The 178586-nt window shown below is 36.3% G+C and carries 176 protein-coding genes, 5 tRNA genes and 3 riboswitches (1 of these 184 only partly in view); of the genes, 154 read left to right on the forward strand and 27 right to left on the reverse strand.

Going from position 1 to position 178586, the window contains the following annotated elements; translation table 11 throughout:
• The 13 genes from VCHSUH03_RS05275 to VCHSUH03_RS05335 form a co-directional block, all read left to right on the forward strand.
• A protein-coding gene (locus VCHSUH03_RS05275; RefSeq protein ID WP_105094290.1) for a hypothetical protein crosses the window boundary here: on the forward strand, positions 1-524 show its 3' portion. It extends 172 nt beyond the left edge of the window; only the last 524 of its 696 coding nucleotides appear in the window; its start codon lies off the left edge, out of view; the stop codon is at positions 522-524.
• Positions 525-787: 263 nt separating this feature from the next.
• Positions 788-1246, forward strand: a complete 459-nt coding sequence (locus VCHSUH03_RS05280) for a ribosome maturation factor RimP (RefSeq protein ID WP_105094291.1) — start codon at positions 788-790, stop codon at positions 1244-1246.
• Positions 1247-1263: 17 nt separating this feature from the next.
• A complete protein-coding gene (gene nusA / locus VCHSUH03_RS05285) occupies positions 1264-2340 on the forward strand; it encodes a transcription termination factor NusA (protein ID WP_105085509.1) in 1077 nt (358 codons plus the stop codon).
• Between the two features lie 2 nt (positions 2341-2342).
• A complete protein-coding gene (rnpM, locus tag VCHSUH03_RS05290) occupies positions 2343-2612 on the forward strand; it encodes an RNase P modulator RnpM (protein WP_105094292.1) in 270 nt (89 codons plus the stop codon).
• A 12-nt stretch (positions 2613-2624) separates the two neighbouring features.
• Positions 2625-2930, forward strand: a complete 306-nt coding sequence (locus tag VCHSUH03_RS05295) for a L7Ae/L30e/S12e/Gadd45 family ribosomal protein (protein WP_105094293.1) — start codon at positions 2625-2627, stop codon at positions 2928-2930.
• 15 nt (positions 2931-2945) lie between these two features.
• Positions 2946-5396: a translation initiation factor IF-2 gene (gene infB / locus VCHSUH03_RS05300; protein ID WP_105094294.1), complete on the forward strand. Its 2451-nt coding sequence runs from the start codon at positions 2946-2948 to the stop codon at positions 5394-5396.
• Between the two features lie 9 nt (positions 5397-5405).
• Positions 5406-5762, forward strand: coding sequence for a 30S ribosome-binding factor RbfA (gene rbfA / locus VCHSUH03_RS05305; RefSeq protein ID WP_105094295.1), 357 nt, complete (start codon positions 5406-5408; stop codon positions 5760-5762).
• 17 nt (positions 5763-5779) lie between these two features.
• Complete coding sequence (locus tag VCHSUH03_RS05310; RefSeq protein WP_005386856.1) at positions 5780-6724, forward strand: DHH family phosphoesterase; 945 nt, start codon at positions 5780-5782, stop codon at positions 6722-6724.
• Entirely contained in the window at positions 6724-7665 is a 942-nt protein-coding gene (locus tag VCHSUH03_RS05315; protein WP_105094296.1) for a tRNA pseudouridine synthase B, read from the forward strand. Before VCHSUH03_RS05310 ends, VCHSUH03_RS05315 begins: the two co-directional genes overlap by 1 nt.
• A 2-nt stretch (positions 7666-7667) precedes the next feature.
• Positions 7668-8600, forward strand: a complete 933-nt coding sequence (gene ribF / locus VCHSUH03_RS05320; RefSeq protein WP_105094297.1) for a riboflavin biosynthesis protein RibF — start codon at positions 7668-7670, stop codon at positions 8598-8600.
• A gap of 13 nt (positions 8601-8613) precedes the next feature.
• Positions 8614-9378 (forward strand): shikimate kinase, encoded by a 765-nt coding sequence (locus tag VCHSUH03_RS05325; protein WP_105085516.1) that lies wholly within the window; start codon positions 8614-8616, stop codon positions 9376-9378.
• A complete protein-coding gene (gene recD2, locus VCHSUH03_RS05330) occupies positions 9378-11531 on the forward strand; it encodes an SF1B family DNA helicase RecD2 (protein WP_105094298.1) in 2154 nt (717 codons plus the stop codon). Before VCHSUH03_RS05325 ends, recD2 begins: the two co-directional genes overlap by 1 nt.
• Entirely contained in the window at positions 11531-12226 is a 696-nt protein-coding gene (locus VCHSUH03_RS05335; protein ID WP_105094299.1) for a ComF family protein, read from the forward strand. The genes recD2 and VCHSUH03_RS05335 overlap by 1 nt, the downstream gene beginning before the upstream one ends.
• 46 nt (positions 12227-12272) lie before the next feature.
• On the opposite strand, the gene VCHSUH03_RS05340 is transcribed toward VCHSUH03_RS05335, so the two are convergent.
• Complete coding sequence (locus VCHSUH03_RS05340; protein WP_004693025.1) at positions 12273-12875, reverse strand: HD-GYP domain-containing protein; 603 nt, start codon at positions 12873-12875, stop codon at positions 12273-12275.
• An 896-nt stretch (positions 12876-13771) separates the two neighbouring features.
• On the opposite strand from VCHSUH03_RS05340, the gene VCHSUH03_RS05345 reads away from it, so the two are divergent.
• The 34 genes from VCHSUH03_RS05345 (at position 13772) to VCHSUH03_RS05510 (ending at position 43220) form a co-directional block, all read left to right on the forward strand.
• Complete coding sequence (locus tag VCHSUH03_RS05345; protein ID WP_105094300.1) at positions 13772-14578, forward strand: basic amino acid ABC transporter substrate-binding protein; 807 nt, start codon at positions 13772-13774, stop codon at positions 14576-14578.
• An 11-nt stretch (positions 14579-14589) separates the two neighbouring features.
• Positions 14590-15246: an amino acid ABC transporter permease gene (locus VCHSUH03_RS05350; protein ID WP_024066676.1), complete on the forward strand. Its 657-nt coding sequence runs from the start codon at positions 14590-14592 to the stop codon at positions 15244-15246.
• Positions 15243-15962: an amino acid ABC transporter ATP-binding protein gene (locus tag VCHSUH03_RS05355; protein ID WP_024066677.1), complete on the forward strand. Its 720-nt coding sequence runs from the start codon at positions 15243-15245 to the stop codon at positions 15960-15962. The genes VCHSUH03_RS05350 and VCHSUH03_RS05355 overlap by 4 nt, the downstream gene beginning before the upstream one ends.
• A 525-nt stretch (positions 15963-16487) precedes the next feature.
• Positions 16488-16685 carry a cold shock domain-containing protein gene (locus tag VCHSUH03_RS05360; protein ID WP_005386847.1) on the forward strand — a complete coding sequence of 66 codons (198 nt, stop codon included), beginning with the start codon at positions 16488-16490 and terminating at the stop codon, positions 16683-16685.
• Positions 16686-16924: 239 nt separating this feature from the next.
• The gene (gene hpf, locus VCHSUH03_RS05365) at positions 16925-17452 is read left to right on the forward strand and encodes a ribosome hibernation-promoting factor, HPF/YfiA family (RefSeq protein ID WP_024066679.1); all 528 of its coding nucleotides are present in this window, start codon (positions 16925-16927) and stop codon (positions 17450-17452) included.
• A gap of 216 nt (positions 17453-17668) precedes the next feature.
• On the forward strand, positions 17669-20104 hold the full coding sequence (gene secA / locus VCHSUH03_RS05370) for a preprotein translocase subunit SecA (RefSeq protein ID WP_105094301.1): 2436 nt from the start codon (positions 17669-17671) through the stop codon (positions 20102-20104).
• 121 nt (positions 20105-20225) lie between these two features.
• Positions 20226-21333, forward strand: a protein-coding gene (prfB, locus tag VCHSUH03_RS05375; protein WP_241567141.1) for a peptide chain release factor 2 whose coding sequence is annotated in 2 segments (ribosomal slippage) — positions 20226-20282 and positions 20284-21333 — 1107 coding nt in all. Because the reading frame shifts where the segments join, the coding sequence is not laid out codon by codon here.
• Between the two features lie 9 nt (positions 21334-21342).
• Positions 21343-22038 (forward strand): LmeA family phospholipid-binding protein, encoded by a 696-nt coding sequence (locus VCHSUH03_RS05380; protein WP_105094302.1) that lies wholly within the window; start codon positions 21343-21345, stop codon positions 22036-22038.
• A gap of 12 nt (positions 22039-22050) precedes the next feature.
• A complete protein-coding gene (locus VCHSUH03_RS05385) occupies positions 22051-24093 on the forward strand; it encodes a DUF5693 family protein (RefSeq protein ID WP_105085524.1) in 2043 nt (680 codons plus the stop codon).
• On the forward strand, positions 24086-25186 hold the full coding sequence (gene csaB, locus VCHSUH03_RS05390) for a polysaccharide pyruvyl transferase CsaB (RefSeq protein WP_105094303.1): 1101 nt from the start codon (positions 24086-24088) through the stop codon (positions 25184-25186). The genes VCHSUH03_RS05385 and csaB overlap by 8 nt, the downstream gene beginning before the upstream one ends.
• Positions 25187-25219: 33 nt before the next feature.
• A complete protein-coding gene (locus tag VCHSUH03_RS05395) occupies positions 25220-26056 on the forward strand; it encodes a transketolase (protein ID WP_105094304.1) in 837 nt (278 codons plus the stop codon).
• Entirely contained in the window at positions 26056-26988 is a 933-nt protein-coding gene (locus tag VCHSUH03_RS05400; RefSeq protein WP_105085527.1) for a transketolase family protein, read from the forward strand. The genes VCHSUH03_RS05395 and VCHSUH03_RS05400 overlap by 1 nt, the downstream gene beginning before the upstream one ends.
• A gap of 14 nt (positions 26989-27002) precedes the next feature.
• Positions 27003-27689, forward strand: a complete 687-nt coding sequence (gene ftsE / locus VCHSUH03_RS05405) for a cell division ATP-binding protein FtsE (RefSeq protein WP_105085528.1) — start codon at positions 27003-27005, stop codon at positions 27687-27689.
• Positions 27679-28566 carry a permease-like cell division protein FtsX gene (gene ftsX, locus VCHSUH03_RS05410; RefSeq protein WP_105085529.1) on the forward strand — a complete coding sequence of 296 codons (888 nt, stop codon included), beginning with the start codon at positions 27679-27681 and terminating at the stop codon, positions 28564-28566. Before ftsE ends, ftsX begins: the two co-directional genes overlap by 11 nt.
• Positions 28566-29771, forward strand: a complete 1206-nt coding sequence (locus VCHSUH03_RS05415; protein ID WP_105094305.1) for a murein hydrolase activator EnvC family protein — start codon at positions 28566-28568, stop codon at positions 29769-29771. The genes ftsX and VCHSUH03_RS05415 overlap by 1 nt, the downstream gene beginning before the upstream one ends.
• A 1-nt stretch (position 29772) precedes the next feature.
• Positions 29773-30912, forward strand: a complete 1140-nt coding sequence (locus VCHSUH03_RS05420; RefSeq protein ID WP_105094306.1) for a S41 family peptidase — start codon at positions 29773-29775, stop codon at positions 30910-30912.
• Between the two features lie 17 nt (positions 30913-30929).
• Positions 30930-32201 (forward strand): GTPase ObgE, encoded by a 1272-nt coding sequence (gene obgE / locus VCHSUH03_RS05425; protein WP_060924669.1) that lies wholly within the window; start codon positions 30930-30932, stop codon positions 32199-32201.
• An 8-nt stretch (positions 32202-32209) separates the two neighbouring features.
• The gene (gene yhbY, locus VCHSUH03_RS05430; RefSeq protein ID WP_105085532.1) at positions 32210-32491 is read left to right on the forward strand and encodes a ribosome assembly RNA-binding protein YhbY; all 282 of its coding nucleotides are present in this window, start codon (positions 32210-32212) and stop codon (positions 32489-32491) included.
• Between the two features lie 69 nt (positions 32492-32560).
• Positions 32561-33682 (forward strand): glutamate 5-kinase, encoded by a 1122-nt coding sequence (gene proB / locus VCHSUH03_RS05435; protein WP_105094307.1) that lies wholly within the window; start codon positions 32561-32563, stop codon positions 33680-33682.
• Between the two features lie 9 nt (positions 33683-33691).
• Positions 33692-34951 (forward strand): glutamate-5-semialdehyde dehydrogenase, encoded by a 1260-nt coding sequence (locus VCHSUH03_RS05440; protein WP_105094308.1) that lies wholly within the window; start codon positions 33692-33694, stop codon positions 34949-34951.
• Between the two features lie 139 nt (positions 34952-35090).
• Entirely contained in the window at positions 35091-35705 is a 615-nt protein-coding gene (gene nadD / locus VCHSUH03_RS05445; RefSeq protein WP_105094309.1) for a nicotinate-nucleotide adenylyltransferase, read from the forward strand.
• A 3-nt stretch (positions 35706-35708) separates the two neighbouring features.
• On the forward strand, positions 35709-36278 hold the full coding sequence (gene yqeK, locus VCHSUH03_RS05450; RefSeq protein ID WP_105094310.1) for a bis(5'-nucleosyl)-tetraphosphatase (symmetrical) YqeK: 570 nt from the start codon (positions 35709-35711) through the stop codon (positions 36276-36278).
• A 12-nt stretch (positions 36279-36290) separates the two neighbouring features.
• Positions 36291-37412 carry an LCP family protein gene (locus tag VCHSUH03_RS05455; protein WP_105085537.1) on the forward strand — a complete coding sequence of 374 codons (1122 nt, stop codon included), beginning with the start codon at positions 36291-36293 and terminating at the stop codon, positions 37410-37412.
• Positions 37413-37424: 12 nt separating this feature from the next.
• The gene (gene rsfS / locus VCHSUH03_RS05460) at positions 37425-37787 is read left to right on the forward strand and encodes a ribosome silencing factor (protein ID WP_024066146.1); all 363 of its coding nucleotides are present in this window, start codon (positions 37425-37427) and stop codon (positions 37785-37787) included.
• Position 37788: 1 nt separating this feature from the next.
• Positions 37789-38697, forward strand: a complete 909-nt coding sequence (locus VCHSUH03_RS05465; RefSeq protein WP_105094311.1) for a CvfB family protein — start codon at positions 37789-37791, stop codon at positions 38695-38697.
• Positions 38698-38702: 5 nt separating this feature from the next.
• Complete coding sequence (trkA, locus tag VCHSUH03_RS05470) at positions 38703-40043, forward strand: Trk system potassium transporter TrkA (protein WP_105094312.1); 1341 nt, start codon at positions 38703-38705, stop codon at positions 40041-40043.
• Positions 40044-40055: 12 nt separating this feature from the next.
• Complete coding sequence (locus VCHSUH03_RS05475) at positions 40056-41543, forward strand: TrkH family potassium uptake protein (protein ID WP_105094313.1); 1488 nt, start codon at positions 40056-40058, stop codon at positions 41541-41543.
• Positions 41544-41556: 13 nt separating this feature from the next.
• Positions 41557-42153: an MBL fold metallo-hydrolase gene (locus VCHSUH03_RS05480; RefSeq protein ID WP_105085541.1), complete on the forward strand. Its 597-nt coding sequence runs from the start codon at positions 41557-41559 to the stop codon at positions 42151-42153.
• Positions 42154-42203: 50 nt separating this feature from the next.
• A tRNA-Asp gene (locus tag VCHSUH03_RS05485) sits at positions 42204-42279 on the forward strand.
• Positions 42280-42284: 5 nt separating this feature from the next.
• Positions 42285-42360, forward strand: a tRNA-Phe gene (locus tag VCHSUH03_RS05490).
• A gap of 7 nt (positions 42361-42367) precedes the next feature.
• Positions 42368-42442 (forward strand) — tRNA-Gly (locus VCHSUH03_RS05495).
• Positions 42443-42451: 9 nt separating this feature from the next.
• Positions 42452-42526: transfer RNA gene (locus VCHSUH03_RS05500), tRNA-Cys, on the forward strand.
• A gap of 14 nt (positions 42527-42540) precedes the next feature.
• Positions 42541-42629: transfer RNA gene (locus VCHSUH03_RS05505), tRNA-Leu, on the forward strand.
• A gap of 135 nt (positions 42630-42764) precedes the next feature.
• Positions 42765-43220 carry a 2-thiouracil desulfurase family protein gene (locus tag VCHSUH03_RS05510; RefSeq protein ID WP_105094399.1) on the forward strand — a complete coding sequence of 152 codons (456 nt, stop codon included), beginning with the start codon at positions 42765-42767 and terminating at the stop codon, positions 43218-43220.
• 96 nt (positions 43221-43316) lie between these two features.
• Here VCHSUH03_RS05510 and VCHSUH03_RS05515 read toward each other — a convergent pair whose 3' ends face one another.
• The gene (locus VCHSUH03_RS05515; protein WP_105085542.1) at positions 43317-45149 is read right to left on the reverse strand and encodes a phosphoethanolamine transferase; all 1833 of its coding nucleotides are present in this window, start codon (positions 45147-45149) and stop codon (positions 43317-43319) included.
• Positions 45150-45315: 166 nt separating this feature from the next.
• On the opposite strand from VCHSUH03_RS05515, the gene VCHSUH03_RS05520 reads away from it, so the two are divergent.
• The 13 genes from VCHSUH03_RS05520 to VCHSUH03_RS05580 all read left to right on the forward strand — a co-directional run bounded on the left by VCHSUH03_RS05520 (position 45316) and on the right by VCHSUH03_RS05580 (position 56371).
• Positions 45316-46041 (forward strand): segregation and condensation protein A, encoded by a 726-nt coding sequence (locus VCHSUH03_RS05520; protein WP_105094314.1) that lies wholly within the window; start codon positions 45316-45318, stop codon positions 46039-46041.
• Positions 46042-46053: 12 nt separating this feature from the next.
• Entirely contained in the window at positions 46054-46563 is a 510-nt protein-coding gene (gene scpB / locus VCHSUH03_RS05525; RefSeq protein WP_105094315.1) for an SMC-Scp complex subunit ScpB, read from the forward strand.
• A gap of 1 nt (position 46564) precedes the next feature.
• The gene (locus VCHSUH03_RS05530) at positions 46565-47293 is read left to right on the forward strand and encodes a pseudouridine synthase (protein WP_105094316.1); all 729 of its coding nucleotides are present in this window, start codon (positions 46565-46567) and stop codon (positions 47291-47293) included.
• Positions 47290-48537, forward strand: coding sequence for a BaiN/RdsA family NAD(P)/FAD-dependent oxidoreductase (locus VCHSUH03_RS05535; RefSeq protein WP_105094317.1), 1248 nt, complete (start codon positions 47290-47292; stop codon positions 48535-48537). The genes VCHSUH03_RS05530 and VCHSUH03_RS05535 overlap by 4 nt, the downstream gene beginning before the upstream one ends.
• A gap of 8 nt (positions 48538-48545) precedes the next feature.
• Positions 48546-49220 (forward strand): (d)CMP kinase, encoded by a 675-nt coding sequence (cmk, locus tag VCHSUH03_RS05540; RefSeq protein ID WP_105094318.1) that lies wholly within the window; start codon positions 48546-48548, stop codon positions 49218-49220.
• Between the two features lies 1 nt (position 49221).
• On the forward strand, positions 49222-49842 hold the full coding sequence (locus VCHSUH03_RS05545; RefSeq protein ID WP_105085548.1) for a lysophospholipid acyltransferase family protein: 621 nt from the start codon (positions 49222-49224) through the stop codon (positions 49840-49842).
• Positions 49833-51731: a bifunctional 4-hydroxy-3-methylbut-2-enyl diphosphate reductase/30S ribosomal protein S1 gene (locus tag VCHSUH03_RS05550; protein ID WP_105094319.1), complete on the forward strand. Its 1899-nt coding sequence runs from the start codon at positions 49833-49835 to the stop codon at positions 51729-51731. The genes VCHSUH03_RS05545 and VCHSUH03_RS05550 overlap by 10 nt, the downstream gene beginning before the upstream one ends.
• A 113-nt stretch (positions 51732-51844) precedes the next feature.
• Positions 51845-53179 (forward strand): ribosome biogenesis GTPase Der, encoded by a 1335-nt coding sequence (gene der, locus VCHSUH03_RS05555; RefSeq protein ID WP_060924659.1) that lies wholly within the window; start codon positions 51845-51847, stop codon positions 53177-53179.
• Positions 53179-53775, forward strand: coding sequence for a glycerol-3-phosphate 1-O-acyltransferase PlsY (gene plsY, locus VCHSUH03_RS05560; protein WP_024066174.1), 597 nt, complete (start codon positions 53179-53181; stop codon positions 53773-53775). Before der ends, plsY begins: the two co-directional genes overlap by 1 nt.
• A 3-nt stretch (positions 53776-53778) precedes the next feature.
• Positions 53779-54777, forward strand: a complete 999-nt coding sequence (locus VCHSUH03_RS05565) for an NAD(P)H-dependent glycerol-3-phosphate dehydrogenase (RefSeq protein ID WP_105094320.1) — start codon at positions 53779-53781, stop codon at positions 54775-54777.
• A gap of 67 nt (positions 54778-54844) precedes the next feature.
• Positions 54845-55396 (forward strand): 16S rRNA (guanine(966)-N(2))-methyltransferase RsmD, encoded by a 552-nt coding sequence (gene rsmD, locus VCHSUH03_RS05570; RefSeq protein ID WP_060924657.1) that lies wholly within the window; start codon positions 54845-54847, stop codon positions 55394-55396.
• A 4-nt stretch (positions 55397-55400) separates the two neighbouring features.
• Entirely contained in the window at positions 55401-55892 is a 492-nt protein-coding gene (gene coaD, locus VCHSUH03_RS05575) for a pantetheine-phosphate adenylyltransferase (protein ID WP_024066177.1), read from the forward strand.
• 11 nt (positions 55893-55903) lie between these two features.
• Positions 55904-56371 carry a hypothetical protein gene (locus VCHSUH03_RS05580; RefSeq protein ID WP_005386756.1) on the forward strand — a complete coding sequence of 156 codons (468 nt, stop codon included), beginning with the start codon at positions 55904-55906 and terminating at the stop codon, positions 56369-56371.
• A gap of 41 nt (positions 56372-56412) precedes the next feature.
• Here the strand turns inward: VCHSUH03_RS05580 and VCHSUH03_RS05585 are convergent, their stop codons facing one another.
• Positions 56413-58128, reverse strand: a complete 1716-nt coding sequence (locus VCHSUH03_RS05585) for an Rqc2 family fibronectin-binding protein (RefSeq protein WP_105094321.1) — start codon at positions 58126-58128, stop codon at positions 56413-56415.
• 127 nt (positions 58129-58255) lie between these two features.
• Here VCHSUH03_RS05585 and VCHSUH03_RS05590 point away from each other — a divergent pair, with 127 nt between their 5' ends.
• From VCHSUH03_RS05590 to VCHSUH03_RS05835, 50 genes are all read left to right on the forward strand, one after another.
• The gene (locus VCHSUH03_RS05590) at positions 58256-59137 is read left to right on the forward strand and encodes a YicC/YloC family endoribonuclease (RefSeq protein WP_105094322.1); all 882 of its coding nucleotides are present in this window, start codon (positions 58256-58258) and stop codon (positions 59135-59137) included.
• Between the two features lie 14 nt (positions 59138-59151).
• On the forward strand, positions 59152-59421 hold the full coding sequence (gene remA, locus VCHSUH03_RS05595; RefSeq protein WP_005386753.1) for an extracellular matrix/biofilm regulator RemA: 270 nt from the start codon (positions 59152-59154) through the stop codon (positions 59419-59421).
• Between the two features lie 8 nt (positions 59422-59429).
• Positions 59430-60059, forward strand: coding sequence for a guanylate kinase (gmk, locus tag VCHSUH03_RS05600; RefSeq protein ID WP_105094323.1), 630 nt, complete (start codon positions 59430-59432; stop codon positions 60057-60059).
• A 4-nt stretch (positions 60060-60063) separates the two neighbouring features.
• Positions 60064-60279 carry a DNA-directed RNA polymerase subunit omega gene (gene rpoZ / locus VCHSUH03_RS05605; protein ID WP_060924653.1) on the forward strand — a complete coding sequence of 72 codons (216 nt, stop codon included), beginning with the start codon at positions 60064-60066 and terminating at the stop codon, positions 60277-60279.
• Positions 60280-60332: 53 nt separating this feature from the next.
• Complete coding sequence (gene coaBC / locus VCHSUH03_RS05610) at positions 60333-61526, forward strand: bifunctional phosphopantothenoylcysteine decarboxylase/phosphopantothenate--cysteine ligase CoaBC (protein ID WP_105094324.1); 1194 nt, start codon at positions 60333-60335, stop codon at positions 61524-61526.
• Between the two features lie 101 nt (positions 61527-61627).
• Positions 61628-61728, forward strand: a riboswitch (SAM riboswitch).
• 49 nt (positions 61729-61777) lie between these two features.
• Entirely contained in the window at positions 61778-62968 is a 1191-nt protein-coding gene (metK, locus tag VCHSUH03_RS05615) for a methionine adenosyltransferase (protein ID WP_105085557.1), read from the forward strand.
• Between the two features lie 62 nt (positions 62969-63030).
• Positions 63031-65214 carry a replication restart helicase PriA gene (priA, locus tag VCHSUH03_RS05620; protein ID WP_105094325.1) on the forward strand — a complete coding sequence of 728 codons (2184 nt, stop codon included), beginning with the start codon at positions 63031-63033 and terminating at the stop codon, positions 65212-65214.
• Between the two features lie 13 nt (positions 65215-65227).
• Positions 65228-65716 (forward strand): peptide deformylase, encoded by a 489-nt coding sequence (def, locus tag VCHSUH03_RS05625; protein ID WP_105094326.1) that lies wholly within the window; start codon positions 65228-65230, stop codon positions 65714-65716.
• Positions 65709-66719 carry a methionyl-tRNA formyltransferase gene (gene fmt / locus VCHSUH03_RS05630; RefSeq protein ID WP_105094327.1) on the forward strand — a complete coding sequence of 337 codons (1011 nt, stop codon included), beginning with the start codon at positions 65709-65711 and terminating at the stop codon, positions 66717-66719. The genes def and fmt overlap by 8 nt, the downstream gene beginning before the upstream one ends.
• A complete protein-coding gene (locus VCHSUH03_RS09615; RefSeq protein WP_105094328.1) occupies positions 66703-67485 on the forward strand; it encodes a DUF116 domain-containing protein in 783 nt (260 codons plus the stop codon). The genes fmt and VCHSUH03_RS09615 overlap by 17 nt, the downstream gene beginning before the upstream one ends.
• On the forward strand, positions 67478-68833 hold the full coding sequence (gene rsmB, locus VCHSUH03_RS05640) for a 16S rRNA (cytosine(967)-C(5))-methyltransferase RsmB (protein ID WP_105094329.1): 1356 nt from the start codon (positions 67478-67480) through the stop codon (positions 68831-68833). Before VCHSUH03_RS09615 ends, rsmB begins: the two co-directional genes overlap by 8 nt.
• Before the next feature lie 18 nt (positions 68834-68851).
• Entirely contained in the window at positions 68852-69898 is a 1047-nt protein-coding gene (gene rlmN, locus VCHSUH03_RS05645) for a dual-specificity RNA methyltransferase RlmN (protein WP_105094330.1), read from the forward strand.
• Positions 69891-70592, forward strand: a complete 702-nt coding sequence (locus tag VCHSUH03_RS05650; RefSeq protein WP_105094331.1) for a Stp1/IreP family PP2C-type Ser/Thr phosphatase — start codon at positions 69891-69893, stop codon at positions 70590-70592. The genes rlmN and VCHSUH03_RS05650 overlap by 8 nt, the downstream gene beginning before the upstream one ends.
• A gap of 27 nt (positions 70593-70619) precedes the next feature.
• Entirely contained in the window at positions 70620-72545 is a 1926-nt protein-coding gene (gene pknB / locus VCHSUH03_RS05655; protein ID WP_105094400.1) for a Stk1 family PASTA domain-containing Ser/Thr kinase, read from the forward strand.
• A 7-nt stretch (positions 72546-72552) separates the two neighbouring features.
• Entirely contained in the window at positions 72553-73416 is an 864-nt protein-coding gene (gene rsgA / locus VCHSUH03_RS05660) for a ribosome small subunit-dependent GTPase A (protein WP_105085565.1), read from the forward strand.
• A 1-nt stretch (position 73417) separates the two neighbouring features.
• Positions 73418-74068: a ribulose-phosphate 3-epimerase gene (rpe, locus tag VCHSUH03_RS05665; RefSeq protein WP_105094332.1), complete on the forward strand. Its 651-nt coding sequence runs from the start codon at positions 73418-73420 to the stop codon at positions 74066-74068.
• Between the two features lie 249 nt (positions 74069-74317).
• Positions 74318-75031, forward strand: coding sequence for a 30S ribosomal protein S2 (gene rpsB, locus VCHSUH03_RS05670; protein WP_060924643.1), 714 nt, complete (start codon positions 74318-74320; stop codon positions 75029-75031).
• A gap of 112 nt (positions 75032-75143) precedes the next feature.
• Positions 75144-75827 carry a translation elongation factor Ts gene (gene tsf / locus VCHSUH03_RS05675; protein WP_105094333.1) on the forward strand — a complete coding sequence of 228 codons (684 nt, stop codon included), beginning with the start codon at positions 75144-75146 and terminating at the stop codon, positions 75825-75827.
• A gap of 62 nt (positions 75828-75889) precedes the next feature.
• Positions 75890-76615, forward strand: coding sequence for a UMP kinase (gene pyrH, locus VCHSUH03_RS05680; protein WP_024066541.1), 726 nt, complete (start codon positions 75890-75892; stop codon positions 76613-76615).
• Positions 76616-76620: 5 nt separating this feature from the next.
• Positions 76621-77181: a ribosome recycling factor gene (frr, locus tag VCHSUH03_RS05685; protein ID WP_005386731.1), complete on the forward strand. Its 561-nt coding sequence runs from the start codon at positions 76621-76623 to the stop codon at positions 77179-77181.
• Positions 77181-77432 carry a hypothetical protein gene (locus VCHSUH03_RS05690; RefSeq protein WP_105085568.1) on the forward strand — a complete coding sequence of 84 codons (252 nt, stop codon included), beginning with the start codon at positions 77181-77183 and terminating at the stop codon, positions 77430-77432. Before frr ends, VCHSUH03_RS05690 begins: the two co-directional genes overlap by 1 nt.
• A complete protein-coding gene (locus VCHSUH03_RS05695) occupies positions 77413-78177 on the forward strand; it encodes an isoprenyl transferase (protein WP_105094334.1) in 765 nt (254 codons plus the stop codon). The genes VCHSUH03_RS05690 and VCHSUH03_RS05695 overlap by 20 nt, the downstream gene beginning before the upstream one ends.
• A gap of 3 nt (positions 78178-78180) precedes the next feature.
• Positions 78181-79005 carry a phosphatidate cytidylyltransferase gene (locus VCHSUH03_RS05700; protein ID WP_105094335.1) on the forward strand — a complete coding sequence of 275 codons (825 nt, stop codon included), beginning with the start codon at positions 78181-78183 and terminating at the stop codon, positions 79003-79005.
• 18 nt (positions 79006-79023) lie between these two features.
• Complete coding sequence (locus tag VCHSUH03_RS05705; RefSeq protein ID WP_105085571.1) at positions 79024-80169, forward strand: 1-deoxy-D-xylulose-5-phosphate reductoisomerase; 1146 nt, start codon at positions 79024-79026, stop codon at positions 80167-80169.
• 8 nt (positions 80170-80177) lie between these two features.
• Positions 80178-81194 carry an RIP metalloprotease RseP gene (gene rseP, locus VCHSUH03_RS05710; protein ID WP_060924640.1) on the forward strand — a complete coding sequence of 339 codons (1017 nt, stop codon included), beginning with the start codon at positions 80178-80180 and terminating at the stop codon, positions 81192-81194.
• Positions 81195-81212: 18 nt separating this feature from the next.
• On the forward strand, positions 81213-82298 hold the full coding sequence (gene ispG / locus VCHSUH03_RS05715; protein WP_005386720.1) for a flavodoxin-dependent (E)-4-hydroxy-3-methylbut-2-enyl-diphosphate synthase: 1086 nt from the start codon (positions 81213-81215) through the stop codon (positions 82296-82298).
• On the forward strand, positions 82292-84010 hold the full coding sequence (locus VCHSUH03_RS05720; RefSeq protein WP_105094336.1) for a proline--tRNA ligase: 1719 nt from the start codon (positions 82292-82294) through the stop codon (positions 84008-84010). The genes ispG and VCHSUH03_RS05720 overlap by 7 nt, the downstream gene beginning before the upstream one ends.
• A gap of 117 nt (positions 84011-84127) precedes the next feature.
• Entirely contained in the window at positions 84128-84955 is an 828-nt protein-coding gene (locus VCHSUH03_RS05725) for a PHP domain-containing protein (RefSeq protein ID WP_105094337.1), read from the forward strand.
• 15 nt (positions 84956-84970) lie between these two features.
• Entirely contained in the window at positions 84971-85846 is an 876-nt protein-coding gene (locus tag VCHSUH03_RS05730; RefSeq protein WP_105094338.1) for an Asp23/Gls24 family envelope stress response protein, read from the forward strand.
• Between the two features lie 8 nt (positions 85847-85854).
• The gene (gene miaB, locus VCHSUH03_RS05735) at positions 85855-87171 is read left to right on the forward strand and encodes a tRNA (N6-isopentenyl adenosine(37)-C2)-methylthiotransferase MiaB (RefSeq protein ID WP_060924636.1); all 1317 of its coding nucleotides are present in this window, start codon (positions 85855-85857) and stop codon (positions 87169-87171) included.
• Positions 87172-87173: 2 nt separating this feature from the next.
• Positions 87174-89807: a DNA mismatch repair protein MutS gene (gene mutS / locus VCHSUH03_RS05740; RefSeq protein WP_105094339.1), complete on the forward strand. Its 2634-nt coding sequence runs from the start codon at positions 87174-87176 to the stop codon at positions 89805-89807.
• Positions 89807-91870, forward strand: coding sequence for a DNA mismatch repair endonuclease MutL (mutL, locus tag VCHSUH03_RS05745; RefSeq protein ID WP_105094340.1), 2064 nt, complete (start codon positions 89807-89809; stop codon positions 91868-91870). Before mutS ends, mutL begins: the two co-directional genes overlap by 1 nt.
• A 1-nt stretch (position 91871) precedes the next feature.
• Positions 91872-92684, forward strand: a complete 813-nt coding sequence (locus tag VCHSUH03_RS05750; protein ID WP_105094341.1) for a class I SAM-dependent methyltransferase — start codon at positions 91872-91874, stop codon at positions 92682-92684.
• Positions 92681-93610, forward strand: coding sequence for a tRNA (adenosine(37)-N6)-dimethylallyltransferase MiaA (gene miaA / locus VCHSUH03_RS05755; RefSeq protein WP_105094342.1), 930 nt, complete (start codon positions 92681-92683; stop codon positions 93608-93610). The genes VCHSUH03_RS05750 and miaA overlap by 4 nt, the downstream gene beginning before the upstream one ends.
• Positions 93607-94845, forward strand: a complete 1239-nt coding sequence (locus VCHSUH03_RS05760) for a methionine gamma-lyase family protein (RefSeq protein WP_105094343.1) — start codon at positions 93607-93609, stop codon at positions 94843-94845. The genes miaA and VCHSUH03_RS05760 overlap by 4 nt, the downstream gene beginning before the upstream one ends.
• A gap of 199 nt (positions 94846-95044) precedes the next feature.
• Positions 95045-96106: a tRNA 2-thiouridine(34) synthase MnmA gene (gene mnmA, locus VCHSUH03_RS05765; protein ID WP_105094344.1), complete on the forward strand. Its 1062-nt coding sequence runs from the start codon at positions 95045-95047 to the stop codon at positions 96104-96106.
• A 38-nt stretch (positions 96107-96144) separates the two neighbouring features.
• Positions 96145-97944: a translation elongation factor 4 gene (gene lepA / locus VCHSUH03_RS05770; RefSeq protein ID WP_105094345.1), complete on the forward strand. Its 1800-nt coding sequence runs from the start codon at positions 96145-96147 to the stop codon at positions 97942-97944.
• Between the two features lie 4 nt (positions 97945-97948).
• Positions 97949-99133: a radical SAM family heme chaperone HemW gene (gene hemW, locus VCHSUH03_RS05775; RefSeq protein ID WP_105094346.1), complete on the forward strand. Its 1185-nt coding sequence runs from the start codon at positions 97949-97951 to the stop codon at positions 99131-99133.
• 81 nt (positions 99134-99214) lie between these two features.
• Positions 99215-99817: a nitrite/sulfite reductase domain-containing protein gene (locus VCHSUH03_RS05780; protein ID WP_105094347.1), complete on the forward strand. Its 603-nt coding sequence runs from the start codon at positions 99215-99217 to the stop codon at positions 99815-99817.
• A 396-nt stretch (positions 99818-100213) separates the two neighbouring features.
• On the forward strand, positions 100214-101230 hold the full coding sequence (gene hrcA / locus VCHSUH03_RS05785) for a heat-inducible transcriptional repressor HrcA (RefSeq protein ID WP_105089163.1): 1017 nt from the start codon (positions 100214-100216) through the stop codon (positions 101228-101230).
• Positions 101231-101242: 12 nt separating this feature from the next.
• Entirely contained in the window at positions 101243-101788 is a 546-nt protein-coding gene (grpE, locus tag VCHSUH03_RS05790; protein ID WP_105094348.1) for a nucleotide exchange factor GrpE, read from the forward strand.
• A gap of 28 nt (positions 101789-101816) precedes the next feature.
• Positions 101817-103658 (forward strand): molecular chaperone DnaK, encoded by a 1842-nt coding sequence (dnaK, locus tag VCHSUH03_RS05795; protein WP_105094349.1) that lies wholly within the window; start codon positions 101817-101819, stop codon positions 103656-103658.
• Positions 103659-103674: 16 nt separating this feature from the next.
• On the forward strand, positions 103675-104832 hold the full coding sequence (gene dnaJ, locus VCHSUH03_RS05800) for a molecular chaperone DnaJ (RefSeq protein WP_105094350.1): 1158 nt from the start codon (positions 103675-103677) through the stop codon (positions 104830-104832).
• A gap of 55 nt (positions 104833-104887) precedes the next feature.
• A complete protein-coding gene (locus tag VCHSUH03_RS05805; protein WP_105094351.1) occupies positions 104888-105751 on the forward strand; it encodes a 50S ribosomal protein L11 methyltransferase in 864 nt (287 codons plus the stop codon).
• Positions 105748-106479 (forward strand): RsmE family RNA methyltransferase, encoded by a 732-nt coding sequence (locus VCHSUH03_RS05810; RefSeq protein WP_105094352.1) that lies wholly within the window; start codon positions 105748-105750, stop codon positions 106477-106479. The genes VCHSUH03_RS05805 and VCHSUH03_RS05810 overlap by 4 nt, the downstream gene beginning before the upstream one ends.
• 24 nt (positions 106480-106503) lie before the next feature.
• Positions 106504-107799 (forward strand): tRNA (N(6)-L-threonylcarbamoyladenosine(37)-C(2))-methylthiotransferase MtaB, encoded by a 1296-nt coding sequence (gene mtaB, locus VCHSUH03_RS05815; RefSeq protein WP_105094353.1) that lies wholly within the window; start codon positions 106504-106506, stop codon positions 107797-107799.
• Positions 107800-107810: 11 nt separating this feature from the next.
• On the forward strand, positions 107811-108155 hold the full coding sequence (locus VCHSUH03_RS05820; RefSeq protein WP_005386682.1) for a histidine triad nucleotide-binding protein: 345 nt from the start codon (positions 107811-107813) through the stop codon (positions 108153-108155).
• A 157-nt stretch (positions 108156-108312) separates the two neighbouring features.
• Positions 108313-108492, forward strand: a complete 180-nt coding sequence (gene rpsU, locus VCHSUH03_RS05825) for a 30S ribosomal protein S21 (protein ID WP_004695751.1) — start codon at positions 108313-108315, stop codon at positions 108490-108492.
• 189 nt (positions 108493-108681) lie between these two features.
• Positions 108682-109125 (forward strand): GatB/YqeY domain-containing protein, encoded by a 444-nt coding sequence (locus VCHSUH03_RS05830; protein WP_105094354.1) that lies wholly within the window; start codon positions 108682-108684, stop codon positions 109123-109125.
• Between the two features lie 238 nt (positions 109126-109363).
• On the forward strand, positions 109364-111268 hold the full coding sequence (locus tag VCHSUH03_RS05835) for a type I glutamate--ammonia ligase (protein WP_105094355.1): 1905 nt from the start codon (positions 109364-109366) through the stop codon (positions 111266-111268).
• 92 nt (positions 111269-111360) lie between these two features.
• Here VCHSUH03_RS05835 and VCHSUH03_RS05840 read toward each other — a convergent pair whose 3' ends face one another.
• Together VCHSUH03_RS05840 and tpx are read right to left on the reverse strand one after the other, a co-directional pair.
• The gene (locus VCHSUH03_RS05840) at positions 111361-111756 is read right to left on the reverse strand and encodes a phosphate-starvation-inducible protein PsiE (RefSeq protein WP_024066740.1); all 396 of its coding nucleotides are present in this window, start codon (positions 111754-111756) and stop codon (positions 111361-111363) included.
• Between the two features lie 111 nt (positions 111757-111867).
• Complete coding sequence (gene tpx, locus VCHSUH03_RS05845) at positions 111868-112383, reverse strand: thiol peroxidase (protein WP_005386678.1); 516 nt, start codon at positions 112381-112383, stop codon at positions 111868-111870.
• A 286-nt stretch (positions 112384-112669) separates the two neighbouring features.
• Between tpx and VCHSUH03_RS05850 the strand changes: the two genes are divergently transcribed.
• The 11 genes from VCHSUH03_RS05850 to VCHSUH03_RS05900 all read left to right on the forward strand — a co-directional run bounded on the left by VCHSUH03_RS05850 (position 112670) and on the right by VCHSUH03_RS05900 (position 123665).
• The gene (locus tag VCHSUH03_RS05850) at positions 112670-114397 is read left to right on the forward strand and encodes an ABC transporter ATP-binding protein (RefSeq protein WP_105094356.1); all 1728 of its coding nucleotides are present in this window, start codon (positions 112670-112672) and stop codon (positions 114395-114397) included.
• Positions 114384-116129, forward strand: a complete 1746-nt coding sequence (locus VCHSUH03_RS05855; protein WP_105094357.1) for an ABC transporter ATP-binding protein — start codon at positions 114384-114386, stop codon at positions 116127-116129. The genes VCHSUH03_RS05850 and VCHSUH03_RS05855 overlap by 14 nt, the downstream gene beginning before the upstream one ends.
• 1 nt (position 116130) lies before the next feature.
• The gene (locus VCHSUH03_RS05860; RefSeq protein ID WP_105089174.1) at positions 116131-116925 is read left to right on the forward strand and encodes a TrmH family RNA methyltransferase; all 795 of its coding nucleotides are present in this window, start codon (positions 116131-116133) and stop codon (positions 116923-116925) included.
• 257 nt (positions 116926-117182) lie between these two features.
• Complete coding sequence (locus VCHSUH03_RS05865; protein WP_105094358.1) at positions 117183-118037, forward strand: ChbG/HpnK family deacetylase; 855 nt, start codon at positions 117183-117185, stop codon at positions 118035-118037.
• Positions 118034-119026 carry a lysylphosphatidylglycerol synthase transmembrane domain-containing protein gene (locus VCHSUH03_RS05870; RefSeq protein WP_105094359.1) on the forward strand — a complete coding sequence of 331 codons (993 nt, stop codon included), beginning with the start codon at positions 118034-118036 and terminating at the stop codon, positions 119024-119026. The genes VCHSUH03_RS05865 and VCHSUH03_RS05870 overlap by 4 nt, the downstream gene beginning before the upstream one ends.
• A 15-nt stretch (positions 119027-119041) precedes the next feature.
• On the forward strand, positions 119042-119491 hold the full coding sequence (locus VCHSUH03_RS05875) for an ACT domain-containing protein (protein ID WP_005386672.1): 450 nt from the start codon (positions 119042-119044) through the stop codon (positions 119489-119491).
• Between the two features lie 24 nt (positions 119492-119515).
• Positions 119516-120805 (forward strand): homoserine dehydrogenase, encoded by a 1290-nt coding sequence (locus tag VCHSUH03_RS05880; RefSeq protein ID WP_105085598.1) that lies wholly within the window; start codon positions 119516-119518, stop codon positions 120803-120805.
• A 3-nt stretch (positions 120806-120808) separates the two neighbouring features.
• Positions 120809-121723: a homoserine kinase gene (thrB, locus tag VCHSUH03_RS05885; protein ID WP_105085599.1), complete on the forward strand. Its 915-nt coding sequence runs from the start codon at positions 120809-120811 to the stop codon at positions 121721-121723.
• Positions 121724-121778: 55 nt separating this feature from the next.
• Entirely contained in the window at positions 121779-122654 is an 876-nt protein-coding gene (gene htpX / locus VCHSUH03_RS05890) for a zinc metalloprotease HtpX (RefSeq protein ID WP_105085600.1), read from the forward strand.
• Between the two features lie 22 nt (positions 122655-122676).
• Positions 122677-123084 carry a nucleoside-diphosphate kinase gene (gene ndk / locus VCHSUH03_RS05895; RefSeq protein ID WP_105094360.1) on the forward strand — a complete coding sequence of 136 codons (408 nt, stop codon included), beginning with the start codon at positions 122677-122679 and terminating at the stop codon, positions 123082-123084.
• Positions 123085-123149: 65 nt separating this feature from the next.
• The gene (locus VCHSUH03_RS05900; RefSeq protein WP_105094361.1) at positions 123150-123665 is read left to right on the forward strand and encodes a cob(I)yrinic acid a,c-diamide adenosyltransferase; all 516 of its coding nucleotides are present in this window, start codon (positions 123150-123152) and stop codon (positions 123663-123665) included.
• 48 nt (positions 123666-123713) lie between these two features.
• On the opposite strand, the gene VCHSUH03_RS05905 is transcribed toward VCHSUH03_RS05900, so the two are convergent.
• On the reverse strand, positions 123714-124049 hold the full coding sequence (locus VCHSUH03_RS05905) for a hypothetical protein (RefSeq protein WP_005386666.1): 336 nt from the start codon (positions 124047-124049) through the stop codon (positions 123714-123716).
• Between the two features lie 63 nt (positions 124050-124112).
• Between VCHSUH03_RS05905 and cobU the strand changes: the two genes are divergently transcribed.
• From cobU to dapA, 26 genes are all read left to right on the forward strand, one after another.
• The gene (gene cobU, locus VCHSUH03_RS05910; RefSeq protein ID WP_105094362.1) at positions 124113-124691 is read left to right on the forward strand and encodes a bifunctional adenosylcobinamide kinase/adenosylcobinamide-phosphate guanylyltransferase; all 579 of its coding nucleotides are present in this window, start codon (positions 124113-124115) and stop codon (positions 124689-124691) included.
• The gene (locus tag VCHSUH03_RS05915) at positions 124684-126201 is read left to right on the forward strand and encodes a cobyric acid synthase (RefSeq protein ID WP_105094363.1); all 1518 of its coding nucleotides are present in this window, start codon (positions 124684-124686) and stop codon (positions 126199-126201) included. The genes cobU and VCHSUH03_RS05915 overlap by 8 nt, the downstream gene beginning before the upstream one ends.
• A 12-nt stretch (positions 126202-126213) precedes the next feature.
• Positions 126214-127206 (forward strand): adenosylcobinamide-phosphate synthase CbiB, encoded by a 993-nt coding sequence (gene cbiB / locus VCHSUH03_RS05920; protein WP_105094364.1) that lies wholly within the window; start codon positions 126214-126216, stop codon positions 127204-127206.
• Positions 127206-128099, forward strand: a complete 894-nt coding sequence (gene cobS, locus VCHSUH03_RS05925; RefSeq protein ID WP_105094365.1) for an adenosylcobinamide-GDP ribazoletransferase — start codon at positions 127206-127208, stop codon at positions 128097-128099. The genes cbiB and cobS overlap by 1 nt, the downstream gene beginning before the upstream one ends.
• A gap of 65 nt (positions 128100-128164) precedes the next feature.
• Complete coding sequence (locus VCHSUH03_RS05930) at positions 128165-129049, forward strand: GHMP family kinase ATP-binding protein (protein ID WP_105094366.1); 885 nt, start codon at positions 128165-128167, stop codon at positions 129047-129049.
• A 24-nt stretch (positions 129050-129073) separates the two neighbouring features.
• Positions 129074-130204, forward strand: coding sequence for a pyridoxal phosphate-dependent aminotransferase (locus tag VCHSUH03_RS05935; RefSeq protein ID WP_105094367.1), 1131 nt, complete (start codon positions 129074-129076; stop codon positions 130202-130204).
• Positions 130205-130211: 7 nt separating this feature from the next.
• Positions 130212-130850 (forward strand): histidine phosphatase family protein, encoded by a 639-nt coding sequence (locus VCHSUH03_RS05940; RefSeq protein ID WP_105094368.1) that lies wholly within the window; start codon positions 130212-130214, stop codon positions 130848-130850.
• Entirely contained in the window at positions 130850-131548 is a 699-nt protein-coding gene (locus tag VCHSUH03_RS05945; RefSeq protein ID WP_105094369.1) for a pseudouridine synthase, read from the forward strand. Before VCHSUH03_RS05940 ends, VCHSUH03_RS05945 begins: the two co-directional genes overlap by 1 nt.
• 70 nt (positions 131549-131618) lie before the next feature.
• On the forward strand, positions 131619-132692 hold the full coding sequence (locus tag VCHSUH03_RS05950) for a M24 family metallopeptidase (protein WP_105094370.1): 1074 nt from the start codon (positions 131619-131621) through the stop codon (positions 132690-132692).
• A 15-nt stretch (positions 132693-132707) separates the two neighbouring features.
• A complete protein-coding gene (efp, locus tag VCHSUH03_RS05955; protein ID WP_060924599.1) occupies positions 132708-133265 on the forward strand; it encodes an elongation factor P in 558 nt (185 codons plus the stop codon).
• A 134-nt stretch (positions 133266-133399) separates the two neighbouring features.
• Entirely contained in the window at positions 133400-133780 is a 381-nt protein-coding gene (locus VCHSUH03_RS05960; protein ID WP_105085612.1) for an Asp23/Gls24 family envelope stress response protein, read from the forward strand.
• A 12-nt stretch (positions 133781-133792) separates the two neighbouring features.
• Complete coding sequence (locus tag VCHSUH03_RS05965) at positions 133793-134188, forward strand: Asp23/Gls24 family envelope stress response protein (RefSeq protein WP_105085613.1); 396 nt, start codon at positions 133793-133795, stop codon at positions 134186-134188.
• Positions 134178-134582, forward strand: coding sequence for a transcription antitermination factor NusB (gene nusB / locus VCHSUH03_RS05970; protein ID WP_105085614.1), 405 nt, complete (start codon positions 134178-134180; stop codon positions 134580-134582). Before VCHSUH03_RS05965 ends, nusB begins: the two co-directional genes overlap by 11 nt.
• Entirely contained in the window at positions 134582-135535 is a 954-nt protein-coding gene (locus tag VCHSUH03_RS05975) for a Kae1-like domain-containing protein (protein WP_105085615.1), read from the forward strand. The genes nusB and VCHSUH03_RS05975 overlap by 1 nt, the downstream gene beginning before the upstream one ends.
• Before the next feature lie 2 nt (positions 135536-135537).
• Positions 135538-136761, forward strand: a complete 1224-nt coding sequence (gene xseA / locus VCHSUH03_RS05980) for an exodeoxyribonuclease VII large subunit (RefSeq protein WP_105085616.1) — start codon at positions 135538-135540, stop codon at positions 136759-136761.
• Positions 136736-136942 carry an exodeoxyribonuclease VII small subunit gene (xseB, locus tag VCHSUH03_RS05985; RefSeq protein WP_105085617.1) on the forward strand — a complete coding sequence of 69 codons (207 nt, stop codon included), beginning with the start codon at positions 136736-136738 and terminating at the stop codon, positions 136940-136942. The genes xseA and xseB overlap by 26 nt, the downstream gene beginning before the upstream one ends.
• 9 nt (positions 136943-136951) lie before the next feature.
• Positions 136952-137830 (forward strand): polyprenyl synthetase family protein, encoded by an 879-nt coding sequence (locus VCHSUH03_RS05990; protein WP_105085618.1) that lies wholly within the window; start codon positions 136952-136954, stop codon positions 137828-137830.
• 28 nt (positions 137831-137858) lie between these two features.
• Positions 137859-138338 carry a divergent PAP2 family protein gene (locus VCHSUH03_RS05995; RefSeq protein WP_105085619.1) on the forward strand — a complete coding sequence of 160 codons (480 nt, stop codon included), beginning with the start codon at positions 137859-137861 and terminating at the stop codon, positions 138336-138338.
• Positions 138335-139138, forward strand: a complete 804-nt coding sequence (locus VCHSUH03_RS06000) for a TlyA family RNA methyltransferase (protein ID WP_105094371.1) — start codon at positions 138335-138337, stop codon at positions 139136-139138. The genes VCHSUH03_RS05995 and VCHSUH03_RS06000 overlap by 4 nt, the downstream gene beginning before the upstream one ends.
• A 9-nt stretch (positions 139139-139147) precedes the next feature.
• Positions 139148-140032, forward strand: a complete 885-nt coding sequence (locus VCHSUH03_RS06005; RefSeq protein WP_105085621.1) for an NAD(+)/NADH kinase — start codon at positions 139148-139150, stop codon at positions 140030-140032.
• 27 nt (positions 140033-140059) lie between these two features.
• The gene (gene mnmM / locus VCHSUH03_RS06010) at positions 140060-140635 is read left to right on the forward strand and encodes a tRNA 5-(aminomethyl)-2-thiouridylate-methyltransferase MnmM (RefSeq protein ID WP_105094372.1); all 576 of its coding nucleotides are present in this window, start codon (positions 140060-140062) and stop codon (positions 140633-140635) included.
• 320 nt (positions 140636-140955) lie between these two features.
• Positions 140956-141411, forward strand: a complete 456-nt coding sequence (argR, locus tag VCHSUH03_RS06015) for an arginine repressor (protein ID WP_024065706.1) — start codon at positions 140956-140958, stop codon at positions 141409-141411.
• A gap of 4 nt (positions 141412-141415) precedes the next feature.
• Positions 141416-143080: a DNA repair protein RecN gene (gene recN, locus VCHSUH03_RS06020; RefSeq protein ID WP_105094373.1), complete on the forward strand. Its 1665-nt coding sequence runs from the start codon at positions 141416-141418 to the stop codon at positions 143078-143080.
• Between the two features lie 41 nt (positions 143081-143121).
• A riboswitch (Lysine riboswitch) is annotated at positions 143122-143293 on the forward strand.
• A gap of 74 nt (positions 143294-143367) precedes the next feature.
• Positions 143368-144165: a 4-hydroxy-tetrahydrodipicolinate reductase gene (gene dapB, locus VCHSUH03_RS06025; protein ID WP_105094374.1), complete on the forward strand. Its 798-nt coding sequence runs from the start codon at positions 143368-143370 to the stop codon at positions 144163-144165.
• A gap of 23 nt (positions 144166-144188) precedes the next feature.
• Positions 144189-145220 carry an aspartate-semialdehyde dehydrogenase gene (locus VCHSUH03_RS06030; RefSeq protein ID WP_105094375.1) on the forward strand — a complete coding sequence of 344 codons (1032 nt, stop codon included), beginning with the start codon at positions 144189-144191 and terminating at the stop codon, positions 145218-145220.
• Positions 145221-145241: 21 nt separating this feature from the next.
• Positions 145242-146129: a 4-hydroxy-tetrahydrodipicolinate synthase gene (gene dapA / locus VCHSUH03_RS06035; RefSeq protein WP_105094376.1), complete on the forward strand. Its 888-nt coding sequence runs from the start codon at positions 145242-145244 to the stop codon at positions 146127-146129.
• Between the two features lie 92 nt (positions 146130-146221).
• On the opposite strand, the gene lexA is transcribed toward dapA, so the two are convergent.
• The gene (gene lexA, locus VCHSUH03_RS06040; RefSeq protein ID WP_105094377.1) at positions 146222-146893 is read right to left on the reverse strand and encodes a transcriptional repressor LexA; all 672 of its coding nucleotides are present in this window, start codon (positions 146891-146893) and stop codon (positions 146222-146224) included.
• A gap of 259 nt (positions 146894-147152) precedes the next feature.
• Between lexA and VCHSUH03_RS06045 the strand changes: the two genes are divergently transcribed.
• Positions 147153-147461 carry a LysM peptidoglycan-binding domain-containing protein gene (locus tag VCHSUH03_RS06045; RefSeq protein WP_105094378.1) on the forward strand — a complete coding sequence of 103 codons (309 nt, stop codon included), beginning with the start codon at positions 147153-147155 and terminating at the stop codon, positions 147459-147461.
• 122 nt (positions 147462-147583) lie between these two features.
• On the opposite strand, the gene VCHSUH03_RS06050 is transcribed toward VCHSUH03_RS06045, so the two are convergent.
• Positions 147584-148594, reverse strand: coding sequence for a site-specific integrase (locus VCHSUH03_RS06050; protein WP_105094379.1), 1011 nt, complete (start codon positions 148592-148594; stop codon positions 147584-147586).
• A gap of 106 nt (positions 148595-148700) precedes the next feature.
• Here VCHSUH03_RS06050 and VCHSUH03_RS06055 point away from each other — a divergent pair, with 106 nt between their 5' ends.
• Together VCHSUH03_RS06055 and VCHSUH03_RS06060 are read left to right on the forward strand one after the other, a co-directional pair.
• Positions 148701-150041 carry a VanW family protein gene (locus tag VCHSUH03_RS06055; protein WP_105094380.1) on the forward strand — a complete coding sequence of 447 codons (1341 nt, stop codon included), beginning with the start codon at positions 148701-148703 and terminating at the stop codon, positions 150039-150041.
• Positions 150042-150236: 195 nt separating this feature from the next.
• Complete coding sequence (locus VCHSUH03_RS06060) at positions 150237-150854, forward strand: phosphatase PAP2 family protein (RefSeq protein WP_105094381.1); 618 nt, start codon at positions 150237-150239, stop codon at positions 150852-150854.
• A 188-nt stretch (positions 150855-151042) separates the two neighbouring features.
• On the opposite strand, the gene VCHSUH03_RS06065 is transcribed toward VCHSUH03_RS06060, so the two are convergent.
• Positions 151043-152335, reverse strand: a complete 1293-nt coding sequence (locus VCHSUH03_RS06065; protein ID WP_105094382.1) for a WG repeat-containing protein — start codon at positions 152333-152335, stop codon at positions 151043-151045.
• A 222-nt stretch (positions 152336-152557) separates the two neighbouring features.
• Here VCHSUH03_RS06065 and VCHSUH03_RS09520 point away from each other — a divergent pair, with 222 nt between their 5' ends.
• Positions 152558-152707 carry a hypothetical protein gene (locus tag VCHSUH03_RS09520; protein ID WP_024066213.1) on the forward strand — a complete coding sequence of 50 codons (150 nt, stop codon included), beginning with the start codon at positions 152558-152560 and terminating at the stop codon, positions 152705-152707.
• Between the two features lie 111 nt (positions 152708-152818).
• On the opposite strand, the gene VCHSUH03_RS06070 is transcribed toward VCHSUH03_RS09520, so the two are convergent.
• The 3 genes from VCHSUH03_RS06070 to VCHSUH03_RS06080 all read right to left on the reverse strand — a co-directional run bounded on the left by VCHSUH03_RS06070 (position 152819) and on the right by VCHSUH03_RS06080 (position 155550).
• Positions 152819-153562: a DUF4241 domain-containing protein gene (locus VCHSUH03_RS06070; RefSeq protein WP_105094383.1), complete on the reverse strand. Its 744-nt coding sequence runs from the start codon at positions 153560-153562 to the stop codon at positions 152819-152821.
• Position 153563: 1 nt separating this feature from the next.
• The gene (locus VCHSUH03_RS06075; RefSeq protein ID WP_024066211.1) at positions 153564-154472 is read right to left on the reverse strand and encodes a haloacid dehalogenase-like hydrolase; all 909 of its coding nucleotides are present in this window, start codon (positions 154470-154472) and stop codon (positions 153564-153566) included.
• Positions 154473-154611: 139 nt separating this feature from the next.
• Entirely contained in the window at positions 154612-155550 is a 939-nt protein-coding gene (locus VCHSUH03_RS06080) for a DUF1848 domain-containing protein (RefSeq protein ID WP_105094384.1), read from the reverse strand.
• Between the two features lie 147 nt (positions 155551-155697).
• On the opposite strand from VCHSUH03_RS06080, the gene VCHSUH03_RS06085 reads away from it, so the two are divergent.
• A complete protein-coding gene (locus VCHSUH03_RS06085; RefSeq protein WP_105094385.1) occupies positions 155698-156447 on the forward strand; it encodes a class I SAM-dependent methyltransferase in 750 nt (249 codons plus the stop codon).
• A 133-nt stretch (positions 156448-156580) separates the two neighbouring features.
• On the opposite strand, the gene VCHSUH03_RS06090 is transcribed toward VCHSUH03_RS06085, so the two are convergent.
• From VCHSUH03_RS06090 to ribD, 9 genes are all read right to left on the reverse strand, one after another.
• Positions 156581-157870 carry an amidohydrolase gene (locus VCHSUH03_RS06090; RefSeq protein WP_105094386.1) on the reverse strand — a complete coding sequence of 430 codons (1290 nt, stop codon included), beginning with the start codon at positions 157868-157870 and terminating at the stop codon, positions 156581-156583.
• A gap of 120 nt (positions 157871-157990) precedes the next feature.
• On the reverse strand, positions 157991-159235 hold the full coding sequence (locus VCHSUH03_RS06095) for an adenosylhomocysteinase (RefSeq protein WP_105094387.1): 1245 nt from the start codon (positions 159233-159235) through the stop codon (positions 157991-157993).
• Positions 159236-159310: 75 nt separating this feature from the next.
• On the reverse strand, positions 159311-160375 hold the full coding sequence (gene mtnA, locus VCHSUH03_RS06100; RefSeq protein ID WP_105094388.1) for an S-methyl-5-thioribose-1-phosphate isomerase: 1065 nt from the start codon (positions 160373-160375) through the stop codon (positions 159311-159313).
• Between the two features lie 42 nt (positions 160376-160417).
• Positions 160418-161212: an S-methyl-5'-thioadenosine phosphorylase gene (mtnP, locus tag VCHSUH03_RS06105; protein ID WP_105085639.1), complete on the reverse strand. Its 795-nt coding sequence runs from the start codon at positions 161210-161212 to the stop codon at positions 160418-160420.
• 110 nt (positions 161213-161322) lie between these two features.
• Positions 161323-162201, reverse strand: coding sequence for an Hsp33 family molecular chaperone HslO (gene hslO / locus VCHSUH03_RS06110; RefSeq protein WP_105085640.1), 879 nt, complete (start codon positions 162199-162201; stop codon positions 161323-161325).
• 195 nt (positions 162202-162396) lie between these two features.
• Complete coding sequence (gene ribH, locus VCHSUH03_RS06115; RefSeq protein ID WP_105085641.1) at positions 162397-162858, reverse strand: 6,7-dimethyl-8-ribityllumazine synthase; 462 nt, start codon at positions 162856-162858, stop codon at positions 162397-162399.
• 72 nt (positions 162859-162930) lie between these two features.
• Positions 162931-164133 (reverse strand): bifunctional 3,4-dihydroxy-2-butanone-4-phosphate synthase/GTP cyclohydrolase II, encoded by a 1203-nt coding sequence (locus VCHSUH03_RS06120; RefSeq protein WP_105094389.1) that lies wholly within the window; start codon positions 164131-164133, stop codon positions 162931-162933.
• An 18-nt stretch (positions 164134-164151) separates the two neighbouring features.
• Positions 164152-164808, reverse strand: coding sequence for a riboflavin synthase (locus VCHSUH03_RS06125; RefSeq protein WP_105094390.1), 657 nt, complete (start codon positions 164806-164808; stop codon positions 164152-164154).
• Positions 164789-166003 carry a bifunctional diaminohydroxyphosphoribosylaminopyrimidine deaminase/5-amino-6-(5-phosphoribosylamino)uracil reductase RibD gene (gene ribD, locus VCHSUH03_RS06130; RefSeq protein WP_105094391.1) on the reverse strand — a complete coding sequence of 405 codons (1215 nt, stop codon included), beginning with the start codon at positions 166001-166003 and terminating at the stop codon, positions 164789-164791. Before ribD ends, VCHSUH03_RS06125 begins: the two co-directional genes overlap by 20 nt.
• A gap of 68 nt (positions 166004-166071) precedes the next feature.
• Positions 166072-166187, reverse strand: a riboswitch (FMN riboswitch).
• A gap of 296 nt (positions 166188-166483) precedes the next feature.
• Between ribD and poxB the strand changes: the two genes are divergently transcribed.
• Positions 166484-168226: a ubiquinone-dependent pyruvate dehydrogenase gene (gene poxB / locus VCHSUH03_RS06135; RefSeq protein WP_105094392.1), complete on the forward strand. Its 1743-nt coding sequence runs from the start codon at positions 166484-166486 to the stop codon at positions 168224-168226.
• 96 nt (positions 168227-168322) lie between these two features.
• Here the strand turns inward: poxB and VCHSUH03_RS06140 are convergent, their stop codons facing one another.
• The 6 genes from VCHSUH03_RS06140 to VCHSUH03_RS06170 all read right to left on the reverse strand — a co-directional run bounded on the left by VCHSUH03_RS06140 (position 168323) and on the right by VCHSUH03_RS06170 (position 177126).
• The gene (locus tag VCHSUH03_RS06140; RefSeq protein ID WP_105094393.1) at positions 168323-168781 is read right to left on the reverse strand and encodes a hypothetical protein; all 459 of its coding nucleotides are present in this window, start codon (positions 168779-168781) and stop codon (positions 168323-168325) included.
• 57 nt (positions 168782-168838) lie between these two features.
• Positions 168839-169048, reverse strand: a complete 210-nt coding sequence (locus VCHSUH03_RS06145; protein WP_105094394.1) for a hypothetical protein — start codon at positions 169046-169048, stop codon at positions 168839-168841.
• 549 nt (positions 169049-169597) lie between these two features.
• On the reverse strand, positions 169598-173386 hold the full coding sequence (locus tag VCHSUH03_RS06155) for a PolC-type DNA polymerase III (RefSeq protein ID WP_105094395.1): 3789 nt from the start codon (positions 173384-173386) through the stop codon (positions 169598-169600).
• A 2-nt stretch (positions 173387-173388) separates the two neighbouring features.
• The gene (holA, locus tag VCHSUH03_RS06160) at positions 173389-174366 is read right to left on the reverse strand and encodes a DNA polymerase III subunit delta (RefSeq protein WP_105094396.1); all 978 of its coding nucleotides are present in this window, start codon (positions 174364-174366) and stop codon (positions 173389-173391) included.
• 11 nt (positions 174367-174377) lie between these two features.
• Positions 174378-176600, reverse strand: a complete 2223-nt coding sequence (locus VCHSUH03_RS06165; RefSeq protein WP_105094401.1) for a ComEC/Rec2 family competence protein — start codon at positions 176598-176600, stop codon at positions 174378-174380.
• The gene (locus VCHSUH03_RS06170; protein ID WP_105094397.1) at positions 176557-177126 is read right to left on the reverse strand and encodes a ComEA family DNA-binding protein; all 570 of its coding nucleotides are present in this window, start codon (positions 177124-177126) and stop codon (positions 176557-176559) included. Before VCHSUH03_RS06170 ends, VCHSUH03_RS06165 begins: the two co-directional genes overlap by 44 nt.
• 111 nt (positions 177127-177237) lie before the next feature.
• On the opposite strand from VCHSUH03_RS06170, the gene VCHSUH03_RS06175 reads away from it, so the two are divergent.
• Positions 177238-178467 carry an aminopeptidase gene (locus VCHSUH03_RS06175; protein ID WP_105094398.1) on the forward strand — a complete coding sequence of 410 codons (1230 nt, stop codon included), beginning with the start codon at positions 177238-177240 and terminating at the stop codon, positions 178465-178467.
• The last annotated feature ends 119 nt before the right edge of the window (positions 178468-178586 follow it).

Here is a 178586-nt window from a genome sequence, read left to right on the forward strand (position 1 = left end):
TAGGGTGGCGATGGTCTGCCTTATATGATAAAGAGGTAGAGGACTATACGGTTCATATTGAAATGCCACTCTTTTCTTTTGTGGATATTTCCTTTGTACGGGCTGATTTAGAGTCGTTCTGGAAGGGGTTACAAGATCGATGTGTCAAAGGTTTAACTAATATGTTAATCGAGCCAGCGAATAACTTTACCTTTACGTATCGTCGCCGAGGAATACCTGAATGGGATTTTTCCGAGGTCATGCCTAAAGAATTGGAAGGTTTTATATGTGATGTTGATCCAGCTCACGGAATTCGGATGATTAATGGTTCTTTTATTATCGGTGAATATCGTAAGATGGATGAATGTACTGGATTATTGCTATATTATAACGAATTACGTGATGAGTACTTTGCAGAGCTTCGTTATAAAAACTATCCTGAAATAGATCATCATTTAGATGCTAAAAATTTAGTTGATTTAACCGCTGTTCTTCGTGAGCACCTAGGTCCTATATTAAAAGGGTTAAATGAGCGTGTTGACTAATAATTGTTAAGTGTGACTATGCTATTTTTTGAGTTATTTTATATTTATATGAAATAATCTAAGTGGGAATGTTTGGTTAAAGCCCATAAGAAAGCGTAGAATTTGTATATACACAGTAAATGTGATATACTATATATGACTTTTATATAAATCTTTTAAAAGAGTGGGCTTATGTCCACTCTTTCATTTATGATTAGCCTAATTTTAAGGTGTTTCTAATCAAGAGATATATACAAGATGTAGTAATAAAGGAGGCGATGGCTATGAAGAGAGAAGCAGTAGAGGAATTTGTATCCTCTGTAGTTGAAGGTATTATAGCCGGCACCGACATGGAACTGGTCGATGTAGATTACGTTCGTGAACGCGATTGGTATTTACGTGTCTATCTCGATAAACCAGGTGGTGTAGATTTGGATGACTGTCAGTTGGTTAGCGAAAAACTAAGTGCTGTGCTCGACGAAAAAGATCCAATTACGGAAAACTATTTATTGGAAGTATCTTCTCCAGGCCTAGATCGAGTTCTTAAGAAGGATAAGGATTTGGTTCGCTATAATGGTCGTGATGTTGATATCCAACTATTTAAACCGATTAATGGCAGTAAGCAATTTACTGGTGTATTAGAAGGTTTTACAGACACAACTATCGATTTTACTATCAATGGTGAAAGCATGACATTCGAACGGTCTGCCATTGCACAAATTCGATTACATCTTGATTTTTAATATATGGAGGCATACGAGTGAGTCAAGAATTAATTCAAGCGGTAATGGTGCTTACAAAGCAAAAAGGTTTTGCTCCTGAGGTTATTTTTGAATCCTTAGAGGCTGCATTGTTGCAAGCATATCGCAAAGAACCAACATCTAATCCAGATGCGTACGTTGTGATTGACCGTGAAACAGGCGTTTACAAAGTAATGGCTAAAAAACAAGTAGTGGAAACTGTGGAATTACCAGAAACAGAAATTAGCTTGTTAGAAGCGCGCAAAATTGACAAACGTTTTGAAATTGGCGACGTAGTAGAAGTAGATGTTACTCCAGCTAACTTTGGCCGTAGTGCTGCCCATACTGCAAAACAAATGCTTATTCAACGTTTGAAAGAGGCTGAACGAAGCGTAGTATACGAAGAATACTATAGCCGTGAAGGCGATATCATTACTGGCGTTATTACACGTGTTGAAGGTAAAAATGTATTTATCGATTTAGGTAAAACAGAAGCAATCTTGCCTCCTACAGAGCAAATTGCTACAGAAACATATCGCGAAGGAGATCGTATTAAATGCTATATCGTAGAGGTTAAGAAAACTACGAAAGGGCCTCAAATCATGATTTCCCGCACACATCCTGGTTTATTAAAACGCCTCTTTGAATTAGAGGTACCAGAAATTTATGAAGGTGTGGTAGAACTTAAATCTGTAGCTCGTGAGCCAGGTATGCGTTCTAAGATTGCTGTTTATAGCCGCGATGAAAATGTTGACCCAGTAGGTGCTTGCGTAGGTCCTAAAGGTCAACGTGTACAACATATCGTTGATGAGTTACATGATGAAAAGATTGATATCGTTAAATGGGATGAAGATCCAGCAATTTATATCGCAAACTCTTTGAGTCCAGCAAAGGTTGTATCTGTTGATGTAAGTGAAGAAGAAAAATCCTCTTACGTTGTAGTTCCTGATTATCAATTATCTTTAGCAATTGGTAAAGCTGGTCAAAATGCTCGATTAGCAGCCAAATTAACTAACTGGAAAATCGATATTAAGAGTGAAACTCAAGCAGCTGAAGAACCTTTTGCAGGTTTTGGCAATGCTGAGGATGGAGAATAGTCATGAAACCGAAATCCCAACCTATGCGCACCTGTGTAGGATGTGGTGAGCCAAAGGTAAAACGTGAATTGATTCGCGTAGCCTTGAGCCCAGACGGTAACATTAGTATTGATCGCACTGGTAAAGCACCAGGACGTGGAGCCTATCTATGTGAATCCATGTCGTGCTTTGAACAAGCCTATAAGGCAAAACTATTAGAACGGTCATTAAAGCATAGTGTATCGAAAGAGATATACGAAGCGTTACAACGTGATTTACAAGAGCATGAGTAATCACTGATATACATGAATGAAGATAAAATTTTGAATCTCTTAGGTTTAGCACAACGAGCAGGTAAGGTTATTTCCGGTGATTTTATCGTAGAAAAGGCTATAAAGAGAAAGGAACCAAAATTGGTACTTCTCGCTAGTGACTGTGCAGCCAACAATGAAAAGAAATATACTCAATTAGCAGAAACACATCAGATTCCACTTCATAGTATTGCCAATAAAGAGGTGTTAGGAACAGCTATTGGTAAAGAAGTTAGGGTAGTAGTCGCCGTACTAGATGATGGGTTTGCAAAGGCAATAGTAAAAGAGATTGATCGATAATAAGGGGGTATGTAGATGTCCAAAAAGCGCGTCCATGAAATCGCCAAAGAGTTCGGCGTAGAAAGTAAGCAGGTCATTTCTATCTTGCAACAACATAATATTAATGTTACGAAAGCAGTGAATTCTGTAGATGATTCAGGTTATGATATTGTAAAAAAACAATTAGGTAAGAAATCTGAAGCACCTAAATCTACACAAAAGGTAGAACAAAAATCTGCTCCGACAGCAGCACATAAACAAGAAGCTGCACCACATAAACAACAAAATCCAAATCGTTCTAAGGAACACAAAAAGGATAATTACAAACAAGGTGGTCAAAAACAAGACGATCAATCTAAACAAAATGACCATAAAAAGGGCAATGTACGTCATGTACAAATCTCTGAACCTACACGTAAATCCGAAGGTAACCAACAATCTGGTGACCGCGCTAACAACCGCCCTAACAATAATAATCGCAATAATGACAACCGCAATAACAATGGTCGTCCTAATGATGCGCGTAATAATGATAATCGCAATAACGATAATCGAAACAATGATAACCGCAATTCTAATAACAATGATCGACGTAACAAGAAAAATAAAAAAGGCGGTAACAACCGTCCTCAATCCTTGTTATCTACATCTATGCAAAAGAAAAAGAATCGCGTAAAACATCGTAATGAACAGTACTTACAACAAAAAGCTGAGGCTGAACGTAAGGCTGAAGCAGCGATTGCTACGGAAATCGAATTGTCCGGTCCTTTAACAGTTAAAGAATTAGCTGAAAAAATGGGCCGCGAAGTATCTGAAATCATCAAAAAGTTGATGCTTTTAGGTGTTATGGCTAGCATTAACCAAGAGGTTGACGTTGATACTGCTACAATCGTAGCTGAAGAATTTGGTGTAACTGTAACAGAAGTAGAACCTGAAGAAGATCCTACTGATATCATCGAAATTGAAGATGCACCAGAAACATTAAAACCTCGACCTCCAGTTGTTACTATCATGGGTCACGTTGACCATGGTAAAACATCCTTGTTGGACGTAATTCGTCAAACTAATGTAACAGCTGGAGAAGCAGGTGGTATTACTCAACATATCGGTGCTTACCAAGTTCGTTATAACGACAATAAAATTACATTCCTTGATACTCCTGGCCATGAAGCGTTTACAGCTATGCGTCTACGCGGTGCTAAATCTACAGATATCGCGGTTCTCGTTGTAGCTGCTGATGATGGTGTAATGCCGCAAACTATTGAAGCCATAAACCATGCCAAATCTGCAGATGTACCAATTATTGTTGCTATCAACAAAATGGATAAACCAGGTGCTAACCCAGACCATGTTAAACAACAATTGTCTGAACATGGCCTTTTACCAGAAGAATGGGGCGGCGATGTAATCATGGTTCCAGTTTCTGCTAAACAAAAACAAGGTATCGACGACTTGCTCGAAAATATCTTGCTCGTAGCAGAAGTTATGGAATTAAAAGCAAACCCTAACCGTAAAGCTTACGGCGTAGTTATCGAGGCTCAACTTGATAAAGGTCGTGGTGCTGTATGTACCGTATTAGTACAAAAAGGGTCCCTTCGCGTAGGTGACACTGTACTTGCTGGTACTGCTTATGGTAAAGTACGTGCCATGACAAATGAACGCGGCGAAAAGGTAAAAGTAGCTCGTCCTTCTATGCCAGTAGAAATCCTGGGCTTCTCAGAAGTTCCACAAGCTGGTGAAATCATCAATGGTATGGATGATAACGAAGCACGTGCAATCGCAGAAAAACGTATTGCTAAACAACGCGTTCAAGAATTGCAAGCTACTCACAAAGTTACATTGGATGATATCTTCAACCAAATTCAACAAGGTGAGTTAAAAGATCTTAATATCATCATTAAAGCAGACGTTCAAGGCTCTGTAGAAGCATTACGTCAATCCTTGGAAGGTATTAAAAATCCTGAAGTACGTATCGTTATCGTTCATGCTGCAGTAGGTGCTATCAATGAATCCGATATCATGTTGGCTTCTGCATCTAATGCCATCGTTATGGGCTTCAATGTACGTCCTGATGCTAATGTACGTCGCGCTGCTGAGAATGAAAAAGTTGACCTTCGTACATATCGCGTAATCTACGATGCTATTAATGACGTTGAGTCTGCGATGCGTGGTATGTTGGCGCCTCAATTCAAAGAGGTTGTCGTTGGTCGTGCAGAGGTACGTCAAGTTATTTCTACACCTAAAGCTATCGTTGCCGGTTCTTATGTAACAGAAGGTCGTATTACTAACGATTCTGAAGTACGTTTGATCCGTGATGGTATTGTTGTATTTGAAGGTAAGGTTGACTCTTTACGTCGATTCAAAGACGAAGTAAAAGAAGTTAAAACATCCTTCGAATGTGGTATCTCCTTAGAAGGTTACCGCGATATCAAGGAAGGCGACGTAATTGAAGCGTACTTGATGGAAGAAGTTGCACCTCAAATATAGGAGGTTTATATGAGTGACGTTCGTGTCAGAAAATTACAAGAATTCATCAAACAAGAGGTAAGTCAAATGTTGATGCGTGGATTGAAAGATCCTCGCATCGGCTTTACTACTATTACCGATGTTCATGTAACCGGTGATTTACGAGAGGCTACAATTTACGTTTCCTTGTTTGGTTCCGATAAGGAAAAAGAAGATACTCTTATCGCTTTAAAGCATGCAGCAGGCCACATTCGTACTGAGCTTGGCAAAGTGCTTAAGTTGCGCCATATTCCTTCTATCACATTTGATAAGGATACGTCTTTAGACTATAGCATGCATATTGAATCCCTTTTGAATGAAATCAAAAAGGACGAAGAAAAAATTTAACACAAAGGATAGAGAACATGAGTAAGATTACTATTAATCAATTACATGTGGCTCTGTGTGAAGCTAATTCTATTATGCTAACCGTCCATGTTAGACCTGATGGTGATGCTATCGGGTCCATGGTGGCCTTTTACGAAGCCCTTGTAGGGCAAGGTAAAACTGTATATATGGTAGTGGATGATGTAGTTCCTGAAAAGTACTCATTCTTACGATATACGGACCACATCCATGATGTAGCGTATTTTGAAACAAATCCTGTTGATATTGATATGCTAATGGTATTGGATGCTAGCACGTATGAGCGAATTGGCAAAGTAGGTGCACTATGGAGTGCACCTATTTTTAATATAGACCATCATATTTCTAATACGGAGTTTGCGGATCATCTATATTTAAAGCCTAATTTTGCTGCTACTGGTGAAATTATTACCTATTTATGTACAAAATGGAATTGGCCTATCACTGAGTCTATGGGCACTGCATTATATATGGCTATTGCTACAGACTGTGGATTCTTTAAGTTCAGTAATACCACAGCCAATACTTTAGAAATGGCTGCAAAATGTGTAGCAGCCGGTGCTAGACCTAATGTTATTTCTGAAACGATTGAAGCTGTGTCTGCCAGTCGTCTTGAATTAACAAAACAAGTTATGCAAACTATCGAGTTTTACAAGAATAACACAGTGGCTACAATCGAGTTGAATCGTGAAGCCATGACAATTCTTGGGGATGATACGGATGGTTTTGTAGATATTATTAGAAACGTCGATACTGTTGATATAGCTATTTTATTAAAAGCTGAAGCTGATGATAGAACGCGAGTAAGCTTGCGTTCTAAAGGAACCGACGTGAATGCTATAGCTAGTAATTTTGGCGGTGGCGGACATATTCGAGCTTCCGGTTGTACCATTAATTTACCATTACAGGAAGCAAAACAAGCTCTTATTGAGGTGATTAAATAATGGATGGCGTTTTACCATTTTTAAAACCTCCTGGAATAACAAGCCATGATGCTGTTGCCATTTGTCGCCGCATTTTAAAAGAGAAGCGCATAGGACATAGTGGTACTTTAGATCCTATGGCATATGGTGTATTGCCAGTATTTCTTGGTAAGGCTACGCGACTCATTGAATACACTGATGGTTTTGATAAAACCTATGTGGCAGAATGTAAATTCGGGACTTTTACAGATACTGAAGATAGTTCAGGTCAACCCGTATTGCCTGATAATGACATAGTATTGCGAGATGGCGTTCTATTAAATGAATCGACTCAAAGTTCAGAACTTGCTGATGCTATAGTAAAACCAACTTTTGAAGAATTAGTCAATACATTGAATACGTTCTCTGGAGTTCAAAATCAGAAACCATCAAAATATTCCGCTATTAAAGTAAATGGTATTCGTGCTTATGAATATGCCCGTAAAGGTATTCCTGTAGAATTGCCATTACGGAAAATTCATATAAAAAATATTGAGCTTGTAGCGTATGGCTTTCCATATTTTACAGTTCGTGTAACATGCTCTGGAGGCACTTATATTCGTTCATTATTACGTGATATATGTGTTTTATTAGGTATACCAGGAACGATGACATCTTTGGCGCGTACTCAAGTAGGGCCCTTTGATATTGGTTCTGCAAAAATGGCTGAGGAACTGATGATTCATGGTGAAAGCCTATTGTTACCAACGGATACAGCAGTTTCACATCTTTCAAAAGTAACGGTAAATAGTGTACAATTAAAGATGATGGTTCAAGGTAAACAATTATCTATTGATAGTGAATTTTCCTATACCGAACCAGATCATTATTATAGAGCCTATGGTCCTAATGGATTCATTGGTATTATGAAACGAACAAACCACACATTAAAGGTGGAAAAAAATATTTTTATTGAAGGATAAGTATGAAGCAATTACATTCGTTTGATGAACTACGTCAAATCAAAGATACAAAAGTATATGCCCTAGGTACCTTTGACGGCATTCATCGAGGTCATCAACGAGTTATACGGAAGGCTGTTGAAGAAGCTGCACTAGTTAATGGTGTTAGCATTATCATTACCTTTGAACATCATCCGTTGACAATTCTACATCCAGAACGTGTTCCTAAGAGGGTTATTCAAGAAGAGGTTATGGATACCGTTCTTGATGATTTGAATGTAGATTATATTTTGCGATTACCTATGAATGAAGAATTACTTCAAATGAGTGCTGATGAATTTTTAGATGCTCTTTGTACGGATATGAATGTTCAAGCCATCGTAATAGGTGAGAATTTTACATTCGGTGCAAAAGGATTAGGTAATCCTACATATATGAAACAAGCATTGGCTGATAAGCATATACAAGTCCTAGTACAGCCTTTATTGCCATGTGATGGTCTTAGTACACCTATTTCAAGTACTGAAATCAGAAAAGCGATTCGAGAAGGGCGTTTAGAAGATGCCACTCATTGGCTTGGTCGACCATTTCAATTTAAAGGGACTGTTATAAAAGGTGATCAACGAGGTCGTACATTAGGATTTCCTACTTTAAATCTATTACTTCCTAATGAAATGGCTACACCTCCAGATGGAGTGTATGCTAATCGCGTGTGTATTGATGGCATTTGGTATGATGGGGTAGGTAATATTGGGGATAATCCTACCTTTAAAAATCAGTACCATAGATGCGAAGTACATCTGTTTAACTTTGACCAATATATATATGGAAAAGTAGTCCTTGTACAATTTATTTCCTATATTAGAGGAGAAGTTAAATTTAATAACTTACAAGATCTTATTGATCAAATGAAGGTGGATGAAGAACAGGCTTTAGCTATTTTGGCTAATGCATAATAAGGGGGTTCTCATGGATATTAAAGAAGCTCGTAAACAAATAGATAGCATTGATGCTGTATTAGTCGCTGAATTTGAAAAAAGACTATCTTTAATCAAAGAAATTGGTAAATATAAAGATGAACATCATTTACCCTTAGTAGATGAAGCGCGTGATGAAAGTATTGTTGCATTGCATACTGCAAATTGCAAAGATAAAACGTTATCACCGTATGTTGAAAATTATATAAAGACTGTTGTTTCTATGAGCAATGAGTTTTTAAAAGAGCATATGCATAAGCATATTTTTCTCATCGGTATGCCAGGAGCTGGTAAGACTACAGTTGGTAAAATGTTAGCCAAAGAATTGGGCCGAGACTTTTACGACTTAGATCAAACAATTCAAGATAAAGTAGGGAAATCTGTACAAAATATTTATATTTATGATGGTAAAGATGCTTTCAGCGAGTATGAATACAGTACAATTAAAGAACTAATTCATAATAAGCCATCTGTTATTGCTACCGGTGGTGGTACTGTTACCTATGACAAAACAGTAAAGTTAATGCGCAATAATGGTCTTGTTGTATTTGTTAACCGCGATGTAAATCATATACTAGATGATTTGGATCTTGAAATTCGTCCACTTGTAAAAGAAAGTATCGAGTATATCTTTAATGTATATGAAGAACGATACCCTTTATACGAAGAAGTGGCTCATATCAAGATTGGCAATGAAGGTAGCATTACCGATGCGGTACAAGAAATTATTGAAGCCCTACCTAATACGGAGAAATAATGGACGCTATACGAGGATTTGTATACCGAACTATATATGAGAATACACAACGTACGTATTGCGTGTTTGTCCTTAAGGATTATAATGAGGAATACATTACTTGTACTGGTAAATTTGAGTCTCCTAAAGAGGGGGAAGATATCGAAGTTCGCGGCCGTTATGTAGAACATGAAAAATATGGTCGACAATTTGATGCTACTAGTGTAGAGAAGTTAAAACCTGACAATATGGGTGCTGCAAAGACCTACTTATTGCACTTAGGGATTAAAGGTTTTGGTGAAAAGTCCGTAGAAAAGGTACTTGATTATTTTGGTATTCGTATATTAGAAATTTTACGACAGGAACGTCCTGAAGAAATTAAGCATGTTCCTGGTCTTCGAAAAAGTGTTAAGGATGAACTATTTAATACGTTACTTGGTGAAGGTATTTTGTCCGATTTAAATCACTTTTTTGAAAGTCATCATATTTCATCTAAATGGAGTCGAACGGTATACACTTATTATGGTGTTCAGTCTGTGGCTGTTATTGAAGATAATCCTTATACTTTGTTACGTGTTGCACCAGATATGCTCTTTGGTACGGCTGATACACTGGCGGAACATTTAGGTATTACTGGCAGTGACTCTCGCCGTTTAGAGGCTGGTTTAGAATGGATTTTACGCAGTTTAGATAATCAAGGTCATACTTGTTTGCCCGTAGATCAACTTATTGGCCGTTTAGATGATCTGTTACAAACTGATGCAGATGATATTGCTAACTTTATTGAAGGTCTTTTGGAGCAAGGTGCTTTATATAGTACTTATTATGAAGATATCTTATATATTTACCCTCCAGAAATGTACGTGTCTGAAGTAGAAAGCGTTCATTATACAAAGGATTTTTTATTAGAGGCAGATCCAATTTCTCTAGATATTCCAAGTTTTATAGAGAAATTTGAAGCAGATAATCACATTATATTTGGTGATGCCCAAAAAGAGGCTATACAGCTATCCTTCTTTGAAAAGTTTTCCCTCATAACCGGTGGTCCTGGTACGGGTAAAACGACGATTATAAAGGCCCTAGTAAAAGGCTTTCAACTTGGTGGCTTGGGGCGCATTATTCTATGTGCACCTACGGGGCGTGCTGCAAAACGGCTTACTGAGGCGACTGAGTTTGAAGCAACAACGATACATCGCTTATTAGTGCCTGTTCAGGGCAGTGATTCTTATGATTTTACTAAGAATGAAGATGATCCTTTAGATATAGATGTTATTATCATTGATGAAGCATCTATGCTCAATGTACGTTTATTCTATTCGTTAATGGCAGCTATTCCAAAGGAAGCTCATGTTATTATCGTAGGTGACGTTGATCAATTGCCACCTATTGGAGCAGGCTTTGTATTAAAAGACTTACTCGATAGTGATTGTGTTCCTTATACACGACTTAATCAGATTTATCGGCAAAGTTCTGGTAACACTATTGTAGAAAGCGCTTATGCTATTAACCGTGGTGAAATGCCAAAACTTGATAGTCTAAGTGAAGAGTTTTCCTTTATACCTGTTAAGTCTTACGATATGATGATGAAAGCTATCATAGATGTATATAAGCGAGAACAGGAGCATATTGAGGATGAGTTAGATATTCAAATTATTTCTCCTATGAGACGTGGTGAAGCTGGAAGTACACTCATTTCTCAGTATGTACAACAAGCAGTTAATCCTCCAGATAGTTTAAAAGGGGAAGCACGCGTTAATGGAATTACATACCGTGTAGGGGATAAAGTTATCCAAATCCTCAATGATTATGAGTTAGAAGTCTTCAATGGTGAAATTGGTGTAATTTATGCCATTACACGAACAGACATTTGCATCCGATTTATCCATAAAGAGGTTCGTCTACCTATCGACGAAGCACATATGATTATGCCAGCTTATGCTATTACGGTTCATAAGAGCCAAGGTAGCGAGTATGGTGTGGTTATCATTCCATTTGTTCCACGTTATGGTGGTATGTTGCAACGTAATTTGTTGTACACTGCTGTTACACGAGCTAAACGGAAGGTAATTATCGTTGGTACAACGAGCGCTATAGAACGTGCTGTACGTACTGTAAACGGTGATGAACGATATACATTGTTTAAAGAACGACTACAAGGGAGATGTGATTCGTAATGAGTCTTTGGGATTTCCTATTTCCACCTGTATGTCCTCACTGTGGGGCCTCTGTAGCAACACAAGGGGATTGGTGTAAATCTTGTTTTACTGATCTACTGCATATTCGTCATGTGCCAAACAAATTTCTACATTACGTAGAGGATGTATGTGTATTGGCTGAATACCGTGGTGGTTTAAAGTCTATAATTTACGATGTAAAATTTAACGAAAAAAAGGAGCAGTCCAAAGGGGCTGCTCCTTTTTTAGCATCGTACAACCTTTACATGAAATATGATGAGTTTCATATTGTTAATCGTAAGTGCCCTGTTATTTATGATTATATTATTCCTGTTCCGTCTAGCGAAAGGAAAAAAGCTAAGAGAGGATATAACCAAGTTGATTTATTTTTTATCAAGTGGGCTAAATCTCTACAAAATATAGATAATAAATATTTTGCTTGGTTAGACTGTATATACAAATTTGATACTTCTAATGATATGTGGGCGTTAACGAATAAGGAACGACATCAAAATATTGAGGAGGCCTTTGTCATTGGCGCTAACTATAAAGATATTGAATTAAAGGATAAGACAATACTTATCGTAGATGATATATATACTACAGGGGCTACGATTGAAGCCGTCGCAAAGGTCATTAGAGCATATAAACCTAGTAAAATTGATGCTTTAACATTAGCTAGCGGTAGTTTTTAAGTATATAAAAAAGCGTTCACCTTATGGTGAACGCTTAATCATGAGACTAACCAAGAACATCGATAAATGCTTTTACTACATCTGGATCGAAAAGGGAGCCAGATGCACTAAAGAGTTCTTCTTTAGCTTTAGCTTTAGTTTTTGCCCAAAATTCAGTAGAAGGATTCACTGTTGTATCGTAATAATCTGCTACAGCGATAATTCTAGCTCCTAATGGGATATTAGCACCACGTAAATGTTTAGGATAACCAGAGCCATCCCATTTTTCGTGGTGATAACGAATATAAGGCAAGATTTGTTGACAACATGGGTAGTTTTCAATCATATTGGCACCACTCGCAGCATGTTGTTTATACTTGGACATTTCTTGCTTGTTAAGATATGGAGATTTTTGAATTAATGCATTAGGTACCATTAAAAGCCCTACGTCATGAAGTAAAGCTGCGTGGCGAATTTGCTCAATTTCATTTAATGGTAAACCCATCTTAGCAGCAATACTAACTGCATAGTTTGAAACTTGGATAGAATGAGTGTATAGATGATAGCTCTTCATTTGTATCATTTGCAAGAGCTGAGCACTAATGGCTTCTAAACTGTCCTTCTCCAGTTCGTACAACCCTGATGGTTGCATTAATGATAACATAAACATAATAAACCCCTTTAACTAACATGTAGAACATATGGTACAACCCCTCGTACTTATGTTCATATCGTACAACTTTAGGCCGTTCTTATTTAATAGTATACAAATTATACACCATAAATAATGTTTTGTGTATGATACGTATGTTCTGTTATACATGTTGTATTCATATTTAGCATACTAAAAATAATTGACATTTTAGGAATGCACTAAATATAGTACCTTGAAATATTAATTTTATAAATATTAAAATAATATGAAGAATATTTTAGGTTTTCTATTACAATTTTCTATACATCGGAAAAAAGGGGTTGCAAAATTTGTTCTCATTTCAATGAGAAATAAACGTTAATATGTTCGATAAAGATAAAAGTTTTGTATATTTTATTAAATTATATGTCTTCGTAAATCTAGACATGAATTATGTTATTCTTTATAATACGTCTATACGGGTCTGTGGTTGAAAGTCGATGCCAGTCGCAGGCAAAACGATCCACATAAGCAACCCAAGGGGTTGTGAGCATGGTGCGGCTTAGGTGTAAGTCCTGCCGGTAAAACCGAGAGGAGTAGTAGTGGGGAGTCTCGGACTTATGAGCGAACCTTCCAGCAGGCGAGTGTGGGGGCAAAGACCAGGTCAGCCGTATACGGGCACATGAGGCTTTTCTCATGTGCTTTTTTCTTTTTATACATCTGTATATTAAAAAATCTATAGAAAACCACTACCTATGGGAAAGTTATTATACATTGATATCATAATTATACAATGAGTGCATAAAAATAAAATGCAAATATAGTGATTTATTGATATCTGAGAATTTTCTATACAAAATTGTTGACATAATTATACTAAGTGATATACTAGTGTAATAAAAATAGTTAGTTTAGTGAACGAGGATGATTTGATGTTAAATAGGAAGTTAAAAAAATTAATCATTGGTGGTTGTATGTTAGTATTGGCTGGTACTGTAATTGGCGGTTGTGGAACTTCTACACAAACAACTTCTAATAAATTAATCGTTGGTACTAATGCCACATTTGTTCCATTTGAATTTAAAGATGAAAAAACTCAAGACTATACAGGCTTTGATATTGATCTTATTCGTGCCATCGGTAAGCGTATCAATAAAGATGTAGAGCTTAAGAATGTTGCCTTTGATGCTCTAATTCCAGCGTTAAATACACATGATATTGATGTAGCAGCATCTGGTATGACTATTACAAAAGCTAGAAGTGAAAAGGTGTTATTCTCTTCTCCATATTATGAAAATGCACTTGCTGTAGTATATAAAGATGGTGCCAATATTACATCCCTTGATGATCTTAAAGGTAAAAAGATTGCTGCTCAATTAGGTACAACTGGTGCTGATTTAGCTCATAAAATTGAAGGTACTACTGTAAAAGAGTTTGACCATAGTAATGAAGCTTTGTTAGAATTACAAAATGGCGGTGCTGATGCAACTGTAATTGACTTGCCGGTAGCTCAATTTTATAGTACTAAACATCCAGACCAACATATTAAATTTATGGCATATCCAAATACGAAAGAATATTTGGGCTTAGCAATCAATAAAGACAACAAAGACTTGCAAGAACAAATTAATAAAGCAATCGCCGATATGAAGGCCGATGGTGAATTTAATACATTATATAAAAAATGGTTTAATGTAGATGCACCAGCTGATATGCCAGTAGTGTTAGAATTTAAATAATAGGAGAGATCATGAGTTTTAATTGGGGGTTAATTGCGGATAATTTACCGCTTTTATTACAAGGTGCACTTGTAACCGTTGAAATTACAGCCATGTCTGTAGGCTGTGGTTTCTTTATCGGTCTATTAGTAGCCATAGCAAATTTATCTAAATTTACTGTAGTTAGATTATTAGCAAAATGCTATGTAGATATCATTCGTGGTACACCACTATTGGTACAAATCTTCTTGATTTACTTCGCATTGCCAATGATTACTGGACAACGTATTGATCCATTTATTGCTGCTGTTACTGCATGTAGTATTAACTCTGGTGCTTATGTATCTGAAATCTTCCGTGCTGGCATTCAGTCTATTGATAAAGGTCAAATGGAAGCGGGTCGATCTCTTGGTTTGACTTGGGGCCAAACTATGCGTTATATCATCATGCCGCAAGCTTTCAAAGCAATTATTCCACCATTGGGTAATGAGTTTATTGCTATGTTGAAAGACTCCTCATTGGTTTCTGTAATTGGTTTCGAAGAATTGACACGCCGTGGTCAACTAATCATTGCCAAAACATATGCATCATTTGAAATTTGGGGGACAGTTGCTGTTATCTACCTTATTATGACAGTAACAATTTCACAATTGGTTGGTTACCTTGAAAGGAAATATAGCATTAAATGATTAAGTTAGAAAATGTACATAAATCCTTTGGTAAAAATGAAGTATTAAAGGGCATAGATTTACATATCGAAAAAGGTCAAGTTGTAGTTATTATTGGTCCATCAGGTTCTGGTAAAAGTACAGTATTGCGTACTATGAATTACTTAGAAGAGCCTACATCTGGTAAGGTCATTGTAGATGGTATGGATCTTTCAGATAAATCTAAACTTAATGAAGTCCGTACGGAAGTAGGAATGGTATTCCAAAACTTTAATCTTTTCCCACACATGACTGTAATGGAAAATCTGACCTTAGCACAAACTAAGGTCCGCAAAACATCTAGTGATGAGGCTAAAAAAATTGGTCAAATTTTATTAGATCGAGTAGGTTTGAAAGATAAAGCAAATGCTTATCCTGACTCTTTATCTGGTGGTCAAAAGCAACGTGTTGCTATAGCTCGTGCTTTAGCAATGAAACCAAAGGTTATGCTCTTTGATGAGCCTACCTCTGCATTGGATCCAGAAATGGTTCGCGAAGTTCTGGATGTAATGAAGTCTCTAGCCGAAGAAGGCATGACGATGGTTATTGTTACTCACGAAATGGGCTTTGCAAAAGAGGTTGCAGACCGAGTATTATTTGTAGATGGTGGATTAATTCTTGAAGATGATACTCCTGAAAAAGTATTTGATGCACCAACAAATGATAGAACAAAATTGTTCTTATCGAAAATTTTATAATAATAATTTCTAACATAAAAGGAAGTAAATTCTGTTTACAGAGTTTGCTTCCTTTTTTGACTATTTTTAAAGTTAACTGAATTTGTACATATTAGATTTTATGATATATGAATCTATTTATATCTATTAATATATTTGATAACTTGATGTCAATTCATTCAATTAGCCTCTATAAATAAGCCATTCTAGGTATTAATTAATCTATGAAATACGATTATTGCTATAAATATTTGTGATATATAAATATTTTATACATACATATCTTATGACAATAATTTTTAATTCATATAATTTTATGATTATAAAATTATGCAATAAATTAATATGCTGTTCGTAAATATTTATAACGTTGATAAATCAATGGTTTTATGTGATTTTTGTAGGGTGGGATACAAATAAGATATCTTTGTATATTCATTAAAAGTGTTAATATTATTGTTTGATATTTTATACATGCTGTGTTATGATACAAGTGTAGTGCAAGACAGTAAGACAATATATATATATTTTTAGGAGGATGTTACCATGTTAGGTAAAGTAAAATGGTTTAGCGCAGAAAAAGGTTATGGTTTTATTGAACGCGAAGACGGTAGCGATGTATTCGTACATTACTCTGCGATCCAAGACGAAGGTTTCAAATCTTTGACAGAAGGTCAAAATGTAGAGTTTGATATCGTTGATGGTAACCGTGGCCCTCAAGCTGCTAACGTTGTAAAAGCGTAATAACATACCAAAAAATACATAAAAGCAACATATAATAAAACTCTGATATCGCATGATATCAGAGTTTTTTTGCTATTACTGAAAGTAATATTTATAATTCTACAAAAAATATAAAAATTTTTTGAAAAAAAGAGGAGTTTTATATGTGAATGTAGAAATACTAAATATAACACGAGAGATAAGTAAAAAATACTACACACTCGTATCTCGTGGATGATTTTTAGAAAGGGTGTTGACTTATGAAAGTAGCAATCAGAGGTAAAAACATTGAAGTGACAGATGCTTTAAGAGCATACATCGAAAAGAGATTGAGCAAATTAACTCGTTACTTCGATGATGAGTTAGATGCACAAGCGGTTTTATCCGTTGTAAAAGATAAATCTACTGTTGAACTTACATGCTTCGTTAATAAAATTGTTCTTCGTGGTGTAGAAACAAACGATGATATGTATGCTGCTATTGATTTGGTAATAGACAAAATCGTACGTCAAATTCACAAACATAAAACTCGTTTAGCTAAACGCTTTAAAAAACAAGAGGCTTTCCATCCAGAAGCTTTAGCGGCTCCTGTAGAAGAAGAAGCTATCGAAGTTGTAAAACGCAAACGCTTTGCAGTGCGTCCTATGGATGTAGAAGAAGCTATTTTACAAATGAATCTTATTGGTCATGACTTCTTTATGTTCTTCAATGCTGAAACAGAAGCAATGAATGTAGTATATCGTAGACATGATGGATTCTATGGCTTGATCGAGCCAGAATTACAATAACCTATAATGTCGGCTGACAATAATCCTAACTCCTTTCTACTTTTTTAATCAGCCGATTATTATACTAAGGTGGATGACCATTTTGAGTCATCCACCTTTTTTATAAAAACCTATAAATAATCGTGAAATGCCTTGAATTCTTTGACTATTCAAGGCATTTTCGTTATAATAAATTAGATAAAATAATGTAAGCTGTCCTATAGAGGAGTGATTTGTTTGTTAAGCTTTTTACAAAGGCTATTAGGCAATAATAACGCAAAAGAAATCAAGAAAATGCGTGCTATTGCTGATCATATTAATGAAATTGAACCGAATTATGTTAAATTAAGTGATGCTAACTTAGTAGCAAAAACCGATGAGTTTAAACGTCGTTTGCAAAAAGGGGAAACGTTAGACGACATTTTACCAGAAGCATTTGCCGTAGTTCGTGAAGCATCTAAACGCGTGTTAGGTATGCGTCATTTTGATGTACAGTTGATTGGTGGTATTTGCCTTCATAGAGGTAATATCGCAGAAATGCGTACTGGTGAAGGTAAAACATTAGTTGCTACATTACCGGTATATCTAAATGCTTTGACAGGCAATGGGGTGCATGTTGTTACAGTAAATGATTATTTAGCGACTCGCGATAGCGAACAAATGGGGCGTTTATATAACTTCTTAGGTCTTTCTACAGGTCTTATTGTAGCGAATCTCGATTTTAACCAACGTAAAGAAGCATATGCATGCGACATTACATATGGTACAAATAATGAGTTCGGTTTTGACTATTTGCGCGATAACATGGTATCTGATGTATCACAAATGGTACAACGTCCATTGAATTATGCAATTGTCGATGAAGTTGACTCCATCCTTATCGATGAAGCGAGAACTCCACTAATTATTTCTGGTCCTGGTCAACGTTCCACAGATAATTACTATAAGTTAGCTAAAATTGTTCCTCATCTTGTGAAAGATGAAGATTATACAATTGATGAAAAACAAAAAACTATTGCACCTACAGATTCTGGTATTGCTAAAGTCGAAAAAATGCTTGGTGTTGAAAACTTGTATGATGCAGAAAACATTGAGTTAAATCATCTACTTGGTGCATCTCTTCGTGCATATGCTATGATGCATCGCGATACTGATTATGTAGTTAAAGATGGTGAAGTTGTTATCGTCGATGAATTCACAGGTCGTTTGATGTTTGGCCGTCGTTATTCCGATGGTTTACACCAAGCAATCGAAGCTAAAGAAGGCTTGAAGGTAGAACGTGAAAGCCAAACATTAGCTTCTGTTACATTCCAAAACTATTTCCGTATGTATAAAAAGCTTGCTGGTATGACTGGTACAGCCAAAACAGAGGAAAAAGAGTTTATCGATATTTACGGTTTGGAAGTATTACCTATTCCTCCAAATAAACCATTGGCTCGTGTAGATTTGCCTGATCAAATCTTTAAATCAAAGGCAGCTAAATATCGTGCCGTAGTACGTAATGCTGTAGAACGCCATCAAACTGGTCAACCAATTTTGATTGGTACTACATCTATTACACAATCTGAAGAACTTTCAGATATGTTATTACGTGCAGGGGTTCCTCATAATGTATTGAATGCTAAACACCATGAAAAAGAGGCGGAAATTGTTGCAAATGCAGGTCAAATGGGTATGGTAACAATTGCTACAAACATGGCTGGTCGTGGTACTGATATCACACTTGGTGAAGGTGTCCCTGAATTAGGCGGTTTGGCTATCTTAGGTACTGAACGTCATGAAAGTCGCCGTATCGATAATCAGTTGCGTGGTCGTGCTGGTCGTCAAGGTGACCCAGGTTCCTCTCAATTCTTCTTATCCTTAGAAGATGATTTAATGCGTATCTTTGGTGCTGATAATATTACAGGTATCATGGATAAACTAGGCATGGAAGAGGATGAGCCTATTGAGCATTCTTTGATTACTAAATCTATTGAACGTGCTCAAAAGAAAGTAGAAGATCATAACTATAATATTCGTAAATATGTTCTTGAGTATGATGATGTTATGAATCAACAACGTGAAGTATTATACGAACAACGTCGTCGTATTTTACGTAACGAATCCTTACGTGACACAATCAATGAAATGATTGATAAACTTGTTACTGAATCTGTAGATGCTTATGCAGATGAAAAATTGTATCCAGAAGAATGGGATTATGAAGGTCTTTATAAGCATTTAAGTCAATATTTCTTAACAGAAGAGATTATGTCCTCTCAAGATATGGAAGAGTATAGCCGTCAAGAATTGTTAGAACGTTTACTTGAAATTGCTCATGCTGAGTATCAAGATCGCGTTGATATGCTTGGTGATGCTATGTTTGGACAACTTGAAAAGGCTATTATGTTGCGCGTTGTTGATAACAAATGGATGGAACATTTGGATAATATGGATATGTTGCGTGAAGGTATTGGTCTTCGTGCATATGGCCAAAAAAATCCATTGGTGGAATATAAATTTGAAGCCTTTGATATGTTCCAAAACATGATTGCTGCAATTCAAGATGAAACAATCATGGCGTTATACAAAATTCGTGCACAATTGATTCAAGAAATTGAAGAACCAGTTGACCACTTAGAAGGTGCACAACCCCATCATGAAGATGTGTTGGAGCCACAAAACATAGATTAAGATTTGTGAATGGCACGTTGCTCAAGGGGATTTCCTTCTGGGCAACGGCCATTTTTCTATTTTATTAAGGTGATAGTTTATCGATGTAATAAGCTAATAAGTTAAAGGTGGTGAACATAAATTGTTAGAAGATTTAAAACCGATTATTTCTAATCTAGAAGAACGTATTTATGGAATGAGGGATTCACTTTAACATTGCTCAGAAAGAAGATAGAATCTTTACATTAGATGTGCAAATGAGCGATCCTACATTTTGGGATGACTCTGATAAAGCTCGTGAGATTTCTCAAGAAGCCACACAATTAAAGAATGCTGTGGAAAGCTATAAACAACTTGTTAGTGATATTGAAGATGCTAATGTAATGCTTGAGATGGCAATAGAAGAAGATGATCGTTCTCTAGAAGGAGAAATAAAGGATTATGTTCAACAAATAGAAGAAACTGTAGAAAAACAAGAAGTTCTTTTATTGCTTAGTGGTGAATATGATGCTAATAATGCGATTTTAACATTCCATGCTGGTGCAGGTGGTACAGAAGCTCAAGATTGGTGCTCCATGTTGATTCGAATGTATTTACGTTGGGCTGAAAAAGCAGGATTCTCAATTGAACTGATGGATGAACAACCAGGTGATGAGGCCGGTACTAAATCTGCTACATTTTTAATTAAAGGTGATAATGCCTTTGGCTATTTAAAATCTGAAAAAGGTGTTCATCGTTTAGTTCGTATTTCTCCATTTGATGCTGCTGCACGTCGCCATACATCCTTTGCTGCTGTTGATGTAATGCCAGAAATTGATGATACAGTAGAAATTAATATAGATATGAAGGATGTACAAGTAGATACATATCGAGCTAGTGGTGCTGGTGGTCAGCATATTAATAAAACAGATTCGGCTGTACGTATGACGCATAGACCAACAGGTATCGTAGTACAATGTCAAACTCAACGTTCTCAAATGCAAAATAGGGAACAAGCATTACGCTTATTACGAGCAAAATTATTTGAATTAGAATTAGAAAAACAAGCAGAACTTAAAGAGAAAATAGGTGGTACATACCAAGCCATTGAATGGGGCAGTCAAATTCGCTCCTACGTATTCCACCCATATAATCTCGTTAAGGATCATCGTACAGGGGTTGAAACAGGGAATGTACAATCCGTTATGGATGGTAATTTAGATCAATTTATGGAAGGTTTCTTGAAAAAAGAAGCAAATTTAACAATTTAGGAGATATTTATGAAAAAGTTTTTGCTATTCCTATTAGTGCTGATTATTGCCTTGGCAGCAGCAACTCAATTTTTATTACCTTCTTATATTAATTCTCGTATTGAAAAACAGCTAAATGATTCGTTAAAACCATCTGCTCAAACTGTAAATGTTGAGGCCCAACCTGGATTTAAACTATTATATGGTGAAGCTGATCATGTGTATGGTTCTTTAGATGATGTGAAACTTGGTAAATTGAATTTTGCAAACTTTAAATATGATGCCACACAAATTCTTGTTAATCCAATTTCTTTATTAGCTAGCCAAGAAATTGATGTTGTCAGTGTAGGTAGCTCCAGTATTGATGGTACTGTTTCTAATGAAGACTTGGCTAAATTCTTAAGCACTCAAGCGGGTAGCGAAATTCAAGATGTACAAGTAAACATTACCAAAGATAACATAAGCTTAACTGGCAATATGAATGTAGGTATAGTATTTAAGGGCTCTGTTAAATTAGATGGTAATTTAGAATTAAAGAATAATACTTTACTATTTTCACCTAAGAAATTCACTATTAATGGTGCTACTATCCCAGGTTTAACATCTAATGTATTAGAAGCTACTGAAATCTATAACTTCAACAACTTCCCAATTCCTGTAAAAGCAGAAAGCTTGACAGTTGATAATGGTGAAATTCACATTAAAGTTAAACCAGTGCTCAACTAGAAAGGATTTGTCGTGAATCATCGGAACACCCAAAAAAGTAAGTACTCTTGGATTCTTATATTATGTATCATTGTTGGTCTTGTATCCTCTTTATACTTAGTATTTGAACGCCATCAGATTGAAAAATCTCAAAATCATATTGAAAATATCGTAGATTATGATGCTGTTCTACGAGCAAATGCCTTTGAAAAGCGAAGCCAACAAGAAGCTTTTGATGCACTTCGCAATGCTGGTGTAACAGCATTTGCTATTTATGATCGTACTTTAGAAAAAGCAAAAGATGCTGGTCAAGTTAAGGTGTTAACCTCCGAAGAAATGGACTCTGTCCGGGTCAATGGTGCGTCCGTTAAACACGGTGCACTTTATGTAGGCTTAGTATCTGGTAAAGAAGGCTATTATAAAGAAATTCGCGAGGATTTATATCATCGTATAGGTAAAGATAAGGTAAAAGAACTTAATACTAGTATTGGTCCAGTCCTTGAATTATATGGTGCCACTGCAGATAGTTATTTACAAATGAACCTTGGTATTTCCAAGTTACAAGCACAAGAAGTTGCTAATCGTGGATTTAATGTTATTGTTCGACCTACAAATTACAGAAATGTAACGTCTGAAGATCTTCAATATCTATTTAAACGTCTTGAAGGAATTCCACATGTTACTGGTATGATTTTTGCTGGCAAAGAAGCTCTTGGTGCGCCTAACTTAACTGATGAAACCTTAGAATTATTACATAAAAATCATATTCCTTTAGTTGGTATCGAAGCTGTTAACCAACTTCAATATGAGCCACAACAAGGTTTCTTAGAAATGGCTGCTAAAGAGAATTATAGCGTTGGTCGTGTATATACAATTGCTAAGGACGAATTAAAGAAAATTACTCCTGAAGAAGCCGCACAACGTTTCTATATTAGTGATATTGAACGAAATATTCGTTTCAATTTATTCCCTATGTATGAAACTGGTGTAAATAATGAAACAGTATTACAAACTACCATTAACTATATTGGTATGACTACTGAAAAATTATCTACAAAAGGTTATGAATTTGGTCCTGCTGATATTTATCCAGCATATACACCTAATCCATTGTTAGTAGTTATTACTATGATAGGTGCTATTGCACTTTTCATTTACGTTGGTCAAATGTTAATTCCAATGTGTAAACATAAACAATTGGTAGCATTTTTCGGTATTTCATTACTATCTATTGTATTATTCATCATTACAAGTGGCACACTGATTACTCAAATTTGGGCATTATCTAGTGCTATTATGGCTCCTGTAGGTGCTATGATCCGTTTGATGGAAGAATGGCGTCGTTATGATGGGTCTCGTCCATTAGGTGCTATTAAATCAACAGTGTTAGCAGTATTCTATCTCGTTATTGCTGCACTCTTTGCAGCTATTGGAGGAATGTATATTGCATCTTTACTAGGTAATACAAAATTCTTCATGGAATTTGCTATCTTTAGAGGTGTTAAATTAACATTTGTACTTCCAGTTCTATTGGTGATTATCGCTTATTTACAACGTTTCCCATTGTGGAAAGGTCGTATGATTAACTCTAAAGAAGAAGCAAAGAAATTTGTAGTTGAATTCTTAACAATGGATGTTAAATTCTACGTATTCTTTGTAATGGCTGCTCTTGGTGGCGTGGCATGGGTGTTTGTTGGCCGCAGTGGTCATACAGCAGGTGTTCCTGTACCAGGCTTTGAGCTCATGCTTCGTCGTTTCCTTGAAAATACACTGTATGCAAGACCTAGAGAAAAAGAGTTTATTATTGGTCACCCTGCATTAATGTTGGCTACTTTTGCATTTTTACGCAAATGGCCTACAGTGATTCATTTCTTATTAACTATAGCGGGTGTTATTGGCATAGCGTCTATGGTTGAAACATTCTGTCATATTAGAACTCCTGTATTCATGTCTATTATGCGTGGATATGATGGTTTATTAATTGGTGCTCTCTTAGGTTTGCTTCTTATCATTGCTGTACGTTTCATGATGTACGTAACACAATGGTTCCAAGCTCGGGAGGTTGACCATGAGTAATATTGTTATCTCTGGCTACTATGGTTTTGGTAATGCTGGTGATGAAGCAATGCTTTGTGCTATTATCGATGCCATTCGCAAAGAGGAAGCAGATGCGCATATTACTGTTATTTCTGGTAATCCTACAGAGACGAGCAAAAAGCACAATATTCATGCGGTGGGAACCTTTTCTGCATTCGGTATTCTAAAGGCAATTTCAAATTCTGATTTAGTTATCAGTGGTGGAGGCAGCCTGTTACAAGATGCTACTAGTATTCGTAATACATATTACTACTTAAGTATTATGGCTTTAGCAAAAATGATGGGTAAAAAGGTGATGCTATACTCACAAGGTATTGGACCTTTAAATCGCCCTTCCACAAGGAAAGCTGTTAGCTTTGTTTTACGTTTTGTGGATACTATAACGGTTCGTGATTCTATTTCTAAATCTGAATTAGATTCCTTAGGAATTGAAGATGTTGAGGTTACGGCTGATGCTGTATTAGCTATGCAACCAGCTGATTTGTATATTGGAAAACGCATTCTAGACGGCTATACATCAAAGCTACCTATATCCACAGAAGCTCCAAAACGAATCGGAGTAGCTGTTCGTAGTTGGAAAGATGATACAGAATACCGTGAATCACTAGCCAATGTGTTAAGTCGACTGCAAGAACAGGATAATGTAGAGATTGTATTTATACCTATGTCTCATCCAGAGGATACAAAAGAAGCTAAAATTATTGCTAGTTATATGCCAAAAGGAGCTATTGTTCTTGAAGGACCATTCTCTACAGAGGAACAAGTATCCTTGTCTGGTAATGTAGACCTTATGATTGGCATACGTCTTCATGCATTAGTATTTAGTTCTTTAATGAAGAAACCTGTAATTGGCATTTCCTACGATCCTAAAATCACTAGTTTTTTACATATGATTGGTCAAGAACCAATCGGTACAATGACCCATCTTAGAGAAGAGGCTTTATATCAGAGATGTCATAAGCTCTTAAATTCAAGAGAAGAGTACCAAGCATCTTATGATCGTATTGAAGCATTACGTGTTAACTCTCAACGGAATGCAGAAATCGCTATTTCATTACTTAAAGATTATTAATATATTGGATATGATCCAGAAAGTGAGGTCTCTATGGCTACATTAACACAAGATGTTAAACAATTAGTTCAAGAGAAGGCAAAAGCTATTCGCGTTAGTATTGTTCAGTCTGTAACGGCAGCGAAATCCGGTCACCCAGGAGGTTCTTTATCTATCGCCGATGTGATGGCCTTGTTGTACTATGTAGAAATGAATGTAGATCCAGCAAATCCAAAAGCGCCTAATAGAGATCGTTTTGTCCTTTCTAAAGGTCATGCTGCACCTGCACTATACGCTACATTAGCTGAAAAAGGCTATTTCCCAAAAGAAGAGCTTTTGAACTTGCGTAAAATTGACCATATGTTACAAGGTCATCCAGATATGAAACATACACCTGGTGTTGATATGTCTACTGGTTCATTAGGTCAAGGTATTTCTGCGGCTTGTGGTATGGCACTAGCTGGTAAAATTGATAATGCCGATTATCGAGTGTATTCCATTCTTGGTGATGGTGAACTTGAAGAAGGTCAAGTGTGGGAAGCAGCAATGTTTGCAGGCCATTATAAACTCAATAATTTAACTGCTTTTGTTGACTTTAATGGTCTTCAAATTGACGGCGATATTACAAAAGTACTTTCTCCATTGCCAATTCCTGAAAAGTTCAAAGCTTTTAATTGGAATGTTATTGAAGTAAATGGTCATGATATTGATGAACTTCATAATGCTATTGAAGCTGCTAAAGCTTTCACAGAAGGCCCTACATGCATCGTAATGCATACTGTAAAAGGTAAGGGCGTTGAAGAAATGGAAGGTCAAGCAGGATGGCATGGTAAAGCACCAAGCGCAGAGCAAGGTGTAGCCTTTGTTAATGAAATTATGGGGGTACAATAATGGGTAAAGCAACACGTGAAGCATATGGTAATGCGTTAGCTCGAATTGGTAAAGAAAATACAAATATTATCGTATTAGATGCAGATTTATCTAAATCTACGAAAACTGATACATTTAAAAATGTTTGTCCAGAGCGATTTTTTAATGTAGGTATTGCCGAACAAAACTTGATTTCTGTGGGGGCAGGACTTGCAGCAGCAGGTAAAATTCCATTTGTCTCTTCTTTTGCAATGTTTGCAACAGGTCGTGCATTTGAACAAATTCGCAATGCTGTATGTTATCCAAAATTAAATGTAAAAGTTTGTGCTACACATGCAGGGATTACAGTAGGTGAAGATGGTGCTACCCATCAAAGCTTGGAAGATATTTCTTGTATGCGTACATTACCTAATATGACTGTAGTAGTACCTGCAGATGAACGTGAAGCAGAAGCAGTAGTCGAATGGGCTGCATCTTATGAAGGGCCTGTATATGTTCGTTTAGGCCGTGCTGGTGTAGATGATGTAACTGCTGAAGGTTATACATTTAAGCCTGGTAAAGCTACTACTTTAGTAGATGGTTCTGACGTTACTATTATCGCTTGCGGCGCATTAGTAGGTCCTGCTGTAGAAGCTGCTAAAGTATTGAGCGAAAGTAATGTATCTGCTCGCGTTATTAATATGGCATCCATTAAACCTATTGATGCTGAAGCGATTGTAAAAGCAGCTGTTGAAACAGGTGCTATTGTTACTGCTGAAGAACATAATATCATTGGCGGGCTCGGATCTGCTGTGTCTGAAGTTGTAGTGGCTAATAAGCCTGTTCCTATGGAATTCGTTGGTGTTCAAGATACATTTGGGGAGAGTGGTACACCAAAAGAATTAATGGCTAAATATGGCTTAACAGCAAAAGACATTGTAGAAGCAGTAAAACGTGTAATCACTCGTAAATAATCAAAGGGGATCCCATGATTGAATTTAAGAATGTTAGTAAAGTCTATGATAATGGTTCTGTTGCATTAGACGATGTGTGTTTAACTATAAATGACGGCGAATTTGTCCTCATTTGTGGTCATAGCGGTGCAGGGAAATCAACTCTATTTAAATTATTAACTCATGAAGTAGTACCTGACACGGGTACTGTTATAGTTGATGATTTTGATGTTACGCGTATGAAGCGTAGTAAAATTCCAAAATTACGTAGAAAACTTGGTGTTGTATTCCAAGATTTCCGGTTATTACCGAATAAAACGGTATCAGAAAATATTGCTTTTGCACTTGAAGTAATTGAAGAGAAACCAAAAGTAATTAAAGAAAAGGTAAGTCATGTACTAGAGCTTGTTGGGTTAACTGACAAGGCAAATGATTTACCAGAGGATCTATCTGGTGGTGAACAACAACGTGTTGCTATTGCCCGTGCCATTGTAAATCGACCATCTGTGCTCATTGCTGATGAACCGACTGGTAATCTTGATCCTGATACAAGTAAAGGTATTGTAGATTTGTTTAAGCATATCAATAATTTTGGTACAACTGTTATTATGGTTACCCATAATATGGATCTTGTTTCGTATTTAAATAAACGTGTTATTCGTCTTAAAGATGGTCGCGTTCAAAGTGATAATATGAGAGGTGCTGAAATTAATGAAGCCTAGAACATTGAAATACTTTTTTAAAGAAGCCCTCAAATCTATGAAGCGTAACGGTCTTATGACGTTAGCATCTATTTCTACAGTGGCTTTATCTCTATTTATGCTTGGTGTATTCCTTTGCGGTGTTATCAATTTGAATAACATGGCATCTAGCTTAGAAAACCAAGTTCAATTGAGCATTTACTTAAAAGACGGCTTAACTACTGACCAAATTATGGCTGTAGGTAAGCAAATTAAGGCCATACCAAACCTTAAAAAGCTTGAGTTTGTTAATAAAGAGCAAGCCATGAAGGAATTCAAAGCTCGCCTTGGTGATCAACAACAATTAGTAAATGCCTTAGGTGATGTAAATCCATTGCCAAATTCTTATGTATTAACATTTGATAATCCTAGTGATGTTAAGGCTACAGCTAAATTAGCTACTACATTCCAAGGTGTTGAAAGTACACATTATGGTCAAGATATTGTGGAAGAACTCTTCCGTATAACTCAAGTTATCAGAATTGGTGGTATCGTATTAATTGCATTCTTAGCAGCAGCTACATTATTCATCATTTCTAATACAATTCGTTTGACTGTGTTTGCTCGTCGTAAAGAAATTGCCATCATGAAATATGTAGGTGCAACAAATGGCTTTATCCGTTGGCCATTCTTGATAGAAGGTATGTTATTAGGTTTAGTTGGAGCTATTATTGCCGTTCTTTGTGTAGGTGAATTCTACCATTTCATTACTATGGAAGTTTCTGAGTCTTTAGCATTCTTCCCATTAGTACCAATGTTCCCATTCTTCTATGATGTGGCTATCTATATTTTAGTTGGCGGTATTATAGTAGGTGCTATTGGTAGTACAATTTCTTTAAAACAATACATGAAGGTGTAATGTTTATGAAATACAACACAATCAAATCTCGTCTTGTGGCAACAATATTAACAGGTATAGTAGTACTGGGAACACCACTATACATTGTTGCGGAAGATGAGGATTTAACGAATCAATTAGATTCAATTCAACAACAAGTTAATCAACAAAACTCTATTAAAGCTGATGCTGAAACTGTTATTGTAAGCGTATCTGAACAGTTGCGTCAAATTGAAGAGCAATTGCGTCAAGCTCAACAACAGTTAGAGTCTATTCAACAACAACGTGTAGCCGTTGAAAATGATATTACTGTTAATGAAAAGCTACTAGCAGAAGCACAAAAACGTTTAGAAGGACGTGAGTCCGTATTTTATAAGCGTGTACGTGATATTTATATCAATGGTCGTCTAAGTTATTTAGATGTTGTTATTGGTTCTAAAGACTTTAGTGATTTTGCAAATCGACTAGAGATTTTAAAACGCATTATTGATGCTGACATTAAATTAATCGATGAAATCAAAAAAGAACGTGCTGAAATTGCTGCACGTAAGCAAGCTCTTGAGCAATCTCGAGCTAAATTAGTGGAGCTTGAAAAGGCGGCAGTAGCTAAACAAGCTGAAATTGAACAAAAGAAGAAAGAACGGGAAGTCGTTCTTCAAAAAGCACAAAATGATCGTGCCACTGCAATGCAAGCTGTAGAAGAACTCAATGCTTCTTCCGCTCAAATTACTGCACTATTAAAAGCACGTCAAGCGGAACGTGCAGCGGCTCGTGCTGCTGCAGAAGCGGCGGCCGCAGCAGCAGCTCAACAGTCTGCACCAAGTTACTCTTGGGTGCAAGGTTCTGGTCAACTGGGTTGGCCTGTAAGTGGTGAAATTACTTCACCATATGGTTATCGTACACATCCAATTTGGGGAACAACAATTTACCATTCTGGTATAGATATTGGTGTTGATGAAGGTACACCTGTTCATGCTGCTGATGGTGGTACTGTTGTTTGGTCTGGTTGGATGGGCGGCTATGGTTATGCCGTAGTTATCGACCATGGTAATGGCATGTCTACCCTTTATGGCCATAATTCTGAGCTTGCTGTCTCTGAAGGACAAGATGTATCTAAAGGTCAAGTTATAGCCTATGCTGGTAGCACTGGTAATAGTACTGGGCCACACGTACATTTTGAAGTTCGTATAAGTGGGGATCCTGTGGATCCTATGGGATATTTATAATATGAAATTTGATACACGTACGGTGTTATGGAGCCTATTGAAATATATAGGCTCTGGCATCGTTATTATGTGGCTCATGTTTTGGTATCTATCTGGTTCATTCTGGGGGTTACCAAGACTATTTGTAGCCTACTATGCTGCGAGTCAAGTCTTTATGACACCTATGTCTAAAGCTACCCTTTATGATGGTATGTTAAAAGGTTTGATTGGCTCTTTGGGAGAGCCTCATAGTGTTTATTTAGATGCTGATGAATTTAAGTCCATGAAAATGCAAACATCTGGTACTTATGCTGGTGTAGGCATGGTTCTTGGGCATGATGATAAAGGTTTATATGCAGTTAGTATTATGGAAGATCAACCAGCTTTCAAAGCGGGCATTAAACCTGGAGACCATATTATTGCTATCAATGGTCAATCCACAAGTGATATAACTGTAGAAGATGCATCCTCTCGAATTCGCGGTGAGGCAGGTACTGTTGTAGCCCTTGATATAGAGCGCAATGGTGAAACATTGCACTTTGATATCACTCGTGAATCCATTGTGTTACCAACTGTTAAAAGTAAAATGCTTACAAGTACAGTGGGGTACATTCGTATCAGTCAATTCGCTGAAAATACAGCTGATGATTTTGAAACACAGTTTAAAGAATTGCAATCTCAAGGTATGAAGGAACTAGTATTAGATCTCCGAGATAATCCTGGTGGTTTGTTATCTACAACAGAAAAGATTTCCAACTATATTATGCCTCCAGGTACACTAGTAACGGTGCAAAATCGAGCTGGTAAAAAAGATGTTTATAAGTCGAATGGCCCAGAAGTAGCTATGCCATTAGTAGTTCTTGTTAATAAAGGATCTGCTAGTGCATCTGAAATTATAGCTGGTGCTATTCAAGACCGTAAACTAGGTACTATTTTAGGTACTAATACATATGGTAAAGGTACAGTTCAAACTATTTACCCTAGCCTTGATAATGAAGGCGTTAAGGTAACTATTGCTAAGTACCATACACCAAATGATCGTGTTATTGACGGCATTGGTATTAAACCAGATGTAGAGCTTGATTTACCAAAAGGTGTAAATCCATCTAGTACATTAGATGATATTCAAATTAAAAAGGCATTAGAGTTATTACAGCAATAATGCATAGGAGTTAAAATATGTTTATAGATAGAGCGCGTGTCTTTGTTAAGGCCGGTGATGGTGGGGACGGCATGTCTAGTTTCCGCCGTGAGAAATACGTGCCAAATGGCGGCCCTAGTGGCGGCGATGGTGGTAAAGGGGCAGACGTTATTTTTAAAGCGGATAAGAATATTAATACTCTTGTAGACTTTAGATATAAACGTCAGTTTAAGGCGCCTGCTGGTGGTAATGGGGAAAGCTCCAATAAGCATGGTCGCGGTTCTGAGCCACTTATTATCCCAGTTCCGTTGGGCACCGTAATTAAAGAAGAAGAAACGGGAAAAATTTTCTGTGATCTCGTTAATGATGGTGATACATTTGTTATTGCTAAAGGTGGTCGTGGAGGCCGTGGTAATGCACGTTTCCAAACAAGTGCTAACCGTGCACCGACATTTGCAGAGAAAGGTGAACCAGGCGAAGAGTTTTGGTTACAATTAGAATTAAAAGTATTAGCAGATGTAGGTCTATTAGGCTATCCATCTGTTGGTAAATCCAGTATATTGCGTAAAGTTTCTAAAGCTCAACCAGAGGTAGCGGCTTATCACTTTACTACATTGACACCTGTACTTGGGGTAGTAACAATCTCTGGAGACCGCAGTTTTGTACTAGCTGATATTCCTGGCCTTATTGAAGGTGCTAGCGAAGGTGTTGGTCTCGGACATAACTTCTTGCGTCACGTAGAAAGGACTAATATTTTAATTCACGTCCTTGATGTATCTGGTATGGAAGGACGCGATCCAAAGATTGATTTTGATGCAATTAATGAAGAGCTTCGTAAATATTCTGAAAAATTAGCCAATAAAAAACAGATTGTTGCACTCAATAAGATTGATATGGTCTTTGATGATACAACAATTCCTGATACAAAAAAATATTTTGAAGATAAAGGCTATGAAGTATTCCTTATCAATGCATTAAGTGGCGAAGGTTTACCAGAACTTATGGAACGAGCATACTACTATGTAGAAAACTTTGAGCCAGAACCAGAAGCAACTGATGATACAGTAGTATACGAAGCAAAACCAGATGTAGAATTTGTTATTACCCGTGGTGACGATGCTGCATTCTATATTACAGGTAAACGTATTGAACGTTTAGTAGCAATGACAAATTTAAGTGATGATCAATCTCTTCGAAGATTCCAACGCATTTGGCGCTTTATGGAGCTCGATGCTAAATTAAAAGAAAAAGGTTGTAAAGACGGTGATGAAGTTGTGATTGGCGATCAACGCTTTACATTCCAAGAGTAGGAGTAATAATGACAGGAAAACAAAAACGGTATTTACGTTCTTTGGCAGCAACAATGCCACCAGTAGTTCAAATTGGTAAAAATGGTTTAGAAAATAGTGTTATTGATAGTGCTCGCGCAGCCTTAATGGCTCGTGAATTAATCAAGGTGAAATTACACAACAATAGCCCTGAAGATAAGACGATTTTCCAAGAGTTAGCCGATATGTTAGGTGCTGAATTAGTCCAAGTCATTGGTTTTAATGGTGTTTTATATAAAGCTAAAAAAGAACCTAAAATTATTCTACCTTAGTAAATCGTCATATTACTAAATTTTATTAAAGTGGGAAGTTCATAACCTGTTGGCCTAGGAGGTTAATCTATGCGAAGTGCTATCATCGACGCAAAAAGAATAGTAGTTAAAGTAGGCAGTAGTACGCTATGTTATGCTAATGGACATTTAAACTTAGAGCGCATAGAAAGATTAGTACGCCAATTATCAGATTTAGCTAATCAAGGTAAAGAGGTTATCCTTGTTTCTTCTGGTGCAACGGGAGCTGGCCTTGCCCCTCTAGGATTTAAAGAAAAACCTAGAGACCTTGTTTTGAAACAAGCTGCTGCAGCAGTAGGACAAGGTATCCTCATCCATATGTATGAGCGTATGTTTCGTGAATACGGTCGTACAGTAGGTCAAATTCTTTTAACAAAAGAAGATAGTACAGGCCGCCATAGTTATCTAAACTTGCGCAATACACTACATACGTTATTGCAACTCAATGTTATTCCTATTATCAATGAAAATGACGTAGTTGCTATTGAGGAATTTAAAATTGGTGATAATGATACTTTATCTGCTACAGTTGCAGGCATTGTAGATGCTGATTTGCTTATCATCTTATCCGATATTGAAGGATTATATACAGCTAATCCAGCAACTCATCCTGATGCAACATTGATAGAAACAGTTTCTGAAATTACAGATGAAACGTATGCTATTGCAGGTGGTGCTGGTTCTAACATGGGTACTGGTGGTATGTATACTAAAATTAAAGCAGCTCACATGGCGACTAATTCTGGCGTACCTATGGTCATTACTTCTGGTGAAGTAGAGGACTCTGTGCGTCGCGTATGTAAGGGCGAAAATATTGGTACCCTATTTGAAGCACATGATGCCGGCTTATCAGGAAAACATCACTGGCTTGCCTTTGGTAAACGATTAAAAGGAGCAATCACTATTGATGATGGTTGTGCTCGTGCTGTATTAGATAAAGGGGCTAGTATATTACCTGCTGGCATTGTTGATGTGGAAGGTACATTTGGACCTGGTGATACAATTTCTATTTATCATAATGGAAAAGAAATTGGACGTGGCCTTATCAACTATAGCGTTGATGATATGAAGGCTATTAAAGGTCATAATACTAACGATATAGCTCACATTTTAGGTATTAATACGACTTATGATGAAGCTATACATCGTAATAATCTAGTTTTATTACACTGAGGATACTATATGAACCAGTATGAAGAAATTTGTAAAGATATGGGGCTAAGAGCTAATGCAGCTGCTTTTGAATTGGCTCAACTTGATCAAGGTACGTTAGATGCTGCATTATTAGCAATCGCTGATGCTGTGGAAGCACAAACTGATGAAATTATGGCCGCTAATAAGCAAGATTTAGATAAATCTGGTGACTATCATGTACCTCAAACCATGATTGATCGATTAACATTGACACCTAATCGAATTGCTCAAATGGCTGAAGGGGTTCGTCAAGTCGGAGCTCTTGAAAGCCCTGTGGGTTCTGTTATGGAAAGGATTACACGTCCTAATGGCTTAACTATAGAAAAAAGAGCAGTACCTTTTGGTGTTATTGGTATTATTTTTGAAGCTCGTCCAAATGTAACGATTGATGCTGGTGTTCTTTGCTTAAAAACAGGTAATGCTACGATTTTACGTGGTGGCAAAGAAGCATTCCATACGAATCAAATCATCGTGTCTATCATGCGTAATACTCTAGAATCTTTGGGCATTAATGGGGATGCTATCCAATTGGTCGAGGTTCTTGATCGAGATATGGTTGGTGTACTGTTACAACAACGTAAATACATTGATGTCATTATTCCTCGTGGCGGGGCTGGACTCATCCGCCGTGTTGTAGAGGAAAGTAGTATTCCTGTTATTGAAACAGGTAGTGGTGTATGTCATACGTTTGTAGATGAATATGCTAATCTCGATATGGCATTAGACATTGCTATTAATGCTAAGGTGCAACGTCCATCGGTATGCAACGCTATGGAAACTTTGTTAGTTCATCAAGCAGTAGCTGCTGAATTTCTACCTCGCCTTGATAAAGCATTGCAAGAATATGGCGTTCGCATTCATGGTGATGAAGCAGTAGCTCAATATATGAAAAATACAATTCCTTTAACAGAGACGTCCTTTAGCACAGAATATAATGATATGGATTTAAATGTACGTATTGTTGATACTCTTGAGGAAGCAATCGATCATGTGAATTTATATTCTACACATCATTCAGAAGCTATAGTAACAGATGAACCAATGCGTGCAAAAGTATTTATGAACTTAGTAGATTGTTCTACAGTTTATCACAATGCATCAACTCGTTTTACTGATGGTTTTGAATTTGGTTTTGGTGCGGAAATTGGTATTAGTACCCAGAAGCTTCACGCTCGTGGACCAATGGGGTTACAAGCTTTAACATCTTATAAATACTTTGTATTTGGAGAAGGCCAAGTGCGAAAGTGAAGACCATATATTACTTAATAAGAGCATACTACAGATATATTCAAACACCAAAAGGTCGATACGAATGGATATCCTATGGAAAGGCATTGCTCTTGTTTATCGTTATCTGTGTCATTGTCATTAAGGGTGTGGCATTATTATGGTAGAGAAACGTCGTATAGGAATCATAGGTGGAACATTTAATCCTATCCATTTAGGGCATTTAATGATTGCTGAGCTAGCTTGTGAAAGCTTTAACCTTGAAAAGGTTATTTTCGTACCAGCACGGATACCACCTCATAAGCAACATGATGTAATAGATAGTCATCATCGATATGCTATGACTGCAGCTGCTGTATCAGATAATCCAAATTTTGAAATTTCTGATGTGGAGATGTGCCGAGAAGGTCCTTCGTATACGGTTGATACTATTCAACATTTTAAGGTAATATATGGAAAAAATGTTGAATTTTACTTTATAGCTGGTACAGATACGATTAGGGCGTTACCAACGTGGAAATTTATTGAGGAATTATTAGATGAGGTCCATTTTATTGGCGCTACTAGGCCCGATGGATCCAGTGCCATTGACGAAACATTAGACATTTTAGGTCCTAAAGCACGAAAAAAAATACATCTTATGGAGGTTCCTGAGATGAAATTATCTGCTACATATTTACGAGAACGGCTACGTGCTGGAAAAACTGTTCGGTATATGTTGCCAAAATGTGTGGTGGAGTATATAGAAGAAAACCATATTTATGGGAAGGAATAGAGGATGTTATCATTTGATGAAATACAACTTAGAGTGAGTCAATGGTTGAGCAAAAAACGATTTAAGCACACTCTTGGCGTTGTTGAATCGGCTACTCATTTAGCTAAGCTTTATGGTGTTGATGTTGAAAAGGCTAGATTAGCCGCATTACTACATGATTGCGCTAAAGAATTGACTTTACAGGATATGCAAGATCTTGTGAAAAGTGAATCTTATGATGCTGATCAAGAATTATTAAGTAATGGCAATCTTTTACATGGCTTAGCTGGTATGATTCGAGCAAAAAAAGAGTTTTCTATATCTGATGATGAGGTTTTAGAAGCTATTCGAGTTCATACGACTGGAAAGGTACATATGTCTAAGCTAGATAAGGTGATATTTTTAGCAGACTATATTGAGCCTAATCGAGATTTTCCCGGTGTGGATGAGTTGCGTAACGTTTCAGAACTAGATTTAGATAAGGCTGTATTGCTTGGTTTTGACAATACTATTATTCATCTTATAGAGCAAAATTTATCGATTTATCCGTTGACCATTCTTGGTCGTAATGATGTGTTACAATCTTGTAAATAATGGAGTTTATATATGGAAGAACGTGAACGAGCAAGAGCTCGCCGTCGCAGAAGAAGGCGTCAACAAAAGTCATCTGTTAAATGGCCTAGATTTATAGTAGCTGTTATTGTAGTACTTGCCTTACTTGGTGGTATAGGCTATGGTTTGTATACTGGAGTATCTTATGTGTATAGAGCTATTACAGGTACTACTGAGATAACTGATACAGCTGTAGATAATGGAAATAAACAAGATGGTAATACTGTATCTGTAGAACAAAAAGGGTTAGATAAACCATTATACATTCTCGTTGTCGGTACTGATGATAATAATCCTAGTCAAAGTGATAGTTTATTTTTGTTATCCATTAATTTAGATCAAAAAACAATGGATGTTATTGGCATTCCTAGTAATAGTAAAATTGATAATAGAGATCAGACAGATGCAAGTATGCTCAATAGCATCTATGAAAAAGGTGGTATTGATCTAACAAAGGCTGTCATTGAAGATATGTTCCATATTTCTATACCGTATTATGTTGTAGTTAATCAAAATGCTTTCAAAAAGACTAACGATGTATTAGGGAATCAACAAATCTATGTAGAACAAAATATGGAACATGTGGATGCAGAGGGAAATAAAGATATTGATTTACAACGAGGATATCAAACATTAGATAGTGATAAGGCTTTATCCTATTTACGGTATTCTGATCCAAAACACGATACATTTACACGTGTACAACGACAAGAAAGATTTTTGAAACTTTGGGTAGAAGAAGAGCATAATTCATTTTTCTTAACAAATGCATGGCATATTTGGAGAATTTGGGATCATTATGATAGTAATATTTCTACATTAGATGCCATTAAGCTTGTGTATAATGCTAGCAAAATTAATAAGGAAGAGATTCATTTCTATATTCTTCCTGGTGAAAAAGAGTTAGTTGGCGATATGACATATTGGAAGGTAAATCCAACGGAAGCACAACGATTAGTAGGCATTACGATGGGAAATCTACCAGCCAATGAAATGACACAATTTGTAACAGCTCCAACTAATAGCACAGCTAAGGTTGCACCTGAATCAGAACATAATGGCGGTACTATCACAAAGCCATCAGAACCGGGTGATGAGAGTACTAATAAACGTTAAAAGGGGAATAGTATGAAAAATAAAGAAGAAGTTAAACAAATCGTATTACAATTAGCACAAGCTGCTTTTGATAAAAAAGGCAGAGATATTGAAATTCTCGATTTAGAAGGTGTATCTATGTTAGGGGATTACTTCCTAATTGCTAGTGCAAATAATATTAAGCAATCTCAGAGTATTGCTGATGAAATGGAAGATAAAGCAGCAGAATTGGGCATGACAGTAAATCATAGAGAAGGTTATCGCGAAGGTGAATGGATTTTACTTGATTTTGGCGATATTATTTGTCATGTCTTTGGTGGTGATGAGCTGCGAGAATTCTACGGTTTAGAAGAATTATGGAATGATGCAGTTCGAGTTCCATTTGAAGGAGTATAGTATGGCTACAGAATTGTTGGAAAATACAATTGCCACATTAAAAGTATTGCGTACTAGTGATCAAGGGGCTTTTCTAGATGGTCAAACTGGCAATACAAATGATGATATTTTGCTTCATAAGGATCAACAAACATCTCCTGTTGCTATTGGTGATGAAGTAGAGGTATTTTTATATCGCGATCCAAAGGGGCGTTTGACTGCTTCTATGCGTTTACCAGCGATGAAGGTAGGCCAAATTGGGTATGTTGAAGTAATCAATACTACAAACTTCGGCTGTTTCGTAGAGGTTGGTACTGAGCGTGGTATCTTCATGCCTCACGCAGAGATGCGTGGTCGTCCTCAAGTGGGCGAAAAAGTTTGGGTTCGACTCTATACAGATAAATCTGGTCGTTTTGCGGTATCTATGGATGTTGATGACGAAATGCGTCGCGCATCTAAGGCTGCTACAGATGCTAAAGTAGGGCAAGTTGTTAAAGGCGCTATCTATAACTTGACTAGTGATGGGGCATTCTTCATCACTCCTGAACGATGGATTGCCTTTTTACATCGTTCTGAGATGACTAGAAAATTAAATGTAGGAGAAATGGTTGAAGGTCGAATTACTTTCAAACGTGAAGATGGTCGTGTCAACGTATCGATGCGTCCTACTAAGGAAAAGGCACTCATTTCTGATGGAGACATTATAATGGAGTACCTTCTTAATCGTGGAGGCAAAATGCCATATAGCGATGAATCTTCTGCGATGTTGATTAAAGATAAATTTAATATCAGTAAAGCTGCCTTTAAGCGTGCTTTAGGGCATTTGATGAAAGAGAAGAAAATTGTTCAAGATGATGGTTGGACATTGTTAACTGAAACAGGACGTCAATGGACACCTCCTGTTGGTAATGAATCACAAGAAGAGGAATAAAGGCGATGAAAATTGTCATTGTAGGTGCTGGTAAGGTTGGCTATTCCTTGGCACAACGATTGATACAAGATAATCATGATGTATATGTAATTGATCGTTCTCCAGAACGTATACAAAATCTTGAAAATACACTAGATGTTAGCCTTGTTCAAGGAAATGGCAGTGATATACAATTGCTCAACGAAATCGGTATGGATGATGTAGGAATGTTTATTGCTGTTACCGATTCTGATGAAGTAAATATGTTATCTTGTTCTGTAGCTAAAATTACAGGTGTTCCTACAACGATTGCTCGTGTGCGAGATAATACCGTAGCAGAACATATGGATGATGAGATGCGTGCTAAATTAGGGGTCGATTTATTTATCAATCCTGAAATGGTTACGGCTCAAGAGCTTTTACAAATTCTAGAGACTCCATCAGCTATTGATGTAGAAGAATTTGGACAAGGTACTGTACGCCTTATGGAATTTAAGATTACAGATGATATTCCATTAATAGGTCAACCTTTAAAAGAAATTAAATTCCCTGAAGGTGTTTTACTAGTAGGGGTTTTACGTTATGGTGAAATGATTATTCCCCATGGTGAAAGTATTCTACAAGTTGATGACAGTGTATTCTTCTTAGGCTTAAAAGAGTCTGTTGAAGAAGTAGAAAATCTTTGGTTCCATAATCACAGTACATTTTATAAACGGGCTGTTATCATTGGGGCCGGTCTATTAGGTAGAAATCTAACAGTTCTTTTAGAACAAGCTGGATTCTCTGTTAAGGTTATTGAAAAAGATTTTAACCGCTGTGAAAAACTTGCTAATCTTGTAGATAAGTCTATGGTTATCAATGGAGATGCTACAGACTTTGACCTTTTAGAAGCAGAAGAAATTGCAGATAGTGATGTTATAATTGCTGTTACAGATGATGATAAGCTCAACTTGCTCGTTGCTCTTGTAGGCAAGCATATGGGCATACCAAAGACAGTTGTGCGCGTAGGTCGACCTGAATACATTATGCTTATGGAACAAGTGGGGATTGATGTGGTATTCTCGCCACGTTTATTTACAGCGAGTCAAATTTTACGTTTCGTGCGTAGTGGAGAAGGTGTTTTATCTATTTCGACCTTTGAAGGTGGAAAAGCGGAATCTATAGAGGTTGCCATTACAAGTGAATCACCTGTGGCTGGTAAACAATTAAAGGACATCCGTTTACCAGGGAAGGCGTTAGTTGGTGTAATTTTACGTGGAGATGAAGCTATCGTACCACGTGGTAATACTGAAATCTTAGATGGAGATCATATTGTTCTATTTGCGTTACCTGAATCTGTAAGTAAATTACTTAAATATCTTACCTAGTATGGAGGGACTATGCGCATTCAAATTGTCATGTCCTTAGTGGGGCGATTATTATATATCTTTGGGATTTTTTCATTAATTCCTTTTATATATAGCATTGTATTTGAAACTGCATATTGGTCGTTTTTGGTTACTACTGGTATTTCATTTGGCTTAGGTGGACTTTTATCTTATTATGGTCATGAAACTCAAAGCTTTAGTCTTCGTGATGGGTTTTTAGTTGTATCATCTACATGGATATTAACTATTATCTTAGGTTCCTTACCATTTATTCTTAGTGGTATATTAACCAATGTATTTGATGCTCTATTTGAAGCTACATCAGGGATTACAGCAACTGGTGCTACAATTATTAATAGCGTAGATGATTTACCTAAGACATATGTTTTATGGCGTGGATTAATGCACTGGATTGGTGGGATGGGGATTATTGTCCTTATTTTATCGTTCTTAAAGAACTTAGGTGCAGATGCAGCTCATATGTTTAATGCAGAAGCATCGGTACCAAAACCTGGTGTTGTTATGCCTCGTATTCAATCAATGGCCAGTAAACTTTGGCGTTTATATGTTGCTTTTACCGCCATTTGTTTCGTTATGCTATGGGCTGGTGGTATAGAGCCTTTTGATGCATTAAATTATGCATTTTCCATTATTGCTACAGGTGGTTTTGCACCTACATCTGCAGGTACATTTATTTATGAACAAAGCAACTATATCTGTTTTGTATTTATATTTTTCATGATACTTGCTGGTGGTAATTTTGCAGTATATTATAATGCACTGCAAAGAGGCATTCGTGTTTTGATTGATGATTTTGAAACACGTATGTATTGGCTAGTTATTTTTATTGGAATTGCTATCATATCAATTTCGATGGCAGTACAATCAAATATTAATGATCCAATTCAAATCTTTAGAGATGTTTCCTTTAATTATGTATCGATTCAAACTGGTAGTGGATTTGCTGTAAGCGATTATGATTTATGGCCAGCCGCTGCACAGATGATGTTATTTATTTCATCATTTTTTGGTGGTTGTAGTGGTTCTACAACAGGGGGCGTAAAAATTATTCGCCTCATTATTCTAATTAAGAGCAGCATTATTTATTTAAGAAAATCAATTCATCCTGAAATGGTACAAGTCGTGCGCATTAATGGTAAACCGATGCCTACTAAATGGATACAGATGTCACAGCAATTTTTATTTTTATATTTAATGATTTACGTTATATCTGTTTTCCTTATGACTTGTTCTGGAATGTCTACTTATGATGCGATGCAAATTATAACAGCTTTTCTTAGTAATGTAGGCATTGGATTTGGTGGTTTTGGGCCTACAGATGCCTTTGGTAGTATGTCTGATAGTGCTAAATGCGTAGCAATGGCAGACATGTTATTAGGTCGTTTGGAATTATTTACAATTCTTGTTATGCTTCATCCTCAATTCTGGGAAGGGTATTTTATAAAAAAACAATCTGCTAAACGGTATCGTATCCTATAGGAGGGCGAATAATATGAATATTATAAAACGCCCTCTAGGGCTTTATAAAGCAAATTGTTATGTATTAATTAAAGATGGAAAATCTCTTATTATTGATCCCGGGTTTCATAGTAAGCATATAATTGAAATGGTAGGAGATTCTGAGCCTATAGCAGTATTATTAACACATGGTCATTGTGATCATGTATCGGCTCTTGATGAGGTTTGTGAGTATTATAATATTCCTGCTTATTTACATCCTTTGGATCAAGAGTTATTACAACTAATCCGACGTAGACCTAGTGTATATAAAAAGAAGATGTACACGAATTGTAAAGATTTAGTGGCCGGTAAATTAGAGGTAGGGCCTTTTAAAATAATCGTACATCATACACCAGGCCATAGTGCTGGCTCAGTTTGTTTGGAGATTGGTGGACATCTTTTTTCTGGAGATACTTTATTTAAACAAAATGTAGGAAATACCGACAATTATAAGAGTAATCCGGATGATTTAATCATTAGTTTGAAGCATATATTAACGTTGTCAAAGGATTTAATTGTCGAACCAGGACATAAAGAATCTACAACATTAAAAGATGAAGAAGAATTCATCAAAAATATTGTAGGATAGTGTTGACAAAAGTCCTGATAACCGATATACTAAGCAAGTACTTTGGATACGGCCCCGTGGTGTAGCGGTTAACATGTCGCCCTGTCACGGCGAAGATCGTCAGTTCAAATCTGATCGGGGTCGCCATTCATGCCTCGGTAGCTCAGTTGGTAGAGCAACGGACTGAAAATCCGTGTGTCGACAGTTCGATTCTGTCCTGAGGCACCATGTACATGCGGGAATAGCTCAGCGGTAGAGCACCGCCTTGCCAAGGCGGGGGTCGCGAGTTCGAATCTCGTTTCCCGCTCCAATTTTATATGGCGGCATAGCCAAGCGGTAAGGCAGAGGTCTGCAAAACCTTTATTCCCCAGTTCGATTCTGGGTGCCGCCTCCACAATCGTTACCCATGCCGGGGTGGCGGAACAGGCAGACGCAACGGACTTAAAATCCGTCGGTTGGAAACAACCGTACCGGTTCGATTCCGGTCCTCGGCACCAATTAAGACTAACTTCGGTTAGTCTTTTTTTCTTATGTAAGTACAAATTTTAAATGTGTATAATCTAAAATATGAGTGTGAGTTTGTTAATAGAATGGCATATTTCTAAATATGATTCTATATGTTTAATAAAGTTATGAATAATAAACCAAAATTATTAATTAGTGAATGCTTATGTGGCGTATCCTGTCGTTATGATGGAAAAGATAATCTTATAGAACAGTTACCACTGTTAAAGGATACTTTTGATCTAGTAACCGTATGTCCAGAAGTATTAGGTGGGCTTACCATACCTCGAGATCCTGCGGAACGACAAGGTAAACGTGTATGTACAGCTAATGGAACTGATGTAACCACAGAATTCCATAAAGGAGCTCAAATTGCATTGCATATAGCAATTCAACAGGGATGTAAGCAGGCTCTAATGAAAGCAAAAAGTCCTAGTTGCGGTTATAAGCGCATTTATGATGGTACCTTTAGTAAAACCCTGAGAGAGGGGCACGGATGTACTGTAGAGGCCTTATTAATGAACAATATAGAGGTTTATACGGAAGAAGAAATTGACTTATTAATGGAACAAAAAAAGAGATGAGTTTTTAATTCATCTCTTTTTTCGTGTTAGTGAAACCTAAACTACATTATACTAACATAATAAAAATGCTTTTATATTACTAGAAATGTTAAAAGCTTATTTTCCTGCGTTTACAGGATCATTAGTTAATGGTTGTTCCCCTAGTAAAGTAGTTAGGTTATGTAAATTGAATCTATACTTACCATTACTAAAGTCTCTTGTTACATCATACCGTTGATTAGGTGCGTGCATAAGACCAATCAATGTGTCATATAGTAAATCATTTGTAAAGTATTGATGTTCGTGTTTAGAGAGTTCTTCTGCTGTTTGAGGATACTCAGCACGATAGTGAGGGGATAAATATATCCAGAATGGAATATGTGTCATAACAAAGTCGAATGTATCTGGATTGTGAGACTTATCTAAGCTTTCACCGTGATCGGAGAAGTATACCATAGCTTGTAAATTCAATTTATCTTTACCATAGGTGTAAATTTGTTGTAATAACCAGTCTGTATATAACTGACTATTGGCATATGCTTCTTGGCCGTCAGGATACGGACCTTGTTTCCATTTACTAAATTCATGAGGGTAACGGTCATTGTAATAAATATGACTACCCATAATATGAATAACGATAAAGTTATTTTTACTTGGATCAACAGACTGTAGTAAAGGTAAGAGTGATTCATCATAGCGATCAGAGAAAGCATAGGATTCATGTGACCATTTAGTGGTATCTGCTGTTTTTGCCATTAATGAAATAGCTGTATCATATTCGCCAAATACACCTTGGTTACTAAACCAAGAAGTAGTATATCCTGCTTTTTTAGCAACATCTAAAATATTCGCAGAATCAAGGAACGGTTTATCGTCATATTGATTTCGTTCAGATAGAGCACGCTCTAAAGTTGGTACTGTTTGTACATAAGAGGAATAGGCGTTGTCAAAGAATACAAAATCTTTATTGTCTGCACGCATTTTTCCTTGCCATGGGGTATCATCATAAGGGAAGTTCGGATTATATACCTTCATATAATCACGAGAACTAGATTCACCGATAACTAATATGATAGTTCCTGGTGTTTTATTCGCAGAGGTTTCCTTTGTATCCAAATTGAAGGAATCGAATACTAAATGATGGTTATCATTATATTGTTGCATTTGTTTTACATAGTCGCCAGCTGCAATCCAGTTTGCTACAATACATGTTTTCGGGAATAAGAAGAATGGTACGTATACTAAGAATGCTACTATGGATACAATGAGCAATGTGGAGCGCATAGGTCGTGTAGTATTTAAGTTTACTACTGCTTTCATTCCTAGATTAGACCAGTAGAGTAGATAGGTCCATATTACAAGGCCAATACCGACAGCGATAAGACCAGGAATACCAGCAGCATTTTTTAAGAAACCAAATGCTTCTTCAGGATTTGTCATGTATACTGCTAGTAAACTAGCTGGCGTTAAACAATGCCATGTAGTTAGATAGTATCCTATTTGTAAGAATGGGATAAGGCTCAATATCATGGTAATAATTGCCATGATTAATGATGTAGTTTTATGGAGACGATTCGTTTGGTTCAGTAAAAATTGAATCCCCGATAAACCCATAAAGATTAATAAGCCAAATAAAAAGTCATTAGCAAATTCATAAAAATATAAAGGTTTTACATAGGACCAGTGGAAGAGAAGTGGGAATGTAAGGGCCCAAAGAATACCGACTAAGCCATATCCTAAAAATGGTCTATGAAAAACGGTACATCCCATAAAATATTGAAATAAAAAAGTACCTACAATTGTTGGTACTGCTAAAATCGTTATATCTTCAACATCTAGACCTAGTGTAATAGGTTCATAGATGAAAAATAGAGCTATATATAAAGCAATACCAATGATACCAAAGCGAAAGATGGGGTTTCTCCCAATTTGCTTTAAACTAGATGACATAATAAATCCCCTCTTGAAGGAATACACAATAAATTTTTTTCTATAATATATAATAATTACTATAATAAAGATAGCAGATGACTGTAAAAAAAACAATTATTTGAAAGTACTACTATAAATGCTTTATAATTATATGGTTAAGTATATTTTCTAAGGATTGGGGTTTATGGGAGATTATAATTATAAGTTGGATGTCTTTGAAGGTCCTTTGGACTTGCTTTTACATCTTATTGAAAAACATAAAATAGAAATCACCGATATTCCTATCGTTGAAATTACGAGTCAATACTTGGAATATTTAGATAATTGGAATCACTTTGATATTCATTATAGTAGTGAGTTTCTTGTAATGGCTTCTACTTTGTTACAGATTAAATCGCGTATGCTATTACCTAAAGCTGAACCTGAGCCAGAGGATGCTGAAGATCCACGTGATGAATTGGTAGCTAAATTAGTAGAGTTTAAAAAAATCAAAGATTTTACAGCTATACTGATGGAACGTACGGCTGTATCCGCCAATATATTTAGTAGACCTGAAGAAACAAGCGTACTTGGGTTAGATAATGTATATAATTTAGAACTTTCCCGATTATATGAGATTTTTTATCAGACTATAAAACGCGCTAAGGAATTACCTGAAGAGGAGCCTATTCGCGAGGTCAAGGTTGAAAAAGACAGTTATAGTCTAGAGGATATGATTTTGTCTTTATCTAGTCGAGTACGACGTGGTGAAAGTTTATATTTTAGAGAGTTATTAATAGCAATTGAAACAAAAAGTGGTATGGTAACAATCTTTATGGCTGTTTTAGAATTATTGAAGCAACAAGTTATGGAAATGCGCTATGAAGAGGATGATATTATATTCACTGCACCCTTAGAAGGTACCGTATAGAAAGGGGGCTATATGAGCTTACCAACAATGCATTTAGAGGCCGTGTTGTTCTCAGCGGCAAAACCTATATCAATAGAAATGCTTGAAGAAGTATTTGAACTTTCAAAAGAGGAAGTACAAGATTATATAGATACATTACAACGGGAACTAGAAGAGCAAAATCGCGGCATCCGTTTGAGAGTATCTGGAGCAGGTATTGAGTTAGTTAGTGCCATGGACAGTGCTGACTATGTAGGTCATATCCGTAAGAGAGAAGATAAATTATCTAATGCAGCGATGGAAACATTAGCTGTCATAGCCTATAAACAACCTATAACTAAAGCTGAAATTGAAGAAATCCGCGGTGTAAATAGTGATAAGATTATTAAACAATTACTCACTCGATCTCTTATTGCGGAACTAGGTCATAAAGATACTGTAGGAAGACCTATTCTTTACGGAACAACTGACGAGTTTTTAAGGAGTGCTGGCGTAGAATCTATTGAAGCTTTACATCAAGAAGTTTCAGAAACAGAAGGATAATATGGAACGATTACAAAAATTTATTGCTAGTTGTGGTGTAGCATCACGACGCAAGGCAGAAGAATTGATTACAGAAGGAAAAGTTCAGGTTAATGGTCGTAGAGTCACTGAATTAGGTGTGAAAATTGATCCTCAAAAGGATAAAGTTAAGGTTAATGGTCAATTATTAGCCCAAGAGAAACTAGTTTATTACTTGTTAAATAAACCAAAGGGAGTTATTACATCTGTGTCCGACCCTCAAGGTCGTGAAACTGTTTTAGATTATATTAAAAATGAATCAAAACGAATCTATCCAATAGGTCGCCTTGACTTATATACAGAAGGGTTATTGTTGTTGACCAATGATGGTGAGTTGGCTCAAAACTTAACTCATCCGTCTAAGGGCGTAGAAAAAACATATGAAGTACGTATTAAGGGCCGTGTTCGTGATGAAGATTTACAGGTTATTGCCAATGGTGTAGCACTGGAAGATGGTATAACAGCTCCTGCAACAATTGTAGATCTCGGTTTTGATGATCATAATGGTGTTCATGAAGTAGAAATTACAATCCATGAAGGTCGTAATCGCCAAGTTCGTCGTATGTTTGAACACTTTGGGTACCGTATTCATAACTTAAAACGAATTGCATATGCTGGGCTTACCTTAGGTGGTGTTAAACGTGGTGGTTCTCGTCAGCTTACAATTCGTGAAGTAAAAGCCCTAAAAGCGTTAGGAGCAGGTAAGAAATGAAACAAATTGTAGTCATTGGCGGTGGTGCAGCAGGTCTTATGGGAGCTGTTATAGCTGGTCGTGAAGGGGCACGTGTCATCTTACTAGAAAAAATGAATATGGTTGGTAAGAAGATGGGCATTACTGGTAAAGGTCGCTGTAATATTACAAATAGTGCAGATATGGCCGAGTTCATTAAAAATACGCCTGGTAATGGTAAGTTCCTATATGGCGCTTATGAACGCTTTAGTAATGAAGACTTGCTTGAATTATTACATAGTTGGGGCTTAAAAACTAAAGTTGAACGAGGAGGACGTGTATTCCCAGAATCTGATTCTGCTTTAGAAGTACGCAATATATTTATGAAAATCCTTAAAAAGTATAAAGTGCAAGTTCATTTAAATGAACCTGTTATATCTATTACTGTTGAGGCTGGTCGTGTTGTAGGGGTTACAACAGATAAGGAACAATATGCTTGTGATGCCGCTATCATTTGTACAGGTGGTGCCTCTTATCCGTTAACTGGTTCTACTGGTGATGGATATGCTTTAGCTAAAAAAGTTGGTCATACCATTACAGATATAAGACCATCATTGGTACCAATTGTAACAGAGGAATCTTGGGTAAAAGATATTATGGGGCTTAGTCTTCGTAATGTTGAGGTATCCGTTATTTCTAAAAATAAGGTACAAGCAAAACAATTTGGGGAAATGATGTTTACTCATTTCGGCCTTACGGGTCCTACAATCTTGTCTTTAAGTCATACAGTAGGCAAATTGTTACGTAAGAAAAATCCACAAATCACTATTGAAATAAATCTCAAGCCTGCATTAACTGCAGAAGTTTTAGACAAACGCTTACAGAAGGATTTTGATTTATATTCAAAAAAACAATTAGCTAATGGTATGAAAGATTTATTGCCGGTAAATCTCATTCCTATTGTTATTAAGCTTGCTGAATTAGATCCAAGCAAACCAATTAATCAAATTACAAAAGAAGAACGTATGCGTTTATGTCATGTATTACAACATATGACATTAGCTGTAAAGGAGTTACGCCCTGTAGCAGAAGCAATTGTTACAGCCGGTGGTATTTCGTTAAAAGAGTTTAGTCCCAAAACCATGGAATCTAAATTGGTGAAAGGCTTATATGGTGCTGGTGAGGTTCTGGATATTGATGCCTTCACGGGCGGCTATAATTTACAAGCCGCTTTTTCTACTGGTTATGTGGCGGCTATGCATGCTGTACATGGTGATGAAGAATAGAGGTTATTATGAATACAAAAAAAATTGCCATTGCTATTGATGGTCCTGCAGGGGCTGGTAAAAGTAGTATTTCAAAAGTAGTGGCCAATGAATTGGGTTATTTATATATCGATACAGGCGCTATGTATCGAGGTGTAACATGGGCGGTTCTCGATAGCCATGTTGATGTGAAAAATCAAAAAGATGTAGAATCATTGCTCCCTTCATTAGATTTAACATTAGAGCCTACTGCAAATGCTTGTAAAGTATTTGTAAAAGGTCAAGACGTGACAGATCTAATTCGACAACAACAAATCAATGAGAATGTATCAACTATTGCCTCTTATAAAGGTGTTCGTGAATACTTAGTTGAACGACAACAAGCTATGGCTGCTGTTGGTGGTGTTATTTTAGATGGTCGCGATATAGGTTCTGTTGTACTACCAAAGGCTGAGTTGAAGATATATTTAACAGCATCTGTAGATGCACGAGCAAAACGTAGATGGCTTGAAGTTCAAGGTACTTCTAATGAACAATCATTAGAAGATATCAAAAATAATGTTGAAAGTCGCGATGAAATGGATAAAAATCGCGATGAATCTCCACTGGTGTGCGTTGAGGATGCTATTGTTGTTGATTCTAGTAACATGACGTTTGATGAAACAGTGGAACATATATTACATCTAGTACAGGAGCGAATCTAAGATGAATAAATTTTCTACATGGCTTTGGCGTACTGCCTTTTGGTTGCGCTATAAAGTCGGCTATGGACTAAAGGTATATGGGCGTGATAATTTTCCTATGGAAGGTCCCGTTATTGTTGTACCCAATCATTTAAGTAACAATGATCCACCTATCTGCGGCTATGCATTACCTAGACATGTACATTTCATGGCGAAACAGGAGTTATTTGTGAATCCCATTTCTCGATTTTTCTGTACATGGCTTGGTGCGTTTCCACTAAATCGCGGTGCTATCGACAAGGTAGCTATACGTCATGCATTAGGATTATTGAAAGACAATAAGGTGCTAGGGATATTTGCTGAAGGAAACCGTCAAAAGAGCGGTAAGCTTGGAAGATTTCATGATGGCGCAGCATCAATTGCATTGCGTACAGGCATTGGTATAACACCAGTTGCTATTATTGGATCTCATAATATGAAGAAAAATCAAGTGGCTTGTATTATTGGTAAACAAGTTCCTGTAAATAAAGCTAAACCAACACCTGAAGCAATCAAAGAGGTTAATGACCGCGTTAAAGGTGAAATTCAACGCATGATAGATTCGTATCATGAAAATCGTATAGAGGAGACTTTATGGAAATAATTTTGGCTGAAAATCATGGCTTTTGTTATGGTGTTAAGCGAGCCGTTGAAATGGCTAATGAAGCTGCAGATGGTAAGGGTAAAAGTTATACATTAGGTCCTATCATTCATAATCCTCAAGTTGTAGGTCGCCTTGAAAGTAAAGGTGTAAGTCCTATTCAAGAGGTAGCAGATATTGACGAAGGGACAATGATTATTCGATCTCATGGTGTAGGCCCTGCTATTTATGCAGAAGCTGAAGAAAAGGGATTACATATTTTAGATGCTACATGTCCTCATGTAAAAAAAGCGCAACAAGATGCTAAGTCTGTCATAGAAGATGGAATGACTTTGGTGATTTTGGGCGAAAAAAACCATCCTGAGGTAAAAAGTATCAATTTATGGGCAAATAACAAAGGAATAATCATCGAAGATGAAGAATCCGCCCAAAAACTACAAATTGTGGAAAAAATGGGTGTTGTTGTACAAACAACCTTTTCACAATTCAAATTTAACAGTATAATAGAGATATTAGAGAAAAAATCTAAGAATCTTAAGGTTTTCAAAACGATATGCAATGCAACGCAAGAACGACAGAACTCTGCCGTTGACTTAGCACGTAATGTAGATCTTATGATAGTGATAGGCGGTAAGAATAGCGGAAACACAAACCGATTGGCAGAGGTTTGTCGTGACGTTGGATGTACAACTTATCACATTGAAACTTCTACTGAATTACAACTGGAATGGTTTAACCGAGTACAGACGGTAGGAGTTACAGCAGGAGCATCGACTCCCGACTGGATTATTAAGGAGGTCATTGAGACAATGAAAGATTTTGCAGAATTATTAGCAGCAGAAGGTCAAGAAGAATTTAAGAAAGGGAACGTTGTAGAAGGTACAGTAGTTCAAGTTGAAGATGAACGCGCTTATGTATCTTTTGGCTACAAAACTGAAGCCATTTTGAACAGAACTGAAATTTCTTATCCAGCACCAGAATCTGCCAAAGATGTGTTGAAAAATGGTGATGAAATTAAAGCAGTTATCATGAACCACATCAAAGAAGATAATCCTATTTATCTTTCCATGACTCGCTTGGCTAAAGATGAAGATTGGCAATATGTTATCGAAGCACAAGAAAAAGATGAAGCTATCGTATGTAAAGGTATTGATGCTATCCCAGCAGGTTTGGTAGTAACAGTTAAATCCCTTCGTGGTTTCATTCCATTGTCCCAAGGTGATGTTCATTTCGTAAAATCCTTGGACAACTTGGTTGGTACAGAATTCGAAGCTAAAGTACTTGAAATCGAAGAAAAGAAAAACCGTTTGGTTCTTTCCCGTCGTGCAGTATTGGAAGTAGAACGTCAAGCTAAATTAGCTGAAGCATTGAAAAACATCAACGTTGGCGACAACTATAAAGGTATTGTTCGTAAAATCATGCCTTATGGTGCTTTCGTAGATATCGGTGGTATTGAAGGTTTACTTCACATTTCCGACATTTCTTGGCAAAAAATCAAAAAAGTGGAAGATGTTCTTTCCGTTGGTCAAGAAATCGAAGTTAAATTACAATCCTTCGACGCTGAAAGCAACAAATTATCCTTGTCCTTAAAAGCTTTGACTAAGAGCCCATGGGACGTAGCTGAAGAAACATTGCATGTTGGCGATGTTATTAACGGCAAAGTTGTTCGTTTGGTAGCTTACGGTGCATTCGTAGCTGTTAACGACGACATTCAAGGTTTACTTCACATTTCTCAAATTACAAAACAACGTAATGCGAAAGTTGAAGATTACTTAAACCGCGGTCAAGAAGTAGAAGTTAAAATCATTTCTCTAAACAAAGACGAAAAGAAATTGGGTTTGGCTTTAACTGAATTGATGGAAGCAAAAGAAACTGCAGAAGACGCTGAATAATTCATTGTCTAATAAAAGGCTAACCAAGGTTTCCTTGGTTAGCCTTTTTGCGTACTTTACGTAGAATATGATAAAATATAGTAATGTATTAGATTAGATAATGAGGTGAAACCATGGCAAAACCATTAGTGGCTGTTGTAGGTCGTCCAAATGTAGGGAAATCTACACTTTTTAATGCCATTGTTAATAAACGAATCTCTATTGTTGAAGATATTCCTGGTGTAACACGGGATCGTATTTACTTTGACGCAGAGTGGTTAAATCGTGAATTTACAATGATAGATACAGGTGGTATCGAATTCATAACAGATAATAGTCATGTTATTCCTAAGATGATGCGTTTACAAGCTGAATTAGCAATTGAAGAAGCGGATGTAATTTTATTTGTTGTTGATGGTAAACAAGGAATTGTTCCTGCCGATGAAGAAGTTGCAAATATATTACGTGCTAGCGGTAAACCTGTAGTTTTAGTTGTTAATAAAATTGACAGTGTCAATCAAGAACCTAATATTTATGAATTCTATAATCTTGGCTTAGGTGATCCAATTGGTATTTCTGCTAAGAATTTAATGAATTTAGGTGACTTGCTAGACGATACGGTTAAACATTTCCCTCCAGTTGGTACAAATGTTGATGATGAAGATACTATTCACGTAGCGGTTATTGGCCGTCCTAATGTAGGTAAATCTTCTTTGACTAATGCATTATTAGGGCAAGACCGCGTAATCGTATCTGATGTAGCAGGCACAACACGTGATTCCATCGATACATATTGGACCCATGGAGATCAAAAATTTGTCCTTATCGATACTGCAGGCATGCGACGTAAATCTAAAATCGAAGAAGCTGTTGAACGATATAGTATTGTGCGTTCTTTACGCTCCGTAGACCGTTCGGATATTGTTGTTCTTGTACTTGATGCTCAAGATGGTGTTACAGAACAAGATAAGAAAATTGCTGGTTATGCCTATGAAGCAGGCAAGGGTGTAATTATTGTTGTAAACAAATGGGATCTTGTTGAAAAAGATGATAAAACAACTCTGCGCTTTACTGAAGATATTTATGATGAATTAGGGTTCTTACAGTTTGCGCCGATTTTATTTGCATCTGCATTGACTAAGCAACGTATTCATCGCTTAGCTGATATGTTGAAATTCGTTTCTGAACAACAGTATCGCCGTGTATCTACAGGTACATTAAATCAATTATTGCAAGATGCTCAAACAGTAAATCCGGTCCCATCTCGTAATGGCAGAATTCCAAAGATTTACTATATGACACAAGCAAGTGTTAAACCACCTACATTTATTTTGTTTGTAAATGAACCAGAGTTAATTCACTTCTCGTATATGCGTTTCTTGGAAAATAGATTACGTGAGTCCTTTGGCTTTGAAGGAACACCAATTCGTTTAGTGTTGCGTGGTAAGAAACGGGATGATGAAGACTAATGGATATTATGGTTATCGTATATGCTATATTGGCATATCTTATTGGTTCAATTCCTAGTGGTTTAATTATTGGTAAAACCTTCTTTAATACAGATGTCCGCCAATATGGTTCTAAAAATATAGGTGCCACTAACACATATCGCGTTATAGGTCTCAAAGCTGCATTACCTGTATTTCTCTGTGATGCCTTAAAAGGCGCGGCTGGGGTAGTATTATTATCCTCTTATGGACCTATGTATATGATCTTAGGTGGTATTCTTGCTATGATGGGCCATAACTGGTCTATATTCTTAGGCTTTAAAGGTGGTCGTGGCGTAGCTACAGGACTAGGTGTATTAATTGCTTTGTCACCATTAGTTGCTTTGATTGCCTTCTTGGTATGGGGCGTTATTGTCTATTTCACTAAGCTCGTATCACTAGGATCAATTATAGCTGCCGCTTTGGTACCAATCTTAATGTATTTTACAGGCGAATCTTATTGGTTCGTTGGCTTTGGCGCTTTGGCTGCTTTATTTGTCATTGTTCGCCATTGGGATAATATCAAACGTTTACTTGCAGGTAATGAGTTAAAAGTAGAACGTATCAAAAAGGATTAATATATGAATGTTGTTGTTGTCGGCTCTGGTAGCTGGGGTACTGCTCTTGCTATTAAATCCGTATTAGCTGGAAATACCACAACTTTATATTGTCGTCGCCCAGAATTTGCAGATCAATTAGCTAAAGATTTGGAGAATAAAGAGTATTTACCTGGCGTAACATTACCAAATGAATTAGTATATAGTTCAGATCTTGCTACCTGTATTAAAGGGGCTGATATCATTCTCATGGTTACGCCATCTGTACATGTACGTACTAGTTTAGAGTCTATTAGACCATATGCTCATAAAGAACAATCGTATATACTTTGTTCAAAAGGTGTAGAGCGTACTACTGGCAAATTGCTGACTACAGTTATGAGAGAGGTTCTAGGAACAGTTGGATGTAATCTCGCTGTTTTATCTGGTCCAAACCATGCGGAAGAAATTGGACGAGATTTACCGGCTGCATCTGTTTTAAGTACAGAAGATCTTGATGTGGCCACGATGTTACAGAAAGCATTATGTAGTCAAAACTTTAGAATTTATGCAAATACCGATATTACTGGTGTTGAGTTAGCGGGGGCTACAAAGAATATTATTGCTCTCGCTGCTGGTATTGTAGACGGTCTAAAGTTAGGGGATAACTGTAAAGCATTGCTCTTAACACGTGGGTTGCATGAGATGACTCGTTTTGGTGTAGCCTTAGGTGCTCAAAAAGAAACCTATGCCGGCCTAGCTGGTATGGGAGATTTGATTGCCACATGTATGAGTCCCCATGGTCGCAACCGGGCAGCTGGACAACAATTAGCAGATGGAAATACGATGGACTATATTATTAATCATACGAATATGGTTGTAGAAGGTTTCTTTGCTACTGACATTATTTATAAAATGGCTTGTGAACATCATATTGAAATGCCAATAACAAAGGCTTTATATGAAGTTTTATATGAAGAAAAATCTCCTGCTTTGGCATTAGCAGAATTGATGGGACGAGATATTAAAATTGAAGTATCATAAATAAAAGATACTTTTAATTTGGTTATTTATATACTATAATTAATGAGTATAATCTTGTGAGGGTTGTATGCGAATTATTGGCGGAACTGCAAAGGGACATACTATAAAAGCACCTAAAGGGGTAGATACTAGACCTACACTTGATCGTGTTCGTGAAAGTGTGTTTAATGTATTATCTAATAGAGGTATATTTGGTACTCATGTATTAGATATATTTTCAGGTACAGGTGCAGTAGCTATTGAAGCCTTAAGTCGTGGTGCAGCACATGCAGTAGCGGTAGACTTTAAAACAGGAAAATTGATTTTGGAGAATGCCAAACATTGTCATGTGGAAGATCGGTTAGAAATCATTCCGAGGAAACTTTCACAATTAAAAAATTATATAATGGGACGACAGTTCGATTATATTTTTTCTGATCCACCATATGAAAATGGATTTATACAAGAAACCATAGATATGGTTGTAGACTGTGATTTATTAAAGCCTGAAGGTGTTTTATTACTAGAGCACCATAAGGACGAGGCATTTACCTTGCCTGAATCATGGAAATGTATAAAAGAACAGAAATTTGGTTATACGATGGTTTCCTATTTTGTAAACACTGCTGAAAGGAGCTAAACCTGTGCGTATAGGTGTGTGTCCGGGTAGTTTTGACCCAGTAACAAATGGACATGTTGATATTTTTGAACGAGGCAGTCGATTAGTTGATAAATTAATCATTGCTGTCAGCTCTAACCCAAATAAAAATTCCTTATTTACCATGGAAGAACGGGTTGAGATGATTCAAAATTCTGTCAAACATATTCCTAATGTTGAAATTGATTGTACAGGTGGTCTACTTAACCAGTATGTTAAATCTAAGAATGCCACTATAATCATTCGAGGATTGCGAGCTTTAAGTGACTTTGAATATGAATTTCAACGTGCGTTGTTTGCAAAATATTTGGATGATGATATTGAAACTGTATTTATTATGACAAATAATAAATACTCTTTCGTCAGCTCCACAGGTATTCGTGAACTTGCAAAATTTGGCGGTAAGCTAGATGGTTTAGTTCCGGATGATGTTAAGGAAAAACTTGAAGAACGCTTTAATACGGTCCATAATAAATAGGGGTGAAATGTATGAAAACAGAAAAATTATTAGAAGATTTAGAGGTTCTTATTGAATCTAGCAGCCGTATTCCTATGACTACAAAACGTATGGTTGAGGAAGACGAAATTATGCGTATTATTGATTCTATTCAAGAGTCTTTACCATTGGAACTTGAAGAGTCTCGTCGTATTGTAGCAGATAAAGATAAAGTACTAGCTGATGCTCAACGTCAAGCTGAAACTTTGATTGATCAAGCTAAAGACTACATTGCTAAATTAACTGCTGAAAGTGAACTAGTTAAACAAGCTCAAGAACAAGCTAATCAAATTATCAATGCAGCTAACCAATCCTCTGAGGAATTGAAATCCAGCTCCATTCAATATGCTGGTGATGTTCTTAAATATGTGGAAAACAATTTAGAAAAAACATTGGAAAGCTTACGTCAAAATCGTGAAAGTTTGAAACAAACTGAACAACGTACAGAAGAAAACCAATAATATTATAAGAAAAGAAGCGAAGGATTTCCTTCGCTTCTTTTTTATTCATTATAATTATCAGGTTTTTTAGGCTCAACGATCATTGTTTGATGAGTGCTAAAAATAACAAAACCAAGTGGAGACCCAGGTGGCTTTTTTATATTTTTGATGTATGTATAATCTACAGGTACTTTGCTGGTTTTACGTGCCTTACTAAAGTAGGCTGCGTATTGAGCGACTTTAGATAGAATCATATCATCAGGCTCTACATTAAGTCTTAATATGAGATGGGAACCTTGAATATCTTGTGTATGGAACCAAATATCTGTTGGTTTGGCAAATCGATGAGTCAAATATTCATTTTGTTGATTGTTACGGCCAATAAATATTTCACCTTCATCGATGGTTAAATGAATGTAATTTGATTTACCTAATTTATATGATAATGGCTTCTTCGATTTTTTAATAATGCCTGCATCCATACATTCTTTACGAATTTCTTCTAAGCTTTCACGGGTAGTGGCTAATGAAATACTATATAAAATTGATTTGAGATATTCAAGTTTTGTAGTACTAGCATTAAGTTGATATTCACCACTGACCATACGATTTTTTAATTTAGTATAGAGCTTATAATACCATTGACCGTTTTCTACAATTGTAAGATTTGGCTTTAGAGGAATTGTTAATAATTCTCCATCTTCAGAAAGAAGATTTGGTAATTGGATAGAAGGTTCATATTGAACTTGTAAGTGAGCATTAATCATTAAGATATCACCATATAGTTTATATGTATCCATTTTATTGGTGTCATCTAATTCATCTTTAATCTTTTGATGACGAACTTCTTCTTTTTTTATGGCTGCTGTTAAGATCTTTTCTAGTTCTTTATCTGCAGTGTGAATGGATTTTGTATTATGAATCGATTCTTCTAAGGCTTCTGAAATCGTACTATATTCTTTAAGGACTTTATAATTTTGTAGGATAAAAGTGGCATGTGCTTTTTTATTATTATCATTAATTAAAGTAAGCAAACCATTACTTTCATTGAGCTTAATTTTTAACTCATATAACGCCTTAGCTAAGGCATCAACTTGCGTGGGAATTAAGTCACTTATGATTTCATTACCACTAAGATCTGAAGTCAATAATACTTCATCCAATAAAGGTTTACCAAAACCGTTAAAGATGGCACGTATAGATTGTTGTACAGTGCCATCACCGAAGGAGGTAAGTAAATTTTTGATTTCATTATAATCAAAATCCATTAAACTCACACGATTAGCATTAGGTGGTAATTCATAGTGTAGTTTAGGACTTATAGAACGTTCACGATTCATTAAAGGCGATACATGAATTAATGATTCTAGAATAACTCCATCTTGAACAAAGATACAGTTTGAATACTTGCCCATTAGTTCCACATATATAAATGTACTCGTAATAGAACCATCCATTTCAAGCTTATCCGTTTGGATACACATGATTCGATCACCATTGATTTGTTCAACCTTTACAATACGGCTACCCTCAATATGTTTACGAAGAAACATACATAGTGAACTAGGTTCCTTTGGTAAATCTTGAAGAGGTTTGCTGAGATACATTGCGGGGGTTGCACCAACAGTGATGACTAGGCTTTGATCTTCGTTAAGTGCACGAATTTTAAATAGTAATGTAGTTTTATCTATTTGATATAATTTTTGTATTTGACCTGTTTGTAATCGCTCATTTAGTTCTTTAGCGAGAACAGACATGGTAAGTCCGTCTAAATTCATAGTACTCCTTTCAATTCTATTTAGAAGTATAGTTTAGTATAACATAATGTACATATAATTCTTAGTATTTAAACACGGAATGTATAATTCGTGGTACAATAATAAAAACTGCTAAGGAGGATATCATATGAAAAGTATGACCGGTTTTGGTTCTGGTACCGCAACCAAAGATGGCATTACCTGTACGGTAGAAATTAAGACTGTAAATGCACGATTTTTGGATTTATTTATACGTAGTCCAAAGCAAATAAACCCTTTTGAAAGTATTATTCGTGGATTAGTACAAGATCGGATTACTCGTGGTAAAGTTGAAGTATCTGTTTCTATTCAGGATGCAGGGGAAAGACCTAAAACTTTTACAATAAATAGTGTATTGAGAAAGCAGATACAAGAATTGCTTGTTCAAGAAGAGTTTTATGATGACCCTAAAAAAGTGCCTTTACAAGCGGTCAATTCCATTTCTAATGAATGGATACAACAACAAGATACTCCGATTGCAGAAGATGTGCTTTCAGAAATAGTACAAGAATCTACAAACCAAGCACTAGATGCCTTAATAACAATGCGTACTGTAGAAGGTAAACATATTGAACAAGATTTATTGTCTCGTATCACTACTTTAGAAAATATAATCAAGAGTATTGATGAGAATAAGGCCGGCGCTGTAGATGCGTATCGTGAGCATATAAAGGGAAAAATTCAAGAATATTTAGTGTCTTTAGAGGCAAGTATCAGTGAAGATCGTTTTTTGCAAGAAATTGCTTTATTGGCTGATAAGACTGATATTACGGAAGAGATTGTCCGATTTACCTCACATGTGGTACAATTAAAAAACACACTTGTAGATGAGAATTCCATCGGTCGTAAGGTGGATTTTATTTTGCAAGAAATGAATCGTGAAGTGAATACAATTGGTTCCAAAGCTATGGATTCAAGTATTACAGAGTTTGTGGTTCAGCTAAAATGTGAGTTAGAGAAAATTAGAGAACAAGTACAGAATGTAGAGTAATAGGAGGTCCATAAATGAGTATTCAGTTATTGAATATAGGCTTTGGTAATATGGTATCTGCTAACCGTGTTATGGCTATTATTAGTCCCGAATCTGCACCGATAAAACGTATGGTTCAAGATGCGCGTGACAAGGGCCTACTCATTGATGCTACATATGGTCGTAAGACTCGTGCTGTATTAGTTATGGATAGTGGTCAAATTGTATTATCTGCAATTCAACCAGAAACCGTAGCACATCGACTTGTGCAATATGATGTAGACGAAGATACAGTAGAATCATAGGAGTACATATGTCAGACAGAGGATTATTAATCGTTATATCCGGGCCATCTGGCGCAGGTAAAGGTACGATTTGTGCGAATATTCGAAAAGAAATGCCTAATTTAGTATATTCTGTTTCAATGACCACACGGGCACCTCGTGTTGGTGAAGTAGAAGGGGTTAATTACTTCTTTCGCTCGAAACAAGAATTTGAAACTCTATTAAGTGAAGATGCATTTTTAGAATATGCAAAAGTATATGATAATTACTACGGTACACCGAAGCAACATGTAATAGATTTATTGGATGATGGTAAAAGTGTACTGTTAGAAATTGATATTCAAGGTGCTATGCAAGTTAAAGAACGTTTTAGTGATGCTGTATTTATTTATATAGTACCACCGTCATTAACTGAGTTATCTGAGCGATTACATAATCGCGGTACAGATGCGAAAGAAGTTATTGATAAACGGTTGTCATTAGCCTGTTCTGAATTGGCATTAGCCCATCGATATGACTATATAGTTGTAAATGATGATCTCGGAGAGGCATCTGAGAAGGTTGCATCTATCTTACGAGCTGAATCCTGTAAGATTAGTCGCAATAAAGAGCAAATTCAATTTATTTATAAACAGTATCAAGAGTCTAAGGAGAAGTGATAGTATGATGGTAAAACCTCCATTGAAAAAATTGGAAAATCAAGTAGATAGTAAATATACTTTGGTAACATTGGCAGCTAAACGTGCTCGTGAACTAACAGATGGCGAACCATGCTTAGCTGAATCTACACATGCAACTGACAAGCCTGTTTCCTTGGCATTCTATGAAATTGCCGAAGGTGAAGTGACTTATAAACGCACTAAAGAAGGCATTAAATAAGAAAAACGATTCCTTGTATCATTGATACAAGGAATTTTTAAAAGGAGAAGAAAATGCGAGGAAAACATATCATTGTCGCTGTATCTGCAGGTATTGCTGCGTATAAGGCAATTGAAGTAGTTAGCAGACTTCGTAAAAAAGGTGCTGAAGTGAAGGTGGTTATGACTCAAAACTCCACTCATATAGCTTCACCTCTTACATTTGGTGAAATTAGTGGACATCCTGTAGCTATCGACATGTTTGAACAAGTACATCAATGGGATGTGGAGCATATTGCATTAGCTACATGGGCAGATGCATATGTGGTTGTTCCAGCTACGGCAAATGTAATTGGTAAAATATATGCCGGTATTGCAGATGATATGCTAACAACAACAATAATGGCTACTAAGGCTCCAAAATATCTTTGTCCTGCTATGAATACAGAAATGTATAACAATCCGATTACTCAACATAATTTGGAAGGTTTACGTTCTCTTGGCTATCATATTATGGAACCTGCTGAAGGATGGCTTGCTTGTGGGGTTACCGGTATGGGGCGTCTACCAGAGCCCGAAGCCATTGTAGATTGGCTTGAATCACAGATGTGCAAATCTAATGAGCTTGAAGGTACTACAGTACTTGTTACAGCAGGTGGTACGCAAGAAAATATCGATCCTGTTCGTTATATTGGTAATCGGTCTAGTGGAAAGATGGGGTATGCTATTGCTGAGCAAGCAGCCCGGATGGGGGCTAACGTTATTTTGGTCAGTGCACCCACATCTTTAGCCGTACCTAGTGGAGTAGATTTTGTTCCTGTTGACTCTGCTTTATCTATGCAAAATGCTGTTGAATCTCGATATGGCGAGGTAGATGTGGTTATCATGGCGGCAGCAGTATCTGATTTTAGAGTCCTTCACAAGGCAGAACAAAAAATAAAGAAAATGGAGTCCATGACATTAGAACTTGTTAAAAATCCAGATATACTACAAGGTCTAGGTGCTAAAAAGAATCATCAAATTCTTGTAGGTTTTGCAGCAGAAACTGAGCATGTTATTAAATACGGTCAAGATAAGGTTACTAGAAAAAATTTAGATATGCTCGTAGCAAACGATGTTAGTAAATCTAATGCAGGCTTTAATGTAGATACAAATGAAGGATACTTCTTATATCCTCATAAAGATCCAAAAGAAATGCCGAATATGAAAAAATCTGAATTGGCCCATAATATTATGAAAGAAGTTGTGGAATTAGTAAAAAATAAATAACACCATACATGAGAGAATCTTATGTTTGTAGTTTGTAATTGATAGAAAGATATGTAATAATGACTTGCTTTATCAATGTAAATACACTATAATATTTCTGTAACTCATCAAGAGTAGTGGAGGGATAGGCCCTATGAAGCTACAGCAACCATTCCAAGAGGAAAAGGTGCTAATTCCTATGACAAATGTCGTTAGATGGGAGGGTCTCTCATGAGTACATGAGAGGCTTTTTTTCGTATTAGGAGGATAAAATGGCTGAAAAACATATGTTTTTTACTTCTGAATCTGTTACTGAAGGCCATCCAGATAAAATAGCTGACCAAATTTCTGATGCTGTTTTGGATGCGATTATTGAAAAAGATCCAACTGCTCGTGTAGCTTGTGAAACTTTAGTTACTACTGGTTTAGTTCATGTAGTAGGCGAAATTTCTACAAACACATATGTGGATATTCCTCGCATCGTACGTGATACTGTTCGAGAAATTGGTTATACACGTGCTAAATTTGGCTTTGACTGCGACACTTGTGGTGTTCTAGTTTCTATTGATGAACAATCTGCTGATATTGCTATGGGCGTTGATGAAGCTCTTGAATCTAAAGATGGTAATGGTGAAGCACTTGATAAAATCGGTGCTGGTGACCAAGGTATGATGTTTGGTTATGCATCTAATGAAACACCTGAACTAATGCCTATGCCTATTTCTTTGGCTCATCGTTTATCCCGTCGTCTTACAGAAGTTCGTAAAGATGGCACTTTAACATATCTTCGTCCAGATGGTAAAACTCAAGTGACTGTTGAATATGTTGATGGTAAACCAAAACGTATTGATACAATTGTTATCTCTACACAACATAGCCCTGAAGTTACGCAAGAACAAATTAAAGCTGATTTAAAACGCTTTGTTATCGATGCAGCATTGCCTGCTGAATTTGTTGATGAAAATACAAAATATTTCATTAACCCAACTGGCCGTTTCGTAATCGGTGGTCCTCATGGTGATGCTGGCTTGACTGGCCGCAAAATCATCGTAGATACTTACGGCGGTATGGCTCGTCATGGTGGCGGTGCTTTCTCTGGTAAGGATCCATCTAAGGTTGACCGCTCTGCAGCATATGCAGCTCGTTATGTAGCTAAAAATGTTGTAGCAGCAGGCCTTGCTGATAAGTGTGAAGTACAAGTTGCTTACGCAATCGGCGTTGCTCATCCTGTATCTATCTTAGTTGATACTTTTGGTACAGGTCATGTTGAGGAAACTAAAATTCAAGAACTCGTTAAGAAACATTTCGACCTTCGCCCAGCAGGTATTATTGAAATGCTTGATTTGTTAAAACCTCATTATCGCAAAACTGCAGCATATGGTCACTTTGGTAGAACTGATGTAGATTTACCTTGGGAGCGTACTGACAAAGCAGCAATTTTAAAAGCTGAAGCTGGCTTATAATACAAAAGGTCTTAGTAGAATTTCTACTGAGACCTTTTATAGTAAATGAAAGGATATAATGTATGCGTGTCGCACAAGTTATTATTAATAGACCGGCCAAACAACTTCATAAACCATTGAGCTATTTAATGCCTGAAAAGTTTGGTAATGTCTTACCTGGTACACGCGTACTTATTCCTTTAGGCAATAGTCGCGAAGAGGGAATTCTGATTGGCTATGAAGATTTAAACGAGCCCCCTGAGTTCACATTGCGAAATATTGTTCAAGTATTAGACAATGAACCTTGGTTCACACCTGAAATGATGGATACTGCTCGTCGTTTAAATGAATATTATTTATTCTCTTATGGCGATGCATTGCGTTTATTTACTGTTAATAAAACTCTAAAATCTTATGAGGCGCCTAAGGAAGAATGGCTTGTGGTTACACCTGCTTTCACGGTAGAACAATTTAGTGAACGAAAAAAGAAACAACGAGAGTTGGCAAAATATTTACTTGAAGTAGGGGGCGCATCAAAAGCTTTATTATTAGCTAAAGGCTTTTCACGTATGGTCATTAAACAAGTTAGTGAAGCTAAGGGGATTACTATTGAATCTAGATTTAAAGCGACAAAGACTACCTTTGATGAACTGTTTACAGCAGAAGTCAATATACCACTAACTGATGCACAACAAGCCGTGTATGAACCGATACAAGAAGCGATGAACACACATCACCATAAAACCTTTTTGTTACATGGTGTAACGGGTAGCGGAAAAACTCAACTATATTTAAAAGCTACAGCAAAATGCATTAGTCAAGATAAGACTGCTATTATTTTGGTTCCAGAAATTATTTTGACAGATCAGATAGTGCGTCGTTTTGTAGAAACCTTTGGAGATGAAGTTGTAGTATTTCATAGTAAATTAACAGTTCAACAACGCAATAATAACTGGGAGCGTTTACGTCGCAAGGATAGTCATATTATCATTGGTGCACGATCAGCAGTATTTGCTCCAGCTGAGGATATTGGACTTATCGTAGTAGATGAAGAGCATGATACTTCTTATAAGCAAGAGGACATGGTTCGTTACCATGCTAGAAATGTTGCATTATGGCGTGGGGAAGCACATGGTTGTCCTGTAATACTAGGTTCTGCAACACCATCTGTAACCTCCTATTACAAAGCTAAGCAAGGGGAGTATCATTTGCTTGAATTACCACATCGTATTTTTGAACAACCAATGCCAAAAGTAACTATTGTGGACATGAAGGAAGAAATTCTTCATGGCAACTATTCTGTTTTTTCTGATGCTATGAGTAGCTTAATTCAAAAAACATTGAATGAACATAACCAAATGATTATTCTATTGAACAGACGTGGTTATAGTACCTTTGTAATGTGTCGCGATTGCGGGGAAACTATTATGTGTCCTCATTGTGATGTAGCTATGGTGTATCACCAAGCAGGTGAAGAATTACGGTGCCATTACTGTGAACATCATGAACCAATTCCTACGGTCTGTCCAAAGTGTAATAGTCAACGCATTAAATTCTTTGGATCAGGTACACAAAAGGTGGAGGAAGAGTTGCGACGTCATTTTAAGTCGGCTCGTATTGCCCGCCTTGATCAAGACGTAACTAAAAACAAACAATTAGCAGAAGATATTTTACATGATTTTGGGACTCATAAATATGACATCTTACTGGGAACACAAATGGTGTCAAAAGGTCATGACTTTAAAGATGTAACAGCTGTCGGTATTTTAACGGCTGATTCAGTTTTAAATATTCCTGTATATTCCGCATCTGAAAGAACTTTTGATTTACTTACACAGACATCTGGCAGGGCTGGTCGTGGTGATAAACCAGGCAGTGTAGTAATACAAACATATAATCCTTTAAATTATGCTATAATAAAGAGTAAGGCTCATGATTATGTAGGCTTTTACAACGAAGAAATTCGAAATCGTAAAGCATTAGGATATCCTCCGTTTAGAGAGATGATTCACATGGTAGTGCGTCATCAAAATATGGAGACCTTAGAGGCCATAGCTAATCGTATTGTAAGCGATTTAGAGGTCCATAAAGGTGATACAGATATTCTCATTAATGGACCTTATGAAGCAAATATCAAAAAAGTACGGGATATGTATCGTTTAGCGATTATGATTCGAGGTACTGACTTATCAAATTTAAAAGAATATATATATAATTCATGGATCTTCACACAAGAAGGACTTTTGATTGATGTAGATCCTGTTTAGTATAGGAGTATAAATGGCAGTATTAGATGTTGTGAAAGCAGGTCACCCCGTTTTAAAACAAATTGCGGAACCTGTAGAACATGTTAATAAAAAACTTAGAGCCCTTATCGATGATATGGCGGAAACAATGTATGAGACTGATGGCGTTGGACTTGCTGCACCTCAAGTAGCGGTGTCAAAACGAATTATCGTCGTAGATGATCATGCCGGTAGTGGTCTCATTGCATTAATTAATCCTGAAATTACGCATGCTGAGGGATCTCAAGTGGGACCAGAGGGTTGTTTAAGTGTACCAGGGTATTTTGGCGATGTGGAAAGATTCGATAAAATTACCGTTAAAGGTATAGACCCTCATAATAAAAAGGTAACAATTAAAGCTGAAGGATTTTTAGCGCGTATTTTTCAACATGAGATTGATCATTTAGAAGGTCATTTGTTTATTGAAAAAGCAACTAACTTACGATTGATTACTGATCACCCAGAGGAGAAAGAAATTGTATAATCAAAAACAATTGCGTGTCGTATTTATGGGGACGCCTGATTTTTCTGTTCCTACTTTGGAAGCATTAATAAAGGCTGGTCACTCTATTGTTGGTGTATACTGTCAGCCAGATAAACAAAAAGGTCGCGGTAAACAAGTTCAAATGCCACCTGTAAAAGTGGCAGCTTTAAATCATAATTTACCTGTATTCCAACCGGTAACATTACGTGATGAACAAGTACAAGCAGAACTAGAAGCTCTAAATCCCGACGTAGTAGTGGTTATTGCATACGGTAAAATTTTACCGCCATGGCTTATTCGTTTACCACAATATGGATGTATTAACGTACATGCATCTATTTTACCTAAGTATAGAGGTGCTGCACCAATTCATTATGCCATATTAAATGGTGATACTAAGACAGGTGTTACAATTATGCATATGGATGATGGCCTTGATACAGGCGATATTATTGATATCGTGGAGACTGATATTTTGTGTGGTGAAACAACAGGGCAACTATTTGAACGTATGGCATTACTAGGTGGCGAAACTATTGTTCCAGTATTAACTCGTTGGGTTAATGGAGAAATTGTGGCTACGCCACAAGATGATACAATGGCTACACATACTGCTAAGATTACAAAGGAAATGGGGCATATAGACTGGTCTAAGTCAGCCCATGAAATTGTCAATCTTATTAGAGGTCTTAATCCAGCTCCTGGATGTTATACGTATCTCGATAGAAAACGTTTAAAAGTATGGTCTGGTGAAGTGGTCCCAAGTGATACGACTCACTGTTTGATAGATGTCCATGGTAAACATGTACCAATTGCTATATCAGCCACAACTGTGCCTGGTACAATCGTATCTAAAATAGCCGGTTTAGGTGTATTTTGTGGTGATGGAAATATAATTCTATTAACAGAAGTCCAACCAGAAAATAAAAAACGTATTTCTGCAATTGATTTTATTAATGGACATCAGATAAAGGAAGGTATCGTTTTTGGAGACTCAATATAAGCAGTACGAAACGTATCCGTTATACCTGATATTATCATCAATTACATGTGCCATAATTACTGTAATTATGGGATTTCTAATGTATATATTAGAGCCTGGACTTTCACAATTACATCCTGTTGCACCCATAATAAGTACAGTGATTTTTTCGGTATGCATTTGTGTTATATGGTTATTGTGCGCATCCTTGATTATTGCTAGTTTCGGTATACTACGGTTACATCCTATTGTTTTAAGGCTTGCTAACCAGTTTATATATGGACTGTTTCCAGTGTCCCTATTGATTGGTAAAGTGAGAGGGGTTACTAAGGATCAATTGCGTCAGTCTATGATTGACTTGATTAATCATCTAGTGATGCTTGATATGTATACAGTTGATCCAGAACGTATATTGTTATTGACACCTCATTGTTTACAGGAAAGTTCATGTGTTCATAAGGTTACACATGATGTATACAATTGTAAACAATGTGGTAGATGCCAAGTTGGAAGTTTATTGCAAATTGCTAAAGAGTATGGCTGTCAATTTATAGTGGTAACAGGTGGTACATTAGCGCGAATGAAGGTAAAAGAAGCACGACCAAAGGCTATTGTAGCTATTGCTTGTGAACGTGATTTAGCAAGTGGTATGGCTGATGTATTTCCGATACCTGTCATTGGCGTTTTAAATGAAAGACCTAATGGACCTTGTTGCAATACTACAGTAGATCCTGAACGTGTTCGAGCAGCAGTTGAACAATTAATTGGTAGGAAAAACGATGACTGAAGTTAAAACGAATCAACAACTAAATATTCGATTGCTCGCAGTGAAAGCTTTGAGTGATATTAATCGTAATGGTGCTTATGCCAATATCAAGTTACAAGAGTATTTACAAAAATATCATTTATCCGATTTAGATCGAAGATTTTTCACGGAGTTGGTCTATGGTGTCATCCGTAGAAAAAATTATTTAGATGCCATTATTGTTCATTTTGCCAAAAGACCATTAAAGAAATTATCATCCATGGTTGTAGAAATTCTTAGACTTGGCATTTATCAAATTATCTATATGGATAAAGTCCCTGAAAGCGCAGCGGTCAATGAATCTGTAAAATTGGCAAAAAAGTTAACTAGAGGATTATCTGGCTTTGTAAATGCCGTATTACGTTCAGTATTACGTGAAAGTGATAGTATTTCTATTGGTGAACTTGCCAAGTCTGAGGCTGAAGAAATTTCTTTCATTTATAATCAACCTTTATGGTTAGTTAATTTATGGATAAATGAAATGGGGAAGGATAAGACTATAGATCTTTGTGCTTGGTTTAATGAACAACCTCGTTTGACAGCACGTATAAATACTGTAAAAGTATCTATTGAGGATTGTTTAAAAGAACTACGAGATTTAGGTTGGACTGTTGAACAGGACAATGATATTCCAGAAGTAGTTTATATTGATGCACATCAAGGGCACTTGGAAAAAGCAAAACCTGTTATGGAAGGTCATATTACCTTTATGGATAAAGCCTCTATGCTCGTTGCTCATGTAGTTGATCCTAAGCCAGGCGAGCGCATATTAGATTGTTGTGCTGCACCAGGTGGTAAGTCTATGCATATGGCAAGTCTCATGAATAATACGGGTGCTATTATGAGTTGTGATATATACGATCATAAATTAGAGCTTATGAATCAAAATGCTGAACGACTTGGAGTATCCATAGTTTCAACTAAGCTACAAGACGGTCGTTATTTACCCGATAATTGGAAAGAACAATTCGATCGCGTCTTAGTAGATGCACCGTGTTCTGGACTTGGCATATTACAAAAAAAGTTGGATATGCGTTGGCGTAAAACACAATCTTTACTTACTGACTTACCTCCATTACAGCTTGAAATATTAGAAAAAGCTGCTGAAATGGTTAAAGTTGATGGATATTTAGTATACTCTACTTGTACTATCAATAGTGGGGAAAATGAGGATGTACTAGAAAAATTTCTAGCAACTCATAAGAACTTTATCATTGATTCTGTATCATTTGATGGGTTGCCACAAGCTGTAGAGGGTATGATTACAACATATCCGCCACGAGATCAGATGGATGGATTCTTTATGGCTCGTGTAAAACGCATATCATAATAATAGAAATGGAGTACCATGATAGAATTATTGGGTAAGTCTTTAGAAGAGTTACAATCTATCTTTAAGACCCATAATATACAAAAGTTTCGAGCGAAACAGTTAATAGACTATATTTATCATAGATATATATTTGATTTTGAAGAGATGACGCAGTTTCCTAAAGAGTTGCGTCAATGGTTAAGTGATAACTGTGTTATTTCTTTACCAACATTAATTACTGAGTCTGTATCTCCAGATGGGAAGACTCGTAAAATCCTTGTTGAAATGATAGATCAAAGCCGGGTAGAAGCCGTTTTAATGGAGCAACACTATGGATACTCTGTATGTGTTTCTTCTCAAGTTGGCTGTGCCATGGGCTGTGTGTTCTGCGCCTCTACACAGGGTGGTTTATATCGTGATTTAACTGTGTCTGAAATCATTGGACAAGTCGTTATTTTCGGAGCTCTTACAAAAGAGCAAATCCACTCTGTTGTAGTTATGGGGGCAGGGGAACCATTGCAAAACTATGATAATGTTTTGCAGTCACTGCAACTATTACATGATCCTATGATTTGTAATATTAGTTATCGGAAGATGACTATTTCTACTTGTGGGTGGGTTCCAAACATCTATAAATTAGCTGATGAAGGATTACCTATAACTTTGGCACTCTCATTACACGCTACAAATAATGAAGTGCGTCGTAGTATTATGCCAGTTGGGGCTCGTTATGAATTGACGGAAGTCTTAGATGCGGTAAAATATTATTATGATACGACTCAACGTCGTATCACCTTTGAGTATATTCTTATAGATTCAGTAAATGCATCTATGGAGGAGGCTTATGCATTGGGGAAAATCTGTAAAGATTTCCCAAATTGCCATGTTAACTTAATACCTGTTAATGGCAATGAACATATAGAATTATATAAACCATCTATTACAAATATGAATACATTTAAAGACATCGTTGCTTCCTATGGCGTATCTGTAACGGTACGAAAAGAGATGGGCGATGCTATCCAAGCCGCATGTGGGCAATTAAAAGCAGCTCATGGTCGGAAAAAGGAGAATTATGAATAATTTTGTTGGTTTAAGTAAAATTGGACTTGTGCGTCAGCGCAATGAAGATCGATTTTTTATAGACGGTCCTATTTGTGCTGTCACTGATGGCATGGGTGGATATAGTGGCGGTGAAATCGCCAGTACCTATGCTGTTGATGAAATTAAAGAGTATTTGGCCTCCCTTGAAACAGTGGGGCAACAAGATTTATGTGATGCTATTATTCATGCCAATGAACGTATAGCCAATCGCGTAGCTCATGAAGAACGTCTTGCTGGTATGGGCACTACTGCTGTTGTTACGGCCGTTAATGGTGACCAATTATACTGGGCAAGTGTTGGTGATAGTCGTTTGTATGTATATAGAGATGGTCTTTTACGACAAATTACTACAGATCATTCTATGGTACAAGAATTATTAACTGCTGGAGAGATTACAAAGGATGAAATGCTAAATCACCCTCAACGAAACTTATTGACCCGTGCAGTTGGGGTTGATGATACTTTAGAGGTTGATAGTGGTGTAGAATCTATTCTTCCAGGTGATCGTATTTTACTTTGCACTGATGGACTATGTGGTTATGTATCAGATGATGTTATTGCTAGTGCATTACAATCTAATAATGATGATATGAAGGTTGTAGAATCATTGATGGAAACCGTATATGATGTCGGAGCAGGAGATAATGTGACCATTGTGGTGGGAACAATCTAATCTAGAAATGGAGAAATAATGAGTACTATGAATATAAAAGGTATACTTCTAGATAACCGCTACCGAATTGTTGATAAAATTGGCGTTGGCGGAATGGCTGACGTATACCTTGGGGAAGATACCTTACTAGGTAGACAAGTAGCAATTAAAGTATTGCATGCTAACTTTGCTAATGATGATGAGTTTGTTACGCGTTTTAAACGAGAAGCACAAGCGGCGGGCAAACTAAATCATCCTAATATTGTAAATATGTATGATGTAGGGTTTGATCAAGATTTACACTATATCATTATGGAATATGTAGATGGTGAAACATTAAAAGAGTATATAACGCGACATGGAAGACTATCCATAGACGAGGCGGTAAAATTCACTATTGCTATCGCAGAGGGGTTAGAACATGCGCATACGATGGGAATAGTGCATTGTGATATTAAACCTCATAATGTCATTATTACTCGTACGGGGCGTGTAAAAGTAACTGACTTTGGTATTGCTCGAGCTATGAATGCTACTAATACAGTTATGTACACGAATTCAATTTTAGGCTCTGCTCACTATTTATCACCTGAACAAGCCAGTGGGAAACCAGTAGATGGTAATACTGATATCTACTCTTTAGGCGTAGTTTTATATGAAATGCTTACAGGTAGAGTTCCTTTTGAAGGGGAGACTCCAATTGCAGTAGCATTAAAACATGTACGTGAAAAAGTAGCTCCTCCAACTCGATATAATCCTTCAATCCCACCGCTTTTAGAAGCTGTTGTAATGAAGGCATTATCTAAAAACCCTGCAGATCGTTTTGATTCTATTTCTGACATGATAAGTGATTTACGATTGTCTCAAGGCTTTACAATGGGTAAAACTCAACGTCATGAACCATATGATTTTGCAACCCAAATGATACCAGCTGTTGATCCTGAAGCACTTGAGGATTTCAGTGATATTCAAGAAGAGCAAAAAGATGAGGGTAAAAAGAAGAGTATGTTAAGTAAAATAGCATCTATCCCACAAAAATATATCGTCCTAGGGGCTGCCGTAATTTTTTTAGTAGCCTTCTTAGGTGCCTTTTTGAGTTATGGTAATTTCTGGAGTAACACAACTGTGGATGTACCTAATGTTGTGGGTAAACAAGTTTCTGTAGCTAAAAATATTTTAGAAGATAAACATTTGCGTGTTTCTACAAGCGAGGTTACTAATCCTGATGTACCAGCTGGTCAAGTTATTTCTCAAACACCAGGTGCAGGAGAGAAGGTTAAAGAACAACGTACAATTCACCTTGTTGTATCTAAAGGTGTTGGTGATATTACAGTACCGGATTTGTCTGGTTTAACAGTAGATCAAGCTCGACAACGACTTAAAGATGTTGGTTTAGTTGTTGGTAAAGTAACACAACAGTCTGTAGATAATAAACCTGATGGTGTTATCATAGCTCAAAGTCCATCTGGTGATTCTAAAGTTTCTAAAGGCACAACAATTGATCTCGTTGTAAATAAAGCAAAAGCTAAAAAGATTCAAATGCCAAATGTCATTGGTATGACTTTAAAAGATGCACGAGATACATTGAGTAATGCTCATCTTGGTGTTAATCAAGTCGCTGGTTCTGTAGAGGAAAAATCTATTGTAACAGAACAAAGCATAAAAGCTGGCGATGAAATTGATGAAGGTACTGCAGTAAATCTAACTACTGAATATAAAAATGATAAAAAGAAAGATGATAAAAAATCTGACAGTAGTAGTAATAAAACTACTGGTACGGTAGATATTACAGTTCCGGCAGGCTCTAAAAACCAAGAGCTAAAAATTGTCGTAAAAGATGATGACGGTTCTGCTGTTATCTACGATGATACAAATAAACCTGGCGATCGTATTGTTAAAAAAGTGTCTGGTGTAGGTAATGTTCGCATTGAGGTTTATCTCAATGGTGCATTAGTACAAGAAACAGCATTATAGGGGAATTATGATTACAGGTATTGTTGTCAAAAATATGAATGGTTACTTCTATGTACAAGACGATGCAAGTACTGTTCATGAATGTAAAGTTCGAGGTAGATTAAAGAAAGGTCGCTACAGTTTACTTGTCGGTGATCGTGTTACGATTTCTGAGGATGGATTCGTTGAGTCCATCCTCGATCGTCATAATTCCATGGTTAGACCTGCGGTAGCTAATATTGATCAAGTTGTATTGGTTGTAGCTGCTCATGAACCAGATATTAATGAGCTTTTACTAAATAAAATGCTTGTCATGATTGAACATGCAGATATCCCGATTGTATTATGTATTAACAAATGTGATTTGATGGATCCAGATACAGAAGCCATGGTAAAGCTTTATAAATCTATCGGCTATGAAGTATTGATGACATCTACATATAATATGACAGGTATTGATGAGTTACGTCATGTGTTAGAGCATAAGGTAACTGCCTTTGCAGGCCCTTCTGGTGTTGGTAAAAGTAGTCTATTAAATGCTGTTGATCCTAAGTTTGCATTCCAAACGGGTGAGGTTAGTGACAAAATAAAGCGCGGTAAACATACCACCCGTCATGCTTCTTTATATAGTTTGGATTCAGATTCTTTTATTATGGATACACCTGGATTTAGTGCGATTGAGTTTAACGATGTTTCATTAGAACGGTTACCTACGTTATTCCCTGAATTTAGTAATTATGTTGATACATGTAAATTTAATCCTTGTTATCATGAACATGAACCTATTTGTGGCATAAAAGATGCTTTAGATGCAGGCCATATTCATCAAGGACGATATGATGCATATATGTCTATACGTAATGACATAGAAAGTCAACGAAAGAGGTTTTAAAATGATTAAAATTGCACCATCTATGCTCTCTGCAAATTTTGCAACATTAAGCGAAGAAATAAAATCTATTGAATTAGCTGGAGCTGATTTATTGCATATTGATATTATGGATGGTCATTTTGTACCAAACCTAACATTTGGTGCACCTATCGTGAAAGCCATCCGTCCTTATACACAATTACCATTTGATGTTCACTTAATGGTTACAAATCCTGGTGACTATGTAGAAGAATTTGCAAAGATTGGTGTAGAGTATTTTACATTTCATCAAGAAACTGTGCCACATATGCATCGTTTAATCCAACATATTAAACAATGTGGCATGAAAGCAGGGGTTGCACTTAATCCAAGTACACCAGTGTCCTTGTTAGAGGATGTGGCTGCTGATCTAGACATGATTTTAATTATGTCTGTAAATCCTGGCTTTGGTGGGCAATCTTTTATTCCAAATGCTATTAAAAAAGTTAAGCAAGCTAAAATGCTACTAGAGGAAGTAGATAATACAACTGCAGTTATTGAAGTAGATGGTGGCATTAATGATATAACATGTGTCCCAATTAAAAGAGCAGGTGCTACTGTTTTAGTAGCAGGATCTGCTGTATTTGGCGCTGATGATCGAGCACATATGATTGAATCTATTCGCAATAATTAATATTTATATTAGTATCGGCGATATAGAATACAAGCTTTAATATAGTCTATTGACAATTAATTCATTAAATTAAAATAAGGAGTGATGGATTCTTAAAGAAATCCTCACTCCTTGCTTGCTTTTACAATAATTATTTGTTAAAATTATCAGGTATGAAAAATATGCACGTCGGTGGACTTCGGTACTGTGCCTAATTTTGGGTGACCCGAAGGATGAAGCGGCGGAGGTTAATTAACAGGAGGTGCCACAATGGCAGTTGTATCAATGAAACAATTATTAGAGGCTGGTGTACACTTTGGTCATCAGACTAGAAGATGGAACCCTAAAATGGCGAAATTCATCTTCACTGAACGCAATGGTATTTATATCATTGACTTGTCTAAAACAGTTAAAAAAGTAGAAGAAGCTTACTCTTTCTTACGCGAAGTTGCTTCCCAAGGCGAAGTAATCTTGTTCGTAGGTACTAAAAAACAAGCTCAAGAAGCTATTAAAGAAGAAGCTATCCGCGCTAACATGTTCTTCGTTAACGAACGTTGGTTGGGCGGTATGTTGACTAACTTCAAAACAATTGAAACTCGTATTAAACGTTTAAAACAATTGGAAGCTATGGCAGAAGATGGTACTTTCGAAGTATTGCCTAAAAAAGAAGTTATCGGTCTTCGTCATGAAATGGAAAAATTGGAAAAATACCTTGGCGGTATCAAAGATATGCCTAAAATGCCAGGTGCTCTTTTCGTAGTTGATCCTAAAAAAGAAAAAATCGCTATTGCAGAAGCTAAAAAATTGGGTATTCCAGTTGTTGCAACAGTTGACACTAACTGTGACCCAGATGAAGTTGAATTCCCAATCCCAGCAAATGATGACGCTATTCGTGCTGTAAAATTATTGGCTGGTAAAATGGCTGACGCTGTTCTTGAAGGTCGTCAAGGCGAATCCTTGGACGGTGCTGAAGCTGCGGAATAATTCTGCAAAGCTACTAAATCATTTCTGATTAGCATTTGAAAGATAAATCTATAACATATATAATTAGGGTAAGGACTATTTCCTTACCTTAATTAATACTAGGAGGAACAAAATAATGGCAATTACTGCTGCTTTGGTAAAAGAATTGCGCGACATGACTGGCGCAGGTATGATGGACGCTAAAAAAGCATTGGTTGAAACTGACGGTAATATCGAAAAAGCGGTTGACCTTCTTCGTGAAAAAGGTTTGGCTGCTGCTGCTAAAAAAGCAGGTCGTATCGCAGCTGAAGGTGTAGTACAATCTTACATCCATGCTGGTGGTCGTATTGGCGTATTGGTAGAAGTTAACTGCGAAACTGACTTCGTTGCTAAAACTGATGATTTCCAAAGCTTGGCACGCGATATCGCTATGCAAATCGCAGCTGTAAACCCTACATACTTGAACCGTGAAGAAGTTCCTGCTGAAGTAATCGAACACGAAAAACAAGTATTGTTGGAACAAGCTAAAGTAGAAGCTGAAGAAGACGTAAAAGCTGGCCGTAAACCAAAACCTGAAGCTGTTTTGGAAAAAATGGTTGCTGGTCGTATTGAAAAATTCTATAAAGAAAACTGCCTATTAGAACAAGTATTCATTAAAGATGGCGACAAAACAGTTACAGACATCATTAATGAAAATATTGCAAAAATCGGTGAAAACATCAACGTACGTCGTTTTGTTCGCTATGGTTTGGGCGAAGGCATTGAAAAACGCCAAGATGACTTCGTAGCTGAAGTAATGGCATCTGTTGGTAAATAATTAAGAAATAATAAGAGAACACCGTACAGTGTTCTCTTATTTTGCAATAGAGGAGTAAACACATGGCAAAGAGAAACTTTAGACGTATTGTTTTGAAGTTGAGTGGTGAAGCATTAGCGGGTGAACAAGGTTTTGGTATTAACCCTGATGTTGTTGAAGAATTTGCAAAAGAAATTGCTGCTTTAGCAAAATCCACTGATTTAGAAATCGCAATTGTTGTTGGTGGCGGTAACTTATGGAGAGGATTAGCTGGTAGTAACCAAGGTATGGATCGTGCTACAGCTGACTATATGGGTATGCTAGCAACAGTAATGAACTCCTTAGCATTGCAAGATGCATTAGAACAAGCAGGCGTAGATACTCGCGTTCAAACTGCTATCGAAATGCAAGAAATTGCAGAACCTTATATTCGTCGTCGTGCCATCCGTCATTTAGAGAAAAAACGTATCGTAATCTTCGGTGCTGGTCTTGGTAAACCATATTTCTCTACAGATACGACTGCTGCATTACGGGCTGCTGAAATTGAAGCAGATGCAATTCTGATGGCGAAGAAATTTGCTGACGGTGTATATGATTCTGATCCTAAAACGAATCCTAATGCCGTTAAATTTGATGAATTAACATATAATGATATCATTACAAAAGAATTAAAGGTTATGGATGCAACATCCACAACTTTATGTAAAGATAACAATATTCCTATTATCGTATTTAGCATGGACATTCCGGGTAACATTACAAAAGCCGCTAAAGGTGAAGAGATTGGTACCATTGTTCGAGGAGAATAATTCAAATGGAAATTAAAGAATTGTTACAACAAGCAGAAGAACGCATGAATAAGTCTATTGAGGCTTTAAAACATGAATTCGCATCTATTCGTACAGGCCGTGCTAGTGTAGCATTGCTTGATAAAGTAATGGTTGATTATTATGGTAGCCCTTCTCCAATTAACCAAGTTGCGAATATTTCTGTACCTGAGCCTCGCATGATTGTAATTGCACCTTGGGATAAAACTATGATTGGTGCCATTGAAAAGGCAATTTTACAATCCGATCTTGGTTTAAACCCAGGTAATGATGGTGCTCAAATTCGTTTAACTATTCCTCAATTAACTGAGGAGCGCCGTAAAGAAATCGTTAAAGTTGTTCATAAAAAAGCTGAAGATGCTAAAGTTGCAGTACGTAACATTCGTCGTGATGTAAATGATGCATTAAAAAAAGAAGAAAAAGCTAAAACAATTACTGAAGATGATGCTAAAGACGGTTTAGATCAAATCCAAAAACTTACAGATGCTAAAATTAAGCAGATTGATGAGTTAAAAGCAGTAAAAGAAAAGGACGTATTAGAAGTATAATGTTAGATTCTAATAGCCTTATTGGAATGCCATGGCAGCTTGCAAAGTCTCGTTTGCAGGCTGCCCATATTCCTTTTAAGGTAATGATTGGGGGATCCTTTAATCGCTTTTTTGATATTGCCGATAAGGGACTTTATGTAGCACGTATTACCAAGGTTGATGAGTGTTTACATATACTAGTGTATAGACCAATGATTGCCAGCGACTTCGGAAATTCTATCGAGGTAGACTATGCTAAAGAAATTATTTAACCGTAAACCATCTGATACGCCTGATATTGATAGTAATGCAATACCAAAACACGTTGCTATTATTATGGATGGCAATGGTCGTTGGGCTAAACGAAGAGGGATGCCACGATCTATGGGGCATCGTGCAGGAGCCGACGTATTAAAGCAGATTGTTATTGCTGCAAATGAGATTGGAATTAGAGCTCTTACGGTATATGGTTTCTCCACAGAGAACTGGAAGCGTCCTGAACAGGAAGTTTCTTTACTTATGGCTCTCATAAAAGAATACTTAAACAATAATGTTAAGTATATGCATGAACATAATGTACGCATTCGCTTTATTGGATATATTAGTGCTCTTTCTGATGAGCTTCAAAAGATTATTCGCGATGCAGAATTATTAACTCAGAATAATACAGGCCTTACCTTACAGTTAGCTATAAACTATGGTGGGCGTGATGAAATAGTAAGAACTATCCGCAACATTACAAACTCTGTTGCAGATGGAACTATAACTACAGACGATATTACAGAAGACTATGTTAGCTCCCAACTTTTCACGAAGGAGTTTAGTGATGTAGACTTATTAATTCGTCCAAGTAGTGATTTTAGAATTAGTAACTTTTTATTGTGGCAGCTAGCTTATGCTGAATTCTGGTTTACTGATTTACATTGGCCGGATTTCACTAAAGAAACATTATTGGAAGCTGTTGCAGCATATCAAAAACGAGAACGCCGATTTGGTGGCTTACGTGATGAGGAATAAAAAATGTTAAAAACACGTGTTATAACCGCTGTTATAGGTTTTATTATTGCCTTAGGGGCCATTACATTAGGCGGATCTGTGTATGATGTTCTTATTACATTATTAGCTCTATTGGGATGGCGTGAGTTTGTTTTACTAGGTAAAGCTAAACATGTGCGAATGTCCATTTTATGGGGTTATATTAGTATTTTATTATTGATGATTGCCTTTGCATGTCATCAGTATATTTTAGCAATTGCTATAGTAGTATTGAGTTTATCAGCTAATTATATGTTATGTACATTTGGTGAAAATAAATACTCTTTAGCTAGCGTTTCTTTTAGTGTATTTGGTTTATTATATGTTGGTATTGGCATGATTTCTTTGCTCATGATTCGTCATGACTCTATTTACATGTCTTTATCAATGCCCTTTGAATTATATAATTGGGGAACAATTACTCTTTGGCTAGTATTGTTTACCACATGGGCTAGTGATACTTTTGCGTACTTTGCGGGTCGTGCCTTTGGTAAACATAAAATTGTTCCATCCATTAGTCCTAATAAAACATTAGAAGGTTTTATTGGTGGCTTTATTGGCTGTATTATTACAGGTGCTGTATTTTCGTATATCGTGGGTATTCCATGGTGGATGGGTATTCATGTTGGTATGATTAGCGGTATACTTGCACCATTAGGTGATTTATTTGAATCAAAGATTAAACGATTATGTAATGTGAAAGATTCTGGTACCTTATTACCAGGTCATGGCGGTGTATTAGATCGGTTTGATAGCTTATTATTTACGGCACCTATTACATTGATTTATATATTACTATTCTCGTTCTAATCTAATAGAGGTAAGCTTATGAAATACCTAAGTATTATTGGCAGTACTGGCTCAATCGGTACACAGACACTAGATGTGGTGTCTCAACATCCAGATCAATTCAAGGTGGTTGCCCTAGTGGCACATCATAATATTGACCTCTTAGAAAAACAAATTAAAGAATATCAGCCATTAGTAGCCGGTCTAGTTGATGAAAGTGCTTTTAAAGAGCTACAAGGACGCTATACAGGTCCTACAAAACTTGTGGGCGGTAAGGAAGCACTCATAGCTGCTGCTACGATTCAAGAAGCGACTATGGTTGTAACTGCTATTGTTGGTGCTGCAGGTATTGAACCTACTGTAGAGGCTATAAAGAAACGTAAGACTATAGGTCTAGCTAATAAGGAAACATTAGTTGCTGGTGGACCATTGATTACATCTTTGGCTAAGGAGTATGGCGTACAAATTCTACCTATTGATAGTGAACATAGCGCAATATTCCAGTGTTTAGAAGGTCAAAATCGCGAGAATGTTGATTCCTTAATTGTTACCGCTTCTGGTGGTCCTTTACGCACTTGGGATTCTGATAAAATTCAAACTGCCACAGCTGCTGATTGCCTACGTCATCCAACTTGGAATATGGGTAACAAGATTACGATTGACTCTGCATCTCTATTTAATAAAGGGTTAGAAGTAATTGAAGCTCATTGGCTATTTGGTTTTGATTTTGATCATATTGACGTAGTGGTACATCCACAAAGCATTGTTCATTCAATGATACGAATGAAAGATGGGGCCATCTTAGCACAAATGGGGAATCCCGATATGAGGGAGCCTATTCAGTATGCTTTGACATATCCTAAACGTGAAACTTTACATATGAATCACCTAGATTTTTCAAAGGCTTTACAATTAGAATTCTTGCCACCTCGATATGATGATTTCCCGGCTCTTCGTCTTGCTTATGAAGTGGGCCGATCAAGCGGTTTTAAACCAGCTGTGTTTAATGCTGCAAATGAAACTGCAGTTTATGCATTTTTAGATGATAAAATCGCCTTTGGTGATATTTATAAAGTCGTCACATCAGTCCTTGAATCTATGGGACCTGAAGATGACTTTACATTAGACAATTTATTGGCCATCGATAGATGGGCTCGAGAAAAGGCCACATCATTGATGGTATAGGAGTATATATGACAACGGCATTAGCCACAATATTTGTATTTGGTTTAATCGTGTTTATTCATGAATTAGGCCATTTCATTACAGCAAAAATGTCAGGTATGCAAGTAGACGAATTTGCCATTGGTTTTGGACCTGCCATATTCAAGGTTCAAAGAGGGGAAACTTTATACTCGATTCGTATCATTCCTCTTGGTGGATTTAATCGTATTGCAGGTATGACACCTGACGAGCCTCTTAATGAGCGTTCATTTTATACTAAACCTGCATGGAAGAAATTTATTGTTATTTCTGCAGGTGCTGTATTTAATTTTTTATTGGCCATAGTTTTATTCTTTGGTCTCAATGCAACAGTAGGTAATCTCACGTATACAAATGATCCTGTTATTGGTAATATCATCCCAGGTAGCGCTGCTGAACAGGCACATTTACAATCTAACGATAGAATTCTTACCATCGATGGTAAAAAAATCTCTACATGGGATGAAATCCGTCCTAGCCTACAAGGTACTGCCAATCATGGTGTTACTGTTGTAGTAGATAGAGAAGGGGAAACTGTAGAAACTACAGTGATTCCAAAAATGGAACAGGATAGTCCTAAAATTGGTATTTATCCTAGTTATACTCGAGAAACTTATAGTATTGGAGAATCTTTTAGTTTAGCCGTTACTCGCACAGGTCAAACAATTGTTGCTATGTTAAGTGGCTTATATGATATGATTCGAGGCACACAGGCAGCAGAGCTATCTGGCCCTGTAGGGATTTCACAAATGGCTGGTACTATTGCACAATCTGGCTTTGCGCCACTATTAAGTTTTGCAGCATTTTTAAGTATTAACTTAGGGGTTATTAATCTTTTGCCATTACCTGTATTAGATGGTGGTCATTTAATTATTATTTTGGCTGAAGCTATCACAGGTCGTAAGTTACCTGCTAAGGCACTTATGTATATTCAAATGGTTGGTGTTGCTTTGATGGTAGCATTATTCTTATATGTAACAACTCAGGATATATTCCGATTACTATAAGATAGATGGGAGATTACAATGATTGTACGTAAACCAACAAATGGTATCTATGTAGGTACAGTTAAAATAGGTGATTATGCACCGGTAAGCATTCAATCTATGATTACCACTGATCCGGTTCACACGGAAAAGGCTATTGCTGAAATAAATCGCTTAGCTGAGGCTGGTTGTGAATTAGTACGTGTTGCAGTACCTACAATGGCATCTGCAAAAGCTTTAAAAGCAGTTCGTGCTGGTATCGATATTCCTTTAATTGCTGATATTCATTTCGACTATAAATTAGCTTTAGAAGCTATTGAGAATAATGTAGATGGATTGCGTATTAACCCAGGAAATATTGGGGGCGAAGATAAGGTATTAGCTGTTATTGAAAAAGCTAAACCTAAACAAATTCCAATTCGTATAGGTGTCAATGCTGGTTCTTTACCTAAGCATATCCTCGATGCTCATGGCGGTCATCCTACAGCAGATGGTATGGTAGAGACTGCATTAGAACATGTGCGAATTCTCGAAAAGCTCGACTATCGCCAAATGAAATTATCCATTAAAGCAACGGAAGTTCCTTTAATGGTAGAAGCCTATCGTAAGTTATCCGATAAGATTCCTTATCCTTTACATTTAGGTGTTACTGAGGCTGGGACGATAAAACAAGGTACCATTAAGTCTGCTATGGGCATTGGTGCTTTATTATTAGACGGTATTGGTGATACATTACGGGTATCTTTAACGGGTGACCCAATACATGAAATAGAAGTAGGCCGAAGTATTTTAAGTAACTTGGGATTACGCAACTTTGGTGCTACAATGATTTCCTGCCCTACATGTGGCCGATGCCAAGTTAATCTGTTTGACATGGCGGGAATTGTAGAGGAGCGCTTAGCATCTATTAAAGCTCCGATTAAAGTTGCTGTTATGGGATGTGTTGTAAATGGGCCCGGTGAGGCTCGTGAAGCTGATTTTGGTATTGCTGGTGGTAATGGTCAAGGTATTGTTTTCCGAAAGGGTGAAGTTATCAAGACTGTACCAGAAGCTGAATTAGTAGATACATTATTTAGAGAAATTGATCAATATTTAGAAAGCTTAAATGAGGAGTCTTTATGTTAGCCACTAAATTATATGCACCTACATTGCGTGAGGTTCCATCTGACGCTGATGTAGTTAGCCAACAGCTTATGCTTCGCGCAGGTTTTATGCGCAAAACTGCAAATGGTTTATATAGCTTTTTGCCATTGGGGTGGAGAAGTATCAAAAAAATTGAAGCCATTGTACGTGAAGAAATGGATCGTGCTAGTGCTCAAGAAATCATGATGCCTATCTTACAACCTGCAGAAATTTGGAAAGAGTCTGGCCGTTGGAACGCATATGGCGCAGAAATGATGCGTATTAATGATCGTCATGATAATGAATTCTGCTTGGGGCCAACTCATGAAGAGATGATTACAACTCTTGTAAAAAATGAGATTAACTCCTATCGTCAATTACCAGTAAATTTATATCAAATCCAAAGTAAATTCCGTGATGAACGTCGTCCACGTTATGGTTTGATGCGTAGTCGCGAATTTATTATGAAAGATGCATATTCTTTTGATGTAGATGAAGCTGGTTTAGACGAATCTTATAAATCTATGTATGATGCATATACACGTATTTTTACGCGTTGTGGGCTTACATTCCGTCCTGTAGAAGCTGATAGTGGTGCCATCGGTGGTAGTGGAACACATGAATTTATGGCAATTGCTGAAGCTGGTGAAGCTGATATTGTATATTGCACAAAATGTGACTATGCTGCAAACATTGAAATTGGTAAACCTGGTATTATGAAACAGGAAGAAGAAGCACTACAAGAGTTATCCGTTGTGGACACTCCAAATGCAAGTACTATTGAAGCTGTGGCGGAAATGTTGAACTTACCACTACATAAAACTATTAAAGCTGTAGTTTTCTCCATTGATGGTAAAGTGGTATTAGCAATTGTTCGTGGTGATCATGAAGTCAATGAAGTGGCAGTACAACATGCAGTTTTGGGTTCTGTAGAACCTGAAATGGCTACACCTGAAGAATTAGAAAAAGTTGGCTTAACAGCTGGCTTCATTAGTCCAGTAGGATTAAAACAAACAGAGGAGTTTGCTATTGTTGTGGATGAATCTGTTATGGAATCTTACAATGTTTGTGGCGGTGCCAATAAAAAAGATGCGCACTATGTTAATATCAACCCTAAACGTGACTTTAATGTAGAAGATATTATTGTTGCACCAATTCGTTTAATTACAGATGACGATGTTTGCCCAACTTGTGGTGGTGCATTAGAACATGCTAAAGGTATTGAAGTTGGTCAAGTATTTAAATTAGGCACAAAATATTCTGAAGCATTACAAGCGACATTCTTAGACCAAAACGGTCGTCCTAATCCAATGATTATGGGCTGTTATGGCATTGGTGTATCTCGTACATTAGCTGCAGCTATTGAGCAATACCACGATGAAAATGGTATTATTTGGCCTCGTTCTATTGCACCATTTGAAGCTGTTATCGTACCGATTAATGCTAAAGACGAAGCGTTGATGTCTACAAGTCAAACCATTTATACTGCATTACAAACTGCAGGTGTAGATGTGTTACTTGATGACCGCAAAGATCGCGCTGGTGTAAAATTTAAGGATGCTGATTTAATTGGTTATCCACTTCGTATTACAGTAAGTAAAAATACACTTGAAAATAATGAAGTAGAAATTCAAATTCGTAAGTCTGGAGAAGCCATTACATGTGCTATTGATTCTGTAGCAACTAAGGTTACTGAATTGCTTCAAGATTTATAATTAAATTGCGATTCTAGTGAATACTCATTAGGGTCGCAATTTTTCTTTCTAAACTTGAATTAATAGACTAAATCGGTCATAATTAAAAGATAGGATATTTGTAATGGGAGGTGCTCTATGCTTGTAGATTTTCACATGCATTCCGTTTATTCCGATGGTATTAAAACTCCAAAGGAATTATTGCGTCATGCCTTAGATTGCAATGTATCTATGATGGCTTTAACTGATCATGATGAAATTGATGGAATTAAAGCATTGCGTACCGCACAACTAGAATTAGATCCTAATGAAACGATTAAAATTATAAACGGCTGTGAATTTAGTGCTGATTATAAAGATAAGTCTATCCACATTTTAGGATATTGTTTTGATGAAAATAATGAAGAGTTAAATGATTTTATTACGTTCTTCAAAAGAAAACGTGAAGAACGTATTGATGAAATTATAAGACGCTGTAATATCGAAGGTTATTATATTACAAAAGAAGATTTAATCAAACAATTTCCTGATACTAAAGCTTATGGACGTCCACATATAGGTACACTTTTAATCAATGGTGGATATGCTAAGGATGTTAATGAAGTCTTTAGAGGGATCCTTCGTAAGGATAGTCCTTGCTATGTGCCTAAGGTTAAGGTTGAGGTTCCATATATTATTGATATTATTCATAAAGCTGGAGGCCTTGCCGTTATGGCTCATCCTAAATTAGTATCTAGTGATGAGTATGTAGTAGAAATGTTAGCTTATGATTTTGATGGTATGGAGGTTTACCATACTAAACATAACGCGGATGATGTGAAACGATATAAAGCATTAGCTACAGAACATAACTTGTTTATTACAGGTGGTTCTGATTATCATGGTATTCCAGGAAAGGCACCAGATAAATTTGGAGACTACTTGGTATCATCTGAGAATGTATCAGAATTTATTAGTTTGTTATAAATAATGAGGTTGACTATGGAAGTCATTGCATTTGTAGGTAGTAGTGGCACTGGTAAAAGCCATCGTGCGCTCGTAGTTGCTCATGAAAACAATATTGAATGTATTATCGATGATGGCATTTTAATTCACGATAATAAGATTGTAGCTGGTTTTTCTGCTAAGAAGGAATCTAGCCGATTAAAAGCTGTTCGTCGTGCTATTTTCCAAGATGAAGTGCAAGTAAAATCAGTACGTGATCAATTAGATAAAATCAATCCTAATAAACTTATGATTATTGGTACATCCGATAATATGGTTAAGAAAATTACTAAAGCATTAGGCTTGCAAGATCCTGATCGGTATATTCGCATTGAGGACGTTGCTACACCTAAAGAAATTGAAAAGGCACAACATGCTCGTCTAAAAGAAGGTAAACATATTATTCCAGTTCCAACGATGGAATTGAAACCTCACTTTAGAGGGTACTTAATTGATCCAATCAAAACTATGTGGCGTCGACGTACATTAAAAAAACAAGACCAAGATACATTGGGGCAAATTGGGTCAGAAGGCTTTGAACGTTCTGTAGTACGCCCTGCTTTCAGCTATTATGGACGACTCACCTTTGATGATGATGTAATTATTAAATTGATTCGCAATGGCCTTAAAAAAGTAGCTGGTGTTGACGAGTCTAGTGTTATTTCTTTCAAAAAAGGTGATAAAGGCCAAAATGGTCTCGTTGTTGATATGGCTGTTGTTATTGAACATGGTTATCCTGTAAAAACATTGATGCAGCAAGTACAAAAATCTGTACGTAATGAGATTGAATACATTACAGGCATGTCTATAGAACGGATGTCCATAAAAGTTAAAAATATTATAGAAACAAAACGTAAGATTGTTAAAGTATAGGAGTTAGAATGAAGTCTTATTATATTTACACCTATGGTTGTCAAATGAATACTGCTGATTCTGAGCGCTTATCGCATCAGTTAGAATCTGTTGGCTATACACCTACAGAGGACGTAGAAACTGCAGATTTAATATTATTAAATACTTGTGCAGTACGTGAGAATGCAGAAACAAAAGTCTATGGCCGCATAGGTGAGCTAATGAGACTGAAGAGAAAAAATAAAAACTTAATTCTTGCTGTTACAGGATGCATGGCACAGAAGAATCAAGCAGAAATGTTTAAGCGCGCTCCCCATATTGATATTGTCTTAGGTACTCATAATATTCAACATATTAATGAAATGATTGAAGAGGTACAACGAGGTCATACACACCAAATCAATGTAGATATGGATAATTCCGTGTTACCTGAATTGGAAGCAAAACCTAATGGTACCTTTTATGCATGGGTACCTATTATGAATGGGTGCAATAAGTTCTGTACGTACTGCATCGTTCCTCACGTTCGTGGTAGAGAAATTAGTCGTCCTGTAGAGGCCATCGTAAAAGAGGTAACCGAACTAGGGGCAAAAGGGTTTAAAGAGATTACTTTGTTGGGGCAAAATGTAAACTCTTATGGCTTAGATTTTAAAGATGGTACTGATTTTGGTACATTAGTGGACGCTCTTGATGGTATTCCAGGTATTGAACGTATTCGTTATATGACAAGTCATCCTCAAGATATGACTAAATCTATGATAGATGCCCTTGGTCGATCTTCTAATATTGTTACTCATTTACATTTACCGATTCAATCTGGTTCAGACCGTATTTTGAAGAAGATGAACCGTCATTATACGGTGGAGCATTATAAAGAATTACTCTCTTACTGTCGTGAGAAAATTAAAGATGTAGTAGTTACTACAGATATTATCGTAGGTTTCCCGGGTGAAACAGAGGAAGATTTCCAAGCTACACTACAATTATTAAAAGATGTACGTTATGATATGGCGTATACCTTTATTTATTCCAAACGTTCTGGAACGCCAGCAGCGACTATGGATGATCAAGTACCAGAAGAGGTTAAACGCGTACGTTTACAAACATTGATGGATGTGCAAAATGAAATCTCTTATGAATTAAATAAACCTATGGAAGGGCAAGTGTTTGATATTATTGTAGAGGGGCCAAGTCCTCGTGATGAAGATATGTGGTTTGGTCGCACATCAGGAAATAAAATGGTATTATTCCCGAAAGACGATTCTTTATCAATTGGCGAAACTGTACCTGCATATATTGATAAAGCACAAACTTGGGTTTGCTACGGTACAATACAAAAGGGGTAAGTATGGCAAAAAAGCAAACACCTATGATGGAGCAGTATTTAGATATTAAATCTAGATATTCTGAAGAATTACTGTTCTTTCGGTTAGGTGACTTTTATGAATTATTTAATGATGATGCATTAATTGCATCTCGTGAACTTAATATAACCTTAACCGGTCGCCCAACAGGAGATGAGGAACGCACACCAATGTGTGGCGTTCCTTTTCATGCTGCTGAAAGTTATATAGAAACATTGGTAAAAAAAGGTTATAAAGTTGCTATTTGTGAACAATTAGAAGATCCTAAAGCAGTTAAGGGTATTGTTAAGCGTGACGTTATTAAGGTTATTACACCGGGAACTGTAATGACTGAAAATGGTAATGATGCACGGTCAAACAATTTTTTATCGTTATTTTATATGGTAAAAGATGCATGGATACTCGTATTTTCAGATGTATCTACTGGGGAAGTTATTTGGCATCGTATTACTGATTGTGAAAAACGAAGTGATATGTTTGATGCACTCAGTATGTATCGTCCAAGTGAAATTATATTGCCTGAAGGAACTGTATTACCGCAAGATATAAAAGACTTTATGGATAATCAATTCAGCAATATTGTATTATCTCCATTTAGTACATATCATACACAACGAGAGGTAGCGGAAAAAGCAGTTACTCACTTTGGTGATTTAGGCCTTATGGAAGAGGATGTATGGGAAGCATTAGGGTATATGCTTTTATATTTAGAGGATATTATTAAGACTGAAATTTCCCATATTAACTATGTACATCAATTGAGTGTAGGTAATCGTCTAATCTTAGATACATCTTCCTTACGTCATCTTGAAATTACCCATAATTTACGTGATGGCGGTCAAAAAGGTACATTACTCGATGTACTTGATCGAACATTGACACCAATGGGGGCGCGCCTATTAAAACAATGGCTTGAAAGTCCGTTGACTGATGTAAATCAAATTCAACGTAGACAAGCTGCCGTAGCAGAACTTATTACACGCGGTGCTGAACGGTCTCATATGCGTAGCTTATTAGATTGTATTTATGATTTTGAGCGCATCGTAGGTCGTGTAGAAACAGGTTCTGTGTCACCTAGAGATTTAACGGCTCTTCGTGAATCTCTAGCAGTATTGCCAGATATTAAAAATGTATTAGGTACATGCTCAAGTTTAGCATTAACATCTATTAATGACCGCATCCAAGATCATAAAGACATTTATGATTTATTATGTCTTGCTATTGCTGACCAACCAGCATTGACATTAAAAGAAGGCCGAGTTATTAAAGATGGTTTCAATCCAGATTTAGATGAACTACGTTCTTTAGCTACTAATAGTGAGCAATGGCTAGCTAAGATGGAAGCTGATATTAAAGAGGCTACTGGTTTATCTAAAATTAAAACTGGTTATAATAAGGTATTTGGATATTACTTTGAAGTATCCCATAGTAAATCTGAACAAGTACCTGATTACTTTATTCGAAAACAAACTTTAGCTAATGCAGAGCGTTATATTACGCCTGAGTTAAAGGAATTTGAAATCAAAATTCTTAGCGCTAAAGACAAGATAATCGCTTTAGAACATGAATTATATCAACAATTACGAAATGATATAAAACTTGTTATTAAAGAGGTACAAGAAACAGCTCGTGCTCTTGCTGAGCTTGATGTATTGTGTTCTTTGGCACTAGTAGGTTACGAAGAAAATTATATTTGCCCTACCATCGTAATGAATGGCCAAATCAATATTCGAGATGGTCGTCATCCTGTAATTGAAAAATTCTTGAAGCGTGAAGTTTTTGTACCAAATGATATCGTTTTAAATCATGATGATGAGGAATTCTTGCTCATTACAGGTCCTAATATGGCCGGTAAATCAACATATATGCGTCAAGCTGCTATTTTGATGATTATGGCTCAAATAGGCTCCTTTATTCCTGCCCGTGAAGCATCTATTTCTCCAGTGGATCGCATCTTTACCCGTGTAGGTGCTAGTGATGATATTTCTACTGGTCAAAGTACGTTCATGGTAGAAATGAAAGAGGTAGCCTATATTTTAGAGAATGCTACACATAACAGCTTAATCATCTTAGATGAAATTGGTCGTGGCACTAGTACATTTGATGGTTTAAGTATCGCTCAAGCTGTAGTTGAGCATATTTGTAAGCATATTCACGGCAAGACATTATTTGCTACCCATTACCATGAGCTAATTAGTTTAGAAGAAAGCTATAGTAAATTAAAGAATTACACTGTAGCTGTAAAAGAAAAAGGTAAGGATGTGGCATTCTTGCGCCGCATCATCAGAGGTGGCGCAGATCGAAGCTATGGTATTCATGTAGCGAGATTGGCAGGATTGCCAAATTCTGTGTTAAAACGTGCAGAGGTAATTTTGGAATCTTTGGAAGACCAAAGTCATGATGCTAGTGATTTAAATAATCGTGTTATGGGAGCTCAACTTAATAATGTCGTGAAGCCAGTTACTAAACAAGTGAGTGATTCTTCACTAGGTAACTTATTTACTCATTCTGTAGTCGATAGCTTACTCGAAGTGGATGTAATGAGTATGACACCGATTGAAGCATTAAATAAATTATATGAACTACAAGAGGAGGCTCGTAAAGGAGGCGGGAAATAATGGCAACCATTCATGTATTGGATGAAACCACAATCAATAAGATAGCTGCTGGTGAAGTTGTGGAACGTCCCGCATCAGTTATTAAAGAGCTCATTGAAAACTCCATTGATGCGTCCGCCACTAATATTGAGGTTGAAATCGGCGATGGCGGTGTAGCTTACATGAGGATTACCGATAATGGTATCGGTATGACAGAGGAAGATGCACGCCTGGCAATTTTGCGTCATGCTACCTCTAAAATACAACAGGTAGAGGATTTATTTGATATAGCATCCCTCGGCTTTCGTGGGGAGGCTTTGGCTAGTATTGCCTCGGTGTCTCATTTTTCTTTGACTACACGTAAAGCTGACTCTGATTTGGGCACTCGTATTACCGTAGATGGTGGTACTTTCACCGATTGTATTCCTTATGGTGCGGCACCTGGTACGACAATTGAAATTAAAGATTTGTTTTATAATACGCCAGCACGTCGCAAATTCTTGAAAACAGAGCGTACCGAATCTTCTAAAATTCAAGATATTGTAGGCAAACTGGCCCTTAGTAACCCACATATTTCTTTTAAACTCATCGTAGATGACCGTGTGGCTATTATTACGCCTGGAAACGGCAATATTGGTGATACGGTAGCCGCATTATATGGCTATAAAACGAAAGATGATATTTTCACTGTTGCTTATGAAAGTGACTCTATTTATATCGATGGTGTAGTGAGTAAACCAACACTTCTTAAAAGTACAAGAATTTGGCAAACTATTATCGTTAATAACCGTGTTATTTCCGATAAAACAATAATGAAGGCTATCGATAATGCTTACCATGCATTATTACCTAAAAACGGTCATCCTTTAGTGGTACTTAATATTACTGTACCTGCTGGTATGGTTGATATTAACGTTCATCCACGAAAGAGTGAAGTAAAATTCTCAGATGATAAGATAATATTTAAAGCTGTTTATCATGGTATTTTAAACGCCTTAAATAATCCTCTCCATGAGCGATACGAACGAGAATCATCTTCTTATATAAATGGCACAATTAATAATGGAGCTGATTTCCGCAATAACGAAACCAATAGTAATGACGTAAATACTAACAGGAATGCTACAGTTACTAATTCTAGTTCTTATGGTAGTTTATCTCATCATGGCAATAGTACATATGATTCGTATAGAATACCTTCTGTTGTACAAGATGAGATACAGTCTGCTGAGCATATAGCTACTGCGGTAGATTATGACAAAGTATTTGGTAGTCGCCGTACTAAAGGATACGAAGTCATGCGCGGTGAGACTACACAGTTTGTAGAGAGTCTTAAAACTAAGGGTTTTACACCACCTCCGCCAAAGGCTACTTATGAACAGTCGTCCTTTACAGACGAAAGCTTCGATGCTGTTCCTACTGAATATACTAGTTATACGAAGGAAGACGTTGATAAATTTAAGTCTTTAGCTCAAGATATTCGTAAAGAAAATACAGAGGAGCGTACTATTCAAAATTCTGGATTCTTACCTATGGGGCAAGTCGCTTCTTGTTATATTTTGGCTAAAAAGGGTGATGATCTCTACATAATAGACCAACACGCAGCTCATGAACGTGTACGTTATGATAAACTTTGTAAGTCTTCTGAATCCATTCCTATGCAATCTATTCTGGTGCCTCAATATAGTGAGGCTACAGATGATGAAATGAATTTGGTAGAGGAAGAGCGTGAAACCTTACTAGATCTTGGGTTTGATGTAGAGTTAGGTGGTCCTACGAAAATTAAATTGGTAGGGGCTCCTGTAGATTTAGTAGAGTCAAAGGCTTTTGAAATTCTCCAATATGTATTTTCTTACTTACACGAACACCAACAGCCTACCAAGGCTCAGTTACGTCATGAAATGCTAGCGTATGCATCTTGTAGAGGAGCCATTAAGGCAGGTCATAATTTAAATATGTATCAAATGACTACCTTAATTGAGGATCTCTTTAGTACAGAGAAACCGTACGTATGCCCTCATGGTCGTCCAACGATAATCAAGTTTACACCTGATGAATTAGGTAAATTATTCTTACGGTCTTAATATGAATATACTAACGACATCTCAAAAATCTAATGAGGCCATTCAGGAGGAAGCCAAAGCACTGGCTTCCTCTATGCATATGACATATATTAAACGAGGTAAAACATCGATACCAGCCTTATTCGGTAAGTATCAATGCGAATATATTGCGGTTCTTGCTGGTTCTGGATTAACGATTCATTTTCCAGAAAATCAACAACATACCTTTCATTTGTCTATGGCTCAATTACGTATATTGCGTTTACAACGCGGTGAAGGCGATCATCTAATTAATGCGGTACAAGTCATATTAGATAAAAAAGGATTATCTAATAGAGATAAATTTACATTTTTCGACTGTACAATTGGTCTTGGTAGTGACAGTATTGTAGTGAGTTATGGTTACCCACAGGCTCAAATAACTGGTCTAGAAGGGTCTTTACCTATATGGCTTGCCACTAGTCATGGTTTAGCTCATTATATTCATAGTGACGATAGTGTAACGAATGTATTGCGACGTATTAAAGTAAATCATGATACCTTTGAGCACTATTTACCAAACCTACCTGACAATAGTATTGATATTATTTATTTTGATCCTATGTTTGAAGTTCCTGTAGAGGAAAGTCCTCAATTCAAACCTCTTCGGGGACATACTGTGGAAAGTCATATAGAGGATAAAATCATGGCACAGGCTATGCGTGTTGCCACGTATGGTGTTATTATTAAAGAACGACCATTTAGTTCGGTCTTTCAAAACTATCCACCGCATCAATGGGTGGGCGGAAAATATAGTCGTATAGGCTATGGAATATATATGAAGGAGTTAATGTGAATCCCTTAATTACCATTGTTGGACCAACGGCGGTAGGAAAAACAGATCTTACCTTGGACTTAGCAGAACAGCTACATGCTGAGGTTATTTCTGGTGATGCTTACCAAGTATATAAACAACTCAATATTGGTACCGCCAAACCATCGGTGGATGAACTTAAGCGTGTGAAACATCATCTTATCGATATATTAGAACCAAATGATTCATATTCAGTATCTATTTTCCAAAATCAAGCAAAAGAGATAATTGGTAGATTAAATGATAGGAATATTCTACCTATTCTGTCTGGTGGTACAGGGTTATATGTTCAATCGTTATTAGAGAGCTATAACTTTAATGACGTTAAGCCTGATGAAAGTTTACGATTAGAGCTAGATGAGCTATTTAATGCCAAAGGTATTGATGGTTTACGAGAATATGCTTTCACATTAGGAAGAAAACATAATATAGAAATTCAATATAGTGATAAGCATCGTTTGTATCGAGCTATTGAAATATTGCATCATGGTGATATAGATTCGTTACGTAATCAGACTAAAGATGGCATATCTTATAAAGGGCCTGTTATCGGTCTTATGAGAGATCGTGATCAGTTATATGAACGCATTAATTTACGCGTTGATATGATGTTTGATGCAGGTTTGATTGAAGAAGTAGAACAACTCATTAAGTCTGGAGTAAATCCAGATTGCCAAGCGTTTAAGGGGATTGGTTATAAAGAGGTTGTAGAATATATGAATGGCAGTATTAGCCTCGATGAATGCCGCGATTTAATTAAGAAGAACACGCGTCATTTTGCAAAACGCCAAATCACTTGGTATAAACGAATGCCATATATTGAATGGATTCATATTGATAGCAATACATCTAAAGATTTTATATTTAATAAAGCTATGGATTTAATCCGTAGAGAAGGACTAGCATGACATTAGAAGAAATACGCAGTAAAGCCCTTGAGATGGCTGAACCAGAATTTAAAAAGTTTGAACCTATTGCATTGGCCAATACTAAAAAGGTGTTAGAAGCCTTTAAAGAATGCCAAGTATCTGATTATCATTTTACTGGTACAACTGGTTATGGTTATAACGATGTAGGGCGTGAAAAATTAGACGAAGTATTTGCCTATGTATTTAAAGGTGAAAAGGCTATCGTTCGACCTCACTTCGTATCTGGTACACATGCGTTAGCAACTACATTAATTTCTTTGATGGGAAATGGGTCTAAAGGTACGGAGTTTATCTATGCAGTAGGGGCTCCTTACGATACGATGCAATCCGTAATTGGTGCTGCTCGTGAAGTACGTGGTTCTTTAGTAGAAAAAGGCTTTACTTATACTGAGGTACCATTGAAAGATAATACCTATGATGTTGAAGCTATTGCTAACGCCGTTAATGATAATACGCGGGTAGTGGTCATTCAACGTTCTCGTGGTTATAGCACACGTGAACCATTATCCATTGCTGATATTAAGATCATTGTAGATGCTGTAAAAGCTAAAAATCCTAATACCATTTGTTTCGTAGATAATTGTTATGGTGAGTTCACAGAGCTTCAAGAACCTTTAGAAGCAGGCGCAGATATTATGGCTGGTTCTCTCATTAAGAATGCTGGGGGCGGTTTAGCACCAACAGGTGGCTATATCGTAGGTCGTGAAGACTTAGTTGAAGATGCAGCGTACCAACTCACTGCTCCTGGACTTGGTGATCATATGGGCTCTTATGCGCCTGGTTACCGTTTATTCTTCCAAGGGTTGTTTATGGCTCCTCATGTAGTATTACAAGCTCTTAAAGGGGCTGTATATACAGCTGCAGTAGGTGAATTATTAGGATATGATGTCTTCCCTAAGGTAAATGCTGATCGCTATGATTTAATCCAAGCTATCAATTTAAAAAATGGAGAAGAAATGGAGCACTTCTGTGTAGGTATGCAAGCATATTCCCCTGTAGATGCTCACGTACATCCAATTCCTGGTGATATGCCTGGGTACGAAGATAAAATCATCATGGCCGGTGGAACCTTTGTACAAGGATCTTCTATTGAATTGAGTGCAGATGGTCCTGTTCGTCCTCCGTATACGATTTTCATGCAAGGTGGACTTGTATTTGAACATTCTATGCTAGGTATTTTAGGTGCTGCAGAAGAATTACTAAAACATAGATAATAATTAGAATCTCTTTCTTTTGATGAAAGGGATTCTTTTTATTTCAAATCTTTTCAATGTACCTAATTCTAGGCTATAATATAAGTTGCTATAATTTCATAGCAATACTACTCGGACTTTTACACCGAACTAGTGTTTTACACGTCAGGCTTTCACCCTGATTAGTTTTATGATCAAGAGATCATTAAAAGGAGAAAGTATGGAAAAAGTTATCGCTGTAGCTATGAGTGGCGGCGTAGATAGTTCTTTAACTGCTGCAATGTTACTAAAACAAGGCTATAAAGTATTTGGTATTACCCTATGGCTGTGGGTGAGTGGTACACCTTATGATTCGGTTCCCCTCGCTGTAACGGATGCTAAGAAGATGTGTGATTTTCTTGGTATCGAGCATCACGTTATCGATGCTCGCGATGTATTCTACGATAATGTAGTAGATTACTTCGTAAAAGAATATGCCTATGGTCGTACACCAAATCCTTGTGTATTCTGTAATAAAAATATCAAATTTGATTTGATGCTCAATCGAGCCCTTGAACTTGGTGCCACACATATGGTTACTGGTCATTATGCACAGGTTAATTATAATGAACAAACAGGTTTATATGAGTTACATAAAGGTGTTGATCCTACAAAAGACCAAAGTTATGTTATGTACAATATGAACCAACGCATTTTGAGTCACCTCATGTTCCCACTAGGTGGACAATGTAAGACTGAAACACGTAAATTAGCTGCTGAATACGATTTACCAGTAGCTAAAAAACCAGATAGTGTAGATATTTGTTTCTTGCCTCACGGTAACTACCAAAAACTCGTAGTAGAAGAAATGAAGGATAAACCAAAGTCTGGTAATATCGTTACTGAAGATGGTGAGGTATTAGGTAAACATAATGGTTTATTTAACTACACTATAGGCCAACGTAAGGGTCTAGGGATTGCATATAAGCATCCATTATATGTAATTGGCTTTAATGGTGAACGCAATGAAGTCATTGTAGGTCCTAATGATCGACTTTTTACGAATCGTATGATTTGTAAGTTCTATAATTTCCTGGATGATACGATTCATAAAGAATTAAAAGCAGAAGGTAAAATTCGCTATGCAGCAAATCCTTCACCTTGTACTGCACGTATCTTAGATGATGATACGATGGAAGTTATCTTCGAAGAACCACAACGGGCTATTACACCAGGTCAGTCCGTAGCCTTTTATAATGGCACTCAATTATTAGGAGGTGCTGTTATCGATCGCGTATGTTAGAAAGGAGAATACAAGTTCCTTGAACTTGTTTACATAGTATGTCAACGAAAAAGATTAGAAACTTCTGTATTATAGCTCATATTGACCATGGTAAATCTACCATTGCCGACAGATTAATTGAATATACTGGCACATTACAAAAGCGTGAAATGGAGGCTCAAGTTTTGGACTCCATGGATTTAGAACGAGAACGCGGTATTACTATTAAGGCGCAATCTGTTCGAATTTTGTATAAAGCACAAGATGGAGAAGAGTATACTTTGAACCTTATCGATACTCCTGGCCATGTGGATTTCAGCTATGAAGTATCTCGTTCTCTTGCAGCTTGTGAAGGTGCATTACTGGTAGTAGATGCTGCACAAGGTGTAGAGGCTCAAACGTTGGCGAATGTGTATCTCGCTTTAGAACATGATCTTGAAATTATTCCTGTTATTAACAAAATAGATTTGCCTTCTGCCGATCCTGATCGAGTTAAACATGAAATTGAAGATATCATTGGTTTAGACGCATCAGAAGCAGTATTATGTTCTGCTAAATCTGGCATTGGCATTCCAGATATTTTAGAAGCCATTGTAAATAAGGTCCCTGCACCACCAGATAAATCCGATCAACCTACGAGAGCATTGATTTTTGATAGCCGCTTTGATGCTTATAAAGGTGCTATTGCTTATGTGCGCGTAAAAGAAGGTACTATTAAAACAAAAGATACCATTCGCATGATGCATGATAATAAGGATTTTGATGTAACAGAGCTCGGTATCTTTACACCAAATCTTGTGCCTGTTCAGGAATTACCATGTGGTTCTGTAGGTTGTATTGCGGCAAGTATTAAGAATGTAGCGGACTGTCACGTAGGTGATACGGTAACATTAGCTGATAATCCTGCACCAGAACCATTACCAGGCTATCGCAAAGCCGTATCCATGGTATATTGTGGCTTGTATCCAACAGATTCTAAGGACTATGAAAATCTTCGTGATGCATTAGAAAAGTTACAGCTTAATGATGCTGCTTTAGAATATGAAGCTGAAACATCTTTAGCATTGGGTTTTGGTTTCCGTTGTGGCTTCCTTGGTCTGCTACATATGGATGTAATTCAAGAACGGTTAGAGCGTGAATATAACTTATCCCTTATTACAACAGCTCCATCTGTAAACTACAAGGTTTATAAGACGAATGGAGAAATGCTTGAAGTGGATAACCCTGCTAAATTACCACCTCCTACAGAAATCGACTACATTGAAGAACCATATGTAAAAGCTACTACAATTGTGCCTAAAGACTTTGTTGGTACTATTATGGAGTTATCTCAAGATAAACGTGGTGAATATCAATCCATGGAATATTTGGATGAAACACGTGTATCTGTTGTGTATCACTTGCCTTTGAGTGAAATTATTTACGACTACTTTGATAAATTGAAATCTGCTACCAAGGGTTATGCATCTCTTGACTATGAGTTGATTGGGTATAAACAATCTCCAATGGTTAAGATGGATATTCTGTTAAATGGTGATCCAGTAGATGCATTGTCCATTATCGTACATAAGGATCGTGCTGCTACACGTGGTCGTGCGTTAGCTGAAAAATTAAAAGAATTGATTCCTCGTCAAATGTTTGAAATTCCAATTCAAGCAGCGGTAGGCACGAAAATTGTGGCTCGTGAAACCGTAAAGGCTTGGCGTAAAGACGTTTTAGCAAAATGTTATGGTGGCGATATTTCTCGTAAACGTAAACTCTTAGAAAAACAAAAAGCCGGTAAGAAACGTATGAAGTCAGTGGGCTCTGTAGAGATTCCACAAGAAGCATTCATGGCTATTCTCAAGGTTGAGGACTAATATAATGAAAACAGATTCTAATACCCTGAATCTGTCTACACTTGGGGATATGGGCTTGTATGTCCATATCCCTTTTTGTAAACAGAAATGTATGTATTGTGATTTTCCAGCCTATCAAAATTTACAAGATTATTATGAAACCTATGTCTATGCATTAGTACAAGAAATGGATTTGTGGGTTTCGGAACACCCCGAGTCTAAATCTAAACCTATTGATACTATTTATTTTGGTGGTGGAACACCTACTGAATTATCAATTCAACAGTTACAGATGATTGTAGATAAAATCAAAAGTACTTTTACTATTACTGACGATTGTCATATGACTATAGAGTCTAATCCTGGTGAAGTAGATCTACAGTATCTAACTAAGTTAGTTAAACTAGGTTTTAATCGCATTAGTTTCGGCGTTCAAACCTTTGATGATAAGGCGCTTACCATGTTGCATCGTAGTCATGATGGAGAAAAGGCCATACAAGCCGTATATGATGCTAAAGAGGCTGGCTTTACAGATATTAATATTGATTTAATCTATGGCTTGCCACGACAAACCTTAGAGGATATTCAGCATAATTTAAATATTGTAAAAGATTTGCCAATTAATCATATTTCTACGTATGGTTTACAAGTTGAGGTAGGCACTTATTTATATCATTTAGTACAAAAGAACTTGATCTCTATTCCTAGTGAAAGTATTGATGAATCCATGTATGATACGATGATGTCTGGTTTAAAAGCACTAGGGTTTGAGCGATACGAGATTTCAAATTTCGCGAAGGGTAATTCCTACAGTCGTCATAATTTAAAATATTGGCATTATATAGACTATTTAGGCTTTGGTGCAGGTGCGCATTCCTTCTATGATGGAGTCCGCCGTAGTAACAATCGTAATGTAATGCCTTATATACAGTCCGTTGATCGATACACTATGCCTACTATCGATACGGAGACGATTACTGTAGAGCGGGCCCAAGAAGATTTTTGTTTCTTAGCACTTCGCACTAAATGGGGTCTTGATGATCAAAAATTTGAGGATAGATTTGGCGTATCTGTTCATAATTTATTTGGTAATATATTAGAAGAATTAGTTACTAAAGGCTTATTAGAGTATCAAAATGGTAGTTATCATTTAAGTTCTGAAGGGGCTAAGCATGGTAACTATGTATTTAGTCAATTTATTCGAGAGTAATTTCTCACAGTTTCTCAAAATCTAATATGTTAGTATAAATAGGATGATGATGAATAAGCATGCTAGATTTGAGGAGGAACGATGAAGACATCTGTTATTTTACATGGTTTACATAACGAATTTACTTTAGATCAAATGAAGGCATGCATAGAATTAGCTGAAAAATATGGTGGATCTTTCCGCCATGTTGTAACAGGTATACAAATTACAGGTATTGAAAAAGACGATAAGGAACAACTTATCTCTGAATTACCAGAAGGTGTAACCACTGTTATTCATAGAGGTGTTAATTCCTTAATTGCTTGCGTAGGTAAAGGCTATTGTAAAAATGGCCAAATGGAAACTAAAGAATTGGCTGATTATGTAGAGAGAAAACATTACGGCCGAAAAACATCTCACAAGTGCAAAATTGGAATTAGTGGCTGTGGTCGTAACTGCCCGGATGCAATGGTAAAAGATATTGCTTTTATTGGTACATCCCAAGGTTTTATGCTGGCTGTTGGTGGCAATACAGGAATGCGACCAGAGGCTGGTAAAATATTGGCTAGAAAGCTTACTGTTGAGCAATCCAAAAAAGCTGTAGATATCTTAGTAGATTGGTATGCAGAACATGGCGAGCCCCGTGAGCGTATGGGAAAATTATTAGAACGCCTAGGTAATCCCTTAGAAGGTGTAGAACTATAAGTTGCTATATTTTTAGGGCTAATGGTTTTATAGTTCTTGATCTGTACGTTTATCTAGAGAGTGATTAGTTTTTCTCCAAATTTTAGTAACAATAAAATTATTACATATAAACACTTATACTATTTTATGGTTTTAATAATAAAAATTTTATTAGACCATCATATTCTACTTTTTAGATTTTAGAATATGACATAAATGTAGATAGTATAAGTGTTTTCTTATTATTACACTTTGATTTTTTGACTAATTAATTTAAAATGTTCAATTGTCTTTTTGACTAAATAGATATTATTTGACTTTTTAAGGATTTTTTTGCTTGACAATTTTTTCCTATGTGATAATATTATACATGCGATTAGCACTCAAAGTTTATGAGTGCTAACAAGAGGTGTCATTATGGATGAAAGAAAACAGCGCATCTTGCGAGCCATAATTGAAGACTACGTTAAATCTGCTGAACCTGTAGGTTCCAGGACGATTGCAAAGAATTATAATCTTGGTATTAGTCCTGCAACAGTAAGAAATGAAATGTCCGATTTAGAGGAGTTAGGCTATTTGGAGCAACCTCATACATCGGCGGGACGTATTCCTTCAGCTAAAGGCTATCGCTTATATGTTGATTCTATGTTGAGTCAACAACCTGTTCCATTACAGGATGCTGAGAAAATTGAAATGTTATGGAAACATTCTAATGGATCTACCAGTGAGCTCTTCTTAAATATGGCTAAATTATTATCACAAGTGAGCCATAGTATGAGTCTGTTCTTAGCTCCAGCCCATGATAGAGCATTAATTAAATACATTCATGTATTACCGCTAGATTCACATCAAGCTGTCATGGTTGTTATTACTGAGACTGGTGCTCTTGATAATGAATTAATGTACTTTACTGAAGGGGTTTCGCCTGATGTATTACAAAGTTTAGCTATGCAATTTAGCAATGCTTTACAGAATATAGGTATTGGTCATGTAACGGCTGAAGCGTTAGGAACACTATTGATTCATATGGAAGGTCCACAAGGGATTTTGATGATCCTTTCAGAAACATTATTACGAGCAATTAATAAACGTAAGTTGTTCTATTCTGTAGGTACCACAGAGTTGTTAAATCAACCAGAGTTTAAGTCTGTTGAAAAGGTACAACCCTTACTTTCATTAGTGGAAGAACAAAATCAATTGGGGCAACTATTAAAAGATGATTCACCTACACCTGTAAAGGTAAAGATTGGCAATGAAAATGATACCGAAGCACTTCAATCGATGAGTGTAGTACAAGCTGATTTTACAAATCAAGATCAACCTATCGGTACTCTTGCTATTCTAGGACCGACACGAATGGAATATGGTCGTATCATTGGCATGTTGTCTCATATGAAACATATAATGGAATCTATGGTAAAAGAACAAAAATAGAAAGGGCATATAATGGCTGAAGAACAAGACATTAAACAAGAAACAGTTGACGAAACAGTGGAAACTACAAATGTAGAGACGCCAGCTGTTGAGGAAGCCGAAGAAGTTGTGGCGGACGCAGCTCAAGTATTAGAGGAGCTCAAAGCAGACTTTGATAATCGCTATAAGCGTTTACAAGCGGACTTCGACAACTTCAAACGTCGTACTAATCAAGAAAAAGAGAAACTTGCAGGATATGTTAAAGGGGATGTACTTACAGATCTACTTCCTGTATTAGATAACTTTGAACGAGCTGTTCAAAGCCCAGTGGAAGGTGATGCAAAGGTATTCCTTGATGGATTTATCATGATCCATCAAAACTTGATGGCTATGTTATCTAAACATGGTTTAGCCGTTATCGATGCGGTAGGTAAACCATTTGATCCAAATTTCCATCAAGCGATTATGCGAGTGCCGTCAGATGAATATGAATCTGATACGGTATGTGAAGTATTGCAAACTGGTTATACTGTTGATGGTCGTTGTATTCGTCCAGCAATGGTAAAAGTTGTTGAATAGATTATAAAGGTTTTAGGAGGCATATATTATGGCAAAGGTAATTGGTATTGATTTAGGTACTACAAACTCTTGTGTTGCGGTTATGGAAGGCGGCGAACCTACGGTTATTACTAACCAAGAAGGCGCTCGTACTACTCCTTCCGTTGTTGGTTTTGCAAAAAATGGCGAACGTTTAGTAGGTCAATTGGCTAAACGTCAAGCTGTATCTAACCCAGAAAACACAATCATTTCTATTAAACGTCACATGGGTACAGACTACAAAGTAACTGTAGAAGGTAAATCTTATACTCCTCAAGAAATTTCTGCAATGATTCTTCAAAAAATCAAAGCTGATGCAGAAGCATATTTGGGCGAACCTGTTAAACAAGCAGTTATCACAGTTCCTGCTTACTTTACAGATGCTCAACGTCAAGCTACTAAAGACGCTGGTGCTATTGCAGGCCTTGAAGTACTTCGTATCATCAACGAACCTACAGCAGCAGCTCTTGCATATGGCGTAGATAAAGATGAAGATGGTAAAGTTCTTGTATTTGACCTTGGTGGTGGTACATTCGACGTATCCATTCTTGAACTTGGCGATGGCGTTTTTGAAGTATTAGCAACATCTGGTAACAACCATCTTGGTGGTGATGACTTCGACCAACGCATTATGAACTACCTTATTGAAGAGTTCAAAAAAGAAACAGGCATCGATTTATCCAATGATAAATTAGCTGATCAACGTTTAAAAGAAGCTGCTGAAAAAGCTAAAATTGAATTGTCTGGCGTAGCTAGCACAAATATCAATTTGCCATTCATCACAGCTGATGCTACTGGTCCTAAACACTTAGATGTAACATTGACTCGCGCTAAATTCGAAGAATTAACTGCTGATTTGGTACAAGCTACTATCGAACCTACTCGTAAAGCTATGAACGATGCTGGTTTATCTGCATCCGATATCGATAAAGTATTGTTAGTTGGTGGTTCTAGCCGTATTCCAGCTGTACAAGAAGCTATTAAAAAAGTATTGGGTAAAGAACCAACTAAAAACGTTAACCCAGATGAATGTGTAGCTATTGGTGCTGCTATTCAAGGTGGTGTATTAGTAGGTGAAGTTAAAGACGTATTGTTACTTGACGTAACTCCATTGTCTCTTGGTATCGAAACAATGGGTGGTGTATTCACACGTATTATCGATCGTAACACTACAATTCCTACATCTAAATCTCAAGTATTCTCCACTGCAGCAGATAATCAACCAGCTGTAGATATCCATGTATTACAAGGTGAACGTGAGTTCGCAGCAGATAATAAAACATTGGGTCGCTTTAACTTGGATGGTATTCCAGCAGCTCCTCGTGGGGTTCCTCAAATCGAAGTAACATTCGACATCGATGCTAATGGTATCGTACATGTAAAAGCAAAAGACTTGGGTACTCAAAAAGAACAAAAAATTACAATCACTTCTTCTAGCGGTTTAAAAGAAGACGAAATCGATCGCATGGTTAAAGAAGCTGAAGCACATGCAGCAGAAGATAAAGCTAGAAAAGAAGAATTAGATGTTAAAAACAATGCAGATTCCTTGGTATACCAAGCTGAAAAAGCATTGAAAGAACTTGATGGTAAAGGCGACACAGCTTTGTTGAAAGAAGTTGAAGAAGCAAAAGATAAATTGAAAAAATCTATCGAAGCAGGCAACATCGAAGATATCAAAAAAGACAGTGAAGCTTTGGAACAACCATTACATAAATTAGCAGAACAAATGTATGCAGCAGCACAACAAGCTCAACAAGCAGCTGGTGGTGCAGAGCAAGGTCAACAACAAACAAAATCTGATGACAATGTAGTTGATGCTGATTACACAGTAGTGGATGACGATAAGAAATAAGAAGGGTTGGTAACTAATGGCACGTGATTATTATGACATCTTAGGGGTCAGTAAAAATGCCTCTCAAGATGAAATCAAAAAGGCCTTCCGTAAAAAGGCACGCCAATACCATCCAGATGTAAATAAAGATAATCCTAAGGAAGCGGAAGCAAAGTTTAAAGAAGCGAACGAAGCTTACGAAGTATTGTCTGACGAAACTAAAAAAGCTCAATATGACCAATTCGGCCACGACGCCTTCAAACAAGGAGGCGGCGCTGGCGCCGGTGGTTTCCAAGGAGGCTTTGGCGGTTTCGGTGGTCAAGCTGGCGGCTTTGGTGATATCTTTGGCGACATTTTTGGTGGCATGTTTGGCGGTGGTCGCCAACAACAAGGCCCTCAAAAAGGCAATGACTTGCGCGAAGATATTGATATTTCCTTTGAAGATGCAGCCTTTGGTAAATCTATGGAAATAGAAGTGCATCGTCATGAAGAATGTGATCACTGTCATGGTACTGGTGGTGAACCAGGATCTCGTGTCGATACTTGTCCAAACTGTCATGGTTCTGGTCAAGAAGCGGTTATTCAAAATACTCCATTTGGACGTATGCAATCCGTTCGCACTTGTTCTCGTTGTCATGGTACTGGTAAAAGCATTGAAAAACCTTGTTCTAAATGCCGTGGTACAGGTGAAATGCTTGCTAAGCGCAAGATTTCTATCAAGATTCCAGCTGGCGTAGACAGCGGTTCTCGCTTACGTGTAGCTAATGAAGGGGAACCAGGTATTTTGGGCGGTCCTAAGGGTGACCTTTACGTATATATCTTTGTTCGTCCTCATAAGGAATTTGAACGAAATGGTAATGACGTTATTAGCCGTGTAAATATTAGTTTTGCTCAAGCTGCATTAGGTGCTACTATACAAGTTAACACCTTAGATGGTAAAGTAGAGTTAAAGATCCCAGAAGGTACTCAAACGGGAACGGCATTCCGCGTAAAGGGCAAAGGTATTCCATATTTGCGTAACCCTAAGCAACGAGGGGCCCAACATATTGTGGTAACTGTTCAAACGCCTAAGAAGTTGACAGATACTCAACGTGAGTTGTTATTACGCTTTGCAAACGAAAGTAACGAAGATGTAAATAACTTACAAGTGAGCAAAAGTCTTTTTGAAAAAATTAAGGACGTTTTGACTAAATGAACAGCTCATGTGAAGGAATGGTTTGTTCCGTCACATTCCCTATAAAGGAGCATATATGCAGTGGATAGAAGTATCCATTGTCTGTGAAAGAGTAGCCACCGATGAGGTGACTACTCTTTTTGACGATTATGCAGACAATGGAATTATAGAAGAAGATGTAGAAAATCAACCAAATTTAATTAAATTAACTATGTATGCAGATCCATCATTGGACTCTAATACAATTAAGTCAGACTTAGAAAATCGTCTTACAGAAGCAAATATTAGTGTCACATCCGTTGACACAAATATATTGGATGAATCTACATGGCTTAACTCTTGGCAGCAATATATTGAACCCACAGAAATTCTACCTAATTTGATTATTAAACCTGCTTGGCAAGAATATGATAATGTGGACAATAAAACAATTATAGAAATCGATTCCGATATTTCCTTTGGTACTGGCTCTCATGAGACAACACGTACATGTGCTGAACTATTGAAATCTTATAGTGAATCCATGGATCTTAATCAAGTTACTTGTTTAGATATTGGTACAGGAACGGGTATTCTCTTATTGGTAGCAGCACATTTAGGGATCAAGCATTTGGTTGGGATTGATATTGAGGAATATGCTGCAAATCAAGCTCGTATTAACTGTGAGAATAATCATGTATCTGCAGAGATTATTTGTGGTAATTTGGATAGTGATTTCAATGGTACTGCCCAATTAATTTTAGCTAACTTAACAGTGGATCCACTTAAAATACTACTACCTCAAATTGGTAAAAAACTAGAGGATAAGGGGATTTTAATTATAAGTGGCATTATAGATGATCGGCATGATGAGATTATGCCATATATTGAGGCTAATTGGCATATTATTGAGGAGCGCATTGCAGGGCCTTGGCATACATTTGCGCTAGAAAAGCGATGAAAAAGATTTTTATTCCTACACCATTAGATGAAATAATAGAATTACCGAAAGATGTGACGCATCATGTGTTACATGTATTTCGTCATAATATGGAAAAACCTATTACTGTAACGGGTAGTGATAATCGTTGTGGTATCTATCAGATTACCGATGAAGTTGATGGTATAGCACAAGCTAAACTTATTGAATATGTAGCGACTGATGTATCATCGTATCGAACTATTCTAGTTCAATCCTTATTAAAAGGTGAAAAGTTAGAATGGGTATTACAAAAGGCGATGGAGTTAAATGTAGATACCATTTATCTTGTATCTACTGCAAACTGTGTAGCTAAATATGATGATAAAAAACTACAATCAAAAGTCAGTCGTTGGGAAAAAATTATGCTAGAAGCAGCCCAACAGTGTGGACGCAATCAACTGCCCACACTTGTAGTAGGTGAAACGCTTTCACAAGTATTAGCAATCGAAGCTGACGCATTAAAACTAGTAGCCTATGAAAATGAAGATGGTCACACTATTAAGTCTGCACTACAATCAGTACACACTAATCAAACTATAACTGATATTCTAATCTGTGTTGGTCCAGAGGGGGGCTATCAAGAGAAGGAAATCAATGCTATTATAGAGAGTGGTGGCAAATCAGTATCGCTGGGCAATACTATTTTACGAGCTGAAACAGCTGCCATTGGATCATTAGCAATGATTCAATATGAATTAGAACTATAAATTAAATAAGAATAGAGAGGTGCAATGAAAACCGTTGCTTTTACAACCTTGGGCTGTCGCGTCAATCAGTATGACACAGATGCTATGAAAGGTTTATTTTTACAAAATAATTACGAAGCAGTAGACTTCGATGAAAAAGCTGATATATATGTAATTAATACATGTTCTGTAACGAATATGGGGGAAAAGAAATCCCGTCAATTAATTCGGAAAGCTAAGCGTCAAAATGAGGATGCCCATGTTATTGTAACTGGTTGTTATGCTCAACTTGATCCAGATGCTATTGCAGCTATCGATGGTGTTAACCTCGTTATTGGTACCAATAATCGATCTAAAATCGTTGAGCTAGTAGAGCAATTAGAATCTACAGAACGTCAAATCAATGCTGTTAGAGATATTATGAACGAGTCTAACTTTGAAGAAATGCCATTATATGGTAATGAATCTGATAAAGCTCGTGCTTTCATGAAAATTCAAGAAGGTTGTAATAACTACTGTGCCTTTTGTATCATTCCGTATACTCGAGGAAAATTAAAATCTCGTAAAGTAGATGATATTGTACAAGAAGCAAAACGTTTAGTAGACCATGGATTCCATGAAATTGTATTAACAGGTATACATTTGGGGAATTATGGTGTAGAATTGCCAGGTCGCCCTACATTAGCCGATGTAGTAAAAGCTTTATTAGAGATTCCTAATTTATATCGTATTCGTTTCGGGTCTATTGAGTCTGTAGAGGTTTCTGATGAATTAGTAGAATTAATGGCTACTAATAAACGTGTTTGTCCACATTTACATTTACCACTACAAGCTGGTTCTGATCATGTATTAAAGTTGATGAAACGCCATTATACATTGCAAGAATATAAAGACTTGATTGCAAGTTTGCGTTCTCGTATTAAAGATTTATCTATTACGACTGATATTATTGCAGGTTTCCCGCAAGAAACAGATGAAGACTTTGAAGAAACATTAAATACAGTACGGGAAATTGGGTTTACCCATATTCATGCATTCCCATACTCTATTCGTGAGGGCACACCTGCAGCTACTATGCCGGATCAAGTACCTGAAGCTGTAAAGAAAACTCGTGTAGCGCTTTTAAATGGTCTTAGCCAATCTGGTTATGATGCATACGCAAAATCTCGCATTGGTAAACCTGGTGAGATTCTCATTGAAAAGGAAGAGAATGGATACTACATGGGCTTAACAAATGAGTATGTAAATGGTAAAGTAAAGTCTGATGGATTACATAAGATAGGTGATCTCATCGGTGGTACTGTTGTAGGTTTAGAAGATAATTATTTGATTATTGAATAAGGAGCTATAGTATGAGTGACTGCATTTTCTGTAAAATTATCAACGGCGAAATTCCTTCTAAAAAAGTATTAGAAAACGATAAATTCTATGCATTTCATGATATTGAACCAGTGAAAAAAGTACATGTTTTAATTGTACCTAAAAACCACGTTTCCAATATTGCTCATCTTAATGAAAATAACGAAGACTATGTAGAAGGTTTATTGCCTTTTGTTCGTGATGTAGCTAAAGAACTTGGTATTTCTAAAGATGGTTATCGTTTGATTTTTAATACTGGTAAAAAAGCAGGTCAAACTGTATTCCATATGCATGCTCATCTTTTAGGTGGCGAAGAAATGGGCTGGCCAGAAGCTTAATATTGAGTATAATGTATTCTTTTTATAATACTTATTAAAATTCCTATAAAATATACCGGAAAATATTGACAACATCTATACCTATACATATAATATTATATGTGCGTATGTAAATTATCAGCACTTCCCGAGATTATTTTTGGAGGGAGGGATATAGATGTCTGAAATCAAAGTCGGTAAAAACGAAACGCTTGAAAGTGCTCTTCGTCGATTCAAACGCTCCTGCCAAAAAGCGGGTGTTTTGTCTGAAGTAAGAAAACGCGAACACTACGAAAAACCAAGCGTAAAAAGAAAGAAAAAATCTGAAGCAGCAAGAAAACGCAAATTCAGAGCATAAGATGATTACCCTAATTCTGCCTTTTCATGGCTTCATGAAATCCAGGATTAGGGTTTCTTTATATTATTTTATCTATAATATAATAATGTTGTATGACTAAATGTGTTATATCTTTGCATGCTGTGAAGATTAACCTTTATAATAGTATGATGTAGATTATTACTAATTAAAATAGATCAGGAGGATACAATGAGCTTAAAAGATCAATTAAAAGAAGATATGAAAGCGGCTATGAAAGCACGCGAAGAAGGTAAAACTGCTCTTTCTGTTATTCGCATGGTTAATAGTGCTATTAAAAATACAGAAATCAATGACAAAGTAGAACTTGATGATAATGGTATTCTTGGTATTTTGGCAAAAGAAATGAAAACTCGTCAAGATTCTTTAACTGAGTTTGAAAAAGCTGGCCGTGAAGATTTGATCGCTCATGTAAAAGAAGAGATGGCTGTGCTTCAAAAATATTTACCAGCTCAAATGAGTGAAGATGAAATCCGCACTGTTGTAAAAGAAGCTATTGCAGCTTGTGGCGATGCTGTAAACATGGGTAATGTTATGAAACATGTAATGCCAAAAACTAAAGGCCGTGCAGATGGTAAAGTAGTTAATAATATCGTTAAAGAATTACTTGGATAATCAATTATAAATATAGAAGTAAACATTTCATATAGTCAGTATTTTCGATACATTAAAATTGAACTCTTAACCACATAGTTAAGAGAATTATGAAATTCTATAGAAAGTTATTGACATGTATTTTCACTATATGATATTATGATTTCAACAAAATAATTGGTCAACGAAGACTCCACTTTAGATATATAGAAATATATATCTATTTGTTGGAGTCTTTTTATTTTTAGGAGGAACCATTATGACAAATACTAAAGATTTATTGTATTATATTCCAGCTGGTCAATATGGTAAGGAAGGCGTTCTCGCATTATTAGAACAACATCCAGAAATTAAATTCGTATCTCTTGTAGGTATCGATTTAGCAGGTAATGATACAGACGAAAAAATTCCTATGTCTGCATTCTTTGATGATTATGAAGCATTCTTTGAAGGTCGTGCAGTACAAACTGACGGTTCCTCTGTAGTACTTACAAATATTGCCACTTTGAATAATGCACGTGTAGATATGTGGGGCGACCCAAGTGTAAACTGGTTTGTTGATTATAACTATGAAAATATCGATGAAGCAACAGGTTTGCCAACTGGTACACTTCGTATTCCTGCATTCTTGATGCATAACTATCGTTATGTTGATTCTCGTTCTATCTTAAAAAATAGCTGTGACTATGTTCGTGCAGAATTATTATCTTTGATTAAAGAACATGGTCTACCTGGTATGCCTCATGTGAAAGCTGATGACGTTGTAGATATTATCTTCACATCTGCTACTGAATTGGAATTCTGGGTAAAAACTCCATCTAGAACAGTTACTAAAAAAGAATTATCCGTATCTCAAAAATTACAAGAACAATACTGGCAACGTACTCATGGTACAGTTCGTACTGCATTAGAACAAGCGGTAGAACGTCTTGATCAATATGGTATGGAAGCAGAGATGGGCCATAAAGAAGTAGGTGGCGTTAAAGCTAAACTTGATGAAGATGGTCATGAAGCAGTAGTATTAGAACAATTGGAAATCGACTGGAAATTCTCTGGTAACCCATTACAAACAGCAGATAATGAATTACAAGCTCGTATTATCGTTCGTGAAGTATTCCGTGAAAACGGTCTTGATGTAACATTCAATGCGAAACCTATTATTGGTGTAGCTGGTTCTGGTGAACATACACACTTTGGTGTTATGGCTAAATTGAAATCTGGTAAACTTGTTAACTTGTTCAGCCCAGAAGATATGCGTAAAGAATCTGCTAGCTCCTTAGGTATTGGTGCAATCATGGGTCTATTGAAACACTACGAAGCAATTAATCCATTCATCAGCTCCACAACAGACTCCTTAAATCGTTTAAAACCTGGTTTCGAAGCTCCAGTATGTATCGTTACATCTTTAGGTACTGATCCTTCCGAACCAAGCCGTAACCGTACAATCCTTTGTGGTTTGATTCGTGATATCGATAATCCTATGGCTACACGTTATGAATTGCGTTCTCCTAACCCTTATACAAATACATATACTGCATTAGCATTGATCTTCATCTCTGCATTTGATGGTATGAAATATGCTATTACATCTGGTAAAACACAAGCACAATTAGAAGCAGAGCTTTCCAAAGAAGTGGGTGAATCTGCTGATTACCTTGCTACAAATCGTGCATATCGTACAGAAAAAGACGTATTCGATGATTTCACTCAAGAAGAACGTAATCAAATGTTTGGTGTTGCACCAGCCACTGTATGGGAAAACATTAAAGGTTACCATAACAATCCTGAATTAGTTGAAACATTAGCTCAAGGCAATGCATTCGCTAAAGACTTGATGGATTCCTTCATCGCATCTATTTTGAAACGTTGGAAACTTGTATTGGCTCACCGCTTAATTCCTGATAATCTTGATACAGTTCGTAAGATGGTAGCTATTCATACTGATAGCCGTAATAGTGTAGATGATAAACGTTTTGCAGAAGTTAATGACTTACGTTTCTATCTTGCTAAAGATAGCGATGATCGCAAATCTTTATTCACTCGTTTAATCGATGCACTTAACTCTGGTGAATATGACTTAGCATCTCAATTGCAAATTGAAATGAACGATAAAATGGAAGAATTAGAAGCTAAATATGCTAACTATGCAAAAAATATCTTCTAATATCGGTTGATTTTATTACTCAAAAAGGGCTCCTACATTTGTAGGAGCCCTTTTATTCATATTAACTTTTTATAATTTAGTCGTTAAAGCTATTACTCGTTATGTCCTATAAACTTTTCTACTAGTACTAAGCTACATACAAGTACAAAAATTGCAACAGACCAGATTAAATTATCATATGACGATTCATGATCGATGATTAGCAGTCTAACAATTGCAGTTATGCCAATATATAAAAAGAAATTAAGCGGGAAGTGGAAGTTATTTTTAAAGTATTTTACGATGAGAGCAATAAACTCAAAGTATAAGAAGAAGGTAATTAATTCTTCAATTAATAAATAGTAAGTGCTATAACCTTGGATATTTGCCCACGTAATAAATCCTAGGCTAATTAAGGTATTAATGAGGGCAATACAAAGAGCAATGCCTACACCTACAAGGGCTATATTTTTTATAGTTAATAATAATTTAGAAATACGTATCCACATATATAATTCACCTACAATAAATATCTAAATACTATACCACATAAAAAAGACCGTACACCGTACGGTCTTTTTACGATTACACCACAGTATAATCAAGAGAATATCAAAGGATTAGATATCAGCTTTAATTGCTTCTAATGCAGCATCGAAGTTAACTGCTTGAGTTACTTCAGGTACATATTCAACATAAGTAACTTTGTCTTCTTTGTTGATTACTACTACGCCACGAGTCAAAAGACGAAGTTCTTCGATCAAGAAACCATAGTTCTCACCGAAGGAAGCATCTTTGTGGTCGGATAAAGTAATAACTTTATCAACGCCAGCAGCGCCACACCAACGTTTTTGAGCGAACGGCAAGTCCATAGAAATTGTCAATACTACAACATCATCAGAAAGTGCAGTAGCATCTTGGTTGAACCAACGAGTTTGAGCGTCACAAACGCCTGTATCAAGGGAAGGAACAACGGAGATAACTTTTACTTTACCTTCGAAATCTTTTAATGTTTTAGGTTGTAAGTCGTTGCTTAAAACTGTGAAGTCAGGAGCTTGTTGACCTACTTTAACTTCTGGACCAACCAATGTGATAGGGCCACCTGCAAATGTTACTACGCCAGTACGTTTTTCCATGTTGTATTCCTCCTAAGAGTTTTAATTCTAATGTTTATAAGGATACGTTTTGTATCTATGCATAGTATAACACTTACATTACTATAAGTAAACTAAAAAATTCGATATAGTGTTATTATAGATTATAAAAATTATATTATTGGTAACTACTAATGAGAGAATATTATAATAAACTACATGATATACGTATAGGTGTATTAAGATATATGAAAAAAATGTGTATACTATAAGGAGTATATTTAAATAATGATAATCCTGTAATATAGAAATTTAACTGAGAGGTCCTATGAAACCTATAGAGCTATTTATGCAGTTTTTCCGCCGAGAAGGCTGGGTTTATGCCATCGGCTTAACTATGCTAATTGCTATTGATATAGCATTTTTATTTGTGCCACAATTCATTGGTAATGCCATCGATACACTAAGTCACAATAAAGAAGGCTTAGTCAATTATATTATTTACTTTATTCTATTATTTATTATCATAACGATTCTAAAAGTTATTTCACGACGTACCTTACTTGGTTCCATCCGTCGTATGGAGTACCTTTTTCGTGAAATTTTGTGTAGAAAAGCATTACAAATAAAAACAACATACTATGAGGCAAATGGACCTGGTAAAGTAATGGCGTTAATGACGAATGATGTTACATCTCTTCGTGTAGCGTTAGGTTTAGGTGTAATGATTGTGGTGGATATCATATTTTATTCCATTGTAGGATCAATTATTCTCATACAAAAGATAAATGGTCTATTAGCTTTCAAAATTATGACACCTGTATTTTTCATCATTGTAGCTATCTTTGTGTTAGGTCGAAAATTACGTGCTAAACAGCGTAGTGCGCAGGCAACGTATAGTGACATGACAGAATTTGGCCAAGAATTATTTCAAGGTATAGATGTAATTAGAGCTTTTAATCGGGAACGTATTATTTCTAACTCTTTTGAAAAAATAAATAAATTGAACTACAAGAAAAATATGGATGTTGCATTATTAGATTCTGTACTAACCCCTTTAACAAGAATTGCACCGTTTATTTGTATTAGTATTAGTATTTTCATATGTGGACATCTAGCTGTCGAAGGTAATATGACTATAGGTGAATTTGTAACCATAAATTCATTTATTATGTTAATAGTAGGACCTTTAATTGGCTTTGGTGGACTTATTTCGATTGTACAAAAAGGATTGGCATCCTTAGATCGTATTACCGATTTCTTACGACTATCAATAGAGTCAATTGATGACACAACTGAAGTATTACCACTTGAAGATATTAATATACGATATTTAGATTTTAATTATGAAAATTCTAAAGGTCATGCATTGTCTCAAGTATGTACAACAATTCCAAAAGGAACTTTCATTGGCATTGTGGGTAAACCTGGTTCTGGTAAAAGTACGCTCTTTAAATTACTTATTGGTTTACAACAAAGTCCAGCTAAAGCTATTTATTTGGGGAACCAAGATATTTCAGATATACCTTTATCTAAGCTTCGAAATTCAATAGCTTATGTACCAACTCAGTCTTACTTGTTGAGTACTACTATTGAAGATAATATTAAATTTGGTAAAAATTTACCTATGCATGAATCTGTAGAGGTGGCTGCTAAAAAAGCCGACCTATATAGAGATTTAGGAAATCTATTAGATAATGACTTACATACTCTTGCAGAAGAAGGACATGACTTATCTGGTGGTCAAAAGCAACGTATTAATATGGCTCGAGGCTTTTACAAAAATGCACCTTATTTATTACTAGATGATTGTTTCTCAGCTTTAGATGCAGTAACAGTAAATACTATTTTAGAGACATTATATACGGTAAATGCACAAACTATATTGTGCATTTCACAGCGTTTAGAGGTTATAGAAAAAGCAGATAAAATCCTTGTATTTGATGAGGGCCGTATTGTAGAAGAAGGTACTCATGAAGAATTATTAGCTAAAAAAGGCTTATATCACACCTTATATGAAGCGCAGAAAGGAGGGTCTGGTAATGAAAAAGCGTAATTTTAAAAATGATTGGGCTTTGTTCTCCTATATAACTGCGTATATTAAGCCTTATTTGGGGATTTTATTGTTAGCTACCATTGCGCTAGCTGGCAATTTAGTACTTTTACTTTTAAGACCTTATTTAACTAAGCAAGTTATTGATCTTGGCTTTGCTACTAATGATATTAATGTTATCGAATATTATGCTGTAATATATGGTCTTACTATTATTGGTAGTGTGTTATGTATATTTGTAGAAAATTATTTTTTGAAAAGCTTTGGACAAAAAATTATTTATAATATACGTGCCATTATATTTCAAAAGATACTTCATAAGTCCCATGATGAGTTTTATAAATTACCCATTGGTAATTGGGTAACTCGTATCACAAATGATGTAGAGTCATTGCGCACCTTATATACAGATGTATTACTAAATTTAGCGAGTAGCGGATTAATGATCATCGGTATTTTAGGATTCATGTATGCTATTAATGTACCATTAGCAATTATCATGACGATTTTATTACCCATAATGGGCGTAATCATATGGGTATTCCAAAAGTTTTCTCGTAAAGCATTCCGTCAAGTTCGCCGTTCTGTAGCTGCCTCTAATGCGAGTATTAAAGAACTATTAAACTACATAGTCATTGTCAAATCTTATGGCGGTGAAAAAGAAATTGAGGAGCGTTACAATTCGGTTAATAAAGGTTTCTTAGAAGCAGGCCTTTTTGAAGTTACAACGTTTTCTATTTTTAGACCTCTCGTAGATGGTTTATTCTTTGTAGCATTAATCGTTATTTTTACTACTACAAATATAATAGATTCTGTGGCCGATGCTGGCACTGTCTTTGCTTTCATCCAATATATGGATCGTTTTTTCCAACCTTTAAAAGAAATTGCTGATAAATATAATTCTCTACAAAGTGCATTAGCTGGTGCGGAGAGATTAGTGCCTTTATTAGAGGAAGATGAGCGTCAAATAGTTAATGAAGTTCCTCTTGAATTTAAGCATATAGAATCTATTGACTTTGATCATGTATGGTTTTCTTATGACAATAACGATGTATACGCATTAGAGGACTTTACGTTAAGTATAAAGGCTGGAGAATTTATAGGCATCGTAGGACCTTCCGGCAGTGGTAAATCAACGCTTTTATCCTTGTTAATGGGCCTTTATAAACCTAGTAAGGGAGCAATCTATATTAATGGCATTGATATTGCGAATTATGATAGTTCAGTTCTGCGTCATTTGATGGGCTATGTTTTCCAGCAAGCGTATCTATTTAAAGGTTCTATAAAGGATAACTTAACACTTTTTGATACGTCTATTTCATTTGATGATATGGTAGATGCAGCGAAACAAGTAAATTTAGACAGTATGATTGAACAACTGCCAGAGGGTTATACTACACCTGTAGGTTATTTAGGTTCTCTATTATCTGATGGACAAAAGCAATTATTGGCATTTGGACGCACGCTAATTAGAAAAACACCTATTCTATTGCTAGATGAGGCTACAGCCAATATAGATAGTCATACGGAGAAGCAAATTCAAGCAAGTATTGAAAATATTCGTGGTACTAAAACTATTGTAAGCATTGCTCATCGACTATCCACGGTACAGGATGCTAATAAAATAGTGTATATGGAATATGGTAAAATAATAGAAAGTGGATCTTTTGAAGAACTTATCGATTCAAAAGGTGCCTTTTATAATCTCTGGAGTAATCAACAAAGCGGGAGTTAGTATGGAATTTATCCAATCGAAAGATAATAAAACTATAAAGCACATTATCTCATTAGGTCAGCGTAAGAATCGTCAAAAAAGTGGGGAATATATTGTTGAAGGCATACGCTCTATTCGTGATATTGCAGCTATGGGGGCAGTTAAAATAATTTTTATTCGTGAATCTAAATCGCAAGATAAAAACGTATTAGATTTATTAGCATTAGATGCTGTTCAATCTTTACCTACGTATATAGTTCAAGATCCTGTATTTGATAAAGTAGACAATACTGTGAATGGTCAAGGTGTTGTTGCCATAGTAGCCAAGCCAAAACATGATATTGATTCTGTTTCTATTGAAGACGGTTTATATATTACATTAGATGGTGTTCAAGATCCTGGTAATCTAGGCACCATTATTAGAACTGCTGTTGCAGCAGGTGTAAAAGGTATATTTTTGATGAAAGGTACTGTAGATCCTTTTAATGATAAAACGGTACGTAGTACAATGAGCGCCTTACATAAAATACCTTTATACGAGGATGTTACTTTGTCTATGTTACATGATATTGTAGCCGAGTCTAATATGACTACTTATGTTACTGCCTTAGAAGATTCTGAGCCTTATCATTCTGTGGATTATGCTAAACGAACTATGTTAGTGTTAGGTAACGAAGGTAATGGTGTGACACCAGAGGTGATGAATCTCTGTACTAATCGCATCATGATTCCTATGTATGGAGATATGGAGTCATTAAATGTAAGTGTAGCAGCGGCATTATGTATGTATAAGGTTCAAGAGCAATTGATGAGTTAAATTCGTATTGCTCAATAATACTGTATTTTTTATAGAGTATTATTTTACATAGAGCATAACTCCTTTAATTTAACCTTCGTTAAATGTATTCAATTTTCTATTTATGACAAAAATTTATAACATTATAAAAAGTCCTCTACTAGTATACAAGTAGAGGGCTTTTGTATTGATTTTATAGCTCTGTATTTGGTACAATAACATATATCCTTTGTGGGAGAACAAAGTTCTCCCTTTTTTTTATGAAAAGGAAGTAAACTATGTCCAAATTAATAGTAAATGCCGATGACTTTGGTCTTCATAGTGCAGTTAATGCTGCCGTCATTGATGGTCATCGTACAGGTATCATTACGAGTACCTCTCTATTAGCAGGAGGCGAAGCTTTTACAGAAGCTGTAAGTATGGCAAAAAATAACCCTAAGTTGGGCATTGCTGTTCATATCGCCTTAGTAGGTGGACTTAAACCAGTATGTAATCCAGCTGAAGTTCCATCGCTGCTGACCTCTGAGGGCGTATTTCCAGAAACATATATCGATTTTATGAAGCGAATTTATACTGGAAAGATTAATTATAGTGAATTGCGCAAAGAAATTCACGCTCAAATGGAACGTATTATGGATTCTGGTTTACATGTAACACATATTGATGGTCATCAACATATGCATGTATTACCGACGGTACTACCAATCGTAATAGAGCAAGCAAAACATTATGGTATTAATGCTATACGCATTCCAGATGAGTCTTCTTTATTTGTCAATTATATGTGCTCTCCGGTGCGATTGTTAGGTAAGGTGGGATTATCTACTGTGGCTGCAAAAGCACGTCCTACAATACGTGATAATGGCATGTATTCCACACAATATTTTTGGGGTATGGTAAATGGAGGACACATTAACCAAAAAACGTTAATGGGTATATTAAAATCCATATCTAAAAAATCGGGTACTCATGAATTGATGATTCATCCAGGTTTAAATAATACGCTTCTTGGAAATCAATATAAATGGGGCTATCATTGGGAAGATGAATTACAAGCTGTATGTTCAAACCATACGCATTTATATATTAGACAACATAATATTGAGCTAATTAATTATGGAGACTTGATATGAGTAAAATGATGAAGAGAGGCATTTTTATGTTTCTCTTACTATTGGCTGTGTCAATTGGTATCATTTACTACACTATTGATCTAGATGCATTAAAAACAATTTCATCATTTAATAGTATTTCTTTATTATTAGCTTTAGTGGCCTTAATAGCAGGCATGTATTTTGATGGTTTACGGTTACAAAGACTCGTAAAAATCGGAGGATATAAGTTATCTATAAAGGCTGTACTTCGTGTAATCTTTAGTAATTATTTCATGGCTATGTTAACCCCAGGTGCTAGTGGGGGTGCTGTTGCACAAGTATTAGTATTACGGAGTTATGGTGTGCCAATATCTAAAGGGACTCCTATTGTGTTAATACGTACCGTATTTTCTATTATGTTCCTTGTTATTATGTTACCCTTCGTATTCTTAAGAGATGCTATTGAAATTCCATATATTTCAAGAGATATGCTATTGATTTTTGCAGTAGTATCTGTCATTGCAATACTGGTAGGTACTTATATCTTACAAACTAAATATATGCGTCAATTTGTATATAACTTAGCGCAACGGTTTAAAGCACATAAAACGAAAGATTGGCTTTCTAAATTAGAAACGTTAAATCAAGGTTTAGGATTACTATATAAACAACCAATTCAATCGTTTATTGTATTTATTGAATCTGGGTTGAGTCTATTATGCTTATACTGTATTGCGCCAGCATTAATGTATGCTTTTACACCGGATATTCCGATCATTAATATATTAGATCGAATGATTCTATTGAATCTTATTTTATATTTTGCACCAACACCAGGGGGAACAGGGATTGCAGAAGGACTATTTGTAGTATTGTTTAGTACCTTTGTCCCTAATGGAACGGTTGGTATTATTGCTGTAGCATGGCGCGTTATGGCAGAGTATTTGCCATTTTTTGTCGGCATGTATGCGGTGTTAACATTATATGGGCGTCAATTTGTAGCCCAAGAAACTTCAACAGAACAATAAGGGAGTGTGTGTTCTATGACTAAACCAAAAAAAGATAAGTTTTATCTGGTGCAAGAAGATATTTTACCAGAAGCGATAAAAAAGACGATTAAGGTAAAAGAAATTTTGAAACTAGGTGAGGTTAAGACTATTAATGAAGCAGTGGAAAAGATGGATTTGAGTCGTTCTGCATACTATAAGTATAAAGATTATGTATTCCCATTTTTTGAAATTGCTCAAGGTAAAATTGTAAGCATTTATGTTTCAATGTCTAATGAATCAGGTATGTTATCTAGTGTGTTAAAAGCAATTGCAGAGCGCAATGGTAGCATATTGACAATCAATCAAGACATTCCACTACAAGGTATAGCTAATAGCAGCATTTCCTTTGAAACTAAAGACTTACAAGGTTCATTAGAAGATTTATTATTAGATATTCGCTCTATGAAGGGCATTATTAAAGTAGAAATTTTAGGCCAAGCATAGGCTAATTAAGAGAGTAGGACAATTATGACCAATATAAAAATTGCGTTATTAGGTTTTGGTACTGTTGCACAAGGTACATTTAATTTATTGCAAGATAATGCTGAGTTAATTAGAAATCGTACAGGTGTTAATGTTGAAATTTCTAAAATCTTTGTACGTAATCCTGATAAATATAGCCATATTACATTGCCTGAAACAGCTCAATATGTAACAGATATTGATGAAGTACTAAAAGATGATTCCATTCAAATGGTTGTGGAATTAATGGGTGGTACAACCTTTGCTAAAGATTGTGTAGAAGGTGCTTTAAAGGCTAAAAAAAATGTAGTAACTGCAAATAAAGATTTGTTAGCAGAATCCGGCCCATATCTATTAGACTTAGCTAGCAAAAACGGCGTAGATTTACGCTTTGAAGCATCTGTATTAGGTGGGATTCCAATTATCCGTACATTATATGAGTCTTTAGCTGGCAACCGTATTACTGAGCTCATCGGTATTATGAATGGTACTACAAACTTTATTTTAACTAAAATGTCTGAAGAAGGTTTAAGCTATCAAGACGTACTAAAGGAAGCGCAAGATCTTGGTTATGCTGAGGCCGATCCTACAGCAGACGTTGAAGGTCTAGATGCGGCACGTAAACTTGCTATCCTTGCATCTATTAGTTTCAACCGTCGCATTTTCTTTGAAGATGTATCCGTAGAAGGTATTACTTGCATTGATACGGAAGATATTAAATTCGGTAAAGAATTTGGTTATAACATCAAGCTATTAGGTATTGCAAAAGAAACTAGTCAAGGGTTATCTCTAAATGTATACCCAGCATTTATTCCTACTACACATCCTTTAGCATCTGTTCGCGGTTCTTATAATGCGATTTATGTAAAAGGTAATGGTATTGATGATGTAATGCTATACGGTCGTGGTGCTGGTAGCTTACCTACAGGTAGCTCTGTAGTATCCGATATTATGGAAGTGGCTAAAAATGTTTCATACAACGAAACAGGTCGTTTGAAACCATTCTATTATGACCAAAAGAATATTTACTCTCCTGGTAAGATTCAATCTAGCTATTACTTACGTTTGGAAGTAGATAATAAAACAGGTGTATTGGCTAAAATTTCTGCTAAATTAGCAGAACAAAAGATTTCTGTTTTATCCATCGTTCAAAGAAATATGGATCCAGAAACTGCTGTATTAGCGATTGTAACCTCTAAATGTCCTAGATCTTATATTTTAAATCTTATCGATTCCTTTAACAGCTTGCGTTCCGTTAAGTCTGTTAATAGTGTAATTCGTATTATGGAAGCTTAAACTATGAACACTGTTCGCGTACAAGTACCAGCCACTAGTGCTAACTGTGGACCTGGTTTTGATTGCTTAGGTTTGGCACTCAATCTATATAATATTTTTAGCTTTACACCTGATGTAAAAGCTACTGAATACACCTATACTTTTGAAGGTTTTGGCGCAGACATTTTACGTGCTGAAGATCCTAAAAAAAATCTTATTGGCTTTGCAATGGATCAAGTTTTTGCTACTGTGCAAGAACCAATTCAATATGGACATATTACGTCTGAAACCTTAATTCCACCATCTCGTGGTTTAGGTAGTAGTAGTACGGCAATTGTAGGGGGACTTTTACTAGCAAACGCGTTAGTAAAACATCCGCTTTCAAAGGAAGAGTTACTTGTTATTGCAAATCGCATGGAAGGTCATCCAGATAATGTAGCACCGGCTATTTATGGTAATCTATGCTGTGCAACTGGTTTGAAAACCAAAGTGCTTAACACAGTTATTTCTGTCCCCTCTGAATTGCATTTTGCTGTTGTAGTACCTGAGGTCATGGTTTCTACAGAATACGCTCGTTCTGTGTTACCTAATCATGTACCATTTAAAGAGGCTGTGCAAAATGTGAGCCATGCATCTTTATTTGTAACTAGTTTGATTACACATCAATTAAGCAATTTATCTGTTGCATTAGATGATAATTTACATGTTCCATATAGAAAAACATTGATACCACATTGTGATGCAGCCTTTGATGCTGCTAAAGCAGCTGGCGCATATGGTGCTACAATTAGTGGATCAGGTTCTACTTTAATTGCCTATGTAGATAAAGCCCACGTACAAGCCGTAGCAGATGCTATGGGTGCTGTATTTACAGCTAATGGTATTGAAAATAAAACCTACTGCTTAGAAGCCGATAGTACAGGAGCGTCAATTATCTAGTTTGTGGTATAATTATAGTGTTAGGCATAGTCCATAACTATAATTGGAGGAAACTATGAACAATATGAAAACAACGCTTTTATTAGCGACTTTGACGGCCATTTTAGTGGTCTTAGGTGATATGATTGGCGGTAGAAGTGGTATGATGATTATGTTCGTTATATCCATGGGCATGAATTTTATGTCCTATTGGTATAGCGACAAAATCGTTTTAGCACAATATGATGCACAACAAGTTACTGCACAATCTAACCCTAAATTATATGGCATGGTAGAACGTTTGGCTAAGAATGGTAAGTTACCAATGCCAAAGGTATATATCATCCCAAGTGATGTACCTAATGCATTTGCTACAGGCAGAAATCCGAGTCATGCAGCAGTTGCTGTTACAGAAGGTATTCAACGACTATTAACAGATGACGAGCTAGAAGGTGTTCTAGGACATGAATTAACCCATGTTAAGAATCGTGATACATTGATTAGTACTATTGCAGCTATGATGGCGGGGGCTATTTCTATGATTGCTCACGTTCTTCAATTTTCTGCAATCTTTGGTCGCTCCGATGATCGAGAAGGTTCTAATCCTTTAGAATTAATAGGTGCCATAATTATTGCTCCTATCGCAGCAGGTCTTATTCAGATGAGCATTTCTCGTGCCAGAGAATTCTTGGCTGATGAAGGTGGCGGAGACATGTGTCGCAATCCTTTAGCTTTGGCATCTGCCCTTGCAAAAATTGATTACTATTCAAAACATGGTGCATTGCCAAATGCAAGTAATGCAACAGCCCATATGTTTATCATCAACCCTATGGTTGGTATTGGTGAAAGCTTGAGCAATCTTTTTAGTACACATCCTCGTACAGAGGAACGTATTGCAAAATTGAAACAACAAGCAATGAATCCTAAATATAAAGAGAAAGCATTATTTTAATTAATATCTACAGGAGGATATCATGCAAGAAACATTAGTTTTAATAAAACCAGATGCAGTTAAGCGTCAATTAAGTGGTGAAATTATTAGCCGTTATGAACGTAAAGGTCTTGTCATTAAAGCGTTAAAACTTTTACAAGTACCTCGTGAATTAGCGGAAGAGCATTATGCTGAACACAAAGAAAAACCATTCTTCGGTGAATTAGTTGATTTCATCACATCTGGTCCAGTTCTTGCTTTCGTATTGGCCGGAGACAACGCCATCGTATCCGTACGTGCTTTAAACGGTGCCACAAATCCTGTAGATGCTGCCCCTGGTAGTATTCGTGGTGACTATGCCCTAACAATGGATGCAAATGTAGTACATGCGTCTGATTCTCCAGAGGCTGCTGCTCGTGAAATTCAGCTTTGGTTCCCAGAATATAAATAATCTCAAGGTTGAGAACATATAGCTTTTCATTCAACATTTATGTATTTCTATAGGAGGTAATACATATGGCAAGTAGTGTTTACACAAAAACAGGCGATGCTGGTACAACTGGTTTATATACCGGTGAACGAGTACCTAAATCCTCTTTACGCGTAGAAGCTTATGGTACAATCGATGAATTACAAGCCTTTTTAGGCTTGGCTCGTTCCTATGCTGAAAATTCACGTGTTGCTACTGAATTATATGATATTGAGCGCAACTTATGGACTTTAATGGCAGATATTGCTAGTTTAAATGCGGCGCCAGTCATTACAGAGCAACATGTTAAACATTTAGAAAAGGTTATTGATCGCTTTGACGAAAAGCTTGAACCATTATCTAATTTTGTGATTCCTGGTGAAAAACAATCTTCAGCTTATTTACATGTAGCGAGAACGATTACTCGACGTGCTGAACGTGATTTATGGCGTGTATTAGATGCTGGTGAAAGCGTTCACGAATCTAATTTAAAATATTTAAACCGTCTATCCGACCTTTGCTTTATTATGTGTCGCGTAGAAGAGGAAATTGGAGCTGAATAAACAAAAAAAAGCTATGTATTTTACATAGCTTTTTGCTCGTTATAGACCTTATTGTGAAATTGTTTGATTTAAAACATCGTGAGGACTTGGATAGTAGAAGAAAATATGAGGAATTTCATAACGGAATTTTTCTCTCAATAGATCAGACAGTGTTGTTTCGAAGTTTATAATTTTATCAGCTCCGAAATCAAAATCTTCTACTAGAACCAATAATTGTGGCTCTACTTGTGGCGCATTTTCCGGTAACGCTTCTGGTGGTAGTGGAACATTAACTACTACACGGGCTGTACCGATATACTTGCCTTGTCCATCGTCAATGGCAACACGATAGGTATTATCCCATAAAGTAGCCATCATTTTTAGTTTCATATTCATAATTTCCATAGTATCGCTCCTTTGTTATACTTATAATGATACTGAAATTATAAATTCTTGTATAGGTGCATTATGAAATCACAAATTATATTATGTTCCGGTGGGGCACGAAGTGGAAAAAGTGAATTTGCAGAACGTTTAGCCCTTGCTACAGAAGGTCGAAAAGCTTATGTAGCAACAGGACAAGCTTTTGATGATGAAATGGTTGATCGTATAAAGAAACATCAAGAGCGACGTGGTAATATATGGACGAATTTTGAAATACCATTATATTTGGCCGAAGAGTGGCAACATATTAGCAGTGTAGCGGATGTAATACTCATAGACTGTTTAACCATGTTTACAACAAATCATATGATGGCTCATGGGTCAATTCAAGGCCAAGAAGATGCAAATCGGTTAGAAGACACGGTACTTTCAGAATTAGAAGCATTATTAAATCTAATCAAAGCAAGTGATGATAAAATAGTTATATTTGTAACTAATGAAATTGGTCTAGGTATTGTACCAGATAATAAGCTAGCAAGATATTTTAGAGATATTGCAGGCCGCGTCAATCGAACAGTAGCAACTGAGGCTGACAAATTATACTTAACGATTAGTGGCGTTACCATTGAATTAAAATCCCAGGAGGTTCATATAAATGGCTAAGAAAATTATGTTCCAAGGAACAAGTTCCAATGTAGGCAAAAGTATTTTATGTACTGCATTATGCCGTATCTTTTATAGAAGAGGTTTTAAAACTGTTCCCTTTAAAGCTCAAAATATGGCCCTCAATTCTTATGTGACAAAATGGGGCGATGAAATTGGTCGTGCTCAAGTAGCGCAAGCTGAGGCTGCTGGCATAGATCCTATTGTACAAATGAACCCTGTGTTATTAAAACCTACAGGTAATCAATCTTCTCAAGTTGTATTGATGGGTAAGCCTGTGGGCGTTTATAGTGCTAAAGAATACCATACAAAATATTCCTTAACCGCTCTTGATAAGGTAAAAGAATCTATCGATTTCTTAGATTCCAATTTTGATATGATGGTTATTGAAGGTGCAGGTAGCCCTGCAGAAGTTAATCTCAAGGCTAATGATATTGTAAATATGCGCATTGCTAAGATGACGAAAGCACCTGTATATCTCATCGCTGATATCGATCGTGGTGGTGCTATTGCATCTATTGTGGGTACATTAGAATTGCTCGAACCAGAAGAACGAGATCTCATTAAAGGTATTGTTATCAATAAATTCCGCGGTGATATTAAACTATTAGAACCTGCACTTACCTTCATTGAAGAAAAAACAGGAAAAAAGGTAGTTGGTGTCATTCCTGCCATTGAAAACCTTGATATTGATGAAGAAGACTCTGTTGCACTGGAAAACAAACGCAATAGTGGAGCTAAAGAAATTCAAGTAGTGGTTATGCAAACACCTAAAATTTCTAACTTTACTGACTTTGATGCATTAAATTATGAACCAGATGTATCTGTTCGATTCGTCGGCCCTGGCGATGTTATTGGCAATCCGGACTTAATCATTTTACCGGGCTCCAAAAATACATTAGCAGATCTTACATATCTTCGTAACTCTGGTTTTGCCGATGAAATAAAAAAACTTGCCGACCAAGGTACACCTGTTATTGGTGTATGTGGGGGCAATCAAATGTTGGGCAAAACAATTTATGATCCGCATCATATGGAAGGAGATATTGAAGAAATTGAAGGCCTTGGTTTAGTCGATTCTTCTACGACTATGAAGGATCAAAAAACAACACATCAAGTAGAATTCAATGTTTCAAACCTTCAATTTTTAAATGGTACATTTACAGGTGAAAAACTAGTAGGCTATGAAATCCATATGGGTGATACTACACCATTAGTAGATACTGTGCGCCGTTGTTTCACCATTACAAGTCGCAGTGAAGAAGCCGTTAATGTAGTTGATGGTTTTATCGATGGTAATCACCAAGTAATGGGGACATATATTCATGGTGTGTTTGATAATGATGAATTTAGACGCTTTATTATCAATCAGTTGCGTGAACGTAAGGGGTTAGAACCATTAGATGTAGTATTCCATTATTTCGAACACAAGAATGCAGCTTATAATCGATTAGCTGATATTGTAGAAGAACACTTAGATATGGATTATATTATGTCTACCTTGGGGTAATAGGGGAGATATATGGAACATTTAACAATCTTGCATTGGTTTACAAAGTATAGCTTTGTATGTATACCAGTCTTAGCATTTTTATTAGATTTACTCATTGGAGATCCTAATAGTAAATACCATCCTGTAGCTATTATTGGTCGCATTATATCTTTTTTTGAAGCAGTTCTCTATAAAGATACTGATAACGATACTAAAAAATTATGGTACGGTGGTATTGCGGTTGGCTTAATCCTCGTTTCTGTATATATTATAGTGTCTTTAATATTGTGGCTTGGTGGCGTAATTGATGAATGGGTAGAATATGCTCTTGAAGTAATTATTTTATATATTGCTATATCTCCACGTTCACTAGCTGGTGCAGGCTTTACTATTAGCCAATTAATTAAACAAGATAATATTGTAGAAGCACGCAAGCGATTATCTTGGATTGTAGGTCGCGATACAGAAGAATTAGATGAAAGTGAAATTACACGAGCTACGGTAGAAACCATTGCAGAAAACACAGTAGATGGCATTATTGCTCCGTTATTCTTCTTTATCCTTGGCGGTCCAATGGGTGCAATTCTATATAGAACTGCCAATACTATGGACTCTATGCTTGGGTATAAGAACCAAAAATATTTATACTTTGGACGAGTAGCAGCTCGCTTTGATGACGTGCTCAACTGGATTCCTGCACGCATTACCTTTATATTATTAATAATTTCTGCATTCTTTTTACGCTTTGATGCTAAAAAAGCCTTACAAATTGGCTTGCGTGATGCCCATAAGCATCCAAGTCCTAATGGCGGTTATGCAGAAGCACCAGTTGCAGGAGCCTTACATATTCGATTAGGTGGTTACAACCAATATTTCAAAAAAATGACCTTCCGTGAATACATGGGAGATCCCATTGAAAAATTAAATCGTAACCACATTACACGTACAATTTATATGATGTATTTTACGACTATACTAATGATTATAATTAGTACAGCCATTACTTATGGGATGAATGTATAATGACACCTTTTTTCATAGCATTACAGTTTCTAACACGTTTAAAAATCGTTAATCAAACAGAATGGTCTGTAGAAGATTTTGGTAAATCCGTTGTAGCCTTTCCCTATGTAGGCTTAATTATTGGCCTTATTTTAGCATTATTGTATGGTATATTATCACCATTTATACCGTTAGTACCATTGATGTTAATCCTTGTGATAGCGGAATTCTTAATTACAGGTGGTCTTCATGCTGATGGCCTAATGGACACCAGTGACGGTTTATTTTCTGGACGTGAAAGGGACCGTAAGTTAGAAATTATGAAAGATAGCCGTATAGGCTCTTTTGGTGTTGTTGCTTTTGTATTTGTTACACTTTTAAAATGGCAATTATTAACAGTGATTCCAACAGCGGAATTTATTCCAATGGCACTGATTATGATGCCATTAATGAGCCGTTGGTCCCTTGTTTTGAGTATTCGATCCTATCCCTATGCACGAGAGCAGGGGATGGGGGCTGCATTCGCCAATTTAGCACCAAAACATGTTATTACGTACAATACACTTTCAACCTTCTTTATGCCTATTGTAATATTACTAATTGGTGTAATTTTATATACCCTTTTATATGGTGTATATTCTATTTTTTCTGTAGCTGATGTAGGCTATGTTGTTGGATTAGGTGTATTGGTTTACGCTACATTAGGTATTTTTCAAATCAATATTGTAAGTATGATTATTACCTATATTATCAATCGTATACTTAACCATTATATTGTTAAGCAACTTGGTGGTACTACAGGTGATACTTACGGATTTGTTGTTGAAGTTACAGAGGTTTTACTACTTTTAATTTATATTATTATATTATCTGTATTATCTGCTTCTGTGGCCTCTAACACTACGATGTTTTAATAATTATTTATCCATTGTTTTGTAAAAATAATTACTATTTTTGTTTAATGCGAAAGGAGTTTAATGTGACCTATTATGTAAGAGCCCCAGGTACATGTGGGGAATTTCTACAAGGTTCTATTAATGGCCAGTCATTTTTAGTGACTTGTCCTATTAATCGTTACTCCTACGCATTAAGTAATGTAAAACATCCATTTTCAAAACATTATTGTGCATTACAACCTAAGTCAGCTCTGGCAAGACAATTAGTACAACGATTATTAAAGAAAAATAATAAAGATCAAACTTGTCCACCTGTATATGTACGTTCTGACATTATACAAGGTAAAGGAATGGCTTCAAGTTCTGCGGATATTTCTGTAACGGCTATGGCTACTGCTTTAGCTATGGATTATAATTTATCACTAAAAGAACTAGAGCAAATCTGTTTATCTGTAGAACCTACAGATGCTTCATTTTACCAAGGTGTAACGCAGTTTGATTATATTAAAGGTACCATTTCTCAACCACTAGGAATGTGTCCGCCATTGAAAATTCTTGTATTTGATGAAGGCGGTAGTATAGATACCATTACCTTTAATCAACAAGTAGATTTACAAACTAAAATTTTAGAAAAAGAGTCTATTATACGTGAGTCACTAGATTTATTTAAACGAGGCTTAAATACACATGATATCAATTTAATTGGTCAAGCAGCTACATTGAGTGCTTTTGGTAATCAACGCATACTATATAAAGCAAACTTATATGATTTTCACGATATAGGTAATTACTATAACAGTGTTGGTACAATCATAGCTCATAGTGGTACCATAATGGGACTTCTATTTCCCGTAGATTATGGTCGCATTGATGATTGTAAGCAAGAAATCATACGTAAGTTACCTCACTTATCCTATGTGGATACAGTAGAAACCACAAATGAAGGATTAACCTATATTAAACGATAATATATTTAATAGAAAGAGAATTAAATGTCTAAGATACATGGGGGCAATATATTTCAGTTTGCCCATGAACAACGAATTGAACCATATGAGGTAGTCGACTTTAGCGCTAATATTAATCCCCTTGGACCTAGTCAACGTGGATTAGATGCATTAAATGCACAATTACGCTATATTTCTCATTACCCTGATGCTACCAATGATGATGTATTAAATGCTATTGCTGATACATATGGAATGAATAAACATCAAATTATAGTTGGTAATGGTGCAGCCGAGCTATTATATGCTATTTGCCGTTTACCTAGCTATACAGGTGCTTTTGTTCCAGCACCAGGGTTTTCTGAGTATAAAGAGGCTCTTGAAGCAAGTAAGATTCCTGTACGTGATATTTTTTATCGACCTCGGGAAGATGATAATGGAAAACCTTATTTTGAGGTACCATATTTGGCATTAGAAACCTTTGCAGCTGAACTAAAAGGGCAAGATGGTCGCATCATTGTATTTTTAGGTAATCCTAATAATCCAGATGGTACATCACTTGATAAAGATCATATTCGCACTGTAGCGAGCATGTTGAAAGATGCAAATAGCTTACTTGTTATAGATGAATCATTTATCGATTTTGTTGGTAATGATCCATTACAAGATAATGAGTATTCTATGCGCTCATTAGTAAATGAATTTGATAATATCATCGTAGTTCATTCCTTCACAAAATTCTATGCTGTACCTGGTTTACGCATTGGTGCCGCTTTTGCTAACAAAACATTAATTACTCAATTACAGCAATATATCCCTAGTTGGTCTGTAAATACATTAGCGCAAGCATATACAAAGGCTGCCTTGAATGATGTGGATTACATTAAGCGAACAAAACAAGAATTGAATGAAGAAAGAGCATTCATGTACAATGCATTAGATGCTTTAGAAGGAATCACTGTATATCCACCTTCAGCTAACTTTATTTTGTTCCAAGTTAATCAAGAAGGAATTACAGCAAACTATATTAATGAAGAGCTGAAGAAATATAATATGATTGTGCGCAATTGTGACTCCTATGTAGGTTTAACTAATCACTGGGTACGCATTGCTATTAAAGATCACGAGACTAATATCAAACTAGTGGATAAACTGACAGATATTTTGAAAGTATAGGAAGATTATGAAGACATTATATATTGTGCGCCATGGTGAAACTGATTGGAATAAAATGGGGAAATATCAAGGTATTACAGATGTTCCTCTCAATGAAAACGGTTTAAATCAAGCTAAAGCATGTGGTAATGCCCTTAAAGATGTTACCTTTGACCGTATCTTATCTAGTGATTTAAGTCGTGCCTTAGTTACAGCGGAAACGATTCGAGGTGACCGCACAACATCTATCACAGTAGATAAACGATTGCGAGAGCTTAACTTTGGTGACTGGGAAGCTATGCTATTTTCAGACATTGAAGCACGTTGGCCTGGCCTTATTGATGAAATGTATTTGCGGCCTCATCTTGTAAAAGTACCAAATGGCGAAAGCTTTAAAGATTTGCAAGATCGTGCCTGGGCAGGTCTGGAAGAATTCCTCAATGTTAATGATGAGGAAGAGACTCTTTTAATAGCATGTCATGGCGGAACTATTAGAACCTTATTATGTAAATTATTAGATATTTCTATTAGTCATTGTTGGAATTTCAGCCAAGGTAATACAGCTATTAACCGTATTTTCTATAATGGTATGGGCGAATATGATCATAATATTTTGAATTTGCTCAATGATACAGCTCATGTTGAATTACTCCAAGGACATGTATGATGCGACTCGATAAATTATTAGCTAATAAAGCTTATGGCAGTCGAAAAGAAGTTCATCAACTCTTAAAGGATCAAAGAGTTACTATTAATGGTGAAATAACAACAAAAAAAGATATCCACGTTGATATTGAGTCTGATGTAATAACGGTTGATGGACAAGTAGTTAATACTAAGCAGCAGTATTATGTAAAATTTCATAAACCCAAAGACTATGTTACCGCTGTGGAGGATGCAAATCATCCTGTTGTAATGGATTTATTGCCACCTGAATATATTAAAATGGGAGTAGTTCCAGTCGGAAGGTTAGACAAGGATACAGAAGGATTACTGTTGCTTACCAATGATGGTGTTTGGGGACATTCAATCATTAATGGTAATAAACATGTATCCAAGGTTTATTACGTAGAATATGATGGTGAGTTAACAGAAGAAGGAATTCAACGTATAAAAGAGGGGATTGTACTAGGTGACGGAACCCATTGCAAGCCTGCTTTAATTGATGTTGTATCTTCTCAATCTCTGCATATTACCATTGAAGAAGGCAAATATCATCAGGTAAAACGTATGATTGGCGCTGCAGGCGGTACTGTTACATATTTAAAACGGTTAACTATAGGTCATATAGATTTAACAGGGATTGAAGAGGTTGGTTCTATACAGGACTTAACCATTGGTGATATAGAGGCTTTCAAAAAATAGCATAAAATTCTATTCAATATAGGTATTTTATGGTAAGATTAATTGTACTTTATTGACTAGGAGCATGATTATGAATGGTTTAAATCTGCTACAACAGTATATTAAAGAGCAAGAATTAACAGGTGTCATTTTGATGAGCCCTATTAATCTACATTATTTTGCTGGTTTTACTGGTACTACAGGCTTTGCTATTATTACACAAGATAAAGCCTTTATGATTACTGATTTCAGATATACTGAGCAAGCTACAAAACAATGTGAAGGATATACAGTCATTCAATATGAATCCTCTGTTATGGATACTCTTGTTGATATATTCAATGAGCATCATATTTACGAAGGTTTATTCGGTATTGAAGGCAAGCAAATGCCGGTAGATACGTATGAAACCTTATGTGATACATTAGATGAACGCTTTAATTTTACATCTATCAATTTTGCTAAACTACGAGCAGTTAAGCGAGAGGATGAATTAGAATTATTGCGAAAAGCCGCTAAAATTGGTGACGACGCCTTTGCTGCATTACTGCCACAATTAAAGGTAGGAATGACAGAAAACGAAGCGCGCATCATATTAGAAACAGAAATGTTAAAACGTGGATCAGAGGAACCTTCCTTTGCAACCATCGTTGCTTCTGGTAACCGTTCTAGTATGCCTCATGGTGTAGCCAGTGATAAGGTCATTGAAGCAGGTGATTTTGTTACCTTCGACTTTGGCTCCGTATATAAGGGTTACCATTCAGATATGACTAGAACTATTGTAATGGGTCCTGCCTCTGAATTACAAAAAAAGCTGTATAGTATAGTTTTAGAAGCACAAAAACGCGGTGTAGCTGCTGTTCGGGCTGGTATTACTGGTAAAGAACTCGATGCAGTATGTCGTGATTATATTAAAGAACATGGATATACCAAGGAATTTAATCACGGCACTGGTCATGGCGTAGGTCTTGAGATTCACGAAGAACCAGTGGCTAATACAAAATCCGATACAGTATTTACAGAAAATATGATCATTACGGTAGAGCCTGGTATTTATATTACAGGTACTATCGGATTGAGAATAGAGGATAGTGTCATCGTCAAATCTGACGGCTATGAGGTGTTGACACATAGTCCAAAAGAGTTAATTGAAATAGGTATTTAGAAGGAGAAGAGTTAGATGATTTCCAGTAATGATTTTCGTCCAGGTGTAACCGTTGAAATCGACGGTAATGTATGGCAAGTAGTTGATTTCCAACACGTTAAACCAGGTAAAGGTGCTGCATTCGTACGTACTAAAATGAAAAATTTGCAAACTGGTTCTGTAGTAGAACGTACGTTCAATGCTGGTGAAAAAGTGCCTAAAGCACATGTTGACCGTCGTCGTATGCAATACTTATACGAATCTGATGGCGCTTACACATTCATGGATAACGAAACTTATGATCAAGTTGAACTTAACCTTGAACAACTAGGTGATGCTAAAAACTTCCTTCTTGAAAATATGGAAGTATCCATCATGTTCTTCCAAGGTATCGTAATCGGTATCGATTTACCTGTAGCTGTTGAACTTCGAGTAGTTGAAACAGACCCTGGTATCCGTGGTGATACTGCTACTGGTGGTAACAAACCAGCTGTATTGGAAACAGGCTACACTGTAAAAGTACCTCTCTTCATTGAAGTAGATGATGTACTTCGTATTGATACTCGTACAGGTCAATACATCGAACGTGCCTAATACGTATTGATATGTATTGGGGCTAGATCTTTTCATGGAATCTGATTCCCCATATATCTAACATTTGCACTGTAAGCACTTGTCGTCTATGTAATTATATATAGGGACAAGTGCTTTTTTTGAAAGAGGCCAGTATGACCAAGAAAAATACTGAACTAGAGTCTGGTAAAATTAAGATTAGTGAAGATGTATATGCTACGATTGTTACTATAGCAGCGCTTGAAACAAAGGGTATACATCATATGAGCTCCACCTTTAATGATGATGTAAATGCCTTCTTTAGACGTAAATCTGATTATGAAGGTGTAAAGATATCATTTAACGATGAAGGAGCTCTTTCTGTAACATTATATGTTTGCATTCAATATGGATACCGTATCCCTGATGTGGCCTTACGTTTACAAGAACGTATCAAAACAGCTTTAGTTTCTTATACCGAAATTGAGGTACAAACCATTGATGTAGTGGTACAAGACATTATTTTTGATGATTTAGTAACACCATCACAGCCTTAGGAGGGTATCTATATGAGTTCAGACAATCAATTAAACTATGGATTAGATATGGATACCATTGATATTGCAGACTCTGTCATCATCGATGTAGCTACTAAAACGTTAGCTACGATTCCAGGTATTCATTCTTTAAGCCCTCGCTTTTACGATGAACTAGTAGAGGGCATTACACATGCCTTTGGTCAACGTAGTTTACCAGGTATTAATGTTAAACATCGTAAAGGTTTTATTGAAATTAATATTTATATTAAAGCCTTGTATGGATACAATCTTATTGAATTATCCAAACAATTGCAGTTAGAAATCAAACAAACCTTAAAGAATATGCTTGATCTTAATCATGTTAAGGTTGATGTTCATATTGAAGGTATTGTTAAAGAAAAGGAGTCAACTCCACATGGTAATTAAGCGAAATCGACGTGAAGCACGTCAATACGCATTTCAAATGTTATATGCTAATGAATTTCATTCAGACCAAAGTGATGTTCAATTTCCAGAAGGACATATGCATAAATCTATGGATAAGGCCTATGCGAATAATATTATAAATGGTGTATTATCCACTTCTGATACTATAGATGCAACATTACAGCCATTTTGTAAATCACGTAAAGTTGAAAACTTAGACAAGGTTGATCGTGCTATTTTACGTATTGCTCTATGGGAAATGACAAATGAAGATGAACTTTTAGAACCATCTATAGCTATTAATGAAGCTATTCAATTAGCTAAAGATTTTGGTTCTGATTCTTCTTATAAATTAATTAATGCAATTCTAGATGCATATAATAAGAGTAAATAATGAAACGATATTACTTAGGCATTGATACTAGTTGCTACACTACAAGTTGTGCCATTATAGATAGCGACTTTCAAATAGTTGGGGAAGCCCGCAAAATATTAGAGGTCAAACAGGGTGAGCGAGGACTACAACAATCAAATATGGTCTTTCAACATACAAAGGCATTGCCTAAGTTGATATCTGAATTGCCACAACTACCAATTAGTGGTGTCGGTGTTAGTGGTTTTCCTAGACGTGAGGAAAATTCCTATATGCCAGCCTTTATGGTAGGGCTAGGGTATGGTCAATCTCTAAGTCATATGATGAATGTACCTTTACAAGTTTTTGCACATCAAGAAAATCATATTTTAGCTGCCCTTCGAGAACTAAAAACAATTCCTAAAGATCCATTTTTAGCACTTCATTTATCAGGTGGTACTACGGAGCTCGTATATTGTCATTATAAAGGAGAAGGCATATTTGAGTCTCACATTATTGGCGGCTCTAAGGATTTACAAGGCGGTCAATATGTAGATCGTATTGGTGTTGCAATGGATTTGCCATTTCCTGCAGGTAAGCATCTAGAAGCATTAGCATTACAAACTACAGAATATGAACCATTACCATCTTCTGTAAAAGAAGGTTGGATAAGCTTTGCTGGGCCATGTAGTGCGGCTATGCGTCGCATTAGTGATTCCATGAATGATATAGAAAAATCTAATCTATCGCGTGCTGTATTCACCTCTATTGGAAATGCACTAGAAAAAATGATTAACTATCATTTAAAAAATAAACCTGTTAAAACATTAATTGCCGTTGGTGGTGTAATGAGCAATAGTATACTTCGTCATCGTATGGATCATTATTGTAGACGTAATCACATTACATTACACGTGGCACAACCACAATTTTCTGTTGATAATGCCACTGGCAATGCTTTTGGCGCTGCTTTTTTAGAGGAAACTAGAGGATAATCGTGAATGTATTAACCATTACACAATTAAACAATCTTATAAAGCGCACCTTAGACCGTGAATATCTACTTAAGAATGTCTATGTTAGCGGCACCATTATTAATGCAAAGCGTCATAGTAGTGGTCATATGTATTTCTCTTTAAAAGATGAAGAATCCGCTATTGATGTTACCATGTGGTCTAGCACTGTTATGCAAAAAGGGTTGGCTAATGCCATTCAAAATGGTCTATTAGTAACTGTAAAAGCATCTGTTAATTTTTACAATAAAATGGGCCGTTTAAATCTCATTGCATCCGATATGCAAATAGGTTCTAAAAGCCCATTACAGCTTGAATTTGACGCTTTAAAACGAGAATTAACTGCCTTAGGATACTTTGATGATAGCCATAAACAAAATTTACCGTACATGGCAAGTTGCATAGGGATTGTTACATCTCAATCTGGCGCTGTATTACATGATATTTTACATGTCAGTGAAAGACGAAACCCATTAGTTCGATTTAAATTGTTCTCCGTTCCTGTCCAAGGTAATACAGCAGGACCTGTTATAGCTAAAGGAATAGCAGCAGCTGATGCTGACCCAGAGGTAGACCTTATCATCGTTGGTCGTGGTGGCGGATCTATGGAGGATTTATGGTGTTTTAATGATAGAGCAGTTGTAGAGGCTATTTATACTGCTAATACACCAGTTATCTCAGCAGTAGGTCATGAAACAGATTATACCTTATGTGATTATGTAGCAGATGCTCGTGGAGCAACGCCAAGTCACGCTGCAGAAATGGCTGTACTTCCTATTATTACACTACAAGATCAATTAACAGAAAAAGAAGAATACCTACACGAGTTTATACGTTATACTTTACAGCAGAAACGTACAGATTTAACATTGCTCTTTAATCGTAGATTAGGTATTCCAGCTCTACAATTTTTGCATAAACAGAAAACGCATTTACAAGAGCTTTCACAATCATTAACTAATGCTACAAAAGAACGATGCAATACAAAGAAACACAGTTTAGCATTATTAACTCAACAATTAGAATCTCTTAATCCATTACAAATGATGGTAAAAGGGTTTGCAAAGGTTGAACATAATGATAAACCTATAACGTCTGTTACTCAATTACATCCAAAGGATGATATACGAGTTACACTTGCTGATGGTTATGTGAATGCTACGGTAAAGGAGGCGCATAAAGATGGCCGCATCACTAAAAAGTTATGAAAAAAAATATAAAGCCTTAGAGGATATTGTGAAACAATTGGACGATGGTGATATGACCATCTCTGAACTCTTAACTCAATATAAAAAGGGCTTAACACTAGTAAAAGAATGTGCAGAAATGCTCGATTCAGTTGAAAATGAAGTTCAACAAATTATCGAAGAAGTTCGCATCAGCGAATAAGGAGATTCTATGTTCAAAGATTATTTAGGGTCTAGCAAACAACATATTGAACAATGGTTAGGTGAGGTATTAAGTAGCCCAAATCAAGAATTTAAACCTCTTTATGAATCCATGAGTTATAGCTTAATGCAAGGTGGTAAGCGAATCCGACCAATCTTATCTAAAGCTGTGTTAGAAATGCTTCATAAAGATCCAGCTGATTATAAGGAATTTCTATGTGCCATGGAGTGTATCCATACATATTCCTTAGTACATGATGATTTACCAGCTATGGATAATGATGATTATCGCAGAGGTAATTTAACAAATCATAAAGTTTATGGTGAAGGTATGGCTATTCTAGCTGGTGATGGTTTATTAACTTATGCTTTTCAACTAATGACTGAGAATAAAACTGCTACGCCTCAGCAAAAAATAGATGCTATTAAATGTGTAGCTGCTGCAGCAGGCCCGGAAGGTATGGTCGGTGGTCAAGCCTTCGATATGCTCAGTGAAGATAAGCATATCCCACTAGAAGAGTTAAAGGTTTTGCACAGTGGAAAAACGGGTGCATTATTTAATGCGTCAGTAGAATTAGGCCTTATTTTAGGCAATGCAGATACGGCTACTCGAACAGCGCTTATGGAATATGCTAATTGTTTAGGATTGTTATTCCAAATTACTGATGATATTCTAGATGTAACTGGAACAATTGAAGAATTAGGAAAGACTCCTGGTAGTGATATTCGACAACATAAATCGACGTATGTATCTTTCCTTGGTTTAGAAGGAGCAAAAGAGCAAGCCGCATTAGTTGGCCAACAAGCTCACGATGCATTAGATTCTGTTTCTTATGATACATCTATATTATCTGCTCTAATTGATTATCTTTTAGAACGAACTAATTAATTGGTATTACCTGAAGAAGGTATAAATAATGATTGATATATTACCACAAATAGCACACAACTACATAGCGCAAGCTGCATTTTGGGGATGGTTTACTGCGCAGGCTATCAAATTTGTATGGCAACTAGTTCGGCATGGTAAATTTAGTCCAGAACGCCTTGTGGGTTCTGGGGGATTTCCCAGTTCCCATACATCCTTTGTAATCGCTACAACTACGGCTATATATCTAAAAAGTGGAGCTTCGGATTTATTTATTCTATCCTTAGTATTTTCTATTGTAGTTATGTATGATGCATCTGGGGTGCGATTAGAAGCTGGGCGTCAAGCTCAAATTCTAAATCAAATTGTAGATTATTTTACAAAGAAAAACATACCTGTTGTCATTACTCGTAAAGAGGCCTTAAAAGAATTATTAGGACATACACCAATAGAGGTATTTGGGGGATTAATCCTCGGTATTCTTGTTGCATGTATTCAATTTTATTATATTTATAATGGTGTTATATGAGCAGTAAAGAACGTTTAGACATACTCCTCGTTAACCGAGGACTTTTTGAAAGTAGAGAAAAGGCAAAAGCGGCCATAATGGCTGGCCAAATCTTCATGGATACTACGCGTATTGATAAGGCAGGTACCAAAATTCCTATAGATGCCAATATTGTAGTAAAGGGCAATACTTTGCCTTATGTTAGTCGCGGTGGATTAAAGTTAGAAAAAGCCATTCAAACGTATCCTATCAACTTACAGGATGCTATTATGGTTGATATAGGTGCTAGCACAGGTGGTTTTACAGATTGTGCCCTACAAAATGGTGCATCTAAAGTCTTTGCCATTGACGTAGGCTATAATCAATTGGCTTGGAAATTGCGTCAAGATCCGCGTGTGATTAATATGGAAAAGCAAAATATCCGTACTATTACACCTGAGCAACTTGGTGAACTTGTGGACTTTATTTCTATTGATGTAGCATTTATTTCTTTGGACAAGGTTCTGCCAGTTGCGACTACCTTATTAAAGGATACAGGAGCTCTTGTAGCTTTGATTAAGCCTCAATTTGAGGCGGGTAAAGAGAATGTAGGTAAAGGCGGTATTGTACGGGATTCTGAAATCCATAAAGAAGTTTTACATCGTATCTTACACGTTGCTCATGATTGTGGATTATATATTCACGGCTTAACGTTCTCACCAATTAAAGGCATGGAAGGTAATATTGAGTTTTTAGGTTATTTTAAAAAGTACGAAGAAGGGGCTTTAGCCATTGATAATGCTTTAATTGATTCAGTGGTTGCAGAAGCCCATTCATTATAGGAGATTACAATGCGTATCGGATTCTTCCCAAACATGGGGAAAAGCAATATTATGGCAGTTCTAAAAATGGCTGCACATATTTGTAAAGATGAAGGTATCGAAGTATTTTTGCCAGATGATCTCGAATCAGATGCACCTGCACGAGTACTTAAGATTCCTGAAACTCATATTTTAAGTCGTCCAGAAATCTTTAAACAAATTGATATTGCCTTTAGTTTTGGTGGTGATGGTACCATCATCCATTTGGCAAGACAAATTTACCCATATAATGTACCTGTTTGTGGTATTAACCTTGGTGAGCTAGGCTTTTTAAACCAAATTGAAGTTCATCAAATGCAAAGTCACATTAAACGTATTGCAAATGGTGATTATAATATAGAAAAACGTGGACATTTATATGCATATATTGACCGAAATAATGGTAATGAAGAAGAATTAGTACCTATCATTAATGAAATTGTTATTACCCGTGCGGAACCAGCTAAAATGGCACGTATCAATATGTCCATCAATAATCAACATACGCAAATGTATCCTTCTGATGGCTTGATCATTTCTTCTGCCACAGGCTCTACAGGATATAATCTATCTGCAGGTGGTCCTATTATGAAGCCTGATAATAGATCAATTATTGTGACTCCTGTAGCACCACATCTTATTCAAGGCGTTTCTCTTGTATTGGAAGAGCATGATACAATTCAAATCACCATGCCAGAACGAGAGCCTCAATTACATATCTGTATAGACGGTACATTTGACTATACGTTTACCAATAAAGAAACATTACATATAAGCTCCAATCCAGTATATTGCTTATTCGTACGATTTAAAGATCAATGTTTCTTTGGTACATTATTTAAAAAATTAGCCTCTCGTCGTGACGAGTTATTATAATACTAAAATCTCAAGTGGGGTGATTTTGTGATTAACATTAACAATGCTGTTCAGTTTCAACATTTAATCTGGGATCGAGTAATGAAACACGCTAATGTTGTAGTAGATGCAACATGTGGCAATGGCCATGATTTATTATATTTAGCAGAGCGAGCAAGAAAAGGCTGTCATTTATATGGCATCGATATCCAAATGAAAGCTATTAATAGTAGCCAAGAATTATTGCAATCAAATGATATAGCTGAAGATGTGAGCCTAACATTTATCCATGACTCCCATGATCGTGCATTAGCTAATCAGTTAAAAGATGAAGTAATTGATTTAATGATTTTTAACCTAGGATATTTACCGGGTGGCGATCATCAAGTTATAACTAAACCGCATCAAACAATTGACGCTATAAAAGAGGGTTTAGAGAAATTATCTAAGTCTGGAGTTATCACAATTGTTGCTTACCCTGGAACAACAGAAGGGGCAGAAGAAATGCAGATCCTTAAATCGTATTTAACAGATTTAGAACAGAAATTGTATAATGTATGTCATTGGCATCCAATGAATCAAATAAACAATCCACCTGAGTTATTTATATTGCAAAAACGATAAAAAGAGATATATCTTTATTCATTATGAATAAAAGTCATAAGAAACATGTAAAAGCCCCTTTATAGGGGCTTTTATTTATACATGCATATTATTCTAGTTTTAAATTATTAATTTCGTATAAATAGATGAAGCCTATAGGCTATGTGTTTGTACGTCCTCAATCTATAGAATGTTAACGTTTTTTTAAATATAAATATAATATGCATAACTAGTATGAGATATGCGATTTATACCATATATTAATTATGAATATATGGTATAATAATAGCAGAAAGATACTATTCTCTTTTATGTGCAAGTTTTAAAAAAGGGAGTTCAAAATGAAACGCTATCGCTATAACAAAATTAAAGAAATCGTTCAGTCCAAGGCGATTGAAACTCAGGAGGAATTAGCAGCGGCCTTATTAGAAGAAGGTATTGAAGTAACGCAAGCTACTGTTTCTCGTGATATTAAGGAATTGATGTTAATCAAAATTCCTACAGGCGATGGACACTATCGATATGCATTATCTCCAGAAGAAAATGTAGTTCTATCTCGTAGTCGAATCAATCGATTATTCCAAGATTCTCTAATTAAGGTAGATCATAGCTTGAATCAAGTTGTATTACATACAATTCCTGGTTCAGCTCAATCCGTAGCATTTTCTATTGACCATGCAAAATGGTCTGAAATTATTGGTACATTAGCTGGTGATGATACAATTTTGTTAATTGCAAAATCTGAAGCTGAAGTTCCAGCAATTTTAGCGAAAATTCAAGATTTAATGAAGGACTAAATAGATGTTAACGCAAATGAGCATTCGCAACTTTGCGTTGATTGAGCAAATGAATATTTCATTTAATGATGGCATAACTATCTTTACCGGCGAAACTGGGGCAGGGAAATCCATATTAATGGATGCCTTTAGTATCCTTTTAGGAGAGCGCGCAAGCAGCGAGTTCATTCGTCACGGTAAAGATAGTTTTGTTATAGATGGAATATTTGATATTGCCAATCACCAAAGTATACAAGAGCTATTAGAATCTAAAAATATTATGGTAGAAGAAGGGGAATTAATTCTCTCCCGTTCATTTAATCGCAATGGTAAATCTACTATCTTAGCTAATGATCAACCTATACCATTAAAAGCATTAAAAGAAATTGGTCAACATTTAGCAGATATTCATGGTCAATATAGCAATCAACGATTGTTAGATGCAGATACTCATCATGAATATTTGGATACGTATAATAAAGAAGGACAAGTAGCTTATAAGGCCTATTTAGATGCTTATAAAGTATATAAGCAAGCTAAACAAGATGTGGATCACTTACAAGAAAATATGTCTGAACGAGCACGTGAGCTCGATATGCTACGATATCAAATTGATGAAATTGAAGAAGCCGGTCTCACTATGGGTGAAGATGTCTCTATTGCAGAAGAATTAAAACGTCTTGATAGCTTTGAGCATATTGATAAGGTATTAGGTTCTTGTTATGACGCCTTCTATAATGGACGCCAACCATTACTAGACACTATTAACTCTATCAAGGTAGAGGTTAATGATCTTGTAAAGTATGATAGTGAATTAAAGGAAGTATCTGAAATGGTTGACTCTGCTTATTTTCAATTAGAGGAAGCAGCCCAATCATTAGATCGCTACAGAGATACTATCAGCTATGATGAAGAGCGCTATAAGTATTGCCAAGATAGAGATACAACTATTTACGGCTTAAAGAAAAAATATGGTGAAACTGTAGAAGAAATTTTAGCATACGAAGAAAAGGCACAAGCTCGTTTAGAGGAGCTTGAAGGCCTCGTATTTGCTCAAGATGAATTAGAGGCTCGTTTAGATAAAGCTCAAAAAGTCGCAGAAGAGGCTTTAACGGTTTTACATGACATTCGTCAAAAAAATGCAAAAACTATCGCTAGTGCATTACATCAAGAATTAGTAGATTTAGGAATGCCAAAAGGTGATATTCAGTTCCATATAGAGGATGGCGAAGGATTATCTCCTTTAGGTGCTAAATCAATTGAACTACTATTTTCTGCCAATAAAGGGGAGCAATTATTACCGCTTCACAAGGTAGCCTCTGGTGGTGAATTAGCTCGTATTGCGCTAGCCTTCAAATCTGTATTCCGTACTGACACTTTCAAAACAATGGTATTTGATGAAATCGATGTTGGTATCAGTGGAGATATAGCGTTAAAAGTAGCTGAAAAGATTCTACATCTATCTAAAACTAATCAAGTATTCTGTATCACTCATTTACCTCAAACTGCGAGTATTGCTAAGCAACATTATCACTTGTCTAAAATAGAGCAAGATGACCGTACAGTTTCAACATTATCTGTACTTAATGAGGATGAACGCGTTACGCAAATCGCTTCCATGATGTCTGGTCGAGGTATGTCCTCAACAGCATTAGCAGCGGCAAAAGAACTAATTGCCCATTTTAATTGACTAAAATCGCATAATTACTTATACTAATAGTATTAAGTGAATATGTTGATAGAGGTGCGAGTATAAATAGTAATCATGAGGAGTAGGCATGCATTGATCCATGATAAAAGGGATGCTTGCCGAAGTTCGGTGATTGCGACTCATCGTTCTGGTTGTCTATTTAATAAATGGACGACTGTCATCAATTTGAATTGGTGGAGTGCTATCATTGAGCTTTTAGTAACAGTTATAAGCTATATAAACTATAAGGCCAGTGGATGCATCCACTGGCTTTTTGGGAGGTATATATGATTCGAGTAATGGTAAATGGCGCTGGCGGTAAAATGGGCCGCGAAGTAGTCAAAGCAGTACATAATGATCCTGAGTTAACATTAGTAGGTGGCATCGATCCTACTAAGGCAGGTCAAGATGTAGGCTCCGTAGCAGGCATCGAACAATTAGGAATTACAATGAATGCCTCCATCGATGAGGTTCTAGATACTAATAAACCTGATGTAATTGTAGACTTTACAAATCCTGCTGTTATTTATGAAAATGCTAAAAAAATGTTATCTGCAGGTATTCATGTAGTTATTGGTACTACAGGTTTAACTGCGGAACAACGTGACGAATTAGATGCTATTGGTCGCCAAAATAATGCAAACTGCCTTGTAGCACCTAATTTCTCTCTTGGTGCAGTTATGATGATGAAGGTTTCTGCAGAATTGGCACCATATTTCCCTAATGTAGAGATTATTGAACTACATCATAACCATAAATACGATGCCCCATCTGGTACATCTATTTTAACAGCTAAATTAATTAACGAAGCTAAACAAGCGGCGAATGCAACGCCTGATGAGGATTTGACTCGTGAAAGTTTACCAGGTGCTCGTGGCGCTAAGGTTGATGACGTAACAATCCACAGCGTTCGTTTACCTGGTTACGTAGCTCACCAGGAAGTACTATTTGGTGGCTATGATGAAACGTTAACAATTCGTCACGATAGTTTAAGCCGACTTTCCTTTATGCCAGGTGTAGTATTAGCATGTAAAAAAATTAGTGCTAAAACTGGTTTAACTTACGGCTTAGAGCATTATTTATAATATTAGAGCAAGGAGATATAGTAATGAAAAAACCTAATGTTGCAATTCTTGGTGCTACTGGTGCAGTAGGTGCTGAATTTATTACACTTATTGAAGAGCGTAATTTCCCATATGAAAATTTAAAATTGTTGGCATCTGCTCGTTCTGCAGGTACTGAACTTACAGTGAATGGAAAAACATATGTAGTAGAAGAAGCAAAGCCAGAATCCTTTGAAAATATTGATATCGCGTTATTTGCAGGTGGTTCTATTTCTAAAACATTAGCACCAGAAGCTGCTAAACGTGGTGCAATTGTTATCGATAACTCTAGTGCATTCCGTATGGATCCTGAGGTACCTCTTGTTGTACCAGAAGTAAATCCAGAAGATATCTTAAAACATAAAGGTATTATTGCTAACCCAAATTGCTCTACTATTATTATGAGCTTAGGTTTAAAACCACTACATGATATTTCTCCAATTAAACGCATCGTTGTAAGTACATATCAAGCAGTATCAGGTGCTGGTAAAGAAGGTATTGAAGAACTTGAAAACCAAGTAAAACAATATACTGCTGGCGAAGAAATGACTGCAAACTTATTGCCAACAGGATCTGCCCCTAAACATTATCCTGTAGCATTTAACTTATTGCCACAAATCGATGTGTTCTTGGACAATGATTACACAAAAGAAGAAATGAAAATGGTCAATGAAACACAAAAAATTCTTCATGACGACACAATTCAAGTAGTACCAACTACTGTACGTGTTCCAGTGTATCGTTCCCACTCTGAATCTGTTTTAGTAGAAACAGCTGAACCAGTTTCTGTAGAAGCTTTCAGAGCAGCATGTGAAAAATTCCCAGGTTTACAAGTAAAAGATAATCCTGCAGAACAAATTTATCCAATGCCATTATATACGTCTAATCAAAACGACTGTGAAATCGGCCGTATTCGTAAAGATTTATATAACGACAAAGGTATGAATTTCTGGATTGTAGGGGACCAAATTCGTAAAGGTGCAGCACTTAATGCGTTGCAAATTGCTGAGTACTTGGTAGAAAAACAAGCATTTTAATCTATCAAGGGGAGGACAGATATGAAAACCTTTGGTCGAGTATTAACGGCTATGATTACATCATTTAATAATGATGGATCCCTTAACATAGAAAATAGTGTAGCTATTGCTCATCATTTATTAGATAATGGATCCGATGGACTCGTTGTATGCGGTACAACAGGGGAAAATCCATCCATGTCAAAAGAGGATAAATTAGCATTATTTACAGCTATTGCTAAAGAATGTGGTCATAAAGGTTCCATTATTGCTAATGTAGGTTCAAATGACACAAAAGCTTCTGTAGACTTTGTAAAAGAAGTATCTAAAATTGATGGAATCGATGGTTTATTAGTTGTAGTACCTTACTACAATAAGCCTAATCAACAAGGTCAATACTTACACTTTAAAGCTATTGCAGAGGCTACTACACTGCCAATCATGGTATATAATGTACCAAGCCGTGTAGGAACAGGCATTTTCCCAACAACACTAGCACAATTACATAGTGAGTATCCACATGTATGCGCGATTAAAGAAGCTAGTGGCAATCTTATGATTTCATCTGAAATTAAACGCTTAATGCCTGAGGATGACTTCATGGTATATAGTGGAGATGATGGTCTTACATTGCCAATGCTATCTGTAGGAGCATGCGGTGTTGTATCCGTAGTTTCTCATATAGCGGGCAAAGATATGAATGCTATGATTCAAGCTTATGAATCTGGTCATAATCACGAAGCGCTTCGTATTCATCAAAGCTTAGCGGATATCATAAAAGCTATGTTTATTACTACAAATCCTATTCCTGTTAAATATGCAGTCCGTAAAATAGGTTTACCTGCTGGTGTATTTAATTTGCCAATGTGTGACCCTAGTGCCGAAGAAGCAGCATATATTGATAAAGCTTTAGCAGAATATGTAAAATAAAATAAAAGCAGGAGCTATTTAATATAGCTTCTGTTTTTTTTTACAAGTCTTAAGTATAATAAAAAACCGGCAACCCAAGTTGCCGGTTTTTTCTATATTCTGTCTCGTACAAGACCAATGACAAGACCTTCAATATGACAGTCATCTACAATGATTGGATCGAAATTATCATTTTCTGGTTGCAAACGAATGTGACCATTTTCTTTATAGAAACGTTTTACTGTAGCTTCGTCATCGATACGTGCTACAACAACATCACCATTATCAGCCGTATTTTGATGGCGTACGATGAGCATATCACCTTCATACATACCAATATTCATCATGGATTCGCCTTGAACGCGTAGTAAGAAGCAGTCAGAATCACCAGTTAATTGAACAGGTAATGTAAGAGTAGACTCTAAATTTTCTACCGCTGTAATAGGCATACCTGCTTGTACAGTACCAATAAGAGGAACTTGTTTTAAACCAGACCCTAAGAACTCAAAATTATCAGAACTAGATGTTTCATTACCATCTACAGAAATAGAAGGTTTTGTATCCTCTAGTACTGTAATAGCGCGATTTTTATTAGGATCCCGTTTAATATAACCAAACTTTTCAAGAGCATTCAAATGAGATTGCACAGTAGAAGTAGAACTAAGGCCTACATGGGTACAGATTTCACGAACAGTAGGACAACGATATTCATTATGTAAAGAGTCCTTAATAAAATCTAATATACGGCGCTGTTTAGTATTAATATCTGTAGCAGGGCGTCTCACGATGAACCTCCATAGTCAATAGTCAATGTAATGTCAAAATAATATAGATATATATGCGGAAAAATTTACTCATTTCGTACTATATAATAAAAACATAAGATAATTACTTATCTTATATACCTATTATAGGCAATTTTAAAAGTTTTTGCAAACATTTGTTCTAAAACACTTGACCGAACATTCGTTCGTGTGCTAATATAAGCATGTAAACAAACAAATGTTCTCAGATATTATGTTCGATGTAAATGTGAGGTATGAGATGAAAAATATATTGATGATGGTAGGAATGTGCTTAACAATCTTGTTCGGCTATAATATGACAAATCCTGTAACAGCTACAAACACACATGCTGTCCGTGAAGTAAAGGTACAAGCAGGTGATACGATGTGGGATATTGCAGCTCGCACAGCTCATAAAGATATGGATGTTCGTGAAATGGTATATGCCATGAAAGAACTCAACAACATCAGTGATTCTGGTACACTTGTACCTGGTACAGTATTAAAGGTACCAGCACATAATTCTGATAGTCCAGTTAGAGCTTTGGACTATGTGGCTCAAAACTAAATATATATGGGTATAACCCACACGAAAAAGCAGCTACTCCATAGAGATAGCTGCTTTTTGTTATCTAATATATGTTATTATACGATTTATTGATATTATCTTAATCAACTGATTTATAATTATCATCTAAATCGTTTTTCAAAAATTGTAGAAATAGGATTATCTACAAACTTGTTCGCTTCATTAATATAACGACGAACCATGTTAACACTATGATGACGTGTCTGTCTCATAATATTACGTTCTTCAACACCATAAGCTGCGGCAGTTGTTGCAAAGCCATGCCGTAAACTATGAGCACCATACATAGTTGGATCAAGACCAATGAGAGAAATATATTTCTTTACAATTTCTGCAATCATTTTATCGGATATGGCTCTTTTACGAAGTGACATATTTTTAGTAAAACCTCTAAATACAGGCCCTTCAGTAATACCAGCGGCACGTAACCATTGCTGTAGGGCACGTACTGCGTCTAGAGGAGAACCGGATAGTTGAGGGATAGCTACTACAGCACCTTGACCTTCTTGGTCTGCTTTTGAGGATGGTACAAAGATTTCAACACCTTGTGGAGAAAACTGTAGATGTTCTACTGTAATAGCTGCAATTTCACTACGACGAAATGCACCCATAAAACCAATTAAAAGAATGGCCTTATCTCGTAATAACTGTAATTCTGGTACATCTAGTTTAGTCATACAATCTAGAATATCTTCAATATCCTCTAATAGTACTGGTGTTTTACCTTGTTGAAATGTACCTTTTAACCGTCTAATCCCGCGTAACGCTTGTTTTACGATTGGTGCCATACATGGATTATCCCGATGTCCAGAAGCATTATAATTCTCTGAAATAGCGCTAATACGACGAGAGATTGTATTTGCCTTAGCATAATCAGCAAGATCATTAATATAGTTTACTATGGTTTCTGGTGTAGCTGGAAAGTAAGGTACCTTTTGATATGTACACCAATCTACGAAATCATCCCAATCCGATTCGTAAGCATCCACAGTATTCTCAGCCTTAGATAACAATATACTTTGTTTAGCTTTCATAGACAACTTGGTACTATTCATAAGCGCATCATTATTACGCAAATAGAAATGTTTTTGTTGTTCCTTAGATTCTGACATAATTCACCCTTACCCCTAAAATTATCAATCTAATTGTACCATAGATTAGACCGTAATATGCTATAATTAGAGAATATGATAACTAATTCGGGAGAATTTATAAATAATGACTAAGAAATATATTTTAGTAGGAACTATGCTTGTTCTCTTAGGGACTAGCGGCTGTTCATACATTCCAACAGAAAATATTTCTTATGGTGTATATTACAATGATACAGATCTATCTAATACACCTAAGAATGAATTACAGGCTCGCTTACAAGAGTTAAATAGTAAAATCCCTCAAACTATATCTATTGATATGGGCAATAATAAAAAACAACAAGCTACTTATCATGATTTAGGGATCCAAATCGATACAGAGGCTATGGTAAAAGCTATTTCTACATATGGATATGAAGATGATATGTGGACACTACTTTCAAATCGATTTAAGGCCTTATTCTACGGTCATCATTTTAAGCCACAATATAAGCTTGATGAGGTAAAAGGTAAAACCTATCTAAGTGAATTGGCTAAAACAATTGATATGCCAGGACATGATGCATACCTTACCCTTGAAAATGGACAAGTTGTATTCCACCCTGCAAAGGAAGGTAAGCGTATCGATATTGATGCTACCCTTAAGAAATTAAAAGATGATTTACAGGCCGGTGATAGTATTAACTCCTTATCTATGGTATTTACTACACAAAATACTGTAAAAGTAAGTGATGCCGATTTAAAACCATTGAATACGGTATTAGCTTCTTACACTACAGAGTATGATCCTAGTAATGAAAGTAGAACCCATAATATTCAATTAGCATCTGATAAAATAAACGGTACCCTAATTAAACCGGGTGCACAGTTCTCCTTTAACGATGTTGTAGGTGAACGTACTGCAGAGGCTGGCTATGATGATGCACCTGTTATGATTGATGGCAAATTAGTTCCAGGTATTGGCGGTGGTATTTGCCAAGTAAGTTCTACCATATTTAATACAGCTTTACTATCCGGTATGAATATTATCGAGCGTACACCTCACTTTGAACCTGTTGGATATATTCAAGCTGGTCGTGATGCCACTGTAGCATGGGGCTATTTAGACTTTAAGTTTAGAAATCCTTACCAACAATCTATTTATATCCTTAGTGTTATGAACAACGGAACATTAACAATCTACATTATAGGTACGGCTCAAGATAAGCCTAAAAATGTTTCTATTTCTGTAGGAGACTATGGCGAAATTCCTAACAAGACTATCACTAAGGTAGATCCTTCATTAAAAGAAAAAGAAGTGCAGGAGGGGCATGTAGGTTTAACGATGAATACGTATAGAACCATTACATATGGTAACTGGGTTACACAAACTGATACTTTTGAATCTGTGTATGATCCAGTAGATACGATTATAACAATGCCTCCAGAAGGTGCTACTAAAAAAACAGATAAAAAGAAACCATAATTAAAGATTTTATTAAATATAGCCTAAGCTATTGACCATGATGTATAAATAGTTTAGGCTATTATTTGGATGTAAATGAGAAAGTGATATATACATATTATAAAGTATATAGAAATCCAATACAGAATATTGAGGATATAGTCTACATTCATCCATTCTCAATAATTATCATTTAACAAAATAGAAGAGGAAGCTATGGACACAATCTTACAATTTGATCACTCTTTGATCTTCTATGTACATGATCACCTTGTATATAGTTTTTTAACGCCTATTATGGCATTTATTTCAAAAATTACTGGTAGCGGTGCTTTATGGATTGTAATTGCCTTGTTATTGATGTTACAGAAAAAATATCGTGTATTAGGCGTAGCTATAATAATTGCATTAGGATTTGTATTAATCATCGGTGACCAAGGTTTAAAACCACATGTAGCTAGATTAAGACCATTTGTAGATTTTCCTAATGTAACAGTACCATTAGAATCAGCATTACCAAAAGCAAATAGCTATTCATTCCCGTCAGGCCATAGTTTTGGTTCATTTGCGTCAGCCATGACTATTTACCTAGGCTTGAGTCAAATAGCGCCTCAGAAGCGATATTTGGGAATTATAGCATTACTTGGGTCATTAGTAGTAGCATTTTCTAGAGTATATCTATTTGTACATTATCCAACAGATGTATTAACAGGCTTAATATTGGGAATCATCGTAGGCTTCATTGCTTGGAAGCTTGCAAGAATTGGTTGGAACTGGTGGACTAATCGCCATAATGATGTAGAATACGAACCATATACATTTAAACGTAAATAAGCTTAAATAGCTAAAAAACTAGATAACATAAGAGATTGGGCCATTTAGGCCCAATTTTCTTAATATAATTACTTCCGATAATATATCGTTATCGGAAGTAATATAAAAACAAAAGAAAAACTAGCTTATATTGCTATAAGCTAGTTTATGTAGATTAAATCAAATAATAAGTTAAAACTAATTATTTATCATAACGAGTCTATTCTTTTTATATATTTAGCGAGCTCAGGCTCATTGATAGTCACTTTATCAAATTTAGGTTCAATGATTATACGGCCCTTATAATCCATTAAACCATATTTACCATCAGACTTATAAACAAATAAATCTTTATAAAATGACGTTATGTCATCATCAAAATATGGCAATTTGAATAGTTTATAACCTAAATTAGTATCAATCACATATTTTGTTTTATCATAGGTTGCTGTAGTAACTTTATTTAATACATAAATAGGCTTAGTTGTATCTATACTATCATATACTTTATCAAATAAAACACCATATTCAGCATTAAATATATGACTCCCATTAGAATCCTTTAATACAAAACTACGATCACTTAATTGTTCATAAGAATCATAGTTCATGTGTACAACAATTTGATTTAAGGAGTTAATAATACCATACTTATTATTTTCATTAGATACAACAAAATAATTAAACTCATTACCTAAATGTTGTATAGATTTATAATTTGCAGGAATTACTATTTCATTCTCACCTATTCTCATTCCATACAAAGTATTACCTTTTTTATCTACTTGACTAAATAATTCATAGGTATCTGATGGTTTTCTACTATATAGACGTTCTTCTGAATATCCAGCTGTTCCCGCTCCATTTCCAATAAGTTCTTTATAGTCATCAGTATTAATAAGATGATTTGCTTCATTTTCGGTTAAAACAACTCCATCTTCTGTAACATATTTAGTATAACCATCAAAGGTATGGATTATAAATAGCAGTTTTTGATCTTTCTTAGATTCTAAGAAGTCAATATTCTTCCAACTATCTTTTATAGGATTAGTAAGAATTTGATTACCATTATTTTGGTTATACAAATACCAATAATCTCCTTTTCGTCCTAATATTAAATTTTTATTTACACTACTATATTGATTTACTACATCATTAATAGCATAGGTTCCATTTGAATTAACTAATTTAAATCCATCACCGGTTAATGCTTTTGCATAGTCATAAGAAAATGCATATTCATAGCCTGCAGGAAAATATGCTAATTCAACTAAATTTACATATCGCTTTTGACCATTTTCATAAAAGGATCCATATACGTAGTTATTGTTATATCCATCCATATACTCTACATGCAAATTATTATAAGGACCAAGTATCCAACTCCCATTTTCATCGACGATAGTATTACCAGCTGTGGATTCTAATGTAATATATTCTTTTGCAGATGTTATATTACATGCAGCCAATGCTATAGCTAATCCTAATATAAATTTTTTCATATATCTCTCCATAATATTACACAACACAATAATAATTAATTTCATAATAGCATATTCAACTCTTTTAATTAAATAATTCCTTTATATACGCTTACAAATTATAACTATCTAATAAAAACTTACTATTTTCCAAAATTATATATTGAAATTTTTAGAATTAAGTTGTAAAATAAGCATATAAATTATGTAATTTACTCATATTAACTCTCATGGAGGTATTATATGTGCTGGTGTGATATTGTAAGTAAAGCTAAAATTGGCAGTTTAAAACATTTAGGTAATGGTATGGAAGGTTCTTTAAGATTTTTAGCAGAAATCATTGTAGGTCTTAGTATCCTTCGTGTATTCGTAAACTGGATTTTTGGCATTTAGACCTTACAATTAAACAGGAATATATAAAAGACGCTTAGTAATCTAAGCGTCTTTTTTAGTATGTTATTAAGTTATCGATCTTTATATATCTATATAAATCGCTAGATTATATTATTGATATGCTTCGCTGCAATCAATATATTCCATAATCAATTGGCAAATTTGACCATCTTTATCAAATGCCCAGTATACAGGGTATAAACCATCACCAAAGCCAGATTGAATCATTGGCACAGTTAATTCGGTTTCAGGAATTGTAAAGTTAATCCAGTCCCCTTTAGAGCGTTGGTATTGAGGATATGCCATAGCATTTAATTGGAATAAATCGCTATAGTAATCATCGTAAATGTTCTTATCCGGATAGTTAGTATGCCATTGATCGTAAAACTTTCTGTAGGTCTCAATAGTTTCAGCATCAACTACTGTAGCAAGACCAGAATCTACAGGGAAGCCGATGTAGCTTTCACCATCATCAAGATCTGTTAAATCTTCTGTACCTTTTAATGCTAATTCATAATTCACAGGCTCATTACCACTAAAAACAACGCGGCTTGCTACATAACGGTATTCATTAGGTTCCATTTCAATAATTTTTGTTTCCAACAAGTACGTACCTGGTTCTACCGTTCTAATATATGTATCCGGTTTATTAGGTAGTGTCACCAAAGGATCACAGCATGTAATATGGCCTGTTGGGAATGTTACAGTCCACATAGGTAATGTATGCAATGGAAATCCTATTAACTCTTTACGGTTAAATAAATCATGATATGGTACGGTAGGTTTTAATTTACCTTCAGAACCTAAACGATTAAACGCTTGAATCCATTCACTTGTTAATTTAGATTGATCCATGTTACTCCTCTGCTTCGTGTTTACAATGTACATACTCGCCTTCTAACACTTCGTAGGCTGCGGTTTTGCGAATAATTTGTTTAACTAATGTATCTAACTTTGAACCATTTGTATAGTCTGCAGGTGCATAATAACGTATACGGTGATGACGCATCATCTTATACACCTTATCTTTATCCTTCTTAACAGGATCATAAACACCTATAGAATGACCACCATTAGCATTAACCAAGCTCATGCAAGGAATATCTGTATCACTATCCCCAATATATATCATATTACGGAATGGGACACGTTGATCTTCAGGCTTAACATAATCATTAACACCTGTGTCATTGATATCTAAAATTCCTTTTTGAATACGGAATAAAAACTGTGTTTTATTTGTATAGTTAATGGCTTGTGCAGGCCATACTGCTACGCCTTTGTCGTCGAACATGAATGCACTGGCATAGATTTTGGTGAAAGCTCCCTCTTTCGCCATTTCAGTACCTTCTATCATCTCTTTTAAACCAGAAGATATGATGTAATGTTCAATGCGTACACCGTGTTCTAAACCATATTCACGAATACGTTCAAACCAAGTGCGAACACCTTCATATAGTTCCACTTGATTGCCATATTCCATAAGCTTTTCTCGAGTTACATAAAAACGGCCCACTGCTTCTTGAATCATCTTGTACATATAAGCCAAATTATTATCCATATCATTTTTCTTAGCCAGTTGATTAGATTCTTGCCAGAACTGTTTGATTTGCTCTTCATCATAGCCAACAGATTGGATAAAGCCTTGTGCCTGCATATCATCAGGTGTTAAGGTCTTATCAAAATCATAACACATAGCTAGTACTGGCATAGACGATTCAGATGATTGTAATGATGCTTTACTGTCAGTCTTATAGGTGATCATACTCCACCTCCTTGTAATAATACATAAACAATTAAAAGTAGTTTAACTCTCTTATATTCTTGAGGTGACCCAACCCCTTTTGTCTATATTTTACACGATACGTCAACGCTATAGGCGTAAAAGCAGGTCATAATTCTCCTTAAAATAAAGAATCTTGTGTGTAATTTGTATCTACAATCCAGCTTTTTTCCGCACTTTCTTTAATAATTGCTGTTTTTGAAAGTTTTCCAATAAGTAAGCTAGAGTTCGGATCATGTAATAAGCAATTTTGGCGAACTGCAGCCTGATTTGTATTGGCATAACAATAGCGACAAAAATGGCTACAAGTATCATAGGCACCTATATCACCATGTAAATAACAATTACACTCTAGTCTAGCTGGTGTACGTTTCGGTGCTTTTAATTTTACGTTCCAAGCACGTTCATAACAGTCTAGCGTAAAACAGCCCTCTGTATTAACACCTAATTCTTTGAAAATGTCTCCTTCTCCACAGGTTTTAAGTATCATATGATGAGAATGAGCTATAGATACTAACTCTTTAATAATCTTTGTTTGAATATCTAAACTCGGTCTATAACCTTCGGGAAAGTTCTGAGCTACCTTCTCAAAAATATCTAAGAAACTTACAACTACCGTATCTGTATATCCTTCGAGGGCTTTAGCCATTTTATAAAAGCTTTCAAAATGAAAATCAACTGTATAGTTGTGGGTTAAAATAATAGGATCATAACGCCACACCATGGACTGAGGATTACGTTTTGTAGATATGTGTTTAAATCCGTCTATTACTAAATCCACTTGTGGTACATTAGTCTCTATATCTGCTCCATATGGAGTTATAGTCATATGCCAATACTGTCTATAATCATTTATTTCATGTAAGAGCGGAATGAAAGGCAACGGATTCTTTGTACAAAACGCAATACCATCTACAACCTCATGATTGATAGGATATCGTGTTATCTGCATTGGATTATAGGGATTGCGTACATCTACAAATCCTTGGCGGACGCGATTAATTAACCATTGCCCATAAAAGGCAGGAATATCCGTACGCTGTCCCGTCTGTAAAATCATTGTCCTGCCCTTTCATAAAACAAAAATATAGATGTATTATATCATACTCAATATTAATTATTTATGGAGTAAGTGTGATATTTATAGTATGGTACATTCTCATTTTATGGTACTATTAAGTGTATTAAAAATGAGGAGAACTGAAAAATGAATGATATATTTGAAAAAAATCATCCTATGAAGGATGATAAAAAGTTTATTACCTCCTATTGGAGTGACCGAGCTCGTGATTTTGGCTCTTTACGAGCTAAAGAATTAGAAAGCCCTAAACTTAAGCTTTGGCGTGATGAGTTAATGAGTCATATTTTTGATTCTGACCGTTCTTTACGTATTTTAGATATTGGTTGTGGTGCAGGTTTTTTCAGTATTATTCTCTCTGAAATGGGTCATACAGTACATGGTATTGATATTACCCCAAATATGATTGATGAAGCTAACCAACTGGCCGAATCACTAAATTCTGATGCTACATTCTCTGTTATGGATGCTGAAAATTTAAGTTTTGATACGAATACATTTGATATCGTTGTAGCTCGTAATGTAACATGGAATTTACCACATCCTGATAAAGCCTATGCTGAATGGTTACGTGTCATCCGTCCTGGTGGATTAATTCTAAACTATGATGCAGAACATGCACGCAATCATCATAATTTACCACAATCCGTACATCATGCACATGAACATGTGAGCAATGAACTAAAGGAACGTTGTCATACCATTTATCATATGCTAGAGATTTCATCCTACACACGACCTCAATGGGATAAAGAACTACTCATTAAAATGGGTGCTAGCTCTGTATCGATTGATCCTACTGTAGGTCCTCGCATTTATAGTGAAGAAGATGAATTCTACATTCCAGTACCTATGTTTTTGGTAAAAGCTATTAAATAGATATTGAATAATAGGTCAGTAAAATTAATATTACATAATACAAAACCCACTCTATGAAGTATCATGAGTGGGTTTTCTTTATATGCTAATCAATATATTAGCCCATAGACAAGTTAATAGTAATTAATAAATATTAGTTTCTAAAATATTCTTGAGCTTTTGTAATTTCAGCACGAAGTTTTTCTTCGTCAATTGTAAGCAATTCTTTGTCTTTCATAAGAACTTTACCGCCTACAATTGTAGTATTAGCATCAGAACTATTTGCAGAGTATACAAGTGCCGCTAAATCATTATAGCGAGGCATCCAGTGCATACCAGAAACGTCATATAGCACGATATCTGCACGATACCCTTTTGCTAATACACCAAGATCTTTATAGCCTAATGCTTTTGCACCTTCTACGGTACCCATACTCCATGCAGCTTGTGCAGGAATGGCTTTAGGATCGTAGAGGCGTGCTTTATGTAATGTAGCAGCAAGGCGTACTTCTTCAAGCATATCCGCATTATTATTAGATGCGGAACCATCTGTACCAAGCCCAACAGTGATACCTTTTGCAATCATTTCAGGCACTGGTGCAATACCACTTGCTAATTTAAGGTTAGATTGTGGATTATGTGCTACAGCTACATTGTTTTTAGCCATAATGTCCATATCTTCGTCTGTTACATGAACACAGTGTGCAGCCAATGTAGTATTCCAGAATAACCCTAGATCATGCATATGAGCAATTGGAGTTTTACCTGTAGCTTTAATAACATTCTCCACTTCCCCTTTAGTTTCGGACAAGTGCATATGAATGCCACAGTTTAATTCATGAGATAAAGCGATAACCTTTTCCATGTACGCATCTGGACAGGTATATGGTGCATGTGGTCCAAGTAACACTTTGATGCGGTCATTATCAAAGCCATTCCAAGTGCGGAATAAATCAGCATTTTCAACTAATGCTTGATCTGCTGTTGGAGAAACACCTGCTAAGCCGCGAGATAATACAGATCGAATACCAGTTTCTTTTACTACCTCAGCCGTAGTATTCATAAAGAAATACATGTCACTAAAGGTTGTAGTACCAGTGCGCAGCATTTCAGCAATACCAAGTTGTGTGCCATAACGTACATAATCGTCGTTTAGTTTTGCTTCTGTCGGCCAAATTGCAGTTTCAAGCCATTCCATAAGCTCAAGATCATCTGCATAGTTTCTAAATAGCCCCATCGCAATATGAGTATGCGTATTTACAAGACCTGGCGCTGCCAATTGGCCTTTACCATCTAGCACTTCCTTAGCATTGTCTTTTGCCTTGATAGCTTCACTATCATTTAAAATAGTTGTAATATAACCATTTTCAATTTCAATGGCATGATTTTTAAGAACACCCTCATCGGTGAGGACATCTACGTGAGTAATCAATAAATCAGACATAATCTTCCCTCATAGGTATAACCGAGCCATAATAGCTCGGTTATAGTTATTAATTCTGAAAGTTTATAGTAGTAATAATACACCTAAGCCTATTATTTACTATTATATTTCCATTCAATATTAGTTTACTTTTGTTAGATAGTCGATTTGTTCTTGTGTTAAAGAGTCTAAATCATAGCCCATGGAGTTCAATTTAAGTTTTGCAATTTCCGCATCTAATTCATGTGGCAATACATATACTTTTGGCTCCATTTCTTTGCCGTTTTTCAAGATATGCTCTGCAGCAAGGGCTTGCATAGCAAAGGATAAGTCCATAATTTCTGCAGGGTGACCATCACCAGCTGCAAGGTTAACAAGACGACCTTCAGCTAATACGTAAAGCTTGCGACCATCTGCCATAGTATAGCCTTCGATGTTTTGACGAACACGTTCATGACTTATCGCAAGTTCTGTAAGATCAGCTACATTAACTTCGCAATCAAAGTGTCCAGCATTACATAAGATAGCTTTATCTTTCATTACTTCATAATGTTCTTTTACAATAACATCTTTACAACCTGTTACAGTACAGAAAATATCCCCTACTTTAGCAGCTTCAATCATAGGCAATACTTTGAAACCATCGAATACAGCTTCAATCGCTTTAATTGGATCTACTTCTGTTACATATACATGAGCACCAAGGCCTTTTGCACGCATAGCAACGCCTTTACCGCACCAACCGTAACCAGCTACGACAACATTTTTACCTGTTACAGTTAAATTAGTAGTACGCATGATACCATCCCAAACGGATTGGCCTGTACCATAACGGTTATCAAAGAGATATTTACAGTAGGAATCGTTTACTGCAATCATAGGGAATGTCAATTGTTTAGCGTTCTCTAATGCATATAAACGATGTACACCTGTTGTAGTTTCTTCACTACCACCTAACAAACGTTCTTTTGCATCTTGGCGTGTTGTGTGCAACAAGTTTACCAAGTCACCACCATCATCGATAATAATGTGTGGTTTATGATCAAGAGCCTTGTTAAGGAAGTTGAAATATTCTTCCTCAGTACAATCATACCAAGCGTATACAGTTAGGCCCATGTCAACAAGACCAGCCGCAACATCATCTTGTGTAGATAATGGATTGGAACCAGTTACGATAACATCAGCGCCACCGCGTTTTAATACAGTGGCTAAATATGCTGTTTTTGCTTCCAAGTGAACACTTACAACAATAGTTTGACCTTTGAAAGTTTGTTCTGCTTCAAAACGATCGCCCAAGGTATTCAATGTAGGCATAAAGTTAGAAACCCAATCAATTTTTTTACGGCCTTCTGCAGCTAAATTAATATCTTTAATTAAAGATTGCATAATAACTCCTTTTACTAATATGAGTTGATATAGTTAAAATAAAGATTTGATAGTAAACCCACTTGGATTTGTTTGTTATTTAGATTCTACAATTTGACGCAACTTATCAATAGACTCTTCATAATTTGGTTTTAAAACACCTTCTTCAGTAATGATAGCAGTCACTAGCTCATGTGGTGTAACATCGAAAGCTGGATTTAGTACATCAATACCATTAGGTGCTGTTTGAACACCATGTAACGATGTCACTTCATAATCATCGCGCATCTCAATAGGAATATCGCTACCATTTTCTAAGGTAAAGTCAAATGTACTATACGGTGCCGCCACATAGAATGGAATGTTATGGAATTTAGCTAGCACAGCCACACCATAAGTACCAATTTTATTAGCTACATCACCTTTAGTAGTGATGCGGTCTGCACCTACGATAACTGCATCAATAAGGCCATGTTGCATCGCATAAGCAGCCATATTGTCTGTTTCTAATGTTACAGGGATGCCATCCTCATGTAGCTCAAATGCAGTAAGTCTAGCACCTTGTAATAATGGTCGTGTTTCATCCGCATATACTCGTTCCAATTGACCATTTTCATGAAGCTTACGGACAACACCAAGTGCTGTACCTAAACCACCAGTAGCTAATGCACCGGCATTACAATGGGTCAAAATACGAATATTCTTTTGACCTTCAAATAAAGTTGCTCCTGCTTCTGCCATACGACGATTCAAAGATACGTCTTCTTCATGAATAGTAATGGCTTCCTTCGTAATGAGGTCTACCACATCACTCATAGAGGACATACTTTCAACTTGACCTTTTACTAAAGAAATCACCCGATCTATAGCCCAAGCCAAGTTAATTGCAGTAGGCCGAGTTTCTTTTAAAGTCTCGCTAAATTCATATAAGCTTGTAAGTTGTTCACTAAATGGAGACTCTAAACGGCCTGCTTCCATAGCAGCTAAAATTAGACCATAACTAGCAGCTACACCAATGGCAGGTGCCCCGCGAACGCGAAGCATTTTAATAGCCTCAGCCACTTGACGCCAATCCGTGCAGTGAACATAAGTAATTTCAGTAGGTAATTTAGTTTGATCTAATAGCACCAACGTATCTTTACGCCATTCAATATTAATCATACCTTCTCCTTCGATGAACTATTCTGCTTCGTTATGAATGTATTATAGTTTAAAGCCACCATATTCATGCATGCGATTATGCGCATCATAACGAGCATCTACATCGATTACATCAATAGCACCTAAAATAAGTGATTTAAGTTGAGCAGCCATATCCCCCATCATTTCAACCACTTCACTATGTGTTAGAGCAGATTCAGAAATACCTGCTGCATAGTTGGTAATCATAGAAATCGTAGCATATGCCATTTCAGCTTCATTAGCTAAATTTACTTCAGGTACATTTGTCATACCTACGGTATCCCCACCGAGCATGTGGAACATTTTAATTTCCGCTGGTGTTTCAAAGCGTGGACCTTCCGTACATACATAAGTACCGCCATTATGAATTGTAAGACCTTGTTCAGTACCTACCTTTTGAAGAACATCACGTAATTCTGGGCAATACGGATTTGTTACATCCAAGTGTGCTACTGGACGGTCACCACCTTCATAGAATGTAGTGATGCGGTTTTTAGTAAAATCTAAGAATTGGTCAGTCAAAACGAAATGACCAGGCTTGAAGTTTTCATTCAAGGAACCTACTGCAGTGGTAGAGATGATAAATGTAACGCCTAATTTTTTGAGCCCCCAAATATTAGCACGATAATTGATTTTGTGTGGAGGAATTGTGTGATCTTTGCCGTGACGAGCCACAAAGATTACTGTTTTCCCATGGTATGTACCTTGTACATAATCTATTTCACCATATGGTGTCATTAAGGATTCTTCATGAATATTTTCAAAGATGGACGGATCATAAACACCAGTACCACCAATTATGCCAATTGCACTCATTGTGACCTCCTAATATTAATAACTCTTATCTTTTATTTTCTCATAGAATACAAAAACAGGCTATAGGAAAAACCTAGTAGCCTGTATTTTTTCTATATATTATAAAGTTTTTATTGAATTGGACCTTTAGGCGCGAACATATCTTGTAACTCTTCACGACTAAAATGATACTTTTCATTACAGTAATGGCATACAAGTTCTGTTACTTCATCTTCCAAAATAGCCTGTTTATCTTCTTCTCTTAATGTCATAAGTACGGCTCCAAAGCGATCCCGTCCACAACGACATTGGAAGTGAATTGGTTCATTATATACTTCATTCACAGTCAAGCCATCAAGAACGCGTTCCATTAGGCCCTTACCATCTGGATGAGCTTTTAAATATTCTGTAATAGGACCAAGTTCGTTTATATTCTTTTCTACTTGTGCTAATGCTTCGTCTGTAGCATCTGGTAAAGCTTGTACGATAAAGCCACCAGCTACAACTGTATGATAATCTGGGTCTACCAATACACCTAAACTAATAGTAGAAGGTACTTGCTCAGACGCATATAAATAGTACGCCAAATCCTCTGCTACTTCACCACTTTGAATTGGGCTTGTAGAGGTATAATCTTGTGCTAATTGAGTAAAGCGAGTAACTTGTACTTCACCATTATGACCAACAGCAGCACCTACATCAAGCTTACCAGCTCGTTTTAAAGGTACATCTACATGTGGCTCATCCACATAGCCACGAACCGTATTATCTGCAAAAGCATCTACGTGAACTACGCCTAGAGGACCATCACCTTTAATACGCAAACTTACATTTTCATGATTTTTAAAATCACCAGCTAATAAAATAGCGCCTGTCATAGCGCGACCTAAAGCAGCCGTTGCTACAGGCCACAAATCGTGACGTACGCGAGCTGTTTCAACAGTATCTGTTGTTACCGCTAAGGACATACGGACTCCTTCGCGGGTCGTAAAACGTTTTATATAATCCATTCTGTCATTCCTTATTTCTAATTAATACATCATATGCACTTATAAGTGCTTATATAGTATATCATGTCATAGAATTACATTTCAAATTATAGAGAATATATGTTCGTCTACTCTATTTTTGATATAAAAGAACATATTTTCGATATTATAAAAACACCCAGTACCATAAGATACTGAGTGTTTTTGATAGTCTTCTTAGAATTGATCGATAAGGTTAACCATTTCAATAGCGCCCATGGCACAATCATAACCTTTATTACCAGCCTTAGTACCAGCACGTTCAATAGCTTGTTCAATATTTTCAGTAGTGACTACACCGAACATAACAGGAATACCAGTTTCTAAGGAAACATGAGCAATACCTTTAGCTACTTCATTACATACATAGTCATAATGAGTTGTAGCACCACGAATAACAGCACCAACGCAAATAACCGCATCGAAGCGACCAGATGAAGCAGCTTTTTTAGCAATCAATGGAATTTCATAAGCACCTGGTACCCAAATAACAGTAATATCCTCTTCTTTTACATCGTGACGTAATAAGCAATCTTCAGCGCCACCGATTAATTTGGAAGTAATGAACTCATTAAAACGAGAACCGATAATAGCAAATTTTTTACCGCTACCTAGTAAATTACCTTCTTGAACCTTCATTATGTTGACCTCCTATATTCCTATAAAGGAAATTCTTATGTGACAAGCAATTTGTTAAATAGAACTAAATAATTAGTCTTCTAACATATGACCCATTTTTTCTTCTTTTGTTTTCAAGTAACCTGCATTGAATTTGTTCGCTGCAATGATAAGCGGTACACGACTAGTTACATCGATACCCCAATGTTCTAAGCCATGACGTTTTTCAGGATTATTCGTTAATAAGCGAATACTCTTAATACCCAAGAATCGAATGATTTGAGCTGCTAAGGAATATTCACGCATATCTGCTGGGAAGCCCAATTGTTCATTTGCTTCTACAGTATCTAGGCCTTGCTCTTGTAATGCATAGGCTTTAATTTTATTTGTTAAGCCAATGCCACGACCTTCTTGACGCATGTATACTACAACGCCTTTGCCTTCTTTTTCGATAGCACGTAGCGCATTATCTAGTTGTTCGCCACAATCACAACGTTTAGAGCCAAACACATCGCCAGTTAAACATTCAGAGTGAATACGTACAAGCACATCGCTACAGTTTTGCACATCACCTTTGACGATAGCTAAATGCTCTTTTTTATCTAATTCATTTTTGAATACAAAGATATTGAAATCACCAAACTTAGTAGGTAATTTAGAACAAGCACCAAGTTCAACCATGTCTTCATGCTGTTTACGATATTCGATAAGCTCTGCTACGGAAGCAATTTTTAAATCGTGTTCTTTCGCAAATTTCATGAGATCTGGTAGACGTGCCATATCGCCGTCATCTTTTGTAATCTCACAAATTACAGCTGCCTCTTGTAGACCTGCTAACCGGCAAAGGTCGATAGATGCTTCAGTATGACCTTGGCGTACTAGAACGCCACCTTCTTTATATACTAAAGGGAACACGTGACCAGGACGACGGAAGTCTTCAGGTTTAGCATTAGGATCTAGTAATTTTTGGATTGTATAAGCACGTTCTGCTGGAGATACGCCTGTTGTAGTATCTACATGGTCAACAGTAACGGTGAAAGCAGTTTCATGATTGTCTGTATTTTTAGTAACCATGGCAGGAATGCCAAGTTTTTCTAAAGCTTCACGGCGCATAGGCGTACATACGATACCGCGCGCGTATTTAACCATAAAGTTAATATTTTCTTGTGTAGCAAACTCAGCCGCAATGATAAGATCGCCTTCGTTTTCTCGGCTTTCATCATCAACAATAATAACAGGTTTGCCAGCTTTAAGGTCTTCTAAGACCTCTGTAATAGAATGTAATTGTTCGCTCATAGGAACACTCCTTACTCTTTATATAAATCCATTCTCTACTAAGAGGGATTGCATAGATTTCTTAGGTTTATCTTCGGTAGGTTCACTACCAAGATTCATAAAATGACGAATGTATCGACCAGCGATATCCGTTTCTAAATTAACCTCCGTACCAATATGGGCAGAGCCTAAAATTGTTTCGCCCAAGGTATGAGGAATGATAGATACGGAAAAACTGCTGTCCGTTCGTCGCATAATGGTGAGGCTAATTCCATCAATCGTAATGGAACCCTTATAAATAACGTAATCCATTACGGATTTCGGCGCCTCTACAGTAAAGATAATGGCATTATCCGTTTGTTCCCGATTAATGATGCGGCCCATCCCATCTACGTGACCTGCCACAATATGACCACCAAATCTACCATTGGCGAGCATAGCACGCTCTAAGTTCACAGGTTGATGAACTTTCAAATTTGTAAAAGTAGTCATCTTGATTGACTCGGGCATAACATCAGCTGTAAATACACCATTACCAATCGTTGTAGCCGTCAAACATACACCATTAACAGCTACGGAGTCACCTATTTTTAAATCGCTAAATATTTTATTCCCCCGAATTGTTATGGCTAAGGATTTAGGGCCCTTTTTAATGCTCTCTACACGGCCAATTTCTTCAACGATTCCCGTGAACATAAGCGCCCCTCCTTCCTTGACGATACGCTTCGATGCGAATGTTATTGTCTAATACTTTAGTTTTTGTGAAAGTTAATTGAGGTGAAGCTTCTAAACTTTCAAAGCCACGACCACCTACAGCAGGAGTAGCATCAGTACCACCGATAATTGTATTTCCTATGTAAGTTACAACTTTATCAAAATTCATCGTTTCAACAAAGGAACTAATGATGGCTGAACCACCTTCGACTAGAACTGATGTATAGCCTAGTTCTCCAAGTTTTGTAAGAATATCATCAATAGATAATTTCTTGATATCAATAACGATATCAGTGCTTTTACTTTTACGTGTAGAAATAGATTCTACAATCGTAACAATGGCACCAACCTTTTCTAAAGCTTGAATCCGCTCCTTTGGACAGCCTTTAGCTACAAAGATATGAACCTTCCGATTTTCTACGTTAAAAACCTGACTATTAGTAGGCGTTCTTCCTAGACTATCCAATATAATTACATCTGGCTGATGAACATGTATGGGCTCATCAAGTATGCTCGTATCTAATAAAGCCGCAGATAATTCAGTCTCAGTTAAACGACAGTTTAATTGAGGATTATCTGCTAAAATTGTGCCAATACCAACGAGCATAGCATCGTGTGTGGCACGCAGTACATGTCCATCTCGGCGGGAGGACTCATTTGTAATCCATTGGGATTGGCCTGTAAAAGTGGCAATCTTACCATCTAGTGACATAGCACTTTTAATAGTTACAAAAGGTTTACCTGTCTGTATATATGTAAAGAAATGCTCATTTAGTTCGGCACATTCCTCACTGCATACGGGGCAAACAACCTCTATACCTGCTTCACGGAGTAAATCCATGCCCTTTCCAGATACTAGTGGATTAGGATCTTTACTACCTACTACAACTTTAGCTATGCCAGCCTCGATAATACGCAGCGCACAAGGTGGAGTTTTACCATAATGAGAGCATGGCTCTAATGTTACATATAAAGTAGCACCTTTAGCATTATCACCAGCTTGTTTTAAGGCATGAACCTCAGCGTGAGCTGTACCAGCTTTATGATGATAACCTTCACCGATTATTGTATTGTCTTTAACCACTAAGGCACCAACCAAAGGATTTGGCGAAGTGTGACCTGTGGCTAATTTTGCCAGTGCAATGGCGCGTTTCATATATGCTACGTCATCCACCATATCACCTCAATAAAAAAAGGACTATATACATAGTCCTTGGGTAATCATAAATACGCACGTAAAATGTGCTTCGTCTTTTCTCATCCAGACTTTACTGTCGGTATCGGAATTGCACCGATTCATACCTAAAAGGTTCGCGGACTATACCGCCGGTAAGGAATTTCACCTATCCCCAAAGACTCATCTATTTCGTTTCTGAATTAATAGTAACACTTTTATAAGGGTTATGCAAGAATAAGAGTTTTGTATTGAGAAAAGATATTAAATATTGAACCTATAATAAAAATACTATTATTATATCTCTATTTTTTTAGATGGAAAATATGTTAATACAAACAATATAAATATATATAAACTATCTATACATTAAATAGTGATATTTATCACATAATTACATTACAAATAGGTCTAATATAATATATATATATGGTTTTGATAACCATGCGTAATTGATATTGTTTATTAAATATAGGTGATAATATGGCAAAAAAACGAATTTCTGATGTACTTATAGAAGTCTTAGCCAATGCGGGTATCGATCGCATTTATGGTATCACTGGCGATAGTTTGAATTCTGTAAACGATAGTTTACGTCGCAATGGTAAGATTGCTTTTGAACATGTTAGACATGAAGAAACAGCAGCCTTTGCTGCAGGTGCAGAAGCTTCTTTAACTGGAAAACTTACAGTTTGTGCAGGTAGTTCTGGTCCTGGTAACTTACATTTGATCAACGGTCTCTTTGATTGTCATCGCAATCGTGTTCCAGTATTAGCTATTGCCTCTCACATTCCTCAATCTGAAGTTGGGTTAAATTATTTCCAAGAAACACATCCAGAAAACTTATTCAAAGAATGCTCTTGTTTCTGCGAACTCGTATCCAATCCTAAACAAATGCCTGAAATCCTATTCCGTGCTATGAATGCAGCAGTTGGTAATCAAGATGTTGCTGTTATCGTCCTTCCTGGCGATGTAGCAGTAATGGAAATGGAAATTGATGAATTACCAGTATGGCATCACCCTCGTTTACCTCATATTGTTCCACAACGCGAAGATATCGAAGAAATGGCAGCCCATTTAGAAACAGGTAAACGCATTACCCTCTTCTGTGGTGCAGGCTGTGAAGGTGCTCACGATGAAGTCGTGGAATTAGCAAAACGCTTACAAGCGCCTGTAGTACATGCTTTTAGAGGTAAAGAATGGGTTGAATGGGACAATCCATATGATGTAGGTATGACTGGTCTATTAGGATATACATCCGGTTATCGTGCGATTGAGCAATGCGATACACTCGTAATGCTTGGCACAGACTTCCCTTACCGTCCATTCTATCCGGAAAATGCTAAAGTCATTCAAGTGGATAGAGATCCTAGTGCTTTAGGACGCCGTGTACCTCTTACACAAGGTATTATTGGTACTGTAAAAGATACATTGAAAGAATTGTTACCTCTAGTCGCTCAACGTGGCGATACTGAGTTTATCGACACAGTCCGTAAAGCCTATACTAAATTTAGAGGTGACTTAGACAGCTATGCAGTAGCTGAACCAGATGGTGTGCCAATCCATCCACAATACTTCGTAAATCGTCTTAATAAATTAGCTGCTGACGATGCTATTTTTACCTTTGACGTAGGTACACCAGTAATTTGGACTGCACGCCATTTAAAAACAAATGGTAAACGTCGCATCTTAGGTTCTTATAATCACGGCTCTATGGCGAATGCTATGATGCATGCCATCGGTGCCCAAAATGCATGTCCAAATCGTCAAGTCATCTCCCTCTCTGGTGATGGTGGTTTCACAATGATGATGGGTGAAATGTTAACATTAAAACAACTTAACTTGCCTGTTAAAATCTTTGTATTTAACAACGAAGAACTTAGCTTTATCGCCATGGAAATGAAAGCCTCTGGATACCTAGACTATGCTACGGACTTTGTAAATCCAGACTTCGGTAAACTTGCAGAAGCGGCTGGTATTAAAGGTGTAAGCATTCAAAATTCTAGTGAAGTAGACGAAAAAATCATGGAAGCTCTCAACCATAATGGTCCTGTGATCGTCAATGTTCACGTAGACAAACAAGAACTTGCCATGCCTCCGAAAATTGCTTACCAACAAGCTAAAGGCTTCAGCAAATATTTGATCAATGCAATCCTTGATGGCCGCGGTACAGAACTCAAAGAAATGGCCAAAACAAACTGGATGAAATATAAATCTCTGTACTAAGATCTGCCAAATATTCAAAATCTTTCAAAATAAATAAACTGCAAAACTTTCAAAAAATAGGTGTCATCAAATGATGACACCTATTTTTACTTAAAATTAATTATTTACTGTTATAAATCCTTCAGTCCATCCCCTTAAATTAAGAGTGATAGTAGCTATTCCCAAATTCTCTATGCCATATACTTTAAATATATCCCAAGTTTTATACCACTCTAATGCATTCTCAGCATATTTTAAAGTACTAAATAAACCTATGTATCCTGAACATGTATAATAATCATCTATATCATAATCATACCAAACACCATAGATTTTGTTGTTTATTATTTCATAACTAACTTCATTACCTATATGAGCACAATCATTTAAATAGTGAGTTGTTATAGAAAAGGAATCATCATTTAATTCAGAAAACCCAACTAATTTTTTAGACTCAGCTAATGTCGATTCAGCTAATGAAATATCCGAAAAAAATCCCAAACCAAAATACTCTGTATAAGGTAACATTTCATTTCTTTTATAGTGTGCTAAAGCTTCATATATAGGAACTCTCATAACTAACCAACTCGCTGTAATATAAAAAATAATATAAATATGACATTTTAATTATTTCTATCTATAATAATCGTCCTCGTAATCGTCTTTATACCGTATTGCATCTAGATCTGATGGTGACAATACATTCCCCTCTTGATCAACATATTCCCTAAATTCGTTAAAGTATACACCTGGAATATCTGATTCTTCTAACTCAGGAATATCCTCGGGCTCAATATCCCAAAATTCTATTTCGACAGATTGATTTTTATGCTTATTTATCATTTCCTAACACTCCCTTTATCAGAAAAATTTACTTAAATACAAGAAAATTAACAAAAGTATTGAGTACAATAATAAAGATAATTCGACTATAGATGTTTAATCTACTAATAACATCAGTTAATTTATAAGGCATATTTGTTTCTTTATTAATCTCATTATTTACGATCTTCTTCAAATAAACCAATTTAAGCATTTCGGATATAGATACTAAGAATAGAACTATAGCAAATATTTTATTACTATAATCAGCAAAAATTAAACCTAAATAAATTACTAAAACTTGGAAGATTTGTAAAAATAAAAAAGATTTACTTCTTTTAAAAAGAAGCAGATACAAAATATATTTCTTTTGATTTAGCTAGAACTACTACTGTAATAACAGCCATTAATGTTAAAAAAAGAAAAATCATTTTCTCCTCGTAGTATAGTTATAGTGAGTAATATTATTAATTATTAATTGTATTTTAGCAAAATATTGAAAAATAAGCACTATATCACCTTTTTGGTATATAGTGCTTATTTTATATTTAATGCTTATTTTGTAATTTATTATGCCCCAAATAGTGACATTTGTTCGTCTTCAGGTAATTCACCACAGCATTTGAGTTCTTTCATTAAATCAATGATGGTATTAGATACTTTACAACGACGTTGCAAGTCTTTTAGAGATGTAAACGGACGTTCTTCTCGTTCAGCTACGATAGCATCAGCTACTGTTTCACCTAAGGAGTCAATAGCTAGGAATGGCGGTAATAAAGCACCATCTTTAATGCTAAAGCGTCTAGCTTCGGAGTGTTGAATGTCTACATTAACAAAACGATAGCCCCGTTGATACATTTCCATAGATACTTCTAAGGCGCTCATAAGGTCCTTATCCTTTGGACTGGCACCGCGATCGAGGGCCTTAATACGATTGAACTCAGTCATTTGCGTTTTAAGGTCACCCGTCATAATGCGCAAATCAAAGGCCTTCGCTCGAATGGAGAAGTATGCTGCATAAAATGCTAATGGATGATATACCTTAAACCAGGCAATGCGGAAGGCCATCATTACATAGGCTACCGCATGAGCCCGTGGGAATAGATAGGAAATCTTTTTACAAGATTCAATAAACCATTCAGGAATATTGTTTTCCCGCATTTCAGCTTCAAATTCCGTCGTAGCTTGACCCTGTTTATTGCGCTTTTCAATGCCCTTCCCTTTACGTACGTTCTCCATTACGAAGAAACTATGCTTTCGATCCATGCCGCGATGAATTAAGAAGTTCATTACATCATCACGGGTAGAAATAGCTTCGTTCAACTTACAAGTACCATTTTTAATGAGGTCTTGCGCATTGTCGAGCCATACGTTGGTACCATGAGAGAAACCAGAGATACGAACTAAGTCAGAGAATGTTTGAGGACGAGAGTCTTCAAGCATGCCCCGTACGAACTTCGTACCACATTCCGGCACAGCCAAGCTAGCTACTTGGTCACCTTGTAATTGTTCAGGCGTTAAACCAATACCCTCTGTAGAGGAGAATAGACTTAATGTACGAGGATCATCGAACGGTATAGTTTTAGCATCTATACCAGTCAAATCCTCTAGCATACGAATGATGGTAGGATCATCATGACCAAGAATATCGAGCTTAGTCATACGACCTTCGATGGAGTGATAGTCAAAGTGTGTTGTTAATACGCCACTTTCCTTCTTGTTCGCCGGATGCTGAATCGGAGTAAAGTGATGCACATCCATATCACGCGGACATACCATAATACCACCTGGATGTTGACCAGTAGTATTCTTTACGTTTGTAAAGCCTTTTGCTAGATGTTCAAAGAAACCACTGCGAGCTTGAATATCTCTAATTTCAGCGTATTTTTTAACATAACCAAAGGCAGTTTTATCCGCGATAGTACCGATTGTACCAGCTTTAAATACATTGTCACGTCCAAATAGCTCTTCCGTATATTTGTGAGCTTTAGCTTGGTAATCACCAGAGAAGTTAAGGTCGATATCTGGAACCTTATCACCTTCGAAACCAAGGAAGATAGCAAACGGAATATCATGGCCGTTAGTTTGCAGTGCATGACCGCACTCAGGACAATCTTTACGAGGCAAGTCAAAACCACCTGCGTATTCGCCCTTTTCAAAGAATTCAGAATGCTTACAATTAGGGCATACATAATGTGGCGGTAATGGATTTACCTCTGTAATTTCAGACATGGTTGCTGCAAAGGAAGAACCTACAGAACCACGAGAACCTACAAGATACCCATCATCAAGAGATTTTTTTACTAGTTTATGAGCGATGTAATACAATACACCATAACCATTGGAGATAATACAATCCAATTCATAGTCTAAACGTTCTTGTACGACACGTGGCAATGGATCACCATAAATGGCTTTCGCATTTCTATAACACATTTCTGTGAAAGCTTCATCGGCGCCTTCAATCTTTGGAGAATATGTACCGTCTGGAACTGGTTTTATATCTTCAATGCTATCATTGATAGCACGAGTGTTGGTAACAACTATTTCATAAGCTTTTTCTTCACTTAAATAAGGGAAGGATTCAAGCATTTCATCAGTTGTACGCAAATGTAAATCTGGTTGTTCATCTGCATCTGGATAGCCACAAGCAGTTAACATGATTTCACGATAAATCTTCTCTTCTGGTGTCAAATAATGAACGTCACAAGTAGCACATACAGGTTTGTTTAAGGCCTCACCTAATTCGATAACGGTTTTGTTCATATCGATAAGGGCTTGCTCATCTGGCATAAGGCCTTTACGAACTAGGAACATATTATTCGTATGTGGCTGAACTTCTAAATAATCATAGAAGGATGCAACTTCTAATAACTCTTCCTTGGTGGCGCCGCGAACGATGGATTGCATAAGCTCCCCAGCTTCACAAGCAGAACCAATGATAATGCCTTCACGATGTTCTTCAATAACGGAACGTGGCAACCGTGGGCGAACCTTGTAATGTTCTAGATGAGAAATGGAAATCATCTTGTACAGATTACGCAAACCTACCATATTCTTCGCAAGTAAGATAATATGGTATCGTTTATCTTTTTCCTTCTTCTTTTTCTTATCTACAACAGGTTCTTCATCACGAGCTACTGTTTCATCTTCAATAAGATAGCCTTCTACACCATAAATAACCTTAACGCCTAACTCCTTACCAAGGGCTTGGGCCTCTGGGAAGGCTTGAACAACGCCGTGGTCTGTAATAGCAACTGCTGGATGACCCCATTTTTTTATTGTTTTGAATAAATCTTTAACAGATACAAGAGCATCCTTATCACTCATCTTAGTGTGCAAGTGAAGCTCTACACGTGAGTCTGGACGGTTCTCAGTGCGTTCTACACTAGTCGTTTCCAAAGCTTCAATACTACGAATAGATAGGATGTAGTCTTTATCAAAGCGATCATCAAAGTTTACGCTACCTTGTACACGAACACGTTGCAAACCTTTTAACTGTTTAAGTAACGCATCCCCTTCTTCAGGACTATTCGTAAACTTGATGAACTTAATACTATTCGTATCATCTACGATGCTGCCGTTAACAATACTTTTACCAGTCTTAGTATCACGTTTATCCAAACCTACAAGTACACCTTCGAAGATGACGCTAGGTGTATCCAAGGTACCCATAATTTTAGAAGTAACCCCTTCAATTTTAGGCCCTAAAATCATGCCTTCATCAGTAGGAGCATCCTTCGGCGCACGACGAGGATATTTACTATCCCCTTCACTACCTTTAGCAGTAGGTTTTGTAGTACTTTTATGTGCAAAACCTTTACTTGCTTTAGGTGTACTGCTCACAGATGCGATAGTATCACTATTGTTAGATGCTGCAGCCGTTTGATTAGGCCTAGAAACAACTACAGGGCTATTATTAAAGTAGCCCAGCTCTACAGCTTCTACGAACGGTGCAAAATCATCATCAAAATCGTCAAATTCATCTTCATGATCATAACCAGCAAAGGATTTACCTCTAGGCGCTTGATTTTTAGCCTCTTCAGCTTCCCGTTGTGCCTCTGCGGCCTCAATCCATTCACCTGCACCACAGCCACCGCCATAATAGTAGGTATCTAAGCCTTCTCCTGTTTCAGTATCTACCTTCCAGGCGAAACAACAAGCTGTATCTGTATTCGTTGGAATATTATCAAAAGAAATATTTTTTTCCTTATACCATGCAGATAATCTTTCACGCAAACTAAGCAATGTAGAAAACGCAGAGTCTGCTGCTTGTATCGTCACATGTTGGCTATGACAGTTCACATAGAAGGATGATTTTTTATTCTGTTTTGGTACAACACGATAACGTACTTTCATTTTTATCCCTTATACCCACAATAGGTAATACATAAATCTCTAAATCGCCAAATATCGCCCTTACTGCTACGACTATCTAAAATAATCTCATAGAGCCCTTTTAATAAAGCTCGCAAGGCCTTAACTGAAATTCTAGGACTTGCTTCGTAAGCCAACTTAATCGGATATGGTTTAAATGACGAATCATGGTCCTTACACAAGTTTTGTATGGCTTGAACAGACATTCCCGCTTGTCGACATTCACTGACCAGTAGCTGTAAACGTAATTGCCCCTCAATATAGCTCATAGCACGGTCTAATTCTTTATAGCCAAACATAAATGGAAATAGTTCCAGCAATGTATCAATATCTCGTTTTAACAGAGCCTCTTTAAAGGTAAAAATATTTTTAGCTCCGTAGTCACTGCCATTTTCTTCGAGGAATTCTTTGGTAATGACCTTTTCCCCTGTAATTTGTAAAAAATAACGATCAAACTCGGTTCTCATAAAAGAAACTGGTACATCTTGCCACAAATCGATGAGATGAGCTACATATTCCTGTGCATCAGGCGTCATTTTAAAGCCATGAGACGTACAGTACTGACGTATCCACATCACAAGGTCTGCCCCTTCAAGTCGCTTGCATTGGTGATTTGGTATTTTATCCAGAATCTCTTTATTCTGTTTAATCCGTTTATCAATCATATCATGATAAATCAACAGAATAGGATTATCTCCATTATATTCCATGATGAGCTCATACAATGGAATCCAAGCATCGCTATTTTTACCGCTTTTACGAATGATAGGCAAATTAACTAAGCAGAATACCTTTTGATCCCCAAAGAGAGAGTCTTCACAGAGCTTTTCACTTATCTTCTGTGGTCCAGCTTCGTCGTCCAATACTGTCACTGGAAGGTCTGGATAGGCACTTAAAAATTTGCGTTTTTCTTCTTCAATTAATTGTGGCTCATCGCCATAAATGAGTTGAATATGTGCCATAGTTCCTCCTTTCACAGATACATATCTTCAATATAGCTGTACCCCATTATATACATGTGTTCTGATGAAGGATCCACATCGCGTAACGCACCATGAGGACTTCCAAATAGAACCGTACTAGTCGGTGAAATACGTCCAATTTCAGCCATTACACTAGACCGACTCGTTATATATAATGATTTAGTCTTATCATTTAATTTTAGATTTTTTTCTCTACTTTGTCCATTATATACGACGATTTGGTTCATACTATTTTTATATATTGTTTTTGCAGATCCGTTACTATGAAAGTAGTCTACCTTTACAACTTTTGGATTGACCCCATATGCTCTTATAGCTTGATTAACAAGCCTTTCATTAGGCGTCGTTTTAATATGGTCTGGCGCATCAATTAATAGATGGGCCCCTTCATGATTAGGTTCTATGCAAAGTAAAACATTACATTGCTTCATTGGAATATAATGAACTAATGTATCCTGATGATGATGCGTAACATAATAGGAAGCACCAAAGGTTAACATCATTAAAGATAATGATATTACTATATGTACAGTATATCTTTTTCTATGCGTCAAAAAATACGTAAATAAACCTAATAGCACATAATATATATAAGCACAATAAGGATGCATCATACCAAGCCATAGTAGACTGCCACTACGCCCTAACACATGATTTAAATATAAGGATATTCGCAGTAGTACATCTACTAAAGACCACATTAACGATATAGGAAGTACGTAACTGACTAAAGTACTTACAAATATTAAAACTATGGATATATCTAATAGGGGCGCCACTATACAGGCTGCTAGCAAACTAGCAATGCTAATATAATGAAAGTAATAGAGCTGTAACGGCAAAATTAATAATTGTGCGGATACACATAATACTAGTGGTGTTTTTATCCATCTTGGTAACCACTGTATCCGCTCATATAAAACCTTTCCCCATATGAGTAAGCCATAAGTTGCTCCAAAGGACAGTTGAAAGCTTACATCAAATAAGGAGAACGGATCATATAAGATACCTACAATAGCACATATACATAACGCTTGTTTCGCCTGATAGAGTCGTCCCTTTATATAGGCGACACACATGAGTATACTCATCATCGTAGCACGCAGAACAGGTGCATCGCCGCCTACAATACCACAATATAAACATGCTACTAGAATACCAATGATAAGACAGGTACGCTTTCGTAACTGTACAAGTCGTCCAATTCCATATATTAATGCTAATAATAATGCAATATGTGAACCGGATATGGACAAAATATGGATAAGCCCTGTATAGGAGAAAGCCTTCATTTGTTCTTCTCCGAGCTCACTATAATGTCCACCTAATGCTAACGCTTGACCTAATACCTTTTGTGGTCCTTCTAGATTGTGCCCAATATTCGTATCTATCGATTCCCGTAATACTCCAGAAATTAATAGGCCTTTCCTATATAGTTTTTCAAAAAGTGTGTCTTTATAGTGGAATATTTGTAAATCTTTGTTACTGGCAGAGCGATATATACCATCATAGATACGACCTCTTGTATTTGAGCTCATATATCGGCCTCTAAGATTAATACGACCTTCCTCTTCAATGAGGAACAAGGGCTTTGGTGTACCTTCAATAATTGCATATTCTCCTAGTCGTATGGGATAGTTCGTAGTAGATACCTTTGAGTATACCTGCAAACGACCCTGTGCTTTAATATAGTCATTTTTTGCAGTATCTTTATAGGGATGTAGGCCATGAATATCAATAGTATATTTGTAATACTCCTGTCCATTCAAATTTACTTTTTCAGGAGCATCTACAACCGTGCAAAGGTATTCCCCTTCTTGTTGTAAATAATATGATGTATAACTATTGAAATCTATAATCCGTAAATCTGTTTGATAATAAGATAAACCAACTAAAACAAGGACTAAGATGATTAACTTGCTAAGTATATGCCATCTATTAGACGATTGAAATGCTTTGAAAATACCTACAACTATAATAGCTAACCCAATACCGAAGATGTATCGCATCTGATTAAGTACTGGATAATACTGACCATAGCCTAATATTGTACCAATAATTATAGAACCCAATATAATATGTGCCCATTGGCTATGCGTTAAAACCTTACTGTTCCCATTAATATCATTTACATCATGGAAGAGTCCATCATTGTTGCTATCTCGATGACTAAATTGTAATTTTGTCTTTAATCTTCTTAAATAGGCCATCACCAATTCCCTTCACCCCCTTGATGCCTTCAACAGATGTAAAGGGACCCTTTTGTGAACGATACTCTTCAATTCTCTTTGCCATAGCAGGCCCAATGCCGGGCAAAGCATCTAGTTCTTTAGCAGTGGCGGTATTAATATTTATCTTATTACCACGCAATAACGCTTCAGGATTTCCGTGAAAGTTAAAAACTACGTGGATATGATCTCCTCCAGTCACAGATTTAGCCATATTAATAGACTCTACATCTGCATAGGGTAACAGTCCTCCTGCTAGCTTGATGACATCTCCTACTGTTGCAGAACTTTCAAGTTCATACAGACCAGGTGAGACTACGGCCCCCGTAATATAAGCAATAGGTTTATTGGATATTTCTGTTACATTTGATATAGAAGAATTTCCATCTACTGCCCCGTCAGAAAGGACAGAATCGCTTTCATCTGTTATAATAGGCCATAGGAAATAAATTCCTACCAAAACACATAGGATTAATACAATTATCATATACGGCTTCAATTTATATTTCATAGTGCACCTCCTACTGAAGGATTTCCCTATAAAATAGTAAAGTCCTATCGTTGACTCTATTAGTCACATATGCAGGACTTTTATAATTGATGTCGAATAAAAGGAGAATTTATGAATCAAGAAACATTAAAAAAATACGCCCATACATTACTAAAGTACGGCGTAAATTTACAACAAGATCAAACATTAGTTATTTCTGTTGATGTAGAAAATAAAGACTTCGCAGTAATCGTAACTGAAGAAGCTTATGAACTAGGAGCAAAAGAGGTTGTTCTTAACTGGAGATGTTCCCCTATCGCGCGTCAACGTTTATTACATGCTAAAGAATCTGTCTTAGAAAAGCCTGCTAACTGGATTCCTGAATTCTATAAGCAATACATCGATGATAAGGCAGCATTCTTATCTTTAATCAGTGCTAATCCAAAAGCATTAGAAGGAATCCCAACAGATCGTATCTCTTTACAGTCTCGCAATTTAAATAAAGCATTATCCTTCTATCATACAGCTATTATGAACTCTTCTGTTACATGGTGTGTTGCATCTGTACCAACTGTTCTATGGGCAGATTTACTTGGCTATGAAGGTACTGACGAAGAAAAAATCGACCAATTATGGACAACATTATTAAAACTTTGTCGCATTGAAGGTATCGAACCAAAAGATACATATCGTCATCACATGGCAAAATTACGTCGCCGCTGTGAAGCATTGAATAAATTAGACTTAAAATCTTTGCGTTACACCTGTGAAAATGGCACTGACCTTTTATTAGAATTACCAGAAGGACATATCTGGCTGGGTGGTGAAGAATCCGCTAAAGATGGTACTATTTTCAATGCTAATATTCCTACAGAAGAAGTTTTCTCTGCCCCTCAATATAATGGTGTAAATGGCGTTGTGTACAGCACAAAACCATTAATTTACCATGGCAATACGATTTCTGATTTCTCCTTTACATTTAAAGAAGGTAAAATCGTAGAATACACTGCAAAAGAAGGTTACGAAGTGCTAAAAGAATTAGTAGAAACTGATGAAGGCTCCCACTACCTTGGCGAAGTTGCATTAGTGGATCACTTTAGTCCAATTAGCCAATCTAACCAAATCTTCTACGAAACATTGTTTGATGAAAATGCATCCTGCCATTTAGCGATTGGCGCATCTTATCCTACATGCCTCAAAAACAGCGATGGTTTATCCGAAGAAGAATTAAAAGAACGCGGTTTAAACCACTCCTTAACACATGTGGACTTTATGATTGGTCATGAACGCATGAATATTAAAGGATACACTCGTGATGGTCAAGCTATTGATATTATGATTGACGGTCGTTTACAAGTATAATTTAGGTATTTAATTTAAAATAGCAAAATCATAACCACCCGTAGAACGGGTGGTTTGCTCTGACCCTATAAGGGTCTTTCTCTAGTGGTGGCCCTCTAAAGAGGGCATTGAATGATCTG

Origin of the sequence: Veillonella infantium (assembly GCF_002959895.1) — a bacterium.
GTDB lineage: Bacteria > Bacillota > Negativicutes > Veillonellales > Veillonellaceae > Veillonella > Veillonella infantium.

What these genes read in the sequence shown, in the direction of transcription:
- VCHSUH03_RS05280 (WP_105094291.1), top strand. Translation starts at nt 788, where the DNA reads ATGAAGAGAGAAGCAGTAGAGGAATTTGTATCCTCTGTAGTTGAAGGT.
- rnpM (WP_105094292.1), top strand. Translation starts at nt 2,343, where the DNA reads ATGAAACCGAAATCCCAACCTATGCGCACCTGTGTAGGATGTGGTGAG.
- VCHSUH03_RS05295 (WP_105094293.1), top strand. Translation starts at nt 2,625, where the DNA reads ATGAATGAAGATAAAATTTTGAATCTCTTAGGTTTAGCACAACGAGCA.
- infB (WP_105094294.1), top strand. Translation starts at nt 2,946, where the DNA reads ATGTCCAAAAAGCGCGTCCATGAAATCGCCAAAGAGTTCGGCGTAGAA.
- rbfA (WP_105094295.1), top strand. Translation starts at nt 5,406, where the DNA reads ATGAGTGACGTTCGTGTCAGAAAATTACAAGAATTCATCAAACAAGAG.
- VCHSUH03_RS05310 (WP_005386856.1), top strand. Translation starts at nt 5,780, where the DNA reads ATGAGTAAGATTACTATTAATCAATTACATGTGGCTCTGTGTGAAGCT.
- VCHSUH03_RS05315 (WP_105094296.1), top strand. Translation starts at nt 6,724, where the DNA reads ATGGATGGCGTTTTACCATTTTTAAAACCTCCTGGAATAACAAGCCAT.
- ribF (WP_105094297.1), top strand. Translation starts at nt 7,668, where the DNA reads ATGAAGCAATTACATTCGTTTGATGAACTACGTCAAATCAAAGATACA.
- VCHSUH03_RS05325 (WP_105085516.1), top strand. Translation starts at nt 8,614, where the DNA reads ATGGATATTAAAGAAGCTCGTAAACAAATAGATAGCATTGATGCTGTA.
- recD2 (WP_105094298.1), top strand. Translation starts at nt 9,378, where the DNA reads ATGGACGCTATACGAGGATTTGTATACCGAACTATATATGAGAATACA.
- VCHSUH03_RS05335 (WP_105094299.1), top strand. Translation starts at nt 11,531, where the DNA reads ATGAGTCTTTGGGATTTCCTATTTCCACCTGTATGTCCTCACTGTGGG.
- VCHSUH03_RS05340 (WP_004693025.1), bottom strand. Translation starts at nt 12,875, where the DNA reads ATGTTTATGTTATCATTAATGCAACCATCAGGGTTGTACGAACTGGAG.
- VCHSUH03_RS05345 (WP_105094300.1), top strand. Translation starts at nt 13,772, where the DNA reads ATGTTAAATAGGAAGTTAAAAAAATTAATCATTGGTGGTTGTATGTTA.
- VCHSUH03_RS05350 (WP_024066676.1), top strand. Translation starts at nt 14,590, where the DNA reads ATGAGTTTTAATTGGGGGTTAATTGCGGATAATTTACCGCTTTTATTA.
- VCHSUH03_RS05355 (WP_024066677.1), top strand. Translation starts at nt 15,243, where the DNA reads ATGATTAAGTTAGAAAATGTACATAAATCCTTTGGTAAAAATGAAGTA.
- VCHSUH03_RS05360 (WP_005386847.1), top strand. Translation starts at nt 16,488, where the DNA reads ATGTTAGGTAAAGTAAAATGGTTTAGCGCAGAAAAAGGTTATGGTTTT.
- hpf (WP_024066679.1), top strand. Translation starts at nt 16,925, where the DNA reads ATGAAAGTAGCAATCAGAGGTAAAAACATTGAAGTGACAGATGCTTTA.
- VCHSUH03_RS05380 (WP_105094302.1), top strand. Translation starts at nt 21,343, where the DNA reads ATGAAAAAGTTTTTGCTATTCCTATTAGTGCTGATTATTGCCTTGGCA.
- csaB (WP_105094303.1), top strand. Translation starts at nt 24,086, where the DNA reads ATGAGTAATATTGTTATCTCTGGCTACTATGGTTTTGGTAATGCTGGT.
- VCHSUH03_RS05395 (WP_105094304.1), top strand. Translation starts at nt 25,220, where the DNA reads ATGGCTACATTAACACAAGATGTTAAACAATTAGTTCAAGAGAAGGCA.
- VCHSUH03_RS05400 (WP_105085527.1), top strand. Translation starts at nt 26,056, where the DNA reads ATGGGTAAAGCAACACGTGAAGCATATGGTAATGCGTTAGCTCGAATT.
- ftsE (WP_105085528.1), top strand. Translation starts at nt 27,003, where the DNA reads ATGATTGAATTTAAGAATGTTAGTAAAGTCTATGATAATGGTTCTGTT.
- ftsX (WP_105085529.1), top strand. Translation starts at nt 27,679, where the DNA reads ATGAAGCCTAGAACATTGAAATACTTTTTTAAAGAAGCCCTCAAATCT.
- VCHSUH03_RS05415 (WP_105094305.1), top strand. Translation starts at nt 28,566, where the DNA reads ATGTTTATGAAATACAACACAATCAAATCTCGTCTTGTGGCAACAATA.
- VCHSUH03_RS05420 (WP_105094306.1), top strand. Translation starts at nt 29,773, where the DNA reads ATGAAATTTGATACACGTACGGTGTTATGGAGCCTATTGAAATATATA.
- obgE (WP_060924669.1), top strand. Translation starts at nt 30,930, where the DNA reads ATGTTTATAGATAGAGCGCGTGTCTTTGTTAAGGCCGGTGATGGTGGG.
- yhbY (WP_105085532.1), top strand. Translation starts at nt 32,210, where the DNA reads ATGACAGGAAAACAAAAACGGTATTTACGTTCTTTGGCAGCAACAATG.
- proB (WP_105094307.1), top strand. Translation starts at nt 32,561, where the DNA reads ATGCGAAGTGCTATCATCGACGCAAAAAGAATAGTAGTTAAAGTAGGC.
- VCHSUH03_RS05440 (WP_105094308.1), top strand. Translation starts at nt 33,692, where the DNA reads ATGAACCAGTATGAAGAAATTTGTAAAGATATGGGGCTAAGAGCTAAT.
- nadD (WP_105094309.1), top strand. Translation starts at nt 35,091, where the DNA reads ATGGTAGAGAAACGTCGTATAGGAATCATAGGTGGAACATTTAATCCT.
- yqeK (WP_105094310.1), top strand. Translation starts at nt 35,709, where the DNA reads ATGTTATCATTTGATGAAATACAACTTAGAGTGAGTCAATGGTTGAGC.
- VCHSUH03_RS05455 (WP_105085537.1), top strand. Translation starts at nt 36,291, where the DNA reads ATGGAAGAACGTGAACGAGCAAGAGCTCGCCGTCGCAGAAGAAGGCGT.
- rsfS (WP_024066146.1), top strand. Translation starts at nt 37,425, where the DNA reads ATGAAAAATAAAGAAGAAGTTAAACAAATCGTATTACAATTAGCACAA.
- VCHSUH03_RS05465 (WP_105094311.1), top strand. Translation starts at nt 37,789, where the DNA reads ATGGCTACAGAATTGTTGGAAAATACAATTGCCACATTAAAAGTATTG.
- trkA (WP_105094312.1), top strand. Translation starts at nt 38,703, where the DNA reads ATGAAAATTGTCATTGTAGGTGCTGGTAAGGTTGGCTATTCCTTGGCA.
- VCHSUH03_RS05475 (WP_105094313.1), top strand. Translation starts at nt 40,056, where the DNA reads ATGCGCATTCAAATTGTCATGTCCTTAGTGGGGCGATTATTATATATC.
- VCHSUH03_RS05480 (WP_105085541.1), top strand. Translation starts at nt 41,557, where the DNA reads ATGAATATTATAAAACGCCCTCTAGGGCTTTATAAAGCAAATTGTTAT.
- VCHSUH03_RS05510 (WP_105094399.1), top strand. Translation starts at nt 42,765, where the DNA reads ATGAATAATAAACCAAAATTATTAATTAGTGAATGCTTATGTGGCGTA.
- VCHSUH03_RS05515 (WP_105085542.1), bottom strand. Translation starts at nt 45,149, where the DNA reads ATGTCATCTAGTTTAAAGCAAATTGGGAGAAACCCCATCTTTCGCTTT.
- VCHSUH03_RS05520 (WP_105094314.1), top strand. Translation starts at nt 45,316, where the DNA reads ATGGGAGATTATAATTATAAGTTGGATGTCTTTGAAGGTCCTTTGGAC.
- scpB (WP_105094315.1), top strand. Translation starts at nt 46,054, where the DNA reads ATGAGCTTACCAACAATGCATTTAGAGGCCGTGTTGTTCTCAGCGGCA.
- VCHSUH03_RS05530 (WP_105094316.1), top strand. Translation starts at nt 46,565, where the DNA reads ATGGAACGATTACAAAAATTTATTGCTAGTTGTGGTGTAGCATCACGA.
- VCHSUH03_RS05535 (WP_105094317.1), top strand. Translation starts at nt 47,290, where the DNA reads ATGAAACAAATTGTAGTCATTGGCGGTGGTGCAGCAGGTCTTATGGGA.
- cmk (WP_105094318.1), top strand. Translation starts at nt 48,546, where the DNA reads ATGAATACAAAAAAAATTGCCATTGCTATTGATGGTCCTGCAGGGGCT.
- VCHSUH03_RS05545 (WP_105085548.1), top strand. Translation starts at nt 49,222, where the DNA reads ATGAATAAATTTTCTACATGGCTTTGGCGTACTGCCTTTTGGTTGCGC.
- VCHSUH03_RS05550 (WP_105094319.1), top strand. Translation starts at nt 49,833, where the DNA reads ATGGAAATAATTTTGGCTGAAAATCATGGCTTTTGTTATGGTGTTAAG.
- der (WP_060924659.1), top strand. Translation starts at nt 51,845, where the DNA reads ATGGCAAAACCATTAGTGGCTGTTGTAGGTCGTCCAAATGTAGGGAAA.
- plsY (WP_024066174.1), top strand. Translation starts at nt 53,179, where the DNA reads ATGGATATTATGGTTATCGTATATGCTATATTGGCATATCTTATTGGT.
- VCHSUH03_RS05565 (WP_105094320.1), top strand. Translation starts at nt 53,779, where the DNA reads ATGAATGTTGTTGTTGTCGGCTCTGGTAGCTGGGGTACTGCTCTTGCT.
- rsmD (WP_060924657.1), top strand. Translation starts at nt 54,845, where the DNA reads ATGCGAATTATTGGCGGAACTGCAAAGGGACATACTATAAAAGCACCT.
- VCHSUH03_RS05580 (WP_005386756.1), top strand. Translation starts at nt 55,904, where the DNA reads ATGAAAACAGAAAAATTATTAGAAGATTTAGAGGTTCTTATTGAATCT.
- VCHSUH03_RS05585 (WP_105094321.1), bottom strand. Translation starts at nt 58,128, where the DNA reads ATGAATTTAGACGGACTTACCATGTCTGTTCTCGCTAAAGAACTAAAT.
- VCHSUH03_RS05590 (WP_105094322.1), top strand. Translation starts at nt 58,256, where the DNA reads ATGAAAAGTATGACCGGTTTTGGTTCTGGTACCGCAACCAAAGATGGC.
- remA (WP_005386753.1), top strand. Translation starts at nt 59,152, where the DNA reads ATGAGTATTCAGTTATTGAATATAGGCTTTGGTAATATGGTATCTGCT.
- gmk (WP_105094323.1), top strand. Translation starts at nt 59,430, where the DNA reads ATGTCAGACAGAGGATTATTAATCGTTATATCCGGGCCATCTGGCGCA.
- rpoZ (WP_060924653.1), top strand. Translation starts at nt 60,064, where the DNA reads ATGATGGTAAAACCTCCATTGAAAAAATTGGAAAATCAAGTAGATAGT.
- coaBC (WP_105094324.1), top strand. Translation starts at nt 60,333, where the DNA reads ATGCGAGGAAAACATATCATTGTCGCTGTATCTGCAGGTATTGCTGCG.
- metK (WP_105085557.1), top strand. Translation starts at nt 61,778, where the DNA reads ATGGCTGAAAAACATATGTTTTTTACTTCTGAATCTGTTACTGAAGGC.
- priA (WP_105094325.1), top strand. Translation starts at nt 63,031, where the DNA reads ATGCGTGTCGCACAAGTTATTATTAATAGACCGGCCAAACAACTTCAT.
- def (WP_105094326.1), top strand. Translation starts at nt 65,228, where the DNA reads ATGGCAGTATTAGATGTTGTGAAAGCAGGTCACCCCGTTTTAAAACAA.
- rsmB (WP_105094329.1), top strand. Translation starts at nt 67,478, where the DNA reads ATGACTGAAGTTAAAACGAATCAACAACTAAATATTCGATTGCTCGCA.
- rlmN (WP_105094330.1), top strand. Translation starts at nt 68,852, where the DNA reads ATGATAGAATTATTGGGTAAGTCTTTAGAAGAGTTACAATCTATCTTT.
- VCHSUH03_RS05650 (WP_105094331.1), top strand. Translation starts at nt 69,891, where the DNA reads ATGAATAATTTTGTTGGTTTAAGTAAAATTGGACTTGTGCGTCAGCGC.
- pknB (WP_105094400.1), top strand. Translation starts at nt 70,620, where the DNA reads ATGAATATAAAAGGTATACTTCTAGATAACCGCTACCGAATTGTTGAT.
- rsgA (WP_105085565.1), top strand. Translation starts at nt 72,553, where the DNA reads ATGATTACAGGTATTGTTGTCAAAAATATGAATGGTTACTTCTATGTA.
- rpe (WP_105094332.1), top strand. Translation starts at nt 73,418, where the DNA reads ATGATTAAAATTGCACCATCTATGCTCTCTGCAAATTTTGCAACATTA.
- rpsB (WP_060924643.1), top strand. Translation starts at nt 74,318, where the DNA reads ATGGCAGTTGTATCAATGAAACAATTATTAGAGGCTGGTGTACACTTT.
- pyrH (WP_024066541.1), top strand. Translation starts at nt 75,890, where the DNA reads ATGGCAAAGAGAAACTTTAGACGTATTGTTTTGAAGTTGAGTGGTGAA.
- frr (WP_005386731.1), top strand. Translation starts at nt 76,621, where the DNA reads ATGGAAATTAAAGAATTGTTACAACAAGCAGAAGAACGCATGAATAAG.
- VCHSUH03_RS05690 (WP_105085568.1), top strand. Translation starts at nt 77,181, where the DNA reads ATGTTAGATTCTAATAGCCTTATTGGAATGCCATGGCAGCTTGCAAAG.
- VCHSUH03_RS05695 (WP_105094334.1), top strand. Translation starts at nt 77,413, where the DNA reads ATGCTAAAGAAATTATTTAACCGTAAACCATCTGATACGCCTGATATT.
- VCHSUH03_RS05700 (WP_105094335.1), top strand. Translation starts at nt 78,181, where the DNA reads ATGTTAAAAACACGTGTTATAACCGCTGTTATAGGTTTTATTATTGCC.
- VCHSUH03_RS05705 (WP_105085571.1), top strand. Translation starts at nt 79,024, where the DNA reads ATGAAATACCTAAGTATTATTGGCAGTACTGGCTCAATCGGTACACAG.
- rseP (WP_060924640.1), top strand. Translation starts at nt 80,178, where the DNA reads ATGACAACGGCATTAGCCACAATATTTGTATTTGGTTTAATCGTGTTT.
- ispG (WP_005386720.1), top strand. Translation starts at nt 81,213, where the DNA reads ATGATTGTACGTAAACCAACAAATGGTATCTATGTAGGTACAGTTAAA.
- VCHSUH03_RS05720 (WP_105094336.1), top strand. Translation starts at nt 82,292, where the DNA reads ATGTTAGCCACTAAATTATATGCACCTACATTGCGTGAGGTTCCATCT.
- VCHSUH03_RS05725 (WP_105094337.1), top strand. Translation starts at nt 84,128, where the DNA reads ATGCTTGTAGATTTTCACATGCATTCCGTTTATTCCGATGGTATTAAA.
- VCHSUH03_RS05730 (WP_105094338.1), top strand. Translation starts at nt 84,971, where the DNA reads ATGGAAGTCATTGCATTTGTAGGTAGTAGTGGCACTGGTAAAAGCCAT.
- miaB (WP_060924636.1), top strand. Translation starts at nt 85,855, where the DNA reads ATGAAGTCTTATTATATTTACACCTATGGTTGTCAAATGAATACTGCT.
- mutS (WP_105094339.1), top strand. Translation starts at nt 87,174, where the DNA reads ATGGCAAAAAAGCAAACACCTATGATGGAGCAGTATTTAGATATTAAA.
- mutL (WP_105094340.1), top strand. Translation starts at nt 89,807, where the DNA reads ATGGCAACCATTCATGTATTGGATGAAACCACAATCAATAAGATAGCT.
- VCHSUH03_RS05750 (WP_105094341.1), top strand. Translation starts at nt 91,872, where the DNA reads ATGAATATACTAACGACATCTCAAAAATCTAATGAGGCCATTCAGGAG.
- VCHSUH03_RS05760 (WP_105094343.1), top strand. Translation starts at nt 93,607, where the DNA reads ATGACATTAGAAGAAATACGCAGTAAAGCCCTTGAGATGGCTGAACCA.
- mnmA (WP_105094344.1), top strand. Translation starts at nt 95,045, where the DNA reads ATGGAAAAAGTTATCGCTGTAGCTATGAGTGGCGGCGTAGATAGTTCT.
- lepA (WP_105094345.1), top strand. Translation starts at nt 96,145, where the DNA reads ATGTCAACGAAAAAGATTAGAAACTTCTGTATTATAGCTCATATTGAC.
- hemW (WP_105094346.1), top strand. Translation starts at nt 97,949, where the DNA reads ATGAAAACAGATTCTAATACCCTGAATCTGTCTACACTTGGGGATATG.
- VCHSUH03_RS05780 (WP_105094347.1), top strand. Translation starts at nt 99,215, where the DNA reads ATGAAGACATCTGTTATTTTACATGGTTTACATAACGAATTTACTTTA.
- hrcA (WP_105089163.1), top strand. Translation starts at nt 100,214, where the DNA reads ATGGATGAAAGAAAACAGCGCATCTTGCGAGCCATAATTGAAGACTAC.
- grpE (WP_105094348.1), top strand. Translation starts at nt 101,243, where the DNA reads ATGGCTGAAGAACAAGACATTAAACAAGAAACAGTTGACGAAACAGTG.
- dnaK (WP_105094349.1), top strand. Translation starts at nt 101,817, where the DNA reads ATGGCAAAGGTAATTGGTATTGATTTAGGTACTACAAACTCTTGTGTT.
- dnaJ (WP_105094350.1), top strand. Translation starts at nt 103,675, where the DNA reads ATGGCACGTGATTATTATGACATCTTAGGGGTCAGTAAAAATGCCTCT.
- VCHSUH03_RS05805 (WP_105094351.1), top strand. Translation starts at nt 104,888, where the DNA reads ATGCAGTGGATAGAAGTATCCATTGTCTGTGAAAGAGTAGCCACCGAT.
- VCHSUH03_RS05810 (WP_105094352.1), top strand. Translation starts at nt 105,748, where the DNA reads ATGAAAAAGATTTTTATTCCTACACCATTAGATGAAATAATAGAATTA.
- mtaB (WP_105094353.1), top strand. Translation starts at nt 106,504, where the DNA reads ATGAAAACCGTTGCTTTTACAACCTTGGGCTGTCGCGTCAATCAGTAT.
- VCHSUH03_RS05820 (WP_005386682.1), top strand. Translation starts at nt 107,811, where the DNA reads ATGAGTGACTGCATTTTCTGTAAAATTATCAACGGCGAAATTCCTTCT.
- rpsU (WP_004695751.1), top strand. Translation starts at nt 108,313, where the DNA reads ATGTCTGAAATCAAAGTCGGTAAAAACGAAACGCTTGAAAGTGCTCTT.
- VCHSUH03_RS05830 (WP_105094354.1), top strand. Translation starts at nt 108,682, where the DNA reads ATGAGCTTAAAAGATCAATTAAAAGAAGATATGAAAGCGGCTATGAAA.
- VCHSUH03_RS05835 (WP_105094355.1), top strand. Translation starts at nt 109,364, where the DNA reads ATGACAAATACTAAAGATTTATTGTATTATATTCCAGCTGGTCAATAT.
- VCHSUH03_RS05840 (WP_024066740.1), bottom strand. Translation starts at nt 111,756, where the DNA reads ATGTGGATACGTATTTCTAAATTATTATTAACTATAAAAAATATAGCC.
- tpx (WP_005386678.1), bottom strand. Translation starts at nt 112,383, where the DNA reads ATGGAAAAACGTACTGGCGTAGTAACATTTGCAGGTGGCCCTATCACA.
- VCHSUH03_RS05850 (WP_105094356.1), top strand. Translation starts at nt 112,670, where the DNA reads ATGAAACCTATAGAGCTATTTATGCAGTTTTTCCGCCGAGAAGGCTGG.
- VCHSUH03_RS05855 (WP_105094357.1), top strand. Translation starts at nt 114,384, where the DNA reads ATGAAAAAGCGTAATTTTAAAAATGATTGGGCTTTGTTCTCCTATATA.
- VCHSUH03_RS05860 (WP_105089174.1), top strand. Translation starts at nt 116,131, where the DNA reads ATGGAATTTATCCAATCGAAAGATAATAAAACTATAAAGCACATTATC.
- VCHSUH03_RS05865 (WP_105094358.1), top strand. Translation starts at nt 117,183, where the DNA reads ATGTCCAAATTAATAGTAAATGCCGATGACTTTGGTCTTCATAGTGCA.
- VCHSUH03_RS05870 (WP_105094359.1), top strand. Translation starts at nt 118,034, where the DNA reads ATGAGTAAAATGATGAAGAGAGGCATTTTTATGTTTCTCTTACTATTG.
- VCHSUH03_RS05875 (WP_005386672.1), top strand. Translation starts at nt 119,042, where the DNA reads ATGACTAAACCAAAAAAAGATAAGTTTTATCTGGTGCAAGAAGATATT.
- VCHSUH03_RS05880 (WP_105085598.1), top strand. Translation starts at nt 119,516, where the DNA reads ATGACCAATATAAAAATTGCGTTATTAGGTTTTGGTACTGTTGCACAA.
- thrB (WP_105085599.1), top strand. Translation starts at nt 120,809, where the DNA reads ATGAACACTGTTCGCGTACAAGTACCAGCCACTAGTGCTAACTGTGGA.
- htpX (WP_105085600.1), top strand. Translation starts at nt 121,779, where the DNA reads ATGAACAATATGAAAACAACGCTTTTATTAGCGACTTTGACGGCCATT.
- ndk (WP_105094360.1), top strand. Translation starts at nt 122,677, where the DNA reads ATGCAAGAAACATTAGTTTTAATAAAACCAGATGCAGTTAAGCGTCAA.
- VCHSUH03_RS05900 (WP_105094361.1), top strand. Translation starts at nt 123,150, where the DNA reads ATGGCAAGTAGTGTTTACACAAAAACAGGCGATGCTGGTACAACTGGT.
- VCHSUH03_RS05905 (WP_005386666.1), bottom strand. Translation starts at nt 124,049, where the DNA reads ATGGAAATTATGAATATGAAACTAAAAATGATGGCTACTTTATGGGAT.
- cobU (WP_105094362.1), top strand. Translation starts at nt 124,113, where the DNA reads ATGAAATCACAAATTATATTATGTTCCGGTGGGGCACGAAGTGGAAAA.
- VCHSUH03_RS05915 (WP_105094363.1), top strand. Translation starts at nt 124,684, where the DNA reads ATGGCTAAGAAAATTATGTTCCAAGGAACAAGTTCCAATGTAGGCAAA.
- cbiB (WP_105094364.1), top strand. Translation starts at nt 126,214, where the DNA reads ATGGAACATTTAACAATCTTGCATTGGTTTACAAAGTATAGCTTTGTA.
- cobS (WP_105094365.1), top strand. Translation starts at nt 127,206, where the DNA reads ATGACACCTTTTTTCATAGCATTACAGTTTCTAACACGTTTAAAAATC.
- VCHSUH03_RS05935 (WP_105094367.1), top strand. Translation starts at nt 129,074, where the DNA reads ATGTCTAAGATACATGGGGGCAATATATTTCAGTTTGCCCATGAACAA.
- VCHSUH03_RS05940 (WP_105094368.1), top strand. Translation starts at nt 130,212, where the DNA reads ATGAAGACATTATATATTGTGCGCCATGGTGAAACTGATTGGAATAAA.
- VCHSUH03_RS05945 (WP_105094369.1), top strand. Translation starts at nt 130,850, where the DNA reads ATGCGACTCGATAAATTATTAGCTAATAAAGCTTATGGCAGTCGAAAA.
- VCHSUH03_RS05950 (WP_105094370.1), top strand. Translation starts at nt 131,619, where the DNA reads ATGAATGGTTTAAATCTGCTACAACAGTATATTAAAGAGCAAGAATTA.
- efp (WP_060924599.1), top strand. Translation starts at nt 132,708, where the DNA reads ATGATTTCCAGTAATGATTTTCGTCCAGGTGTAACCGTTGAAATCGAC.
- VCHSUH03_RS05960 (WP_105085612.1), top strand. Translation starts at nt 133,400, where the DNA reads ATGACCAAGAAAAATACTGAACTAGAGTCTGGTAAAATTAAGATTAGT.
- VCHSUH03_RS05965 (WP_105085613.1), top strand. Translation starts at nt 133,793, where the DNA reads ATGAGTTCAGACAATCAATTAAACTATGGATTAGATATGGATACCATT.
- nusB (WP_105085614.1), top strand. Translation starts at nt 134,178, where the DNA reads ATGGTAATTAAGCGAAATCGACGTGAAGCACGTCAATACGCATTTCAA.
- VCHSUH03_RS05975 (WP_105085615.1), top strand. Translation starts at nt 134,582, where the DNA reads ATGAAACGATATTACTTAGGCATTGATACTAGTTGCTACACTACAAGT.
- xseB (WP_105085617.1), top strand. Translation starts at nt 136,736, where the DNA reads ATGGCCGCATCACTAAAAAGTTATGAAAAAAAATATAAAGCCTTAGAG.
- VCHSUH03_RS05990 (WP_105085618.1), top strand. Translation starts at nt 136,952, where the DNA reads ATGTTCAAAGATTATTTAGGGTCTAGCAAACAACATATTGAACAATGG.
- VCHSUH03_RS05995 (WP_105085619.1), top strand. Translation starts at nt 137,859, where the DNA reads ATGATTGATATATTACCACAAATAGCACACAACTACATAGCGCAAGCT.
- VCHSUH03_RS06000 (WP_105094371.1), top strand. Translation starts at nt 138,335, where the DNA reads ATGAGCAGTAAAGAACGTTTAGACATACTCCTCGTTAACCGAGGACTT.
- VCHSUH03_RS06005 (WP_105085621.1), top strand. Translation starts at nt 139,148, where the DNA reads ATGCGTATCGGATTCTTCCCAAACATGGGGAAAAGCAATATTATGGCA.
- argR (WP_024065706.1), top strand. Translation starts at nt 140,956, where the DNA reads ATGAAACGCTATCGCTATAACAAAATTAAAGAAATCGTTCAGTCCAAG.
- recN (WP_105094373.1), top strand. Translation starts at nt 141,416, where the DNA reads ATGTTAACGCAAATGAGCATTCGCAACTTTGCGTTGATTGAGCAAATG.
- dapB (WP_105094374.1), top strand. Translation starts at nt 143,368, where the DNA reads ATGATTCGAGTAATGGTAAATGGCGCTGGCGGTAAAATGGGCCGCGAA.
- VCHSUH03_RS06030 (WP_105094375.1), top strand. Translation starts at nt 144,189, where the DNA reads ATGAAAAAACCTAATGTTGCAATTCTTGGTGCTACTGGTGCAGTAGGT.
- dapA (WP_105094376.1), top strand. Translation starts at nt 145,242, where the DNA reads ATGAAAACCTTTGGTCGAGTATTAACGGCTATGATTACATCATTTAAT.
- VCHSUH03_RS06045 (WP_105094378.1), top strand. Translation starts at nt 147,153, where the DNA reads ATGAAAAATATATTGATGATGGTAGGAATGTGCTTAACAATCTTGTTC.
- VCHSUH03_RS06050 (WP_105094379.1), bottom strand. Translation starts at nt 148,594, where the DNA reads ATGTCAGAATCTAAGGAACAACAAAAACATTTCTATTTGCGTAATAAT.
- VCHSUH03_RS06055 (WP_105094380.1), top strand. Translation starts at nt 148,701, where the DNA reads ATGACTAAGAAATATATTTTAGTAGGAACTATGCTTGTTCTCTTAGGG.
- VCHSUH03_RS06060 (WP_105094381.1), top strand. Translation starts at nt 150,237, where the DNA reads ATGGACACAATCTTACAATTTGATCACTCTTTGATCTTCTATGTACAT.
- VCHSUH03_RS06065 (WP_105094382.1), bottom strand. Translation starts at nt 152,335, where the DNA reads ATGAAAAAATTTATATTAGGATTAGCTATAGCATTGGCTGCATGTAAT.
- VCHSUH03_RS09520 (WP_024066213.1), top strand. Translation starts at nt 152,558, where the DNA reads ATGTGCTGGTGTGATATTGTAAGTAAAGCTAAAATTGGCAGTTTAAAA.
- VCHSUH03_RS06070 (WP_105094383.1), bottom strand. Translation starts at nt 153,562, where the DNA reads ATGGATCAATCTAAATTAACAAGTGAATGGATTCAAGCGTTTAATCGT.
- VCHSUH03_RS06075 (WP_024066211.1), bottom strand. Translation starts at nt 154,472, where the DNA reads ATGATCACCTATAAGACTGACAGTAAAGCATCATTACAATCATCTGAA.
- VCHSUH03_RS06080 (WP_105094384.1), bottom strand. Translation starts at nt 155,550, where the DNA reads ATGATTTTACAGACGGGACAGCGTACGGATATTCCTGCCTTTTATGGG.
- VCHSUH03_RS06085 (WP_105094385.1), top strand. Translation starts at nt 155,698, where the DNA reads ATGAATGATATATTTGAAAAAAATCATCCTATGAAGGATGATAAAAAG.
- VCHSUH03_RS06090 (WP_105094386.1), bottom strand. Translation starts at nt 157,870, where the DNA reads ATGTCTGATTTATTGATTACTCACGTAGATGTCCTCACCGATGAGGGT.
- VCHSUH03_RS06095 (WP_105094387.1), bottom strand. Translation starts at nt 159,235, where the DNA reads ATGCAATCTTTAATTAAAGATATTAATTTAGCTGCAGAAGGCCGTAAA.
- mtnA (WP_105094388.1), bottom strand. Translation starts at nt 160,375, where the DNA reads ATGATTAATATTGAATGGCGTAAAGATACGTTGGTGCTATTAGATCAA.
- mtnP (WP_105085639.1), bottom strand. Translation starts at nt 161,212, where the DNA reads ATGAGTGCAATTGGCATAATTGGTGGTACTGGTGTTTATGATCCGTCC.
- hslO (WP_105085640.1), bottom strand. Translation starts at nt 162,201, where the DNA reads ATGGATTATATAAAACGTTTTACGACCCGCGAAGGAGTCCGTATGTCC.
- ribH (WP_105085641.1), bottom strand. Translation starts at nt 162,858, where the DNA reads ATGAAGGTTCAAGAAGGTAATTTACTAGGTAGCGGTAAAAAATTTGCT.
- VCHSUH03_RS06120 (WP_105094389.1), bottom strand. Translation starts at nt 164,133, where the DNA reads ATGAGCGAACAATTACATTCTATTACAGAGGTCTTAGAAGACCTTAAA.
- VCHSUH03_RS06125 (WP_105094390.1), bottom strand. Translation starts at nt 164,808, where the DNA reads ATGTTCACGGGAATCGTTGAAGAAATTGGCCGTGTAGAGAGCATTAAA.
- ribD (WP_105094391.1), bottom strand. Translation starts at nt 166,003, where the DNA reads ATGGTGGATGACGTAGCATATATGAAACGCGCCATTGCACTGGCAAAA.
- poxB (WP_105094392.1), top strand. Translation starts at nt 166,484, where the DNA reads ATGGCAAAAAAACGAATTTCTGATGTACTTATAGAAGTCTTAGCCAAT.
- VCHSUH03_RS06140 (WP_105094393.1), bottom strand. Translation starts at nt 168,781, where the DNA reads ATGAGAGTTCCTATATATGAAGCTTTAGCACACTATAAAAGAAATGAA.
- VCHSUH03_RS06145 (WP_105094394.1), bottom strand. Translation starts at nt 169,048, where the DNA reads ATGATAAATAAGCATAAAAATCAATCTGTCGAAATAGAATTTTGGGAT.
- VCHSUH03_RS06155 (WP_105094395.1), bottom strand. Translation starts at nt 173,386, where the DNA reads ATGAAAGTACGTTATCGTGTTGTACCAAAACAGAATAAAAAATCATCC.
- holA (WP_105094396.1), bottom strand. Translation starts at nt 174,366, where the DNA reads ATGGCACATATTCAACTCATTTATGGCGATGAGCCACAATTAATTGAA.
- VCHSUH03_RS06170 (WP_105094397.1), bottom strand. Translation starts at nt 177,126, where the DNA reads ATGAAATATAAATTGAAGCCGTATATGATAATTGTATTAATCCTATGT.
- VCHSUH03_RS06175 (WP_105094398.1), top strand. Translation starts at nt 177,238, where the DNA reads ATGAATCAAGAAACATTAAAAAAATACGCCCATACATTACTAAAGTAC.